Annotated in this window: 217 protein-coding genes, 3 pseudogenes and 4 riboswitches (2 of these 224 running past the window's edge); of the genes and pseudogenes, 165 read left to right on the top strand and 55 right to left on the bottom strand. The window is 37.1% G+C overall.

Going from position 1 to position 230,686, the window contains the following annotated elements:
- A protein-coding gene (locus tag ACZLO7_RS20855; RefSeq protein ID WP_464939893.1) for a HAMP domain-containing sensor histidine kinase crosses the window boundary here: on the top strand, positions 1-1,860 show its 3' portion. It extends 408 nt beyond the left edge of the window; 1,860 of the gene's 2,268 nt are visible here — the last part of the coding sequence; its start codon lies beyond the left edge, outside the window; the stop codon is at positions 1,858-1,860.
- Between the two features lie 45 nt (positions 1,861-1,905).
- On the opposite strand, the gene ACZLO7_RS20850 is transcribed toward ACZLO7_RS20855, so the two are convergent.
- From ACZLO7_RS20850 to ACZLO7_RS20825, 6 genes are all read right to left on the bottom strand, one after another.
- Positions 1,906-3,201, bottom strand: coding sequence for a helix-turn-helix domain-containing protein (locus tag ACZLO7_RS20850; RefSeq protein ID WP_464939894.1), 1,296 nt, complete (start codon positions 3,199-3,201; stop codon positions 1,906-1,908).
- 223 nt (positions 3,202-3,424) lie between these two features.
- Positions 3,425-4,054, bottom strand: coding sequence for a response regulator (locus tag ACZLO7_RS20845; RefSeq protein WP_464939895.1), 630 nt, complete (start codon positions 4,052-4,054; stop codon positions 3,425-3,427).
- Positions 4,029-5,087: a sensor histidine kinase gene (locus ACZLO7_RS20840; RefSeq protein ID WP_464939896.1), complete on the bottom strand. Its 1,059-nt coding sequence runs from the start codon at positions 5,085-5,087 to the stop codon at positions 4,029-4,031. Before ACZLO7_RS20840 ends, ACZLO7_RS20845 begins: the two co-directional genes overlap by 26 nt.
- The gene (gene liaF / locus ACZLO7_RS20835) at positions 5,084-5,785 is read right to left on the bottom strand and encodes a cell wall-active antibiotics response protein LiaF (RefSeq protein WP_464939897.1); all 702 of its coding nucleotides are present in this window, start codon (positions 5,783-5,785) and stop codon (positions 5,084-5,086) included. The genes ACZLO7_RS20840 and liaF overlap by 4 nt, the downstream gene beginning before the upstream one ends.
- Before the next feature lie 111 nt (positions 5,786-5,896).
- Positions 5,897-6,559: a PspA/IM30 family protein gene (locus tag ACZLO7_RS20830; protein ID WP_464939898.1), complete on the bottom strand. Its 663-nt coding sequence runs from the start codon at positions 6,557-6,559 to the stop codon at positions 5,897-5,899.
- A gap of 14 nt (positions 6,560-6,573) precedes the next feature.
- Complete coding sequence (locus ACZLO7_RS20825; RefSeq protein WP_464939899.1) at positions 6,574-6,924, bottom strand: lmo0954 family membrane protein; 351 nt, start codon at positions 6,922-6,924, stop codon at positions 6,574-6,576.
- Between the two features lie 179 nt (positions 6,925-7,103).
- Here ACZLO7_RS20825 and ACZLO7_RS20820 point away from each other — a divergent pair, with 179 nt between their 5' ends.
- From ACZLO7_RS20820 to ACZLO7_RS20780, 9 genes are all read left to right on the top strand, one after another.
- Positions 7,104-8,195, top strand: coding sequence for a metallophosphoesterase (locus ACZLO7_RS20820; protein ID WP_464939900.1), 1,092 nt, complete (start codon positions 7,104-7,106; stop codon positions 8,193-8,195).
- Positions 8,196-8,304: 109 nt separating this feature from the next.
- Entirely contained in the window at positions 8,305-9,129 is an 825-nt protein-coding gene (locus ACZLO7_RS20815) for an undecaprenyl-diphosphate phosphatase (protein WP_464939901.1), read from the top strand.
- Positions 9,130-9,248: 119 nt separating this feature from the next.
- Positions 9,249-9,959, top strand: coding sequence for a response regulator transcription factor (locus ACZLO7_RS20810; protein WP_464939938.1), 711 nt, complete (start codon positions 9,249-9,251; stop codon positions 9,957-9,959).
- Complete coding sequence (locus tag ACZLO7_RS20805; RefSeq protein WP_464939902.1) at positions 9,949-11,307, top strand: sensor histidine kinase; 1,359 nt, start codon at positions 9,949-9,951, stop codon at positions 11,305-11,307. The genes ACZLO7_RS20810 and ACZLO7_RS20805 overlap by 11 nt, the downstream gene beginning before the upstream one ends.
- A 1-nt stretch (position 11,308) precedes the next feature.
- Positions 11,309-11,998, top strand: coding sequence for a PepSY domain-containing protein (locus tag ACZLO7_RS20800; RefSeq protein WP_464939903.1), 690 nt, complete (start codon positions 11,309-11,311; stop codon positions 11,996-11,998).
- A gap of 88 nt (positions 11,999-12,086) precedes the next feature.
- Complete coding sequence (locus ACZLO7_RS20795) at positions 12,087-13,259, top strand: PepSY domain-containing protein (protein ID WP_464939904.1); 1,173 nt, start codon at positions 12,087-12,089, stop codon at positions 13,257-13,259.
- Between the two features lie 236 nt (positions 13,260-13,495).
- A riboswitch (cobalamin riboswitch) is annotated at positions 13,496-13,674 on the top strand.
- A gap of 156 nt (positions 13,675-13,830) precedes the next feature.
- Positions 13,831-16,080 (top strand): ribonucleoside-diphosphate reductase subunit alpha, encoded by a 2,250-nt coding sequence (locus ACZLO7_RS20790; RefSeq protein ID WP_464939939.1) that lies wholly within the window; start codon positions 13,831-13,833, stop codon positions 16,078-16,080.
- 12 nt (positions 16,081-16,092) lie between these two features.
- Positions 16,093-17,133, top strand: coding sequence for a ribonucleotide-diphosphate reductase subunit beta (locus ACZLO7_RS20785; protein WP_464939905.1), 1,041 nt, complete (start codon positions 16,093-16,095; stop codon positions 17,131-17,133).
- Positions 17,134-17,354: 221 nt separating this feature from the next.
- On the top strand, positions 17,355-18,317 hold the full coding sequence (locus ACZLO7_RS20780; RefSeq protein ID WP_464939906.1) for a 2-hydroxyacid dehydrogenase: 963 nt from the start codon (positions 17,355-17,357) through the stop codon (positions 18,315-18,317).
- Positions 18,318-18,375: 58 nt separating this feature from the next.
- Here ACZLO7_RS20780 and ACZLO7_RS20775 read toward each other — a convergent pair whose 3' ends face one another.
- Both ACZLO7_RS20775 and ACZLO7_RS20770 read right to left on the bottom strand, forming a co-directional pair.
- On the bottom strand, positions 18,376-19,572 hold the full coding sequence (locus ACZLO7_RS20775; protein WP_464939907.1) for an MFS transporter: 1,197 nt from the start codon (positions 19,570-19,572) through the stop codon (positions 18,376-18,378).
- A gap of 342 nt (positions 19,573-19,914) precedes the next feature.
- Positions 19,915-20,706 (bottom strand): TIGR00266 family protein, encoded by a 792-nt coding sequence (locus tag ACZLO7_RS20770; protein ID WP_464939908.1) that lies wholly within the window; start codon positions 20,704-20,706, stop codon positions 19,915-19,917.
- Between the two features lie 179 nt (positions 20,707-20,885).
- Between ACZLO7_RS20770 and ACZLO7_RS20765 the strand changes: the two genes are divergently transcribed.
- The 10 genes from ACZLO7_RS20765 to abc-f all read left to right on the top strand — a co-directional run bounded on the left by ACZLO7_RS20765 (position 20,886) and on the right by abc-f (position 33,710).
- Positions 20,886-22,364 (top strand): aldehyde dehydrogenase family protein, encoded by a 1,479-nt coding sequence (locus ACZLO7_RS20765; protein WP_464939910.1) that lies wholly within the window; start codon positions 20,886-20,888, stop codon positions 22,362-22,364.
- 23 nt (positions 22,365-22,387) lie between these two features.
- Positions 22,388-23,560: a saccharopine dehydrogenase family protein gene (locus ACZLO7_RS20760; protein ID WP_464939911.1), complete on the top strand. Its 1,173-nt coding sequence runs from the start codon at positions 22,388-22,390 to the stop codon at positions 23,558-23,560.
- Between the two features lie 428 nt (positions 23,561-23,988).
- Entirely contained in the window at positions 23,989-25,341 is a 1,353-nt protein-coding gene (locus ACZLO7_RS20755; protein ID WP_464939912.1) for an aminotransferase family protein, read from the top strand.
- Between the two features lie 98 nt (positions 25,342-25,439).
- A complete protein-coding gene (locus ACZLO7_RS20750) occupies positions 25,440-26,909 on the top strand; it encodes an APC family permease (RefSeq protein ID WP_464939913.1) in 1,470 nt (489 codons plus the stop codon).
- A 58-nt stretch (positions 26,910-26,967) separates the two neighbouring features.
- On the top strand, positions 26,968-28,416 hold the full coding sequence (locus tag ACZLO7_RS20745) for an NAD-dependent succinate-semialdehyde dehydrogenase (protein WP_464939914.1): 1,449 nt from the start codon (positions 26,968-26,970) through the stop codon (positions 28,414-28,416).
- A 179-nt stretch (positions 28,417-28,595) separates the two neighbouring features.
- A complete protein-coding gene (locus tag ACZLO7_RS20740; protein WP_464939915.1) occupies positions 28,596-28,910 on the top strand; it encodes a DUF3870 domain-containing protein in 315 nt (104 codons plus the stop codon).
- 262 nt (positions 28,911-29,172) lie between these two features.
- A complete protein-coding gene (locus ACZLO7_RS20735; protein ID WP_464939916.1) occupies positions 29,173-30,342 on the top strand; it encodes a CaiB/BaiF CoA transferase family protein in 1,170 nt (389 codons plus the stop codon).
- Position 30,343: 1 nt separating this feature from the next.
- Positions 30,344-31,555, top strand: coding sequence for an acyl-CoA dehydrogenase family protein (locus ACZLO7_RS20730; RefSeq protein ID WP_464939917.1), 1,212 nt, complete (start codon positions 30,344-30,346; stop codon positions 31,553-31,555).
- Between the two features lie 37 nt (positions 31,556-31,592).
- Positions 31,593-31,724 carry an RAxF-45 family protein gene (locus ACZLO7_RS20725; RefSeq protein WP_511261370.1) on the top strand — a complete coding sequence of 44 codons (132 nt, stop codon included), beginning with the start codon at positions 31,593-31,595 and terminating at the stop codon, positions 31,722-31,724.
- A gap of 120 nt (positions 31,725-31,844) precedes the next feature.
- A complete protein-coding gene (gene abc-f, locus ACZLO7_RS20720) occupies positions 31,845-33,710 on the top strand; it encodes a ribosomal protection-like ABC-F family protein (protein WP_464939918.1) in 1,866 nt (621 codons plus the stop codon).
- Between the two features lie 67 nt (positions 33,711-33,777).
- Here abc-f and ACZLO7_RS20715 read toward each other — a convergent pair whose 3' ends face one another.
- Complete coding sequence (locus ACZLO7_RS20715) at positions 33,778-35,151, bottom strand: polysaccharide deacetylase family protein (protein ID WP_464939919.1); 1,374 nt, start codon at positions 35,149-35,151, stop codon at positions 33,778-33,780.
- A gap of 240 nt (positions 35,152-35,391) precedes the next feature.
- On the opposite strand from ACZLO7_RS20715, the gene ACZLO7_RS20710 reads away from it, so the two are divergent.
- Entirely contained in the window at positions 35,392-36,132 is a 741-nt protein-coding gene (locus tag ACZLO7_RS20710; protein WP_464939940.1) for a threonine/serine exporter family protein, read from the top strand.
- A 10-nt stretch (positions 36,133-36,142) separates the two neighbouring features.
- Positions 36,143-36,607 carry a threonine/serine exporter family protein gene (locus ACZLO7_RS20705; protein WP_464939920.1) on the top strand — a complete coding sequence of 155 codons (465 nt, stop codon included), beginning with the start codon at positions 36,143-36,145 and terminating at the stop codon, positions 36,605-36,607.
- A gap of 74 nt (positions 36,608-36,681) precedes the next feature.
- On the opposite strand, the gene ACZLO7_RS20700 is transcribed toward ACZLO7_RS20705, so the two are convergent.
- Positions 36,682-38,697 (bottom strand): EAL domain-containing protein, encoded by a 2,016-nt coding sequence (locus ACZLO7_RS20700; protein ID WP_464939921.1) that lies wholly within the window; start codon positions 38,695-38,697, stop codon positions 36,682-36,684.
- A gap of 202 nt (positions 38,698-38,899) precedes the next feature.
- Between ACZLO7_RS20700 and ACZLO7_RS20695 the strand changes: the two genes are divergently transcribed.
- The 3 genes from ACZLO7_RS20695 (at position 38,900) to ACZLO7_RS20685 (ending at position 43,629) form a co-directional block, all read left to right on the top strand.
- On the top strand, positions 38,900-39,817 hold the full coding sequence (locus ACZLO7_RS20695) for a DMT family transporter (RefSeq protein WP_464939922.1): 918 nt from the start codon (positions 38,900-38,902) through the stop codon (positions 39,815-39,817).
- Positions 39,818-40,079: 262 nt separating this feature from the next.
- On the top strand, positions 40,080-41,792 hold the full coding sequence (locus ACZLO7_RS20690; RefSeq protein ID WP_464939923.1) for an ABC transporter ATP-binding protein: 1,713 nt from the start codon (positions 40,080-40,082) through the stop codon (positions 41,790-41,792).
- 13 nt (positions 41,793-41,805) lie between these two features.
- Positions 41,806-43,629, top strand: coding sequence for an ABC transporter ATP-binding protein (locus tag ACZLO7_RS20685; protein ID WP_464939924.1), 1,824 nt, complete (start codon positions 41,806-41,808; stop codon positions 43,627-43,629).
- 57 nt (positions 43,630-43,686) lie between these two features.
- Here ACZLO7_RS20685 and ACZLO7_RS20680 read toward each other — a convergent pair whose 3' ends face one another.
- Entirely contained in the window at positions 43,687-44,754 is a 1,068-nt protein-coding gene (locus tag ACZLO7_RS20680) for an acyltransferase family protein (protein ID WP_464939925.1), read from the bottom strand.
- A 114-nt stretch (positions 44,755-44,868) separates the two neighbouring features.
- On the opposite strand from ACZLO7_RS20680, the gene ACZLO7_RS20675 reads away from it, so the two are divergent.
- The 3 genes from ACZLO7_RS20675 to ACZLO7_RS20665 all read left to right on the top strand — a co-directional run bounded on the left by ACZLO7_RS20675 (position 44,869) and on the right by ACZLO7_RS20665 (position 46,711).
- A complete protein-coding gene (locus ACZLO7_RS20675) occupies positions 44,869-45,732 on the top strand; it encodes a GNAT family N-acetyltransferase (protein WP_464939926.1) in 864 nt (287 codons plus the stop codon).
- A 37-nt stretch (positions 45,733-45,769) separates the two neighbouring features.
- Positions 45,770-46,378, top strand: coding sequence for a GDSL-type esterase/lipase family protein (locus ACZLO7_RS20670; protein WP_464939927.1), 609 nt, complete (start codon positions 45,770-45,772; stop codon positions 46,376-46,378).
- A 195-nt stretch (positions 46,379-46,573) separates the two neighbouring features.
- Positions 46,574-46,711, top strand: coding sequence for a hypothetical protein (locus ACZLO7_RS20665; RefSeq protein ID WP_464939928.1), 138 nt, complete (start codon positions 46,574-46,576; stop codon positions 46,709-46,711).
- Between the two features lie 54 nt (positions 46,712-46,765).
- Here ACZLO7_RS20665 and helD read toward each other — a convergent pair whose 3' ends face one another.
- Positions 46,766-48,997, bottom strand: a complete 2,232-nt coding sequence (gene helD / locus ACZLO7_RS20660; protein ID WP_464939929.1) for an RNA polymerase recycling motor HelD — start codon at positions 48,995-48,997, stop codon at positions 46,766-46,768.
- 174 nt (positions 48,998-49,171) lie between these two features.
- On the opposite strand from helD, the gene ACZLO7_RS20655 reads away from it, so the two are divergent.
- Positions 49,172-49,891 carry a glycerophosphodiester phosphodiesterase gene (locus ACZLO7_RS20655; RefSeq protein WP_464939930.1) on the top strand — a complete coding sequence of 240 codons (720 nt, stop codon included), beginning with the start codon at positions 49,172-49,174 and terminating at the stop codon, positions 49,889-49,891.
- Positions 49,892-50,537: 646 nt separating this feature from the next.
- On the opposite strand, the gene ACZLO7_RS20650 is transcribed toward ACZLO7_RS20655, so the two are convergent.
- Positions 50,538-51,560 carry a DUF2804 domain-containing protein gene (locus tag ACZLO7_RS20650; RefSeq protein ID WP_464939931.1) on the bottom strand — a complete coding sequence of 341 codons (1,023 nt, stop codon included), beginning with the start codon at positions 51,558-51,560 and terminating at the stop codon, positions 50,538-50,540.
- Positions 51,561-51,865: 305 nt separating this feature from the next.
- Between ACZLO7_RS20650 and ACZLO7_RS20645 the strand changes: the two are divergent.
- A pseudogene (locus ACZLO7_RS20645) lies at positions 51,866-52,357 on the top strand (amidase domain-containing protein); the annotation flags it as partial.
- A gap of 87 nt (positions 52,358-52,444) precedes the next feature.
- Here the strand turns inward: ACZLO7_RS20645 and ACZLO7_RS20640 are convergent.
- A complete protein-coding gene (locus ACZLO7_RS20640; protein WP_464939932.1) occupies positions 52,445-53,029 on the bottom strand; it encodes a glycerol-3-phosphate acyltransferase in 585 nt (194 codons plus the stop codon).
- A 95-nt stretch (positions 53,030-53,124) separates the two neighbouring features.
- Here ACZLO7_RS20640 and ACZLO7_RS20635 point away from each other — a divergent pair, with 95 nt between their 5' ends.
- From ACZLO7_RS20635 to ACZLO7_RS20625, 3 genes are all read left to right on the top strand, one after another.
- Positions 53,125-54,972 (top strand): sensor domain-containing diguanylate cyclase, encoded by a 1,848-nt coding sequence (locus tag ACZLO7_RS20635; protein WP_464939933.1) that lies wholly within the window; start codon positions 53,125-53,127, stop codon positions 54,970-54,972.
- A 124-nt stretch (positions 54,973-55,096) separates the two neighbouring features.
- A complete protein-coding gene (locus tag ACZLO7_RS20630; protein WP_464939934.1) occupies positions 55,097-55,669 on the top strand; it encodes a nitroreductase family protein in 573 nt (190 codons plus the stop codon).
- A 431-nt stretch (positions 55,670-56,100) separates the two neighbouring features.
- Positions 56,101-57,458, top strand: a protein-coding gene (locus ACZLO7_RS20625; RefSeq protein WP_511261369.1) for an IS3 family transposase whose coding sequence is annotated in 2 segments (ribosomal slippage) — positions 56,101-56,554 and positions 56,554-57,458 — 1,359 coding nt in all. Because the reading frame shifts where the segments join, the coding sequence is not laid out codon by codon here.
- 66 nt (positions 57,459-57,524) lie between these two features.
- Here the strand turns inward: ACZLO7_RS20625 and ACZLO7_RS20620 are convergent.
- The gene (locus ACZLO7_RS20620; protein ID WP_464937904.1) at positions 57,525-58,907 is read right to left on the bottom strand and encodes a dipeptidase; all 1,383 of its coding nucleotides are present in this window, start codon (positions 58,905-58,907) and stop codon (positions 57,525-57,527) included.
- A 160-nt stretch (positions 58,908-59,067) separates the two neighbouring features.
- On the opposite strand from ACZLO7_RS20620, the gene ACZLO7_RS20615 reads away from it, so the two are divergent.
- Both ACZLO7_RS20615 and ACZLO7_RS20610 read left to right on the top strand, forming a co-directional pair.
- A complete protein-coding gene (locus tag ACZLO7_RS20615) occupies positions 59,068-60,321 on the top strand; it encodes a hemolysin family protein (protein ID WP_464937906.1) in 1,254 nt (417 codons plus the stop codon).
- Positions 60,322-60,550: 229 nt separating this feature from the next.
- Positions 60,551-61,129: an RNA polymerase sigma factor gene (locus ACZLO7_RS20610; protein WP_464937907.1), complete on the top strand. Its 579-nt coding sequence runs from the start codon at positions 60,551-60,553 to the stop codon at positions 61,127-61,129.
- A gap of 204 nt (positions 61,130-61,333) precedes the next feature.
- Here ACZLO7_RS20610 and ACZLO7_RS20605 read toward each other — a convergent pair whose 3' ends face one another.
- The 6 genes from ACZLO7_RS20605 to ACZLO7_RS20580 form a co-directional block, all read right to left on the bottom strand.
- Positions 61,334-61,762: a MarR family winged helix-turn-helix transcriptional regulator gene (locus ACZLO7_RS20605; RefSeq protein WP_464937908.1), complete on the bottom strand. Its 429-nt coding sequence runs from the start codon at positions 61,760-61,762 to the stop codon at positions 61,334-61,336.
- A 25-nt stretch (positions 61,763-61,787) separates the two neighbouring features.
- On the bottom strand, positions 61,788-62,192 hold the full coding sequence (gene spx, locus ACZLO7_RS20600) for a transcriptional regulator Spx (RefSeq protein ID WP_038180286.1): 405 nt from the start codon (positions 62,190-62,192) through the stop codon (positions 61,788-61,790).
- A gap of 199 nt (positions 62,193-62,391) precedes the next feature.
- Positions 62,392-63,279, bottom strand: a complete 888-nt coding sequence (locus ACZLO7_RS20595) for a YitT family protein (protein WP_464937909.1) — start codon at positions 63,277-63,279, stop codon at positions 62,392-62,394.
- Between the two features lie 776 nt (positions 63,280-64,055).
- Complete coding sequence (locus tag ACZLO7_RS20590) at positions 64,056-65,618, bottom strand: ABC-F family ATP-binding cassette domain-containing protein (RefSeq protein ID WP_427749584.1); 1,563 nt, start codon at positions 65,616-65,618, stop codon at positions 64,056-64,058.
- 348 nt (positions 65,619-65,966) lie between these two features.
- Positions 65,967-66,155 (bottom strand): SE1832 family protein, encoded by a 189-nt coding sequence (locus ACZLO7_RS20585; protein ID WP_464937910.1) that lies wholly within the window; start codon positions 66,153-66,155, stop codon positions 65,967-65,969.
- A gap of 80 nt (positions 66,156-66,235) precedes the next feature.
- Positions 66,236-67,315: a PseG/SpsG family protein gene (locus ACZLO7_RS20580; protein ID WP_464937911.1), complete on the bottom strand. Its 1,080-nt coding sequence runs from the start codon at positions 67,313-67,315 to the stop codon at positions 66,236-66,238.
- Between the two features lie 146 nt (positions 67,316-67,461).
- On the opposite strand from ACZLO7_RS20580, the gene ACZLO7_RS20575 reads away from it, so the two are divergent.
- From ACZLO7_RS20575 to ACZLO7_RS20540, 8 genes are all read left to right on the top strand, one after another.
- Entirely contained in the window at positions 67,462-68,259 is a 798-nt protein-coding gene (locus ACZLO7_RS20575; RefSeq protein ID WP_464937912.1) for an NAD-dependent epimerase/dehydratase family protein, read from the top strand.
- A 217-nt stretch (positions 68,260-68,476) separates the two neighbouring features.
- Positions 68,477-69,040 carry an NADPH-dependent FMN reductase gene (locus tag ACZLO7_RS20570; RefSeq protein WP_464937913.1) on the top strand — a complete coding sequence of 188 codons (564 nt, stop codon included), beginning with the start codon at positions 68,477-68,479 and terminating at the stop codon, positions 69,038-69,040.
- Between the two features lie 326 nt (positions 69,041-69,366).
- The gene (locus tag ACZLO7_RS20565; protein ID WP_464937914.1) at positions 69,367-69,960 is read left to right on the top strand and encodes a TetR/AcrR family transcriptional regulator; all 594 of its coding nucleotides are present in this window, start codon (positions 69,367-69,369) and stop codon (positions 69,958-69,960) included.
- A 16-nt stretch (positions 69,961-69,976) separates the two neighbouring features.
- Positions 69,977-72,160 (top strand): DNA topoisomerase III, encoded by a 2,184-nt coding sequence (locus ACZLO7_RS20560; protein WP_464937915.1) that lies wholly within the window; start codon positions 69,977-69,979, stop codon positions 72,158-72,160.
- Positions 72,161-72,278: 118 nt separating this feature from the next.
- Positions 72,279-72,947 carry a hypothetical protein gene (locus tag ACZLO7_RS20555; RefSeq protein ID WP_464937916.1) on the top strand — a complete coding sequence of 223 codons (669 nt, stop codon included), beginning with the start codon at positions 72,279-72,281 and terminating at the stop codon, positions 72,945-72,947.
- 14 nt (positions 72,948-72,961) lie between these two features.
- Complete coding sequence (ybaK, locus tag ACZLO7_RS20550; protein ID WP_464937917.1) at positions 72,962-73,447, top strand: Cys-tRNA(Pro) deacylase; 486 nt, start codon at positions 72,962-72,964, stop codon at positions 73,445-73,447.
- 124 nt (positions 73,448-73,571) lie between these two features.
- A complete protein-coding gene (locus tag ACZLO7_RS20545; protein ID WP_464937918.1) occupies positions 73,572-74,213 on the top strand; it encodes a YczE/YyaS/YitT family protein in 642 nt (213 codons plus the stop codon).
- Positions 74,214-74,486: 273 nt separating this feature from the next.
- Complete coding sequence (locus tag ACZLO7_RS20540; protein WP_464937919.1) at positions 74,487-75,686, top strand: glycine C-acetyltransferase; 1,200 nt, start codon at positions 74,487-74,489, stop codon at positions 75,684-75,686.
- Positions 75,687-75,751: 65 nt separating this feature from the next.
- Here ACZLO7_RS20540 and ACZLO7_RS20535 read toward each other — a convergent pair whose 3' ends face one another.
- Positions 75,752-76,915, bottom strand: coding sequence for a pyridoxal phosphate-dependent aminotransferase (locus ACZLO7_RS20535; RefSeq protein ID WP_464937920.1), 1,164 nt, complete (start codon positions 76,913-76,915; stop codon positions 75,752-75,754).
- Between the two features lie 179 nt (positions 76,916-77,094).
- On the opposite strand from ACZLO7_RS20535, the gene ACZLO7_RS20530 reads away from it, so the two are divergent.
- The 7 genes from ACZLO7_RS20530 to ACZLO7_RS20500 all read left to right on the top strand — a co-directional run bounded on the left by ACZLO7_RS20530 (position 77,095) and on the right by ACZLO7_RS20500 (position 83,012).
- Complete coding sequence (locus ACZLO7_RS20530; protein ID WP_464937921.1) at positions 77,095-77,883, top strand: carbon-nitrogen family hydrolase; 789 nt, start codon at positions 77,095-77,097, stop codon at positions 77,881-77,883.
- Between the two features lie 79 nt (positions 77,884-77,962).
- A riboswitch (SAM riboswitch) is annotated at positions 77,963-78,067 on the top strand.
- Positions 78,068-78,184: 117 nt separating this feature from the next.
- Positions 78,185-79,198, top strand: a complete 1,014-nt coding sequence (locus ACZLO7_RS20525) for a methionine ABC transporter ATP-binding protein (RefSeq protein WP_464937922.1) — start codon at positions 78,185-78,187, stop codon at positions 79,196-79,198.
- Positions 79,188-79,859, top strand: a complete 672-nt coding sequence (locus ACZLO7_RS20520; protein ID WP_464937923.1) for a methionine ABC transporter permease — start codon at positions 79,188-79,190, stop codon at positions 79,857-79,859. The genes ACZLO7_RS20525 and ACZLO7_RS20520 overlap by 11 nt, the downstream gene beginning before the upstream one ends.
- A gap of 15 nt (positions 79,860-79,874) precedes the next feature.
- Positions 79,875-80,693: a MetQ/NlpA family ABC transporter substrate-binding protein gene (locus ACZLO7_RS20515; protein WP_464937924.1), complete on the top strand. Its 819-nt coding sequence runs from the start codon at positions 79,875-79,877 to the stop codon at positions 80,691-80,693.
- 382 nt (positions 80,694-81,075) lie between these two features.
- Positions 81,076-82,332 carry a Y-family DNA polymerase gene (locus ACZLO7_RS20510; RefSeq protein ID WP_464937925.1) on the top strand — a complete coding sequence of 419 codons (1,257 nt, stop codon included), beginning with the start codon at positions 81,076-81,078 and terminating at the stop codon, positions 82,330-82,332.
- Between the two features lie 13 nt (positions 82,333-82,345).
- Positions 82,346-82,678, top strand: a complete 333-nt coding sequence (locus tag ACZLO7_RS20505) for a YolD-like family protein (RefSeq protein WP_464937926.1) — start codon at positions 82,346-82,348, stop codon at positions 82,676-82,678.
- Positions 82,671-83,012, top strand: a complete 342-nt coding sequence (locus ACZLO7_RS20500; protein ID WP_464937927.1) for a YhjD family protein — start codon at positions 82,671-82,673, stop codon at positions 83,010-83,012. The genes ACZLO7_RS20505 and ACZLO7_RS20500 overlap by 8 nt, the downstream gene beginning before the upstream one ends.
- A gap of 244 nt (positions 83,013-83,256) precedes the next feature.
- Here ACZLO7_RS20500 and ACZLO7_RS20495 read toward each other — a convergent pair whose 3' ends face one another.
- Positions 83,257-84,744: a WD40/YVTN/BNR-like repeat-containing protein gene (locus ACZLO7_RS20495; protein WP_464937928.1), complete on the bottom strand. Its 1,488-nt coding sequence runs from the start codon at positions 84,742-84,744 to the stop codon at positions 83,257-83,259.
- Between the two features lie 604 nt (positions 84,745-85,348).
- Here ACZLO7_RS20495 and ACZLO7_RS20490 point away from each other — a divergent pair.
- Together ACZLO7_RS20490 and ACZLO7_RS20485 are read left to right on the top strand one after the other, a co-directional pair.
- Positions 85,349-85,888: a cysteine hydrolase family protein gene (locus ACZLO7_RS20490; RefSeq protein WP_464937929.1), complete on the top strand. Its 540-nt coding sequence runs from the start codon at positions 85,349-85,351 to the stop codon at positions 85,886-85,888.
- A gap of 445 nt (positions 85,889-86,333) precedes the next feature.
- The gene (locus ACZLO7_RS20485; RefSeq protein ID WP_464937930.1) at positions 86,334-87,209 is read left to right on the top strand and encodes a phosphotransferase family protein; all 876 of its coding nucleotides are present in this window, start codon (positions 86,334-86,336) and stop codon (positions 87,207-87,209) included.
- 389 nt (positions 87,210-87,598) lie between these two features.
- On the opposite strand, the gene ACZLO7_RS20480 is transcribed toward ACZLO7_RS20485, so the two are convergent.
- On the bottom strand, positions 87,599-88,834 hold the full coding sequence (locus ACZLO7_RS20480) for an IS110 family RNA-guided transposase (protein WP_464938066.1): 1,236 nt from the start codon (positions 88,832-88,834) through the stop codon (positions 87,599-87,601).
- Between the two features lie 383 nt (positions 88,835-89,217).
- On the opposite strand from ACZLO7_RS20480, the gene ACZLO7_RS20475 reads away from it, so the two are divergent.
- The 7 genes from ACZLO7_RS20475 to ACZLO7_RS20445 all read left to right on the top strand — a co-directional run bounded on the left by ACZLO7_RS20475 (position 89,218) and on the right by ACZLO7_RS20445 (position 96,379).
- The gene (locus ACZLO7_RS20475) at positions 89,218-89,721 is read left to right on the top strand and encodes a DUF2716 domain-containing protein (RefSeq protein ID WP_464937931.1); all 504 of its coding nucleotides are present in this window, start codon (positions 89,218-89,220) and stop codon (positions 89,719-89,721) included.
- Positions 89,722-90,365: 644 nt separating this feature from the next.
- On the top strand, positions 90,366-91,742 hold the full coding sequence (locus tag ACZLO7_RS20470) for an Ig-like domain-containing protein (RefSeq protein ID WP_038189242.1): 1,377 nt from the start codon (positions 90,366-90,368) through the stop codon (positions 91,740-91,742).
- A 470-nt stretch (positions 91,743-92,212) separates the two neighbouring features.
- Positions 92,213-93,097 carry a M23 family metallopeptidase gene (locus ACZLO7_RS20465; protein WP_464937932.1) on the top strand — a complete coding sequence of 295 codons (885 nt, stop codon included), beginning with the start codon at positions 92,213-92,215 and terminating at the stop codon, positions 93,095-93,097.
- 275 nt (positions 93,098-93,372) lie between these two features.
- Positions 93,373-93,849, top strand: a complete 477-nt coding sequence (locus ACZLO7_RS20460) for a hypothetical protein (RefSeq protein ID WP_464937933.1) — start codon at positions 93,373-93,375, stop codon at positions 93,847-93,849.
- A 240-nt stretch (positions 93,850-94,089) separates the two neighbouring features.
- Positions 94,090-94,836, top strand: coding sequence for a phosphotransferase family protein (locus tag ACZLO7_RS20455; protein WP_464937934.1), 747 nt, complete (start codon positions 94,090-94,092; stop codon positions 94,834-94,836).
- A 164-nt stretch (positions 94,837-95,000) separates the two neighbouring features.
- Positions 95,001-95,369, top strand: coding sequence for a DUF2750 domain-containing protein (locus ACZLO7_RS20450; protein WP_464937935.1), 369 nt, complete (start codon positions 95,001-95,003; stop codon positions 95,367-95,369).
- 47 nt (positions 95,370-95,416) lie between these two features.
- A complete protein-coding gene (locus tag ACZLO7_RS20445; RefSeq protein WP_464937936.1) occupies positions 95,417-96,379 on the top strand; it encodes a DUF3885 domain-containing protein in 963 nt (320 codons plus the stop codon).
- Positions 96,380-96,682: 303 nt separating this feature from the next.
- On the opposite strand, the gene ACZLO7_RS20440 is transcribed toward ACZLO7_RS20445, so the two are convergent.
- From ACZLO7_RS20440 to ACZLO7_RS20425, 4 genes are read right to left on the bottom strand one after another with little or no spacing between them, the layout of a single operon-like run.
- Positions 96,683-97,288, bottom strand: coding sequence for an ABC-2 transporter permease (locus ACZLO7_RS20440; protein WP_464937937.1), 606 nt, complete (start codon positions 97,286-97,288; stop codon positions 96,683-96,685).
- A complete protein-coding gene (locus ACZLO7_RS20435; RefSeq protein ID WP_464937938.1) occupies positions 97,281-98,147 on the bottom strand; it encodes an ABC transporter ATP-binding protein in 867 nt (288 codons plus the stop codon). The genes ACZLO7_RS20440 and ACZLO7_RS20435 overlap by 8 nt, the downstream gene beginning before the upstream one ends.
- Positions 98,148-98,152: 5 nt before the next feature.
- A complete protein-coding gene (locus ACZLO7_RS20430; protein ID WP_464937939.1) occupies positions 98,153-98,524 on the bottom strand; it encodes a GntR family transcriptional regulator in 372 nt (123 codons plus the stop codon).
- Between the two features lie 15 nt (positions 98,525-98,539).
- Positions 98,540-98,845: a YfzA family protein gene (locus tag ACZLO7_RS20425; protein WP_464937940.1), complete on the bottom strand. Its 306-nt coding sequence runs from the start codon at positions 98,843-98,845 to the stop codon at positions 98,540-98,542.
- Between the two features lie 1,347 nt (positions 98,846-100,192).
- Here ACZLO7_RS20425 and ACZLO7_RS20420 point away from each other — a divergent pair.
- The gene (locus ACZLO7_RS20420; protein WP_464937941.1) at positions 100,193-100,669 is read left to right on the top strand and encodes an RDD family protein; all 477 of its coding nucleotides are present in this window, start codon (positions 100,193-100,195) and stop codon (positions 100,667-100,669) included.
- 229 nt (positions 100,670-100,898) lie between these two features.
- Here the strand turns inward: ACZLO7_RS20420 and ACZLO7_RS20415 are convergent, their stop codons facing one another.
- Positions 100,899-101,540: a hypothetical protein gene (locus tag ACZLO7_RS20415; protein ID WP_464937942.1), complete on the bottom strand. Its 642-nt coding sequence runs from the start codon at positions 101,538-101,540 to the stop codon at positions 100,899-100,901.
- Between the two features lie 245 nt (positions 101,541-101,785).
- On the opposite strand from ACZLO7_RS20415, the gene ACZLO7_RS20410 reads away from it, so the two are divergent.
- The 6 genes from ACZLO7_RS20410 (at position 101,786) to ACZLO7_RS20385 (ending at position 109,292) form a co-directional block, all read left to right on the top strand.
- Positions 101,786-102,733 carry an L-threonine 3-dehydrogenase gene (locus ACZLO7_RS20410; RefSeq protein WP_464937943.1) on the top strand — a complete coding sequence of 316 codons (948 nt, stop codon included), beginning with the start codon at positions 101,786-101,788 and terminating at the stop codon, positions 102,731-102,733.
- Between the two features lie 254 nt (positions 102,734-102,987).
- Positions 102,988-104,499, top strand: a complete 1,512-nt coding sequence (locus ACZLO7_RS20405; protein WP_464937944.1) for a class I adenylate-forming enzyme family protein — start codon at positions 102,988-102,990, stop codon at positions 104,497-104,499.
- An 11-nt stretch (positions 104,500-104,510) separates the two neighbouring features.
- A complete protein-coding gene (locus ACZLO7_RS20400; RefSeq protein WP_464937945.1) occupies positions 104,511-105,665 on the top strand; it encodes a thiolase family protein in 1,155 nt (384 codons plus the stop codon).
- Between the two features lie 24 nt (positions 105,666-105,689).
- Complete coding sequence (locus ACZLO7_RS20395; RefSeq protein ID WP_464937946.1) at positions 105,690-106,460, top strand: 3-hydroxyacyl-CoA dehydrogenase; 771 nt, start codon at positions 105,690-105,692, stop codon at positions 106,458-106,460.
- A 22-nt stretch (positions 106,461-106,482) separates the two neighbouring features.
- Positions 106,483-107,631: an acyl-CoA dehydrogenase family protein gene (locus ACZLO7_RS20390; protein ID WP_464937947.1), complete on the top strand. Its 1,149-nt coding sequence runs from the start codon at positions 106,483-106,485 to the stop codon at positions 107,629-107,631.
- Positions 107,632-107,684: 53 nt separating this feature from the next.
- Complete coding sequence (locus ACZLO7_RS20385; RefSeq protein WP_464937948.1) at positions 107,685-109,292, top strand: long-chain fatty acid--CoA ligase; 1,608 nt, start codon at positions 107,685-107,687, stop codon at positions 109,290-109,292.
- Between the two features lie 86 nt (positions 109,293-109,378).
- On the opposite strand, the gene ACZLO7_RS20380 is transcribed toward ACZLO7_RS20385, so the two are convergent.
- Entirely contained in the window at positions 109,379-109,867 is a 489-nt protein-coding gene (locus ACZLO7_RS20380; RefSeq protein WP_464937949.1) for a QueT transporter family protein, read from the bottom strand.
- A gap of 7 nt (positions 109,868-109,874) precedes the next feature.
- Positions 109,875-109,919, bottom strand: a riboswitch (PreQ1 riboswitch).
- A gap of 115 nt (positions 109,920-110,034) precedes the next feature.
- On the opposite strand from ACZLO7_RS20380, the gene ACZLO7_RS20375 reads away from it, so the two are divergent.
- The 10 genes from ACZLO7_RS20375 (at position 110,035) to ACZLO7_RS20330 (ending at position 121,314) form a co-directional block, all read left to right on the top strand.
- Complete coding sequence (locus ACZLO7_RS20375; protein ID WP_464937950.1) at positions 110,035-110,184, top strand: hypothetical protein; 150 nt, start codon at positions 110,035-110,037, stop codon at positions 110,182-110,184.
- Between the two features lie 206 nt (positions 110,185-110,390).
- Positions 110,391-112,049, top strand: coding sequence for a helix-turn-helix domain-containing protein (locus tag ACZLO7_RS20370; protein ID WP_464937951.1), 1,659 nt, complete (start codon positions 110,391-110,393; stop codon positions 112,047-112,049).
- A gap of 46 nt (positions 112,050-112,095) precedes the next feature.
- Entirely contained in the window at positions 112,096-113,055 is a 960-nt protein-coding gene (locus ACZLO7_RS20365) for an ABC transporter substrate-binding protein (protein WP_464937952.1), read from the top strand.
- 190 nt (positions 113,056-113,245) lie between these two features.
- Positions 113,246-114,961, top strand: coding sequence for an ABC transporter ATP-binding protein (locus ACZLO7_RS20360; protein ID WP_464937953.1), 1,716 nt, complete (start codon positions 113,246-113,248; stop codon positions 114,959-114,961).
- A gap of 105 nt (positions 114,962-115,066) precedes the next feature.
- Complete coding sequence (locus ACZLO7_RS20355) at positions 115,067-116,011, top strand: ABC transporter substrate-binding protein (protein ID WP_511261425.1); 945 nt, start codon at positions 115,067-115,069, stop codon at positions 116,009-116,011.
- A gap of 95 nt (positions 116,012-116,106) precedes the next feature.
- Entirely contained in the window at positions 116,107-117,075 is a 969-nt protein-coding gene (locus tag ACZLO7_RS20350; protein ID WP_464937955.1) for an ABC transporter substrate-binding protein, read from the top strand.
- A 217-nt stretch (positions 117,076-117,292) separates the two neighbouring features.
- Complete coding sequence (locus tag ACZLO7_RS20345; RefSeq protein WP_464937956.1) at positions 117,293-118,108, top strand: ABC transporter ATP-binding protein; 816 nt, start codon at positions 117,293-117,295, stop codon at positions 118,106-118,108.
- Between the two features lie 17 nt (positions 118,109-118,125).
- Complete coding sequence (locus ACZLO7_RS20340; RefSeq protein ID WP_464937957.1) at positions 118,126-119,172, top strand: FecCD family ABC transporter permease; 1,047 nt, start codon at positions 118,126-118,128, stop codon at positions 119,170-119,172.
- Between the two features lie 14 nt (positions 119,173-119,186).
- A complete protein-coding gene (locus ACZLO7_RS20335) occupies positions 119,187-120,206 on the top strand; it encodes a FecCD family ABC transporter permease (RefSeq protein WP_464938067.1) in 1,020 nt (339 codons plus the stop codon).
- A gap of 49 nt (positions 120,207-120,255) precedes the next feature.
- Positions 120,256-121,314, top strand: a complete 1,059-nt coding sequence (locus tag ACZLO7_RS20330; protein WP_464937958.1) for an NAD(P)/FAD-dependent oxidoreductase — start codon at positions 120,256-120,258, stop codon at positions 121,312-121,314.
- A gap of 218 nt (positions 121,315-121,532) precedes the next feature.
- On the opposite strand, the gene ilvA is transcribed toward ACZLO7_RS20330, so the two are convergent.
- Positions 121,533-122,795, bottom strand: a complete 1,263-nt coding sequence (gene ilvA / locus ACZLO7_RS20325) for a threonine ammonia-lyase IlvA (RefSeq protein WP_464937959.1) — start codon at positions 122,793-122,795, stop codon at positions 121,533-121,535.
- A gap of 168 nt (positions 122,796-122,963) precedes the next feature.
- On the opposite strand from ilvA, the gene ACZLO7_RS20320 reads away from it, so the two are divergent.
- Entirely contained in the window at positions 122,964-125,159 is a 2,196-nt protein-coding gene (locus tag ACZLO7_RS20320) for an ATP-dependent helicase (protein ID WP_464937960.1), read from the top strand.
- 178 nt (positions 125,160-125,337) lie between these two features.
- Here ACZLO7_RS20320 and ACZLO7_RS20315 read toward each other — a convergent pair whose 3' ends face one another.
- The 5 genes from ACZLO7_RS20315 to ACZLO7_RS20295 form a co-directional block, all read right to left on the bottom strand.
- The gene (locus ACZLO7_RS20315) at positions 125,338-126,693 is read right to left on the bottom strand and encodes a YjiH family protein (protein ID WP_464937961.1); all 1,356 of its coding nucleotides are present in this window, start codon (positions 126,691-126,693) and stop codon (positions 125,338-125,340) included.
- Between the two features lie 194 nt (positions 126,694-126,887).
- Positions 126,888-127,583, bottom strand: a complete 696-nt coding sequence (gene bshB2 / locus ACZLO7_RS20310) for a bacillithiol biosynthesis deacetylase BshB2 (RefSeq protein WP_464937962.1) — start codon at positions 127,581-127,583, stop codon at positions 126,888-126,890.
- A gap of 12 nt (positions 127,584-127,595) precedes the next feature.
- Positions 127,596-127,946: a YojF family protein gene (locus ACZLO7_RS20305; protein ID WP_464937963.1), complete on the bottom strand. Its 351-nt coding sequence runs from the start codon at positions 127,944-127,946 to the stop codon at positions 127,596-127,598.
- A gap of 333 nt (positions 127,947-128,279) precedes the next feature.
- Complete coding sequence (gene thiD, locus ACZLO7_RS20300; protein WP_464937964.1) at positions 128,280-129,113, bottom strand: bifunctional hydroxymethylpyrimidine kinase/phosphomethylpyrimidine kinase; 834 nt, start codon at positions 129,111-129,113, stop codon at positions 128,280-128,282.
- A 143-nt stretch (positions 129,114-129,256) separates the two neighbouring features.
- A complete protein-coding gene (locus tag ACZLO7_RS20295; RefSeq protein ID WP_464937965.1) occupies positions 129,257-129,517 on the bottom strand; it encodes a hypothetical protein in 261 nt (86 codons plus the stop codon).
- A gap of 191 nt (positions 129,518-129,708) precedes the next feature.
- Between ACZLO7_RS20295 and ACZLO7_RS20290 the strand changes: the two genes are divergently transcribed.
- Both ACZLO7_RS20290 and ACZLO7_RS20285 read left to right on the top strand, forming a co-directional pair.
- Positions 129,709-130,470 (top strand): DUF4230 domain-containing protein, encoded by a 762-nt coding sequence (locus tag ACZLO7_RS20290; RefSeq protein ID WP_464937966.1) that lies wholly within the window; start codon positions 129,709-129,711, stop codon positions 130,468-130,470.
- Positions 130,471-130,475: 5 nt separating this feature from the next.
- The gene (locus ACZLO7_RS20285; RefSeq protein WP_464937967.1) at positions 130,476-131,153 is read left to right on the top strand and encodes a uracil-DNA glycosylase; all 678 of its coding nucleotides are present in this window, start codon (positions 130,476-130,478) and stop codon (positions 131,151-131,153) included.
- A gap of 395 nt (positions 131,154-131,548) precedes the next feature.
- Here the strand turns inward: ACZLO7_RS20285 and ACZLO7_RS20280 are convergent, their stop codons facing one another.
- Positions 131,549-131,698, bottom strand: a complete 150-nt coding sequence (locus ACZLO7_RS20280) for a hypothetical protein (RefSeq protein ID WP_464937968.1) — start codon at positions 131,696-131,698, stop codon at positions 131,549-131,551.
- Between the two features lie 278 nt (positions 131,699-131,976).
- Here ACZLO7_RS20280 and ACZLO7_RS20275 point away from each other — a divergent pair, with 278 nt between their 5' ends.
- From ACZLO7_RS20275 to ACZLO7_RS20265, 3 genes are all read left to right on the top strand, one after another.
- Complete coding sequence (locus tag ACZLO7_RS20275) at positions 131,977-132,285, top strand: YwdI family protein (RefSeq protein WP_464937969.1); 309 nt, start codon at positions 131,977-131,979, stop codon at positions 132,283-132,285.
- A 21-nt stretch (positions 132,286-132,306) separates the two neighbouring features.
- Positions 132,307-132,684 carry a DUF423 domain-containing protein gene (locus tag ACZLO7_RS20270; RefSeq protein WP_464937970.1) on the top strand — a complete coding sequence of 126 codons (378 nt, stop codon included), beginning with the start codon at positions 132,307-132,309 and terminating at the stop codon, positions 132,682-132,684.
- Between the two features lie 114 nt (positions 132,685-132,798).
- On the top strand, positions 132,799-133,857 hold the full coding sequence (locus ACZLO7_RS20265; protein WP_464937971.1) for a beta-carotene 15,15'-monooxygenase: 1,059 nt from the start codon (positions 132,799-132,801) through the stop codon (positions 133,855-133,857).
- A 41-nt stretch (positions 133,858-133,898) separates the two neighbouring features.
- Here the strand turns inward: ACZLO7_RS20265 and gerQ are convergent, their stop codons facing one another.
- A complete protein-coding gene (gerQ, locus tag ACZLO7_RS20260; protein WP_464937972.1) occupies positions 133,899-134,237 on the bottom strand; it encodes a spore coat protein GerQ in 339 nt (112 codons plus the stop codon).
- Positions 134,238-134,257: 20 nt separating this feature from the next.
- Positions 134,258-134,657: pseudogene (locus tag ACZLO7_RS20255) on the bottom strand (cell wall hydrolase).
- Positions 134,658-134,754: 97 nt separating this feature from the next.
- Between ACZLO7_RS20255 and ACZLO7_RS20250 the strand changes: the two are divergent.
- Entirely contained in the window at positions 134,755-135,222 is a 468-nt protein-coding gene (locus tag ACZLO7_RS20250) for a YbaK/EbsC family protein (RefSeq protein WP_464937973.1), read from the top strand.
- A gap of 44 nt (positions 135,223-135,266) precedes the next feature.
- Positions 135,267-136,028 (top strand): HAD-IIB family hydrolase, encoded by a 762-nt coding sequence (locus tag ACZLO7_RS20245; RefSeq protein WP_464937974.1) that lies wholly within the window; start codon positions 135,267-135,269, stop codon positions 136,026-136,028.
- Between the two features lie 80 nt (positions 136,029-136,108).
- Here the strand turns inward: ACZLO7_RS20245 and pnuC are convergent, their stop codons facing one another.
- Positions 136,109-136,798 (bottom strand): nicotinamide riboside transporter PnuC, encoded by a 690-nt coding sequence (gene pnuC, locus ACZLO7_RS20240; RefSeq protein WP_464937975.1) that lies wholly within the window; start codon positions 136,796-136,798, stop codon positions 136,109-136,111.
- A gap of 295 nt (positions 136,799-137,093) precedes the next feature.
- Here pnuC and ACZLO7_RS20235 point away from each other — a divergent pair, with 295 nt between their 5' ends.
- The gene (locus ACZLO7_RS20235; RefSeq protein ID WP_464937976.1) at positions 137,094-137,315 is read left to right on the top strand and encodes a hypothetical protein; all 222 of its coding nucleotides are present in this window, start codon (positions 137,094-137,096) and stop codon (positions 137,313-137,315) included.
- A 110-nt stretch (positions 137,316-137,425) separates the two neighbouring features.
- Here ACZLO7_RS20235 and hemQ read toward each other — a convergent pair whose 3' ends face one another.
- The gene (gene hemQ, locus ACZLO7_RS20230; RefSeq protein WP_464937977.1) at positions 137,426-138,178 is read right to left on the bottom strand and encodes a hydrogen peroxide-dependent heme synthase; all 753 of its coding nucleotides are present in this window, start codon (positions 138,176-138,178) and stop codon (positions 137,426-137,428) included.
- A gap of 163 nt (positions 138,179-138,341) precedes the next feature.
- Between hemQ and lipL the strand changes: the two genes are divergently transcribed.
- Positions 138,342-139,172 (top strand): octanoyl-[GcvH]:protein N-octanoyltransferase, encoded by an 831-nt coding sequence (gene lipL / locus ACZLO7_RS20225; protein ID WP_464937978.1) that lies wholly within the window; start codon positions 138,342-138,344, stop codon positions 139,170-139,172.
- Positions 139,173-139,300: 128 nt separating this feature from the next.
- Here the strand turns inward: lipL and ACZLO7_RS20220 are convergent, their stop codons facing one another.
- Positions 139,301-139,954: an RsfA family transcriptional regulator gene (locus ACZLO7_RS20220; RefSeq protein ID WP_464937979.1), complete on the bottom strand. Its 654-nt coding sequence runs from the start codon at positions 139,952-139,954 to the stop codon at positions 139,301-139,303.
- A gap of 226 nt (positions 139,955-140,180) precedes the next feature.
- On the opposite strand from ACZLO7_RS20220, the gene ACZLO7_RS20215 reads away from it, so the two are divergent.
- The 3 genes from ACZLO7_RS20215 to ACZLO7_RS20205 all read left to right on the top strand — a co-directional run bounded on the left by ACZLO7_RS20215 (position 140,181) and on the right by ACZLO7_RS20205 (position 142,611).
- Positions 140,181-140,417 (top strand): YuzB family protein, encoded by a 237-nt coding sequence (locus tag ACZLO7_RS20215; RefSeq protein ID WP_038180139.1) that lies wholly within the window; start codon positions 140,181-140,183, stop codon positions 140,415-140,417.
- A 363-nt stretch (positions 140,418-140,780) separates the two neighbouring features.
- A complete protein-coding gene (locus ACZLO7_RS20210; RefSeq protein ID WP_464937980.1) occupies positions 140,781-142,079 on the top strand; it encodes an HD domain-containing protein in 1,299 nt (432 codons plus the stop codon).
- A 25-nt stretch (positions 142,080-142,104) separates the two neighbouring features.
- A complete protein-coding gene (locus tag ACZLO7_RS20205; protein ID WP_427749489.1) occupies positions 142,105-142,611 on the top strand; it encodes a YwgA family protein in 507 nt (168 codons plus the stop codon).
- A 105-nt stretch (positions 142,612-142,716) separates the two neighbouring features.
- Here ACZLO7_RS20205 and ACZLO7_RS20200 read toward each other — a convergent pair.
- Both ACZLO7_RS20200 and thmT read right to left on the bottom strand, forming a co-directional pair.
- Positions 142,717-142,918, bottom strand: a pseudogene (locus tag ACZLO7_RS20200) (IS3 family transposase); the annotation flags it as partial.
- Between the two features lie 236 nt (positions 142,919-143,154).
- Entirely contained in the window at positions 143,155-143,340 is a 186-nt protein-coding gene (gene thmT, locus ACZLO7_RS20195) for a 2-hydroxymuconate tautomerase (protein ID WP_464937981.1), read from the bottom strand.
- A gap of 67 nt (positions 143,341-143,407) precedes the next feature.
- On the opposite strand from thmT, the gene ACZLO7_RS20190 reads away from it, so the two are divergent.
- Entirely contained in the window at positions 143,408-143,923 is a 516-nt protein-coding gene (locus ACZLO7_RS20190; RefSeq protein ID WP_464937982.1) for a YwhD family protein, read from the top strand.
- A gap of 260 nt (positions 143,924-144,183) precedes the next feature.
- Here the strand turns inward: ACZLO7_RS20190 and ACZLO7_RS20185 are convergent, their stop codons facing one another.
- Positions 144,184-146,238, bottom strand: coding sequence for a transglycosylase domain-containing protein (locus ACZLO7_RS20185; protein WP_464937983.1), 2,055 nt, complete (start codon positions 146,236-146,238; stop codon positions 144,184-144,186).
- A 155-nt stretch (positions 146,239-146,393) separates the two neighbouring features.
- The gene (locus ACZLO7_RS20180; RefSeq protein ID WP_464937984.1) at positions 146,394-147,479 is read right to left on the bottom strand and encodes a GGDEF domain-containing protein; all 1,086 of its coding nucleotides are present in this window, start codon (positions 147,477-147,479) and stop codon (positions 146,394-146,396) included.
- A 221-nt stretch (positions 147,480-147,700) separates the two neighbouring features.
- Between ACZLO7_RS20180 and ACZLO7_RS20175 the strand changes: the two genes are divergently transcribed.
- The 23 genes from ACZLO7_RS20175 (at position 147,701) to pyrG (ending at position 174,317) form a co-directional block, all read left to right on the top strand.
- Complete coding sequence (locus tag ACZLO7_RS20175) at positions 147,701-148,138, top strand: YwiB family protein (RefSeq protein WP_464937985.1); 438 nt, start codon at positions 147,701-147,703, stop codon at positions 148,136-148,138.
- Positions 148,138-149,805, top strand: coding sequence for an arginine--tRNA ligase (argS, locus tag ACZLO7_RS20170; RefSeq protein WP_464937986.1), 1,668 nt, complete (start codon positions 148,138-148,140; stop codon positions 149,803-149,805). The genes ACZLO7_RS20175 and argS overlap by 1 nt, the downstream gene beginning before the upstream one ends.
- A 323-nt stretch (positions 149,806-150,128) precedes the next feature.
- Positions 150,129-150,317: riboswitch (cobalamin riboswitch) on the top strand.
- Positions 150,318-150,446: 129 nt separating this feature from the next.
- Entirely contained in the window at positions 150,447-151,394 is a 948-nt protein-coding gene (locus ACZLO7_RS20165) for an ABC transporter substrate-binding protein (protein ID WP_464937987.1), read from the top strand.
- A complete protein-coding gene (locus ACZLO7_RS20160) occupies positions 151,391-152,386 on the top strand; it encodes a FecCD family ABC transporter permease (protein WP_464937988.1) in 996 nt (331 codons plus the stop codon). The genes ACZLO7_RS20165 and ACZLO7_RS20160 overlap by 4 nt, the downstream gene beginning before the upstream one ends.
- Before the next feature lie 2 nt (positions 152,387-152,388).
- Positions 152,389-153,861: a bifunctional ABC transporter ATP-binding protein/adenosylcobinamide amidohydrolase gene (locus ACZLO7_RS20155; protein ID WP_464937989.1), complete on the top strand. Its 1,473-nt coding sequence runs from the start codon at positions 152,389-152,391 to the stop codon at positions 153,859-153,861.
- A gap of 1 nt (position 153,862) precedes the next feature.
- The gene (gene cbiB / locus ACZLO7_RS20150; RefSeq protein ID WP_464937990.1) at positions 153,863-154,819 is read left to right on the top strand and encodes an adenosylcobinamide-phosphate synthase CbiB; all 957 of its coding nucleotides are present in this window, start codon (positions 153,863-153,865) and stop codon (positions 154,817-154,819) included.
- A complete protein-coding gene (gene cobD / locus ACZLO7_RS20145; protein ID WP_464937991.1) occupies positions 154,806-155,900 on the top strand; it encodes a threonine-phosphate decarboxylase CobD in 1,095 nt (364 codons plus the stop codon). Before cbiB ends, cobD begins: the two co-directional genes overlap by 14 nt.
- Positions 155,873-156,445, top strand: a complete 573-nt coding sequence (locus ACZLO7_RS20140) for a bifunctional adenosylcobinamide kinase/adenosylcobinamide-phosphate guanylyltransferase (RefSeq protein ID WP_464937992.1) — start codon at positions 155,873-155,875, stop codon at positions 156,443-156,445. Before cobD ends, ACZLO7_RS20140 begins: the two co-directional genes overlap by 28 nt.
- A 27-nt stretch (positions 156,446-156,472) precedes the next feature.
- Positions 156,473-157,249, top strand: coding sequence for an adenosylcobinamide-GDP ribazoletransferase (gene cobS, locus ACZLO7_RS20135; protein ID WP_464937993.1), 777 nt, complete (start codon positions 156,473-156,475; stop codon positions 157,247-157,249).
- Positions 157,222-157,821, top strand: a complete 600-nt coding sequence (locus ACZLO7_RS20130; RefSeq protein ID WP_464937994.1) for a histidine phosphatase family protein — start codon at positions 157,222-157,224, stop codon at positions 157,819-157,821. The genes cobS and ACZLO7_RS20130 overlap by 28 nt, the downstream gene beginning before the upstream one ends.
- Entirely contained in the window at positions 157,773-158,174 is a 402-nt protein-coding gene (locus ACZLO7_RS20125) for a bifunctional adenosylcobinamide kinase/adenosylcobinamide-phosphate guanylyltransferase (RefSeq protein ID WP_464937995.1), read from the top strand. Before ACZLO7_RS20130 ends, ACZLO7_RS20125 begins: the two co-directional genes overlap by 49 nt.
- A 21-nt stretch (positions 158,175-158,195) precedes the next feature.
- Positions 158,196-158,792 carry a cob(I)yrinic acid a,c-diamide adenosyltransferase gene (locus tag ACZLO7_RS20120; protein ID WP_464937996.1) on the top strand — a complete coding sequence of 199 codons (597 nt, stop codon included), beginning with the start codon at positions 158,196-158,198 and terminating at the stop codon, positions 158,790-158,792.
- Between the two features lie 10 nt (positions 158,793-158,802).
- Positions 158,803-159,282 carry an ECF transporter S component gene (locus tag ACZLO7_RS20115; protein WP_464937997.1) on the top strand — a complete coding sequence of 160 codons (480 nt, stop codon included), beginning with the start codon at positions 158,803-158,805 and terminating at the stop codon, positions 159,280-159,282.
- Positions 159,283-159,285: 3 nt separating this feature from the next.
- The gene (locus ACZLO7_RS20110) at positions 159,286-159,963 is read left to right on the top strand and encodes an alpha-ribazole-5-phosphate synthase (RefSeq protein ID WP_464937998.1); all 678 of its coding nucleotides are present in this window, start codon (positions 159,286-159,288) and stop codon (positions 159,961-159,963) included.
- 373 nt (positions 159,964-160,336) lie between these two features.
- Positions 160,337-162,493, top strand: a complete 2,157-nt coding sequence (locus ACZLO7_RS20105; protein ID WP_464937999.1) for a (Fe-S)-binding protein — start codon at positions 160,337-160,339, stop codon at positions 162,491-162,493.
- A gap of 176 nt (positions 162,494-162,669) precedes the next feature.
- Complete coding sequence (mmgA, locus tag ACZLO7_RS20100) at positions 162,670-163,875, top strand: acetyl-CoA C-acetyltransferase (protein WP_464938000.1); 1,206 nt, start codon at positions 162,670-162,672, stop codon at positions 163,873-163,875.
- On the top strand, positions 163,875-164,729 hold the full coding sequence (locus ACZLO7_RS20095; RefSeq protein ID WP_464938001.1) for a 3-hydroxybutyryl-CoA dehydrogenase: 855 nt from the start codon (positions 163,875-163,877) through the stop codon (positions 164,727-164,729). Before mmgA ends, ACZLO7_RS20095 begins: the two co-directional genes overlap by 1 nt.
- 15 nt (positions 164,730-164,744) lie before the next feature.
- Positions 164,745-165,881 (top strand): acyl-CoA dehydrogenase, encoded by a 1,137-nt coding sequence (locus ACZLO7_RS20090; RefSeq protein ID WP_464938002.1) that lies wholly within the window; start codon positions 164,745-164,747, stop codon positions 165,879-165,881.
- A gap of 35 nt (positions 165,882-165,916) precedes the next feature.
- Entirely contained in the window at positions 165,917-167,053 is a 1,137-nt protein-coding gene (locus tag ACZLO7_RS20085; RefSeq protein WP_464938003.1) for an acyl-CoA dehydrogenase, read from the top strand.
- A 3-nt stretch (positions 167,054-167,056) separates the two neighbouring features.
- The gene (locus ACZLO7_RS20080; RefSeq protein WP_464938004.1) at positions 167,057-167,689 is read left to right on the top strand and encodes a TetR/AcrR family transcriptional regulator; all 633 of its coding nucleotides are present in this window, start codon (positions 167,057-167,059) and stop codon (positions 167,687-167,689) included.
- A gap of 151 nt (positions 167,690-167,840) precedes the next feature.
- Positions 167,841-171,089 (top strand): fused isobutyryl-CoA mutase/GTPase IcmF, encoded by a 3,249-nt coding sequence (gene icmF / locus ACZLO7_RS20075; protein WP_464938005.1) that lies wholly within the window; start codon positions 167,841-167,843, stop codon positions 171,087-171,089.
- A 940-nt stretch (positions 171,090-172,029) separates the two neighbouring features.
- Positions 172,030-172,572, top strand: a complete 543-nt coding sequence (rpoE, locus tag ACZLO7_RS20070) for a DNA-directed RNA polymerase subunit delta (RefSeq protein WP_464938006.1) — start codon at positions 172,030-172,032, stop codon at positions 172,570-172,572.
- 152 nt (positions 172,573-172,724) lie between these two features.
- Complete coding sequence (gene pyrG / locus ACZLO7_RS20065; protein ID WP_464938007.1) at positions 172,725-174,317, top strand: CTP synthase; 1,593 nt, start codon at positions 172,725-172,727, stop codon at positions 174,315-174,317.
- Positions 174,318-174,605: 288 nt separating this feature from the next.
- Here pyrG and ACZLO7_RS20060 read toward each other — a convergent pair whose 3' ends face one another.
- On the bottom strand, positions 174,606-175,124 hold the full coding sequence (locus ACZLO7_RS20060; protein ID WP_464938008.1) for a DUF2529 family protein: 519 nt from the start codon (positions 175,122-175,124) through the stop codon (positions 174,606-174,608).
- Between the two features lie 140 nt (positions 175,125-175,264).
- Between ACZLO7_RS20060 and ACZLO7_RS20055 the strand changes: the two genes are divergently transcribed.
- From ACZLO7_RS20055 to ACZLO7_RS19855, 41 genes are all read left to right on the top strand, one after another.
- Entirely contained in the window at positions 175,265-175,624 is a 360-nt protein-coding gene (locus ACZLO7_RS20055) for a response regulator (RefSeq protein ID WP_464938009.1), read from the top strand.
- A 97-nt stretch (positions 175,625-175,721) separates the two neighbouring features.
- Entirely contained in the window at positions 175,722-176,576 is an 855-nt protein-coding gene (locus tag ACZLO7_RS20050; RefSeq protein WP_464938010.1) for a class II fructose-bisphosphate aldolase, read from the top strand.
- An 85-nt stretch (positions 176,577-176,661) separates the two neighbouring features.
- The gene (fsa, locus tag ACZLO7_RS20045) at positions 176,662-177,309 is read left to right on the top strand and encodes a fructose-6-phosphate aldolase (protein WP_038180078.1); all 648 of its coding nucleotides are present in this window, start codon (positions 176,662-176,664) and stop codon (positions 177,307-177,309) included.
- Between the two features lie 36 nt (positions 177,310-177,345).
- The gene (gene murA / locus ACZLO7_RS20040) at positions 177,346-178,632 is read left to right on the top strand and encodes a UDP-N-acetylglucosamine 1-carboxyvinyltransferase (RefSeq protein ID WP_464938011.1); all 1,287 of its coding nucleotides are present in this window, start codon (positions 177,346-177,348) and stop codon (positions 178,630-178,632) included.
- Positions 178,633-178,734: 102 nt separating this feature from the next.
- Complete coding sequence (glpX, locus tag ACZLO7_RS20035) at positions 178,735-179,703, top strand: class II fructose-bisphosphatase (protein ID WP_427731604.1); 969 nt, start codon at positions 178,735-178,737, stop codon at positions 179,701-179,703.
- 137 nt (positions 179,704-179,840) lie between these two features.
- Positions 179,841-181,124, top strand: a complete 1,284-nt coding sequence (gene rho / locus ACZLO7_RS20030) for a transcription termination factor Rho (RefSeq protein WP_464938068.1) — start codon at positions 179,841-179,843, stop codon at positions 181,122-181,124.
- 191 nt (positions 181,125-181,315) lie between these two features.
- Positions 181,316-181,516 carry a 50S ribosomal protein L31 gene (gene rpmE / locus ACZLO7_RS20025; RefSeq protein WP_464938012.1) on the top strand — a complete coding sequence of 67 codons (201 nt, stop codon included), beginning with the start codon at positions 181,316-181,318 and terminating at the stop codon, positions 181,514-181,516.
- Between the two features lie 220 nt (positions 181,517-181,736).
- Positions 181,737-182,330: a thymidine kinase gene (locus ACZLO7_RS20020; protein ID WP_464938013.1), complete on the top strand. Its 594-nt coding sequence runs from the start codon at positions 181,737-181,739 to the stop codon at positions 182,328-182,330.
- Positions 182,331-182,472: 142 nt separating this feature from the next.
- Entirely contained in the window at positions 182,473-183,207 is a 735-nt protein-coding gene (locus ACZLO7_RS20015; protein ID WP_464938014.1) for an N-acetylmuramoyl-L-alanine amidase family protein, read from the top strand.
- 130 nt (positions 183,208-183,337) lie between these two features.
- Positions 183,338-184,408: a peptide chain release factor 1 gene (gene prfA, locus ACZLO7_RS20010; protein WP_464938015.1), complete on the top strand. Its 1,071-nt coding sequence runs from the start codon at positions 183,338-183,340 to the stop codon at positions 184,406-184,408.
- Complete coding sequence (gene prmC / locus ACZLO7_RS20005; RefSeq protein ID WP_464938016.1) at positions 184,401-185,267, top strand: peptide chain release factor N(5)-glutamine methyltransferase; 867 nt, start codon at positions 184,401-184,403, stop codon at positions 185,265-185,267. The genes prfA and prmC overlap by 8 nt, the downstream gene beginning before the upstream one ends.
- A 43-nt stretch (positions 185,268-185,310) precedes the next feature.
- The gene (locus ACZLO7_RS20000; protein ID WP_464938017.1) at positions 185,311-185,997 is read left to right on the top strand and encodes a stage II sporulation protein R; all 687 of its coding nucleotides are present in this window, start codon (positions 185,311-185,313) and stop codon (positions 185,995-185,997) included.
- A 104-nt stretch (positions 185,998-186,101) separates the two neighbouring features.
- Positions 186,102-187,148, top strand: coding sequence for an L-threonylcarbamoyladenylate synthase (locus ACZLO7_RS19995; RefSeq protein WP_464938018.1), 1,047 nt, complete (start codon positions 186,102-186,104; stop codon positions 187,146-187,148).
- Between the two features lie 238 nt (positions 187,149-187,386).
- Positions 187,387-187,881 carry a manganese efflux pump MntP gene (locus ACZLO7_RS19990; RefSeq protein WP_464938019.1) on the top strand — a complete coding sequence of 165 codons (495 nt, stop codon included), beginning with the start codon at positions 187,387-187,389 and terminating at the stop codon, positions 187,879-187,881.
- Between the two features lie 56 nt (positions 187,882-187,937).
- On the top strand, positions 187,938-188,378 hold the full coding sequence (locus tag ACZLO7_RS19985; protein WP_464938020.1) for a low molecular weight protein arginine phosphatase: 441 nt from the start codon (positions 187,938-187,940) through the stop codon (positions 188,376-188,378).
- Between the two features lie 2 nt (positions 188,379-188,380).
- The gene (locus tag ACZLO7_RS19980; protein WP_464938069.1) at positions 188,381-189,676 is read left to right on the top strand and encodes a methyl-accepting chemotaxis protein; all 1,296 of its coding nucleotides are present in this window, start codon (positions 188,381-188,383) and stop codon (positions 189,674-189,676) included.
- Between the two features lie 380 nt (positions 189,677-190,056).
- A complete protein-coding gene (rpiB, locus tag ACZLO7_RS19975) occupies positions 190,057-190,497 on the top strand; it encodes a ribose 5-phosphate isomerase B (protein ID WP_464938021.1) in 441 nt (146 codons plus the stop codon).
- 14 nt (positions 190,498-190,511) lie between these two features.
- Complete coding sequence (locus ACZLO7_RS19970) at positions 190,512-191,060, top strand: TIGR01440 family protein (protein ID WP_464938022.1); 549 nt, start codon at positions 190,512-190,514, stop codon at positions 191,058-191,060.
- 20 nt (positions 191,061-191,080) lie between these two features.
- Entirely contained in the window at positions 191,081-192,316 is a 1,236-nt protein-coding gene (gene glyA / locus ACZLO7_RS19965; protein WP_427749411.1) for a serine hydroxymethyltransferase, read from the top strand.
- A gap of 548 nt (positions 192,317-192,864) precedes the next feature.
- Complete coding sequence (gene upp, locus ACZLO7_RS19960) at positions 192,865-193,494, top strand: uracil phosphoribosyltransferase (RefSeq protein WP_464938023.1); 630 nt, start codon at positions 192,865-192,867, stop codon at positions 193,492-193,494.
- A 21-nt stretch (positions 193,495-193,515) separates the two neighbouring features.
- Positions 193,516-194,631 (top strand): non-hydrolyzing UDP-N-acetylglucosamine 2-epimerase, encoded by a 1,116-nt coding sequence (gene wecB, locus ACZLO7_RS19955; protein WP_464938024.1) that lies wholly within the window; start codon positions 193,516-193,518, stop codon positions 194,629-194,631.
- Between the two features lie 524 nt (positions 194,632-195,155).
- On the top strand, positions 195,156-195,527 hold the full coding sequence (locus tag ACZLO7_RS19950; RefSeq protein WP_464938025.1) for an ATP synthase subunit I: 372 nt from the start codon (positions 195,156-195,158) through the stop codon (positions 195,525-195,527).
- A gap of 27 nt (positions 195,528-195,554) precedes the next feature.
- Positions 195,555-196,268 carry a F0F1 ATP synthase subunit A gene (gene atpB, locus ACZLO7_RS19945; protein ID WP_464938026.1) on the top strand — a complete coding sequence of 238 codons (714 nt, stop codon included), beginning with the start codon at positions 195,555-195,557 and terminating at the stop codon, positions 196,266-196,268.
- Between the two features lie 75 nt (positions 196,269-196,343).
- Positions 196,344-196,568 carry a F0F1 ATP synthase subunit C gene (gene atpE / locus ACZLO7_RS19940; protein ID WP_038180035.1) on the top strand — a complete coding sequence of 75 codons (225 nt, stop codon included), beginning with the start codon at positions 196,344-196,346 and terminating at the stop codon, positions 196,566-196,568.
- Between the two features lie 169 nt (positions 196,569-196,737).
- A complete protein-coding gene (gene atpF / locus ACZLO7_RS19935) occupies positions 196,738-197,259 on the top strand; it encodes a F0F1 ATP synthase subunit B (protein ID WP_464938027.1) in 522 nt (173 codons plus the stop codon).
- Complete coding sequence (locus ACZLO7_RS19930) at positions 197,256-197,792, top strand: F0F1 ATP synthase subunit delta (RefSeq protein ID WP_427749400.1); 537 nt, start codon at positions 197,256-197,258, stop codon at positions 197,790-197,792. Before atpF ends, ACZLO7_RS19930 begins: the two co-directional genes overlap by 4 nt.
- Before the next feature lie 27 nt (positions 197,793-197,819).
- Positions 197,820-199,337: a F0F1 ATP synthase subunit alpha gene (gene atpA / locus ACZLO7_RS19925; RefSeq protein ID WP_427749398.1), complete on the top strand. Its 1,518-nt coding sequence runs from the start codon at positions 197,820-197,822 to the stop codon at positions 199,335-199,337.
- A 53-nt stretch (positions 199,338-199,390) separates the two neighbouring features.
- On the top strand, positions 199,391-200,248 hold the full coding sequence (gene atpG / locus ACZLO7_RS19920) for an ATP synthase F1 subunit gamma (protein WP_464938028.1): 858 nt from the start codon (positions 199,391-199,393) through the stop codon (positions 200,246-200,248).
- 46 nt (positions 200,249-200,294) lie between these two features.
- Positions 200,295-201,710, top strand: a complete 1,416-nt coding sequence (gene atpD / locus ACZLO7_RS19915) for a F0F1 ATP synthase subunit beta (RefSeq protein WP_427749394.1) — start codon at positions 200,295-200,297, stop codon at positions 201,708-201,710.
- A 24-nt stretch (positions 201,711-201,734) separates the two neighbouring features.
- Entirely contained in the window at positions 201,735-202,139 is a 405-nt protein-coding gene (locus ACZLO7_RS19910) for a F0F1 ATP synthase subunit epsilon (RefSeq protein WP_464938029.1), read from the top strand.
- A gap of 81 nt (positions 202,140-202,220) precedes the next feature.
- Entirely contained in the window at positions 202,221-202,457 is a 237-nt protein-coding gene (locus ACZLO7_RS19905) for a DUF1146 family protein (RefSeq protein ID WP_464938070.1), read from the top strand.
- Positions 202,458-202,923: 466 nt separating this feature from the next.
- A complete protein-coding gene (murA, locus tag ACZLO7_RS19900) occupies positions 202,924-204,222 on the top strand; it encodes a UDP-N-acetylglucosamine 1-carboxyvinyltransferase (RefSeq protein ID WP_464938071.1) in 1,299 nt (432 codons plus the stop codon).
- An 89-nt stretch (positions 204,223-204,311) separates the two neighbouring features.
- Complete coding sequence (spoIID, locus tag ACZLO7_RS19895; protein ID WP_464938030.1) at positions 204,312-205,295, top strand: stage II sporulation protein D; 984 nt, start codon at positions 204,312-204,314, stop codon at positions 205,293-205,295.
- 36 nt (positions 205,296-205,331) lie between these two features.
- The gene (locus tag ACZLO7_RS19890; RefSeq protein WP_464938031.1) at positions 205,332-205,988 is read left to right on the top strand and encodes a peptidoglycan DD-metalloendopeptidase family protein; all 657 of its coding nucleotides are present in this window, start codon (positions 205,332-205,334) and stop codon (positions 205,986-205,988) included.
- Positions 205,989-206,099: 111 nt separating this feature from the next.
- Positions 206,100-206,375: a sporulation transcriptional regulator SpoIIID gene (locus ACZLO7_RS19885; protein ID WP_427749387.1), complete on the top strand. Its 276-nt coding sequence runs from the start codon at positions 206,100-206,102 to the stop codon at positions 206,373-206,375.
- Positions 206,376-206,573: 198 nt separating this feature from the next.
- Entirely contained in the window at positions 206,574-207,569 is a 996-nt protein-coding gene (gene mbl, locus ACZLO7_RS19880) for a cell shape-determining protein Mbl (RefSeq protein ID WP_464938032.1), read from the top strand.
- A 69-nt stretch (positions 207,570-207,638) separates the two neighbouring features.
- On the top strand, positions 207,639-208,475 hold the full coding sequence (locus ACZLO7_RS19875) for a flagellar hook-basal body protein (protein WP_464938033.1): 837 nt from the start codon (positions 207,639-207,641) through the stop codon (positions 208,473-208,475).
- Between the two features lie 39 nt (positions 208,476-208,514).
- Entirely contained in the window at positions 208,515-209,354 is an 840-nt protein-coding gene (locus ACZLO7_RS19870; RefSeq protein ID WP_464938034.1) for a flagellar hook-basal body protein, read from the top strand.
- A 30-nt stretch (positions 209,355-209,384) separates the two neighbouring features.
- A complete protein-coding gene (locus ACZLO7_RS19865) occupies positions 209,385-209,684 on the top strand; it encodes a DNA-directed RNA polymerase subunit beta (RefSeq protein WP_464938035.1) in 300 nt (99 codons plus the stop codon).
- Positions 209,685-209,724: 40 nt separating this feature from the next.
- Positions 209,725-210,162, top strand: coding sequence for a 3-hydroxyacyl-ACP dehydratase FabZ (fabZ, locus tag ACZLO7_RS19860; RefSeq protein ID WP_464938036.1), 438 nt, complete (start codon positions 209,725-209,727; stop codon positions 210,160-210,162).
- Positions 210,163-210,278: 116 nt separating this feature from the next.
- Entirely contained in the window at positions 210,279-210,572 is a 294-nt protein-coding gene (locus ACZLO7_RS19855; RefSeq protein ID WP_464938037.1) for a hypothetical protein, read from the top strand.
- Between the two features lie 53 nt (positions 210,573-210,625).
- On the opposite strand, the gene ACZLO7_RS19850 is transcribed toward ACZLO7_RS19855, so the two are convergent.
- Positions 210,626-211,048 (bottom strand): YwpF-like family protein, encoded by a 423-nt coding sequence (locus tag ACZLO7_RS19850; RefSeq protein WP_464938038.1) that lies wholly within the window; start codon positions 211,046-211,048, stop codon positions 210,626-210,628.
- 261 nt (positions 211,049-211,309) lie between these two features.
- Here ACZLO7_RS19850 and ACZLO7_RS19845 point away from each other — a divergent pair, with 261 nt between their 5' ends.
- Positions 211,310-211,747: a single-stranded DNA-binding protein gene (locus tag ACZLO7_RS19845; protein ID WP_464938039.1), complete on the top strand. Its 438-nt coding sequence runs from the start codon at positions 211,310-211,312 to the stop codon at positions 211,745-211,747.
- A 281-nt stretch (positions 211,748-212,028) separates the two neighbouring features.
- Here the strand turns inward: ACZLO7_RS19845 and ACZLO7_RS19840 are convergent, their stop codons facing one another.
- Positions 212,029-214,806, bottom strand: a complete 2,778-nt coding sequence (locus ACZLO7_RS19840; RefSeq protein WP_464938040.1) for a DEAD/DEAH box helicase — start codon at positions 214,804-214,806, stop codon at positions 212,029-212,031.
- Positions 214,803-216,374, bottom strand: coding sequence for a hypothetical protein (locus tag ACZLO7_RS19835; RefSeq protein ID WP_464938041.1), 1,572 nt, complete (start codon positions 216,372-216,374; stop codon positions 214,803-214,805). Before ACZLO7_RS19835 ends, ACZLO7_RS19840 begins: the two co-directional genes overlap by 4 nt.
- A 329-nt stretch (positions 216,375-216,703) precedes the next feature.
- On the opposite strand from ACZLO7_RS19835, the gene ACZLO7_RS19830 reads away from it, so the two are divergent.
- The 7 genes from ACZLO7_RS19830 to ACZLO7_RS19800 all read left to right on the top strand — a co-directional run bounded on the left by ACZLO7_RS19830 (position 216,704) and on the right by ACZLO7_RS19800 (position 223,265).
- Positions 216,704-217,042, top strand: a complete 339-nt coding sequence (locus tag ACZLO7_RS19830; RefSeq protein ID WP_464938042.1) for a hypothetical protein — start codon at positions 216,704-216,706, stop codon at positions 217,040-217,042.
- Between the two features lie 108 nt (positions 217,043-217,150).
- Positions 217,151-217,603: an IDEAL domain-containing protein gene (locus tag ACZLO7_RS19825; RefSeq protein ID WP_464938043.1), complete on the top strand. Its 453-nt coding sequence runs from the start codon at positions 217,151-217,153 to the stop codon at positions 217,601-217,603.
- A gap of 378 nt (positions 217,604-217,981) precedes the next feature.
- The gene (locus ACZLO7_RS19820; protein ID WP_464938044.1) at positions 217,982-218,821 is read left to right on the top strand and encodes a flagellin N-terminal helical domain-containing protein; all 840 of its coding nucleotides are present in this window, start codon (positions 217,982-217,984) and stop codon (positions 218,819-218,821) included.
- Between the two features lie 984 nt (positions 218,822-219,805).
- Positions 219,806-220,636 (top strand): transporter substrate-binding domain-containing protein, encoded by an 831-nt coding sequence (locus ACZLO7_RS19815; RefSeq protein ID WP_464938045.1) that lies wholly within the window; start codon positions 219,806-219,808, stop codon positions 220,634-220,636.
- Positions 220,637-220,774: 138 nt separating this feature from the next.
- A complete protein-coding gene (locus ACZLO7_RS19810) occupies positions 220,775-221,437 on the top strand; it encodes an amino acid ABC transporter permease (protein WP_464938046.1) in 663 nt (220 codons plus the stop codon).
- Between the two features lie 17 nt (positions 221,438-221,454).
- Complete coding sequence (locus ACZLO7_RS19805; protein ID WP_464938047.1) at positions 221,455-222,183, top strand: amino acid ABC transporter ATP-binding protein; 729 nt, start codon at positions 221,455-221,457, stop codon at positions 222,181-222,183.
- Between the two features lie 200 nt (positions 222,184-222,383).
- Entirely contained in the window at positions 222,384-223,265 is an 882-nt protein-coding gene (locus ACZLO7_RS19800) for a nuclease-related domain-containing protein (protein WP_464938048.1), read from the top strand.
- A gap of 18 nt (positions 223,266-223,283) precedes the next feature.
- On the opposite strand, the gene ACZLO7_RS19795 is transcribed toward ACZLO7_RS19800, so the two are convergent.
- On the bottom strand, positions 223,284-223,631 hold the full coding sequence (locus ACZLO7_RS19795; RefSeq protein WP_511261368.1) for a hypothetical protein: 348 nt from the start codon (positions 223,629-223,631) through the stop codon (positions 223,284-223,286).
- A 287-nt stretch (positions 223,632-223,918) separates the two neighbouring features.
- Here ACZLO7_RS19795 and ACZLO7_RS19790 point away from each other — a divergent pair, with 287 nt between their 5' ends.
- Both ACZLO7_RS19790 and ACZLO7_RS19785 read left to right on the top strand, forming a co-directional pair.
- Positions 223,919-225,073, top strand: coding sequence for an aminotransferase class I/II-fold pyridoxal phosphate-dependent enzyme (locus ACZLO7_RS19790; protein WP_464938050.1), 1,155 nt, complete (start codon positions 223,919-223,921; stop codon positions 225,071-225,073).
- A 170-nt stretch (positions 225,074-225,243) separates the two neighbouring features.
- Positions 225,244-226,773 (top strand): glycosyltransferase, encoded by a 1,530-nt coding sequence (locus ACZLO7_RS19785; RefSeq protein ID WP_464938051.1) that lies wholly within the window; start codon positions 225,244-225,246, stop codon positions 226,771-226,773.
- A gap of 92 nt (positions 226,774-226,865) precedes the next feature.
- On the opposite strand, the gene tagD is transcribed toward ACZLO7_RS19785, so the two are convergent.
- Together tagD and ACZLO7_RS19775 are read right to left on the bottom strand one after the other, a co-directional pair.
- Positions 226,866-227,264 carry a glycerol-3-phosphate cytidylyltransferase gene (gene tagD, locus ACZLO7_RS19780; RefSeq protein WP_427749355.1) on the bottom strand — a complete coding sequence of 133 codons (399 nt, stop codon included), beginning with the start codon at positions 227,262-227,264 and terminating at the stop codon, positions 226,866-226,868.
- A 156-nt stretch (positions 227,265-227,420) separates the two neighbouring features.
- A complete protein-coding gene (locus ACZLO7_RS19775; RefSeq protein ID WP_464938052.1) occupies positions 227,421-228,578 on the bottom strand; it encodes a CDP-glycerol glycerophosphotransferase family protein in 1,158 nt (385 codons plus the stop codon).
- 602 nt (positions 228,579-229,180) lie between these two features.
- Here ACZLO7_RS19775 and ACZLO7_RS19770 point away from each other — a divergent pair.
- Positions 229,181-230,359, top strand: a complete 1,179-nt coding sequence (locus ACZLO7_RS19770) for a CDP-glycerol glycerophosphotransferase family protein (RefSeq protein WP_464938053.1) — start codon at positions 229,181-229,183, stop codon at positions 230,357-230,359.
- Here ACZLO7_RS19770 and ACZLO7_RS19765 read toward each other — a convergent pair.
- Positions 230,349-230,594, bottom strand: a complete 246-nt coding sequence (locus tag ACZLO7_RS19765; RefSeq protein WP_464938054.1) for a hypothetical protein — start codon at positions 230,592-230,594, stop codon at positions 230,349-230,351. The two genes, ACZLO7_RS19770 and ACZLO7_RS19765, sit on opposite strands and share 11 nt — an antisense overlap.
- A gap of 11 nt (positions 230,595-230,605) precedes the next feature.
- Positions 230,606-230,686, bottom strand: partial view of a hypothetical protein gene (locus ACZLO7_RS19760; protein ID WP_464938055.1) — the 3' end only. It continues 177 nt past the right edge of the window; the window shows 81 of its 258 coding nt (coding positions 178-258); its start codon lies beyond the right edge, outside the window; the stop codon is at positions 230,606-230,608.

The raw sequence follows: 230,686 nt of genomic DNA, 5'->3' as shown, positions 1-230,686 counted from the left end.
TATATTAAAAAGAAAATTATAGCAAATAAGAAAAAAGCAATAGATAATTACATGTTAGAAATGAACAATCAAAAAAAGGAGTTATTGGATACCTATCGATTCTTTGCTTTCCAGCTGACTGATGTAGATACACAAAAAACGATGACATATGGTGAGATAGAAAGTCCAGCAGCATTTAGTATTAAATATGGTAAAGGAACAAATTTACTTAAAACGTACAGTGTGTCGAATAGTTACCCAGAAGATATGCATGATAACAATAGTTATTCATCCAATAGCTTTTTTGTAAGTGATTCAACTACAACTTCTACTGCTAATGAAGAATATATTAGTGAAGCACTTACGGATAAAACCTATCAGTACGAAGGGAAAATTACAGTTCCAAAAAACGCATTAAAATATAATGAATTAGAGACAGACTATAATACTTTTAAAAGTAATCAAGTTTTGTGCTACATTATTTGGTTTTTAGGATTTGTAAGTTTAATACTATTATTAACAGTATGTAAACCAACTAAGCAAACTTTAATACAAAACAATGATTTCACTCTTTGGATACGCAAATGGCCGATGGATGGACAAATTGTGGGATTATTAGTAGCTGTTTGGGCTTTGTTAAGTAACTTACAAGGGATAATATATAAACTTGAAGGCCTAAATAATTATAGCAGACGGGAAAATGTGTTAGGGCAAGTAGTAAGTTTTGGATTCCCATTTATTATTTTATGCTTCTTATTATGGATTTCTTTAGCACAAGCGGTTTCAATTTTAGAGAATTTAAATAGTGAAGAAAAGCGCCTAAAAGCATACGAAAGAAGCTTTGTAAAAAAAGCGTTTGAGAATTTACAAGATCTATTTTTAAATCGTAGTCTCGGTTTTCAATCAGTTATTTTGTTAGGTATTATTTTCTTAGCAGGTGTTGGTTTTGCCGGTGCGATGGTTTCGGGGCAATTATTTATTATTTATATCCCACTGTTCCTATTTATTGCTCTACCAGCGACAATTCTCTTCTTAACCCGAATGAGCTATCTAAATCGTATTATGAAGGAAACGGAGCAGATGGCTGCAGGTCGTTTGAGTAACGAAATTAAGATACAAGGTAAATCTGCCTTTGCTAAACATGCACGTAATTTAAACGATTTACGTGATGGGGTTCGTACGTCCATCTCTGAGCAAGCGAAAAGTGAGCGCTTAAAAACAGAACTAATCACAAATGTTAGTCATGATTTACGTACGCCATTAACATCGATTATTACGTACACAGATTTATTAAAAAAACCAAATGTCACTGAAGAAGAACGCGATTCATATATTGCGATTTTAGATAAAAAATCACAGCGTTTAAAGACGCTTATAGAAGATTTATTTGAAGTATCAAAAATGGCTTCTGGTAATATGGAGCTTCAGAAACAGAGGGTAGATTTGAATCAGTTACTACAACAAGCTCTTGCTGAACATGAAGAAGACATTACAAAATCCGAGTTAGACTTCCGCGTGAATACACCTGATGGCCCGTTATTTGCTTATGTGGATGGTCAAAAATGGTGGAGAATGCTAGATAATCTAATCTTAAACACATTGAAGTATACGATGGAAGGCACACGAGTATATTTAACACTAAGTCAAAAAAATGGTGAAGCTGAATTTGTTATAAAAAATGTAACGAAATATGAGATTGGCGAAAATGTTGAGGAATTATATGAGCGCTTTAAACGAGCAGATGCTTCTCGTCATACAGATGGCTCTGGACTAGGATTAGCTATTGCACAATCAATTGTAGATTTACATGGAGCTCGCATGAAAATTGAAGTAGATGGTGACTTGTTCAAAGTAACAGTTAATGTTGTATCAATTTATTAATAGGAAAACCCCAGATTGCTACTACGCAATTTGGGGTTTTTACCGTTATGTGAGATCTTCCCATACATTAATATATTTTATTTGATACATAGCTTCAGTTGACCTTTGGAAGTAAGTTACGGCTTTTCTATATTCATGATGGTCATATAATAGATTGCCTAAAAGGATAGCATATTTTTGGACATTTTTAATGTCATTTATCTGTTGGAAATGATCAATAGCATTGGCAATTAACTTTTCATCAAAGGGAATTAGCTGATGTTTCATTTTGAAAATTTCGAAGTGGTACGAATAGGTTGTCGCGTTATCGGCTAACTCATGTTCTTTAATTAGATCTAGTCCTTTTTCGCACCATTTCAGTACATAATCCTTTTGATTTAGTTTCGAATATTCTTTAATGATTGAATGGATAGTAATAAGAATACTGATAGGCTTAGTTTTAGTTTTATAGCTTTTTTTGTAATAAGAAATAGCCTTTTTTGCATGACCTTGAAGAGCATAAATAAAGCCCATATTTTGAGACAGTAGACCTTCAAACTGTCGAAGCTGATGCTTATGACAAAATAATGAAGTATCTTTTAAAATTTGTTTGGCACTAGCATAGTGACCATTTTGTATGAATGTTGCGACAATTAAAGTTTTACAATCTACAGAGCGCGAGAAGTAGCCTAGAGATTCGTATATAGCACTAGACTTCTGCGCATAATTAAGCGCGTTTAAGTTTTGGTTTAAGGAATAATAATTTAAAGCTAGTATATAGTAGTAATCAGCTTTTTCCCAATCTTCTAACTGGATATTAGGTAGTAATTTTATAGATGCTTCCAAATAAGAAAGTGCTTTTATATAATTGCTTTTTCTATAATGATAAATATTAGCATTGATGTTATTTATAAAACTTTGATGCTCATCTAAATTTTCTTCCATTGCATAAAAGGCTGTTAAAAAGTGTTCTATTTCATTTAAAGGTTGCTTAGAGACTAAAAAAAGTCGGAACAAATACAAATTATAATAGTAAAAGTTTTTAGGTTCATCAAACTTTATTTCAAGGTTCATATAATGATTCACTTTGTCCTTTGCAGCTAGCTCATTACGAGTGAGTACAATAGATTTGTAGTTTTCATAGAGGTTAGCTATAATTTGCTCTTCATTTTCTTGTGTAAAGTGATTTAAATCAATTTGTAGACGTGTAATTAGATCGTCGAGTACTTCGGTAGAGGGAATTTTGTTTCCACTTTCAATTTTACTTAAATAAGAAGTAGAACAAATATTTTCTGCAAGTACTTTTTGTTTCATGTTTTGTTTTATACGTTCTGATTTAATAATTTGCCCAATATTATGCATATATATACCTTCCATAAATTATACTATTTTGGATATTACACTAATAAAATAATTTTAGAATCGGTAAAAAGAGTGATTTTGTGTGACAAAAATAATAATTTGTAGAGTCTAAACTCATAACTGTAGGGAAAAATAGATTATTAGATAGGGTAAATAGCGTTATAATATCATATTTTTACGAAAAAGGGGATTTGTAAGAATGGATTGTTGTAACCAACATCACTTATTTTACTAAATGATGTTGGAATGCATAGACGACTGCTTGAGTGCGATCTTGTACTTCAAGTTTAGCTAATATATTACTGACATGTGTTTTAACCGTTTTTATTGCGATGAAAAGTTCGTTAGCAATATCTTGATTGGCCTTTCCTTGAGCAATTAATAGAAGGATTTCCCGCTCACGTTCTGTTAAATCTTCATGAAGAGGGCGATCAGTTTGTCGTAAACGCTTCATCATTTTGTTTGTGACTTCAGGTTCTAAAACAGGGGTACCATCTGCAGTTTGACGGATAGCGTCTGCGATTTGCTTTGCATTAGTTGTTTTGAGTAAATAGCTTATAGCGCCAGCTTCTAAAGCGGGATAAACTTTATCATCGTCTAAAAAACTTGTGACAATCATGATTTTCGCTTGTGGCCACTCTTTAATAATAGCAGCGGTAGCTTCTGCACCTGTCATAAGGGGCATGACCATATCCATTAAAATGATATCAGGCCGATGTTGTAATGCAAGGTCGAATGCCTCTTGACCATTTGCCGCTTCTGCAACAACCTCCATATCAGATTGTGATTGCAAATAGGCAGATACTCCGATACGTACCATCTCATGGTCATCCGCTAATAATATTCGAATCATCTGGTTCGTGCTCCTTCTCTACGGGGATTTTAACTTCTATAACAGTTCCTTGATTTGGAACGGAAACAATCTTACAAATACCACCTATTTCAATGGCACGTTCTTCAATGTTTTTTAAACCATAAGAGCCAGCTTTCTCATCGTATTCTTGGAACCCGACACCATTGTCCTGTACACGGAAAATAGCAAGATTATCACGCTCTACTAGTAAAATATCAACTTCAGTGGCCTTTGCATGGCGTAAAGTGTTAGATAGAGTTTCTTGAGCAATTCGAAATAAGTGGTCTTCCGCGCCTTTCTGCAAAGAAACTTCCTCTAAACGATGATGTATGTTGAAATAAACTTTTTGTTTTAATTCAAACAATAAATCTTCAAGACCCTGAGCAAGTGATTTGTTGTGGAGAGCAACTGGTCGTAAATGTAATAATAGTGCACGCATTTCGAGTTGAGCTTGTTGTACAATAATCTCTGTTTGTTTTAATGGCTTCGTCACATGTATAGGTAAATCTTCAGGTACCGTTTCATTAACTGTCGATAATAACATAGAGGCAGCAAATAATTGTTGAGATACTGAATCATGCAATTCGCGAGCAAGTCGCTGTCTTTCTTGAATAATTCGCTCTTGAATTATTTTATCCTCAGCCTCAGCGCGTTCATTTGTAATACGTTGCAGACTTTTCCGTTGTGTGCTGATTAGGTCTTCAGCAGAATCTAGAGATTTACGAACGCTTTTAGATAAATGTTTGGTTGATACTGGTGTGTTTTTCTTAGTTTGTATTAAGGTTTGTAGTACATGGGCTAATTCTTTTTCTTTACTTTGCGTCAATGAAATAGACCAAATAGCAACACTAATACTGAATGCAGCTAATAATGTTAAAATCCACAAAAAGAGTGGTAATTCCAGGTAATAAAGTTTCCATAGAGGGGACCAAGTATCTAATTCAGGCATCCCCCATAAAATGAAGAAAATGAAAAACACAATCGCAATTTCAAAAAAGAAAATTGATAGAAATTTTGGGATAAGTGATCTCATTTACGAATCACCTCAACATCCCCGAATACAGTTGATACAGTAATAATTAGCTCAACAGGTGATTCAACTTCTGGATTGTAGCCGTCTTTCATCGAAATTGTTTTATTCCACAAACGTGGCATTTTGTTACCAAAGAGCTGTACATCTCCGACTAGGGTATTAAAATGAATACGTACTGGCACTTCATATGGTACTGCAATACGTACTTTACCAAAGCCTTGGCGGATTGAAATAAGAGAAGTGCCTTTTGGTAAAAGTGTTTGAGTTGTATCTATTGTTAAATCACTAACAATCCCTTGCACATGAATATCTTGCCATTCATAGGCATTAGTTGGTGTACTTTGTAATGAGAAAGCTTTATTTTGAATAATAGGATGGACCCCGGATGGATTGTAATCAGACTGATCTGGTAACGATATCGAGACGGGAGTACCTTTTTTTAGCTGCCATAAAATATATACAAGTGTTATTACGACAGCTATGCGTAAGCTCCACATTGAAAATAATGAAATGATACTGATAATAGTACCCATCCAAAATAACCATTTTCGTCGTTTACTAATGCTCATATAAATCATTACGATGCCAAGAAGGCCGAAAATAATGCTACCATTATCGAAAAAAGTCACTTCGATAAAGACCAGCAATACAGAGATGATCAGTAACATCGTCAGTTTATTTGTTGTAATTTGATTCATGTTGTTCCTCCTTCTTCGCATCATAATGTTCAATTAATAGAAAAAATTAAAGGAGAAGGGCATCTGCCTTTCTCCTTTTTAGTATAACTGGCCTTCCAAAGAAGTCTAGTATTAGCTTAATTTTTCTTCATTAATTGTTATCGTTTTAGGAGCATTTTTTTCTAACAGCGCTAGGCGTTGCTCCATAGTTGAAATTTCGTGCTCTTGATCAATTTTTTGCCCAAGACGCTCAATATAAGCTTCCATCGACTCAAAAGTTTCTAATCGTTTACCAACTTGCCCGTTTGTCTCTGGATTTAGAACACGGTCCATTTGGTTATGGGCACGTGTGACATTTTCTTTCCCCATTAACTGGAGCTGACGAACTTTCATATCTTTAATTTTATGCTTCATTTCTTCGTATTTACGTTCCAGACCAAATAATTCCTCAGTTGCTTTGTTAATGCTATCTCTTAATACGATTTGTCGGTTTGCATAAGCGGACATTTCTTGTTCTGCAAAGTTGACTAAATCTTGTTCACCACTTAGTGTAGCAAGTTCTAATTGTTTTTGGCGTTTGTTGAACATTTCGATTGCCACTGCTAACTCATCTTCGAGTTGTTTTTTTAGAGATGCTTGGCGTTCTAACCATTTACCAGTTTGCTCTGTTTGCTTTTCTGCTTCTCGGATATACTGATTTAGCATAGCGATAGGGTTTTTAGCTTCCTTTTTATCAAATACTGAATGTAAATCGGCCTCAAGAGTATATTTTAAACGTTGTAGTAAGTTTGCCATTATAATTTTCCCCCTTATTTAGATAATTCTTCCCATTGGTTTTCAAAATTTGTGAATGGATCATCTGTTTTTGCAGTAATGACAGTTGTATTTTCTTTACCGTCCCATTTACGCACGATATACCAAAGTGCAACGATTGCGATTAAACCGATAAAGCTAGGGATATTTGCTACAGCTGTTAGTAAACCTGCTATTGCAACAAGAGCCCAGATAACTTTTGCGAATGTTGATTCACTTTTTAGGTAGAAGTGAATACCGGCATAAAGAATAGCTGCCGAAATAGCCAATCCTGCCATAGCTCCAAGTGAACATAAAATAGTGATAGCGGCGATGACGCCGATGATAAATAAACCGACTTTTTTCATAAGTTAGTGCCTCCCTTCGTTTGTATCTCCATATTACGCTAGGATTTGAATTGGACAAACGGCCTTGGAATGCATTTTCAACTAAGACCTTAGGCGTAGTTATTACTAGGTATGCTTCTAGCAAGTAGTCTTTGCGATGAAATGCTATACTAACAAGATAAAGGAGAAGGAGGAATTTTGTGGGGAAGAGAATCGGGTTTGGATTAATCGCGTTTCTACTATATAATGCACTAGTTTATTATTTAGGCTGGAATGTATATACATGGCTCCATGTGGCCTTTTCTTTTGAGGGACAATTCGTTTTTGGAGTAATTTGGGTCATCGTTGCTTATAGTATTCTTATTGAACGAATTCATCATAAGCTACGTGTATTTAAAATTATAGGGAGCTACTGGATGATAGTTATTCAGTATGGCTTGCTGTTGTTCCCAATTGCGAATTTACTTGTGTGGCTATTGCCAGGAGCACAATCAAAATGGCTTGGTTATGTTGTAGCCGCTTTATTGATTGTCATTGTAGCCTTCGGTAGCTATATGGCATACTCACCAGTTGTAAGAAATCTTACTATAAAAATAAAAAAAACAAATCCGATAAAAAAACAGTTACGTATGGTCATTGGATCAGATTTCCACTTAGGCATATTATCAAATAAAACGCATTTAAAACGCTTTGTAGAATTGTCCAATGAAGCAAAACCAGATGCTGTCTTTCTAGTTGGTGATTTAGTTGATGATGATCCCGTTTGGTATGTGGAATATGGGATGAGTGAAGTGATGAAGCAATTGAAAAGTACATATGGTGTATATGGAGTTTTAGGCAATCATGAATATTATGGACGCAAAATTCCATTATTTGTTCATGAAATGGATAAATCTGGCGTAAATATTTTACAAGATGAAACAATTCTAGTGGCAGAGTCGTTTTATGTTACAGGAAGAGAAGACAAAACAAATACGAATCGTGCATCGCTAGAAACGTTAGCATCAACTATTGACCATAAATTACCTTGGATTGTTATGGACCATACGCCCACTGATATTGAGACGCCGAGCAAACTCGGTGTGGATGTACATTTGTCAGGACATACACATTTAGGACAAATGTGGCCTAATCAATACATTACACGAAAAACGTTTGAACACGATTATGGTTATAAATTAAAGGCTTCAATGCATACAATCGTGTCATCGGGATTCGGATTTTGGGGACCACCAATTCGTACGAATAGCCGTTCAGAAATGTGGGTAGTAGACGTCGAGTTTTGTGAGTAATTTTTAACATAACGGTAAAAATTAAAAGATGTTGATTATGGTATGATAGTTTAGCTAGAAATGGCGTGAGGATTCGGCATTTTAATTATTAAAAGAATAAGGAGATACTATGGACTTTATTGAATTATTAAAGGCTCTTATTTTGGGCTTAGTAGAAGGTGTGACGGAGTTTGCACCCGTGTCATCTACAGGACATATGATCATTGTTGATGATATGTGGTTAAAAACCGAAGAATTTTTAGGAATGTATTCTGCTAATACATTTAAAATTGTTGTACAGTTAGGCTCTATTTTAGCGGTTGTAGTAGTCATGTGGAAACGATTATTAAGTTTAGTAGGTCTTTATAAAATTAAAGGTCAACCAGCAAATCGTAAATTTAACTTAATACATGTTATTGTGGGAATGTTACCCGCAGTTATTTTAGGATTTGCGTTCAAAGATTATATTGATGACTATTTATTTGGAGTAAAACCGGTTATTTTCAGCTTAGTAGCAGGTGCGATTTTAATGATTGTTGCAGATAAATTTGGGCCGAAAAGACCGACAGTTACTACGTTAGATAAAATTTCATACGGTCAAGCATTAAAGATAGGTTTAGTACAGTGTTTATCATTATGGCCAGGATTTTCACGTTCAGGAGCAACCATTTCAGGTGGGGTAATACTAGGTTTAGATCATAAAACGGCAGCCGATTTTACATTTATCATGGCTGTTCCGATTATGGCTGGTGCTAGCTTAGTATCAGTTTTGAAAAACTGGGAGTATGTGTCGATGGACGATATTGGATTTTACGCAGTAGGATTCATTAGTGCATTTGTTTTTGCATTACTATCGATTAAGTTCTTCTTAAAATTAATCGACAGAATAAAATTAACGCCATTTGCCATCTACCGTATTATTTTAGCGATTGTATTAGCGATTATCGTATTTTAATAAAAATTGAGTCTACCCTTTCTAAAGAGGGTAGGCTTTTTTTGTATAGACATGGTCCTTCTCATGGAATTTTCATAATGACATGGTACTATGAAATAAAAAAACGGTTGGTGAAAATAATGGTTGAGCGCATTTTAATCATAGAAGACGAGGAAAAAATTGCACGCGTATTGCAGCTGGAACTAGAATTTGAAGGTTATGAAACGGGAATTGCTCATTCAGGAACAGACGGACTTATATTATATCGGGAACAGCAGTGGGATCTACTTCTTCTTGATATTATGCTTCCAGGTTTAAATGGTCTGGATGTATTGAAGCGAATTCGTGCGACAGAATTTAATACACCTGTTATTATGCTCACTGCTAAAGATGATGTTGAGGATAAAGTGACAGGTCTGGATCTGGGCGCTAATGATTACATGACAAAACCTTTTGAAATTGATGAATTACTAGCGAGAATTCGCGCTGCCCTTCGCTTTAAACCACAACAACAGGAATTTACGGAAGAGCAGGATGAATTTTTCCACGAGTATAAAGACTTATCTATACATGAACAGACACGTGAAGTTAAAAGAAATGGTCGTTCTATTGATTTAACTCCTAGAGAATATGAATTGTTACTTTATTTAATCAAGAATCCAAAACAAGTCCTTTCACGTGAGCAAATCTTAGATGCTGTATGGGGTTATGATTATTATGGGGATACCAATGTCGTAGATGTTTATATACGCTACTTACGGCAGAAGGTCGATAAAGCTAGTAAACATGCTCTTATTCAAACAGTCCGTGGTGTGGGTTATGTACTAAAGGAGCAGGTGAATGAAGCTTAAGACGAAAATTCATGTTTTCTCGTCTCTTGTAATGTTGATTATTCTTGTGCTTACGATGATCGGAATTTATTTCTTATATGAAAAAATGGCCTATGACACAGAGTACAACCAACTATTATCTGAGTCAAAAGAGCTTGTAACTTCTATTAGTCAGACAAGTAAAGTAAATGACCCAGCTACGATATTACGTGCCTATATTCCTCCAAGGGGGGCTGTAAGAGCTGTTGGTTTAAATGGTAAATCACTCATTACTGTACAATCTACCGAAGGTATGAAGGATTATCATCCCAATATTGATGAGTATAAAAGATACTCAGTGGAAAAATACGAAGGTATACCAGTATTATCAATGAGTATGCCCGCAATTTGGGTTGACGGTTCGGTGGTGCATATTCAGATGCTACAATCCATGAAGGATGTAGCACGAAATCTAGAATTGTTACGGCTTGTATTACTTGGTGTAACAATTTTAGCGACAATTCCCATTGTACTATCAAGTATGACGCTAGGGCGTATTGTTACTAAACCAATTAATCGGCTGATTGCTACAATGCAGGAAAGCCAAAAGTCAGGAACTTTTGAAAAGATAAATGTAGAAAATGACGGCCGAGATGAAATGGCTGAAATGAGTCGTACCTTTAATGAGATGATGTTTCAGTTGGAGCAAAACTATCGTAAACAAGAGCATTTCGTATCGAACGCCTCTCATGAATTAAAAACACCTTTAACTGTAGTTGAAAGCTATGCGCGTCTATTAAAACGTCGTGGTTTTGATAATAGAGAAGTGGCAAATGAAGCTGTACAAGCAATTTTAAGTGAGTCCATTCGCATGAATGAAATGATAAAACAAATGCTGGAATTAGCTAAAAATAGGGAGAATATCCCGCTAACAACTGCAGCAGTTGATATTTATAAAGTGTTAGATGATACACTACATCAAATGCATCAAGCATATGGGAGAGAATTTAACTTATTAGGAAATGGTCCAGCGATTACGAAAACTGATGAGCAAAAGTTAAAACAGTTATTTTTTATATTCTTAGAAAATGCGCGCCATTATAGTGAAAGTGAAATCAATGTAAGCGTAGCAAAAGAAGGAGCGCAATTTGTTGTCCGTATTCAAGATTTCGGCCAAGGCATTGCTAAAGAGAACATTCCTCATTTATTTGATCGTTTTTATCGAGTTAGTGAAGACCGTAATCGCAAAACAGGTGGTACTGGTTTAGGACTAGCAATTGCACATGAAATTGCTGAGCGTTTAGCTATCAACATCACAGTATTAAGTACACTAGGTGAAGGAACTACAATCGTCTTGCAATTTGAAAATAGTAATGAGGAGGAACAATGATATGCGTATCCGCGAAAAACTATCAATATTATTCATTGTGACACTCATCATTATTGCGACGATTCTTAGTATCATGATCTGGAACAAACTAACGAAAGAAACACCTCTTACAACAGAAGAAATTCATAATAATATTGAAATGATGTATGGTGGGGAAATTATCTCGTTCCTTAGTATAAACAATCAATATCGAGTGAAGCTTCAAAGAAATAACAAGCTTTATCAACTTAATGTTGATGCAGATTCGGGTAAAATTCTGCAGATGACTCAAAATAAATCGGATCATAAAGTAGATTCAAACTATATACCAGAAACTGAAATACGAAAAATTATAAAAGAACAATATAACGGGAATATAAAAAAAATCTCACTCAATACAAATAGGGAAGAACCCGTTTACCAAATAGAGATAGTAAATGATAAAGAGCATATTAACTTATTAATAGATGCGATTAACGGGGAAGTTTTATCAGAAATTCAAGGAGATACAGAGCACGATTCTTCACTCTTAACTAAAGAAGAAGCGATTACTATTGCTAAGAAAAAACTAAAAGGGACTGTCGATGAAGTTTCTTTTTACGATACGAGTGATGGTGGATATTATATAGTGGAGATTGAAGGGAACGACAAAGATGCAGAATTTCAAATTCATGCCGTTTCTGGAAAAGTGATTTCGACTACGTGGGATTAATAATTTCTCATCAAATTCTAATCTTTTTCTCCTTATTCTTTCATTTTCATTGTGTAAAGTATAAGTATCAAGGAGGAGGCAATTAATTATGAAAAAAATGATTACGGTATTAGCAATTACAGGTTCACTTGCAGTATCTGGAGTAGTTGCGGCAGCAGGAATTCAAGCTAACTCAGGTAAAATTTTATCTTCAGAAGAAATCTCGAAAAAAGCACTTAGCTACGTAAAAGGTACAGTTTACAAAGTTGAATTGGATAAAGAAAAAGGTACTCAAGTATATGAAATCGATGTACAGGGTAAAAACAATAAAGAATATGAACTAAAGTTAGATGCAAAAACTGGAGAATTACTAGAAAAGAAAATGGAAATCTCAAAAGTATCTAATACAGTAAATGAGAAACAGGTAATTGGATTAGCAAAAGCGAAAGAAATAGCATTGAAATCGGTTAAAGGCTCTGTCAAAAAAGCGAAATTAGATAGAGAAGATGGTATTTACGAAATCGAAATCATTAGAGCAGGATATGAATACGAATTTGATATCAATGCGTACTCAGGCAAAATTGTGAAAAAAGAAAAAGAGAAGATTTCGAAAAAAGTAGTAGCTGGCAAAGTAATTGGTTTAGAAAAAGCAAAACAAATAGCTCTAAATAATGTTGGCGGTACTGTACAAAAAGCCAAATTAGATAAAAGTGATGGCGTATACGAAATCGAAATTATTAATGGTACAACAGAATATGAATTTGAAATCGATGCAAAAACAGGGAGTATTATTAAGAAGGAATCAGAAGTAGCAGACGATGTAATCACAACTACTAAACCAAGCACTGGCAATACGACAAAACCTTCAACAACTAGCAACGTAATTGGTATTGCAAAAGCGAAAGAAATTGCTTTACAAAGTGTTGATGGTACTGTGAAAAAAGCAAAATATGATCAAGAAGACGGCGTATATGAATTTGAAATTCTAACAAATGAATATGAATATGAAATCGATGTAGATGCAGTAACTGGAAAAGCTACGGTTACAGATAAAGAAAGAATTACAAAAGCACCAAATACAACATCATCTTTCATCGGGGAGCAAAAAGCTTCCCAAATTGCTTTAACAAAAGCAAAAGGTACAATTACTAAAATAGAATTAGATGAAGAAGATGGCGTTTATGAAATTGAAGTAAAAGATGGTATGTATGAATACGAATTAGAAATTGATGCTATGACTGGTGCCATTCTAGACTTCGAAAAAGATTACGAAGACGATTAATTTCTTTGAAAATAGAACTTCGGCTACCCAAAAAACGATTTTGGGTAGCTTTTTAATATTCTATTATATAAAAACAATTCCTTTTTCCTGCTTTGTAAAATCAAAATAGTTTATATAGGAAATTTTAAAACATTTTTTGTAGGTCTTTTGCTTTCATTTACTTTAATTAAGATTTTCTACTTGTATGATAGGAACACAATATGTTAGATTAGATTAATCGATAGAACACAAGATATAGTATGTGAGCGAAAAAAGGTACCATATACGGTTTAAAAGGGAATTCGGTATAGAAACCGAAGCTGTCCCCGCAACTGTGAATGCGGACGACTGTTAATTAACCACTGAGCAATGCTTGGGAAGGATGACAGTCGGATGATGCATGAGCCAGTAGACCTGCCTTTTTCGCATGACGACACTTTCTTCGGGGGTTGAGAAGTGGAAGCGAGAGACTTTGCATTGAACAAATTACTTTTGATTTCAAAAGTACTTTTTTGTTGTGATTTCAACTGTTTCCAATTTTAAAACTTAGAGCGATGGCTCTGCCGAAGAAGGCAGATTCATCGCTTTTTATATTTGTAAAAAAGGAGACGACAAAATGGTCCAATTAATGACATATGAAAGAGCAACATTATTATCTCGCTTAGAGGAAGAGTTCGGAAGAGAAGAAATCAGTTTGTTAATTCGAAAAGCTGAACGTTGGGAAGAAAAGAATCCAGAAGGTACTGATGCTGAATGGACAAAGGCGATGAGCCTAGAAGCATTAAGTTATTTAGATGAAGAGGATACTTATTGGACTTTCGTTGCAGCTCGTTTATTATTAGCGGGCGTTTATAGAGAAGCGTCTGTGGTACGTCAGCTAGAAGTTGGACAAGTATACACAGCATTTGCTAAACAAGTTGAAAAGCTTGTTGAAAAAGGTTTATATGATCCAACTTTAACGGATTCATATACAAAACAGGAGCTTGATGAGATCGGCTTAATGCTTGAACCTAAACGAGATGAAATTTTTACATATATCGGCTTAAAAACGTTGTTAGACCGTTATGTAACATGTGACTATAACAAAACACCAATTGAATTGCCACAAGAGCGTTGGATGATTATTGCAATGACACTTATGCAAAATGAAAAAACAGATCGTCTAGCAAAAATTAAAGAATCTTATTGGGCGATGAGTAATTTATATATGACAACTGCAACGCCTACATTATCAAATGCTGGTAAAACACATGGTCAATTATCAAGTTGCTTTATCGATACAGTTGATGATAGTTTACAAAGTATTTATGATTCAAACACTGATGTTGCGACACTTTCGAAATTTGGCGGTGGTATCGGTGTTTATATGGGGAAAGTACGTAGCCGTGGCTCATCTATTCGTGGCTTCAAAGGTGCATCAAGCGGAGTTGTTCCTTGGATTAAACAATTAAATAATACAGCAGTATCAGTAGATCAACTAGGTCAACGTCAAGGTGCGATTGCGATTTACCTGGATATTTGGCATAAAGATATTTTCCCATTCCTTGATTTGAAATTAAATAACGGGGATGAGCGTATGCGCGCACATGATATTTTCACAGGTGTTAGCTTACCAGATATCTTCATGGAAGCTGTTGAAGCACGTGAAGATTGGCATTTATTTGACCCTCATGAAATCCGTGAAGTAATGGGCTTTAATCTAGAAGATTATTATGACGAAAAACGCGGACAAGGATCATTCCGTGAAAAATATGAATCTTGCTTAGCGAACCCAAAATTAACACGTGAAGCAGTACCAGCAATTGATATTATGAAACGCATTATGCGTAGTCAGTTAGAAACTGGCGTGCCATTTATGTTCTATCGTGATGAAGTAAATCGTAAAAACCCAAATAAGCATGAAGGCATGATCTACTCAAGTAATCTTTGTACAGAAATTTTCCAAAATATGAGCGCAACTCAGTTCGAGTCAATTACATTAGAGGATGATGTTATTGTAACTCGTCGCAAACCTGGAGATTTCGTTGTATGTAATTTATCATCTATCAATCTTGGACGAGCTGTACCTGCTGAAGCTTTAGAAAGATTAATCCCTATCCAGGTACGCATGTTAGATAATGTTATCGACTTAAATCGTATTCCGGTTCCACAAGCAGAACGTACAAATGCACGTTACCGAGGTATCGGACTTGGTACATTCGGTTGGCATCATTTATTGGCACTTAAGAGCATTGCATGGGAATCTGAGGAATCAGTTGAATTTGCGGACAAGCTTTATGAGCAAATTGCTTACTTAACTATTCAGGCTTCAATGGAAATAGCAAAAGAAAAAGGTCAATATCCATTATTTGAAGGTTCAGACTGGCAAACAGGTGAATACTTCACAAAACGTCAATATAAAGGTGAAAAGTGGGCAGCATTACAACAAGCAGTTGCCGAAAATGGTATGCGTAACGGATATGTAATGGCTATCGCGCCAAACTCATCAACATCAATTATTGCTGGTAGTACAGCAAGTATCGATCCAATCTTCCAAAAATCTTATTCAGAAGAGAAGAAAGATTATAAGATTCCAGTAACTGTTCCTGATTTGAACCAAGAAACAACTTGGTATTACAAATCTGCTTACTTTATTGATCAAAACTGGACTTTAAAACAAAACGCAGCACGTGCTCGTCATGTCGATCAAGGTATTTCGTTGAATATATATGTACAAAATACAGTAAAAGCTAAAGAACTATTGGAATTGCACTTAAATGCTTGGAGATTAGGCATTAAAACGACTTACTACGTTCGCTCAACTTCAGTTGAATTATTAGAATGTGAATCGTGTGCAAGCTAGGGGGAATTAAAAATGACAAAGCTAGAACAACGAAAATTAATGGATAAAACAGCTCCTAACCGTTCAACAGGTATTGTAAACGGGAGTTCTTCTAATATATTAAACTGGGATGATGTTCGCTTTAGCTGGGCATATCCAAAATATAAACGTATGCTAGGTAACTTCTGGACACCTTTCGAAATTAATATGGGGAACGATATTAAAGAGTTCCCAACATTAACAGCGAATGAAAAAGAAGCGTTTATGAAAACCATCGGATTACTTGCAATGTTAGATAGCGTTCAAACAGATTATGCAGGAAAAGTAGCGGATTATTTAACAGATTCGAGCTTAAATGCTTTAATGATTATCCTTGCACAACAGGAAGTAATTCACAATCACTCTTACTCTTACATCCTTTCAAGTTTAGTATCAAAAGATGAGCAGGATAAAGTATTCGATTTCTGGCGTACAGAGCCCGTCTTGGAAAAGCGAAACGATTTCGTTATTAAAGGTTATAAAACATTTTCTGAAGAGCCAAATATCGACCATATGTTAAATTCCATCGTCTATGATGTTATTTTAGAAGGTTTATTCTTCTATTCGGGCTTCGCATTTTTCTATCATTTAGCACGCAATCAAAAGATGGTAGCAACGAGTACGATGATTAACTATATTAACCGTGACGAACAGCTTCACGTCGATCTTTTCGTGAAAATTTATAAAGAATTATTAGAAGAATATCCTGAATATGATACGCCAGAACGTGCTAAGCAAGTTGAGGCAATCTTCAGGGAAGCAGCTGCACTTGAAATTGAATGGGCTAATGAAGTAATTGGCGATAAAATTGATGGCTTAGATGTGGATGATGTGGAAGATTATATTTATTTCTATACAAATGTCCGTTGTTCACAATTGGGTTATGAAAGACCATTCGAAGGATACCGAAAAAATCCGATGAAATGGATTAAAGCATATGAAGATGTTGATTTAGGAAAAACGGATTTCTTCGAACAACGTTCTCGTCAATACGTGAAGGTAAATGTTCAAGATAATGGTTTTGATGAACTATAAAAAAGATATTGATCTGAAGATGAGCGTGCGCTGTATATAGCGCTCATTTTTTTCCAAAAGAGACTAGTTAAAAATAACTGTGAGAAAATTCTAATCGATAATACTGTCTTAATAGACATTTGAAATTTTGTCTATAAAGACAGTATTTTTTATGCCTTTTTATCAGAATATTTAGATAGTATGATAAGCTTTTATAAAGTTTTTTAAAGGAGGAAGTTTGGATGAAACCCTTAGTTTGGATTACTAGACAATTATCAGAGGAGGGCATTGCACCACTACGAGAAATTGCTGAAGTAAAGATGTGGCCATCTGCGGAACACCCGATGCCCGTTGACGAATTAAAAAAAGCATCAGCAGAAGCGGACGCAATATGGGTTTTGATTTCTGATCAAGTGACCCAAGAAATTATAGAACAGGCACCAAAGTTAAAAATAATCGCTAATTTAGCAGTTGGCTATAATAATATTGATATTAAAGCTGCAAAGGAGAAGGGCATTGTTGTAACAAATACACCAGATGTATTAACAGGAACTACAGCTGATCTAGCCTTCGCTTTAATGCTAGCAACAGCCCGTAGAATTCCGGAAGCAGAGCAAGAAGTACGCACAGGGAAGTGGACAGGCTGGTCTGTTACTCAACTTACAGGAATGGACATTCATGGTGCAACTTTAGGTGTTATTGGAATGGGGCGTATCGGTGAAGCAGTGGCAAGACGAGGAATGGGTTTTGATATGAAAGTTTTATACTACAATCGTACAAGAAAACATGAAGCTGAAGGGAAGTATGGCTTTGAGTATGCCGAGCTAGAAACATTACTGAAAGAATCGGATTTTGTGGTTATATTAACCCCATTAACGCCAGAAACAAAAGGCCTTATTGGTAAAAATGAAATTGCATTGATGAAACACAGCGCAATTCTTGTTAATGTTGCACGCGGTGGAGTTGTGGATGAACAAGCATTATATGAGGCTTTAATAAACAAAGAAATTTGGGCAGCAGGGCTTGATGTATTTGAAACAGAGCCAGTCCCAAAGGATCATCCACTACTTACATTACCAAATGTCGTAGTGCTTCCCCATATAGGTAGTGCCTCCATTCGCACAAGAAATAATATGATGGCAAAAAACGTCGAGTCACTTATAGCGTGTTTACAAGGAAAAGAAATAAAGAATAAAGTAAAATAATGTGAAAATGTGCCGGGAGGATTCTTAATCCACGGCACATTTTCTTGTCATAAAATATTTAATTCTTGGAAGCCTTTCTTTGCATCAGTACTAAGAAGAATAGAATTGGTAAAATAAATAGTACAGTAGATGCAATACCACTAGCGATTGTTGTATATAGTGCTAATAAGCCAATAATAGGTCCTCCAGCAATTTGTCCAATGGCATCAAGTTGCCCGAACATAGACAAAGCAGTTGCGCGACCTTGTGCTTCTAATCTTTCATTTGTCATTACACTCATTAGCGGGTAGTTAATATCGCGAAGAGCACCAGCTATCCAGAACGTTAGAAGTGCCAGCAAAAAGTTTGAGCTAAAGGCAAATGCAAGCATTGCTACTATTAATAAAGCATTAGCAGTCAAAAGAATGACAGGATAATTTTTATTAAAATGCCTTTCCACAAATTTTAAAACGACAATGTTTAATAAGTGCGCTACTGCAAAAAAAGCACCAAACCAGTAGATTGATTCGTCCTCAGGTAAACGGAAGTTTTCAATAAAGTGAGCACCCCATAACCGATCAAACCCTTCACTCGCCAATCCCAAAAGTATAGTTATTATCGCGATACTTACTAGCGTTGTATTTCCTTTGATTTGCCGCGCGCCATGTCGGATGGTTGTTATTAAATGACGAATGGCAGATATATCTTGTTTTCGTGAAATTTTGACAAACTTTGTCTCCGGCATTGTGAACAAAGCACCGAAAGCTAGCAATATTAATAATATCCCAGCGATAATAATTGTGACCTGTACTGAAAATACAGTAGCAATACAAACACTTATCAAAATACCAATAAAACTACCTAAAGACCTGAATTGAGCACCTTTTAGAAATACCGAATCTAAATTTTTACCATCTAATTCATCTGCAATCCATGCCTCTTCAGCACCGCTTATAAACGTCCACCCTAACCCCCACAAACCAGAAGCGATAGCAATCGACCAAAATGAAGGGAAAATCCCTTCAAGCAAATGTGCAATGCCAATAATAAAAGTCCCGATGATTAAAGATCGTTTGCGGCCAAAGTGATCAGCAACTAAGCCAGTTGGCATTTCACAAAGAAATACGGCGACCTCCATAATCGTTCCAATAAGTACCAGCTGTAAAGGGTTTAATCCTGCATTTAAAACGTAATAAATTGCGTTCAGTGTGAATACCATTTGTATTAGCAGTGAACGTGAACTTGTGATTGCAAAATAAAATCGTTGTGTTTTCAATTTTTTTCCTCCGTATTAGTAAAATAATGGAGGTCAAACTCTCATTGTTAAGACAGCATGCCCTCCGAGTTGTCTTTGAAAGTCATTAAAGTGATTGTCATATTCGTCCACTCCTTTTTTGAAATTATTGTAAGTATAACACGTTAAAATGAAAGAGTTAAAATATATTTGGATATAATATCCATTGATAGTGGGGGTTATTTCGAGTAGGAGAGTGCTAGGTAAATAGCTTTTTTGGACAGGTCGAATGAAGTTAATCTTATTTTGTAATAAAAAAACCCACTCTAACAATAGAGTAGGTTATGTCTTTAGTTGAATTTTTGGGACGAGTATCTTCAGCAGTTATTTGTTACTGAATATGTTGAATATTCCGCCAATACCGCCCTCGTCTACTGATTTGTTGCCTGGTACTTGTGGAGCGGCTGCGAATACACGGCTTGCTAAACGGCTAAATGGTAGTGATTGGATCCAGACAGTTCCTGGTCCACGAAGTGTTGCAAAGAATAGACCTTCACCGCCAAATAGGGCAGTTTTTACGCCTTTGACCATTTCGATATTGTAATCAACGTCTGCCGTCATTGCGACAAGACATCCTGTATCTACACGTAAAGTCTCACCGACTTGTAGGTTTTTTTGAATGATTGTACCGCCTGCATGAACAAAGGCCAGGCCATCTCCTTCAAGTTTTTGCATAATGAAACCTTCGCCTCCGAAGAAACCCGTGCCTAACTTACGCTGAAATTCAACGCCAATTTCGACACCTTTGGCAGCAGCTAAGAAAGCGTCTTTTTGACAAATAACTTTGCCGTTATACTGGCTTAAGTCTAACGGAATAATTTTCCCCGGGTAAGGAGAAGCAAAGGAAACATGTCTTTTACCTATTCCTTCATTTGTGAATGTTGTGATGAATAAACTTTCACCTGTTATAAGACGTTTTCCGGCACCCATTAATTTACCCATGAAGCCACCGCCGTTATTTGAAGCGTCGCCAAAAACAGTTTCCATGGAAATGCCATCTTCCATCATCATTAATGCACCGGCTTCAGCAATAACCGTTTCTTGTGGATCTAACTCAATCTCTACAAATTGCATATCATCGCCGTATAATTTGTAATCAATTTCATGATTATTCATTTTGATTATTCCTCCGCTTCTTTCAGATACTATTAATAATACGATTCGAGATTTTAAAAGGTTTCATGATTTCAATGTTAAAAAACAAACATTTTCAATTTAATAAAAATAAAGGGTATTTCGGTTTTTTGTAGAAAATATATACAAGAAAGCGTTTTCATTTAAAGGGAGGAATGAATTTGAAGTTGCAAAACTTTATCGGAGGTCAATGGGTAGCCTCAGAAGATCTAAAATTCGTACCCGTTATTAATCCTGCAAATGGTGAGGAATTGGCTCAAGTGCCTATGTCTTCAACAGCAGTTGTGGGGGAAGCGGTAGCTGTTGCAAAAAAGGCTCAAAAAAGTTGGGCACTAGTACCAGCACCGAAACGCGCAGATTATTTGTATGCAATTGGTTTAAGGATGAAAGAAAAGAAAGAACATTTAGCTCAGGTGCTAACAAAAGAGATGGGAAAAGTTATTGAAGAAGGTCGAGGAGAAGTGCAAGAGGGTATCGATATGGCTTTTTATATGGCTGGAGAAGGGCGACGATTGTTTGGGGAAACAACGCCGTCAGAGTTAGCCAATAAATTTGCGATGAGTGTCCGTTCTCCAATTGGTGTCGTTGGCCTAATTACACCTTGGAATTTCCCTGTTGCAATAGCGACTTGGAAGTCATTCCCTGCAATTGTTGCGGGAAACACGTTCATTTGGAAACCTGCTACCGAAACGCCAATGATGGCTTATGAAATGGCTAAAATTTTTGAAGAAGTAGGTTTACCAGATGGCGTGGCTAATGTTGTTTTTGGTTCTGGTTCAGAAGTTGGAACGGCATTAATCGAGCATCCAGACGTCAAAGTCATTTCGTTCACAGGTTCAACTGCTACGGGTAGTAAGGTAGCGGAGTTGGGCGGCCGCCATTTAAAGAAAGTTTCTTTAGAAATGGGTGGCAAAAATGCAGTAATAGTCATGGATGATGCTGATTTGGAACTGGCTGTTGAAGGTATTCTGTGGAGTGCATTTGGTACAGCGGGTCAACGTTGTACAGCATGTAGTCGAGTGATTGTGCATAAAGATGTAAAAGCAGAGCTGGAAGAACGCCTCCTAACAGCTATGCAACTATTAACAATTGGTGATGGTTTAGACGAGTCAGTGAAAATTGGTCCGGTTATTAATAAAACAGCTTTACACAAGATTAATAGTTATGTAGAAATTGGACGACAAGAAGGTGCGAAGTTACTTGCAGGTGGCAATATATTAACTGGTTTGTCTTTCGATCAAGGATTTTACTACGCACCAACATTATTTACCGATGTGAAATGGAATTCTCGTATTGCACAGGAAGAAATTTTCGGACCGGTTGTCTCATTGATCGAAGTAACAAGTTTAGAAGAAGCTATTGAAGTTAATAACAGTGTGCAATTTGGGCTATCAAGTGCCATCTTTACACAAGATATTAATCGTGCATTCCAAGCACAGCGTGATTTAGATACGGGTATTGTATACGTCAATGCTGGTACAACTGGGGCGGAAATTCATCTTCCTTTTGGTGGCACAAAGGGAACAGGGAATGGTCATCGTGATTCTGGTGTTGCAGCACTTGATGTTTATACTGAATGGAAAAGTATATACATCGATTACAGTGGAAAGTTGCAGCGGGCACAAATTGATACGGAATAATAACAAAAAAGGGGGACAATCAGATGAAGGTAGCAGTATTAGGTGCAGGTTTAATGGGGAAAGAGGTTGCGCGTGATTTAGTTAAAAATGACAAAGTTGAAAAGGTGTACTTAGCAGATCTAGATGTCGGGAAAACAACATTATTTGTTGAGTTATTGAAGTCAGATAAATTAGAAGTGCTACATCTAGATGCCAATGATGAAACGGAATTAAAATGGGTAATGGCAAAGGCAGATGTAGTGATCAACGCGCTATTTTATACATTCAATGAAAAAGTCGCACGTACGGCAATCGAAGTGGGTGTGCATTCAGTCGATCTTGGCGGGCACATTGGCGGTGCAACAAATGCTGTTTTAAATTTATCTGATGAGGCTAAGGAAAAAGGTATTACAATTATTCCAGACTTAGGTGTTGCACCAGGAATGATAAACATTTTAACTGGTTATGGAGCATCAAAATTAGATAATGTTAACTCCATTAAAATTTTTGTTGGAGGTATTCCGGTAGAAAAAGAACCACCGCTGGATTATAATATTGTGTTTTCTCTAGAAGGGGTATTCGATCATTATACTGATCCTTCACATGTTATTCGTGGTGGGAAATTACAGGAAATTGCTTCATTATCAGAGATAGAAAAGATTTATTTTGATGGCTTTAACGGACTTGAGGCTTTCCATACTTCGGGAGGGTTATCTACTTTGGCACAGACCTTCCCAAATGTGAAAACGTTGGAATACAAAACAATCCGCTATCAAGGTCATGCAGAAAAGTTCCAGCTACTCGTAGATTTAGGTTTAACGAATAAGGACACAACAGTTAATGTTGATGGTCAAAGCATCAAAGCACGAGATGTTTTACGTGAAGTGTTACAAACTAAAATGTCCCTTGGTGATAAAACTGATGCGGTATTATTACGAGTGATTGTCTCAGGCGAAAAAGGTGATGAATTTGTTTCATACGAATATGAATTGATCATCAAGAAAGACAAAGAAACAAATGAAACAGCAATGGCATTAGCAACTGCAAATACAATTTCAGTAGTTGCTCAGTTAGTAGGCGATGGTACGATTTCAAAACGTGGAGTGTATCCACCAGAGAAAGTAGTTCCAGGCGAAAAATACATGGAAGAAATGAAAAAACGTGGAGTATCCATTAAAGAAACTAAGCATCGTTCAACTAATATTGTAAAGGGTTAAAGTTAACTCTGAATATAAGTTTTATATCATAGATAAAATCTAAATATTAATCTAATAAAATAGCTAAAAACACACATTATTGATTGAATATTTAGAATTTATAGTCAATAATGTATATTAAGGGTGAATTTTGACAGTAACCCTAAAATATAAATAATAAAGTGTTTGAGTTTACAAATATGACTGCCTAATCTGTTAAAAACCAAAACCAGGTTTTCCGTCGCAGATACATGCCAGTTCAATTTGACTCACAGATATTAATCTGTAGTCTTTTTGAATTGGCTTTTTTTATGCAGTTAGGAAGGGAGGTTAACATTCTTTAAGCAATTAAAAGACATCACTGGATACATCACGTGCAGATTACGGATATACCATCACTTCAAAAAATCTAATTGAAAAGAAGATTACAAATAACAGGAGGAATACAGATGACAAATTTAAATGAGTGGGACAAAAAGCATTTTATTCATCCAACCTCATCTATTCAAGATCAACAAGCGAATGGACCAAAGGTAATTTTTGATAAGAGTGAAGGGATATATTTAACAAGTAAGGACGGTACGAAGTATATAGATGCTATGTCATCGCTTTGGAATGTTAACATTGGGCACGGTCGCAAAGAAATTGCAGAAGCGGCAAAAGAACAAATGGAACAATTAGCATACAGCTCATGTTTCTCAAATTTTAGTAATGAACCAGCGATTCGTCTAGCAAAGAAAATTGCTGATTTAGCACCACCTAGCTTAAATGCGGTATTTTTTACATCAGGTGGTTCAGAATCAAATGACTCAGCAATTAAAATTGTACGTCATTATTGGCGTATTCGAGGTCTACCCGAGCGTCATAAAATCGTTGCATTACGACGAGGATATCATGGTGTATCAGCAGGTGCTACTAGTGCAACAGGTATTCCTGAATTTTGGGACATGGCAGGGAATTTAATGCAAGGATTTGTACATGCAAAATCTCCATATGAAATTGGTACTGAGGCATCCATTCAATCCATTCGCGAAGTAATTGAAGCAGAAGGGCCAGAAAAGATTGCGGCTTTTATGGCAGAACCTGTCCAAGGTGCAGGTGGAGTATTAATACCACCCAAGGATTATTACAAGGAAGTACGTAAAATATGTAATGAATATGGCATTTTATATATAGCAGATGAAGTTATTACAGGTTTTGGACGTACAGGGAAAATGTTCGGAGTTGAAAACTTTGGTGTAGAGCCTGATATTTTATCATTTGCAAAAGGGGTAACGAGTGGCTATTTTCCACTAGGTGGTGTTGTTGTTTCCGACCATGTGCACAATGTACTAAAGGAAAAATCAGAAGGTGTATTATTCCATGGCTTTACCTATAGTGGTCATCCAACAGGCGCGGCTGTTGCTCTAAAAAACCTTGAGATTATAGAACGTGAAAATTTAGTAGAGAACTCCTCTAAAATGGGTGAAGAATTACAAAAAGGCTTTAATTCAATTAAAGAGGAATCTACTATAGTGGGAGATATTCGTACATTAGGCTTACTCGGAGCGATGGAATTTGTGAAGGACCCCTCAACGAATGAACGTTTTCCGGCTGAGTTGAAAGTAGCACCAAGAGTTATTGCGGCATTACATGAACGTGGCGTCATTTGTCGTGCAGTGACTTATGACAATACAGATATCGTATGCTTCTCACCACCATTGATTATTAAAAAAGAGCAGATAGATGACTTGATCACTATATTACGTGAAGCTGTATTAAGTGTTCAACAAGAGGTTGAAGAGCAGCTAGCGACGCTTTAAAAGAATCAATGAAAAACTATTCAAAGCTAGATAGATCAAGAGTATTTCCATTAATAGAGTCTATTGTACCTCAATAGACTCTTATCCGGGGGTGTAAGATGGAAGATCAAAAGCTATTGAAAATTTTAGGTAATAGAGACGTTATGGCGCTTGCTTTTGGAGCAATGATTGGTTGGGGGTGGGTAGTAACAGCTGGTTTATGGATTACGGAGGCAGGCTCTCTAGGTGCAATCATAGCATTTTTAATAGGTGGTTTACTTGTTATTTTTATCGGATTAACTTATGCAGAATTGTCTTCAGCTATGCCGTTATCTGGTGGGGAACTATTCTTCACCTATAGGGCAACTGGCAGAATCACTTCGTTTATAGCAACGTGGGCTATGATTCTTGGGTATGTCTCAGTTGTAGCCTTTGAAGCAGTAGCATTACCAACCGTTTTTGAATATGTAGTACCAGGCTATAGCGTCGGTTACATGTATACAATCGCAGGCTGGGATGTAAATATTACATGGGTAGCCGTAGGTATTCTTGGGTCGATTATCATAGCATGGATTAATTATAAGGGTATGAAGATTACAAGTGTTGTGATGTCGATTTTGACATTACTCATATTAATTTCAGGTGTATTACTTGTTACCGGAAGTTCAATTGCGGGAAGCCCAGAGCATATGCAACCCTTATTTGAAAAAGGCTGGGGTGGCATTATGGCTGTGTTGATTATGACGCCATTTATGTTTGTAGGATTTGATGTGATACCTCAAGCAGCAGAGGAAATTAACCTACCGCGTAAGCGAATTGGACAACTTCTAATCATTTCGGTATTTTTAGCCATTACTTGGTATGTTGCTATTATCTTCGGTGTTTCATACGTGCTAACACCATCAGAAATTGCTAGTTCATCGCTTGTAACAGCAGATGCGATGGCCAAGGCATTTGGAGAGAGTAAGATGATGGGGAATGTCCTTGTGCTTGGTGGAATCGGGGGGATTTTAACAAGCTGGATTGGTTTTTATGTAGGAGGCAGTCGTGCAATTTTCGCACTAGCAAAAGCAGGTATGTTACCGAAGGCATTAGGTGAGCTACACCCTAAATATAAAACACCACATAAGGCAATTTTACTTATTGCTGTCTTAACTACTTTAGCGCCATTATTTGGTCGCCCAGCACTTGTTTGGTTAGTAGACGCGGGTGGTTTTGCCCTAGTTATTGCATGGGTTCTAGTAGCCATTGCCTTCATTATTTTGCGTAAAAGAGAGCCGGATTTAAAACGCCCATTTATATTGCCAGGGGGTACATTGATTGGCTGGTTAGCTGTCTTAATGTCGATTGGTATTTGTATTTTGTATCTACCAGGTATGCCTTCAGCGTTAGTTTGGCCCTATGAATGGGTAATCATATTGGCTTGGGCTGTCTTTGGGGCAGTGTTATATAAAATTTCCATGGTCAAATATGGCGCTACAAATGCAAATAAATTAATGGATCAAGAAATAGAACGTGTGCTATCTGAAGAAGACATTGTAGAAACAAAATCACAAAAGGATACAAATGGGGTATTGGAGGAAGTTTGATTTTTATAAAGAAAAGCGTGATTTTGGGAAAAAATAAGAGATAGGGAGTGTAGCATAGATGAGTCAAGGACTGAAGGCAAAAGTATATGGAATTTATATTAATGGTAAGTGGCGTGCTGAGGATTTAACGACATTAAACGTAGTGAATCCCGCAACTGATGAAATCATTGGCTATGTCCCAAATGGTGGCGAAACGGAGGCGAATGAGGCTATAGAAGCAGCACATGAGGCATTCCAAACTTGGTCTCAAACAACAGCGTATGAGCGAGCAATTTATTTGAAAAAATTACATGCACTAATGCTCGAAAATTTAGAAGAGCTTGCACAAACGATGACCAGTGAGATGGGGAAGCCTATTAACGAATCACGTGGTGAAGTGGCATCAGCTGCGTCCTTTTTAGAGTGGTACGCGGAAGAGGGAAAACGTGTGTATGGCGAGACTATTCCTACACATGTGACAAATAAGCGTCTACAAGTATGGAAAAAACCCGTTGGTGTTGTGGCGGCTATTACACCTTGGAATTTTCCAGCAGCAATGTTGACTCGTAAAATGGGCCCTGCATTAGCGGCAGGATGTACAATTGTGATTAAGCCGTCAGGTGAAAGTCCACTAACAGCTATCAAAATGATAGAACTTTGTGAACAAGCGGGTATTCCAAAAGGTGTTGTCAATTTAGTAACAGGCTCGTCTTCGAAAATTGGGAAGGCGATTATGGAAAATGATAAGGTACGTAAAGTAACATTTACGGGTTCAACAGAAGTGGGTAAGTTATTAATCGAGCAAAGCGCCAAACAGGTGAAGCGTCTATCGTTAGAACTTGGTGGCCATGCACCAATAATTATTTTAGATGATGCCAATATTGAAAAGGCTGTAGAGGGCTCAATTGCCTCAGCATTCCGAAATACTGGCCAAACTTGTGTGTGTGCAAACCGTATTTACGTGCAGGCAGAGGTGCATGACGAATTTGTCGAAAAGTTTGCAGCAGCAGTGAATAGCATGCCAGTTGGTAACGGAGCAAAAGAGACAACAGTGATTGGTCCACTTATTAATCGAGGGAGTTTGGATAAAGTAGCACAACATGTAAAAGATGCAATTGCAAAAGGCGCTAAAATAGTTACGGGTGGACATCAGCTTGATAATCTTGGTGATAACTTCTATGCTCCAACTGTTATTTGTAACGCCAATTCATCCATGATTATTATGAATGAAGAGACATTTGGTCCACTAGCACCAATTCAAAAGGTTAATACTATTGATGAAGCAATAGCGTTGGCAAATGATACACCATACGGTTTAGCAGCATATGTATTTACAGATAGTGTCGCTAAAGGGACGAAACTCATTGAAAAATTAGATTACGGTATTATTGGTTGGAATGATGGTGTACCATCAGCGACACAAGCACCATTTGGAGGTATGAAGGAAAGTGGTATAGGTCGTGAAGGTGGTCGCGAAGGCATCGAAGCATTTTTAGAATCACAATACGTTTCAATTGGTATTGATTAATAGAAGAGGGGACTATTGTAAATTGAATAGTTCCCTCTTTTTTTGTGTAAATCGTTTGAACCTTGATATTGAGGTCGTTTTATAGAGTGAAAGACTTTCAAATTGATAATAAGTATTGTATGATTTTCATATAATTTGGAAATGTCTTTAAGGAAAATGTGTTAAGGGGTTGAACGACTATGAACACGATTTTTATAGCAGGACATGCGAGGCTGCCATCTGGTATGGCTGCACAAAATATTTATGAGACACTAACAATTACTGCAGAAATTGATAAAAAATATGGGGTAATCGTTGCAGCAAGTTGCACATTAGCGACGCAGCATGGGAAAACATTTGTTGAGCAATTACTAAAAGGTCATAGTTTGCAAGATGGTATAACACAACCGGTAGAGGCCGTGAAAACACATTACTTAGGTAAAGCAGGAAATGCATTAATGTCGGCATTAAAAGACTTATATAAACAATATGAATCTTACAAATCGCCAAAATAATTCAGAATTTTCGGGTAGTTATAAATTTACAAAAAAAGAATAGTATAGTAAAATTAAAGATAATACATCATGTTGAAACGTACAAAACGTTCATTACGCGTGATGAAGCAACAATGGTAATAGAAAGCCAATACTGTCTAATCTGTTTGAAGCCTAGCCGGGCTTTATAACACAGATAAGAGCCAGTTCAACTTGACACTCAGTATATTCACTGGAGTCTTTTTGAATTGGCTTTTTTATTGACCTGAAGAGGGGTGACAGGATGTCGGGTGCTTTGGAAAATATCCGTATAATCGATTTGTCTCGAGTACTTGCAGGACCGTACTGCACGATGATTTTAGGAGATTTAGGAGCTGAGGTCATTAAAGTAGAAGCTCCTGATAGTTTTGATGAAACACGAAGATGGGGACCTCCATTCCAAGGTGATGTAAGTGCTTATTATTTAACAGCAAATCGTAATAAAAAGGCAATCACACTCAATTTGAAAGAGAAAGAGGGACGCGAGGTTATTAAAAGACTCGTGCAAGATAGCGATGTCATCATTAATAATTTTAAAACGGGTACTATGGAACGCTTTGGATTAGGATACGAAACGCTAGCTGAGATAAATCCAAGTATTGTTTATTGTTCTATTACCGGTTTCGGTGAAACAGGGCCAGATCGCTATGTACCGGGATATGATTTTATCATCCAAGGGATGAGTGGCCTTATGAGTATTACAGGGACAACAGAATCTGGCCCACAAAAAACGGGCGTAGCAATTACAGATGTACTTACAGGTATGTACGCATGTATTGGTATTCAATCTGCATTACTAGAACGTAGTCGCTCAGGAATTGGTCAAAAAGTCGATATCGCTTTATATGATGCTGCTGTGAGCGCGCTAGTCAATGTGGGAAGTAGTTACTTAATGTCAGGCAATATTCCAACTAAACTTGGTAATGCGCATGCCAATATCGTACCGTACCAGACATTTAAAACAGCCGATAGTGAAATGGTCATTGCAGTAGGAAATGATCATCAGTTTGCAACACTTTGTGAAGTGTTGAAGGTACCAGAATATGCACAGGATACACGTTTTCTTACTAATCCGGATCGCGTAATGCAACGTGATGTGCTGATTCCTTTATTGCAAACAGCTTTTTTAAAGGAGTCTACAGCTCACTGGTATAAAGCATGCAGAGAAAAGAATATACCAGCTGGGCCGATTCAAAATATACAAGAGGTTGAACAGGATAAACAGTTACAGGCACGTAATATGTTCATCTCTTATAATCATCCTACGATAGGTCCAATCAAAATGATTGGGAGCCCATTGAAATTATCAAGAACGCCTGTGACAATCAGACATCATCCACCAAATCCAGGAGAGCACAACGATGAAATTTTACAGCCTTTATTTGAAAAAATAACACTAAAGGGAGAGAGTTAATATGAATTTTGAATTTACAGAAGAGCAAAAAATGTTGAGAAATACAGTGCGTGCTTTTGTTGATAAAGAGATCATGCCTCATATCAGTGAGTGGGATAGTCAAGGCAAGTTTGATCCAGAAATTTTCTCAAAGTTATCGGCTTTAGGCTTAATGGGTGTGTGCATACCTGAAACTTACGGAGGTAGTGGGATGGATTATAATTCATTAGCCATCGTTTGTGAGGAACTTGAGCGTGGTGACACAGCGTTTCGTACAGCTGTATCAGTGCATACGGGTTTAAATAGTATGACTCTACTGCAATGGGGAAATGATGAACAAAAGAAAAAGTACCTCATCCCTCAAGCTAAAGGCTCTAAAATAGGCGCCTTTGGTTTAACTGAACCTGGAGCGGGGTCTGATGTAGCAGCTATGTCTACACATGCAGTGCTTGATGGTGACCACTATATTTTAAATGGTCAAAAAACATGGATTTCTTTATGTGATGTAGCCGATTATTTCATCGTATTTGCATATACAGGTGACCGCTCATTAAAGCACAAAGGAATTTCAGCTTTCATTGTAGAGCGTACGTGGGAAGGCTTTTCTTCGAAAGCGATAAAAGGGAAATATGGCATTCGTGCTGGTAACACGGGTGAGCTATTCTTCGAGGACGTAAAAGTACCTAAAGAAAACTTATTAGGTGAAGAAGGAGAAGGCTTTAAAATTGCAATGGCAGCTTTAGATAATGGTCGTTTTACAGTAGCAGCAGGGGCAGTTGGTTTATCGATGGCATGTATAGAAGAGAGCGTAAAATACTGCCAACAACGTTACACATTTGGCAAACCAATCGGACAGCACCAGCTTGTCAAACAAATGATTGCGAAAATGGAAGCTGGTTATCAGATGAGCCGTCTATTAGTGTATCGTGTAGGTGAGTTGAAAAATCAGGGTGTACGAAATACACGCGAAACGTCTCTTGCAAAGTGGCAGGCATGTGATTTTGCCAATAAAGCAGCAGATGATGCGGTTCAAATTCATGGTGCATACGGATATTCAGATGAATACCCAGTAGCCCGTTTCCTTCGTAACTCAAAAGCACCTGTAATTTATGAAGGAACACGTGAAATCCATACGCTTATGCAAGCGGATTATATATTGGGAGAACGTGAAGATAAGCCATTGAATCAAATGCTACCTAAATGGCCATTTGAAATTGATCACCAATTATGTTAGACTATTCATAATTATTTGAAACGGAGGTGAGGGAAGAATGAAAAACGTTGTGGATGCATATGTTTATACTTTGGTTTTTTTGCCAATTACATGTGCGATTTCTTTCGATTTTGCGAACAACGGGATAAGTGCGCCCATTTTTCAACTAAATCAAATAAACCACAGCTGATTAGCCATTCTTTCTAAGCCATTTTAAGGTGTAAAAGACTGTCTGTTAATCAGGCAGTCTTTTTGTTTTGGCAATAAACGAGTGCTTTCAGCTGTGTCATACGGAAGGAAGTAATCAATCATGATTTGTACAGTTCAACATATAAGTAAAATGCTTGGCGGAAACAGTATTTTTGAAGACTTAGTATTAGATATTAAAACGGGAGATCGTTTAGGAATTGTAGGACGTAATGGCTCGGGAAAGACGACGTTATTCAAGCTTATTGCAGGAGTAGAATCGCCGGACCAAGGGAAAATTCATTTCAAAAAGGGAACTAAAATTGGTTATTTAGCGCAAATACCACTATTTGAAGAAACGATTACAGGTCAGGACATTTTATCGCGGGCATTTAAGCATTTACTTGATTTACAGCGCCAAATGCAAGAACTTGAAGAAAGTATGTCCACGGCGACATCTGAGCAGCTAGAGCGCTATCTAGTTCAATATGGCGATATACAAGAACGCTTCACATTAGCAGACGGTTATAGTATGCAAGCTCAAATTGAGATGGTCATAAATGGACTTCAGTTAATTAATTTTGTAGAACAGCCCTTTAACAGTCTTAGCGGCGGAGAAAAGACGAAAATTATGCTTGGTCAATTGCTTTTAACGAAGCCAGATTTACTATTATTAGATGAGCCAACGAATCATTTGGATTTATTTGCTGTAGAATGGTTAGAGCAATATTTGGTCGACTATGCAGGAACCGTTGTGATAATTTCGCATGATCGCTATTTTTTAGATAAGGTTGTCACGAAAATTGCAGATTTAGAGCAAGGTGAGTTGCAAATTTATCATTGTAGTTATTCAGGTTTTTGTGTTGAAAAGGAAGCACGTCTCATGCGGGAGTTTCAACAATATGAAGAACAACAAAAGAAGATGAAGAAGATGCGTGAGGCAATCAAACGCATGCGACAATGGGCGAATGAGGCCAATCCACCGAATGAAGCTATGCACCGACGTGCACGTAATATGGAGAGGGCTCTAGAACGTATTGAAAAACTTCGTAAGCCGATTATTGATCCTAAAAAGATGGATTTATCATTTGAAGCTGCTCCTCGCAGTGGTAAAGAAGTTGCCGTACTAAAAAATGTCACGAAGGCTTTTGGGGATAAGGTATTACTTCAAAATGTGAATTTACAACTTCTTTGGCAGGAGCATATGGCAATTGTCGGGCGCAATGGGACTGGAAAATCTACTATCTTGAATATGTTACTGAATAAGACAATAATAGACGCGGGGACATGTAAGTTAGGTAGCCAAGTGAAAATTGGCTATCTTTCACAGCATTTTCAAATTGATAAGCCTAAAGCATGTCTCATCGATGTTTTTCGTGATGAAGTTTCTGTTACGGAAGGTGATGCTCGTCATATTTTAGCTAAATTCATGTTTTACGGAGCAGATGTTTTTAAAAGGATTGCGGATTTAAGTGGTGGTGAGCGTATGCGACTTAGATTAGCACAGCTCATGCATCAAGACGTTAATTTACTAATCTTAGATGAACCAACAAATCATTTAGACATAGAATCAAGGGAAGTGCTTGAAGACGCTTTAGAAGATTTTAGAGGAACAATATTAGCCATTTCGCATGACCGTTTCTTTTTAAATAAATTGTTTACAAGAACAGTGTGGCTTGAGAATCAGCAACTAACAACATATGAGGGTCCGTACGATTGGGCAAGACAAAAGTTTGATGAGAAACAAGTTCTTAACTTACCACAGTCTATAAAAAAACAGAGAAAAACTTCCTCTAAAGTAAAGCAAACAAAAAATAATGCAAATAAAGAGCAAGAAATTGTTCAGATTGAAGGTTCTATAAAGCAACTGAATCAGAAAATTCAACAAGAGCAAGATTGGGAAATATATGAACAACTAATAGCAGAAAAAGTTCAGGCAGAGATGCAACTTGAGGCTTTATTAGAGCAATGGATGGAAGAATTAGAATGAGTATAAAAATAGCCCTTGATTACATAGTGTAATCAAGGGCTAACATACTTAGTTTTATGTCATGATATTATTTTCTTAACTCAGATACAGTTACAAATTCATAACCCTGCTTTTGTAAGTAATTTAATACAGAATCTAAACCTTGCGCTGTTGTTGGTTGAATATCATGCATTAAAATAATAGCTCCATCATGGGAGTACAGTTTAACCATAGTCAAAAGTGTTTTAGGATTACGGTGTTTCCAGTCAAGTGTATCAACATCCCATAAGATAACTGGCAATTTATTTTGTCCACGTACTCTTTGGTTGATCGAACCGTATGGAGGACGGAATAACGTTGGTTTTTCGCCCGTAGCTCTTTCAATTTCTTCATTAGTGCGTTTTATTTCAGCTTTAATCTTCTTATTTGAAAGAGTAACTAAATTCGTATGTGAAAATGAATGGTTACCGATTTCGTGTCCGGCATCAGCAACTCTTTTTGCAAGCTTTTGATTGTACATTGCTTGGCTACCAAGCATGAAGAATGTTGCCTTCGCATCGTATTTCTTAAGTGTTTTTAAGATTATCGGTGTTACTTTTGCGTTAGGACCGTCATCAAACGTCAATGCTATTAGTTTCTTTTTCGTACCATCTGGATTTATTCCTTTTAATTGGAATGGTTTAGCCAGTATACTATTGACAGAAGAAAGTGATATTTTAATTTTCGAGATAGCATTACTATTATCCGACAATTTTGCTCCGTCAAAATAAATGTATAATGAGCTATCAGTTAAAGCATAATTTCTATAATTTGAATACGTTGGTGTTATAGCATTTTTTAACTTTGTTGTTTGGATATATGTTTTAAACTGATCAGCACTTTGCAATTGTTTTTCAACAAAAGGTTTAAGTTTTGATAGATTATTTTCATTATTTATAACGTCTTTTAAAGACAACTGCTTATTATTTTTTTTATCATACATAAAGGTTTGAATAGCTTTATCTTTACTTCCGGTACCTTTATATGTAGTTTGTGTTAAAACAAACGAGTAGTAATTCTTTTTATGGTGCAAAGTTTTAAATGTTATTGTTAACTTTCCAACTTTTTTTGCATCTTTTTGGAGCAATTCCTCCATGCTAGCTAAGTAGGAATCACGCGTTTTATAAACGGCATCCTTGATAGCTTTGTTGAATGCTTTATCTTCAGTTTGAGGATATTCAATTGTATATGGCATACGTTTGTCTCCTGAAATAATAGAGGCAATTTTAATACCGGTATATTTCGAATCCTTTGTTTGGTGCTCAGGTGGTGCTGCTAAAGCGACCCCATTTGTTACTGAAGAATCTTTGTCGTTTTTTGGTGTTAAAAATAAGAAAAGCAAAACAGCAGATAGTACTAAAATACTACAAATCAATATTGTGTCAATCCAAAGCCCTCTTTTTTTAGGGCGTGATGTGGTCATTTCCCCAAGACCTCCTTTAAAACTATTATGTGTTCTATTCTATACGATTAGACGACAAAGTGGCGCTAAAAGTTTTGAATTTATGTTAAAAAATCGTCTTTTGTTGAAAAATAAGTAAAAATGGCGCAAAAGGGGCATTTCGCCATGCAAAATATTACATTTTTTGACTAATGAATAGACTTACATATCGCTTTTTTACTAAATATTGTTTGTGAAGGGCAGGAGAAAACAGTGATTGAAATGGATGAAGAGGAACGTGCGATAGATTGTTTTCTTCTAGCTGGAAGATTACTTATGCAAAGTGGAGCAGAAACGTATCGTGCTGAAGATACGATGTTACGTATGGCAAGTTCACAAGGACTAACATCCGCACAGAGTTTTGTGACACCTACAGGAATAATATTTTCAGCTGGTCATAAAAGGCCAACAAGAATCGTTCAAATACCCAGACGTTCGACAGATTTAGAGAAAATTGCGCTTGTTAATGGTGTATCACGTCGATTAACTGCAGAGCAAATTACATTGTCAGAAGCATTTGAGGAATTAAAACGAATAGATCGTTCTAATTTATATTTCCCAATTTGGATTCAAATAGTCGCTTCGGCTATTGCAAGTGGCTGTTTTTTAATATTATTTGAAGGTGTTTGGAAGGATGTCCCTGCAGCGGTTTTAGCTGGTGGAATCGGATATTTACTTTTTGTTTTAATGCATGAGTTAACGAAGGTAAAATTTTTTGCGGAATTTACAGCTGCATTGTTTGTCGGAATTACAGCTTTTTTAACAGTAAAATTTGGAATAGGTATTCAAATAGATAAAATTATTATTGCTTCTGTAATGCCATTAGTACCAGGTTTACTTATTGCAAATGCAGTGAGGGACTTGATGGCAGGACATTTCGTGTCTGGAGTAGCTAAAGGAACGGAAGCTTTTTTAACAGCATTTGCGATTGGTGCGGGTGTTGCACTAGTATTGTCATTTTAGGAGGAATAGTATGTTTTGGGTCACCCAAGGAGTTCTTAGTTTTTTAGCAACAGCTGGTTTTGGGGTTATTTTTAATGCACCGAAAAAAATGTTGTTCCATTGTGGGTTAGTTGGATCCATTGGATGGCTAATATACTATTCTCTATTGAAGCAAGGAATGGATACGGTAATAGCTTCATTTGCAGGTTCTTTTGTTATTGCGATTGTGGCGCATATGTTGGCAAGACGCTTTAAAATGCCGATGATTATTTTCAGTGTTGCTGGCATTATTCCACTTGTACCTGGAGGTATGGCTTATAATGCGATGAGGCATGTCGTTGAAAATGAATATCTTGAAAGCATTCAATACGCAGCAAGGGCTTTTATTATTACGGGTGCAATTGTTATGGGGCTTGTTTTTGCAGAGGTGTTTATGCAACTCATTTTCAATATAATTCGAAAACGTAAAGCAAAAGCGTTACAGAATGAAGTTTAAAGAGCTAAATGGCCTTCGCATAATTGAGCGAAGGCCATTATTTTATTGATGAAAGGTATCTATTAAATCAAGCGTTATTTTAAAAGGTTCTCTACCTCTTTTGGTGTGATAGGGTGGCTAATATGATAACCTTGTGCTGCATCGCAGCCAAATGATGAAAGTAATTCTAGTTGTTCTTCTGTTTCAACACCTTCAGCTAAAACACGCATATTGATAGATTTTCCAAATTGGATCATACCTTGTATTAGTTTTTGGGATTTCTTCTGATATTGCAGTGTAGAAATAAATGTTTTATCAATTTTAATTTCAGCTAATGGTAACAGTTGCATATAACGGAAAGAAGCATATCCTGTACCGAAATCATCAAGGACGAAGACAATCCCGTCAGTTTCTAATTGCTTCATCTGTTGAATAATAGAAGTTTCAGCTTCAGCCTCTAATGCAAATTTCTCTGTAATTTCAATTTGCAATAGATTGGCAGGACAATTGGTTTTCTCTAATACTTTTCGAATGTGTTGTACCATGTTTTTATCACGGAATTCACGAACAGAAGAGTTAATACTAACTTTTAAATCTAAGCCCTTTTTATGCCAAGACACTGCTTGTAAGCACGCCTGTTCAAGCATAAAGGCACCGATATCATTTATTAGCCCAGTTTCTTCAGCGATTGGGATTAAGACGTCTGGTGTAACTGTACCAATTTCTTCGTCTTCCCAACGTACGAGTGCTTCTACACCATTAATTTTGCCCGTCTCTAGGTTTAACTGAGGTTGATAGAGTACTTTTAAGTTCTTTTCATCAAGCGCGATTAGTAAGCGTTTTTCAATAATAGCCTTTGTACTAAGTGCTTTATGATCAGCTTTTGTTAAGCTAATAATATTACCACCACCGTCAGAACGCACTTTAGAAATCGCCGCATGTGAGGCTTTCACTAAATGTGAGAATGATGACTGGTCTTCAGGGTATTTTGTAATACCGCCGCTAATTGAAAGTGGTAACGCACGATTGTTTACATAAATCGGGTGTTGTTTTAGATAGGCAAGGAAGCCTTGGATAAACCATTCTCCAAGTGGAGTTAATACTACAAATTCATCTATGCCGACTCGCGCCATTGTGCTATCTTGGAAGTATATTTTCATACGGTTTGTGAATTCTTGTAAAAGGACAATTTCCGTTTGCTCATCATAAATTTCCTTCAATGAGTAAAATTTATCGATACTTAGATAAACAAAAGTAAAGTGATTTTTTTCTTGAATCATATCTGTGACGATTTGTTCTAAACGATAGCGGTTCATTAAACCCGTTTCTTGATCAATATATGCAATTTTTTCTAAACGGTGTTGTAGCAATTTTTTTTCTGTAATATCATTTTCTAACAGGATGAAGTAGGCTGGTTTTTTACTTGTAACGAAAATCGGGATAGCCGTTAAATCGACCCAATAGGATAAGCCGTCCTTCGTCATCTTTTCTACTTCGCCTTTCCAAGTCTTGCCGTTTTTTAGGAATGTCCAGATATTATTTGCAGCTGAAGTTCCATCATCTGTTTGAGGGAACATTTGCCAAAAAGTTTTACCGATTATTCGCTTCGGCGTCCATTTGCTTCTTTTTAAGAAATGGTTGTTTGCAAAACTGATTAAACCCTCTTGATCCATTGTTAACATCATAAAGGAATCTTCAAGTCCTGCTTTCATGCTGATTAATTCTTGATAAGGTGATGGGTCTTTTTGAACCTCATCTGTCATTTCAAAATGGAAAAATACATAGCGTTCGTTCTCGATAGTAAACGATTTTGCTAAAGCTGACGAGAAGATAGCTTCTTTATTTTTTGCCATGAATGCCATTCTATCGATGTGTAAAGGTTCAGGAGAACGTAATACCTTTGTCCAACCTTCTTTATGTAGTCCTGCTTTCTCTGCTTCGATGAAGGGAATGAATTTCCCAAGAACTTCATCTGCAGAAAAACCAAATGTTTTTTCGGCTTGGCGATTCCATGCTGCGACGATTCCTTGATGATTTACAATCACCATTGGAAAGGGCATTTGGTTTAATACTGAATTTGCTGTACTAAAAATTGTTTGAGTTTCATTCATGCATGCGACGACTCCTTGAAATTTCTATATCTCTCATTATAGTGAAAAGAATGCCATCCGTCATTAGTAATAGGTAATGTATATAAAAGAAATTCAGAATTATATATTAATATAGGCGATATAAAAAGGCTAAAATAGTAGAAAACATGAGAAAAATTATCTTAAATGCAGTAAAATATATTCACAAAAGAGGAGTATAAGTATGAATAATTCGTCACATAGATTAAAAGGGATAGTAATGATTGTTTCTGGAGCAATGCTTTGGGGTGCTACAGGGCCACTTATGGAGTGGGTATTATCTAATAGTGAGTTAACTGTTCCGTTTATGCTAACAGTCCGGCTCGTTTTGGCAGGGGTAATACTTTTATCCTTTTTACTGTTAACTAGAAAAGATATAATAACCATTTGGAAGTACCCTGCTTGGTGGAGGAAATTAGTAGTTTTTGGTGTCTTAGGAATGTTAGGGGTGCAATATTCATTCGTAGCGGCTATTAATGCTAGTAATGCGGTTGTAGCAACTTTGCTGCAATTTTTGGCACCTATTTTCATTATCATATTTGTTTCATTTTCTAATCGTAAATGGCCACCGCGATATCAAGTACTAGGTATTTTAGGGACGCTTATTGGTTTGTTTTTATTATTAACCAATGCTTCCTTTGAGACATTGCTCGTAAGTACTGAGGCGCTTTTATGGGGATTGGCAGTTGGTTTAACATTTGCTTTTTATACCTTATATCCAGCAGCTATTATGAAAGAATGGGGTGTCCTCATTGTAGTAGGATGGGGAATGTTAATAGGTGGTATTGTATTAGGTGTAATTTCGCGAGCATGGAGTTCAGATGAATGGAGCTTATTATTAAATCCGAAAATCGCATTAATGTTAACTGCTATTATCTTTTTTGGAACAGTAGCCTTTGTATTGTTTTTAAGTAGCATGAAATACATAACAGCCGTAGAGACGAGTGTATTGTCGAGTATGGAGCCATTAACAGCTATGATTATTTCTGTTATATGGTTGGGAAGAACACTAGCGTTATGGCAAATTGTAGGCATCTTAGTTATGCTTGTTTGTGTAACTTGGCTGTCCATTGAAGGGGATAAACAACAAGAAGTTGCTTAAATTAGAGGGGCTATTTTTTAGGGGTGGAATTATTAGGAAAGTTAGAAAGGTTTATGTCGAAGCTCATTATTTATAAATAAAAGGTCTCTTTCACTTTTGGAGTGATGGAGACTTTTTTAGATATATATGAGTAAAAAACATTCTTAAAATCATCCTTCTAAATATTTCGAGTTTTAATCGCACAGACTAGGGCTATTTTATGGCATAATAAGAAACAATTAAATAAATTTCGAGAGACGAAATGAATGCAGGGGGTTATACCGTGAAGACAATGTTTTCATATATAAAACCATACAAATGGTTTGCTTTTATTGCTATTTCACTCATGCTTGTCGAGCTTGCTGTTGAGTTAATTCAGCCATTAATTATTAAGAAAATCATTGATGATGGAATCGTTTTACAAGATCCTGCAACTGTTTGGTTATGGGGGAGCATAATGATGTTAATAGCTTTCCTAGGCTTTTTTGCAGGTATTACGAATTCATTTTTTTCAGCACACGCATCACAAAGCTTTGCCTTTGATTTGCGAAATGCATTGTTTAAAAAAGTACAATCATTTACAATGACGACGTTTTTGAAGTTTCCAACGGCAGGACTTATTACGCGCTTAACAAGTGATGTATCACAAGTGCAGCAAGTCTTATTCATGAGTTTACGTGTCATGTTACGTACGCCTCTTGTTGTGATTGGTAGTTTAATAATGGCGTTTTATGTGAATCCATCATTAGCCGTTTATCTTGTGATAGGTGCACCGTTTTTAGCCATTTACTTATTTGCAATGGTTCGCAAAGGGATTACATATTTCTCAGCGGTACAAAAGCGTGTTGACCGAGTTAATCGTGTAATTCAAGAGAATTTGCAAGCGATGCGTTTAGTAAAGGCTTATTTACGTGGCATGTATGAAGCAAGTAGGTTTGAAAAAGTAGCCAATTCTTTGAAGAGAGATACCTCAAAAGCGTTACGGACGATGGAGTATATTCAGCCAATATTGCTTTTAGTGATGAATGTTAGCTTACTTGTCGTTCTTTGGTTTGGAGCGGGTAAAATTGAGCAAGGAGAAACACAAATTGGTGAGCTTGTAGCGATTGTTAACTATGCACTGCGTATGACAGGTGCATTTTCAATGTTTTCATTTATTATCGTATTTATTTCACGAGCGAAAGCATCAGCGGATCGTATGGAGGAAGTATTGTTAATTGATGAAGGCTTAGAGGATGAAGAAAAGGGGAAAGCGCAATTGAAATTTCGACAGCACGGCACCCTGCGTTTTGAAAATGTATCATTTAAATATCCACAGACGGATGAATTTATATTGCGTAACGTCTCCTTTGAATGTGGCCAAGGTGAAAAGCTGGCGATTATGGGCGCGACTGGCTCAGGTAAATCGACATTGCTACAGCTATTACCTCGTTTTTACGATGCAACGTCAGGAAATATCATTGTGGATGGGCAAAACGTGAAAAACTGGCCATTAGAAAAATTACGTGAAGCAATAGGTTATGTACCACAACAGGCATTGTTATTCACAGGTTCTATCCACGATAACGTAACCTGGGGTAAAACTGCTGCTTCGGTCGAACAGGTGCATGAAGCAACAATTCAGGCACAAATCCATGACTCAATTACGCATTTTCCAAATGACTATGAAACTAGAGTTGGTCAAAAAGGAGTAAATTTATCAGGTGGGCAAAAACAGCGATTATCAATTGCTAGGGCATTAATACGCAAGCCAGAATTTTTGATTTTAGATGATAGTACGAGTGCATTAGATGTTAAAACGGAATCGGCATTATGGAGCGCGCTTGAAGGTGAAGAGGCAACAATGCTGGTTGTGACACAGAAAATTCGTACGGCAAAGGGAGCTGACCGTATTTTGCTACTAGAAGACGGATTAGTTTCAGCATTTGGTACTCATGAAGAGTTGATGGTGAATTCTGTATTGTATCAAAAGATTGCTACATCACAACAAGGGTAGGGGGTGGATGATAATGCTTAAATCGATTCGAGAACCTTTTGGCTATAAAAATATTTTGACGAAAGAAGATATACAAAGGCAAAGAAAGAAGAAGGTGGACCGTGCAACAAATTGGAGTTCAACTCTAGGTCACATTTGGCGAATTGTTGATGAACAACGTGCACTATTAATTGTTGTTTTACTAATGGTAGTAGCGAGCTCGGTATTCTCATTACTAGGTCCTTATTTAATTGGTAAAATTATTGATAATCACATTATGAAAACTCAGTTTGCAGGCTTGTCTAAGCAAATATTTGGTTTGATCGCCATCTATCTAGGTTTGTCATTATCATTGTTTCTCCAAAACTATTGGATGATTGGTATTGCACAACAAACGATTTATCGCATGCGTACAGGGCTATTTACAAAGTTGCAAAAGCTACCAATTACATTTTTTGATAAGCGTCAACATGGCGAGTTAATGAGTCGCATGACAAATGATATTGAGAATGTTAGTTCGACCTTGAATAGTACATTTATTCAAGTATTCTCAAGTGTTTTAACATTAGTTGGAACGTTAGTTGTTATGCTTTCAATGAGTCCACTATTAACATTATTGACGATGATCATCATTCCAGTTATGTTCGTTGCTACAAGATGGATTACACGCCGTACTGGTAAGTTATTTAAAGAACAGCAACAAGCATTAGGTGCGTTAAATGGGATGATTGAGGAGTCGATTTCAGGACAACGAATTGTTAAAGCATTTTCTCAGGAGCAGCGTATGATTGAAGAATTTGCAGAGAAAAGCACTAAGTTACGACATGTTGGCTTTTGGTCTAATGTTTACTCAGGTGGTATTCCAAAGGTCATGAACCTATTAAATAATGCAAGTTTTGCCATTGTTGCAGGAGTTGGTGGCTTATTAGCTTTGAAGGGCCAAGTTACAATTGGGACGATTGTGATATTCTCAGAATATGCACGTCAGTTTACGCGCCCTTTAAACGATTTAGCGAACCAGTTTAATAATGTATTATCTGCAATTGCAGGTGCAGAACGTGTTTTTGGGATTATGAACGAAGATGAAGAGAAGGATTTAGCTTCAGACAAGATCACCCATCAACTACAAGGTGACGTAAAGTTCAACGATGTCTCGTTCAAATACGAGCAAACAGATGAAGGACATACGATAAAAAATGTTAGCTTTCATGTAGAAGCAGGGCAAACAGTTGCTTTAGTAGGTGCTACTGGGGCTGGTAAAACAACTATTCTTCAGTTACTCGCACGTTTCTATGAAGTAAATAAAGGTGAAATTACTATTGATGGTACACCTATTCAAGCACTGTCACGTCAAAAATTACGCAGTCAGATGGCATTTGTTTTACAAGATCCATTTTTATTTGAAGAAACGGTTAGGGAAAACATTCGATATGGTCAGTTAAATGCAACAGATGAAGAAGTGGAAGAAGCCGCACGTAAAGCTAACGCCCATGATTTCATTATGAAATTGCAGAATGGTTACGATACATTTCTGTCTGCTGATGGTGCTGGAATTAGCCAAGGTCAAAAGCAGTTATTATCTATAGCAAGAGCACTTGTAGCAGACCCTGTAATCCTATTGTTAGATGAAGCAACGAGTAGTATTGATACGGTAACAGAGTTGAAAATCCAAGAAGCTCTAGAACGTTTAATGCAAGGACGTACAAGCTTTGTTATTGCACATCGATTGAATACGGTACGACAAGCTGACATCGTCTTTGTAATGCAACAAGGTGAGCTTGTTGAAGCAGGCAATCAACAGGAGTTGATTGATAAACAGGGGATATATTATAAAATGTTAGAAGAATCAAATGCATAACTGTTTGGTAGAAAGAAAAGGCATTCACCCATTTCATATGGATGAATGCCTTTTTGTTTACGTGGTAAATAATTTCCCCTTAAAGAGAAGAGGGCGTTTTGCATGAATATCTCCGATGAAGAATAATCCATACGGGATGAATTTCTTTATAACTAAAGAGCCTATGAGAGATATACTTAGACATAGAACGGTATAGCCAATGAGACCGTAATCAAAGAAATTATTCATCTGTTTATCTACCGAAATATGCATATACATAATAGTGATTGACTGCATTTCGATAAAATGGAATGCCTTAAATGGTGTGTAGCGTGTAATGAATTGGAATACGCCGAAAATTGCAATGATAAAAATAAAAGGAACGATAAGATCCAATAGTGGATGATTGTAACGTATAAACTTCAAACTTAAATGATAATCAAATTGATCAACCCAAGCTAATCGCATTGCTAAGAGAGTACTAACTGTACAAACTGTCCAGAGGGGTAACCGTATGTGTAAAAGTAAATCTTTTGCATAATAGCCAATGGCGAAGTAGACCACTGTTATAAGCGTAACATCTAAATTCCATAGCATTGGAATAGTTTGCGAAGCTTTATCAGATGCGCCTCCAATAACATCTATTACATAGTAGCTTTGGATATGGGCGATAATATAACATAGTGTAAGTACACTAAATTGATAGAATCGGTTTAAATATTTTGTTAGTAATAAGAATAATAAATAAGTAAAGAATAAGACTGTTGTAAACCAGAATACACCGTAAGATCCTCGTGCATAACGTCCTCCAATAATGAGCGTACTAAAATCCTGCACATACCATGAAATATCGGTATTTCCATAAGCGAATACTAATACATAACGAATACATGTAATAAGCAATAGGAAGAACAGATATGGAACCATCAATTGCATAAATCGCTTTTTAACAGCCTTACGAATAGGCTCGTCCTTTGAAACCGGTTTGAAGAATAATCCACTCAACACGAAGAACGCTGGCATATGGAACCAATATATATATTGTAAAAGTGGGTGATCCAAGTCTCCAGGAAAATGGCCAACTACTACTAAAATCATTAAAAACCCCTTAGTCACATCAACCCAAGTTAATCGTTTTTTTGTCATTGTAAAACCTCCATTTCGATATTCTATACCCGTAAAAAGCCAAATGGTAGTCGCCTAATTTGATAATTTGTTATCATTTAGATGACAAAACAATTACAATGAGGTGGTTTCAATTTGAATATTTTTATAATGAAAGCAACATATCCTATTGATGGTGAAACTTACGAGGAAGTTTTACAGTTATTACAAAAATCTGAACTTGAAGATAAACTTAAATACAAAATTGTGATGAACGAGAGTAGCTGGTGCAATCCTCAGGCATATGGCTTTCTAGTGCTTGCTTATGATGATGACAAAGACGAATTAGTCGGTGCAGCTAGTGCAGTTGATCCGTTTGGTTTCAATGCATTCGAATGGTCAGCAGTTGTAACTCCTATGTATCGTGGAATGGGTATAGGTAAACTACTAGTTGAGAGCATTGCAACTGGGTTAGCTGAGCGCAATACTGTTGGTGAATTAGCACTAACATTAAACGGTGAAGAGGGGCGTAATTTCATCGAAGCACAAGGCTATGAATATAGTTTTTCAGAAGCGACACTACGAGCAGGTGCTGAGTATACAGATATTCCTAATGATTTAACGATTCGCTTATATAATGGAGAACGCGATGCACTTGTTACTATTTTTGAGTCTGGATTTAATGATTTACCAGAAGAAACAGATGATCTAATTACTGAGAATACCTCGAGAGAAGGTCGCATATTATGGGTTGCAGAAAAAGATGGGCTAGTCGTTGGTACAGTGACGTCCGTTGAAGAGAATGATATCCAATGGGTAACTGCACTAGCAGTACATCCTGATTTCCAACGTCAAGGTATAGGAGCTGCGCTGTTAGCATGGGTCAAAAATATTGCTGACAAAAAAGGGCAATCGACAGTTTTACTTGATGTTGAGATTGAAAATGAGCAAGCACTAACTGTCTATGAACGAGCAGGATTTGAGAAAATACAGCAGGTGGATTATTTTGCGAGAAAATAAATTCATGAATAGATAAATAGCATAAGGGGATTATTAGATGAAAATCATATGTTTTGGAGATAGCATTACAGCACGTAAAGAAAACTATCCTAAACCGGTTTTAACATCCATGTTAAAGCTGAAAATGAAACAGCATCAATTTATTAATGCTGGAGTATCTGGTAATACAACGGAGCAAGCTAGAGTTCGATTTAAGAAGGATGTACTATCAAAAAACCCTGATGTAGTTACGGTATTATTTGGAGGAAATGATTCTGCAAAGCACAAATTAATACCAATTGGCACGTTTAAGTCTAATATCCGTTACTTTGTTCAACAAATTGGAGCTGATCGCACAATTCTTATCACCTCTCCACCAGTTGATGAATCATTACAACCGAACCGTAAAAATAAGAAGTTGAAAGAATACGGCCAAGCGGTCAAAGATGTTGCAGAAGAAACAGGATGTCATGTCATCGATTTTTTTGAAATTCTCTATAATAAGCCAAATTACAAAGAGCTTTTAGTAGGTATAAAAGACGATGGCTTACACTTCGGAGAGGCAGGTTACGACTTGCTGTCGGATGAGATAGTAGCAGAAATTAAAAAAATGAAAGATGTGAGTAAGAAAGGCTTCTTTCAAAGAATTTTGAACATCTTTAAATAATACAAAGAGTACCAGGCAAATTGTAGTTTGCTTGGTATTTTTAATTTGCAAAGGCATTATAAGAAGAGCTTGCATCAAAAAATTCTGAATTAATAATAAATTTTACTAAAAATATACATATTTAGTCGATAATATTCATAAACTAATGGTAATGTTAAGAAAGTACAAAAACCATCGCAAAGGGGGAGATCTACAATGAGATTACCTGCACTAGGAAAAGTCGATGTAAAAAATGAAAAGCAATTAAGAAAAGAGAAAAAGGGTATCTTCCGAAAGATTTTCAATATCTTTTCTAAAAAACAAAATTATTATCCGCTCTCTGCGAGGAAATAAAAAGAGGCTTCCAATTGTCGGTTTGCAATCGACTTTTGGAATGCCTCTTTATTGTTATTCTTCTAATAAAAACGCACTGCGTGAAGAACCAACTAAATGTAGTTCATGCATAGCACGAGTAACCGCTACATATAAAAGCTTACGATCAAGTGCTGCATCACGGAAAGGTTTTTCGATAGCTGTTACTATAACTGCATCGAATTCTAGACCTTTTGCTAAATGACTTGGAATGACAAGCAGCGCTTCTTGATCAATCTCAGATGATTCAGATAAAGTTTGTGCCAATACGCCGGCATTTTGCAATGTCTTTGTATAGTCCATTGCTTCGTCAGTTGTTTTACAAATGAGTGCGATGGAACGATGCCCTTTTGCTCTAATTTGTTGATGGATTTCTTCAATTGCTAATGGGTCAATTGTTTTCATCTCATGGAAAGTTGGTTCATCACCATGGCGGACAACCGGTTCTACAAGTGGTAGATCTTCACCCATTTTCGATAAGATTTCATTCGCAATAGCCATAATTTCAATCGTTGTACGATAGCTTTTTTGCAAAGTTTTATAAGTAGCGCGAGGGAATAGTTCGCGTACGGGCGTCCAGTCCGTTAAGGAGCGGTAGCTATGTATTCCTTGTGCCAAGTCGCCCACCATAGTGAACATATCCGTTTCAAGACCTTCTTTTAAAGCCGCTAACTGGAATAAGCTATAATCTTGCACCTCATCGATGAAAACAACACGCATTTTCCATTTTTCGTTGACTCCTTTAATTTTAGCATGCAAATAGAAGATGGCAGCCAAATCTTCTAATGCCCATGTTTCTTTCATATGAGCGTTGAAAAATTGCTCATTCTCCGCTTCCGACCATTCGGGAGATAACTCTTTTTGTAAATCATAATTCGTCAAAAACTCACGATACAATGCTTTTATTTTATGCTTTTTAAAGCGTTTCATATAATTTGAGCAAGTAGACTTAGCCTGTTTTTCAACAGCTGGAATACGTACATCACGTTCATCAATCCATTTCGTCACTGTTTGCTTTCGTTTGACTGCATCTTGAATACCGAACAATGCCTTATCCAAAATTTCATCATATCTTTTATTTAAAGAAAGTAATATTTGCTTTTTCTTTTGTCGTACATAATTTTGCAGAACAGCTTTAATCCGGTCTATTCGTTTTTCAATTGGCATATAGGCAAAGTCTTTTAAGAAGAGTTTTCTTAAATGTGATCCTGTTAAGATACGATACTTTTCAATATAAACGTCTTCGAACTGGTCAGCTATTTCGGATTCGATTCTTTTTAAATAGCGATCCATAACATCTCGATAAGCAAGGGAACCTTTCATTCTAGTCAGCCATGATACTGTTGAATCGATCACGTCTTCGCTCACAAGTTTTTCAAGCTGTTCATTTGGATTTTGGATTTTCAGCTTAATATCAGTTGCTTGTTGCACATAATCTGAGTAGGTCGTTTGGCAAATTTGATCGACCCCAAGCTCAGGTAAAACGTCGCCAATGTATTCGATAAACAGTTGGTTAGGTGCTAAAATCATCAGTTCTTTTGCGTTGAAATGTTCGCCCATCGTATATAAGAAATAAGAGATTCTATGGAGTGCAATAGTGGTTTTTCCTGATCCAGCAGCACCTTGGACGAGTATTGGTTGTTTTAAGTGAGCACGAATAACATCGTTTTGTTCGGCTTGAATAGTAGAGACAATTTCAGTCAGTCGTACATCAGCTTTACCAGCGAGCGCGTCTTGCAACAGTTCATCATTAGTTGTCAGATCAATATCTTGTACATCTAATAATTTACCTTCTTCAATTTTATATTGTCGTTTTGAAAAGAGATGCCCATTGTATTCCTCGTCATGTACTTTATAAGTTAGGTCACCAAGGCGCCCATCATAGTATACGTTCGCGACAGGAGAACGCCAGTCGACGATGATAGGCTCTTGCGTTTCACGATCAAAGAGAGAAGTTTTACCAATATATAGTTTTTCTGCAGGTTCGCCTTCCTTTTGAAAGTGTATACGGGCAAAATAAGGTTTTTGCTTAACTGCTTCAAGTCCTTCTTTTTGATCACGTGCCATATCAAAAAATCGAGCATTCGTTAAAATATTGAGGTAGCTTAAACTTGAATCTAGGTATTCTAAATCAGACATCGATTTTCGAATACTGTCCTGTGCTGATTGTAGGTCACGTTTGGATTCTTCTAAGAGTTTTAGCATATAATGTTTTGTGTAAGCCAGGCGCTGAGCTTCTTGTTCAAAATCGGGATGCTTCTGTGTCATTTACAGTCCTCCAATTTGGCAATTTTGCGTCCTGTTGAAGATGTTGGGGTTTTGATAGCAATGATAAATATTACTACATGAATTCAGAGAGTACAAGTAAAAGTTTTCAATTGTCTGTAAAATTTAGAAAGTGTAGCATAAAGTTAACGAATATATCCTTGGAGGAAATAATTTATGAAAATATTTGCACATCGTGGAGCTTCAGGTGATTTTCCCGAAAATACATTATGCTCTTTCCGTGAAGCTGCAAGATTACCCATATATGGTGTTGAATTAGATGTTCAACGTACAAAAGATGGCGTTCTTGTGATCAATCATGATGAACGTATCAATCGTACTTCAAATGGAGAAGGCTATATCCGCGATATGACATTTGAAGAACTACGCTCATACGATTTCGGGTCGTGGAAAGGCGAACAATTTGTAGGAGAGAAGATCCCGACTCTGCAGGAGGTATTGGACATTTTCAAAACGACCCATCATATGATTAATATTGAATTGAAAACGGATGTCTTTTTATATCAGGGAATAGAAGATGATGTAATAGCCATGCTCGAAAAAAATGATATGTTAGACCGAGTTGTCTTTTCATCATTTGATCATGAAATAGTCGAGCGAGTATTGAAAAAAGCACCACAGAATGAAGTAGGGGCATTATTCATGAAAATATTAGTAAACTTACATGAGTATGGTGTAATGCTAGGCTCGGATGCATTGCATGTTTCATTAGTAGCTGCTAAGCGCGAAGCCGTTAAAACAGCAATTGAACGTGGCAATATAGTGCGCGTCTATACAGTGAATACAATAGAAGATTATGACTTGATGAAAAAACTTGGAGTCGAAGCTGTTTTTACAGATTATCCTGAGAAAATGTATTTGCATGGGAATAAGTGAGTAGTTATCTGTGCTCAGGGGGGGATTGACGTACTCGGGTGAGGATTAGCGCTGGTCGGAGAAAGATTATCGCTACTCGGAGAGGGATTATCGCTACTCGGGTGAGGATTATCGCTACTCGGAGAGGGATTAGCGCTACTCGGGGAAGGATTATCGCTACTCGGAGAGGGATTATCGCTAGTCGGGTGAGGATTATCGCTACTCGGAGAGAATTAGCGCTACTCGGGTGAGGATTAGCGCTACTCGGGGAAGGATTAGCGCTACTCGGAGAGGGATTATCGCTACTCGGGTGAGGATTATCGCTACTCAGAGAGAATTAGCGCTACTCGGGTGAGGATTAGCGCTACTCGGGTGAGGATTATCGCTACTCGGAGGAGGATTATCGCTACTCGGGGGAAGATTATCGCTACTCAGAGAGGAATTATCGCTACTAGGAGAAGGGGTAGCGCTACTCAGAGAGGAATTATCGCTACTCGGAGGAGGATTAGCGCTACTCGGGTGAGGATTATCGCTACTCAGAGAAAGATTATCGCTACTCAGAGAGAGATTGTTCCTACTAAAAAACAATCCATTCCACCCCCATTACAACTTTAGCGTACCCCAAAATAAAAGGACAGCCTCTCAATCAAATAGGAGGCTGTCCTTTTTACCATTTAGCTAAATGTTCTTCTGTGGTGCCAAGCAGTTGTTGGATAGGTAAGTAATATCCATTGTCTAATCGGACGCGGCCATTAAAATAGCCGACCATTTGATGAACTTCGGATTTTATAACTTTAGCATTTGTTGCAGCGATACGCTCAAAGAAAGGTGTGAAAGTAAGTTGGACGTCATCCGTGAATTTAGAATTAATACGCCAAGGTTGCATAAAATCTTTTGTATTGTATTCGAAGATGACATCTTCATGGATTTTAGTCATTTTGCCATCTAGGAATATAGCATTTTCCGTCATGCCTGTACCATCTGTCCATTGACCGCCTAAGTTTAACCCGATCCGGTGACCTCTACATTTTTGGGAAGCCATAGCCCAGTTCCAAGTTGCTTCACGTGGCCAAATGCCACGACCATAGTCAAGTACAGCATAACACTCTTCTTCTTGAAAATTATAACGTTTTTCTCCTATTTTAACGTAACCGTTTGTTGGTAATGAATGGTGTTTTCCGGTGAATTGAAATATTTGGCGATTCCAAGGGATAACCACATTTAGAGAGTCGTCGTTTACAGGATGTTTGATTGTTAAGTCTGCATGTAGTAGATCACCATCAAAATCAGGTATAGTGACAGTCATTTGTGTTTCATTTTGAGCGTATAGCAGCTGTATTTTCATATCTTCGTGAATGAAATTTACAGTTTCTAATACGTTTGTAGGCATTTTCACTTTATTGCCCAATGGAATTGTTATCGTCTTTTCAAAGTAACGTTGCGTTTCGTAATCAAGGAAATAGACGAAACAAACAGCAGCATAATCTAAATGGCTAATTGTTGCAGAGAACATAATTTCATCCCCGAAAACACACCAATAATTCCATTTCTTTTTACGCATGAAATGGCCTTTCAAATTACTATTGATAATCGGTTTTCGAGCGAATCCTATGGCAGCGGGATTTAGATTACCCTTCTTATCGCATAATAATGTCGACTCAACAATTTCTTTTTCTGCGTGCTGTGTCAATTTTAAACACCCTTTCAAACGTAAAATAGGAGAAACAAATAAGTTGTTTTCATTGTACCAAATTTTTGACTTATATTGGGCGATTCAAATCAGGAATATTGCAATTGTTGTATAAATGTAAAGGCACTGACAAATATCATAGAAATGTAATAATTAGAGTAATAATTTGAGGTTCTTTATAAATAGATAATTTTCGTGTAAACGACTTTAAATGACAAAATGACTATTGTATTTAAATCTTTTCAATACCAGAGATATTCAACAAGGACAATGCATATACATGACTAAGGAGGTGTGATGGAGCGGTTTACAATCGACAAGCAGCTGTCGCTTACGCCGATAAATGGTGGGACAGCTACAATCCAGCATTTCCGCGATTTGATGTGGATTGTACGAATTATGTATCACAATGTCTTTTTGCAGGCGGTGGACCGATGTGGGGATCGCCAAACCGATCGGAGGGCTGGTGGCTAAAAGGAGGTAATTGGAGTTTTAGTTGGAGTACATCGCATTCATTGCGATGGTATTTAGAAACTTCAAAGAAGGGACTGAGGGGGAAGCGAGTTGCATCTGCCTATGACTTAGAGCTAGGAGATGTTATTTTTTTCGATTTCCAAGGTGATGGAAGAATAGATCATTCTGTCATTGTTACAAGTATTCAAGATGGTGTACCTCATGTGAATGCCCACACAACCAATAGCTTTCATCGACATTGGGAATATAAAGACTCGAGTGCTTATACACCGAATATGAAATACTACTTTTTTCACATAGAAGATGTTATATTACCAATATAATTAAAGTACCCGACCTATTCAATGGATAATAGGTCGGGTTTGCTGTGTTTTCAAAAAAAGAAGGTTATTAAAATGATGCTTTTTTTGTTATTTTTTCGATTGCCAAGCTTTTTCTTGATAGGACTCAATAATGTCAAAGCGATGCTTGTAAAGAATGATTAGAATAATAAGAACGATTGGCCAAGCAACTGGTAAAAAACCGCTATAAATAATCCATCCGATATAACATAAATATCCAAAAGTCATACTCAATGTCGCGCTTTTTAAGAATGGAAAGGGCATTAAAAAACCAACTACAAAAGCTAAGAATATAAGGGGATTAAAAGCAAGCGCAACACCCACAAATGTTGCAATTCCTTTACCTCCTTTACCCTTTAACCAAATAGGAAATAAGTGTCCGATAATAACAAGGGCTCCAGCGACTGCAATTGTGAATTGAGTTTCTTTCAACAAGTAACCGAATAAAACAATAAGTATCCCTTTGCCACCGTCGCCAAGGGAGGTTGCGAAGAATGCAGATTTACCAATAACTGCACCAGCATTCCTAGCACCTAAATTTCCACTGCGGTGCTCACGTAAATCGATGTTTTTCCATTTACCGATCCACCATGCAGTCATGAAAGTACCGACTAAGTAACTGACTAGCCAATAACAAATCGTCAAATAAGACATACCAAATCCTCCAAACTCTTTTTTACAGTATGTAGGAAAAACAACTATGAAAACAACCCTTTTTTAACCTATTATCAAATTTTGGAGGAGTACAATTGAGAAAAATAAGTGCATTACTACTATTATTTGTATTCATCCTCAGTGGTTGTTCATTAATCGATTATGAAACTAACTACCACATAAAAAACGGCATATTAGTACTCAAGGATGCAGATTTAACAGAGAGTTCTGTCATTCCATTACGTGGTGAATGGCTATTTTTTACTCAAGAAATACTATCTAATAAAGAGATAGAGAGGCGGGGGAAAACGTCGAATTTAGATAAGGGAAATTTGCCAAGCACTTGGAATGATCAATTAGGGAGTGATAATGGCTACGGAACATTTGCTTTCTATTTGCAAATTCCTAAAGAGCAGGTTAGTCATACATTTGCGCTTTCTACTGGTTTCCAATCAAGCGCCTACACCTTATTTGTCGATGGAAGGGTCATTTCATCAAGTGGTTCTGTAGGTACTACTAAAGATACGTCTACTCCTTCTATTACCCCTAGAATTGGCTATTTTGTTCCCAACTCAGAGAATATTTTGGTTGTTTTACAAGTTTCTGATTTTGAAGACATTGTTGGTGGTCCAAGTGAAGACATTGTTGGTGGTCCAAGTGAAGATATTTTATTTGGCCAAGCGAATGCACTTGTCAATTACTATTCAGATCAACAAGCTGCTTTGTTATTTATGAATGGCAGTGTAATTATTATAGGGATATACCATATAATTGTGTTTTTTTATAGGAAAACTGAAAGACCTTTTCTTTATTTTGGTTTGTTGAGCCTATTTATAGTGAGCCGTTCACTTTTCCTAGGACCAATGCTCTTACAAATGCAATTCTCATATTTGTCTTGGTCTTTACTAAAGAAGATAGAATACTCATTAATCTATGGTGCCGTTCTTCTATATATGGTCTTTATTTATCGACTATTTCCAAAAGAATCGAGTAAGAAGACAGTTTTTATAGTTATGGCAATAACCATGCCACTATTATTACTAATTTGGGTAACACCACCAAGCTTTTTTATACCTCTATTCTTTGACGTATTTCCCCTTGCTTTTATACTTATGATTTTCATAACGATTACATTAGTGAAGGCTGTTGTAAATAAAAGACCCACTTCTCTAATGAATTTAATAGCGAATTTGTTATTTTTCATAACGGTAGTGAACGATTATTTGTTTGCAAAGGGTCTAATAGATACGCTCATGCTTTCAATTTTCGGTTTTTTCTTCTACGTCATTTTGCAAGCATTCAATTTAAGTCGCAATTACGCAAGAAAATTCCATGAGTCTGAACTACTTAGTAATGAATTGATGACGTTAAATACATCACTTGACGAAAAGATTCATGAAAGAACATTAGAACTACAGAAAAAAAATGAGCGATTGAAGCAATTGACTGAATTAGACAGTTTAACCGGTATTAATAATCGTCGCTATTTTGACGACCGTCTGCCAATCTGTTTCCGCGAAAGTTACATAGACAAGTGGCCACTAACTTTACTTATGATTGATATTGATGAATTCAAAAAATATAACGATACATATGGTCATCGAAAAGGTGACGATCTTATTTGCCATACAGTGAATATAATGAAAGATATTGTCGCTGAAAAAGGTGTTATTTGTCGTTATGGTGGAGAAGAATTCGCTATCATTATTAGTGAAATGTATGAGGATGAGGCGATGATACTTGCTGAGAAAATACGCAGTTCAGTTGAAAATGCTAAATTTGAACATAAAGGCAGAAGTGATATGAATTTTGCGACCATTAGCATCGGAGGCACTATGACATCTATGCATTTATTTGAAACAGTAAGTGCCTTTATTGAAACAGCCGACCAAGCACTTTATAAGTCAAAAAATAACGGTCGCAATCAAACGAACTTTTTATAATTAAAATGATGTCATTTTTTGTTTTTTTTAATGAATATGGTATGGTGGATAGTGATGCATACATATCTCGTATGATGAAACTAACTGCCAAATTATGAAGATTTGCAGAGTAGGAGTGATGGAAATGAAGGAACAATCATTAACAGTAAAAGAGGCGATTACACAACGCCGTTCCATTAAAATGTTCAATGGGCAACCAATCGATCGCGAAGATTTAATGTCTATAATAGATGACGCAGTATGGGCGCCTAATCACGGTAACCGTCAGCCTTGGCGTTTAGTTGTGGCATGTGGTCCCGAGCTAGAACCATTAAAAGACCTTATTCGTGAGTTCGCTGTACCGAACTGGAAAGAGCTTACTGAAGATGAACTTCAAAGTAAAATGAGTAAATTCTCATTACCAGGTGCCTATGCATTTGTAGCCGTTCCAGAAGATGCTCGACAAAAAGAACGTTTAGAAGACTTTGCTGCAGCAAGTAGCTTCATACAAAATATGCAACTACTTGCATGGGATAAAGGAATCGGTACATGCTGGAAAACTCCTGCTTGGCTAGATAATCCAAAATTCCGCGAGCCAATGGGCATTAAATCAGGTGAACGTATTATAGCCATGTTACAGTTAGGCTACTACGATCTTGTACCAAAAGATAAACCACGTAAATTAGCAACTGAAATTGTAACGGTTTTTGGAGAATAGAATTATATACTAATCATAGTCCTTCTATGGTATCGGAGATCCCGCATGCGTTAACTAGACGTATGTGGGATTTCTTTGATTCAAAGATCAGATGAGATTTTAGGGATCTAATGAGTGGATTAAATGAGAGCTCGAATGACGCAAAAGGAGAGACGAGTAGGTTAAATGAGAGCTCGAATGAAACAAAAGGAGAGGCGAGTAGGTTAAATGGGAGCTCGAATGACGCAAAAGGAGAGACGAGTAGGTTAAATGAGAGCTCGAATGAAACAAAAGGAGAGATGAGTAGGTTAAATGAGAGCTCGAATGAAACAAAAGGAGAGGCGAGTAGGTTAAATGAAGGTTATGTCGATTTTTCTCATCAAAAAACCGCCCCTATAAATGAACTGCCCCGTAAAAGTTAGACACCACTCTAACTTTTACGGGGGTTTTTTATGACAAAAGTAAGTGCTGAACAACGTATTCAAGCAGTTCAACGATACTTAAATGGATATGAATCCATGAGTGAAATCGCGAAAGATATCGGAATCACAAAACGGGTTGTCAGTGAATGGGTTCGCCGTTATAAAGAAAATGGTGTAGAGACTTTCTTAAAGTCCTATACAAAATATTCCGCTGAATATAAAATGAATGTACTAAATTATATGAACGAAACAGGTACATCTTCAATTGACGCAGCTGCACTATTTAACATTTCATCTCCTGGCATGATTCGAAAATGGCGAAGGAAGTTTGAGTTTGGTGGTTATGATGCCCTTGTTTCTAAGAAAAAGGGGCGTCCATCCATGAAAAAAGAAACAAAAAGAACAACGAAACCAACATCAGCTAAAGGATCTGTCGGGGCATTAGAGGCACGTATAAAACAATTAGAAATGGAGAATGCGTACTTAAAAAAGTTGAATGCTTTAGTTCAAATGCAAGAAAAATTACCAATCAAATCAAAGCGCAAGTAATTTATGAACTAAAGGAAATCTATGAAGTAGTGGAATTAATCAAAGTCGCTGATATTCCACGTAGCACGTATTATTATTGGGAAAAGCGTTTGAATCGTACTGATAAATACGCGGATGTAAAAGTCGCAATTCATTCCATTTACCATGAACATAAGGGACGTTATGGTTATCGTCGGATTGCCAAAGAATTGAAAAAATACGGCTTTCATCATGATCCTAAAACGATTAACTGTTTGATGAATGCCCTTGGCATAAAATGTGCAGTCCGTATGAAGAAATATCGTTCGTATAAAGGAAATGTCGGGAAAACTGCCCCAAACATATTACAACGTGATTTTACAGCGGAGAAGATGAACGAGAAATGGGTAACAGACGTGACAGAGTTCCATCTATTTGGTGAGAAACGCTATTTATCACCGGTACTTGATTTGTGTAATGGTGAAATCATTGCCTACACGGTAATGAATCGTCCAGTGTATAAACTAGTCCATGATATGTTAGAACAAGCATTGGAGCGCCTTCAATCAGGTAATCAAGTCATCCTTCATTCGGACCAAGGTTGGCACTATCGAATGCAAAAGTATCAACGAACATTAAAGCAACATGGAATTACGCAGAGTATGTCCCGTAAGGGCAATTGTTTGGACAACGCAGTCATCGAAAACTTCTTTGGCTTATTAAAATCTGAACTCCTTTACCTACAAGAATTTGAATCCATGGCACATTTTGAACAGGAGCTCGCAGATTATATTCACTATTACAATCACAAACGAATGAAGGAAAAATTAAAAGACCTAAGCCCGGTGGAATACCGAACTCAGGTCTTAGAAGCTGCTTAACTAAATATGTCTAACTTTCTTGGGTCAGATCAAAATTAAAAGGAGCGGATTAATATAATTTCTTACTTATAGGGTATCCTTATCAATTACAGCTACTTCATAGTAGTAGTCGCTGATGACACGAAGTCCTTTGTCGTAATTTTCTAGATGGAAGTGCTCATTTGGTGCATGGAAGTTTTCGGTTGAAAGTCCGAAGCCCATCAGGATAACTGGTGTTCCTAGAATTTCATCAAATGCCGCGACGATTGGAATTGAACCACCACCACGAATATATGCTGTAGGTGTATTATATATTTTTTCGTAAGATCGGCCAGCAGCTTGGGTTAGTGGATGATTCATTGGTGTGATGAATGGCTTACCTTTATCAAATTCAGTAACTGTAATTTCAACACCAGCTGGCTTTTGAGTAGCGATATGTGCACGTAGTTTTTCCACGATTTCTTCAGGGTCTTGATTAGGAACAAGGCGACAAGTTATTTTTGCACCGGCTTCTGCAGGCAAAACCGTCTTAATACCTTCTCCAGAGAAACCGCCAAATACGCCATTTACTTCTAGTGTTGGGCGCGCCCATGTATGTTCTAGATATGAGTATCCTTTTTCTCCGAATAATTCACTCACACCAATTTCTTCTTTGAGACCCTCTTCGTCAAAGTCTAAAGCACGAAATGCTGCACGTTCTTCGTCAGTCAGTGGAAGAACATTATCATAAAAACCATCTACTGAGATAGTGCCATGTTCATCATGGAAGGATGCCAAAATATCAGCCAAGGTATGTATTGGATTTTGGACACCGCCTCCATAAAGTCCAGAATGTAGGTCACCTTTAGCTCCGCGAATATCTATTTGTACGCCAGTTAAACCACGCAAAGCATAGCAAACTGCTGGTTTCCCAGGCGCGTAAAGACCTGTATCTGAAATTAAAACTAAATCTGCTGCTAGATAGTCTTTATGCTTCTCAACGAAAGCTGGTAAGTTTTTACTACCAATTTCTTCTTCACCCTCGATTAAAAATTTTACGTTAACGGGTAGCTCACCTTTTATTTGCATTAAAGCTTCAATGACTTTAATATGCATGAACACTTGCCCTTTATCGTCACTTGATCCACGTGCATATAAAATATTGTCACGAATCTCAGGCTTAAACGGCTCGCTATCCCACAGGTTTAAAGGATCAACTGGTTGTACATCATAATGACCATATACTAAAACAGTTGGTTTGCCTTCAGCGTGTAACCAATCTGCAGTGACGGCCGGGTGGCCACCAGTTTCATTAATTGTTATATTTTCTAACCCAACTTTTTTCATAGCATCTCCTAAAAAGGAAGCGGCTGTTTTCATATCTTCTTTGTGTTCAGATAAAGAGCTTATACTAGGAATAGCTAAAAATTGCTTTAATTCTTCTAAATGTTCTTCGCGTTTGGTAGTAAAATATTGGTCTATACTATTCATAATTATCCCTCATTTCGAAATATTCGGTAATGGAATAATTATAGCATATCCCTACAATTATTTAGAAAGGCATGCTTGAAAAGAGGTGTAATATCAATAATATGGTATATTATCTATATGAAAATATAGGGAATTCGTTTATTAACAGGAGGAAGTTTAGTTGGAGTTTATAGGGTTAATCATATGTTTGATTGCGTCATTTTTCTTTTCAGGAAGCGAAACAGCGTTAACAGCTATTAATAGGATGAAGGTCCAGTTGCGTGCTGAGCAAGGAGATCGCATGTCTGAAAAATTGTTTTTGCTCATTTCGCATCCGGACCGCATGATTACAACGATTTTAATAGGTAATAACATAGCTAATATACTACTACCAACGTTCTTAACTATCATTGCACTTAGGCATGGTTGGCAACTTTCAATAGCTACAACAGTTTTGACAGTCATTATCATTATATTTGGAGAAGTTCTTCCAAAGACAATCGCTGTTACATTTGCAGATCGTATTGCTTATATGGTCGCCCCAATCATTGCTTTGCTAGTACAAATTTTGCGCCCAATTACTTGGATTATCCAAAGCTTTACGAATATTTTTATCCAAATCATTTCAAATGGGGCAGTGAAAGAAGCGATACTGACGAAAGAAGAACTTCGAACGATGGTAGATATTGCTTCTACAGAAGGAACATTTGCTTTTGATGAATCAGAGCGTCTTAAAGGCGTTATGGATTTTCCGGATAAAGATGTATCTGATGTTCTTGGTACTCATAGAACAGAGGTTGTCGGACTATCTATCCATTCAACGTTTGAAGAGGTACGCGAAACGATTTTGGAATATTCGTTCACTCGTTATCCGGTTTATGACGAAAGCATGGATGACATTGTCGGCATGTTCTACTCAAAGAAATTTATTGAATGGACATTAGATCCTTTGAAAACGCTTGATGATTTCATAGATCACGAACCGTTATTTGTCGTATCGAATATCAATGTAGAAAAAGTATTCAAACTAATGTTGGCTAAGAAAAAGCATTTAGCTATAGTTCTAGATGAATATGGTGGGACACTTGGGATTATTTCGCATGAAGATATAATAGAAGAAATGATTGGACAAGAAATCGAGGATGAATCAGATGAGGCAGAGGAGTCACTCATTTATGAAGTGACTGAAACTAAACTTGTCTGCCATGGCCGTCTTGAAATTGTCGAGGCAAATCGAATTTTTGAAGTAGATATACCACAACTCCATGATACTTTAGGTGGCTTTGTTCTTGAACAATGCGTTCATGTTCCAGAAGAAAATGAATTCTTCAGTTATGAAAATTTACATGTAGTTGTAAATGAGATGGACGATAATCGTATCGTAAAATTAACGATTACCAAAAAGCCAGTCCAACCTAATAAAGTTGAAGAATAATTGAAGATGAATAAAATCCTATCCAAGAATTTGGATAGGATTTTTCTTTTGTAATGTAATTTTTCAGTATAGAATGTTGATACATCAACGTTTTAGAGGATAGATTACAAGACTTATATGCTAACCTTACATGAATGTAATAAAATTGAAAGAGAATCCGATAGAGTGAAAGGTTTGTTTTTGCGACAATAGGTTTAACAAAGCAAGACACGAATCGGAGGTAATGAAAATGAATACTAAAACAATGGCAAATACAAATACAAATACAAATCTTGAAACAGTTTACGAGGAATACAACCGTTATATATATCACTTATGTTTAAAACTAACTCGCAATAAAGCAGAGGCAGAAGACTTGATGCAAGAAGTTTGGGTGAAAGTTGTGCGTTATGAATCTTATGTAGCTAACGTAGATCATGTTAAAGCTTGGTTAACTACAATTTGTATGAACACTTTCCGCGACCGCTATCGCAAAAATGTTCGTCGTAGTAAATACATGATGAACCAACCTGATACTTTAGACGTTCCTGTTCTAGATTTGGTTCCCAACAATGAACTATCTACTGAAGAAGTTATTGAGCAAGATGCAATCGCTCAAATTGTACAAGATAAAATTGGTCAACTAGATACTATTTATCGTACGACATTAGTATACTTCTATGTAAATCAATACTCTCTTGTTGAAATTGCAGAATTGACGAAAGTTTCAATCGGTACCGTTAAATCTCGTTTATTCCGTGCGAAACAACGTCTAAAAGAAATGATGATGGCTGATCAATCTTCAGTTGAGGCAATCATGCCTGCTTAATTAATAATTGTCCGTTAATCAAAAGTCGGGCAATCTAAACAGAGATCGCAGCCTTGAAAAACGGTAAATATATAAGGTAATAGCTACCCAAATGAGGGTAGCTATTTTTGTATGATAGACAGTATTTTAAACCAACTATTGGACGCGACCAATTATTTTGTCCAAAATAAAACCACTAACACAATACTGTTGTGTTAGTGGATGTTATGAACCAAATAAGCATTTAGAGAAAATCTTACGGAGAGTATGAATTTCATCTTCGCTGAGCATGCCAAACATTTTTTCGATTATTTCATTTACATGTTGATGTGCCGTTGATAGGAGTTTTCTTCCGATATCTGTAATCTCGAGTTGAGATGCACGACGATCTGTTTCATTTTGTGTCTTTTTAATAAGATTGGCCTTAACTAGCTTGCTAGTTAGCACAGTAACGCCACCTGTCGTCACTTGAAGTTTTTCTGCGATAGCAGAAGGGCGTTTTGGACCTTCGTTGTTTAGAAGATCTAGTATTAAAATATGCGTTTTAGAAAAGCCCAGACTGTTCTGGCTATTCCACTCATTTGCCCATTTGCGCTCTAAAGAAGCAACTACTTCAAAAAGTGAAGAAATGCTTTCTCTTCTAGCATCATTCATATTACTCATCTCCAAAATGTTTCATTCAGCCTTCTAGTGAAAGACGTTGCATTTCGTAAAGCTCATAAGCACGCACCTTGCGTGGGATGAAGCGACGAATATCCATATCATTATAGCCGACTTGTAGGCGTTTTTCATCAACTAAAATCGGGCTACGTAGCATTTTAGGATGATCTTTCACAATATCATATAGTTCTTGAATAGAAAGTTGATTAATATCGCAATTTAAGTTTTTGAAATCTTTAGAGTTTGTAGAAATAATTTCGTCTGTACCATCTTCAGTCATACTTAAAATCAATTTAAATTCAGACAAAGTTAACTGATCAGACGTAATTCTTTTTTCAGTGAAAGAAATGTTATTTTCCTTTAACCACTGTAAAGCCTTTTTTGATGAAGTACAGCTCGTTTGAGTAAAAATTGTAACAGCCATATATTTATCCCGCTTTCTATACTGATTGTTATACTTATATCTTACAAGTAAGATATATATAAGTCAATGGCTATAGTATGGAAAATAAGTAAAATTAACGTTTAAAAAGAGAATTTGAATTTTAGACAAAAGTAGAGGAACTAAATAAAAAAATCCACTGTACTAATTATGTCCAGTGGATTTTGAAAGTATGAGTAATTTAGTGAACATCTTTTTTCTTAAAATTTCCGCCTTGAATTTCAGTCATATTACTAAAAGCAAGGAATGCAGATGGGTCAACTTCTTCTACAATATTTTTTAATTTGGCTTCTTCTAAACGGCTGATAACACAGAAAATTACTTGTTTATCATCTTTAGAATAACCGCCTTGTCCATTTAAATACGTGATACCGCGACCTAAGCGAGCCATAATTTGATCTCCAATTTCATCTGCTTCATCACTAATAATCCAGATAGATTTCGTTTGGTTCAAACCTTCAGAAACGAGGTCAATTGTTTTGAATGCAATGAAATACGAAATAAGAGAATACATAGCCCGATCAAAACCGAATACTAAGCCTGCGCTACCTAAAATAAATAAGTTCATGAATAAAATAATTTGTCCTACAGAGAAGGGCAATTTTTTATTAAATAAAATGGCTAACGTTTCACTACCATCCAAGCAACCGCCAGCTCGAATTGCAATCCCAACACCAATTCCTAGTAATATACCACCAAGAACTGTAGCTAATAGAGTATCATTTGTGAATGCTGATGAATTATGCATAAATGAAGTCGCAATTGATAAAACGACGATACCATAAGCGACTGAAAAAGCAAATGTACGCCCAATTTGTTTATAGCCTAAATATAGAAATGGTAAGTTAAAGAGGAATAGGAAAAGCCCTAGTGAAAGGTTTGTAAGGTGAGAGGCCATAATAGCAATACCTGTGACACCACCATCGATTAAGTTGTTTGGAATGAGTACCATTTCCAACCCTACTGCCATGATGAGTGCACCAATAGTTAAAAAGATTAATTTGATTGCATTTTTCTTTAGTTTACTTTTCTTCCTTTGTACAATTTTAGCTTTCTTGTCTAAATCCATAAAAAAAACACCTTCCTTATTGTAATTCTCACACGATATGTTACTGATTTCAAGGGATAGCTATGAAATCAGGGTAATTGTATAAGATTTGAAAAAACTCCGCTTTGGCGGAGTTTTAGTATTTAGAGAAGTATTAAACAGCTTCAGCGGCCTGCCCCTCGAGGTCACTTCCATCTTCTCGGACGAAAGTTGAAAAGATACTTTCGACTCGAAGATTTCAGTGCTTGTCGGAGGCCCACAGGAAGTGGGTCAGATAGCCGTTGTGACAGGATGTCGCGAACTTAGGCTATCTTCCTTTAAACGAGCGCCTTGGGCCAACAGGATGTTGGTCATGCAACCGTTGTGACAGGATGTCGCGAACTTAGGTTGCCTACCTAAACTAGCATATCCAGCTTCAGCGGCCAGCCCCCCGAGGTCACTTCAGTCTCTCGGTCAAAGGCAAAAAGAGCCTTTGATTCAGGCCTGCACGATGCGGGTCACGCAGTGGTTGCCACAGGAAGTGGCGTTCTTAGACTGTGTTCCTTTAAGTGAGATATCCAGCTTCAGCGGCCAGACTCTCGAGGTCACTTCCACTTTCTCGGTCGAAAACTGAAAGATGTTTTCGATTCGAAAGTTCCAGTGCTTGTCGAGTCTTGACGGGCCGCTTCAGCATTTAATTATCCAGCTTCAGGCGCTAGCTGCTCGGGTCGTTTCAGTCGGGCGCTCAAAGTCAAAGAGCAACTTTGGTTTCCGCCTTCCAACGACCTCACAGCTGAACGAGCGCCTTCAGCATTTAATTATTGATGTCCTGTTGAGAACCATTCTGCTACGTCCCAGACTTTTGTTACTAGGCCTTCGTAAAATTCAGGTTCGTGACTGACTAGGATGATTGTGCCTTTGTATTCTTTCATCGCACGTTTTAGTTCTTCTTTTGCATGAATGTCTAAGTGGTTTGTCGGTTCATCGAATAGCATCCAGTTACTTTCATCCATCATTAATTTACAAATACGAACTTTTGCTTGTTCTCCACCACTAAGTTGACTTAATGGGCGAGAAATATGCTCATTCTTCAAACCAGTTGATGCAAGAACGGCACGCACTTGGCTTTGTTCCATGCTAGGATATGCATTCCAAACGTCCTCAATCGGTGTAATGTTACCTGCTTTAACTTCTTGTTCAAAATAAGAAGGGAAGAGGAAGTCTCCGCGAGTTACTTTACCACCAAGAGGCTGGACTTTGCCAAGCATTGTTTTAAGCAATGTTGATTTACCAACACCATTCATACCAACAAGGGCAATCTTTTCGCCACGTTCGATTTCGAAAGTAAGTGGTGGTAATAATGGCTTGTCCTTGTCGTAGCCAATTAACAGATTTTCTGCTTCTACAACGTAACGACCTGAGCTGCGTGATTCTTTAAAGCTGAATTTTGGATTTGCTGCAGTTTCTGGACGGTCAATACGTTCCATTCGATCCAATTGTTTTTGACGAGATTTAGCACGACCAGTTGTAGAATAACGTGCTTTGTTTTTTGCGATAAATCCTTCTTGTTTTTTAATGAATTCTTGCTGCTTTTCATAAGCATCGATATGTTGGCGTTTGTTAATTTCAGCTAGCTCTAGGAACTTCTCGTAAGTTGCAGTATAACGAGTTAGTTTTGAAAATTCTAATTGGAAAATAACATCGACAACGCCATTCATAAATTCTGTATCATGTGAAATTAGGAAGAATGCATGTGGATAGCCTTTTAAGTAGTTCGAAAGCCAAGTAACATGCTCTTCATCCAAGTAGTTGGTAGGCTCATCAAGTAATAAAACTTTCGGCTTCTCTAATAGAAGTTTCGCAAGTAATAATTTTGTGCGTTGACCACCAGAAAGTGCTGTTACATCACGCTCAAGGCCGATCGCATCTAAACCAAGTCCACGTGCAACCTCTTCAATCTTCATATCTAATGTATAAAAATCTCCAGCATCTAAAGCGTCTTGAATTTCAGCCATTTGTTCTAATAATTCTTCAAGTTCTTCAGGTGTTGCTTCAGCCATTTTGCCTGTGATTTCGTTCATTTCGGCTTCTTTTTGGTAAAGTGGTAAAAAGGCATCGCGTAAAGTTTCGCGCATCGTTTTACCTGGTGTTAATACAGTATGTTGATCCAAATAACCGTAATGTGTGTTTGGTAACCATTCAACTTTACCTTGGTCATGGATTAGTTGTCCTGTGATGATGCTCATTAATGTAGATTTACCGACACCATTGGCTCCAACAAGACCAACATGTTCGCCTTCTACGATACGGAATGATACATCTTTAAAAAGTGTACGGTCGCCGAATGTATGGCCAAGATTTTCAACTGTTAAAATACTCATTTTTTTGTCCTCCATATAAAATACGATAGCTGCACTTTGTAAGAAAATATTCGTTTCCAATCGCATGATTGTAAACAAGGCAAGTCGTATTTTTTGTTATATTTATTAGTTTAATTTTAGGCCCACAGAATGTTGTTCAGGTAGCCGTTGTCACAGTGGTGAACTTCGGCTATCTTCTTTTAAACGGGCCGCATCAGCATTTAGAAAGATATCCAGCTTCAGCGGCCAGCCCCTCGAGGTCACTTCAGTCTCTCGGTCAAAGGCAAAAAGAGCCTTTGATTCGAGCCTTCCAGTGCTTGTCGGGGCTAAACGGGCCGCATCAGCATTTACAATAAAAAAAACCCGCAGTTATGACAACGCTGCGAGTTGTTTGTTCAATTCGGCTAGTTGTTGCTCCATGTCTGTTAGGCGTTGTTCGGCCTGCTCAACAGCTGATCCGTTACCTACTGAATCGAGTTTTTCGATGTCACCTTGTTGACGGATGTAGTCGCTTTTTAGTTCTAATATTTGGTATTCTATTTCGGCTTTAGTAGGCATGAAAATACTCCTTTGTATAGTTTTCGACCATTACAATGTCTGATTCTGGAACTGTGACAAATTTCAACACAGCTTTTTTCTTATTGTATCATACGTGGCGTTTTCTTGGTGTGATCTTGTACTAAAAAAGCCTGTGCTTTTGGTGTTCTGTGCGCAAAGTTAGTAAGCATAGAGTGGATGTAATGGTTGTTGCTTTGTAGATCAAGCTTTTTTTGGTTTCGAATGGCGCGGTCGCGACGTGCTTCATGCAAAAGAAGTTCCATTACAGCATTTTGTAAGTGTGATTGTTTTAATTTTCGACCACTTCCAAGTTGAATAAAACCGTTCTGGTCACGAGGGAATGCATGCATGATTTCTGTTTCACTTTGCGAGATAACGATACAAGGGATGCCTATAACTGCAACTTTATAAGGGGTATAACTTGCTGCACAAATGACGATTTGCGCTTGAGAAAGGAGAGTTTCAAGCATATCATCCGCATGAATTACGGTAATATTCCTACGGCTTAAAGCCATCATTTTCAATTCATCAATATCATGTGCGTACGAAGGATCCACTAATACAGAGATACGTACAGGAACTTGTAGTTGCATTAAGTGACGCATTGTTCGATACGTTAAATTTTCTGGATCACTACCTTCATATGCAACGACAATATGAGGTCGTTCTCCTTCATCTTCAATAGTAGTAATGGCTGCAATTGTTTCAGGTACAACAAATGAAGAGGGACCTGTTAAGTAATGAGGGTCTACCTTTTCACGGATTTCTCTATAAAGTGTGTGTAATACGCAATCAGCTGCTTTACCCCCTTCACCAAAATCATCAAAATGCACGAGAGCGGGAACAACTTCTTTTAATTTCTCTGTATCTTCAAGCTCTGTATTAATACCATCGCGTACAAGTAAATCAGGCTTTAATTTAGATATATATTGAAGCAACTGTTTTTGATCGCGGTAAGAAATAGGCTCTATTCCCGTCGCTGCTAGCTTTTTTAGGGCTAACTCAGATGGTTGCTTAATGAAAATTAGAATTTTTTCATCGTTGAACATCTTTACAAGTGTTGCAATTCTTTCAACGGGGTATAGGTCATTATTTGATGAAACTTCAACTGCAAATGCAATCGTTTTTTTAGAAGAATTTTCTGTTTGGTTATTAGTCATTTTAATCCCTTCCTTTCAACTTATCTATCTACCTTATGGTGAAAAATTTATGATTATGTCTGTAAAATCAATAGAATGTTAGATACATAGGCTAAACTATCCGTTTTCTTGGACGGTATATAGTTTAGGAAAGGTCGTGAACAATTATGTTGATGCGTTCAGCAATTGTCGTTGGAGCAACCGGTTTGACGGGACAGGAACTTGTTGCAGTCCTTTGTGAGAGTGAAGAGTACGCTGAGATTACAGTAATTGCTCGCCGCAAATTAAATTTTGAACATCCTAAACTTGTAATGAAAATTCGCCAGTTCGATCAATTAGAAGAGACAGATTTCAAATTCGCGCATGAACTTTATTGCTGCCTAGGTACTACACGTAAAAAAGCAGGATCAAAGGCTATGTTTGAAAGAGTGGATCTTGAGTATCCAGTGAATATCGCATCGATTGCAAAAAAATGTGGAATTCCACATGTACTTGTTATTTCTGCTATGGGAGCGAATGAAGATTCTAAATTCTACTACAATCAAGTAAAAGGAAAAATGGAGCATAATTTAATCGCATTAGAGTTACCTCAATTATCGATTTTTAGACCGTCACTATTAATGGGAAATCGTGAGGAGCCACGCCTAGCAGAAAAAGTTAGCGGAGTAGCGATGAATACCTTGAAACCTTTATTCATTGGCCCACTTAGAAAATACCGTGCAATTTCTGCAAGTAAATTAGCAAAAGCAATGTATACTGTGGCCATTCATAATACAAAACAAAAGGCGAGAGTATATGATTCGGCAGAAATTTTAATGATGGATAAGTCAAATATATTAGTTGACCGACATGAAGAAATAATCGATGAAGAACCCGTTTTTAATTGGGAAAAACGTCAAGGCATTTTTATTGATACAGAAATACTAGAAGAGGAAAAAATAGATAAACCACTAAACAATGAGTAGTAGCAAAATTCATAAACTGTAGATGAGATTAGATGGTAACACTGAAATATGGTGAAATACCTACTAGTGCTTGATGGCTTACTATGTTTTAGCGAAAAATGTAGTTTTCTGTTCCGTCTAAAGACTGAAATTGTGCCAAAATCGTGCCTGTCACCTTATATATCGAATCTGCATTTGTTACAATAATGATAGGAATTTTGAATTGGAGGTAACATCTATGAAGATTTTACTTGTAGACGGTACAATTATCGGGAGAAAAACGGGTGCAATTTTAAAACAAATAGAGACATATATTAAAGAATTTGATGGTAGCCTAGAGCTTGAATTATTACATCTAGCTGACTTCGAACATCAATTTGTCGATGGTCGTCCATTTGAACAATATAATAATGATATGAAAACACTGGTGAAAAAATTTGAGGAAGCAGACGGCTATATTTTAGCTACACCTATTTTCCAAGGATCAATTCCAGGAGTATTAAAAAATACATTTGATTTTCTACATCCTAAAGCTATGCGCTACAAACCGGTTTCAATTGTAGCCAATGGTGGTACACAACAACATCACTTAGTTGTAGAAAATCAACTAAAACCAATCCTCGACTACTTCCGTGCACTCGTAACTCCAAACTACGTATACACGCATGCTAGTCACTTTGATAAAGATAACAACATTATCGATGAAAATGTTCTTGAGCGATTACAAGAATTAGTAAGAGTATTTGGGAAGTACTGCGAACTGAGTAATGATCTCCCAAAAGAACCCATCGACCAACATTAAAAGGAGTGGCTTTTGCCACTCCTTTTTAGTTTATATAAATTTTACTGCTATACTATATGCACAAACGCTTACCGTTGCATCTTTAAGCGCTGTTTTCGCCATTTCTGTATGCGATTTAATTTCCCCACCCATAGTTCCTATTAAGAGCCAAGAATATCATGTCCGATATTTTTGGATGTCACAATTACTCCCTCAATTTTCTTCTAGTAATCCCTTCAATTGTTGTAATAAGCATATAAAAATCTTCCTTCCTAAAAAAGTGATACGACCGTATCATAAAAATAGTACAAATGTATTAGAATGATCGAATGTGTTATGATTAGATTATGGAAAAGATAAATAAATTTGAAATGCAAAGAGAAAAAATCGCTCAAGCAACGTGGTTAGTTATTCGTAGGGAAGGGCTTGAAAATGCGAGTGTACGTAATGTGGCACAAGAAGCGAATATTTCTATCGGCTCTTTAAGACACTATTTTTCAACACAAAGTGATCTGCTAATTTATTCGATGGAACTTATTCAAAAAAAATTGAATGAACGAATTGAAGTGAAGCGTTTATTTGGCAAGAGTCTAACAACGGACGATATACTAGAAGTATTACGTCAGTTTTTGCCGTTAGATGCAGATAGAAAATTAGAAATGGAGGTCTGGCTATCGTTTTCATCCAAAGCATTAGCAGATGAAGCTATTCGTGCAAAATGTCAGGAGCTCTTAGAAAACTCCTATCAAATGCTGAGGACGATGCTAGAATTGCTAATTTTCTTAAAAGAAGTAAGAGAAGATTTGGATATTGATGTAGAAGTCATCCGATTATATGGATTACTTGAAGGTTTATCTTATCATTGCATTATGCTGCCAGACAAAATTACGCCTGAAATTATTAACCGTGTATTACGTGAACAATTACAAACGTTAAAATAAGGAGATAAGAATTTATATGGGAAAAAGCTTAGTTTTAGCAGAAAAACCATCTGTAGCACGTGATATCGCACGTGTATTAGGATGCACGAAAAAAGGAAATGGCTTTCTTGAGGGGCCACAATATATCGTTACTTGGGCACTCGGTCACTTAGTTACTCATGCAGATCCAGAACAGTACGATCAAAAGTTTAAAGAGTGGAAAATGGAAGATCTACCTATTTTACCGAATCCATTTAAACTCGTACCTATTCGTCAAACTACCAAGCAATACAATGCTGTGAAAGCACAATTGATGCGACAAGACGTTAATCAAATTATTATCGCGACAGATGCTGGACGTGAAGGGGAGTTAGTAGCTCGTTGGATACTAGAAAAAGCTAAATGTCGTAAACCAGTTAAACGTTTATGGATTTCATCAGTGACGGATAAAGCAATTAAAGATGGCTTCAAAAATTTAAAAGACGGTCGTTCTTATGAACATTTATATGAGGCAGCTGTTGCTCGTGCTGAAGCGGACTGGGTTGTTGGTATTAACGCTACACGTGCTTTAACGGTAAAATATAATGCGCAATTATCAACAGGTCGTGTACAAACACCTACTCTAGCAATGATTGCTGAACGTGAACAACAAATTAAAAACTTTAAGCCGAAAACGTACTATGGCTTACAAGCACATACAAACGATACAAAATTCACTTGGTTTGACCGTCAAAATAACCAATCACAGTCTTTCCAAAAGGATAAAATAGAACAATTACTAAAAACATTAGATACAGTTTCTGAAGGGATTATTCAAGATATTCAAACATCCCCAAAACGTCAATCTGCTCCGGCATTATTTGATTTGACTGAATTACAAAAAGAAGCACACAAACGCTGGAGTTGGTCTGCAAAAGAAACACTTTCAACGCTGCAAAATCTTTACGAGCGTCATAAGATTGTTACGTATCCGCGTACGGATTCAAAGCATTTAACGGATGATATGAAGAGCACATTAAAAGATCGTATTAAAGCATCAGCTGTTGGGGATAACCGAGCTGCAGCAAATCTTTTATTGCGTAATAATTCAGTGCAACCACAAAAAGGTGTTATTGATAATGCAAAAGTATCTGACCATCATGCTATCATCCCAACTGAAGAAGTGGCTATTCTACAAGATTTGTCTGATAAAGAACGTCGTCTATACGATTTAATCATCAAACGCTTTTTAGCTGTCTTCTTTGGTCCATTTCAATATGATCAAACAACGATAACGTTAGCTGTTGGCAATGAAGTATTTAAAGTAAAAGGTCGCACAATTCGTGATGAAGGCTGGAAACGTGTTTATCAACAAGATGATGATGACGACACAGATGAGCGTTCACTACCAAGCTACACTAAAGGTGATAAGATCGCTATCCGTGCCATCGCTATGACGCAAGGGGATACAAAGCCACCAGCTTATTTCAATGAAGGAACATTACTTGCAGCAATGGAAAATCCATCTCAATTTATGAGTGGCGAGTCGAAGGACTTAATTAAAACATTAAACGAAACAGGTGGTATCGGTACCGTTGCAACCCGTGCTGATATTATTGAGAAGTTATTTAATTCATTTTTAATTGAGAAAAAAGGGAAGGACCTCCATGCTACTTCCAAAGGTCGTCAGCTATTAGAGTTAGTACCAACAGATCTAAAATCACCTGCTTTAACTGCTGAGTGGGAACAACAATTAACTAAAATTGCAAAAGGATCAGCAAAGAAAGGCGATTTCATTAACAACATGGTTAATTTTTCTAAAAAGGCTGTTAGCGATATTAAAAAGAGCGATCAAAAATTCAAGCATGATAATGTTACAGGAAAAAGATGTCCTGATTGTGGGAAATTATTACTTGAGGTAAATGGAAAACGCGGTAAAATGCTTGTTTGCCAAGATCGAAATTGCGGTCACAAGAAAAAAGTATCAATGGTGACGAATGCACGTTGTCCAGTTTGTCATAAGAAATTGGAACTTCGTGGTGAAGGAGAAGGACGCATTTTCGTTTGTTCATGTGGCCATCGTGAGAAATTGTCTGCATTTGAGAAACGTAAAAAGGAAACTGGCAATACAAAGGTTTCTAAAAAAGAAGTCCAAAAGTACATGAAAAAACAAGATGATCAACCACAAAACAATGCAATGGCAGAGGCGCTAAAGAAACTTTTAGGAACAAAAGATGAATAAATGGGTATTTTTTACCATAAAACATTGTAAATATTTGAGAATAACGACCTTTTGAATTTTCAGACAACAGTGTTAAAATTGTTTTAACTATAATGATATTAGAAAAGAGGTGATTTGCATGAAATTAGCTGCTCTCTTAAACAATGAGTATACAGACATTGAAAATCGTAAACGAGCTCTTAGGCAAAAGAATGCAGGAGATGCTTATCGTAAAACAGCACAGTATTTCCAACCAAAGTCGAATCCAGCATTGGAAGAGCTAATGGACTTGCTTACGGGTAAAAAGGAAAAACAACATCAGCCGGAAGTCCAAGCTGCTATTCGTGAGCTTCAACAAAAAGATCAGCAATTCCGTGCTAAAGCAAGGGATAACATGGAACAGGCATTACCATCAGCTGGAGAATCAGAAACTTCAAATGCGATTAGTCAGATGAATGGGCAAATGCATTTTGTATCTAGTGCCACCCGCGAAAAAACAATTGAAGTATTAGAGAGAGTTCGCCAATCAGCACTAGCACCGTCGGGACCGACGAAGCAAGATATACGCGATGCTGAAAGCGCAACTGAGATAATCCAGCAAAATCGTGATCAAATCACCGAAGTAAATCAACAAGTTACAACAGAAAATTCTACTAATCAATTTGGACAAGTAACAAATTCAACACAAATATTAGAGCAAAGGCTTAAACAGCGTCTATTCGATCGAGCAATCTCTCAGTATTCATATCATGTACAGATGGGGAAATCAGGATTTAGAGTGGAGCCTAGCTTTTATCGTATTGCTTAGGAGAAGTGAATGTTTTGGCTAAAAATGCAAAAGTACAAAAAACAAATGCAGTGCGCTTATTAGATCAAAAAAAAGTTCCATACTCACTGACAGAATATGAAATTACAGATGGTCAAGTCGATGGCATTACAGTAGCAGGTAAAATTGGACAGCCTGTTGAGAATGTTTATAAAACACTTATTTCTACAGCTGGCAAAGGAAAATTTTACGTTTTTGTCATTCCAGTAGCAGCAGAGCTCAATTTAAAGGCTGCTGCAAAGGCTGTTGGAGAAAAGAAAATAGAAATGCTACATGTTAAAGACTTATTGCCAACTACAGGATATATCAGAGGTGGCTGTTCACCTATTGGTATGAAAAAGTTGTTTCCAACCTTCATAGATGAATCTGCTAAAACGATTGATCGTATCTTTGTTAGCGCGGGGAAGATAGGTATGCAAATTTGCATTCAACCAGCAGACTTAGCAAAAGTCATCAATGCTAAATTCGCCTCTATTATATAAATCTAGGATAGTTTTATTTTAAATAGGGCCGTATTTTGTTATAATAGTTTAGTTATCATTGAAAAGCCGCTTTATGCTTCTTGCGTAGAGGGCTTTTCATTTTTCTGTAGAAAGAAGGATTTTTGTGAATAAAATTAATAGTTTACGCTGGGGATTTTTTATGATGGGGCTTATCGTCATTGCACTCGGTGTTTCATTAACAATTAAAGGACAAACCTTTGGGGTAGGCTCATGGGATGTGCTGCATATAGGTCTATTCAAAAACCTTGGTTTTTCCATTGGCAGCTGGTCGATTATTACAGGCCTTATTATTATAGGCATTACAGCAATTGGTACTCGACAATTACCGAAAATAGGTACCTTTATCAATATGCTGAGCATCGGTATATTCATTGACTTCTTCAACTGGTTATTACCTGATGTAGATCATTTAGCATTACAATTTCTTAGCTTCATTATAGGTATTGTTTTACTAGGTATAGGTGGCGGAATGTACATTTCAACAAATTTAGGTGCTGGTCCTCGTGATAGCTTAATGCTTTTAGCTGTGGACAAGCTAGGTCTAAGTATTACTAAAGCCCGTACAATTATGGAAGTGACTGTTGCAGTAGCAGGATGGTTACTTGGTGGTCCTGTTGGTCTTGGTACGGCCCTTATGGCATTCGGTCTAGGACCTATTGTGCAGTTTTCACTCTCGTACAATCGTAAGTTATTGTTGAGATGTATGGGTGAAGAACAAGTAACATTTTCAGAGTTAACTAAATAAGTAGAAAATGAGTAGACAAATTGTCTGCTCATTTTTTTATTTATCTAGAATGATGATATCACTTATCAAATACACTGATGAGGTACCGTTTTCACCAAGACCCAACAAAAAAAGTGAGTATTCTAATTTTTCTGAGTGTACAAGTGTATTTCTTGCAAGGACAGTACGTACAGTTATTTCAATGAATTTTATCTTATTATTTATAATGGTTCTTTTCAGATGTACAAATAATGATGGAAGTATGCTACAATATTTTTATCGAAAATTGAAAGGATGATATTCTTGTCAAACGTACTGAACACATTCGTAGACGACAACTTGCAACAACTGCGCGACCAAGGTTTATACAACGAAATAGATCCAGTAGAAGGCCCTAACGGTTCAGTTATTCAAGTGCGTGGCAAAAATTTGGTCAACCTATCTTCAAATAACTATCTTGGCTTAGCAACAAATGATAACTTAAAGAAAATTGCTCAAGAAGCAATCGAAAAATACGGTGTAGGTGCTGGGGCGGTCCGCACAATCAATGGAACACTAGATCTTCACGTTAAATTAGAAGCGAAACTAGCCGAATTCAAAGGTACTGAAGCGGCAATTTCATACCAATCCGGCTTTAACTGTAATATGGCGGCTATTTCTGCTGTTATGGACAAAAATGATGCTATCCTTTCTGATCAACTGAACCACGCATCTATCATTGATGGCTGTCGCCTATCAAAAGCAAAAATTATTGCGTTTAACCACTCTGACATGGATGATTTACGTGCTAAAGCAAAAGCAGCTACTGAATCGGGTTTATACAATAAAGTGATGGTTATCACTGACGGTGTATTTTCAATGGATGGAGATATCGCTAAACTTCCTGAAATCGTAGAAATTGCGAAAGAATTTGATCTTATTACATATGTAGATGATGCTCACGGATCAGGTGTTACGGGTAAAGGTAAAGGTACAGTGAAGCATTTCGGTTTAGAAAAAGAAATCGACTTTCAAATCGGTACACTGTCTAAAGCAATCGGTGTAGTAGGTGGCTACGTAGCGGGTAAGAAGAATTTAATCGATTGGTTAAAAGTACGTTCACGTCCATTTTTATTCTCAACAGCTTTACCACCAGGTGATGTTGCTGCAATTACTGCGGCAGTTCAAATGCTAATTGATTCAACGGATCTTTGTGATCAACTATGGGAAAATGGTGATTATTTAAAAGCAGGTCTGAAAAAACTTGGATTTAATATCGGAGCATCTGAAACACCGATTACACCATGTATCATAGGTTACGAAAAACTAACACAAGCATTTTCTGCTCGTCTTTTTGAAGAAGGCGTATACGCTAAATCAATCGTCTTCCCAACTGTACCAAAAGGCACTGGGCGCGTGCGTAACATGCCAACTGCCGCACATACAAAAGAAATGCTAGATGAGGCTTTAGCTACTTATGAAAAAGTAGGTAAAGAACTAGGGGTAATTTCATAATTTTTTTAAATGCTCAGCAGATTTGCTGAGCATTTTTTATTAGGCAATTTGTTTAATGTGATTTCTTAAAATAAATTTAGTTTAGAGATACGTTTCATCGCTTCATGAAGCCTGTCCTCATCAACAAGCAGGCCTACACGTACGTACCCTTCTCCGTATTCTCCAAAACCATTACCAGCAGCAACTGCTACATCAGCTTTTTCAAGTAATAAATCAGCAAATTCTTCACTTGTATAACCTCTGGGTACAGGAAGCCATGCAAAGAATGACCCCTTAGGTGCTTTCACAGCCCAGCCAATACGCTCGCAAGCAACCTTCAATGCGTTTCGGCGGCTTTCATACATAGCTACTAACTCGGTTACGCAATCTTGCGGGCTAGTAAGTGCTGCAATGCCAGCTTTTTGCACTGCAGGAAAAAGGCTGACAAATAGATGATCTTGTACTAAATTTAATGCTTCAATCAGCTTGGCGTTACCAACTGCAAAGCCAACGCGCCATCCAGCCATATTATATGTTTTTGATAAAGTATATAGCTCAACGCCAACGTCTTTAGCTCCGTCAGCTTGTAAAAAACTCACTGGTTTGTCACCATCAAAGCCAATTGCCCCATATGCAAAGTCATGCATTACGGCAATATCGTTATCTTTCGCAAAATGCACGGTTTTATCAAAAAATGATAAATTCGCAACAGCGCCAGTTGGGTTGTTTGGATAATTTAAATACATTAATTTTGCACGATCTTTTACTTCATCTGACACAGTTGTGTAATCAGGTAGAAAGTTGTTTTCAGCTAGTAGCGGCAGTGTATCGAACTTGACATCAGCCAGTGCCACGCCTGACCAATAGTCTGGATAACCAGGGTCTGGCAGTAGCATTGAATCGCCAGGGTTCATAATAGCTAAAGGTAATTCGACTACGCCAATTTTCGTGCCAAAAAGTATAGCTACTTCTGTATTCGCATCAATTTCAACACCGTATTCTCGCGCATAAAATGCAGCAATTGCTTCCTTAAATTCAGGTAAGCCACGGAATGGTGAGTATTTATGCGCTTGTGGATTAGTAACAGCATCTTGCATAGCTTTTATAATATGTGGAGGTGTTGGTTGGTCGGGATTACCTTGTCCTAAATTGATGACATCTCTACCTTCCGCCACTGCGGCACCCACCTTTTGTACTAATGTTGCGAAAAACTGCTTCGGCAATTGCTGTAATTTCGTTGAAAATTCCATCTTTGAGCTAACCCCCTTGAATTATTTTGTTCGAAAATTTGTTATCTAGAAAAACTTTTCCTAAATACTCTATACACAATAACTATTTTGTGGATAAAATAGACGTATGTATAAAATAGTCGCAATAATAAGAGAAATATTATAGCCTTTTAAAGAAAATGTCTACAGGTGGTGGAGTTATGAAAATTGCATGTATACAGTTAAATGTTGCCTTCGGGGACATTGAAAAAAATTTTTCTAACGTTGAAAAATTTATAAGAGAGGCTGCCGATAAGGGAGCAGAAATTGCAATTCTTCCTGAAATGTGGAATTCTAGCTATGCTTTAAAGAAATTAGACGAGCTAGCAGATTCAAACGGGGAACGTACGAAGGATTTTTTACAAAAGCTTTCGAAAGAACTGCAAATTCATATAGTTGGTGGCTCAGTATCAACAAAAAAAGATGGTGAATTCTATAACACGATGTACGTCTATAACAATAAAGGAGAGCTTGTTAGCGAATATGACAAAGCACATCTTTTCCGTTTAATGGACGAGCATTTGTATTTATCCGCTGGTGATAAGCAAAATAACTTTGAGTTGGGTGATATTCCAGCCGCTGGTGTTATTTGCTACGATATTCGTTTCCCAGAGTGGTTACGTCTACACGCGTTAAACGGAGCTAAAGTAATTTTTGTTTCTGCACAATGGCCAACACCGCGTATCGATCATTGGAAAACCTTATTACAAGCACGTGCAATTGAAAGCCAATGTTTTGTTATTGCAGTAAATCGAATTAGCCATAAAAAACAGAATTTCAACGGTCAGTCAATGGTTATTGAACCTTGGGGTGAAGTATTATGGACTGGTGGAGAAGATGAAGAAATGGCGATTATCGATGTTGATTTCTCTATAGTTGACGAAATTCGCCAACGAATCCCAGTGTATGATGATCGACGACCTGAATTATATAAAGATATTTCGAAATAATACAAAATTTCTAAAAAGTGTTTGACAACTAGAATATTACACAGTAATATTTAGTTCATAACTTACAAACGAATATTGAACTTTATCTAGAGAGACCGAGGGATAGGCCCTATGACGTCCGGCAACCCCCTGAAAAGGGAAGGTGCCAATTCCTACAGAATGAGTACATTCTGGAAGATAAATCGCCAATTTACATTTACGATACTTCTTTCAGAAAATTGAAAGAAGTATTTTTTAATAGAGTAAATACCAAGTAATTCTATAGAAGTTACATAATATAAACAGATTTGAGGGATGCAGTATGCTCGATATTCAGAATCTTATGAAAGTATATAAAACAAAAAAAGGTAAAGTAACGGGCGTGGAGAACGTATCACTGAAAATCAACAAAGGTGAAGTCTTCGGTATCGTAGGCTACTCTGGAGCAGGGAAAAGCTCACTTCTACGTTGTATCAATTTATTAGAGCGACCAACGAGTGGCAGTATCGTTGTAAATGGTCAAGACTTAACGAAGCTAAAAGGTGAGCAACTTCGAAAAGCTCGTTTGAAAATTGGTATGATTTTTCAACATTTTTACTTAATCAGTCAAAAAACTGTCGGGGAGAACATCGAATTTTCTTTAAAAGCAGCAGCTACACCGCCGGCACATATTAAAGCTCGTGTAAAAGAATTGCTAGAAATGGTTGGTTTAGCTGAGAAAATCGATGTCTATCCAGCACAATTAAGTGGCGGTCAAAAGCAACGTGTCGGTATCGCTCGAGCACTTGCAAATAACCCATCTATACTACTTTGTGATGAAGCAACTTCAGCACTTGATCCAAAAACGACAGTTTCCATTTTACGATTACTGAAGAAAATCAACCGTGAGCTTGATATTACAATCGTCTTGATTACTCATGAAATGGATGTTGTTAAAGAAATTTGTGATCGCATGGTTGTTATGCAAGATGGGAAAGTCATTGAAGAGGGTGCTGTCTATGACATTTTTGCAAATCCAGTTGAGCCTTTAACCCAAGAGTTTATCAGTAGTGTTGTATCATTTGAACTTCCGCCAACAATTCTTAATGGTGTCAAAGGGAAGATGGTTAAAGTGCTATTCAAAGGGGATGTCGCTGGTGAGGGAGTCATCTCAGATATGATTCAAAACTTCGATGTACACGGGAATTTCCTGCACGGTACTATTGAGTATATTCAAGAAAAACCGCTTGGCATTTTCCTAATGGAGCTACAAGGTCATCCGGATAATGTGAAGAGAGCCATTTCTTATTTGGAAGGGCGCGGTGCGCTTGTGGAGGTGATTAACGATGTTATTTGATTTCGAACATTTCCTTAGCATGCTTCCAGATATATGGAAAGCATTTGGTGAAACATTACTCATGGTTGGTATTTCACTTAGCATTTCGCTAATCATCGGGTTACCATTAGGTATTATTTTATTTGTTACAAGCAAAGGTTTATCTTTACGAAACCGTTTTTTAAATGGCATTCTAGGATTTATCGTCAATCTTGTTCGTTCCATTCCTTATATCATTCTATTAGTAGCGTTGTTCCCACTAACCAAAATATTAGTTGGGGATACTATTGGGCCAGTAGCTGCGAGTGTTTCATTATCTGTAGCAGCAATCCCATTTTTCGCGAGACTTGTTGAAACGTCTATGCGTGAAATTGATAAAGGTGTCATCGAAGCATCAATTGCAGTCGGTGCAACACCGTGGATGATTGTAAAAGACGTGTTATTACCTGAAGCGAAATCAGGTATTATTCAAGGCATTACAATGACGGTTATTAGTTTAGTCGCATACTCTGCGATGGCCGGTATTATCGGCGGTGGTGGGATTGGTGACTTAGCAATTCGCTTTGGTTATTACCGCTATGACAACACAATCATGATTGCGACAGTTGTCATTTTAATAGTTATCGTCCAAATTATCCAACTTGCAGGCGATGCCATTTCAAAAGCAATCGATAAACGATAAAGGGGAGATTTCAAAATGAAAAAGTTTTTACTAGCAGCGTTATTATTCGTATTAGCAACAGCTTTAGTTGCATGTGGTAACAAGGATGAAAGTAAAGAAAAAGATTCAAAAGAGATTAAAATTGGCGCAACTGCAGGTCCTTATAGCGACATGTTGAACAAAGTTATCATCCCGCAATTAGAGAAAAAAGGCTATAAAGTAAAACCTGTTGAATTCAGTGACTATGTACAACCAAATAAAGCATTAGATTCCGGTGACATTGATGCAAACCTTTTCCAACACTCAATTTATCTTGAAAACTTTAATGAACAAAACAATATGAAACTAGTTGGCCTAATAAACGTGCCAACTGCACCGATGGGCTTCTTTGCAAAAGATTTTAAATCAATTGATGATATTAAAGACGGCGCAAAAGTAGCAATTGCTAACGATCCATCCAATGCAGCACGTACATTACTATCATTACAAGAACAAGGACTTATCAAAATTGATCCTAATATTGAAGAACTAAAAGCATCTGAAAAAGATGTTGTGGAAAATCCTAAAAACTTAGTATTCCAACCAATCGAAGCAGCAGGGCTACCACGCGCAATCGAAAGTGCTGACCTTGTTGGTGTCCCGGGAAACTTTGCGCTTGCAGCAGGACTTGACCTACAAGATGCACTATTCTTAGAAAACATGCCTGATAAATTCCGTAACGTTATCGCAGTTAAAGAAGAAAACAAAGACTCACAACTAGCTAAAGACATCTTAGAAATCGTTAAATCAGAAGAATTTGAAAAAAATATCGACAAAGAATTCAAAGGCTTCGGAAAACCTGACTGGATGAAATAACCCCGAGAGTCTAGCGAATCTAATTTAGCCTTACACCTCCCTTCCAAGATACTGGGAATTACAGGACTTTAAATCAGCTTTTGATCCATTAAAAGGACTGAGTAAAAATTACCACTTCTAAAAAAGAACATTTGTGCGTATAATATATACAAACAAATGTTCTTTTTTCGTTGTGGAGGGAGAGTGAAAACAATGAAAGATCAGTTAATAAAAGCGATGCAACACAATCAGTTAGTAAATATGATGTACACTTCAAAGTCTGGAGTCATCACGAAAAGGTTTATCAAAATAATTAAGATAGCCAATAGCGTACTTTTGTTCTCGATAATATTCTTGTTATTGTTCCAGTTCCAGTTGTCTATAAAGAGCGAGGGATTATTTAATGTATGAAAACCTGCCTGAACGTTCCATTATATGTATTGATATGAAGTGTTTTTACGCCAGTATCGTAGCGATGTTACATGGATTAGATGTTATGACAACACCAATAGCGGTTATTGGTAACTTTGAACAACCAGGTAGTGTCGTACTAGCTGCTAGTCCAGCCATGAAAGAACGATTCCGAATCAAAACAGGGAATCGTCGTTATGAAATACCTAAGCATCCTGACATTAGATTGTTTGAGCCGAAAATGAGTTTCTTTATTCAAATATCGATGACGATTACAAAATTAATCTCTAATTACGTCCCGGTTGATGCTATACATGTGTATAGTATAGACGAAAGTTTTGTTGATTTAACTGGCACTGAAAAGCTTTGGGGTTCACCTGAAGAAACGGCTAAGGAAATACAAAGGGCTATTCTTGACCAATTTAATATACCTAGTGCAGTAGGTATGGGACCAAATATGTTAATAGCCAAATTAGCTTTAGACCTTGAAGCAAAGAAAACAGGCTTTGCTAAATGGACGTATGAAGATATTCCAAAGAAATTATGGCCAGTTCGCCCCCTTTCTGAAATGTGGGGAATTGGTAAACAGATGGAAGTGAATCTAAATGCTATGGGGATACAAACAGTCGGTGGTTTGGCTAATTCAGATCTAAAAGAATTAGAAAAGCGCTTTGGTGTAATGGGCAATCAACTCTATTACCATGCATGGGGAATCGATTTATCCACATTAGGGGAGCCGTTATTAACAAACGGAACTTTAAGTTTTGGTAAGGGCCAAATGCTGATGAGGGATTACCACACACGAAAAGAAATCTCTGTAGTGCTTCTTGAAATGTGTGAGGACGTAATGAAGCGAACACGGGATGCAGGCTATGTTGGCCGTACAATTAGTATTGGTCTTTCTTATAGTCGAAACGCTATGACCAAAGGATTCCATCGATCTAAAACGATTGCAGTACCAACAAGCGAAACACTTGTGATGTATAAAACTTGTATTGAATTGCTGGATAAACATTTTGCAGGTGAACCAGCTCGGCAGTTATCTGTCCGAATATCCAACTTAGAGAGAGAGCATAGCATTCAATTGGATTTATTTGATGAACGTAAGCCACAGCGTCAAATAATCGGTCCTACAATGGATGCAATACGCAACAAGTTTGGAGCTACCTCAATATTAAGAGCAGTTTCTTTCACAAAAGCTGGTACAGCTATTAATCGAGATCGCTTAGTTGGTGGTCATTTGGCATAGGAGTGATTTATTAATGATACAAGACAGAGGTAATATTAAATGGGCATCGATGATGTTGCCGGAGCATTTGGAGCTTCTTAGAGAGTACAAACAAGAGCGCACAGAACAGCCAAGAGAATTGGCTGAATGGGAACTGGAAGAACTACAGAAAACAATCGATCAAGCTTTTAATCAACAATTGGACATAAAATTAGAAGTGTGGAAGGACTACAAAATCACACAATGGACTGGAATAATTAAATCGATTAATACTAATGAACTCATACTTGAAACACTACTTAAAACGAAAAGTATTTCAATCCAAAGTATTCAATCAGCTCAACTGGATGCTGATTATTATGATTAAAGCCGACGAAAGACAGTTACTTCATAATTATCTTTTGTTGGAATTAGCACTTAAATCATTGCAGGTTGACTATCGTAAATTAGAGCAGTTTAAAATGAAAACGGTATTTCTTCCAATGATGGAATCATTGCTAAAGGATCTAAGACAAGAATATTTTAACCTCAAACGAGAACTTGCACAAAAACGTATACGAGTAGTAGGTTGGCAACTAGTAGATGAATACTTTAGTGACGTGCGAGTTGCCACTGCAGGTAATGATGTAGTACTTCGTTATGCAAATCAAGCTCTTAAATCACAAGTGGAAAAGTTGTTGATTAATCATATAAGACGATAAATAAAAAGAATCCATTTTGAAAAAAAGATTAATCAAAATGGATTCTTATACAGCAGATTTAAATATTGGTTTTATAAAAAAGTTTGATCATTTTCTATCTGTGTTCCTTCACAATCGCGCCGATTGTTGAATAGTAGAAAAGAGAAAAGCTGCAAAAATAACATCTTAGTTATTGTGCTAAAGCCCCTGTTAGTTAAAGTGAAATGCTTAACAATGTTTTTTCATGGATATCCACTTCAAACTTTTATCGCCTCTTCGGAATCGTCATTTCTTCCCATGAATAACCTGGTATAGTAGCAATCCATAACGTATCTCCCTTGATATCCACATCCAAAACGACTAAATCAACCGCATCAAACACTTTTTCAGGTTTTCTTTCGTCTTTCGTGTTGATGGAATAAATAGCTTCACCACTATATGTGTATCCGAGTAATTTCTCTCCTTTTTTTATGAATTTAACTACCTCTTCATCAACTTTAATTTTTCTCCAATTTCCCTCTTGAAGATCTCGGGTCCAAATTCCACTTTGAGTTGTAATAAAAAGCCTATTATTAATCACTATCATATCATTAGGTTTATCATTACGATTCGGCATAGTTATCTCTTTCCAACCATCATTTGTCTTTAGCAAAACCTTCCTTTCTTCTGTTAATCCTACCAAATCACCATTATTCGAGATTTGAATCACAAAAAATGGTTGAGGTACAATGGCTTGTTTCCAACGCTCCCCTTGATTGTTCGTGTAGTAAATCTTTCCATTTGATATCACGGCTATATGGTTGTTGATCGAATAATCAATGCGCTCAATCTTGTGGTCTAATGAAAGGATTTTTGTTCCTTTACTTTTTGATGTAATGCCTGCCCATAATTCTTTTTCGGTTGCTACGAATAATTGATCATTCTTATTAAACCACGCGTGTGTTACATAATTATTAGTTTGGAGTTCTGTCCATGATTCTCCATTGTTATGGCTAAGTTCAATAAAAGGTTGCTTGGTTGTACTAAATTGTGTTGGCTTTTTGTCCCCCCATACCACTAAATTGTTTTTTCCAACGACAACCCCCGTAATCGCCATCCCTTTTTTTGTTACGTTATCGGTGTCAATACGTTTGGATATTAATCCTCCGCCGTATGGTAATTTATGAACGGCACTGACTATATCTCCGTTTTTGGCATTGAATGAAATTCGAGTAAAACGGTTATCTAGATCATTTCCAACCACTGTTAGAATGGATTTGCCATCGATACTATCAAGTGTAAAATGATATCCTGTTGCCCAATTTTTTCCTTGTTTCAGTCCGTATTTATCCTTTGCCAGTTGAAGAACATCAGAGCTATCCAACTTAATCTCATCGTATGGTATTGTTGGATTCTGAGATTGTTTACTCGGTCTAAACAAGGTGATTTTCTTTTCTGAGATACCAATTAGTACATAATCATCTGTACCTGGAACCACAAAGGTCATAAACCAATTAAAGCGTTTTCCTGTTTCTCCTCTCGAACCTCCCATCTTTTCATCCACACTGTTTACGCTTGTAAGTTTTGCGTTTACATTCCATTCTTTTGCTCTCTGGAAACCAATGTTAATCGCTTCTTTTAGCGTAATTTCACCATCTGAAACGATTACTTCACGACCAGCTGCACTTGTATCGGAAAACAGTATCCCTGTTGGAAATAAAACAAATATCAAAACGTATAAAGTTAAAATAAAGTTAATTGGCTTGTTTTTCATGTTTTTCCACCTAATTTTAATAGTTAAGGTAGTTTGCCCAATTTAATTGATATTAGTAATAAATTGTTCTTGAAATGATATTGCTAAGCCTAAATCTCTAATAAGCGACTACGAATAACTTAATTCGAAGTTAAAAAAACTAAATTAAAGAAGAGGTGGTTTATAAAGGGATGGAACGAACAAGCTGGAACAGATGAATTTTCCAACGATACCCCTCGATAACGGTTTAGATTTGAAAAAGTAAACCCCGACTTTATAATCGGGATTTACTTTTTAGGACTGATTGTTACAAGATAATTTAACCCTTAGCGTTTTTTTTCACCGGCTTATTAGTATTTGATTTCTGTTGCTTTCTACGTTCAGCTTCTCTCTTACGAAACTTCTGTCATGAGTTTTTATTTTTTATCAGTCACAGTGACAATTACTTTAGATGTTAATTCAGACTCTATTGAACTAATGGGGTGCATTAGCAAAAGATTATTGAGTTGCATATACGGTTCTTTTTTTCAACTAAAGGGGGGAGGTTAGTGCAATAAGAAGGAAATTAGGTATTGAAGTAGAATTAGTTAATATAGAAGGGTCAAATTAAACAGGTGGTGGAGATATGAAAGCACTATTAGTAATTGATGTACAAAATGCAATTGTGGAATTTAAAGATTTTCAGCAAGAACTGAACAATATTGAAAGTATTATTCGAGACTTTAAAGAAAATGAAGAACCTGTAATATTTATAAGAAATATAGATAATGAAGAAACAAGCCCTTTTAATAAAGAATCGCCAAGCTCAGAATTGCATCATTTTTTAAAAGGATATGCAGATATTGTAATTGAAAAGAAGACACCAAGTGCTTTTTTTCAGACAGAACTAAGTGATAAGTTAGAGAAACTGGGTGTGGACCATCTTTTTATAACAGGATTTAACACTGAGTTTTGTTGCCAGTTTACGGCAATAGCAGCCTATGACAGGGGGTATCAAGTCACATTTATTGAAGATGCTACAGGAACTGTTAATGACGAAGCTACATATGAAATGAAAGGGTTGGATGTAAGAGATTTCGTAGGGACAGTTTTGCATTGGTCTAATACTATTGAAGTACTGAATCAAGAAGAATATGTTGAAGAGTATAAATCAAGCAAGGTTTAAATAATTTATACTTGAAGATTAAAGTAAACTAATATATATAATATTCCACTAAATCAGCTAATAGCTGCTAATTTCCTTATTGCATTAATGAGGTGCTTTAGTTCAATAATATCAAGTAGTTTACTTTCTATTAAAGTAAAAACCACCAATTACATAGGTGATTTTATAGTTTGTAGAATAACTATGTTGATCATCATCCTGACTTAACCGTTTTTATGAAGATAAGATGGATTATGACAAAGTAAGTTACGTGTTTAAAACACCTTTAAAGAGGAATGAAGCCTTTTTCTTATTGAACTAACGATGCAGTTTAGTTCAATAAGATTTTATAAAAAGGAATAAAAGAAGTTCTGTCGAAATTATAATAAACCATTTTTTTATAGAGATTAATGTTTGTCAATTGTAACATTTTCAATAGAAAGAGTCCGAAAGGGGGTATTGCTAAATGAATAATAACTTTATTGAAACCATTCAATCGTTTTATTCTGACCTTTCCATTGAAGACTTTTATCCTAATGAAATTGGACAGAATAATGATGTGTTAATTGTAAACAAAACTATGGTTTTTAGATTTCCAAAATATGAAAATGGGATAATTCAATTAAGAAGAGAGACGGAAATTTTGAAATACATTAAAGGTATCGTCTCCACTCCTATTCCGAATCCAATTTATCAGTCTTTTGAAGAGTTAGAACCAGGTAAGGTCTTCACTGGTTATAACCTAATAGAGGGTGTTCCTTTGTGGAAGGAAAGTATAACAGGTGTTAAGAGTGTTGAATTGGTTAAAGGGTTGGCAAAACAACTTGTTTCTTTTCTTGTAGAAATCCATTCTATTTCAGAAGAAAAAGCAATTCGAGATTTGAATCTAAAGGCTCGTAATCCACATGAAGAGATGTATAACCTGTATGATAAGATTCAAAATAAATTATTTCCTTTTATCAGAAAAGACGCTCAAAAGGAAATATCGCAATCTTTTGAAACGTTCCTAAAAGGGGAAGCACTCTCAAATTTAGCTATTACACTTATACACGGGGATTTCGGAGCATCTAACATCTTATGGAATCCAGAAACTAGTATGATTTCAGGGATAATAGATTTTGGTGGTTCTGGTTTAGGTGATCCCGCGTATGACTTTGCTGGAATACTCACCAGCTATGGTGAAGATTTTTTTGATATATGTATTAACCAATATCCTAACGGTAATGAAATATCTGAACGAGTTAAATTTTATAAAAGTACATTTGCATTACAAGAAGCTTTGCACGGGATTGAGCATGACGATAGAGAGGCTTTTGAAAGTGGAATTAAAGATTATAGATAGATTGCTTGTTTAACTAAACCAGCTAATAGAATGTCAAGAAAAACATTGATAATCAAAAAACACTTCATGTTATACTAAAAATGCGCAAGACAAATAACCCTCCTCATTCAGTGTGGAAGGTTTTTGTTTTATTTGAAAATGCTGTTATTAAATAGTTTCTTGGAATGGTGCTTCCGTTCTACCCCGGCTACTATCAATCTATAAATTGAATAAAAAATAGTCAACCAGATTCTCTGGCTGACCTTATAATACGAAACCAGCCAATAGTTTGTCAATATTTATTAATGAAAACTAAAAATAGTTCATGCTATACTAAATTTGTGTATACCAAATAACCTTTCAAATCTCTTTATTTGGAAAAGTTTAGGCTCTTTGTTTATATTTCTTAACTAGACCAGGTCTTGGAACTCTGATTTGCTTTTTAAAAGTGCATAAATCCAGTGTAAAAGTTTATTTGCACATGCTATCACAGCTACCTTAAAGGGCTTTCCTTCTTCACGTTTCTTATCATAAAACTCTCGTAACCTCTTATTTCGAGGAATGAGTTCATCTGTCGTTTTCTTTTTGCGACAATCACGAATGGCACATTTAACGGCCGTATATAGGGCGTGTCGTAGTCTACTAGAACCTCTTTTGGTAATCCGATTCAAAGTACCTTTGAATGTACCAGATTCAAAAACACTTGGATCAATTCCTGCAAATGCAACTAGTTTTTTAGGGTGATTAAACCGATCAATTTCCCCGATTTCAGAAATAATCGTTGCCGCGATTTTCTCACCGATTCCGGGGATGGATTGTAGAATCTTATATTCTTCAATACTTTTTGCTAAAGCATCTATCTCTTCCTCAAGATTGGATAGATGTTTTTTGTATTCAAGAAGCATTTTAATATACATATCCATGCTTAAGGTAAGACTATTGTATAAGGTTTTCTGGAATGGGTTGCGATCTGCGGCAGCTTTCAATTTTACTGATTGATTGTTTGCCCATTGTTGCGAACGGCTTTTACATAATTCTTTTATTTTTTTTGCGATTGTTTCTTCACTAGTTGCCAATACTTCCGCTGAAGTAGGAAATGTTTGTAATGAAAGTAAGGAAACATCTGAATATAAATCTCCAAAAACCCCACAGTACTCAGGAAATACTTGATCTAAAACGGATTGGAATTGTAGTTTAGTTTGTACGTACATACCAGTAATATTTTCATGTTGTCTTGTAAGGGTACGTAAATTTAAGAGCTGGATTCCTCGTTGTTTATATGGCTCTAGGTCCTCTTTATAAAACATCTCGCAGAGATGACGAGCGTCAATGATATCAGTCTTTACTTTACGTAAACTTGAGCTCTTTGCTCGATACGAAATGAGTGGATTTACCATGATTAATAAATAGCTTCTGTCTTCGAAATATTGGACAACTGGTGTATGATAATGGCCTGTAGATTCCAAAACAATAGGTGGTCTTTCTCCAGATACTTCTTCTATTTCTCTAATAAACTCTAAAAGTGTTGTCAGCCCTTCAAGTGTATGTGCTACTTTAAAGCTCTTTTTGTACGGTTGCTTTTTATCCAAGAATCCTTGAACCTGACTTTCACCTTTTGCCACATCCAAACCAATTACTGGATTCATCATTTTTCTCCTCCTTTGCATTCAATTAACCGGTAACCCCTATACCTCCATGTAGTATCATAGCTTCGCTTGTTATACGAGATCAGAGTCCCAACCAGCCTCAATCATGTTTCTACAAGTAGGGGGCGAACTGTTTAGTTGACGGGATCATTAGCCCCACGGGTGCTTACGTTCTACCCCGGCTACCGCTATCATATATCGATATAAAAAATGGTCAACCAGAAATATCTGGCTGACCTTATAATACGAACGGGTGCTTTACTTGAAGATCATTGAGTTGCATATGCAGCTCTTTTTTTCTTGTTGAACTAACGGGGCAGGTTAGTTCAATAAGAAATGATATAATAACACCAAATAAAAGCATTTAAAAGGTGGCTATTCAAATGGAAAATTGGATTGAATTATCCGTATTAGAGGATGGAGAGGTATGGGATAGAATATATGATGAACTTAATTTTGAACCCAGCATATCAAACTTCCCATCTTTTGAAGTTCCAAATCCATTTATCACATATGATGTATCCTCCTATTTAAATTGGTCCGGAGATTTTGATACTTATGATGAGATTTATAATGATCTAGAAGAAAAATCATTGCTTGTTTTTCAGGAACTCACACAGAAGAATGAATATATGTATGCGGTAGATTGGCAGCATACAGGTTATTGGATAAACACTCGTTTGGAGTTTCCAAAAAGCGAGTTTGATGAATGGACGGTACCTATTTTTCCAAACGGTGATTATTACTTTTTTATTCAAAAAAATTTTGAATGGGGACTATTAGGACACCCTTGGGAAGAGACTATCACTATTTTTGGAAAAGAATTGATAAAATGTTTTGAAAAACATCAACCAAGAATGTTTCAAAAGATATTACGTCAGGGATAATTTAAACCTTGTTGAACTAACGGGGCAGAATAATTAAACAAAGATTGAGACCTGGGGGAGTATTATGCCAAACCATATATTTATTGCAACAAAGTAAACTGTATAATTTAAATAAATATTGAGTTATTGGGAGTTAGACGATGAAAAATATAAAAATTAAAAAAAGGCAAAACGTCTTTTTTAAAGAACCCCTATTGGAACTCTTATTTGAAGTGGCTTGGAACATCTTAATGTTTATACCAAGAATAATGATTCGCTTAATAATGAAAATTTGGGAGTTATAAATAAAGGATCGCTCTTTTTTATTGTGTTAACAGGTGCTTTAGTAGAAAATCTATGAGCTGTTCAGACAACTCTTTTTTCTTCTTGGCTCTGTTAAATTTCAATGTTGTTTTTTTAAAATAATTAGGGGAACCTGATTTGTTGAGGTTCCCCATTCTTCTTGCCTTGATATAAGAATAATTAATAATTTCCCTTTAGAGGGCGAAAAAATGAAATGATTTTTAAAAAGAATGGGAATAAGTAAAAACAAATCATGAAGTGTTGAAGTGAATTTTTTGCAGGTGTATGCTTTTATGGGATAATAGTATAATTATGTAATGGTTTACTTTGGAAGAGTAGACAAAGAGGAGGAATTATCAATCGTGCGTATTTTACAGTCAGTTTTTTTTGTTTTTTTGTTATCAGTGGTCTTTAGTCAGGTAACTTTTGCAGAAGAAAACAATATATCGTCAGGTCTCCCTGTCCAAGGGAAGATAAGTTCAAGTAATGATAAAGATATCTATCGATTCACAATGGATAAGGACGGGGAGGCACGTATTATCTTAGATAATACAACGAGTGGATTTTACGCATATCTGTATGACAGCAACGGGAAAGAAGTAACTAGTACCTATACTAGTACGGCTGGATTAAATATTGGTTTTCTTGAATACCTAAAAAAAGGAACTTATTCTGTAGAACTTCAACCTTATCACTGGAGTGCAAATGGAGACACCAGTGGTAGTTATAGACTCAAAGCGACATATGCGGCGTCCACTGTTAAAAGAGATGCTAAAACTTTTGAGCCGAATGATACACTTGAAACATCTATGCCGATTAAATCAGGGAAAATGTATACATCCGACATCTCTTCAACAGATAGGGATGTCTATCAATTTACAACAAAAAAGGACGGGGAGGCATATATTACCTTCGATAATTTGACAGAAGCTTTCTACGTAACTCTGTTTGATAGCAACAGGAAAGAAGTAACTAGTGCCTATACGAGTAGTGCTGGAGGAGAAATAAGTTTACTTACAGACATTCAAAAAGGAACCTATTATATAGTGGTTAACGATTATTGCGAGGAGTGTCAAACTACGAGCGCTAGTTATAGATTAAAAGCGACGTTTGCTTCTACCTTCACAAGAGATGCTAAAACTTTTGAGACGAATGATACGATTGAAACATCTATGCCGATTATTTCAAATAAATACTATAACTCAAGTAGTTTTTCATCACTTGATAGAGATGTTTATAAATTCACAACAAAAAAGGACGGAGAAGCACGTATTACCTTGGATAATACCAAGGCTGGATTTTCCGCATATCTGTATGATAGCAATGGAACTGAAGTAGCTCGTACCTACACCGCAAGGGCGGGAAAAAAAATAACTTTTTCTCCACGGGTCAAAAAAGGAACTTATTATATAGTGATTAATCCTTATGGCTGGGGTGGGAGTGGAATTACAAGCGCTACTTATAGACTAAAGGCAACTTACAAGAATAGAGCAACGGCTCCTTCTGTTCCAACTATAAATAAACTAACAAGTAAATCGGTAAAAGTAACAGGAAAAGGTACAAAGGGAACGACAATCTATGTTTATAACAGCGTTAAGAAGATTGGACGAGGATCTGTTAGTAGTAAAGGAAATTATTCGGTGAAAATCAAAGCGCAAAAGAAAGGCACGGTAGTGCGGGTATATGCGAAGGATAAATACGGAAACAAGAGTAAAAGTAGAACAATCAGAGTAAAATAGCTTTTATTTAAATAAATATGTGTCTTAAAAGATGTGTTATGCAGAGGGAATACTTTTTATAGTATTCCTTCTTTTTCATTCTCTTTTTACTCGTTTATGAAAAGTAGAGGAGAAGTGAGTCAACAGAGGATGAGTGAGTAGAAAAGAAGTTTGTAGCTACGTTATCAATATTGAAATTTAACAGAGCCTTCTTCTTCAACTAACGGTGCAGTTTAGTTGAATAACAACTGTGCTATTACACCTCGGAAATTGGATCTTGCTTGAAATTAAGAAAGATAACTTCTGAGGAGAGTTAGTGTAATATAAATCAATTTAAAGTAGACTCTTTCTCTATCTACGTCTGAAGTTGTATGATATGTTAGGGCTTAAGATGAATGGAAATAATTACAAAAAGATTGTTATATTAATATTAAGAGTTTAAGGTTCGTACTTTTTTCTCTAATTTTTTCTTAATGAAGGGAGAGCGTATATTGAAAGCAGTAATTCAAAAGATTGGTTTCATAAATTGTTTATTAATAGGATTACTTCTAATATTATGGATTAGTGTATTTTTAATTGGAGGTATAGTTGGTGCATATTCGTGGACACTACTCAAACTAGTTCTACCCATAATAGGAGCACTGGGATTGTTAATTAATTTGATACTTATTATCATTTTATTATTTAAAAAAAGCAAAAGTTTAAAGTTAGCTTTTAATGTAATAGTCCATATACTAATGATTTTTCCTATATTAATGACTATGAATATTATTCCTTTTGCTTATCCAAATACAGTTGAACATGCCCAACCATCTGTTACTGTAAATTTCCCTTTAGAGGAACAGACTGTGGTTGGTTGGGGTGGTAATAATGTTAAAGACAATTTACCTCATGCCGTATGGTCATCCGAGAGATGGGCATATGATTTATTAATGGAACCATTTAACATTAATAGTGATAATAACGAAGATTATGGTATTTGGAATAAAATAATTCATTCGCCTGTTTCTGGGGTAGTAATTGCTGCATACGATGGTGAAGATGATATTACACCAGGCTCAGAAGACTTTATTTCATTGGAAGGTAATTACGTATACATAAAAATAAAAGAAACTGGTACTTACCTTTTGCTTAACCATTTGAAAAAAGATAGCCTCTTAGTTAAGGTAGGAGATAAAGTAAAGCCAGGTGATTTATTAGGGCGTGTAGGAAATAGTGGTTCAACTTCAGAGCCACATTTGCATATTCATCATCAAAGACAAAATCCAACCAAGACTATACACCCTATAATAGCAGAAGGACTTCCTTTGTTTTTTAGAGATTTAAATGTTAGTTCAATGCCAAGAAAAGGTGACATTATAATACCCAAAAATTAAATGACAAGTGTTGGTTTTTGTTTAAAATTATGTGCAGTACTGTTAAAGTGCAATAATGAAATAATCAAAATTGTAGACCGTCAATTTATGGCCATTTCTTATAGTGGATTGATTTTACTTCAACAAAGATTGTGAAGTATTGTACTTAAACTAACGGGTGCTTTAGTGAAAAATCATTAAGTTGCAAAGCGGCTTTTTTTCTTGTTTAACTAAAACAACTGTTTAGGCTGTTATAATCTAGTTGTAGGAAAAGAACCTATAAGGTGGTTAATGAAGTGAAAACAAATGCTTTATTTTATAAAATGCAAAAGGAAACTGTTTCTACTGAGGACTATGTAAATTGGTCTTATAACTTATTAGAAAACGATGTGTCATCACCATCTGTAAATATAATTTCTTCATTTTCAAATGGTGAAAATATTTTCCAAGTGGAAGTTTATTTTAAAAGAGCTTTAAGAGAGTTGGGCATACAGAAACCAACCTTTGAGATATGTGCTAGAGCTTATATAGGTCATTTAGCAAATGAAATAATAAAAGAAAATGAGCATTCAGTGATATTTGATTTAGCTTATATGATTTATCGGATTGTTGCTTCGGATTTACATTATCCAGATGATTTGATGGAGTGGTATGAAGTCAGAGAAATAATTGGTGAATTACAATATGGGGATATACATAAAGAGTTTAATGAAGACGGAGTAACATCAAGGATTAAAAATGAGGCAAATATCTTTTTAGGGTTAAATGATTAGTAATTCATCTTTAACTAAAAAGTTCTTTATTTCAAGTATGGGGCGGCACTTTTTCCGAACTAACGACCCAGTTTAGTTGCAGAGGATACACATCTAATAATTTTCCTTATATGATAAAAGTAGTTAATTGGCTTTATTCGGTACATATAGAGCAAAATCCTTTCCAATATATGTTATAAGTAATAATGGACTATAACAGTACTAATAAAGCAGGAATTAACAATGTAGGGAGAGAACCCAATGATTTTAGGTAATCCAATAGCAAGAGGAAATACTGCAAAAATTTATCTTTCCGATAACAAAATAGTAAAAGTTTATAATGATTTTTTGCCAGAAACGGAATCCATAAATGAAGCAAATAAACAAAAATATGCCTACTCATGTGGACTTCCTGTACCTAAGATTTTAGAAGTTACCAAGATAAACGGAGAACAAGCAATCATAATGGAATATGTTAATGGAGAAACATTAGGAGATTTAATGCTCAAAGATAAAGAACAAGCAGAATATTACATGGATATTTCAGTCGATATGCAACTTGAAATTCATAGCATTATTCCAGATGCAATCGAACCAATGTATGATAAATTATACCGTCAAATAGAGACTGTGAATAAATTAGATAAAAGACAAAAATCTTATTTGTTAAAGAAATTGGAATCATTTACATACGAGAATAGACTCTGTCATGGTGACTTTCATTTATATAATTTGATTATGACAGATAACCAAGTGGTAGTTATCGATTGGGTTGATTCGAGTGCCGGAGATATTCGTGCGGATATATATCGGACCTATCTTTTATATTCCCAATTTTCGTCTGAATTAGCTGATATGTATTTGCGACTTTATTGTGAAAAGAGTGGACTTTTAAGGTCTGAAGTTTTTCAATGGGCTCCTATCATTGCTGGAGCAAGATTATCTGAAAGTGTCTCATCGGAGAATTCAGAACGACTTATGGAGATTATAAATCACTACTTCGTATAGTATGACAACACTGTGTGCGTAATTTTACTTAAACTTAAACTAACGTGGCAGTTTAGTTGAAGAAGGATTACAAAATTAAAAATAATTGGAAATGAAATAACTATAGTAACTATATGTTTTATTTGATATATTTTTTAGAATGACATCGTAAGGGAATGACCTATTTGAAACTAATTAAACGATTTATTTTAAACCGCCCCGCTGAAAAGCGACATGCATATTTTTATGGTATGGTTGCAACGGATGAACAGGTGTGGTTACTACGCGACGAAAACGGCGACTTATTACTAATAGAAGACGAAGATGAATATCCATTATTACTACCGGTTTGGCCACGCAGAAGCTTTGCTGAAATGATGGCTGCCAATTTAGAAGAGTCATATGAAGCGTTCAACATACCACTTTCGATTTTTCTAGACGATTTACTTGTTGATGTTGAAAATGATGGTGGTGCCGCATCAATTTTCCCAAACGAAAACGATACAATCATTCAAACACGTGATGAAATAAAGGAAATGATTCTCAATTTATAACAAGCAGACTGGAGATTATACAGAATTTATATAAGGGTGGAATTCCAATGAAGGAAAAAATAGTGAAGTACATAGAAAATAATTTCCCTAACTTAACAAGCGATTTGCATCTAAGGTTCGAACTAGGTGACCCATATAAAAATGGAACTGAAGAAAGAATTAATCAAGTTGTTACAAGAGTTACCACATTGTTTGAAGAAGTGTTCAAGCCGGATGATTTTATTTATCTTTATATAAAAGATTGGGATGTAACAGAGGATATTATGTTTGGAAATAACACTCCAGAATACCTGTATGATTTATTAAGTAAACAAAATATAGAAGAGGAAACTTTGTTCGATATAGATGAGGATTATGATGAGTTAACGGGTCAAACAATAGAAATAAAAAATGAATTCAAAGTGAAATTTGTATACTCACAATTAAAGTCTATTAGTTATAAGGAGGTACTGGGAGGTATAGGGAATTATGAACAAGGAAGAGATCCTTCTATTGGAGAATCTGTATATTTTATTAGCACTGAAAAGGACATAATATTTCACATGTATGACGACCGTGGATGTGATGTTTTTGGCTTAAATAAAGATACTCTTGTACCCTTATACCGTAAGTTTAGAAAGTGGATTTTAGACTATAACCGTATTGAAATAGACGCCACCTTTGAAGAAGGTTTATTTAATTATTATGAAACTACCGAGGAAAAAGAAAAAAGGCTTAGAGAAAACAGACTAAAAGTAAAAGAAACTAAAATTAACTTATTTCAGGACAATACATGTCACATTACTCATGCTCTTGCCATACCAAATGAATATGCAGAAGAATGTATCAATGAAATAGGTGAAACAGGATTTAATATCGCTATCAATAATAAAAATAGCGAGTGTACTAATATTAAAGCAACAAAAACAGAGGCTTTGGCACTTGTTGATTATCAAACTGAGCTTATGTCTTTATATTCAAAAAAATATAAAGGTGAGTATACAGGTTGGTCAGTTAAAGAAGCTTTTTAATTAGAAAATCCTTATTCCTTATTGTACGAACGGGGTGCTTTACTTCAAGAAGGAGTGAAGCCTTTTTTTATTGAACTAACGATGAAGGTTAGTTCAATAAGATAATGATAAAATAAAGGGGAAATTAGTTAGGATAATAAATGGGTACTACATGCACCTTGTTGTCATTGATGTTAGAACAAAAAAGACTGATCCAATAAATCGGACCAAGCCTTATAGGATATAATTGTTTTATCAACTGACAGAAAAACGCCAGTCTCATATCTCACAAGCCCATATTTAAGGTTAAATTAATTGAACTACTTAAAACTCCTTTCGTTGGTATATAACAGTGGTAGTCCCCCAAGAAATAAAATAGACTAACATAATAACAAGTGTCCCTCCTGTGTATAAAACCGGGATGGGTAAGTTAACAATAAAATCAGTTATTGCTGTTAAATGTTCAGCTAAAAACAATACAATAGCCGGCCCTATAGTTGCTAAAAGGAGAAAGCTAATTAATACAACCATTGAAATATAGCCTGGTTTTAATATATAAAACAATGGAAAGGTTAACGCGGCAAATAATAAGAATAAGCTACTACCAATCGCAATATCAATCATTGTAAACGGTTTATTTAAAGCAAATAATGCTAGACTTGTCACCCCAATTGCTAAAACCATATAAACAATAGCACCAAGATAGCGTGATGCGATAATTTCCGTACGTGTATAAGGTAAGGAATTTAATAATATGTTTGTTTCTACTTTTTCATCGTAAGCATAAGTATTAAAGGGAATAAAAATACTGGCAATGAGAAAAGTCAAAGCTGGATGTTTGTCCATAATGATAAAGAATAAGATACAAGGAATAAAAAATAATAGGTGCCTTTTCTGTAGTATGACATCACGTCTGATTAAATTAAACATGGTGTATACCGCCTTTCAAGTAATACATGATATCTTCCAGAGAGGGACGTTCAATGACAACTGTGTCTCCGAATGTATTTTTTACTTCTTTAATATTATCCGTTAATGCTTCAAATCCCGTTGATGAACGGTGAATATGAACAAAGTCCTTTTCCGTGTCTCTATCCAAAAGATCCATTCCTCCTTTAACGAGCGCATAGTTTTCAGCTACATCGTGAATGGACTGATTAAATACTAATTCCCCATTATGCATAAAAGCTATATGATCTGCGATACGATCTAAATCTGTAGTAATATGCGTAGAGAAGAATATGGTACGATTAGCTTCAATCATTAATTCCTGTAAAAGATCCAATAGCTCTCGTCTAAAAATGGGGTCTAAGCCTGCTGTTGGTTCATCCATGATAATCAGCTCTGCATGATGAGATAGTGCTATTGCCAATGAAGCTTTCATTTGCATCCCTTTTGAGAAAGTTTTGATCGCTTTATTAAGCGGTAATTTGAATTGCTCAACATAGTGATAAAATAAAGTATCATCCCATTGTTTGTAAGCTGGTGCAACTATACGTTTTATATCTTTTAAGTTCAACCCTTCAAAAAAAATATTGCCATCGTAGACAAATCCAATTCTTTCTTTGATAGCCTTCTCATGCGTCTTGTAGTCCAACCCGAAAAGCTTAACTTCTCCGGCATCCGGCTTTAATAGATTCATCATCATCTTTATCGTTGTCGACTTACCAGCTCCATTTTCTCCAATGAATCCAGTTACAAAGCCTTGCTTCACTTGTAAATTAAGATTTTTAACGGAAAATTCTTTAAATTGCTTCGTTACATTTTTTAATTCAACCACATTTTCCATTCATTTCACTCCTCATATAAAATCTTCAATAATTGCTTCAGCTCATCAAGTGAAAGGCCAATTTCTCTGCTATTTGTTATGACCGCACTCAGTTGCTCCTCAATGACCTTTAGCTTCTTCTCTCTTATAACCTCTAAATTTTGCTCTGCGACAAAAGAACCTTTCCCGACAATGGAATAGATAAAGCCCGCCTTCTCCAATTCCTCATAGGCACGTTTCGTCGTTATAACACTAATTTGTAAATCCTTTGCGAGGTTACGCATAGAAGGTATTGCTGACCCCTCCTGTAATTCACCTGCTAAAATAGACGACTTAACTTGACTCGTAATTTGCTCATAAATCGGCTCCTTTGAACTGTTGGAAATAATAATTTGCATGCTAATCCCTCTTCTTTATCTTTTTGAAAACATACTTGAAATAATGTCGTGAACTGCTTGAATCAGTATAGCAATAACGTGAATTGTCATGAACATATTAAAAAATGGAAAGGAATAAGGGGCAATCCATTTAGTAAAGAGCTTCAAGCCCAAAATCCATCTTACTAACCTGGTAAATAAGTTATCACTATCGTTCACGTTTGGCTCCAGGAAAGTGCCATCAATGGCTATAAAGATCAATTGAACAATAAAAAATATACCAAAGATGATCACCCAGCGTTTTGCTAGATTAATATTATGCGTTTTTTTTATGCCTATCATTTGAACACTTCTCCTCTCTTAGAGTGTTGGTTGTTACTTCTTCATTAATTGTCATTTAAGAACGATTTACATATAATTACCCGCATCCGTATATAATGTATATATTCTATATTCACATTATATACACACGTGTAAGGGTATGCAACCTTCTTTTTTTGAAAAAGAAAGAAAATTAAAATGAATATAAAAACAAAGTCTATCTAAATTTAACAAAAGAAACCTCTAGAAAAAGATTAATCAAAAAGAGGTGCCTCTTTTGTTTAAGTGTGTGATTTTTGGTGTTTTCATAAGTTGAAAAAGAAAAATGGAGTTCCTATCAGGCTCCTTGTTTGTTTATTTTTTGTTCGATCTGCCTTACGAAAGTTGATTTTGGAAAAAATAGCATAATGTTTCTTAATGATTATCAAAGAGTAGAAGGTGGTACTACTGCGGTGAAGTGGAGTAGTATCCAGGAACTGAACAAGGAAAGTCAACGCATGGGAATTTTTCTGGTAGGTGATTTATCGAAAGTAGATTTAAAAGTACTCGAGACGCGTTCTGGTATTATGGGTAATCAGCTTTATCATCATGCTTGGAGCCATAATGGATCAGCTGCGCTCTCGCTATGGCCCGACTCCTCTTTTATGTGCGGTCTCATATACAAAAGTAGGTACTACTGTCGCACACTCGAAATTGCTGGGAAGTCACAAAAAGTAATGTTGTGTATATTTATTCAATACCCATTTTATTGATATACACTATTTGAATAATGATTGTATAAAGTAATGGGGTAGTGAAGGTTTGTGGGTATGTGGATAAATGGCTAACGTCTATAAAATGAATAAAAATAGGTCTAGTTATGCACAACTTATGCACTAAATCCACAATATGAAGCAATTCACATAAAAAGAATTACTGTAATAATGAATGTGAAAAATTAATGCAGTAAAAGCATCTATACACTAGTGTAGGTGCCTAGGTTGAAGATAAAAAGATAGTTGGATTGAGCTCATTCCAACTACCTCTAATTGGTCAGGTTCATGATTTTCGTTTCTCGTCACCAATTTCCAACACCTCAAGATTATTCTTACTTCAATTATTAGAAATGAATGAGTTGTAGAAAAGAAGAAGGTAGCATTTTATTGTTTTGGAGAAGTGTCCGCTCGCCTGCGGAAAGTGAACGGTAAGCTTCGGAAAATCATTAGCTTCAATGCCAGTTGATGATTTTATGTTTACTCATATAAATTCCCTGAAAACATAGGATGATAATAGGTTTTTGTGCAGATAACAAAGAGTGCTAGACTAAAATATTGCTCAAGTATGTTAATAACAATGACATAGATGAATGAAGATAAGGGGGAAGTGGGAGTGAATTATGGAGGGTTTTGGATCCGTTTCTTAGCGACAATAATCGATACAGCTGTCGTTATGGTGGTAACAGCGCTAATTGGAGTCGTTTTAAAAGTTCCAAAAGGAGTTATATCTGAAATGGTATTTGGAGATGAGTTATATCTATCGACTCACCCGTTATATAGCTTGCTCCTCATTATAGTTGGTATCTTATATTTCGTTGGTCTACCAGCAACACCATGGAGAGGTACTGTCGGGAAAAAAGTGCTCGGTTTAGAAATTGTTGATACAAACGGCGATACAATCTCTATTTTCCGCAGTATCATTCGGAATATTGCTCGAATCTTCAGTAGTCTTTTGCTTGGTCTTGGTTACGTAATAGCCGCGTTCCACCCGCAAAAACGAGCCCTGCATGATTTGATTGCAAATACTTATGTAATTGATGTTGGGAAGCAGATGAGTTACTACCAGTTAGTGAAAAGTAGTGATGGATAGGTTGATTTTATAAAATTCTTTGGTAGTTATATAAAGAACTAAATGAAAAAATCTTAAAAATCATTCGAAGAAAGTGGGGTTTAAAGTAATTAACGAGGTAATTTCAACTAAAAGAAATAAATTTAAACAATATGTATAAAACTCACCCAAAAAGCTCAATACTATACCAACTCCCCATTGGAATGTAAAAATTCCATCCCTAAAAAACCACCCTCCCCCGGGTGGTTTTTTACTTTGCTTCGAAACTTACCTTCATTTCTTTAAAAGAATAAAATAATAAATGTTTTTGTAGCCCTCTAGCTTTTGCGATGGCTGCGTGTGCTTCTTTTTCAAATGTCCGGAAATCTTGCTGTTCATAGGCGATTAGTCCTTCGATGGAATGTGGCATCCATTCTTTTTTTAGGTTGGGTATGAGTGCTTTTGCTGTATCGAAGTTGCCGAGTAACGTTTCGATGTGTGCGATAGTATAACTGCGAATAGGTTCTTTTTGGAGCTGCTTCGCTTCTGTTAAAGCAGTTTCAAAATCTTTCTCGAGAATGGCTAGTAAAGAGCGGTAGTTGTGTTGAGTGTCCTGTTGTTTATAACTGCTAAGTATTTTTTGTAAGCTTAATTTTTGTTCTGTTACGGTTTCGTGTGCAACTGCGTATAGGTAAGCGAATATAGGTTTTGTTTTGTGCTTTGTTACAAAACGATCAATTTTGCTAATGTTGTTGGACCACAGCGAAGCGTTGTAGTTAGGGAACATTGTAAGAGCGAAAACATACATAAATAGTAAGGTGAAAACAATGACTATAGGTACATTCATTATAAGGAGGAATGTACAGATGATGATTGCGGTTAAATAGATCATAGTTAGATTAAATAAATGCATTGATGACACTCCTTTAATTCATTATAAAATAAAAAACTAATAAATGTATCGTGAAACTAACTGTCCTGTGTGCAAAAACGATTATTGTGTTTTAGAAACATACATTGTATAATGAAATCAATTAAAACATTGATAAATCAACGTATTTTTACATTTATTTGTATTCTCTAGGAGTACATTTGTAATTTCTAGAAGAATGTATTTCCTGAAAATACAATTGTTTATTGGGTGAGGAGGATTTTTAGATGAAGAAAATTATGATAACCGGTGCGTGCGGTCAAATTGGGTCAGAGTTAGTATCTAAACTGCGTGAAGCATATGGGACAGAAAATGTTTTAGCAACAGATATTCGCAAACCAGCTACACAAACGGGACCATTTGAAATGCTAGATGTTATGGATGCGGAGCGCATGAATGACATAGCGAAGGATTTTGGGGCAGACACTTTAATGCATATGGCTGCGTTATTATCGGCAACTGCAGAAGCTAAACCGTTATTTGCTTGGAACTTGAATATGGGGGGACTGGTCAATGCGTTAGAAGTCGCACGTGAACAAAATCTACAATTTTTCACACCAAGTTCAATCGGTGCATTTGGACCTTCTACGCCCAAAAACAATACACCACAAGATACTTTACAACGCCCTACAACGATGTATGGTGTAAACAAAGTAGCAGGTGAATTATTATGTGATTACTATTTCCAACGTTTTGGTGTAGATACTCGCGGCGTACGTTTCCCGGGATTAATCTCTTATGTAACTCCTCCTGGTGGCGGTACAACAGATTATGCGGTTGATATATACTATAAAGCGATTTCTGAAGGAAAGTATACTTCATATATCGCACAGGGCTCATACATGGATATGATGTATATGCCAGATGCGTTGCAAGCAATTGTAGATTTAATGGAAGCAGATCCTGAGAAATTAATACATCGCAATGCATTCAATGTAACAGCTATGAGTTTTGAGCCTGAGGAAATTGCTGCTTCAATCCGCAAGCATATACCTAATTTTAAAATGGCTTATGAAGTCGATCCAATCCGTCAAGCCATTGCAGATAGTTGGCCAAATTCTATTGATGCAAGCGCTGCACAAGAAGAATGGGGTTTTAAAGCAAAATACGACTTAGATGCGATGACAGCAGATATGTTAAAAAAGTTACAAGAGAAAGAAACTAAAACTGCTTAATAGTTAGACATTTAATAGAGCTGTATCTTCTTAATTGAAGGTACGGCTTTTTTTATTGGTGAAGACAAGTATTTTAATAGGCGGAACTGCATATTGTAATGGGATGCTAGATTTGGAATTATTCTCTTTTAATTAATATTTCCTCTCGAAAATGTTCCTTTTTAATAGTTTTATAATAGCGCTTACATGTATAATTGTGTAAAGTTAAGTTGTTAGAAAAGTTAGATAATTCATATTTTGAAAGGGGATAATCTATGAATTTAACTACGCCTTTAGTGTTAAATGCAAACCGTCATCCACATAAAATGTGTGTAACCTGTGAAGGAAGATCTTATTCATACCAACAATTTAATGAAGAAGTAAATAAATTAGCAAATGGCCTTATTGCACTAGGTTTAAAACATGATGAAAAAGTGGGTCTATTTATGAAAAACTCAGATCACTTCGCAATTGCTCTCTATGCTATTTGGAAAGCTGGTGGAGTAGTTGTTCCTATAAATTTTCATTTAGTAACGCCTGAGGTGGCTTATATTTTGGAACAATCTGAATGCAAAATGTTGTTCTGTGATGCCAATTTAGAAGAAATCACAGCCAAGGCCAATAAAGGACATAATGGCTTGGAGCAAATTATTGTTCAAAATGAAGCAAAACTTCAAGGGCATTTATCATGGGATCAAGTTTTTAGTGCCAATTGTGCTGAACCGGATGTGGTTGTACTAAATACGGATAATGCCGAAATTTTATATACATCTGGGACGACTGGTAGACCAAAGGGGGCCTTATTTGATCATCAGAGAATCATGAATGTGAACATGAATTTTTTAGTGATGAAGAAGATGTCATCAGACGATGTGTTTTTACATTTAGCACCACTTTTCCATTCTGCACAGTTAAATGGATTTTTAACAACCGCTATTTACCTCGGTGCGTCGAATGTTATTCATCGAGATTTTAATCCAGTAAAGACATTAGAGGAGATTGAAGAGCATAAGATTTCAGTGTTTTTCGGCGTACCGACTATGTACAACGCCATGGTACATGTACAAGAAAATCATTATGATCTCTCATCCGTACGTGTTTGTGGATATGGAGCGGCGCCAATGGCACCAGCACTTGTAGAGCGTGCAATTGCGTTATTTGGAACAGATCAATTTTATAATTTATGTGGACTTACAGAAGCAGGGCCAGGGGGAATCTTCTTAACACCTGAAGCTCATAAAACAAAGCTTGGCGCAGGTGGTAAGGCTATGTACTTAACGAACGTCCGTGTTGTTACAGATAATATGGAGGATGTTAAAACAGGTGAGGTAGGAGAGTTTGTGATGAAGGGCGAAACGATTATGAAAGAATATTATCGTAAACCTGAGGAAACACAACGTACATTTTCAGATGGATGGTTATTAACGGGGGACATGGCGGTGATTGATGATGATGGATTTATCACCGTAGTGGATCGTAAAAAGGACATGATTATATCAGGTGGCGAAAATGTCTATTCCGTTGAGGTCGAGCAAGTTTTAAATAGCCATCCTGAAATTTTAGAAGCTGCAACAATTGGCATACCAGATGAAAAATGGGGGGAAATCGTTGTAGGTATTATCGTATCAAAAGATGATCGAACTCTAAACGAAGAAGATATTAAAAGTTTCTGTAGTGAGAGATTAGCAGCTTATAAGATTCCCAAGAGGTTTTTGTATACAAAAGTATTACCACGTAATGCTTCAGGGAAAATATTGAAATATCAATTACGTGAAGAAATGAAATAGGAGTGAGAGCTATGAATGAGGTAGTAATAGTTGCAGCAGTACGTACAGCTGTTGGACGCAGAAAAGGTGCGCTTAGTAATACAAGACCGGATGAACTAGCAGCAGTTGTCCTTGAAGAAGTAATGCAAAGAGCTGGAGTAGAAAAAGCGGCAGTGGAGGATGTAATTTTAGGTTGTGTCACGCAATCGGGTGAGCAAGGAGGCAATATCGCGAGAACAGCTGCATTAATCGCAGGATTTCCAATCGAAGTACCAGGAGTAACAATTGACCGTCAATGTGGTTCAAGTCAGCAAGCTGTACACTTTGCCTCGCAAGCAATATTATCCGGTGATATGGATATCGTCATTGCAGGGGGCGTGGAAAGCATGACGCGTGAACCAATGTTTTCTAATATGCGAGAGGCTAAAGCAAGTGTAAGGCTAACGGAGCAATATGAATTGATCAGTCAAGGATTATCAGCAGAACGGATTGCTAAAGAGTGGGGAATATCCCGTGAAGAGCTCGACGCTTATTCAGTTGCTAGTCACCATAAGGCATTAAAAGCTATTCATAATGGTTACTTCGAAAAGGAAATTGTACCGATTGAAGTACAAGATAATCAAGGTGATAGTTATATATTTCAAGAAGATGAAGGTCCAAGAGCAGATACAACAGGAGAAATTTTAGCAGGACTGAAAACTATTTTTGATGAAAATGGTGTCATTACAGCTGGTAACGCAAGTCAAATGAGCGACGGTGCTTCAGCGGTGCTGTTGATGTCTAAAGCAAAAGCAGATGAACTGGGTGTTAAACCACTAGCACGGGTAATCGCCCGTTCGGTTGTTGGCTCAGATCCAACATTGATGTTGACGGGGCCAATTGCTGCGACGCATAAAGTATTACAAAAGGCAGATTTAACAATGGATGATTTATCAGTCTATGAAGTAAACGAAGCCTTTGCGCCAGTGCCTCTTGCGTGGCTTCAAGATATGGGCGGAGACCCTGAAAAGTTAAACCCAAATGGAGGTGCTATTGCACTTGGCCATCCATTAGGTGCAACGGGTACGAAATTACTTGTATCGATGCTGCACCACTTAGAGCGCACAGGCAGCAGATATGGTTTGCTCGCTATTTGTGAAGGAATGGGTATGGCAAACGCTACAATTATTGAGCGTTATCAATCATAGTTTATTTCAGAAAGGGAGATGAAAATGGAGCTAAAACATATAACTGCAATCGTAACAGGTGGCGCTTCTGGAATGGGAGAAGCAACAGTACGTCATATAACTGCAGCTGGTGGTAAAGCCATTATTTTCGACATGAATGAAGAAAAAGGACACGCGCTAGCAAAAGAACTTGGAGCAGATACTGCTCTGTTTTTAAAAACAAATGTCTCCAATGCTACAGAGGTAGAGGGGAATTTAGCAATTGCACTTGAGAAATTTGGCAGCATTCATGTAGTGATAAATTGTGCAGGTATTGCAACACCGGGCAAGGTATTATCGAAAAAAGGTCCGCATTCTTTAAAGCAATTTGAACAAGTACTACAGGTGAATTTAGTTGGTACATTTAACATGATTCGCTTAGCAGCAGACGCTATGCAGCATAACGAGGCAGATTTAGATGGTCAACGAGGAGTCATTATTAATACTGCTTCAGTTGCAGCATATGAGGGGCAAATTGGTCAAGCAGCTTATAGTGCATCGAAAGGTGGCATTGTGGGTATGACCTTGCCCATTGCACGTGAGTTAGCTTCAATTGGCGTGCGTGTGATGACGATTGCACCAGGATTAGTAGAAACGCCATTATTTGCAGGATTACCAGAAAATGCACAGAAGGCACTCGCTGATTTAACACCATTCCCTCAGCGTTTAGGAAAGCCGTCGGAATATGCTCAGTTAGTTAAAAGTATTATTCAAAATACAATGTTAAATGGTGAAGTAATTCGACTAGATGGAGCCGTTCGATTACAGCCGAGATAGCCAATATTAAGGGGGACAAGCTATGAGGAGATATCGTTTTGAAACTACAGAGCACGAACTATTTCGCAAGTCCTTACGCAAGTTTTTGGAAGATGAAGCAGTGCCACATTATGAAACCTGGGAACGAGATAAGCTTATTCCTACTTCCTTTTGGAAAAAGCTCGGTGACATGGGCTTTTTATGTCCTCAAGTCGAGGAACAGTTCGGTGGACTCGATTTGGATTTCAGTTTCGGTTTAATTATCGGAGAGGAGTTGGAACGAGTTGGTGCAGGTCTATCAGGCGTTGGACTACATAATGATATCGTTGTTCCTTATATAGAGGCATACGGCACAGCAGAGCAGAAGAAAAAATGGCTACCAAAATGCGTGACAGGCGATGTCATTACTGCAATTGCTATGACCGAACCTGGAACGGGATCAGATTTAGCGAATATAAAAACAACGGCGATTCGAGAAGGGGACCATTATATTGTAAATGGTCAAAAAACCTTTATCACAAATGGTATAAATAGTAATTTAGTCGTTGTTGCTGTTAAAACAAACCCACATGCAGAGCGTAAGCATCAAGGTGTGAGTCTATTAGTCATAGAAGAAGGGACACCAGGGTTTACGAAAGGGCGAAAGTTGGACAAGGTCGGCATGCATTCTCAAGATACAGCTGAGCTCTACTTTGAAGATTGTAAAGTTCCGATAGAAAATTTATTAGGTACTGAAGGCAAAGGTTTTCAATATTTAATGGAAAAATTACAGCAAGAGCGCCTTGTAGTAGCCATCTCTGCTCAAATTGCAGCTGAAGATATGCTGGAAATGACAATAGACTATATTAAATCAAGACAAGCATTTGGTAAAGCCATCAGCTCTTTCCAAAATACACAGTTTAAAATCGCTGAAATGGCGACGAAAATTGAACTCGGTAAAGCATTTCTTGAATCCTTAATAGAAGATCATTTAGCTGGTAAAGACGTCGTAACCAAAGTATCGATGGCAAAATACTGGATAACCGAAAGTGCCAGAGATATTTCAGTACAATGCATGCAACTACACGGTGGTTACGGTTATATGGAAGAATATAAGATTGCTAGACGCTTCCGAGACATCCCAGTAGCATCTATTTACGCAGGAACAAACGAAGTCATGAAAATGATTATTGCAAAAAATATCGGTTTATAAGCATTGCTTTTAAATAAAATCATATTACTTAATCAAAGGGGAGTAGGACTATTATGATGCAAACACCATTAGTACTAACTGATTTTGTAAAACGTGCAGAGAGATATTTTCCGAAAAAATTAATCATTTCTAGAACGAGTGAAACGATGATTCATCGTATTACTTATAAAGAGTTTGGGCAACGTACAAGAAAATTGTCTGAAGCATTAACAAAACTGGGGATGACAAAGGGAACAAAGGTTGGCTCATTAGCGTGGAATCATCACCGTCATTTAGAGGCGTATTTCGGCGTGCCATGTGCTGGAGCCATTCTCCATATGATTAATATCCGCCTGTCACCAGAGCATATTGTGTATATTATCAATCATGCAGAGGATGAAATATTACTAGTAGATAGCGATATTTTCCCGTTGATTGCACAAGCTGCACCATTATTAAAAACAGTTAAGCACTTCGTTGTTATGCAAGACGGAACAGACTTACCTGAAACAAATTTAGTAAACGTACACTCTTACGAAAAACTGCTTGAAGAGGCATCCGGTTCTTATGAATTCCCTGATGATTTGGATGAGAATTTACCTGCAGGCATGTGCTACACGAGTGCCACAACTGGCTTCCCAAAAGGAGTCGTTTACACACATCGTAGTCTGGTGCTACAAAGCTTAGCGCTTGGTCTCGCAGACTCGCTTGGTATTCGTGAGAGTGATATAGCCATGCCAGTCGTACCAATGTTCCATGTAAATGCATGGGGTATGCCATTTGCAGCAGTGAATTTTGGTACAACACAAGTATTACCTGGCCCAATGTTCACTCCGCAGCTACTACTCGATTTAATCGAGCAAGAAAAAGTAACATTAACGGCAGGTGTCCCGACGATTTGGCTTGGCGTATTAAATGAACAAGAGCATAATCCGCGCGATTTATCGTCATTACGCGTCATCGTCTGTGGTGGATCTGCCTCACCAAAAGGTTTAATTTGCGCCTTCGAGGAAAAATACAAAGTGCCATTTATCGTCGGTTACGGTATGACCGAAACGACACCACTTGTCAGTCTATCCACATACACAACGGAAATGGAAAATTGGTCAATGGACGATAAAATTAATATTCGTGCCACACAAGGCTTAACGACATCACTCATCGAAACACGTGTCGTCAACGAAAAAGGAGAAGTTCCATGGGATGGCAAAACAATGGGTGAGCTAACTGTTCGTGGACCATGGGTTGCTGATGAATACTATAAGGATGATCGTACAGAAGAGGCCTTCAAAAACGGCTGGTTATATACAGGTGATATTGCCGTCATGACACCAGAAGGTTATATCAAAATTACAGATCGTACAAAAGACTTGATTAAGAGCGGTGGGGAATGGATCTCATCTGTAGATTTAGAAAATGCTCTTATGACACATGAAGCAGTGTATGAAGCCGCAGTTATCGCGGTTCCAGATGAAAAATGGCAAGAACGCCCATTAGCATGTGTTGTCTTAAAAGAAGATAGTGATGTTACAAAGGAAGAACTTCTTTCTTATTTGGAAGGGCAATTTGCAAAATGGTGGGTACCAGATCATGTGGTTTTCTTAACAGAAATTCCAAAAACGTCAGTCGGTAAATTCTTAAAGGCAAAATTACGTGATGAAGTGAAGAATTACCAGCTTTAAATAAAAAGAGACAATCTCAACTTGAGATTGTCTCTTTTTTACAAAAAATCATCTCTCCGCAAAATTGCGGGGAGGTGGTAATAATATTAATCTTCAATTAGTTTCTTAAAGTTAATACGATTGTTCAGTGCTAGCATAATTGGAATACCAATACCCATTACTACTAATTCACCAAAAGCAACCGTTAACCAAGTATATAAGAAAGGTAGGTCGTAAACGAGATACAATTCGATTGCGATTAAGAACATTGTAAATGTAAATATGACTGTTCCAAAAATCATTTGCTTCATATGTCCGTTAATGAAACGTTTCGCAAAAATCGTAATACCTAAGGCTAAGATCGATTGGCCAAAACCAAAGAGTAAGTCATACATAGCTAGTGGTGAAAATAGATTCGTAATAAATACACCAAGTACTATGCCGACAAAGTATTTTTTATTGAAGACAACGAGATGATTGAACATCTCAGCAATACGAAACTGTATAGCACCGAATGCTAGTGGGGCAATTAGCATAGACACAGCAATATAAAGCGCTGCGATAATTCCGCTAGTAGCCAAAGATTTTACTTTCATTATTCATTTCCCCCTAGTTTTTTTTCGTGGGATGGTTTCGAACCACGTAATAAAAAGCATGCATCATAGCTTATCATAGTCAATTTGATTTGTACATGTAAAAAAACTATTAATAGTATATAGAGTCGATTGTTTGAAATGGTTTTAGACAGAGCAAGAGTGAAATTATGATAACAATTGATGAAACGTTTCCCGAAAATATTGATCACTATGTAAAAACAATGCGAGATTTTACTATTACTCAATTCAACACACCAAATCGTATAGGCGTTCGGGAGAAAGGTTGGTTTAATAGCGACGAAGGGGAAAAGGCATAAGTGACAATCGATGATTTATTTAACGAAGATACTATCTCTCCAATAATTAATAATGTAAAAATCCCATGTGGATGTATTTTCCTTTTATGTTTCATCATTCTATTATATATTATAATGAAAATGATAATCATTATCACTTTTGTTGATTAAGCATAAAAGAATCTCAATAAATATGCTTTAATCGTGAATTATAGGGGGAAATTTCATTGGCGAAAAACGCAGGGCATATAAAATTAATCAATGTTTTAAAAGATATAAAAATAACAGAAATAAATCATACAGATATGTTGGGGTTTAATGGTATTAAATCTCCCACCCTAATCTTTGTTGTTAAAGGGGAGGCTGAGGCGTACTTGGATGAAGTAGCGTCTTCAATAGGGGAGGGGAATCTTATTTGTATACATCCAGGATCTCTCCTACGTATGCGAAACAGGCTTCCTGATAATATTTTCCAATATTATCAAATTGCAATAGAGCAATATGAATTGATTAGTATTTTAGACAATGAATTAAAGTACCATCTTCAATATAATAATCTACCTCAAAATGGATTTCTAACAGAAAAACTACCCCATAGAGCTTTTATAATAATGAAAGAATTAACGGAGTGTTTTTCGTCAATGGAAGAAAATGACCAAATACATTATTTATTAAAAGAATTATTAGAGCTCTACCTTTTGGCAGATACGAGGCACACTAATACAGTATTTAGTTCTACTTGCGCTTATATTGACGAGCATTATCATGAAAAAATCACACGCTCTTTTATGGCCGAAATGATTGGATATAATCCGCGTTACTTTTCTTCCTTTTTTAAAAAGCAAATGGGTTGGAATTTCTCTGATTATCTAGCATACGTAAGGGTAAATAAAGCAAAGGAATATTTACTTACTAGCAATGCTCCATTAAACGATATTGCATATAAAGTCGGGTATGCCGATGGAAGTTCATTAAGTAAAAAGTTTAAAAGTCTGGTAGGCATGTCACCAAGTGATTTTCGTTTGAAACGTAAGCCAGAGAGAATTATAGCACTACAATTTTTAGGGGATATGCTCGCGTTAGGTATTAAACCAATAGCATCTACAGACGAAGTCTTAAATGATTCTCAACTTCTACAAACCGATTTAAGTGGTGTTGTTGATGTAGGAAAAGTCCCTCTAGATGAACTAGCTGCAGATTTAATTATTGTCCCAACTTATTACTATTATGTTAACCCGGAAAGGATAAGGCAGATGGAGAAAATTGCTCCTGTTTTGATGGTTAATTGGGGAAATAGAGATTTACTAAAGGAGCTACGTTTTTTTGGGGAGCTTCTTGGGAGAGAACAACAGGCGGAAGATTGGATAGCAGCATTTAAAGAAAAGGTGGAACAATCTAAACGAAGGATTGAACATGTAAAAAAACGAAATGAAACAGTAGCATTATATGAATTTTGGGATGATCAACACATTAGAATATGGGATCGAACAGCGAGAGCAGCTTATAATTTGTACGACATGCTTGAAATAACAGCACCAGAGCGAGTTCAGAAAGAAGTGTTGGACGCTCAAAATCATTTAGTGATTCCAGAGGATCGCTTACCAGAATATGCAGCAGATCATATGTTTATCGTTGCGTGTGAAAAAAGTGGATATTTGCAAAGTTTGAAAAAAACAATAGAAAATCACCCCGTTTGGAAATCAATCCCGGCAGTTCAAAAACAGCAGATTTATTTTTTGAAGCAAGAAGAATTTAGATTTTGCGAAGCATATGCGTTGGAAAAACAATTAGAAATTCAAGTTAGACATTTGTTAAAAGAGACATCAGAGACTGACTATCTAACATATGAAAATACTGACTTATTGACATCGACTATAAATGAATAAACTGATATCCTAAATGAGAATGATAATCATTAACAGGAGGGTGAAGATGTTTAAAAATAAATCACCTTTCTTGATTTGTCTACTATTTATCGTGTTTGCAATCATTATGGTTGCGTGTAACAAAACCGGAGATAGTACAACTAAGCAGCAAGACAATGATAAGAAAGAGGAAAAAGAAACACGAGTTGTAAAAACAATTCATGGTGATATTGAAATACCATCTAAACCTAAAAGAATCGTTGTAGACGGCTATTTACCTACTTTGCTTTTATTAGATGAAAATCCAGTTGGAGCAACTGAATCGGATCTTGAAAATATACATATTCAAAATTTAATCGCCGGAATTGACAGTATAGGAGATAGCTCTAAAGAAAAAATATTGGAGTTGAATCCCGATTTAATCATAAGTGCCAACTCGGAGAACAGTGCATTTGAAGATTTTTCAAAAATAGCACCTACTATAATAATTCCTTATGAAACTTACAAAGATGCTCACGAGGAAGTAACAGCATTTGGAGAAATACTTGGAAAGGAAAAAAAAGCACAAGAATGGCTTGTCTCATTTGATAAAAAAATTGAAGAACAGCGGGAGAAGATTAAAAAAGTAATGGGCACTAAAGGAACTGTGTCAATATTTGGAGTTTATAACAAAGACTTCTATATATACGGAGATGGTATTTATAGAGGTGGACAGGCAATTTACAAACAACTTCAACTCACGCCACCTGAAAAAATTAAAAAGGAACTGATTGATACTGGTGATACATTTAAACAAATTTCTTTTGAGGCGTTAAATGATTACGCTGGTGACTATATCTTTTTAGATCAATCATATGGTGGCAAATTGGACAAGAAGAATAGTATGTGGACTTCGACGGATGCAGTAAAAAAAGACCGAGTTTTTGATCTTGACCCTAAGAGGTTCTGGCCATATGACCCAATTGCAGTATTAGCTCAGGCAGAAGAAATAGCAGATTTGCTAGTATCTAAGAAACAGGGAAAGTAATAAGGATTTAAATTATTTTCAATGATGAGAGGCTATGCCTGAATCAGTTTTGATTTAGAAAAGCCTCTCTTTTCTTTTGCTACCATTAGTGAATTACACATTTGTGCAGAATTTTTCGTTACCTCAACTACTGAATAGTGCATGGATGTGAATTAAAGAAAAATATTGCTGAGTAGGAGTGTGTTTGACAATGTTAAAGCGATTTTTTTCCTATTATAAACCTTATAAAGGATTGTTTATATTGGATTTTTCCTGCGCAATCATTGCAGCGTTATTAGAACTTGCTTTTCCATTAGCGGTAAATCGAGTAGTGGATGATTTGTTGCCATCGGGAAACTTGGCATTTATCTTATGGGCGTGTGTTGGATTATTTGCAATTTATATAGTCAGTTCATTCCTTCATTATGTAGTTACTTACTGGGGACATAAGCTTGGAGTGAATATTGAAACAGATATGCGTAAGGAGTTATTTACTCATATTCAAAAACAACCATTTAGATTTTTTGATAACAATAAAACAGGTCATTTAGTTTCTCGGATGACAAATGATTTAATGGATATCGGAGAAATTGCTCATCATGGACCAGAGGATTTATTTATAGCACTGATGACATTAACAGGTGCATTTAGTTTAATGCTCTCAATTAATTGGAAATTAGCTATTCTGACATTTATCATCATTCCACTGATCATCTATTTATCATTGTACTTTAGCCGCAAAATGTCTCGGGCATTCGATCGAATGTTTGCTGACATTGCTGACTTTAATGCAAGGGTAGAAAATAATGTGAGTGGTATGCGAGTGGTACAGGCTTTCGCAAATGAAGATTATGAAATCGCACAGTTCACTGAAAATAACGGTCGCTTTCGTAATACAAAGTTGATTGCTTATCGAATAATGGCTTGGAATTCATCGATCAGTTACATTCTCATGAAAGTTGTGTCCATTTTCGTCCTATTATGTGGAACTTGGTTTGTTATACAAGGGAATATGTCGTATGGAGAATTTATCGCATTTGTACTGCTATCAAATGTATTTCTTCAGCCGATTCAACAAATAAACTCAGTAATTGAAATGTATCCAAAGGGCATTGCTGGTTTTAGACGTTATTTGGATTTACTTGAAACAGAACCGGATATTGTAGATGCTTCAGACGCAGTAGATGTTGCACAACTACAAGGGAATATAAAATACCAAAATGTATCATTTGGTTATGAAAATAAAGAAAATGTGCTAGAGAAGATTGATTTATCAATCCGTGCAGGCGAAACGGTAGCACTTGTAGGTCCATCTGGCGCAGGTAAAACAACGCTTTGTAGCTTACTACCTCGTTTTTACGATATCAACAACGGCAAAATTACGATTGATGGCATTGATACGAAGAAAATGACATTAGAATCTCTTCGTTCTCATATAGGAGTAGTTCAGCAAGATGTTTTCCTTTTTGATGGAACGATTCGCGAAAATATTGCCTATGGTAAATTAGGCGCTTCAGAAGAGGAAATTTGGGCGGCAGCAAAAAAGGCACAGCTTGAAGAGATTATCCTTTCTCAATCAAATGGGTTAGATACAATGATTGGTGAAAGAGGAGCCAAACTATCCGGAGGACAAAAACAGCGTCTTTCCATTGCCCGTATGTTTCTGAAAAATCCATCTATTCTCATTTTAGATGAAGCCACTTCTGCGCTTGATACAGAAACAGAAATTGCTATTCAGAAAGCTCTATCTGATCTTTCGAAAGGACGTACAACACTTGTCATTGCACACCGCCTAGCAACGATAAAAAATGCTGATCGTATCATTGTTGTAACGGAAGAGGGCATCAAGGAACAAGGGAATCATAGTGAATTATTGGAGATGAAAGGTACATACAGCAGGCTCCATGAAGCACAATTTGGATTTTAAAGTTGAAAGAATTTGTTAGGCGATGTGGTAAAAACAAACTTAGAATTACGCAAATAAAGGAGAAATATGATGTTCAATAAATTGAACTTGAAGGTTATGTTATTGATGGTACTTAGTATGATGCTTATTTTAACAGGATGCGGATCAAATAAGAGCAGCAAAGCACAAGAAGAACAGAAAAATGAGGTCCAGGCTGAAACGGGAACTCGTACTATTACTGACGATATCGGTCGTAAAGTCGAAGTACCAGATAAGCCTGTAAGAATAGTGACAGATTGGTATTTAGGACAATTGCTAGCACTTGATGTCACGCCAGTAGGAACTGTTATGGCAAACCTGGATTATGCAGCATATTTGAAAGACTATTATAAAGAAGATGCAATTGAAAATATCGGTGATGGTGAAGCATCTCTAGAAAAAGTTATGGAAGTAAATCCTGATTTAATTATTACATGGGACAAAGAAGCAGTTGAAAAATACGAAAAGATAGCTCCGACAATTGTTTTTTCGGATACTGCTCATAAATCAATTCATGATGAAATCAAAGCGATGGGGGAATACCTTGGACGTACAGATAAAGCGGTGCAGTTTCTAGGAGATTTTGATAAGCGTATTGCAGCAGCGAAAGAAAAAATTAATAACGTAATCAACAAAGATTCTACCTTTACTATTTTCGATTTAGGGAAAAAGAACCTTTCAGTTATTGCTCCGAACGGTGTTGTTGGAGGGCGAGCGTTATATGAAACATTAGGAATGACACCTCCACCAAAAGTAAAAGAATTGTTTGATACGAAAGAAGCAAATGGCAACCGTTATGAAATATCATATGAAGTTGTAAATGACTATGTAGGTGATTATGTAATAGAGATGAACTACTTTAATAAGGGAGGTTCATTACCAGCTACATGGACAAATCTTGATGTAGTTAAAAAGGGAGAAGTTATTACTTTAGCTCCCGAATATTACTTTGCTTCTGATCCAGTTTCAGTACTGCACCAAGCAGAAGATTTAGCAAATAAAATTGAAAAACTAACGAAAAAGAAAAAATAATATTTGTCAGTTTTGTGCACTTATCCGGTGGCTTTCGCAAGGACACAGGATAAAAGTTTAGAATAATCAACGTCAATGGACAAGGGGATATTAATTTGTATATACAACAAAACCATAATCGACTTTGGAAGGCAGGAATAGTAGTATCACTATTCTTATTAATAGTTTTATTTCTTTCAGCTTGTGGGAAGGCAAATACTGATAAAACAACTAAGAGTTCAGATGTTAAAGCAGATAAAACAACAAAAACAATAAGTACTGTAAATGGAGAGATAGAGATTCCTTCGCAGCCAAAGCGTATTGTAGCAGAAGAATATCTAGGTAGCTTAATTGCTCTAGATGTTATTCCTGTTGGAGCACCTGAACTGACACTTAAAAACTATTATTTCAAAGATAAATTAAAAGGTGTTTCTGATACAGGCGTTTATGGAAAACCTTCTGCGGAAAATATTCTAGCAATGAATCCGGACCTAATTATTACTGGGAATAATGAAAGTTACAAGATACTAAGTAAAATTGCTCCTACAATAGTTGTTCCCTATGGTGATTTAAAAAACACCCATGAGGAGCTAACTTATTTCGGGAAGCTATTTAATAAGGAAGACGAAGCAAAAGTTTGGCTAGAAAAATATGACCAGCAGATTGCAGATGCTAAAGCCAAGGTAGACGCAGCTATTAAAGTAGATAGCAGCTTCTCAATTATGGAAGACGCTGGCAAGGTGACATATGTGTACGGTGATAACTTTGGTCGTGGTGGCCAGGCAATCTATCAAGCTTTTGGACGAAAACCTCCAAAAAGTATTGCTGAAAAAATTATGAAGAAGCAATGGGCGGAGCTTTCAGAGGAAATGATACCAGAATACGCTGGAGACTATATTATTATGACTTCCAACGGTCGAACAGTTGAAGATTTCAAGAAAGATCCAATTTGGGGTAGTTTGGAAGCAGTTAAGAATGACCATCTCTATATATGGCCAGAAGAACGCTCTTGGTATTATGACCCCATTGCAACACTTGCACAAGTAGAAGAACTATCTACTTGGATTACTAATCTTAAACAATAGAAAAGGGTGGTCCCTGCCTACTTAATGGTGTGGGAACATCTTTCTTTTTATTGAAAACTATTGAATTGAATAAAACTTCAGTAGTAGTTTGACAGGAATCTTTAAGTTGTTGGAAAAACGTTGTAAATATTTTCAACATACTTTATACTGAAATAAACGATAATGATAATCATTCTCATTGTGGTTCCGTAAGGCAAAGGAAGGGTGATAAACAAATATGTCAGTTCTTACTGTCGATCATGTAGCAGTTGGATATACAAACACTGTAATTATAGAAGAGTTAAGTGCAGCAATTCCTGAAAAAAAAATCACGACCATTATTGGTCCGAATGGATGTGGAAAATCTACGCTCCTAAAAGCAGTTGCAAGGATTTTAAAAACACAAAAGGGTGCGATATTTTTAGATGGACGTGCAATTCAACAAGTTTCAACTAAAGAAATTGCTAAGAAAATGGCAATTTTGCCACAGAGCGCTGAAGCACCACCTGGGCTTACGATTTTTGAATTAGTCTCATATGGTCGATTTCCCCACCAAAGAGGCTTTGGTACATTGAAAAAAGAAGATTTAAAACATATTCATTGGGCAATTGAAGTCACTGGATTAGGTGAGCTAAGAGATCGCCCTGTAGAAGCGTTATCTGGCGGACAACGGCAGCGTGTATGGATTGCAATGGCACTTGCACAAGATACGGAAATATTAATATTGGATGAACCAACAACTTATTTGGACTTAGCACATCAACTTGATATTCTCCTATTGCTTAAAAAGCTAAACGAAGAAGAAGGGAAAACAATTGTAATGGTATTGCATGATTTGAATCATGCATCACGTTTCTCGCATTATATGATTGCGATGAAGGACGGTGAAATTATTACAGAAGGGGAACCTGAAAAAGTAATGAGAAGTGAAAATTTAAAAGCAGTTTTTGATATAAACGCAATTTTAATGACATGTCCTTTTAGCCAAAATCCAATTTGTTTATCTTATCAATTGAATAAAGAAAAGGAATGCTTATTGCAAACTGTTGAATAATAGTAAGGAGAAAGTCGATGTCAGATTCAGTAGAAGAGTCAATAGATTTAAAGAAAGTATATAAGGGTTCACGTCCAATTATTGCTACTTTCATATTAATGGGTGGAACGATAGGACTTTTATTCGCGATAGGGTTATCGGTATCATTTGGCGCTGCAGATATTGATTTTGTAACTGTTTGGTCTGCTGTTTTTCAATTTAACCCCAATTTGACAACGCACCAAATTATTCAAGATATAAGACTACCAAGAGTTCTTGGTGCAGGTTTAGTAGGAGCGTGTTTTGCTGTAGCAGGATCTATTATGCAAGGAATGACACGAAATCCATTAGCTGATTCGGGTCTACTAGGATTAAATGCAGGTGCGGCTTTCATGCTTGCTATCTGTTTTGCTTTCTTCCCTGGCTTACCTTATATGTATATTATTTTATTCTCATTTTTGGGAGCAGCATTAAGTGCAGGTATTGTTTACGGAGTTGGTTCATTGGCAAAAGGTGGTTTAACACCTATGCGCCTTGTATTAGCAGGAGCTGCAGTCAGTGCTTTACTTGGAGCGCTTAGTGAAGGGATTGCAATTTATTATCACATTGGTCAAGACTTGGCGTTTTGGTATGCAGGTGGTGTTTCCGGTACAAAGTGGGAGCATCTTAAAGTTATGTCACCTTGGATAATAGCAGCAATTATTGGAGCAATTATGCTGTCAAGATCAATCACTTTGCTTAGTCTTGGAGATGAAGTTGCAATTGGACTGGGACAACGAACAGGAAAGATAAAATTCTTCGGATCAGTTGTCGTATTAGTGTTGGCGGGTGCTGCCGTTTCAGTTGTAGGGGCAGTTGGGTTTGTTGGATTAATCGTCCCCCACTTAACTCGTTTCCTTGTAGGTAACGATTATCGTTGGATTATACCTTGTTCAGCAATTTTAGGAAGTCTCTTAGTTATACTAGCAGATTTTGCTGCGAGAATGATTAATCCACCTTATGAAACGCCTATAGGAGCATTAATTGCTTTAATTGGTGTTCCGTTCTTCCTTTATCTTGCGCGTAAAGGAGGAAAAGAGTTGTGACTGAGGAAAATTACATTTCTGCTTATCAACAGAAAAAGCATCGGAAGAATATCTTTCTTATACTTTCTGTTTTTATACTCATCATAATAATGTTCATGATAAGTATGAGTACAGGTTTTATAAGGCTAACCCCAATAGAATTAATCCGAACATTATTTGGAATGGGGACGGATAAACAGAATATTATCTTGTTTGATTTTAGATTGCCGAGAATCGTCATCTCTATATTAGTAGGAATGGCATTAGCTGTATCAGGAAGCATATTGCAAGGAATTTCAAGAAATGCATTAGCCGATCCAGGAATTTTAGGGATAAATTCAGGTGCAGGGCTAGCTGTTATTTTGTTTGTTTCGTTCTTTCCAACTACAACAGCAGCTCCTGTTTTTTTCCTTCCTATATTAGCGTTTATAGGTGCAGGAACCACAGCCATACTCATTTATGTACTTGCATATAAACGTGGAGAAGGTATTTCGCCTACAAGGCTATTGTTAACAGGTGTTGCAGTAGCGGCGGGTATTAGTGCAGCAATGATTGTATTGACATTAAGATTATCTCCTGAAAACTATCAATTTGTTGCTGTTTGGATGGCGGGGAGTATTTGGGGCTCTAACTGGAGCTTTGTCTTGGCATTATTACCTTGGATTCTGATTTTATTACCAATCGCTTATTCAAAAGCTCGTGTTTTAAATACATTAAATCTAGGAGAGATACCTGCTACTGGACTTGGACTAGCTATAGAAAAAGAGCGATTAATTTTACTTGCAGTGGCAGTTGGCTTAGCAGGTGCAAGTGTATCTGTCAGTGGAGGAATCGGTTTTATTGGTTTAATCGCACCACATTTAGCACGTCAATTAGTAGGTGCAAAACACCAGTATCTGTTACCGACAGCTGCTTTGGTAGGTAGCCTTTTGTTAATAACTGCGGACACGATAGGTAGATGGATATTAGAACCATCTGAAGTTCCAGCTGGAATTGTTGTTGCAGTCATTGGAGCACCTTATTTCTTATATCTACTTGCAAAGTCAAAAGCATAGAGAAGACATTTTGAGTAACAAAATAATAATTTAAATAGGAGGATTCAACATGAGTTCAGAACAATTGTATGACGTAACAATTATTGGAGGCGGCCCAGCAGGACTTTTCTCAGCTTTCTATAGTGGTCTAAGAGAAATGAAAACAAAAATTATTGAGTACCAAACTTATCTAGGTGGAAAAGTGCATGTGTATCCGGAAAAAATGATTTGGGATATAGGTGGTTTAACCCCTGTTACGGGAGAACGACTGATTGAACAAATGGTTCAACAGGGATTAACTTTTGAGCCTGAGGTTGTATTGGGGGAAAAAGTGACGTCGATCAACAAAGGTGAAGATGGAAACTTTATTATTCAGACATCTTCAAACCAAAAACACTTTTCAAAAACGGTAATTTTAGCCGTTGGGGGCGGTATTTTAAAGCCAACAAAATTGGAAATCGAAGGTGCTGAACGTTTTGAGGTTTCAAACTTGCATTATACGGTAAAATCACTTTCACGATTCCAAGGTAAAACAGTATTGATTTCAGGGGGCGGAAATGCCGCTGTTGACTGGGCAAATGAATTGGAGCCGATTGCGAAAAAAGTCTATTTGACTTACCGAAAGGACATGCTAAAAGGGCATGAAGCAGAGGTATCTAGGCTATTTAATAGTTCTGTTGAATGCTTATTGAATACATCAATCGAAAAACTAATTGCGTCAAGTAATCACGAAAGTATTGAAAAAGTCGAGTTGCTCAGCATTGAAGATGGCAATGTTATTCAACTACCTGTTGATGAAGTAATTATTAATCACGGTTATGAAAGAGATAAAGAGCTAACATCAAACAGTGGATTAAATATTGAAATGGCAAATGAGTATAGTATTGCAGGTAGTCCTTTAAGTGAAACGTCTGTAGAGGGTCTATATGCAGCAGGAGACATTTTGAATCATGAAGGAAAGCTACATTTAATTGCCGGAGCCTTTCAAGATGCAGCAAATGCAGTGAATAAAGCGAAGCAATACGTAATACCAGACGCATATGAATATGGAATGGTCTCATCACATAATGAGATTTTCAAAGAAAAGAATAAAGAATTAGTGAAACATTTATATGTAGCGAAAAACTAATTAATTGTAATTGTAGTATTAAGAGCTTAGCTAATTATATAACTAGAATACCAATACCTTATAAAAGCACCAGACTTTAAAACAATTTTATTTGTTTTGGAGCCTAGTGCTTTTTCATTTACTATTTCGTATAGGGGAACAGTTGTTATGATCTTTGAGGACAGGGCAATAAAAAATGGCATCTTCTACACTCAGAAGATGCCATCTTTTAATGTATATTAAACTAAAAGAGCAAATAAGGTACTATCATTGTTTACTTCTTTAAATGAGAAGCCATTGAGTTTCATACGACCAATTAAACCCGCATAATCTTCAGGCCGTTTTAACTCGATACCTACAAGGGCTGGTCCACTTTCTTTGTTGTTCTTTTTCGTATATTCGAATGTTGTAATATCATCATCTGGACCAAGTACCTCACCAAGGAACTGGCGAAGGGCCCCTGCGCGTTGTGGAAAATTAACGATGAAATAGTAAAGTAAGCCTTCATGAATTAAGGATTTCTCTTTAATTTCTTGCATACGACCAATGTCATTATTACCACCGCTAATTATACAAACAACGGATTTACCCTTAATCTGATTTTGATAAGCATCCAGTGCCGCAACAGGTAAAGCGCCAGCTGGTTCAGCAATAATTGCATGCTTATTGTATAAGCTCAAAATTGTCGTACATACTTTACCTTCAGGAACAGCAATAATATCATCAACATACTTTTTGCAAAGTGCATATGTAGTATCGCCAACACGTTGTACAGCAGCACCATCAACAAATTTTTCGATATGATCTAAGGCAACAGGACCACCATTAGCAAAAGCTGCCTTCATACTCGCAGCACCACCTGGCTCAACACCAATAATTTTAGTTTGAGGTGAGAGATTTTTAATATAGGCAGATACTCCGGCAACTAAACCGCCCCCACCAATACTGCCAAATACATAGTCAATCGGCTCTTCAATATCATTCATCACTTCTACGGCAACGGTGCCTTGTCCGGAAATTACATCTATATCATCGAATGGGTGAATGAAAATATGTTCTTCAGCCTTTGAAAATGCCTGCGCACTTCTAGCAGAATCATCAAAAGTATCGCCCGATAAAATAACCTCTACAAATTCACGTCCAAACATTTTCACTTGCTCAATTTTTTGAGAAGGAGTAGTTGTTGGCATGAAAATATGACCACGAATACCTAAATGTGCACACGCATATGCAACGCCTTGCGCGTGGTTGCCCGCACTTGCGCAAACAACACCTTTTTCACGTGCTTCATTCTCAATACTTTTAATCTTATAATAGGCACCTCGTAGTTTAAAAGAACGTACATGTTGCAAGTCTTCACGTTTTAAATAAACAGTGCAACCATATTTTTCCGATAAATAGTCATTTTTTTGTAATGGTGTGTGTGCAACAACATCTTTTAAAAATTGATAAGCAATTAGTACATTTTCCACCTGAACGGTCTTCACATCTGATACTGTCATAATTATTTGTCTAACCTCCGATTCCTAAAAATTTATTTATTCATTTTAACATATTATCTAATTGTAATGAACTAAATATTAAGTTAATTCTAAATGTTTCGTAATTTAGTGTTTAAGCGGGCAAAAAAACGTTTCCAACCAGCTTTCAGTTATAATAGAAATAACAGTATGAATGAACGGAAAGGATTACGAGTACAAATGAATTTCTTTGAAAAGATGCAACAACATACGGGTGTATCATTAAATGATGTACAAAAACAGGCAGTTCGATATTCGGATGGTCCCTTGCTATTATTAGCATCACCCGGTTCAGGAAAAACTACGACTTTGAATATGAAAATTGGTTATCTATTGCTAGTGAAGAAAATACCAGCACATACGATCTTAGCCATTACTTTTAGTAAAGCATCCGCACAAGACATGGCACAACGCTTCGACCAATTTTTTGGCAAACTTACGCGTGAAAAGGTACATTTCTCCACAATTCATAGCTTTGCTTTTCAAGTAGTACGAGAATACTTTGCAAAGCAACGAATAACTTTTCAACTAGTGGAAGGGGGGAATGACGTTCCGCTGCATAAAAAAATAATCCTTCGAAATATATTTACTGAAATAAAGGATACAAATCCAACTGAAGATGAAATGGACGAGCTCCTTACCTATATTAGCTATGTGAAGAACCGTATGCTTTCAAGTAAGCAGCTAAGTACCGTGAAGTCCTCCATCTCAGGCATAACGGATATGTATAAAGCGTATGAACAATTCAAAATACAAAACCCGCATCATCCACTTCTCGATTTTGATGATATGCTCACATACTGCTTACGTATTTTACAAGAAGATGAGCAAATTCGTACGAAATATCAGCACCGCTTTGAATACATTTTGACGGATGAAAGTCAGGATAATTCCGTGATACAGCACGAGATTATTACGATCTTAGCAAAACCACAAAATAATCTTTGTGTTGTAGCTGATGATGACCAATCTATCTTCATGTGGCGTGGTTCAGACGTACAAAAGTTATTAGAATTTGAAAAAATTTATCCACAAGCAAAAATTTTAACAATGACTCAAAACTATCGCTCTACACTAGAAATCGTGAAAACAGCAAATGACTTCATTAAACGAAATCCAAAGCGCTATGCAAAGGAAATGTTTACGGAAAATCCAACTGGGGAGTCAATTGAAATCCACAATATGCAGCGCTATGAGCTACAACTAAACTATGTCATTCAAGAAATTGAGAAGAGTAGCAATCCACAAGAAACAGCCATCTTATACCGTAATAATTCTTCCGCCATCCGTTTAGTGGATAAGTTAAATAAAGCAGGTTTGCCATTCTATATGAAAGACGTAGATTTGAAATTTTTCCGCCATTGGATTGTAGAAGATATTATCAATTTCATGCGCCTTTCCTATAATGATTCACGTGTAGACATTCTCGAAAAAATTCATACGAAAATGAGTGCATACATTACGAAAAAACAAATGATTTATTTAAAAAACAATAATGACAAAACATCAGTTTTTGATCAGCTTCAAACGGTGCGGCACGCAGACTATCAAGAGCAGGCATTGAAAAAAACAAAGCAGTTAATTAATAAGATAAATGTTTTAGAGCCAGAAGAAGCAATTAAAATCATTCGTAAAAACTTGGGTTATGAAAAATCGATTCGCAATACGGCTGAACATCTTGGCTTTAACGAGGAAGGGTTATTAGGTGTCCTAAATCAACTAGAGCATATAGCAATTGGTTTACCGAATCTTGAATCATTCGCAAAACGATTAAAAGAGCTAGAAGAAATTATGAAAACTTCTTGGTCAAACAAAGGGCGTGATGTAGTCACTTTATCTACTTTGCATAGTGCAAAGGGGCTTGAATATGACAACGTGTATATGATTGATCTAGTTGATGGTGTTATTCCTTCAAAGGATGATATAAAACAACAGGATGAAGATAATAGTGAACCGATGGAAGAAGCCGTGCGCCTCTTTTACGTAGGGATGACTCGAGCACGCAAGCATTTAGAATTGCTTACTTATCATTTAAAAGATGATGAACATGTAGAGGAGTCTCAGTTCATAAAACAAGTTCGCCGTTTAGTAAAGGGAAAGGAATTAGTGAAAAAAGAAGTTAGTTATCGAGAAAGTAAACACGCTCGGGATATTCCCGTAAATGCCATTACTAAAAAAGAAGACTTACAGTTAAATAATCACGTAGAGCATCATGTCTTTGGTAAGGGTGAAATACGAGAGTTAAGTGGACAAGCAATTGGTGTTGAATTTGAATCAGTAGGTTATAAGAAATTTATGATTGATATATGTTTGAAGCAAGGGTTTCTTTGCAGTATAAAAGAATAGACTTTATTTTTATGGTATATTCTAAAAAAACAACTTATATAAAAGTTAATTTCCTTAAAAAGAAACCTGTATAAAATTACAGAAACAATAGGTTTATCAAGTTACTTAATTTATAATACGTTTGCTATATAAATAAAAGCAGGGCAGCCTTTTAAATAAGACTGTCCTGCTTTTTTTATTAAAAGATTAAATGACCGATACCAGCGATAATTGGTAAAGAAATTAAAGTACGTAATAAGAAAATAATGATTAACTCAAAAAAGTTAAGCGGTATTTTCGTGCCAAGGATTAAGCCACCAACCTCTGACATGTAAATTAACTGAGAAACAGAAACACCAGCAATTACAAAACGTGTTAAGTCTGATTCAATACCAGAACCAAGAATAGTAGGTAAGAACATATCAGCAAAACCTACAACCATAGTTTGTGCAGCTTCAGCAGCTTCAGGTAAACCAAGCATTGTTAATATTGGCTCAAATGGTTTTCCTAAGAACGTGAAGATACCAGTAAATTCGGCAAGCATTAATGCTACAGTACCAAATGCCATAACGATCGGTGCAACACCGAACCACATATCTAAAACGTTTTTAAAACCATCAATGAAAAATTTACTGAATTTACGATTACGTTCAGCTGTATTTAATGCATTTTCTAAACCGTGTGTAATCATATTATAGCCTTCTGGTAATTTTTCGCGTTCAAGATCAAGTGGTTTCCCATTGATATATGTGTCCTTTTTCTTAGAAAGGGGATAAATACGAGGCATGATCAAGGCTAATATTAAGCCACATAGAATCACCGCTCCGTAAAATGGAATAAAATACTCACCTAAATGTACTGTATCAATTACCACGATACAGAATGTAATTGATACAATTGAAAAGGAAGTCGCGATAATCGCAGATTCCTTTTGCGTATAATTTCCTTCTTCATATTGACGACTAGTTAAAAGGACACCAATTGTACCATCACCAATCCAAGAAGCTAATGCATCAATTGAAGAACGCCCTGGAATTTTGAATAATGGTCGCATAATTTTAACCATCATTGTACCGAAGAATTCAAGTAAACCGAATTCAGTTAAGAACGGAAGCAGTAAGCCTGCAAATAAGAAAATCGTGAATAGGAAAGTCACAAGACCATCATCAGGATTCATTAACAGACCACCTGTATTTTCATTACGGATTGCGCTAGGACCGAAATCTTGTACAACCATAAATGCAAAAACAAAACCAAGAACACGTGCTATTGTCCAAAACCAATTTACACGGAAAATACCATCGAACATTGTTGGCTTCTCAGGATTCTTTTGCGGAATAAAGTGATAAGCAACCGAACCTATTGCTGCGATGAAGAATACGATAACTGTAAACCAGGAAATGAATGAAACCAAAGATCCGGCAAGTAAATTCGCCAAAATCGCAATAGGAACCTTCCAACCTTCAGCAGTCTTAAGTGGCGTCATAAATAAGAATACGCCAATCAGTGACGGAATTATAAATAATAACCAAGTAGATATAGGGAATTTTTTCATTTTATATTAAATACCTCGTTTTATAGTTGAATATTTATTCATCATAAAGAGTTTACATTCAGTTGTAAATAGTTTGTGTAAAAGACATAATTTTCAGACAATAAAGGGTGTTAATACATTTATAGTCTCTAGAAAACAAAAGATCCCCTAGCATTCTTTTAATAAAAATATTACTAGGGGGAGTCATTAATCTTTTAAAATTGTTCTTCAAAATCTTCATGCCAGCGATAACTAAAGAAACGTTCATATGTTAACCAATTCTCAGCTTCTGGTTCACCGGCTTCTAGTCGTTTTTCATTTTCCTCAAGCATCCAGGCTGTTTGAGAAATATGAGCGCGCATTGAGCCAAGTTTTTGCTCACGTACGTCACGAATATTGTTAACAATATCTGGTTCACCAAGACCTTCACCAGTATTATTCGCAAAAGCTACAGCATGTAACTTCGGACGTTCTGCTACAGGCATACGACGTACTGCACGTACAACGGCGCGAGCAGTTGCTTCATGGTCAGGGTGTACAGCATAATTTGGATAAAATGTGATGATTAACGATGGATTCAACTCATCGATAAGGTCAGTCATCATTTGAACCATTTTCTCATCATCTTCAAATTCTACTGTTTTATCGCGTAAGCCCATCATACGTAAATCTGTAACGCCCATTGCTTCACATGAAGCTATTAATTCTTTTTTACGAACTAAAGGTAAAGTCTCACGTGTCGCAAATGGGGGATTTCCAAGATTACGTCCCATTTCGCCAAGTGTTAAGCATGCATATGTGACAGGTACTCCTTGATTGACATAAGTTGAAATGGTGCCAGAAACACCAAATGCTTCATCATCAGGATGCGGGAATACGACAAGTACGTGTCGTTCAGGTTGTAGTGTCATCTGAATCACTCCTTAATAAGTAAATGGTGTTTCGCTAATTTCAAGTGCTACTGCTAATTTGCCGTCATAGTCATGTCCAGCCATTAGCAAGCGATTTTGTTCATCTATTTCATAGTGAGTAATGCCTTGCGCATAAACCCAACCATGTGCCATTTTCAAACCAACGCGGTGAGGAACACCTGCTGTAACTTTACCCAATTCATATTGAAGTTTAATGTTACGGATAAATGCACCGGCGTTGAATACTTTTTCATTGAAATGAGAGGCATAAGCCCCATTGGTCGTCTCTAAATGTATATAAACATCTTTATTCGCAAAGGAATCAAGAAGTTGTTGAAGCTTTTCAATTTGTACTATTTCCATTTAAATTCTCCTTCCAACAGCTAGCAATCTATTCTCTAGTATAGAGAAAAAATTCTACGAATGCGATTCGTATGCTCAAAAAATCTATTTTCTTTATATGTTTTGTCAGAATTGATTTTTTGAGGACAAGCTGCCTAGAAAAACAGCGTATATAGAAAGTGATTCTTTTATTTAAATGGTAATGGTTTATGAAAATGCTCATTTAAATAAGGTTATTTTTTGCATAAAGAACTCTTGTCCCAGCATAAATTTATAGAAGTTGATTAAATCTGAAAAAATATACATAAAAAACCTCCGCGATAGGTGAAATTGCGAAGGTTCAATTATTTAACATTAAACGTCAGTAGTAGTGATTTTGGGAGCACCATAAACGCCTTTTGCACCATGCATAACAGGTCCAACGAATTGGTTTAATTTCCAACCATGTTCAATTGCAGCGGCAACGAATGCTTTCGCTTCGAACACAGCTTCTTTAACAGATAAACCGTTAGCTAGGTTAGCTGTTACAGCAGCAGCGAAAGTACAACCAGCACCGTGATTATAAGTAGTATCTACTTTATCAGCTTCAAGCAAAATGAATTTTTGACCATCTGAGAATAGGTCTACAGCTTTTTCATGTTGTAAAGCTTTACCGCCTTTAATAATAACGTTTTTAGCGCCAAGTTCATGAATTTTTTGAGCTGCTACTTTCATTTCCTCAATTGTTTTTGGTGTACCTGTTCCAGCTAGTTGTCCAGCTTCAAAAAGGTTTGGAGTTGTAACAAGTGCTTGTGGTAAAAGGTATTTAATCATAGCTTCAACGTTACCTGGATTTAATACCTCATCTTCACCTTTACATACCATTACTGGATCGATTACAACATTCGTTGTACCAGAGTTTGCAATTGACTCACCAGCTACTTGAATCGCTTCTTCAGTAGAAATCATCCCTGTTTTTACTGCATCCACGCCAGTAGAAAGAGTCGTTTTTAATTGAGCTTTAAGAACGTCGATTGGTAATGTATATACGCCATGAGACCAGTTATTGTCTGGATCCATTGTAGCAACAACAGTCACTGCACACATACCGTATGTGCCATGCTCTTGGAATGTTTTTAAATCAGCTTGTAAACCTGCACCACCAGAAGCATCTGTGCCGGCTATTGTTAGTGTTTTTTTTAGTGACATTGATAAAGACTCCTTTTAATGGAAATTTATTTTATTAAACTTTCGGAATATAAAAACGATTGAATAGCCCTATTATAACGAAATAACTGGCTAGAATAAAATGGTCAAAAACTAACTTTTCGATAAGGTCAGTTTGGGTTTTATTAAGGTAATCGATCTGCATTTATAATTCTCCGAATGATAATAATCCCGCCTAAACAAATTAATCCTACTATTAAAGCTGCTATATAATGTCCCTTTTGAATAAATCCTATTAATAGAAAAAGAAAAATTAAAATAATAAAAGCAAAAAATATATAGAAACAACCCATGCCAAACATTTTTGCCTGCTCCGGCACATGTTGTCCACTTTCAGCCACATTCGTAATTCTTTTCACCTTTTCTCGCCATTGTAAATCAGCCATTTCTCCAACTCCGTCCCATAATACTTACTCTAAAATGAATTTTACATAAAATTGCCGATAAAAACCAAATTCAATCGACTGTATTAATAGAACAGAAACTCTTATAATAGGAGTGAACATAGTAGAATAATGTCGAATTGAATTTCAGGAATAGTAAACTCCTTTTAGAATAATTGAAGAGAGGGATTAAGATGACTTCAAACAAGAAAATACGAGAGCTTGAGAAGATGTTAAAAGAATTAAAGTCAGAAGAACAATCTGCCACGATTCTTGATTCTTCAGAGCCTCTTTACTATAGGAAAGATAGAAAGAAAGGTTTTTTTCGAAAAATATTTATGCGGAAGTTCTTTATGCAATGGTATGTATGGGCAACAATTATTGTACTCGCACTATTATTTATCATTCCGATTGCAGCTATGAATATCATTAAAGGCAGTACATTCACAGAAAATAAAGGTTCAATCATGGAACGCATTCAAAATTTGAATGAGTTAACAACAGCAGAGGCTTATACAAAGATTATGATTGAGCGCTCTGACAATAAACTTTTTGGTAAAGAGATTGGTATAAACTTGCCAGGAACTAAAAGAGAATTATTAGTTGTTATCCCTGGTGGTGTTAAAGCAGGGGTAGACTTTTCAAAGATTACTAAAAAAGATATAGAATTAAATGAAGAGAAGAAAACAGCTACGATTACATTGCCGAGTGTAAAGATACTAGGGGAACCGGAAATAGACTTTGATCATGTCCAAGTCTTTTCAAGTGAAGGTCTGTTCCGAGAAAAAGCAGATATTAGCGAAGCATATGAACTAGCAAAAGAAGCAAAAAAACTAATGATTGAGGAAGCATCCACTCAAGGAGTTATAAAAACAGCAAAAAGTAATGCACAGAGTTCTGTTGCCGATATGTTCGCACTTGTCGGATATGAAGTGACAGTTAAATTTAAGGAGTAGAACAGATGACAAAGCAAGTTTTCGACAATGATTGGCAGCAAGTACTCAGCACTGAATTTGATCAGCCATATTTTTTGCAGCTTCAAAAATTTTTGGAAAAAGAATATGCCACACAAACAATTTACCCTTCTAAAGAGGAGCTCTGGAATGCTTTTCGTTATATATCATACGAAAATGTGAAGGTTGTCATATTGGGCCAAGACCCTTATCACGGAGCAGGTCAAGCGCACGGATTGAGCTTTTCTGTAAAACAAGGTGTTAAGCATCCACCGAGCTTGCAAAATATGTTGAAGGAAATGCAATCGGATTTGGACCTTCCGATTCCAGAGGACGGGACATTAACAAAATGGGCAGAGCAAGGCGTGCTTTTGTTAAACACCGTCTTAACAGTTCGAGAAGGACTAGCTCATTCTCATAAAAAGCAAGGTTGGGAGCAGTTTACAGACAAGATTATTCAAAAGCTATCAGACCGTGAACAACCGATCATCTTCGTCCTTTGGGGCAAACCTGCACAACAAAAAAAACGACTGATTGATACAAGTCGCCATGCAATTATCGAAGCACCTCACCCAAGTCCGCTTAGTTCATATCGAGGCTTTTTCGGCAGTAAACCGTATTCTAAAATCAATGCACAGCTCCGAGAGTGGGGAGTATCACCAATAGATTTTGATTTAACGAAATAACGATATCGAAAACCGTTCTTATTGTAGAGAACGGTTTTTGTTTGGGATTTGTGGCGCGTAAATATAGGTGATCAAGGTTTAAAGAAAGTGAATATTCTAATAAATAGGGGGTTTTAGGACGTGAATATTCTACTAGATAACAATAGGGTCAGTTAGCGCAACAATGAATCGAGTTAGTGCAACAATCATTGCACTTAACGCAACAATGACCGCAGTTAGTGCAACAATCACCGCAATTAGCGCAACAATCAATCTCTCAACGGAATTCCTTCTCTGTCCGAGAGCCTAAAGTATTAAATCAGATATTGGTGTGGGGTCGGCAGGTGATGAATCACGTATGCCCTAGTGGAAGTCTTATAGTGAAGAATAAGGGGTTTTAGGACGTGAATATTCTGCTAAATAACAATAGGTTCAGTTAGCGCAACAATGAATCGAGTTAGTGCAACAATCACCGCACATAACGCAACAATGAGCCGAATAAGCGCAACAATCACCGCACTTAACGCAACAATCACCACAAAAAGCACAACAATCAAATCTCCCAACGGAATTCCTCCTCAAAACAGGCCACTTAAGCATTAAGACAAAAACCCGTCACTTTATGGTTTGTTATAATCATGGTAAAGTGAAGTATGAAGAGGGGGAGCGTCATGCAAGAGAGTTGTTTTAAATGTAGGCATTTTTATGTTACTTGGGACCAACGGAGTCCTAGAGGATGCCGGGCATACCAATTCAAAAGTAAAGAGCTACCTTCAATAATCGTAAAAAAGTCCTCGGGTCTTGAGTGTTTGAAGTTTGAGCCGAAACAAGGAGGAAACATCAAATGATTTCGCATGAAATAATTATTGCTGAAATTGATAAACATTTGTTGCAAGCAAAGCATGCTCAAAACGAGCAGGAGATTCGTGAAGCACTTTCTGCTGTTCGCGCATTATGCGATGTAGTGCTAACTAAATCTCCAGGGGTTGCAACAACTACATCGAGACAACTTGGCATGCAAGATATTCAAGTAGTTCAAGCACGAAATACGCAACTGCCACAACAGATGGCTCAGACGCAGATACCGGCTTCAGTAACTACAAACAAGCTTCATGAAGTGGATGCAAATGGTGACTCGATTTTTGATTTTTAGAAAAGGAAGTGTCAAAAGAAGATGAGATTTTTTATTGTTTCAGGTGCGGTGAACGCATTTCTTGCAGTAGCTTTGGGCGCATTTGGGGCGCATGCACTTAAAGGGAAATTATCCGAGCATTATGCAGCCGTATGGGATACAGCTGTTCAATATCAAATGTTCCATGCTTTAGGATTAATCGCGATCGGTATTTTAATGAGCTCTTCATTAATCGGGCCTGTTACTCAGCTTTCACGTGCAGGATATTTAATGCTTGCAGGAATTGTATTTTTTGCAGGTAGCTTATACGTTTTATGCTTAACTGGTGTTGGCATTTTAGGGGCTATTACACCAATCGGTGGAGTTCTATTCTTAGCCGCTTGGGTAATGGTTATTCTAGCAACACTTAAACATGTTTAATTTTGAAAGAAATTTTACTTGTTAATTTATCAGATGAGATTTTTTGGTAAAGGTTGATTCTTTATTAAAAATACCTATTACTTTTTTGTGAAATAATGAAGATAGGGTGATGAAATGGTAGCAAGTCAACGAGATTTGAAAAGCTATATTTGGATGGCGTTACTTTTACTTGTTTTAACGACGAACTTTGCATTATATCGGACGCCATTATCGGAAATTATTTTGTCAGAGGAAACAAAAGGTGTTATTCTAGGAAGTCTTTTTGATTTAGCAATTGTTGTACCGTTATTAATCATTGCAATCAATCGAAAAAACAAATTTTCGATTAAACGTTTTATAATGCTAATGGCAGGTGGATTAATTTTCGCAAAGCTATTAATTCCAGCCCAGCATCTTGCACCATATGTAGGTTTTTCTTATGTAGGTTTTACCATAGAAGGCTCCATAGTTTTGTTTGAGTTTAGTTTGATTGCATTACTCTTTATTCTAATGCCAGCCGTCATTCGTGAAGTGCGAACACATGATGAAAATTTATTATTTGCCTTTCCAAAGGCGGTTCAAAAAAAGGTATCAAAGCAACGAATCGTGCAAATGATTATCTCAGATTTACTTATGTTTTATTATGCTTTTGCATCATGGAAAAAGCCTATCCCAGTCACACCTAACTGCTTTACTTTACACAAAAAATCTAGTCTATTGGCCTTTCAAATTATGCTTATTCACGGGGTTGTGATCGAAACAATTGGTATCCATTGGTGGCTTCACGAAAAATCAATAATCTTATCCATTATCTTACTCATATTAAACGTTTATAGTGTTGTTTTCTTTCTTGGAGATATACAGGCGGTACGTTTGAATCCAGTACGTCTGAAAGGGCGGAAATTATACTTATCGTTAGGTCTAGTAAAGCAGATGGAACTTTCGCTAGATGACATTAAATCGATCACAACAGATCGAGAAGAACTCGAGAAAAAACTTAATACTAAAACAACGATTGAATTTGTTGCAAGAGATTTTGAAGCAGTTCACCCCCATATTATTTTAGAATTGAAAAGACCATGTACTGCTTCTTTGTTATTAGGTTTTAAAAAGCAATATTCACGTGTCGCTATTCGCCTTGATGACCCAACAGCCTTTGAACAATCGTTACAACAACATTTATTAAGTGAATAAAAAAACAAAAGCCCTTCCAGTTAAAGGAAGGGTTTTGCTGTTTATCGAGATTGATCAAAATAAGCTAATTCCTCATCAAATTCAGCATAATCAAAGTAAATCATCGGGAAGAGGTAACGGTGATTCGTTCTGAGATCACTTAAAATGACATGATCGCGCCCAGCCGCCTCCACGACACCGCGTACGTTAATCGTATTTCCGCCGCCATCTACTTTATGATCAAACGAAAAGTGAAAATTCCCCGGCTTCCCACGATTTAGTCGAAAAATATTTTCAATATAAGATTCCTCACGTGGTAGACCGGGTGGTCTACCACCCGGAATTGCCACTTGGGGAGGAGTCATCTGTTGATAGCTAGGTGGCCAATAATACTGGACCATTCATTCATCCTTTCTAACAGTTAAATTTGCGGACAATCACTTTCACTTGGAGAGAAGAAGCAATGCGACTTAAAGCGTCCCATATTCCATTGACCATACAATTGAGCAGGACAGCCACCCTCAGGCATGAAAAACCATAGCGAGCGCGTTGCTGGATGAAATCTTTCACCGTTAATTACTCTACGCGCCAAACTTTTACCCTGATCGCGTGCCCGTTGATAAAAATACCCTTTCTGTGTTGCTTAAAATCCACCTGGACTTTGGTAAACCATGTTTTCAATTGTTCGAATATTATTAAAGTCAAGGCAGTTAGCAATTACCTGGTTTACATCAACACTGCCAACCATCACCTTCTGCCTCGGCTCGCATCAACCATGCTAGCAACTCTAGTTGAGCATCCGTTGATTTTATGACAGGCATCGCAAAACCTCCTCACTAATATATATGCAATTTTATGAAAATAAGACCGCCTCTTCATGTATAATAAAAAAAATATCTATTTAGGGAGTTGTATTTTATGAAAGAAAGTGCACTTGCTATTCAGACAAAATTACAATCGCTAGGTTTTAATAATCAGGTAGTAGAGTTACCTGACAGTGCGCGCACAGCTCAAGAAGCTGCAGATGCTATCGGTTGCACGGTTGCGCAAATTGCAAAATCAATCATTTTTTGCATGAAAAATACTAATGCTCCACTTTTAGTTGTTGCCAGTGGTATTAATCGTATAAATGAGAAACATATTGCCGAAGTTGTAGAAGACAAGCTAGGTAAAGCCGATGCAGAATTTGTTCGTGAACATACAGGATTTGTAATTGGAGGAGTAGCGCCCTTTGGACATGCATCAGAAATTTTCACTTTAATTGACGAAGACCTTTTCCAATATGATACAATTTGGGCAGCAGCGGGTCATCCAAAAGCTGTGTTACAGCTAACTGCAGATGAACTCTTACAGCTCACAGGCGGCAAAATTGTCGCAGTCAAATAATAAGAGGATAAAACTCACGAGCCTCATAGAAAGAAGTGTCATACATGCATTTTGTTTTCGATTTGGATGGTACAATTTGCTTTAAAGGCCAACCAGTCACAGAACCCATACTACGAAGCTTAGAACAACTTACAGCCAGTGGACATGAAGTTGTTTTTGCATCTGCACGCCCGATCCGTGACTTATTGCCAGTACTTCATAAAAGGTTTCACGGTTATAAAATGATAGGAGGAAACGGCTCACTTATATGTCAGAATGGGAATATTAAACAAGTAGCTCGATTTAGCCCAACAATATTAGTGAAACTAAAGGCGTTACTAGAAAAATACCATGCTACCTATCTAATTGATGGTGACTGGGATTATGCTTATACAGGTCCTGCAGATCATCCAATTCTAAATAACCTGAATCCTCATAATTTAGCAGAAAAGAAACCGCTTGAAAAACTAAATTCAATCATTAAAATGCTGATTTTGACCTCCTGTAATATGGAAGCCCTTCATGAAGAGCTGAAACAACTGGATGTCATCATTCACTTACATAGAGATGAAGGGATATTGGATATTAGCCCAACAGGTATTCATAAATGGAGTGCCTTACAGCAGCTCCGTATATCTCAAGGGAGCTATATTGCATTTGGTAATGATACCAATGATATCTCTATGTTCGAGCATGCTCATCATGCTGTCATGATAGGGCATCATGAGATTCTTGCACCTTATTCTGATGAAGCTATTTCAAATGATGTAAATGTTGAACAACAAATTATAGAGAAATTAGCAGAATTTAATGTTCGATATGCATAAAACGTTTTCCGAATAAAATCATATGTTTAAAAAAACGCAAAAACAGCAAACTCTTTGTTTTAAGAGTTTGCTGTTTCTATTCATTCTACTGTTGAAGACTGTTGGCCTTTAGACATTTTGATCCAATTATAATAGCCGAAAATTGAGTTGAATAGGAAAGCAACCCACATGACAAGCATACTCCAGTCATTACCACCTGATTGTGTTAATGTAACAATCCAAAGAACAACAGACAAAGCGTTAACAACGATCCACATGATCCACTGCTCTGCATAACGTTTAATCATCAAGAACTGTGCAATAATTGATAACACTACAGCCATGGAGTCAATGCGAACTTGTTGTGCGTTTATTAGTGATAATACTTCTGCATAAACTAGAGAGGCTACGATACTAACGGTAATTACGGTAATCCAGCCCTTTTTCGTTAAACGTTTTACTTCAACGTCTTCGCCAATAGCACCTTCTTTTACCTTATGTCTACTCCACATATAAAGCCCGATAAACTGAATTGGGAAGTAAAAAAGTCCGTTTAACATGGCCTCACCATATAATCCGTATGTATAAGAAATATAAGCATATGTTGATGTCTGGATCATACCAAAATAGTAGTTTGACATTTTTCCTTTAGCTACTAACACAACACAAAGCATTCCTGTAATAGAGCTGATTAAACCTAAAAGAGTATCATCCCATGCAAAAAATAAATAAATATTAATAAGTGTAAAGCTTGTTAGCCATATCTTCTCAAATAATGTCCAATCTTTCATAGTATCCTCCAAATGTTGGGTTTTTATGAAGTATACATCTAATATCAACAGGTGTAAAGACACTTAAGGGTTAAAAAAGATCTTTAAAATAAAGAGCTTCAGACAGTCTATAAAATCGAAGAAATTTGAGTTTATATACGGTCTTTTTAATTTAAAAAATAGATAAGACCGTTGCTTCCCGCGGGTGAGCGCCAAGCCGCTTCGTCGCTACGCTCCAATCAACTACACATATAATATAATTAATTTTTTGATGTTGTGGAAAACTAACGAAAATGCTGAAAGAGATCAAATTGAAATGATTGCTTTATATCTGCTAGCACTTCAAGAACATCTTATGGGGAAAATTGAGGATGTTGTGGTTAATCATAAAAGGCCGAAAAAAGTGTCCAGTGCAGGAGATACTTACTTTTGCTGTTATGAATTTAAAAAAACATGCCAATTGACTTGGCGTAGTCCAAAAATAGATTACAAATTAACACTCAAAGAGTATGTATCTATAAAAGAGGATCTTAAATAACCAAAATATATAAAAATAACAAAAGACATTCAGGATGTGAGCATTCTGAATGCCTTTGTCGACATATTGAAGCTCTTTAAAATAAAGAGCTTTCTTTAGGGTGAAGTTGATTAAACAGTTAGCAGTTTCACTAATTTATCGTTATCTAAAATATTACCAACGAAGAATGCGCCAAACTCTGCATAGCGAGCACTTACTTCATCAAAACGCATTTCATATATTAGTTTTTTGAATTGTAATACGTCTTCAGCAAATAGAGTAACGCCCCATTCATGATCGTCAAAACCGACAGAACCTGAAATGATTTGTTTAACTTTACCTGCATAGCTACGGCCGATTAAACCGTGACTGCGCATTAATTCTTTACGCTCATCCATTGGTAACATGTACCAGTTAGCGCCTTTTTGACGGCGTTTATCCATTGGATAGAAACAAATATGCTTCCAACGAGGTAATTCAGGATATAAACGAGAGCGTACATGTGGATTTTGATAAGGATCTTCGTCAGAGTCTTTTCCAGCAAGGTAGTTTGAAAGTTCAACTACTGAAACGTATGAGAAAGAAGGAATTGTGAAATCAGCAATTGCTAATTTATTAAATTCTGTTTCAAGCTCTTGTAATTCTTCCATTGTTTCGCGTAATGTCATAAGCACGAAATCTGCTTTTTGACCAACGATTGAGTAGAAAGCATGACTACCTGTTTTTGCGATGTCAGCTTCGTTAATTTTTTCTAGATATTTGAGGAACTCTTCAACCGCTGCTTGACGTTCTTCTTCAGAAACTAATTTCCAAGAAGCCCAGTCGATTGAACGGAAATCATGTAATACGTACCAACCATCTAATGTTTGTGCTGCTTCGATCATTATTATGGACACTCCTTTAAGTGAGAATCATTCAAAATTAGTTTAGCATAAAATAGAAAAATAAGTCTCTCTATTGCTTGAAAGTCACGAATTTGACATGAGAAATTTGACTGATTCGTGTATGCTAGTGAAGAAAACCATTAAAGTCCGGGAGATTAAAAAAATGTTAGCATACCTACAGCAAAAAACATGGCGATTTTGGGACCAATCCGTGAGTGGTATTGGACACTCACCTTTAGAATCATTCGCAGCTGATGATACCTTATGCCATTTAGTTGGCCAAGACATGTCACCAACAACGGTTCGCACATGGGTACATGAACGCTCAGTCGTACTTGGCATTCAAGACCATCGCTTACCACATATTGTAGATGGCATGGACTATTTAAGGGCAAAAGGCTTCTCACCAATTGTTCGTAACTCAGGTGGACTTGCAGTTGTGCTAGATCCAGGTGTATTAAATATTTCCATTGTACTGTCTGAACGACATTCACATATCGATATTAATACAGGCTATGATGTGATGGTCGAACTCATTAAAACATTATTTCCAAAAGCTGCAGAACGTGTAGAAGCATATGAAATTGTTGGTTCGTACTGCCCAGGCTCCTATGATTTAAGTATAGGTGGCAAGAAATTCGCGGGCATTTCACAACGCAGATTGCGCCAAGGTATCGCCGTTCAAATCTATTTATGTATAGAAGGCAGTGGATCAGAGCGTGCTAGTTTAATAAGAGATTTCTATGAAAAAGGTTTGCAGGGTGAGCAAACGAAATTTGAGTACCCTCAAGTACGTCCAGAAGTCATGGCTTCCCTATCAGAGTTATTAGATGAAAAATTAACTGTTCAACAAACAGTTATAGATTTACAAAAATTATTAATGGAACTCAGTGATGAACTACAAATTGGCTCATTACAACAAGAAGAGATGGAGCTTTATAGTTTTTATTTGAATCGTGTTTTCGAACGTAATAAAAAGATGCTAAGTAAATGACATAGAACAATAATAAACCCGACTCGCAAGCGGGTCGGGTTTTAGTATTAGATTAATAATAAATAATATTAGGAAGTAGAAGAGTGGTAGTGAAATTCTTAGAGTAACACTATCTCTGATTATTCCTATTAGTTCATAGGTGGTTCTTTTACAACTAAATTTCCGTTGCGCTCCATTGTGAAAACGGGAGCAATATGCTCTTCCTCTTCATCTAGTGTAATCATGCGACGTGCGCGATTCATAATTTGAGCAAATTGCTCGTAATCTTTGCGCATGTGGCGATTCTCCTTCTCTAGCTTATTAAGCTCAGCTTCTAAGCGAGATACTTTTTCATTAGCTACATTCGCTAAATGGCGCCATCTTGTTGTCTCAGAATCATTGCCACTACCTATATGTTGTAAGCGCATTAAGTAAGCTATCACGACATCCAGTGAAAGTGAAGATAGCGGGATGGAACGTTGTTGCTCAGGAGCACCAGTACTCTCAGTATTACCACTAGTAGGTAGCACATAGATTCCTGTATTTCGACGACGTACAGTTTGGCCGAATACACGCATACGTTCCTTACGTTCTTTTTTAGCATCTGCTAATTCATTTTCATAGATTTTGCGAACAACCGCATTCCAACGAAATCCACATGCAGCTGCGGTACGATTTAAGGCATCTCCAGCTTCTTCAAAGGCATTTAACTGTGTACTTCCTTCTTTGACGTGACGAATAACTGCTTCTGCTAATAATTCATCGTTTTCTTTTAACCAAGCATCTTGTCTTATTTTTACCATTTTGTAACCTCCTATAATGTTGATAGTCTTAGCGTGGTCACTTTCTCTATTTTTTATTCACAAACTTGCAAAATATTATGCTAGGTGTTGATGTGAATGCTTTTGTAGCTAAAAGAAAAGAGAATGCTATGAGGTAATGGCATATTATAAACTTGAAGGAACGGCTATAAATACGATACAATGACTGTTAGACTTCAGATTCAAATATAGAAAGGGTTGTAGACAGATGGCAAACGAATTTCGAGTTTGCGATGAATGTCAGGCCGTTAATTTAAAAACATTAATCCCGAAATTAAAAGAAATCGATGCTGATGCTTCAGTCGATATCGCATGTCAGTCATATTGTGGTCCTGGACGAAAGAAAACATTCGCATTCGTAAATAATCGTCCTTGTGCTGCTTTAACAGAAGAGGAATTAATGGAAAAAGTACGTGCCAAACTAAAATCACAGAATCGACTATAACAGACGATTAGTATGTTGATATGACAGTCATTTTTGTAATAAGAGTAACAAATTGTAGGCTGATTAGTGCAGAATTTAGTTCATAAACTTACTAAATTCCTAGCTTGAAGTCAGACTTTAGCCGCCTTTCCGAAAGGTGGTTTTTTCATTTATACTTGTAAATATAGTTGTAGTAGAATGGTTAATTCGTTAAGAATTCTTGTTATTAAGTAATTGTGCTATGTTCTGATAACTTGAGTAGATGATTGTTAAGAAGTGGATGGTCATCAATCTCATATTATAGCTAGAACTAGTATAATTATTTTTTATAATTCGCAATAAAACTTCAATAGATAAATACAAAAAGCGGAAGCGGGGTGCCTTATGAGTTACGCGACAGCAAAGTTAGAGGAAGAAAAAGTATTTAAGGACCCAGTCCATCGCTATGTACATGTGCGAGATCAAGTTATTTGGGATTTAATTGGTACAAGAGAATTCCAAAGATTACGCCGTATTAAGCAACTAGGTACGACTTATTTAGTGTTCCACGGTGCAGAGCATAGTCGATTTAATCACTCGCTCGGTGTTTATGAAATTGTCCGCCGGATGGTCGATGACGTGTTCAAGGGTAGACCAGAATGGGATGAAAGTGAACGGCTTGTCGTTCTTTGTGCTGCATTATTGCATGATTTAGGACATGGACCTTTTTCACATGCTTTTGAACATGTTTTTGACTTAGATCATGAGGAATTTACACGTCATATTATTATGGGCGATACCGAAGTCAATCAAGTACTAAGTCGCGTTGCAGCTGATTTCCCATTAAAAGTATCGAATGTTATTGCGAAAACGTATGAAAATAAACAAGTTGTCAGTATGATTTCAAGCCAAATTGATGCCGACCGAATGGATTATTTACAACGTGATGCTTATTATACAGGTGTAAGTTATGGTCACTTTGATATGGAACGAATATTGCGTGTGATGCGTCCACGTGAGGATCAAGTGGTCATCAAATCAAGTGGTATGCATGCGGTAGAAGACTATATTATGAGTCGTTATCAAATGTATTGGCAGGTTTATTTCCACCCTGTATCCCGAAGTGCGGAAGTAATTTTGACGAAAATTTTACATCGTGCGAAAGCGTTGAGTGAAAAAGGTTATTCATTCTTACATGAGCCAACGCATTTCCAAGCGTTTTTTGACGGAAATATTGAACTTGAAGATTATTTGGCATTAGATGAAAGTATTTTGCTGACATATTTCCAACTGTGGATACGTGAGACGGATCCTATTTTAAGTGATTTAAGCAGACGTTTTGTGAACCGTAAATTGTTTAATTATGTGGAAATTGACCCTGCAAAAGATTATCAAAAACTACGTGAACTAGAGAATTTATTCCGAAAAGCAGGTATTGACCCTCAGTACTACTTAGTTTTAGATTCATCTTCAGATTTACCATATGATTTTTATCGTCCAGGTGAAGAAGAGGAGAGGTTACCGATTCATCTATTAATGCCGAATGAGGAAATTCGTGAATTATCAAGATCATCGGACATCGTCGATGCTATATCCGGAAAACGCAGAACGGATCATAAATTATATTTTCCAGAAGATATTTTACTTGAGAATGGTAAGAAAAAAATACTAAGAAAACAAATTTTAGATATATTAAAAGGTTAGTAACCTCCCGGAAGGAGATTTAAATGTGCTAGAAGAACACGCAAAAGTCGTACAATTTGTGTCATTAGCAGGTCAAGTCACTGGTCGAAAAAAATTACAAAAGATGGTCTATATCGCAAAGAAAATGCAATTTCCATTCCAAGAAAAATACCAATTTCATATATATGGGCCTTACTCAGAAGAGCTAACATTACGCGTTGAAGAGCTTTGTAACATGGGTTTTTTATCAGAAGAAAAAGAAGACAAAGGGTCATATGTGCAATATCGCTATGCGGTAACTGCTGAAGGGACAAGTTTTTCTACAATGCTAGGAAAGCAACATGACAAGTTACCAAAAGTAATTCATATGATGAATGATAGAAGTGCACGTTTTTTAGAGCTCGTTTCAACACTACTATATTTTGATGAACTCACAAAAGAAGAGCAAATTGAAAAGGTACATGTTGTAAAAGGGAAATTAAACTTCACAGAAGAAGAGATGACAGATGCTTTCGAATTTATAGCGCAACTTGCAACAGCTTCAATCCAGTAAAAAAAATCCTCCAAGTGGGGATTTTTTTTTTAGGCTTCGTTAGATTTTAATGTCCATTTACACTGAAATAAAAATAAGCTTGGTTGTATTTCCATAGAATCAAATCTGTTGCTTCAAATAACGATTTTCAACTTGTAACTTAGCGGTTTCACTTTCATACTCAGGTCCTTTACCAAATGTATATTGTTTACCCACTGGCTGTTTAAGACGATGCAACTCGCCACTTCATCCATGTTTTTAATTGACAATAATTACGAATATTCAACTCTTCTAATAATTATTTTACAGGAATCCCAGCTAATCTCATAGGAGTGCAGGCGGCGACTCCTTGGGGAACTAGCGAACACCGCAGGAGCGTTAGCGACGAGGAGGCTCAAGGTTCGTCCACAGGAAAGAAGCGTCCGCCGGAACGGAAATTAACGGCATCGACAAAAAAAGCCATGGCAGAAACGATTAATCGTTTCCGCCATGGCTAAAATTCATTTTATGGACTTTTTCAGTGCCATCCCTTAAAGGGATGGCAGTTTTGCAGAATATATATAATTAAATGTCGCTTTTACGTACGCCACCAACAGCAAAATGGGATTTTTTCATATCTTCAATAATAATTGAGATATTTTCTTTTGGTGCGTCTACGGTTTCAGAAATTGCAGCTGTTACTTTCTCAACTAAATTACGTTTTTGTTCGTCAGTGCGACCTTCGATCATTTTGATTGTTACTATAGGCATAAAGAGTCCTCCTCATTTAAAATATAGTGTATATTCGTTATAATAACAGAACGGAGGGATTATGCGAATGACTAATGAAGAAAAACCAAAACAAAAATTAGGATTTACGATTATTAAAAACGATCCAACAGACGGACATAAAGGGTTTGGTGTAGGTTCTTTAACGCTTGAGAACGTATCACCAGTTATGATTGATATTGAAGAAAAAAAAGCCACAGTAGAAGTAGGGGCTATGCATGCACGTAGTGATGTTGAAAGAGGTATTAAATTTACAACTAATCGAGAAGATTCAGTAGGTGGCAAACCATATTGGCTAGTATGGGTGACAATTGATCATAAAGAAGGCGGAGCGTATTTTGCAGGTGTAACAGCTTGTGAAATGATTGTCAATAGAGAAAAACGCCGCGGTTATAAAATTTTAGCAGACCATGTCAACAAAATGGATAAATCTATGAAACGCCATATCATCGTAGAGCATATGGATACTGAGTCAAAACAAGTGTTAGGCGAGTTTTTACACGGCTTTAACGAGAAAATGTGGTCACTAAGTTCAGAGCAATTACGTAAAGAACTAGACTTCTAAAATTTTGAAAATGATTGAACAAAGTGTGACAATTATTAAGCGGTTTCAATCCGTGGTTGAAACTGTCATTGAAAGGCAGTACACTTTAACTACAACTTGCGAAAGTAAGCTAGGACACTAGGTAACCGATTTCTATGAGTGACATGCGGCATTTTGACAAACCCAAGCCGGATGCCCCATGTAACTCATATTTTCGAGAACCAAAAAGCTTCATCTTACTAAGGATAACGGACTCCTTAGAAGATGAAGCTTTTTATTATTTATTCAAATAGTGAAAATGGGAACAGGTGCCAAGACGTTTCATCTTTTTTCGTTAAATCACTGACAATACTTGGGTCAGTACATAATTTTTTCGGAATATCCTTCTTCTTCATATAAACAAGTCGTTGTCTATCACAACTTGATGTTGCGAGACCTCCTGTTTTTACATCGACAATTACACCTTCAATATTATCGGGTGCTATAAATGGCTCACTTGGTAATCCTTCATGTGCTTTTTCCATAAAGTCAATCCAAATTTGCTTTGTAGCTCGTGAATCTTCTGGGCTTGTCATCTGTTTTCCTTTATCATAACCGTTCCATACACCGGCAGTTAAAGAAGGGGTAAAACCAACCATCATTTGATCGGTTAAAGTTGTACCGGATTTTGCTGCATAAGGTCTTGTTTGTTTGTTACGAATTGATATACCAGTTGCAGGTGCGTAATCATTAAAGACGGGATCGAACATGCCTGTCATCAATTGAGTGATTAAAAACGCATCATCCGAATTAATTATTTGTTTCTTTTTCTGTTTCTTTTCCGCTTTATAAATAACTTTACCATGTGCATCTGTAATCGAAATAATTGTTGTCGGTTTCTTTTGTACGCCCTTTGCAGCTAAAGTGTTATAAGCAGAAGTCAAATTCATTAAGCTTACTTCAGAAGTACCAAGAGCTACTGCCGGTGAATTTTGTAATTTACTTTGGATATTAAATCGATCCAGAACATTACCAAATGCTTTATAGCCGATTGTTTCAAATGTCTTAACTGCGTAAATATTATCCGAAATGGCAATTGCTTGTGCCAATGACATTGGATGATTAGCAAATTCACCGTTTACATTTTTAGGTTCGTATTTTGAACGTCCATCATCATAAGTGAAAATAGTAGGGCTAGTATCCATAAACGTTAATGGAGTGTAGCCTTTTTCTAATGCTGCACTGTACAAAAATGGCTTAATAGCGGATCCTGGTTGCCTTTTTGCTTGCGTTACCCGATTGAATGTACTTGCTAAATAATGTCGCCCTCCAACCAATGCAGTAACATAACCAGTTGATGGATCCATACTAACAAAGCCAACTTCTAGTTCATCGTTCGGTAAAGCTTTTTCAACAGCTTCCTCAGCAGCTTTTTGATGGGAAGTATTCAATGTTGTTTTGATTACCCAACCACCTTCTTCAAAGCGACGACCTTTCTCCGTTAATATATCTTTTGCTTCCTGCCAAGCTGTATCTAAAAAGTATGGTGCAAGCGACTTCGAATTTTCCCATTCCTCAAATTTAAAATCAAGGGGCTCATTCTTCGCTCGCTCTGATTGTTCTTCTGAGATGACATTTTGGTTCGTCATTAAACTTAAGATCAATTGTTGACGATCTATTGATTTTCCTTTATCTACTACAGGGGAATAAATGCCTGGTCCTTTTGGAATTCCGACCAACAAAGCCGCTTCAGATAGTGTTAAATCTTTCGCTGATTTTCCGAAGTAAAATCTACTTGCAGCTTCGATACCGTACATACCATGCCCGTAATATACTGTATTTAAATAGCCTTCTAAAATCTTATCCTTATCATAAAAGACCTCAAGTCGGTATGAATAGAGTGCTTCATTAGCTTTCCTTAACCATGTTTTCTCATGTGATAAGTATAAATTACGAGCGTATTGCTGCGTAATGGTACTTGCTCCTTCAACTTTGCGCATTGCCTTAACATCTTTTAATAATGCGCCTGCAATACGGGTAAAATCAAAACCGTTATGCGAATAAAAATTTTTGTCTTCTGTTGCAATAAGTGCTTTTGAAACAAAAGGAGAAATTTCATCTAAGTTTACCCAATAACGACGTTCTTGTGAGAATTTATCGCCAGCTCGGTGCCCATCCGCATCTAAAAAAACGGTTGCCTTCGGAACAGCGAGAGAAGGCGCACCAGCAATTTGTGCATATATTCTGAGTGACAGCAAAACTGTTAAAACAGCTGAAATGCCCACGACACTCCACATAAGAGTACGTTTCCAGCGTTTATTCACCCTTCTTTTTCGCCTATAGTCTGCTCGTTTCATATGAACAGCTCCGTTCCACCAATTTAGCGATAGTATGTGATGATTTTATGTAAAATAAACGGACGAAAAAAATTAAAAAGGATGAATATGGTAATTATTTGGTGGCAACAAAAAACGCTAAGAAAGTGGAATATTTTCATAGCGTTTAAAAAACATTAACTATTCAATTGATTAACATGAACAATTTGATTCGTACCTCTTGCTATTGCTTGCATAATTGCTTTATCTGCTGAAAAAGCGAGATCTTTCGATGTTTTACCATTATCGGGATAAGAACAAATACCGACGGATACTGTAATCGATATCACATGACCAGTAGACACAACGAGTGGTGTTTTAGCGATTTGTGATTGAATTAAATTTGCATAATGTATGCCATAGGCAGGAGGAGCGTCTTTGCAAACTATATAAAATTCCTCACCACTCACCCTAGCTGCCTCTGCATCAATCGGTTTTACGAAATTTTTTAATTGAGTACCAATTTGTTGTAAGATTTCATCGCCAACAGGATGACCATACGTTTTATTAACTTTTTTAAAAGAGTCAATATCAATTAATATTAATGAAAAAGGATCATTAGTAGAGAGTAGATCATCTATTACTTGCTGGAAACGCCGGTTATTTGGTAGCCCAGTTAAATAATCGGTTTCTGCCATTTTTTCAGTTTCACGCATACGATCAAATTGATTTCGAATTGATTTCAACACAAGTAAGGTTATGTAAAATGAGATGAAATAAAACAGTGCGGTTTCAATTACATTTTGTAAGCCATGTGCCCAAGTATCTGAAAGAATATAGAAGATAATGCAAACTTGGACTACGATATAAGTAAAATAGAAATAGACATTGCTTAAAGTAATTGGTTTTTTTATTGAAGTTAATGCGATAACACAACCAATTGTTAATATATTTAATCCTGAAAAAATAGACGTCTCTGACAGACCAAACACATAAATTCGGAAAATCCCAATGATGAGAGTGGAGATGGCAATAGCAATAGGCCCTCCTATTAATCCGCTGAGTAAGATACTAATAAAACGACCATCACTAATAATATTATTTTGGTAATGTACAGCTGTACCCATCAAAAGTAAACCGGTAAGTCCAGATACAAGCCCGACAATCCAAGGTTGTAGCTCAGAGAAACTAGCTTGATAAGGTTGCAATGACTCGTATAACCAATATGAAAAGATAACAAAAGTAAATAATATCGAAAAATTAATGACTAATTCGAGTAGCATTTAGATTCTCACCTACCATTTTATCCCTCCATTATAACATTCAATGTTGCAAGAAAAATGAAAATAATTGCATTTTCCCTATAAAACGACAAAAGTTAGTTGTATCGTTAAGTATTAAAGATACTACTGTTCGTCCAAAATTTACTTGCACCTTGAAAAAACAAGCGAATCTAACCTATAATAAGAAGGTTATATAAAGAATGAAACGGAGGCCCATAAGTATGACTAGTGAACTTAAAGCACCCGTAAAATTAAAGTTAAAAACGACAATTCGACAATCTGAAGCAGAAGCTGAAAGTTATGAGCTTTGGTCAGAAGGTACGATAGTACAAAAAAGGGACCAAACGTATCTACAATATGAAGAAGTTCAAGAAAATAAACATATTCGTTCAACTTTAAAATTCGGTAATAATGAGGCCGTTATTCTACGAAATGGTGATGTGAAAATGCGTATGCCATTTTTACTTAATCATGAACAAAACGGTCATTATGATAGTGAATACGGTGCATTACCAATCGTGACGTATACGAAGGATATGCAATTCGAACCGCATGAAAGTAAAATGAGCGGACGATTCTATTTAAACTATGATCTAATCGTTGGTGGACAATCAGTAGGCGATTATACTTTAGAAATTAATTACTCGGAGGGAAAATAATGAACGCAGTAGAACAAGTGCAACATGCGATTAAAGAAGCGCTTCTTGCAGCAGTAACTAAAGCAGGTCTTTTAGAAGATACATCAACATTGAACGTACACTTAGAAACACCAAAGGATAAGGCAAATGGCGATTATGCAACTAATATTGCTATGCAACTTACAAAATTAGCGAAAAAGCCACCTCGTGCGATCGCTGAAGCTATTATTGAAAACCTTGATACAACAGGTACTGCTATCGAGAAAATCGACATCGCAGGTCCGGGCTTTATGAATATTGTGCTACGTAAAGACTATTTAGCAGAAGTTATCACAACTGTTTTAGCACAAGGTACAGAATATGGACGTTCACAAGCTGGTGCCAACGAAAAAGTACAAGTGGAATTTGTATCAGCTAACCCAACTGGTGACCTTCATTTAGGGCATGCCCGAGGAGCATCTGTGGGAGATTCACTATGTAACGTTTTAGATTTTGCAGGATATGATATCTCACGTGAATACTACATCAATGATGCAGGTAATCAAATCAATAACTTAGCAGCATCTTTAGAAGCACGCTACAAACAAGCTTTAGGCTTAGAAGCTACTATGCCTGAAGACGGTTATCATGGACAAGATATTATTGATATCGCAGGTAAACTAGCTGCTGAGTTTGGTGATTCTATCCTAAGTAAATCAGATGAAGACCGCTTTGAATTTTTCCGTGAACATGGCTTAAAATTAGAACTTGGCAAATTACAAAATGATTTAGCAAACTTCCGTGTAGACTTTGACGTTTGGTATTCTGAGACATCACTTTATAAATCAGGTAAAGTTGAAACTGCTCTAGAAAAATTACGTGCAAATGGCCATGTATTTGAAGAAGAAGGCGCTACTTGGTTCCGTTCTACTACATTTGGCGATGACAAAGATCGAGTACTTATAAAGAATGATGGTTCATACACATATTTAACACCTGATATTTCGTACCATGAAGATAAAATTCAACGTGGTTTCACGAAGCTAATCAACATTTGGGGAGCTGACCACCATGGTTATATCCCACGTATGAAAGCTGCAATTGAAGCACTTGGGTATGGTCGAGATACTTTAGAAGTTGAAATCATCCAAATGGTGAACTTAATGAAAGACGGCGAAAAAGTGAAAATGAGTAAGCGTACAGGTAACGCGGTTACTTTACGTGAACTTGTTGAAGAAGTAGGTTTAGACGCGGTACGTTACAACTTTGCAATGCGTGCGGGTGATTCTCATATGGACTTTGACCTTGACTTAGCTGTTAAGCAATCAAACGAAAACCCTGTATACTATGCACAATATGCACATGCTCGTATTTCTTCAATTTTACGCCAAGCGAAAGAACAGGGCTTAGCTGCTTCTGAGGAACATTTAAATCTTCTAAATGCAGAAAAAGAAATTGATGTCTTGAAAAAAGTAGGGGACTTCCCACAAGTTGTTGCGGATGCTGCAAAGAATCGTACACCACACCGTATTACTAACTACATTCAAGAACTAGCTGCAACTTTCCACAGCTTCTACAATGCTGAAAAAGTATTAGATGCTGACAACAAAGAGCGCTCAGAAGCTCGTTTAGCTCTAATCACAGCAGTACGTACAACAATCGCAAATGCACTAAAACTAATTGGCGTATCGGCACCTGAAAAAATGTAATTGAAGCCCATTTATCTTCTTATGCAGCAAATGCTGTAGGGGGTTAATTGACGCTTTCAAATTAGACTATTCCTTACTATTTCTGTGAGGAATAGTCTTTTTATTTAAATAAAGGATTAAGGCAAAAATGAAATTGCTCAAATTAAGGATAAAATAGCTGAAATCATTCAATTCACTTTTACTTTTAAAATAAATAATAAAAAACAAAAATAATAGTCAACTTCAAGTAGGGAGTTCTCCTAATTCCACCAATCCTATTTGAAACAACTTGGACAAGTATTTAATTTTCTGTATAATTGAACACGATGTAATAAAAAAAATTGTATATTGTGATACATGTTGGTTCTTTACTTAGATTATGTGAAGAGAAAAGGGAAGTCGGTGGAAATCCGACGCGGTCCCGCCACTGTAAGTGTGAGCAAGTCGTAATTTGCCACTGAAGCATAGGCTTTGGGAAGGCGCGGTAAGCTGTAATCACGAGCCAGGAGACCTACCAACATGGAGACTACCAATTAGAACTACGCGGATAGAAATGGTGTCAGTAAAAGTGCAGTATGAGTACTGCTATGTATATATTCACTGTCATCGTATCTCTCGTCGTAAAACGAGAGATTTTTTTTATGAACAAGGAGGAAATGCAAATGAAGAAAATATGGCAATTTTGTTTAGTGTTCTTTTTAGCACTAGGCGTATTAGTAGGCTGTGGCCAAACGGAAGATACGAAGAAAAAGGAAAATAGTGAGTCAGCGACAGAGCAACAGGTAGCAGGGTACCCATTAACAGAGACAGATGCACTTGGTAATGATGTGAAATTTACAGAAGCACCAAAGAGCATTATTACTTTGGTACCAAGTAATACAGAAATTCTTTTCGCATTAGGTTTAGATAAGGAAATTACAGCTGTATCTGATAATGATGATTACCCAGAAGCTGCAACGAAAAAAGAAAAAATTGGCGGTGTGAAATTTGATGCTGAGAAAATTATTAGCTTAAATCCAGACGTTGTTTTCGCACACGAAACACTTTCAGAAGCAGATCTCCAACAATTACGTGATGCTGGATTGAAAGTTTTTGTTGTAAAAAACGCTGTGAATTTTGAAGAAACGTATAAAACAATTGAACAAATAGGCCACATTACTGGTAAAGCGGATGAGGCTAAGAAGATTACTGATGATATGAAAGCAAAAGTAAAAGAAGTACAAGCAAAAGTAAAAGACGTAAAACAAAAAACAGCATTTGTCGAAATACAAGATGAACCTGATATTTACACTGTTGGTAAAGATACATTTATGCAAGAAATGTTTGACTTAGCTAATATTAAAAACGTTACAGCAGATCTAACAGGTTGGCCAAAAATTAGTCCTGAAGAAATTGTAAAACGTAATCCAGATACAATTATTGTGAATTATAACTATGTAAAAGGTATTGTTGAAAAGGTGAAAAAACGTCAAGGCTTCGATAGTATTACAGCTGTAAAAAATGATGCAGTTGTTCAAGTTGATGTGAACTTAACAAGCCGAACTGGTCCTCGTCTTGCTGAAGGCTTAGAGGGCATTGCAAAAGCAGTATATCCAGAGGCTTTTGAGTGAAGAAAACCATTATAGGATACACCATAGCCTTTGTGATTTTAATTGTTAGCATTTGGCTAGGTGTATCAATTGGTTCTGTTAAAGTACCAATTAGTACGTTATGGAATACGGCAGCGGATCCAACAGCGACGAATATATTATGGAAAATACGCATGCCGCGTGTTGTGCTTGCAGGTTTAGTAGGAGCCTCACTGGCAATTGCGGGTGCTGCTTTCCAAGGATTGCTGAAGAATCCTCTCGCCGATCCGTATACGTTAGGAGTGTCATCCGGTGCCTCAGTAGGTGCTGTGGTGACGCTCTTTTTCGGCATTTCGACCCCTATTTTAGGTATATATACATTACCAGCCTTCAGCATGCTAGGGGCCTTATTGGCGATGATGGGTGTAATGGCTTTTGCACGTTTAGTCGATCGTACGTTGAAGATGGAAACATTGATTTTAACAGGTATAATTGTTAGTTCATTTTTGGGTTCGGTTATTTCCTTATTAATCGCATTAACAGGAGACGAGTTACGCCAAATCATTGGGTGGCTTATGGGTAGCGTTTCAATGCGTGGATGGCCATATGTCAAAATGGTGTGGCCATTTGTACTCATCGGATCATTTTTATTATGGCTAAACCGGCGTGAATTAAATGCTATGTTATTTGGAGAAGAACGTGCGAAGTATCTTGGTGTTGATGTGAAGAAAAGTAAAATGCTCATACTAATTGGTGGATCTATGTTAACAGGTGCTGCAGTAGCGGTGTCTGGCACAATTGGTTTTGTAGGACTTGTTGTACCACATATGACACGTCTTTTATTTGGTGCAGATCACCGTCATTTGTTACCGTTATCGTTTTTAAATGGAGCATCCTTACTAATTGTTTGTGATTTATTTGCTCGAACGATTATTGCACCAACAGAGTTGCCAATTGGTGTTATTACCGCATTTATTGGAGCGCCAGTATTTTCATATATCTTTTTCCGACAAAGAAGAACGAAAGGTGCGTAATTATGCTTACTGTAGAACATGTTACTGGAGGCTATGATGCTACCAGGCCAATAGTACAAGACGTTTCGTTTACCGTGAAGAAGGGTGAAATTCTTGGTGTATTAGGACCGAATGGTAGTGGTAAATCCACGTTATTAAAAGTGATTAGTGGTATCTTGCCTTCAACAACTGGTCAAGTACTTATCGAGGAACAAAACATTAAAAACTTCTCACCGAAGGAATTTGCGCGCAAAATGGCTGTATTACCTCAGCTTCATGCCCATTCCTTTTCACATACAGTACGTGAGACGATAGCTTTAGGTCGCTATCCACATCAAAATAGTTGGTTTTCAACATGGTCAGAACAAGATGAAAACGCAGTAAAAAAAGCTATGAAGCAAACCGGTGTGGATTACTATGAACATACAAATCTCGAGTTTTTATCAGGTGGGGAGCAACAACGTACATTTGTAGCCCAAGCACTAGCTCAGCAAGCCGGTATCTTACTTTTAGATGAACCAACGAATCATTTAGATATTGCACATCAACGCCAACTACTAGATATGATTCGTCTTGAAGCAGTACAAAATGGCTTAACAGTTATCTCTGTTTTTCATGATATGAATTTAGCTTCACTATATTGTGATCAGCTGTTGTTAATGGAGAATGGGCATGTAAAGGCTATTGGTGAACCACATGAAGTGTTGAAAGAACAACAAATTTTAGAAGTATATAATACACGCGTTTCAAGCTATCCGCATCCAGAATTGCCAAAGCCACAAGTTACACTAATGCCAACCAGTATTGATGAACGTGAATCATATGTAGTGACTAAAGAACAATTCAAAGTAAGAGATGAATTTGTTGAACTTCGTACGGAATTTCCTTTAAAGACCGTATCCTCAGCTGTTCATAATGCAGGCTTTGGTTGGTTCCAATCTTTTGTCAATCGTACAGTCGATTTGAGTTATATGTGTGCAGATGCCCATGAGGAGTTAAAAAATTATCTAGAACAACATAATTTTATGCCTTCTAATACAGTGGCCATGATGACGGCAGTTGCAGCTAAGTATGTAGTTATTCGTAAGTTCTCAAGCTCTATTGGAAGTATTATTGTTGCTGTGACAGCTGGTGTTGGAAATGCAGTGGATGTTTCAAAGGCGCATGAAAGAGCAAGTAAACCGTATATAGGAACGATCAATACTTGGGTCATCATTAACGGGAAATTAACGGAAGAGTCCTTTATGCAAGCAATGATAACAGCTACTGAAGCAAAGGTAAAAGCAATGCAGCAAGAGGATATCATGGATCCAATATCACATACGATTGCAACAGGCACATCAACTGATAGCCTATTAATTGCCGCAACACAAAATGGTACGTTCATGGAATACGCTGGCCCCATCACAGATATTGGCAAGCTGATTGGTCATGGTGTTTATGAAACGACAGTTACAGCATTACAAGAATACAAACGTGCCAAGGGATGGTTATAAAATGTTAGCACATATTATTGCTTGTACGATTGGAATTGCCTTAGATTGGTTAATAGGTGACCCTCCCAAAATGCCACATCCTGTTCGATGGATTGGCAATTTGATTGCTAAACTAACAGAATGTTTGAATAATGGTAAACATCGTAAATTAAAAGGTTTTTTTCTTGTCTTAATCGTTGTTGGTTTAACAACAGCAGTTACATTCACGATAATTTATATCGCTTATTCTATCAACACTATTCTAGGTATTTTTGTAGAATCAATATTAATAGCTGTAGGTTTAGCGGGGAAAAGTCTAAAACAAGCAGCACTTGAAGTATACAATCCTCTCGTATCAGGTGACTTACAGGAAGCACGTGTGAAATTGTCTTGGATTGTAGGGCGTGATACGGAGCATTTATCCGTACCGGAAGTAACGAGAGGTGTAGTAGAAACAGTATCTGAAAATACGAGTGATGGTGTAACAGCACCTCTCTTTTGGGCGTTTTTATTTGGTGGAGCTGGTCTATGGATGTATAAAGCGGTTAATACGCTTGATTCAATGGTCGCTTACAAAAATAAGCGCTTCGCCGATTTCGGATATATCGCTGCACATACGGATGACGTATTAAATTATGTGCCAAGCAGAATCACAGGTTTACTGCTTTTACTAGGAACGAAAAATGAGAGTGGAAAACCATTTACGTACCGCATGAAAGGGTGGCTAAGTGATGCGAAGAAACACCCAAGTCCAAATAGTGGCTGGCTCGAGGCGGCTACAGCCTATCAATTAGGTATTCAGCTTGGTGGTGTGAATAGCTATAAAGGGGTTATATCGAATCGTGCGAAAATGGGTGAGGACCATATGGAACTTGGACCACAGCATATTATACGTTCGATTAAACAGATGCAAGTTGTAACTATATTATTTTGGCTATTGATGGTCATTTTAGGAGGGGTTTTCGTTGTTATTACCTAACCATGGGGCTAATCCTTATCGTTTATATAAACAACTGGGTATTCAACTTCCCGCTGATATATTAGACTTTAGTGAAAATGTAAATCCAGCTGGTGTGCCGGATTTCATCAAAAATGAATGGATCGATTACTTGCAATTATTACAACGCTACCCAGATCCTGAAGGTGAGCCATTTCTATCTGCTGTCGCTAAATATCATGACATTTCTACAGAAAACATCGTTTTAGGAAATGGTGCGGCAGAAATATTCTCATTACTTGCGACATATTTCCGGGGAAATAATGCTATTATTTTACATCCGACTTTTTCAGAGTATGAAGCGACATTAAAAGAAAATGGTGTAGAAATACAGCGTGTAATTTGTGAAGATCTCGTTAATTGGAAGTTACCAATAGACGAACTTCAACAAACAATGCAAAATGCAGAAGTACTATATCTATGTACCCCTAATAATCCAACTGGTGCATTACCTTCCAAAGAAGAGCTACATCAGTTAATTGCATTTGCAAGAGAGTCTAATTGTAGCATTGTTTTAGACGAAGCCTTTATAGATTTTGTTGATGAGAGTGCATCTTTTATACAATCAGTAAAGGAAAATCCGCAGTTAATCATTGTCCGTTCAATGACGAAAATGTACGCAATTGCAGGTATCCGCCTTGGCTATATGGTAGCCGCACCTGAGATAGTGAGTGCAATACGGAAACTTGCACCTCATTGGCATATTAATGGTATAGCAGCAGAAATAGGAGCACGATGTTTAAGTATGGAAGAAGATGCTTTCCGTCAACAGGCTTGTGACTATGCTGAACAAATGCGTACGCGTTTCCAAGCCTTTTTACGAAGAAATCATTGTGTTGTTACGAACAGTGTCACAAATTATGTGAGCTTTCAATTACCCGTTATTGCCCAGTCACAAAATTTCTTTACCTATATGCTTAAGAAGGGCATAGTACTGCGACATACAGAGAATTTCATCGGAATGGAAGGTACATGGTTCCGAGTAGGTATGAAGGAACCGAAGGCGATGGATCGATTAGAGGAGGAGATGATGCATTGGTTTCAAGCGAACTCGTCTTTATAACTGGTGGGGTACGTAGTGGGAAAAGTGCATATGCAGAAAAACTCCTGAGAAATTTAGCGTCAACTACGCCTAAAAAAAGACTTGTTTATGTTGCAACAGGTGTACCGTTTGACGATGAAATGAAGCAAAGAATTATCAGACACCAAAATGATCGAGCTGGACAACAGTGGACGACAATAGAGCAACCAACTGAATTTTCCAAGATTCTCTCTAAAATAACTGAAGGTGACGCGATATTATGGGATTGTGTGACTACTTGGTTAACGAACGAATTTTATGATGGTTATGAAACAGGTGTGAGTTGTTTTCAAATAGAGGGATGTATCGAACACAAATTTATAGCGATGCAAAATACGATTCAAGCATTACGTGAAAAAAAAATACCGATTGTTGTCGTCTCCAATGAGGTACTAGATGAGCCCATTTCAACTAGTTACGAAGTTAGACTTTATCAACAATGGCTTGGTCGTATTCATCAATGGTTTGTAGCAGAAGCAACTATTGCAATTGAAATGGAATATGGACAAATGCATCAATGGAAATAATGCCAATTTAGAAAGGGGAATATTCTTTTGCGCACGATTATTCACAGTATTTTACTTGCCTTTCAATTTTTTACCATCGTGCCTGTACAAAAGGAATTACCACTTACAAAGTCGACGATAACGGGGATGTTCTCATTTTTACCATGGTTAGGTGCTTGTATGGGTGCAGTCATTGCTACTGTATTTTATAGTTTGCAAAATTGGACGGATATAAGTCCATTACTAACAGCATTTCTACTTGTTGTTGGATTTATCATTTGTACAGGTGGATTGCATTTAGATGGTTGGGTTGATATGGGGGATGCCTTTTTTTCATATCGTGATACAGAAAAGCGACTTGAAATTTTAGATGATCCTCGGATTGGTGCTTTTGGTGCGATGTCTTTGTTGTTTTTAGTACTAACGAAGATTTTCTTCTTAGCCGAATTGATTGGAAAAGGTGGACTTTCGATAATATGGATTGTGGCTGTACCATTTCTAGCACGGCTGGGAATGTCCTTATATTTTATCCAAACAAAATGTTCAAAGGAAAAAGGACTTGCATACTTTTTTAAAGAAAAATTATATGTACCACAATTTCTTGTTATGACATGTGTATCAATGCTTATTGGGTTACCTCTCATAATTTGGTGGAGTCAGGATATCATCTTACCTCTTATATTATTTGTGATTGTAGTCGTTGCGTCAGGTCTTTATAAAATTTGGACCGTGCGCAATTTTCGCGGTAGCTCGGGTGATTTACTTGGCGGCTTTATAGAAGGAATGGAGGCCATTTTATGGATTACGCTATTACTATTGAGTTAATGCGTCACGCTAAAACTAAAAGTAATGTCGAAAAAAAGTATCTTGGCTGGACGGATGAGCCGATTATTCCTAATCAAAATCTGCCGGTCATCGATGAATTGACGGCAACTGTTTTCGGAAGTGATTTAAAACGTTGTAAGGAAACAGCTGCTTGTTATTTTCCAAATGCTACTTACATTGAAAATAATGGTTTTCGTGAAAGTCATTTCGGTGATTTTGAATGCAAAAACTATGACCAGTTAAAAGCTTTACAAGCATATCGCAATTGGATTGACAATCCATATGATTTGGCACCACCAAATGGTGAGACATTACTGCAAGTCATGTTTCGCGTGACAGAGGCCATAAAATCTTTGCCAAATGATATGTCATTATATAGGATAGTCGCGCATGGAGGTTCAATTAGAGCTTTGCTAATGCAGTTCGCACCAGAGGAAAAAACTTTTTGGGAATGGCAAGTTCCTCATGATGAGAGATATCTTTTACACTGGTCAACGAAAAAAGAGTTCGAGGAGGGACAGCGATGCACGTTTTTATCGGTGGAGCCTATAATGGTAAAAGGGACTATGTAAGAAACTGGCTAGAAGAGCAAGGGAAAAAAGATATTGCTTGGCTAGAAAGTGAGTTACCAATGTCTGTGCCAGCAGCTTCTACAATTGTTGTCTCAGGTCTTGAAAATGTAGTGGCAGAACATTTAGGTGTAGCTGAGGATACGTTAGCTTCGCAATTATTACAGCGACTGCAAGTGTTAGGTGCAGAGAAGGAACTTATTGTCATTGTTACAGAAATGGGTAGAGGCGTTGTCCCAATTGATGCTAATACACGAAAGATTCGTGACGTTTGTGGAAGATTTTATCAGGGATTATTTAAAACTAGCCCACAAATAACACGTATTTGGTATGGTATAGCCGAAACAATAAAATAACAAAGGAAAGAAGGACGAGAGATGAATTTATATACACGTACAGGTGACAAGGGGAAGACTAGTATTATCGGAGCACGAGTGGACAAAGACAGTCAACGTGTTGAAACATATGGCACAATTGATGAATTAAATTCATTTATCGGTAGGGCAATGACTGAGTTAGACCCTGCGATTTTTAAAGATATATTAGAAGATTTAGAAGCAATGCAAAACGAATTATTCGACTGTGGTGGAGACCTTGCTAACGTTATGAAGGAGCGTCACTACAAAATGACAGACGGACCTATAGAAGTTATGGAAAAACGTATTGATGTATTAATGGATGAACCGCCATTACTTGAAAGATTTATTTTACCAGGTGGCTCACCTGCAGCTGCTACTTTACACATTGCACGTACAATTACTCGCCGAGCAGAGCGCCAAATGGTTACTTTACTAAAAGAATCAGAAGAGGGCGATGTACCATTAGTTGTACAGCGTTATTTAAACCGTTTATCTGATTATTTATTTGCAGCGGCACGCGTAGTAAATGCACGTTTAAATGTACCAGATACTGAATATGTTCGTAGTGCAAAGGTGTTTAAAGATGGTGGGCGTTCAAAAAAGGCAAAGGAATGAATGATTAATTATGAAACTTAAAACCTTAACTTTAACAGCTATGATTGCAGCTCTATGTGCAGTTGGAGCAATGATTAAAGTGCCTGGCGGTATGGGATCTATGGCACTCGATTCGGCTCCCGCTTTTCTAGGTGCAGTCTTTTTACCACCAGTAGCAGCAGGTGTAGCAGCAGCAATTGGCCATCTAATTTCAGCGATGACGGGTGGCTCATTCCTTGGTCCATTGCATATCTTTATTGCTGTAGAAATGTTCATCATATTATGGGGCTTTGCTAAGCTTCATAATGCGGGAAGAAAGTATTCAAAATGGATTTTCGTCGTTATTGCTAACGGAATTTTGGCTCCCTTACCATTTTACTGGTTGAACTCACCAGAATTTTTCTTTTCAATAGTGCCAGTACTATTAATGACAACGCTATTAAATGTAGTAATTGCAGCAGTTGTAATGCCCATATTATCTCGTGCCTTTCAAAGAAAAGAGGCACATTAAAAAATGAGAAATGCGATGCAATTATCGAATGGTTTTATCGTAACAACTGATAATTCCGGAGCGATTGGAGAAAAAGAGCGAGATGTCGTTCAAGTGCCGGATGATGTAACAAGTTATTATTCCGCTCGAGTAACTTTACTAGAGCAATGGGCGGCTGGAGCAGAACCTGAAGCAATAGTTATGCATAATTTCAGTAGTGAAGCGAGCTGGGAGCGTTATGTGAAAGGTATTACTTGGCTATTTGATGAGTTAAGTCTACCTGTGCCACCAATCAAAGGCAGTTCAGAAACAAATATGCCTACTTTGCAATCTGGAGTTGCCATCACAATGATAGGAGCTCCGGTTAGACCTGTAGTGGATGCCAATACGCTTCAATGGTTTACATATGGTAAACCGTTAGTTGGGCATGAATTACTGGAGTACCCTAAGTATATTGCCAATTTATTATTAGTGAAAAAAGCAATCGATACAAATTTGATAGGGCGTATTTGGCCAGTCGGATCAAAGGGTATTCTTTCTGAAATTAAAAGGTTACTTGGAGATGTTGCATTCTCGAGTTCATTAGAAGTTAGAAAAACAGCTGGTCCAGCGACGGTAATTTTACTAGGTATTCCTGAAGAACAAGTAGAATCGGCGGAACAACATTTTGGTCCATTGTTAGAACCTATAGTTTTTAAATAAATCTATCTAAGACTAATCTATTACTTAAACAGTAATTGGTTAGTCTTTTTTTACTTTAAATAGAATAAGTGCTAGTGGATTTTATCTAATATCAGTTATTTTGGTGAAAATTCTGAATTCGCATGTAAAACATCATAAAATATGCTAGAATTTTTAATAAACTTTGAGAATTATGTATAAACAACAAGACAAATGGTGTTTTGTGTGAAATTATATATAAACTTAAAATTATGAATTCTACGAATTTTGTTGACTGAATGCTCATTCATATTTTACAATAGTTACAACATATACATTTCATGGTAATTCACTTAGCGTGTGTTTTAGCGAAATGTAACAATCGTAAAACGAGCATCATAGAGGGGGAAATGTTATGAATCCATTGTTAATTGCAAACTGGATACTATTTTTAGTAGTAGTAGCTTATGGTTTGTTTTTATTCAGTTACTTGTTAAAGACGCGCTATGAATTCGTCAAAATGGGGAAACAAGTAGAATTTGACAATGATGTTAAAGCACGTTTACACAAAATTTGGGTGTATGTATTTGGTCAGAAGAAGCTATTAAAAGATAAAAAAAGTGGTGCTATCCACGTTATGTTTTTCTATGGCTTCATACTAGTTCAACTAGGCGCAATTGATTTCATCTGGAAAGGATTAAAACCGGGGTCACACTTACCTTTAGGCCCGGTATACCCGTATTTCACATTCTTGCAGGAGATTGTGTCTTTAGTAATCTTAGTAGCTGTTGTTTGGGCGTTTTACCGTCGCTATATTGAAAAGCTTGTACGCTTAAAGCGTGGTTTTAAATCAGGATTAGTATTAATTTTTATCGGTGGATTGATGGTTACAGTTCTAGCAGGTAATGGTATGGGTATGATTTGGCACGATCACGCTGCATCTTGGTCAGAGCCCATTGCTTCAACTATTGCTACAGTCTTTGGATTTTTGCCACCTATAGCTGCAACTGTTGTGTTCTTTGTTATGTGGTGGATCCACTTGTTAATTCTTTTAACTTTCTTAGTATATGTACCACAATCAAAACACGCGCATTTAATCGCAGGTCCAGTAAACGTTTACTTCAACCGCTTAGATCATGTTGGTAAGCTAACGCCTATTAACTTTGAAGAGATGGAAGAAGAAGGGGAGGATGGAGAAGAAGAAATTCCATCGTTCGGTGTTGGTAAAATTACAGATTTCACACAACTTCAACTAATTGATTTGTATGCTTGTGTAGAATGTGGCCGCTGTACGAATATGTGTCCAGCAAGTGGTACAGGAAAAATGCTGTCACCAATGGACTTAATTACAAAATTAAGAGACCACTTAACATTTACTGGTGCTGTTGCAACACGTCAACAACCATGGGTGCCATCACTTATGTTCAATAAAGCAAAGGGAAATCAGTTAGCACTTGCAGCTGGAGCAGAGGGTGCTGTAATTGAAGATATTTATAGCCCATCATTAATTGGAGATGTTATCACTGAAGAAGAAATTTGGGCTTGTACAACTTGCCGTAACTGCGAAGACCAATGTCCAGTAATGAATGAGCACGTAGATAAAATTATTGACCTTCGTCGTTATTTAACAATGACAGAAGGACGTGTAAATCCAGATGCACAACGCGCAATGACAAACATCGAAAGACAAGGGAATCCATGGGGGATTAACCGTAAAGAAAAAGAAAACTGGCGCGATGCTCGTTCGGATATTCATATTCCAACGGTGAAAGAAGTATCAAAAGCCGGTGAGGAGTTCGAGTACTTATTCTGGGTTGGCTCAATGGGATCATTTGATAATCGCTCACAAAAAATTGCATTATCTTTTGCTAAGTTGATGAACGAAGCTGGAGTTAAGTTTGCGATTTTAGGTAACAAAGAAAAGAATTCAGGAGACACACCACGTCGTCTTGGTAATGAATTCTTATTCCAAGAGTTAGCAACAGCTAATATTAGTGAATTTGAAAAAATAGGTGTTACTAGATTAGTAACGATTGATCCACATGCATATAATATTTTTAAAAATGAATATAGTGACTTTGGTTGGACGGGTGAAGTATATCACCATACAGAATTACTTTATGAATTGGTAAAACAAGGTCGTCTTAAACCGCAATTCGCAATTGAGGAAACTATAACATTCCATGATTCATGTTACTTAGGCCGTTACAACGATGTTTATGATCCACCACGTGAAATCTTAAAAGCTATTCCAGGTGTTAAGTTAGTTGAGATGGAACGTAATCGTGAAACTGGTATGTGTTGTGGGGCTGGAGGGGGCTTAATGTGGATGGAAGAGCATGTTGGTAATCGCGTGAATGTTGCGAGAACTGAGCAAGCACTTGCAGTTAATCCAACGATGATTTCATCAGGTTGTCCGTACTGCTTAACAATGCTTTCAGATGGTACGAAAGCGAAAGAAGTTGAAGAGCAGGTTGGGACGTATGATATTGCTGAATTACTAGAGAAATCGGTGTGTGGCGAATATAAACCACCAGTAGAAGAAGTTGTTGAGGAACCAATTAGCCAATAATTAATTGTATTGGAATTATGTACAAAGTTACTAAGTGAAAAAGAGAGTTCTAGACGCTCTCTTTTTTTCTAGAATTATGTTGAGCGAGCGTTCAGTCGAATAAAACATATGAACTCTCGTTTACTTTAATAAGAATAATGTAAGCGTATGCATAATAAAGACAAGGGGTGTCTGATTTGACAAAAACGGTGATTTTAGATGGTGCGCGCACAGCTTTTGGGAAATTTGGGGGAGCATTAAGTACTCTTACTGCAAGTGATTTAGGTGGAGTTGCAATTCAAGCGGCCTTGCAAAGAGCAAACGTCCTACCACAACAAGTAGATGAAGTTATTATGGGAAACGTATTACAAGCAGGACAAGGTCAAATACCGTCTCGCCAAGCAGCTTCAAAAGCAGGGATTCCGTGGTCGGTGAAAACAGAAACGATTAATAAGGTCTGTGCTTCAGGACTACGTAGTGTGACACTAGCCGATCAACTGATTCGTTTAGGGGACGAGGAAGTTATCGTAGCAGGTGGTATGGAGTCAATGTCAAATGCACCTTACTATTTACCAAAAGGAAGGTTTGGCTTACGCATGGGAGATGCAACTATGATAGATGGCCTGGTATATGATGGATTATCTTGTGCATTTGATCCACAACATGTACATATGGGGACATACGGTGATAGCACGGCAAAAGACTTTTCACTCTCAAGACAAGAGCAAGATGAGTGGGCATATCGCAGTCATAGACGCTCTTTAGATTCGATAGATGCTGGCAAATTTGCAGAAGAAATTGTGTCTGTGGCGATTCCTCAGCGCAAAGGAGAGCCTATAGAAATAGATACGGATGAAGCGCCAAGAAGAGATACGTCACTACATTCTTTAGCAAAACTTAGAGCTGCATTTACGACTGAAGGTACAATCACAGCAGGGAATGCACCGGGTATTAATGATGGCGCATGTGCTTTAGTTCTTATGAATGAAGAACGTGCTAAAGCAGAGGATCATACACCACTTGCCTATATTTTAGGGCATGCAGAAGTTGGCGTTGAACCACAGCATTTCCCTCAAACACCAGGCTTAGTCATCAACAAAATTTTAGAAAAGACAGGGAAAACGTTACAAGATATTGATTTATTTGAAATTAATGAAGCATTTGCAGCTGTTGCTCTAGCAAGTAATCAAATTGCAGAACTAGATGCAGAGAAAGTTAATGTGAATGGTGGAGCTGTAGCATTAGGGCATCCAATTGGGGCATCGGGTGCACGAATTATTCTTACACTAGCTTATGAACTAAAGCGTCGTGGCGGAGGCATCGGTATTGCAGCTATTTGTTCAGGCGGAGGCCAAGGAGATGCCATCATGATTGAAGTACCAAAAACGGGGGGATTCGAGTAATGAGTATTCAAAAAATAATGGTCATTGGAGCAGGTCAAATGGGCTCTGGTATCGCACAAGTATGTGCACAAGCTGGATTTGATGTCAAACTAAATGATATGAAGGAAGAGTTTTTTGCTAGAGGTTTAAGTACGATCACAAAAAACCTCTCTCGTAATGTTGAAAAAGGGCGCATGACGGAAAGTGAAAAAGCAGCAGTTCTTGCCCGTCTAACAAAATCACTAGATATTAATGATGCCAATGATGTTGATTTAGTCATTGAAGCAGCTGTTGAGAATATGGATATTAAACAATCTATCTTCAAACAACTGGATGCTATTGCACCAGCACATGCCATTTTAGCTTCAAATACTTCATCATTACCGATTACAGAGTTAGCTGCTGTGACTAATCGTCCAGAGCAAGTTATAGGGATGCATTTTATGAATCCTGTACCAGTGATGAAGCTTGTTGAAATTATTCGTGGTTTAGCTACTGCAGATGATGTTTATCAAACAATCGAAGACATGACAAAAAAACTTGAAAAAGTGCCAGTCGAAGTAAATGATTTTCCAGGGTTTGTTGCAAACCGTATTTTAATGCCGATGATCAACGAAGCCATCTATACACTTTACGAAGGTGTAGCGACAAAGGAAGCTATTGACGACGTCATGAAACTGGGTATGAATCATCCAATGGGACCTTTAACATTAGCAGATTTTATCGGTTTAGATACTTGCCTCTATATTATGGAAACTTTATACGATGGCTTTGGAGACAGCAAGTACCGTCCATGCCCACTATTACGTAAATACGTGAAGGCAGGATGGTTAGGTAAGAAATCAGGACGTGGCTTTTACATCTATGAATCTTAAAAGGGGTTTTCCGCTATGGAATTGATGTTCACAGAAGAACAACTAATGATGCGCAAAATGGTACGAGATTTTGCGCAAACAGAAATTGCACCAAAAGTAGAGAGCATGGAAAATGGGGAATTTCCACGCGACATTCTAGCTAAAATGGGAGAGCTAGGGCTAATGGGCATTACAACACCTGAACAGTACGGTGGCGCGAATATGGATTTTATCTCCTACATTATAGCTATTAATGAGTTATCAAAAGTGAGTGCGACGATTGGTGTGATTTTATCTGTCCATACGTCGGTCGTGACAAATCTTATACTCTATTTTGGTAATGAAGAGCAAAAACAAAAGTATGTACCTAAGCTCGCATCAGGTGAATATTTGGGTGCTTTTTGTTTAACAGAACCATCTGCGGGATCAGATGCAGGTTCATTAAAATCTAAAGCATTAAAAGACGGAAATAATTACATTATTAACGGATCAAAAGTGTTTATTACAAATGGTGGAGAGGCAGATGTATATATTGTTTTTGCCTCAACAGATCCATCGCTCGGCTCGAAAGGAATTTCAGCTTTTCTTGTCGAAAAAGGAACTGAAGGTTTAGTAATTGGCAAAGACGAACATAAAATGGGTTTACATGGCTCACGTACAGTGCAACTAAATTTCGACAATATGATTGTCCCTGCTGATAATCTACTCGGCGAAGAAGGAGACGGCTTTAAAATAGCAATGGCGAACTTAGATGTTGGTCGCATCGGTATAGCTTCACAGGCTCTAGGGATTGCAGAAGCTGCTTTAGAAGAGTCAATTGCCTATGCACAACAACGTCATCAATTTGGTAAGCCTATCGCTAGTAATCAAGGAGTTGGCTTTAAATTAGCGGATATGGCAACAGCCGTTGAAGCGACAAGACTACTCGTTTACCGTGCAGCAGATTTGCGTACTAGAGGATTAGCTTGTGGCAAGGAAGCATCCATGGCGAAACTGTTCGCTTCTAAAACTGCAGTCGAAGTAACGACGGAGGCAATTCAGGTCTTTGGAGGTTACGGCTATACGATGGACTATCCAGTTGAACGCTTTTTCCGAGATGCTAAAGTAACGGAAATCTACGAGGGAACAAGCGAAATCCAACGACTCGTCATAAGCAAACATTTAAACAAATAGGGATTAAAAAAACTTATACAAAGGTGGAAATAGAGATGAACTTTCAATTATCAGAAGAACATGAAATGATTCGTAAAATGGTACGTGATTTCGCTGAAAACGAAGTGGCACCAACAGCCGCAGAACGCGACGAAACAGAAACTTTTGACCGTGCAATCTTCGATAAAATGGCAGAGTTAGGTTTAACGGGTATTCCATGGCCGGAAGAATATGGCGGGATCGGTTCGGACTACCTAGCATATTGCATTGCAGTTGAAGAGTTATCACGGGTATGTGCTTCGACTGGAGTAACACTTTCTGCACATACATCTCTAGCAGGTTGGCCAATTTATAAATTTGGTAATGAAGAACAAAAACAAAAATACTTACGACCAATGGCTGAGGGTACTAAAATTGGTGGTTACGGTTTAACGGAGCCAAGCTCAGGCTCAGATGCTGGTGGTATGAAAACTACTGCAAAATTAGATGGAGATGATTACATCTTAAATGGCTCTAAAATCTTCATCACAAATGGGGGCATTGCTGAAATTTATGTCGTATTTGCTGTTACAGATCCAACAGCTAAGAACGGTACTAGTGCATTCATAGTGGAATCTGATTTTGAAGGCTTCTCGGTTGGTAAAAAAGAAAAGAAACTAGGTATTCGCTCATCACCTACAACTGAAATTATTTTCGATAATTGTCGTGTACCAAAAGCAAACTTGTTAGGTGCGGAAGGCGATGGTTTTAAAATTGCCATGAAAACGTTGGATGGAGGACGTAACGGTATTGCTGCTCAAGCAGTTGGTATTGCACAAGGTGCATTAGATGCATCTGTTGCATACGCAAAAGATCGCGTTCAATTTGGTAAACCGATCACAGCAAATCAAGGTGTATCTTTTAAATTGGCAGATATGGCTACATCAATTGAAGCTTCAAGATTATTAACATATCAAGCAGCTTGGTTAGAGTCCAACAACCTTCCATATGGTAAAGCATCAGCTATGGCGAAATTGATGGCAGGAGATACAGCGATGAATGTTACAACTGAAGCTGTGCAAGTATTTGGTGGTTACGGCTATACGAAAGATTATCCAGTTGAACGTTATATGCGTGATGCCAAAATTACACAGATTTACGAAGGAACACAAGAGATTCAGCGCCTTGTGATTTCTCGTATGTTAACGAAATAATATATGGTAAAAAGAATAAATAAGAGACAAGTAGAATCGTCGGTTAAAGATGAAAGTCTGATAGAAAAACGTCGTAATGAAATGATTCATGGAGCTATTAAACTGTTTAAGCAAAAAGGCTTTCATCGTACGACGACTCGAGAAATTGCTAAGGAAGCTGGCTTTAGTATAGGGACGCTTTATGAATATATTCGAACAAAAGAAGACGTCTTGTATCTAGTTTGTGACAATATTTATCGTGAAGTAAGTTTAAGGTTAGCAAATTTACCGATGGAAGCGGGCACAATAGAAGGTTTAAAGGCATCCATACGCCAATATTTTTTGCTTATAGATTCCATGTCAGATGAAATTCTAGTCATGTACCAAGAGTCTAAATCTTTACCAAAAGACGCATTGCGTTACGTTTTAACAAAGGAACTTGAGATGGTTGGATTATTTGAAAATCTATTAGCTGGTTGTGTGCAGTCTGGGGAACTGTCTCTATCAGAAAAAGAAATCAATCTTATCTCAAATGATATTGTAGTGCAAGGTCAAACATGGGCATTTAGACGATGGGCTTTCAGAAGGAATTATACAATCGATGATTATATTGATATGCAAACGACTTTTTTCTTAAATGGTATTTGGAAGAAATAATTCTACGCTTTGTGCAAGGAAGGAAAACTCAAACTTTTCATATAGTTTTGGTTTCTATAACCTTGCACAATTTTTGTATCCAATTATTTCTAGGGAATGGGAAGAGAAATGATCAACTTAGTTTTCGTTCATAACAAGGGGGAGCTTATATATGGTTCAAGCAACAGTATATCGTCCAAAAAATCACGTACGATTTGTCACGGCTTCTAGTCTTTTTGATGGCCATGATGCATCGGTTAATATTATGCGCCGTATTTTGCAGTCGAGTGGCGTAGAGGTTATTCACCTCGGGCATAACCGCTCAGTTGAAGAAGTAGTTAATGCGGCCATCCAAGAAGATGCGCAAGGGGTAGCGATTTCTTCTTATCAAGGTGGTCACGTTGAATATTTTAAATACATGCAAGATCTATTTAGGGAAAAAGGCGCTCCGCATATTGGTATTTTCGGTGGTGGTGGTGGTGTAATCCTGCCTCGTGAAATCAAAGAACTGCATGAATATGGCATTGCCGGGTTATTTTCGCCTGAAGATGGTCGTGAGTTGGGTTTACAAGGCATGATTAATAAAATGATTGAAAAAAGTGACTTCACAACAATTAAAGAGAATTTAAGTAGTAAGTTAGATACATTATCAACGGAACAACAGGAAGTATTAGCACAACTTATCACTGCAGCTGAAGAAGCAAAAGATGGTGAGTTAACAGAGTTCCTAGAAAAAGCTCGAAGTTTATCGAAAAACACACCTGTACTCGGTATTACTGGTACGGGTGGTGCAGGAAAAAGTTCATTAACGGATGAGTTAATCCGCCGGTTCTTACAAGAGTTTCCTGATAAAAAGGTCGCTATTCTTTCTATTGATCCAACAAAGCAAAAAACGGGTGGGGCATTACTTGGAGACCGTATTCGTATGAATGCTATCTTTAACAATCGTGTTTACATGCGTAGTCTTGCAACACGGGGATCTCACTCTGAGCTTTCAGATGCAATTGCAGACGTTCTAGATGTTGTTAAAGTGGCAGGATATGATTTAATCGTCGTTGAAACGAGCGGTATCGGTCAAGGGGATGCTGCTATTACAAAAATTTCTGATTTGTCCATGTATGTTATGACAAGTGAATTTGGTGCACCAACGCAGTTAGAAAAAATTGATATGATTGACTTTGCCGATCTAATTGTCATTAACAAATTTGAACGTAAAGGGTCAGAAGACGCGCTTCGCCAAGTACAGAAACAATACCAACGTAGTCATGAACTATGGTCAAAAAATCTAGATGAAATGCCGGTATTCGGTACAATTGCTAGCCAGTTTAATGATAAAGGAACGAATTCTTTATTCGCAGAGCTTGTACAGGTTATTAACGAAAAATGTGGTTTTGATTGGGAAACGTCTTACGAGCATTTTGTAAAAACACAAAAGCAAGATGTCATCATTCCGAATGATAGACGATACTACTTACGTGAAATTACAGATGCTATTCGTAATTATCATAAAAAGTCAGAGCAGCAAGTTGAATTTGCCCGTAAGCTATTCCAACTAGAAGGGTCAATCACAACTGTTCAGGAAAAAGCACCTGACGATGTGTTGGTTGCGTCACTAACTTCATTAGCTGAGGATATAAAAAATCAATTAACTGCAGAATCAAAGAATATTTTAGCAAACTGGAAAACGCTTAAGGAAGCGTACGCAGGAGAAGAATTTGTTACAAAAGTACGTGATAAAGAAATCCGTACAATTTTAACAACTACTAGCCTTGCAGGTTTAAAAATCCCCAAAGTTGTGTTACCAAAATTCATAGATTACGGAGAGATATTGCGTTGGGTGTATAGAGAAAATGTGCCTGGTTCATTCCCGTATACGGCAGGAGTTTTCCCTTTCAAACGTGAAGGAGAAGACCCGAAGCGTCAATTTGCTGGTGAAGGGACACCGGAACGTACAAATAAACGCTTCCATTACTTATCTAAAGACGATGATGCAAAACGCTTATCAACAGCATTTGACTCTGTAACTTTGTATGGTGAAGATCCAGATTACCGCCCAGATATTTATGGTAAAGTCGGTGAATCAGGAGTTAGTATTTGTACGCTAGAAGATATGAAGAAGCTTTATGATGGATTTGATTTATGTGCACCATCAACGTCTGTGTCGATGACAATCAACGGACCTGCGCCAATTATTTTAGCAATGTTCATGAACACAGCTGTTGATCAACAAGTGAAAATTCAAGAAAGCAAAATAGGACGCTGCTTAACAGTTGAAGAATTTACTGACGTTCGTGAAAAGACGCTTCAAGTGGTGCGCGGAACAGTACAGGCTGATATATTAAAAGAGGATCAAGGGCAGAATACTTGTATTTTCTCTACAGAATTCGCACTACGTATGATGGGTGATATTCAGCAATATTTCATAGATCAAAAAGTACGTAACTATTATTCTGTATCGATCTCTGGCTATCATATTGCTGAAGCTGGTGCCAACCCGATTTCACAGCTAGCATTCACTTTGGCTAATGGTTTCACTTATGTAGAATATTATTTAAGTCGAGGGATGAATATCGATGATTTTGCACCGAATCTGTCATTCTTCTTTTCAAATGGCTTAGACCCAGAATATACAGTAATCGGTCGTGTAGCTCGCCGTATTTGGTCAATCGTTATGCGAGATAAATATGGTGCAAATGAACGTAGTCAGAAGCTAAAATACCATATCCAAACTTCTGGTCGTAGCTTACACGCACAAGAAATCGACTTTAACGATATTCGTACAACGTTACAAGCATTAATGGCATTGCAGGATAACTGCAATTCATTACACACGAATGCATATGACGAAGCGATTACAACGCCAACTGAAGAATCTGTTCGTCGCGCAATGGCAATTCAAATGATCATTACAAAAGAACACGGACTTACAAAAAATGAAAACCCATTGCAAGGTGCATTTATAATTGATGAACTAACTGACCTTGTAGAAAATGCAGTATTGGAAGAATTCGATCGCATTAATGATAGAGGTGGAGTTCTTGGAGCGATGGAAACCCAATATCAACGTGGCAAGATTCAAGAAGAATCGATGTACTATGAAATGTTGAAACACTCAGGTGAACTACCAATAATCGGTGTTAACACATACTTGAATCCAAATCCACCTTCATCAGAAGCAATCGATAGTATGGAAATTGCCAGAGCATCACAAGATGAAAAAGAAACACAAATTCAAAATCTAAAAAAATTCCATGAACAACATGCAAACGAAGCCGAAGCTGCTATTCAAAAACTAAAAGAAGTAGCTGTAACAGGAGGTAACATCTTTGCAGAACTAATGGAAACAGTAAAATACGCAAGTCTAGGCCAAATCACCAACGCCCTATACCAAGTAGGAGGACAATACAGACGGAATATGTGATTAAATGCTGAAGCGGCCCGTTCAGCCCCGACAAGCACTGGAAGGCTCGAATCAAAGGCGCTTTTTGCTTTTGACCGAGAGACTGAAGTGACCTCGAGGGGCTGGCCGCAGAAGCTGGATAAGAAACTAAATGCTGAAGGCGCTCGTTAAGCTGTGAGGTCGTTGGAGGACGGAAGCCAAAGTCGCTTTTTGACTTTGAGTGCCCGACCGAAACGACCCGAACAGCAAGCGCCAGAAGCTGGATACATCACTTTAGGAAGGCAACCTAAGTACGCGACGTCCTGTCGCAACGGTTGCATGACTAACATCCTGTTAGCCCAAGGCGCTCGTTCAGTGGAAGATAGCCTAGGTTCGCCACGTCCTGTGGCAACGGCTATCTGACCCACATCCTGTGGGCCTCCGACAAGCACTGGACAAAGGAACACAGTCTAAGACGCCACGTCCTGTGGCAACGACTGCGTGACCCGCATCGTGCGGGCCTGAATCAAAGGCGCTTTTTGCCTTTGACCGAGTATCAAGGAAGGCAACCTAAGTTCGCGACGTCGTGTCGCAACGGTTGCATGACCAACATCCTGTTGGCCCATACTCATAAGAGATATAAAATTACTCGAAAAATAAAAAATGGAGGAACTAATCATTTCATTAGCCCCTTCATTTTTATTTTTTGTATAATAAGGAGTAAAACAAATTTTAAGGAGTTCTTGTTTATATGAAAAGCCTATTACATTGTCTATTTATCATAATTTGCCTGGTACTTATATTCTTTTTGTATAACGAGCAATTAGGGGCCATCCCCATCCTTATTTTTTCCATATATCTTTTTGTTTATGGGTATCGACAATTGAGAAATCAAAAAAAGAATAATTGATTGTGGCGTAATCAAAGAAAGATTGTATATAATGGATATTATGTTTATGTATTAAGAAGGGACGTGCACGATTTGAACTTTCGTGAAATGACAAAAGAACAACTATCAGAAGAATCGTTTATCGATTTAGCATACGGAATTTTAGTTTCAAAAAAACAACCATTAACTTTCCCAGAACTGATGAAAGAAATCCAAGGAATAAACGGTTGCACTGATGCAGAAATCAAAGAACGCTTATTACAATTTTATACAGACCTTAACATTGAAGGTCGTTTTATTGTGCTAGGTGAAAATCGCTGGGGACTTCGCGAGTGGTATGCAATCGAACAAATCGAAGAAGAAACAGCACCAACAGTAAAAGTCCGCAAGAAAAAAGCTAAAGCTGTAATTGACGATGAAGATGAACTTGAAGAAGATGAAGAATTAGACTTCGATGAAAACTTCGATGAATTCGTTGAAGATCCAGCTGAAGAAGATGAAGATGAAGAGGAAGAATTCGAAGATGTAACAATCGATGATATCGATGAAGACCTTGATGAAGACTTGCTTGAAGAAGAAGATGAATTTGAAATTGACGAAGAAGATGATGAGTTAGAAGAAGAGGAAGAAGAATAATTTCTTGACTTCTAGCTGAGTTCCATATAATCTTTTACTTGGGCTCCTTAAAAGGAGAATGACCGTATAATTTATACGCTCCCCCTGCATATTATGCGGGAGGAGCGTTTTTTATTTTTTTATAAGTGTTTAATTTAAAGGAGGAATTGGCTTTGACCAAATATATTTTCGTAACAGGCGGGGTTGTATCATCACTTGGTAAAGGTATTACAGCTGCTTCACTTGGACGTTTACTAAAGAATCGTGGATTAGAAGTAACAATCCAAAAATTTGACCCATACATCAATCTTGACCCAGGTACAATGAGTCCGTACCAACACGGGGAAGTTTTCGTAACAGATGATGGCGCAGAGGCAGACTTAGACTTAGGTCACTATGAACGTTTCATCGATATTAACTTAGGAAAACACAGTACAGTAACTTCTGGACGTGTTTACTCTTCTGTATTGAGAAAAGAACGTCGTGGAGATTATAACGGTGGAACTGTACAAGTTATTCCACATATTACAAACGAAATTAAAGAACGTATCCAACGTGCAGGTCGTGAAACAAGCGCAGATGTGGTTATTACAGAAGTAGGCGGAACAGTAGGTGATATCGAATCACTACCATTCCTAGAAGCTATTCGTCAAATGAAATCAGATCTTGGTGGGGAGAACGTAATGTACATCCACTGTACTTTAATTCCTTACATCAAAGCAGCTGGTGAATTAAAAACAAAACCAACACAACACTCTGTAAAAGAATTGCGTTCTTTAGGTATTCAACCAACTCTTCTTGTAGTACGTACAGAACAAGAAGTACCACAAGAAATGAAAGAAAAATTAGCATTATTCTGTGACGTAAAAGCAAGTAACGTTATCGAATGTCAAGATGCAAAACATTTATATGAAGTACCATTAAACCTACAAGCACAAGGTATGGATGATATCGTTCTAGAACACTTCGGTATCACTGCACCACAAGCAGATATGGTTGAATGGACTGCATTAGTAGATCGCGTATTAAACTTATCTAAAACAGTGAAAATTGCACTTGTTGGGAAATACGTTGAATTACAAGATGCTTATTTATCAGTAGTTGAGGCGTTAAAACACGCTGGTTATCCAGTAGATGCAGATATTGATGTAGACTGGATCAATTCTGAAGATATTACATCTGAAAACGTTGAAGAATTATTGAAAAATGCAGATGGTATCCTTGTACCAGGTGGCTTTGGTGACCGTGGTGTTGAAGGTAAAATCATTGCAACTCAATATGCACGTGAAAATAACGTACCATTTTTAGGTATTTGCCTAGGTATGCAATTAGCAACTGTTGAATTTGCACGTAACGTTCTAAACTTAGAAGGTGCACACTCATCAGAACTTGATGCAGACACTAAATACCCTATTATCGATCTTTTACCAGAACAAAAAGACGTGGAAGATTTAGGTGGAACTCTTCGTTTAGGTCTTTTCCCATGTAAATTAAAATCAGGTTCTAAAGCTATGGAAGCTTATAGTGACGAAATTATTTACGAACGTCACCGTCATCGCTACGAATTCAATAATGAATACCGTGAAGCATTCGAAGCAGCAGGATTCGTCTTCTCAGGTACAAGCCCAGACGGCCGTTTAGTCGAAATTGTTGAATTACCAGAGAACAAATTCTTCGTGGCATCTCAATTCCACCCAGAATTTATCTCACGTCCGAACCGCCCACAACCGCTATTTAGAGAATTCGTCGCAGCAGCAGTTAAATAAATGCTGATTTAGCGTGGCAAAACTTGAATATCATTGTAAGGCTCAAGTTGAAAATGATTTACCAAATTCAATTGAGTAATTAGCATAGGTTGTTTGAGAGCTCAAAAAACTAAGCTTTATACAAAGAGACTACTCTGCATGATTATATGAAGAGTAGTCTCTTTTTTTGTGGAAAATAAATAAATTAGACCATACTATAACAGTAATCATAATCATTCAGACATCTAGAAAACCAAAAAACTACTCCAAGAACCTAGAGAGTAGTCTTAAAAAAGAGTGGTATAATTATTAATCATTTGATAGCATTTCGTCGTAAGACATTTTCATAGCTTCGTACACAAACAAAGCAGCAAAACTATATGGCAGCACAATACGTTCACCGGCATCATTCGGCAATAATCCATTTTTGATGCCCAAAGATACATAGGTGTAAGCTAAATCAGCCATCTCACCACTATCCTCAGCTTTTTCACTTGCTACTACTGCAAATGGAATGAATAAATCAAATAATGAACGTGCTAAATCGAGAGCCTTTGGATTGTTTGCGTGACGAGTGAAAATACATACACGGTCTGTTGCTACTAATTTTGTATCCTTAGACCAAGGTTTTAATTTTGTAAAAGGTTCTGCACTATACAAAGCATTATTTTCAATTGCTTGCATTTCATCAAAACAAGCAAAATATACATTTCCTTCGGCGATACCTGCTTGCGCTAATAATCGTGCAGTTTCTTCTATTGCATCCTCTTGATTAGTCGAAATTCTTTGTAAGAGACCGCCAAGCTGTGTCGACAACATTTTCAACATAATATTCACCTCACGGCTTTTATTATAATAAGTGTTCATATTAAATGCAAAATAGAATTATTTTAATGTATTAAAAGGGAAAATGAGGTATATTATCGAATAATACGTACGGGGGAATAAAAAAAGGGAGTATGGTAAAGTTGAAAAAAATACTTATTGTAGATGACCAACAAGGAATTCGCTTGCTACTCAATGAGGTTTTTAAGAAGGAAGGCTATGAAACATATCTAGCGGCTAACGGTCTTGAAGCCTTGCAATATATAGATAAAATAATGATGGATTGTGTATTACTAGATATGAAAATCCCTGGAATGGATGGGATTGAAATACTAAAACGTATAACTAAGCAATTGCCTGAACTGCCTGTACTTATGATGACAGCATATGGTGAATTGGATTTAATTAAAGAAGCTGAGGCACTCGGTGCAAAGCATTACTTTACTAAACCATTCGACATTTACGAAGTGCGAGACGTGGTCAATAAAATATTGAAAGATTAAGGGCGAGCAGTGGTCAACCATGTATGTTTTTGATATTATGAGTTATGATATTAAATAACATTAATACCGTGCTTCATACTAGAGGAGGAATTTTGTAATGGCTTTGGTTTCCATGAAAGAAATGTTGATTAAAGGTAAAAAAGAAGGTTATGCAGTTGGTCAATTCAACATCAATAACCTTGAATTCACTCAAGCTATTTTACTTGCTGCACAAGAAGAAAACTCACCAGTAATTTTAGGTGTTTCAGAAGGTGCTGGGAAATACATGGGAGGATTTATTGCCGTAGTACACATGGTAAAAGGCCTGATCGAAAGCTACAAGATTACAGTTCCAGTAGCAATTCACTTAGACCACGGTTCAAGCTTCGAAAAATGTAAAGAAGCGATTGATGCTGGTTTTACATCAGTTATGATTGATGCTTCACACCATTCATTTGAAGAAAATATTGAAATCACTTCTAAAGTGGTTCAATATGCACATGCTAAAGATGTTTCTGTAGAAGCGGAACTTGGCACAGTTGGTGGCGATGAAGATGGCGTAATTGGTGGTATCATGTATGCAGATCCACAAGAATGTAAAAAACTTGTTGAAGCTACAAATATCGATTGCCTAGCACCTGCATTAGGTTCAGTTCATGGTCCTTATCAAGGTGAGCCAAACTTAGGTTTTAAAGAAATGGAAGAAATCTCAAACTTAGCTGACTTACCATTAGTATTACACGGTGGTACGGGTATTCCTTTAAAAGATATTCAACGTTCAATCTCTTTAGGAACAGCTAAAATAAATGTTAATACTGAAAATCAAATTGCAGCTACTAAAGCGGTTCGTGAAGTACTAGCAAATGACACTAAAGTCTATGATCCACGTAAATATTTAATTCCAGCTCGTGATGCTATTAAAGCGACAGTTATTGGCAAAATACACGAATTCGGTAGTGCTCAAAAAGCATAATTAATCAGATGATAACAGGAGGAGAAGTGTTCGGTTATATTAATCCGTCCTTCTCCTATTTTCCATCATCCAGGGGGATATAATAATGAAATTTTTTATCGATACAGCTAACTTTGAAGAAATAAAAGAAGCACATTCTTGGGGAATTATCTCAGGTGTAACAACAAATCCATCATTAGTGGCAAAGGAACAAAACATTTCATTCCACGATCGTCTACGCGAAATTGCAGAGTTAGTTGACGGTTCTATTAGTGGAGAAGTAATTTCATTAGATGCAGAAGGAATGATTAAAGAAGGTCTTGAACTTGCTGCAATTGCACCAAATATCACAGTGAAATTACCAATGACACCAGCTGGTTTAACGGCTTGTTCTACACTATCAAAAAAAGGTATTAAAACAAACGTAACATTAATCTTTAGTGCAAACCAAGCACTATTAGCGGCTCGTGCTGGAGCAACTTACGTATCTCCATTCTTAGGTCGATTAGATGATCTTGGTCAAGATGGTATTGAGTTAGTACGCCAAATCGCTGAAATCTTCGCAATTCATGAAATCCCTACGCAAATTATTGCGGCTTCTATTCGTCACCCACAACACATTACAGAAGCGGCTCTTGCTGGTGCGCACATTTCCACAACTCCATTTAAAGTTTTAGCTCAATTATTCAAACATCCTTTAACTGATAAAGGAATTGAAGGTTTCTTAGCGGATTGGAATAAGAAAAACGGTTAATAATAATAGAAATATCCGAAGATGAAGGAGATTTACATGGACGTTTATAAAATTAACGGCGACAAGCGTTTGCAAGGTACAATCAAAGTAAACGGCGCTAAAAATAGTGCTGTGGCCTTAATTCCAGCATCCATATTGGCTAATTCACCCGTCACAATAGAAGGCTTACCAGAAATTCTAGACGTTACAACACTGAAAGTCTTGCTTGAAGAAATTGGTGGAGAAGTACAATTTTCTGATGGTCATATGGTCATTGATCCGCGAGGAATGGTCGATATGCCTTTACCGAATGGCAATGTCAAAAAACTTCGCGCTTCTTACTATATGATGGGAGCGATGTTAGGACGTTTTAAAAAGGCTGTTATTGGTTTACCAGGTGGTTGTCATTTAGGACCACGCCCAATTGATCAACATATTAAAGGATTTGAAGCATTAGGCGCTAAAGTAACAAATGAGCATGGTGCAATTTATTTGCGAGCAGATGAATTAGTAGGGGCTAAAATCTATTTAGATGTTAGCAGTGTAGGTGCTACAATTAATATTATGCTTGCTGCAGTAAAAGCAAAGGGACGTACAGTCATTGAAAATGCTGCAAAAGAACCTGAAATTATTGATGTTGCCACGTTACTAACGAACATGGGAGCTAAGATTAAAGGTGCAGGTACGAACGTTATTCGAATTGATGGCGTTGAAGAGTTACACGGTACAAATCATACAATTATTCCAGATCGTATAGAAGCTGGTACATTTATGATAATGGCCGCAGCAATTGGTGATGGTATTATAATCGATAATGTAATTCCATTACACGTAGAAGCTGTAACAGCAAAACTGCGTGAAATGGGTGTCAAAATCATTGAGGAAGAAGAGCGAATCATCATACCTAAAGTTGAAAAACTTCAGGCAGTTGATGTGAAAACTCTTGTATATCCAGGATTCCCAACGGATTTACAACAACCCTTTACAGTATTACTAACACAATCGCAAGGTTCATCAGTTGTGACAGATACAATCTATTCTGCCCGTTTTAAACATATCGATGAAATAGCGCGCATGGGAGCAAATGGTAAAGTGGAAGGGCGTACAGCCATTATTAATGGTTCGACTAAACTAGAAGCTGCTACAGTTACTGCTACAGATTTACGAGCAGGTGCAGCACTGGTTATTGCAGGCTTATTAGCCAAAGGCGAAACAGAAATTCATGACATCTTCCATATAGAAAGAGGCTATAGTTCATTGGTTCCGAAGCTACGTGCTCTGGGTGCAGATATTCGCCGTGAAACGCTACCTTCAGAACATGAAAATATAGCAACAAAAAGATAATAGCGAAAAAAAGTCGCACAGAATTATCTGTGTGCTACAATAGATTTAGTTTTAAAGGATTCCAACCATTTAATGGGTGGAAAGCGGGAGGAACAGTTAAAAATGAAACGCAGTTTATCAATGGAAGTAGTACGTGTTACAGAAGCAGCAGCAATTGCCTCAGCAAGATGGATGGGCCGAGGATTGAAAATGGAAGCAGATGACGCGGCAACAACAGCAATGCGTCAAGTATTTGACTCCATTCCTATGCAAGGAACAGTCGTAATCGGTGAAGGTGAAATGGACGAAGCACCAATGTTATATATTGGTGAACAATTAGGTCATGATGAAAATGGCCCTCATGTCGATATCGCCGTAGATCCTCTAGAAGGGACGAATATAGTAGCAGCTGGTAGCGGGAACGCACTAACTGTATTAGCAATCGCTGATCGCGGAAACTTACTTCACGCACCTGATATGTACATGGAAAAGATCGCAGTAGGTCCAGAAGCAGCAGGGAAGATTGATATTAATGCACCAGTAATTGATAACTTACGTGCAGTAGCTAAAGCGAAAAACAAAGATATTGAAGACGTAGTAGCGACTCTATTAAATCGTGATCGTCACCAACATATTGTTGATCAAATTCGTGAAGCTGGCGCCCGTATTAAATTTATTTCTGATGGTGATGTAGCAGCAGCAATTAACACAGCGTTTGATGAAACAGGTGTAGATATTCTATTTGGAATGGGTGGAGCTCCTGAAGGTGTAATTGCAGCAGTAGCATTAAAATGTCTTGGTGGAGAATTCCAAGGTAAATTAATTCCATCAAATGATGAAGAAATTGAACGTTGCAAAAAGATGGGTATCGAAGTTAACAAAGTATTATATATGGATGACCTTGTTAAAGGTGACGATGCAATCTTCGCCGCAACAGGTGTTACAGATGGAGAGTTACTAAAAGGTGTTCAATTTAAAGGTGGACACTGTACAACTGAATCGGTTGTTATGCGTGCTAAATCTGGTACTGTTCGTTTCATCGAAGGACGCCATAGCTTAACTAAAAAACCAAATCTATTTATGGAATATTAAACTTCAATATTAATTGCCCGGCAATTGCCGGGCTTCTTCTCAAAGTACATTTCATTCATTTACTCGCAATTCTCACACATCTATGTTGACCAAATTCATTTATACAAAAAAACTTATATAAGAGTGGTGCTATGTCTATGACAACAATGACAATTTCTCAGCTTGAAGATATGAAACTGAAAGATTTGTATGCGCTTGCGAGAGATTATAAAATTTCATACTATAGTAAGCTGACAAAAAAAGAATTAATTTTTGCTATTTTAAAATCAAGAGCAGAACAAGAAGGCTATTTTTTCATGGAAGGTGTCCTTGAGATTATTCAACAAGAGGGCTTTGGTTTCTTAAGACCGATAAATTATTCACCAAGCTCTGAAGATATTTATATATCGGCATCACAAATCCGTCGATTTAGTCTACGTAATGGTGATAAAGTAACGGGAAAAGTGCGCCCTCCAAAAGAAAATGAGCGCTATTATGGTTTATTACATGTAGAAGCAGTAAATGGGGAAGATCCTGAAACTGCAAAAGAACGTGTACACTTCCCGGCATTGACACCGCTATATCCGGATCGTCATATTAAACTTGAAACAACACCAACAAAATTATCTACACGTATTATGGATTTAGTGGCACCAGTAGGCTTTGGTCAACGTGGACTTATTGTGGCTCCTCCAAAAGCGGGTAAAACATTACTTTTAAAAGAAGTTGCAAATGCAATTACTGAGAAATATCCCGAATCTGAACTTATTGTCCTGTTAATAGATGAACGTCCTGAGGAAGTGACGGATATTGAACGCTCAGTAGCGGCAGACGTAGTTAGCTCAACGTTCGATGAATTGCCGGAAAATCACGTCAAAGTGGCAGAGTTAGTATTAGAACGTGCTATGCGATTAGTAGAGCATAAGCGTGATGTTATTATTTTAATGGACTCTATTACCCGACTTGCACGTGCATATAACCTTGTTATACCTCCAAGTGGACGAACTTTATCAGGTGGTATTGATCCGGCTGCATTCCACCGTCCTAAACGTTTCTTCGGTGCGGCGCGTAATATTGAAGAAGGCGGTAGTTTAACAATCTTGGCTACTGCTTTAATCGATACAGGCTCTCGTATGGATGAAGTAATTTATGAAGAATTCAAAGGGACAGGTAACTTAGAGCTTCATTTAGATCGTAGTCTAGCAGAACGTCGTATCTTCCCAGCTATCGATATTCGTCGTTCAGGAACTCGTAAGGAAGAACTACTAATTCCAAAAGAACAACTTGATAAACTGTGGGCGATTCGTAAAACATTCTCAGATTCATCCGATTTTGCGGAACGATTCCTTAAAAAATTACGTCAAACAAAAACGAATGATGAGTTTTTTGAACAGCTAAATTCAGATATGAAGGCTGCTCGAAATGGTAAAGGATTACTGTAAAAGTAAAATTATTTTCTACTATAATTTAAAAGTATATAATTTCTTTGCTTGCATCACTAAATAGTTTTTGTTATACTTCATACAGTATTGCAAGAAACGTGTTGCATATGCGGCAACTAATCTGGGTCGTGTAAGGCAACAGTTCGATAAACTCTGTTCCAGATGGTTCAGGGCGAAAGGAGATCATACACATGAAACAAGGTATTCATCCAGACCACAAAGAAGCAACAGTAAGCTGTTCTTGTGGTAACACTTTCAAAACTGGTTCAGTAAAAGAAAAAATCGTAGTAGAATTCTGCAACGAATGTCACCCATTCTATACTGGCCGTCAAAAATTCGCGTCTGCTGATGGACGTGTTGATCGTTTCAACAAAAAATACGGTATTAAATAATTTAACCCGTATACACAAAATACCTGCCCGGCAAGTAATTGCTAGGCAGGTATTTTTCTTGCGCCAAAATGCATTTTCGTGTAGTATAAATCTCGTTCGTTTAAAATAAAAAGCTATGTAAGAGGATTACATAACATAGTTTTTATATAAAAAAAAGAGAAGTATTCTTTCTGTTTTTTCGTTATGATGATGGATATAAGTTTTGAAAGGAGTCTAATTTATGTATGTAATGACTCAAAACGGTTGGATTGAAGTAATATGCGGAAGTATGTTTTCAGGGAAATCTGAAGAACTAATTCGCCGCGTTCGTAGATCTCAATTTGCGAAGCAGAAAATTGCAGTTTTTAAGCCTGAAATTGATAATCGTTATAGTGAAGAAGCAGTTGTAAGTCACAATGGCACTACTGTAATGGCAAGACCTATCAAATCACCTAAAGAAATATGGGATCATATTTCAGATGATTTCGATGTAATTGCAATTGATGAAGCACAATTTTTTGAAGATGATATTGTAGAAATTGTTCAGCAATTAGCTAATCATGGATTCCGTGTAATATTAGCGGGACTTGATCAGGATTTCAAAGGAGTTCCATTCGGTCCGATGCCGAAGTTAATGGCAATTGCAGAGCTAGTAACAAAATTACAGGCAGTATGTAGTGTATGCGGATCACCATCGAGTCGTACACAGCGCTTAATTAATGGGCAACCTGCAGGGATCGATGACCCGGTTATATTAGTAGGTGCATCTGAAGCATATGAACCCCGCTGTAGACATCACCATGAAGTGCCAGTAGGAAAATCAATTCATCAGTAAGAGCAGCTTGGAGGCTGCTCTTTTTTGTGGCTAAAATAGTAGTGGGTTTACATAAATAAACAATTTATCCTAAAATGGATATTAGTATATTAAGATATGCTAGTATTGAATATAGTAAATCTATTTTTAGAAGGGAGAACATATGCGGAAGACTATACTTTTATTATTTTCGTGTATTGCTTTAATTTTTGTTTTCTCAATAGCGCCAGTAACTGCAAAAACGGCAATAAAGAAATCAAGCAAAGGAATAATTGTTATCGACCCAGGCCATCAGCAGTATGCGAATATTGATGTAGAACCCATTGGCCCGGGCGCACTGAAAACGAAGTATAAAGTGACGGATGGGACGCACAGCCCTTATACAAACAAAAAAGAATCCATCCTTACATTGAAAGCATCTAAAATGCTCGGCAATACATTAAAGAAGCTTGGCTATAAAGTGATATATACACGTACAAAACAAAATGTGAATATAAGTAATCGTGAACGTGCTAATATCGCTAACAAAAGCAAGGCTGACGTATTTTTACGCATACATGCTGACGGGTCCATCAATGAAAAAGAGAAAGGTTTTTCAATTTTAACTACATCAGCTAAAAATCCATACATATCAAAGAATGTCTATAAAAAGAGTCTAGTAATTTCAAATGAAATTTTACAAAAGATAGAAAAGAATAAAAAGGTTGAAGATATAAAAGGTATTATTTATCGAGATGACTTATCAGGAGCAAATTGGTCGAAGGTACCTGGTACGTTGATAGAATTGGGTTATATGACGAATAAGGAAGAGGACAAAAAGTTGGCGGATTCAAGTTATTTAAAAAGCATCACAAATAGTATAGCTGACGGTATTGACCGATATATGAAGAAAAAATAATGTTCAATCTTCAAAAGAGTAGCGATAGCTGCTCTTTTTCATTATACTATTGAAGGAGCATATTTCGACAAATAGCTAATCACAAGCTGATTTAAATAAAATTTCCAAAAGAAAGGTCAAGGTGAAAGAAATGTTTGATCGCCTACAAGCCGTTGAAGATCGTTACGATCGATTAAATGAATTACTAAGCGACCCTGAGATTGTCAATGACTCAAAAAAATTAGCGAAGTTTTCAAAAGAACAGTCTGATATAAGTGAAACAGTAGAAGTTTATAGAGAATATAAAGAAGTGAAACAACAGTATCAAGAAGCAAAAGAGATGTTTGAGGATAAACTAGATCCTGAAATGCGTGAGTTAGTAAAAGAAGAAGTAAATGAACTAGAAGAACAAATTGCAAAATTAGAAGACCACCTACGTCTTCTATTAATTCCAAAAGACCCGAACGACAATAAAAACGTTATTATGGAAATCCGCGGTGCAGCCGGAGGGGATGAAGCTGCTCTATTCGCGAATACATTATTCCGTATGTATAGTCGTTATGCTGAAACACAAGGCTGGAAAATTGAAGTCATGAATGCTAACCCAACAGAACTTGGTGGCTATAAAGAAATCGTCTTCATGATTAACGGTCAAGGTGCATACTCAAAATTCAAATTTGAGAGTGGCGCACATCGTGTACAACGTGTACCAGAAACAGAATCACAAGGTCGCGTGCATACTTCAACATCAACAGTAGTTGTAATGCCTGAAGCTGAAGAAGTAGAATTAGACATAGCTGATAAAGATATACGGGTAGATATTTATCATGCAAGTGGTGCAGGCGGACAGCACGTCAACAAAACAGCATCTGCTGTTCGTATGACACATATTCCAACAGGCGTTGTTGTTGCGATGCAAGATGAACGTTCTCAATTAAAAAACCGTGATAAAGCGATGAAAGTATTACGTGCTCGTGTATACGATAAACTACAACAAGAAGCACAAGATGAATATAATGCAGAACGTAAATCTGCAGTTGGTACAGGGGACCGTTCAGAACGTATCCGTACTTATAACTTCCCACAAAATCGTGTAACAGATCACCGTATCGGCTTAACGATCCAAAAGCTTGATCAAATTATTGAAGGTAAGATAGATGAAATTTTTGATGCATTAATCTTAGAAGAGCAAGCAAATAAACTTGAAAGCCTAAATGATTAATATGACAAGACAAGTATATGAGGCCCTCAACCGGGCTTCTTCTTTTTTACAAGAAAACGGTCGAGAAGAAGGTGCAGCACGTTTACTTTTACAGCATGCATTAAATACGTCCTATACAGGGTTAATGATGATCATGCGAGATGAAATGACGGACGCGCAGTGGGAAAACTATTTTGACATGATAGAAGAACATAAGAGTGGTCGCCCCATTCAGTATATTACGGGCTCAGAAGAGTTTTACGGTCGTACATTTAAAGTAGATGAGTCAGTCCTAATTCCTCGTCCTGAAACAGAAGAATTAATAGTGGAAGCACTAAAACGCATCAAGAAACTATTTGCTGCTACAGCATCCATTCAAATAGCAGATATCGGAACGGGAAGCGGCGCGATTGCTATTACGATGAAAAAAGAATTGCCTCAAGCAACTGTAATCGCAACAGATATTTCTCCAGTAGCACTTACGACAGCGAAGAATAATGCTAAGCAATTAGATGCCGAAATAAACTTCAGAGAAGGAGATTTAACCGAACCCCTAGTGCATGAACAATGGGATGTTGTGTTATCTAACCCACCTTATATAGCATTTGATGAAGCAAAGGAAATGTCTGATATTGTTTTAGAACATGAACCACATAGTGCATTATTTGCAGAAGAAAGTGGACTAGCTTTATACCGAAAGCTCGCTGAAAATTTGCCGACTCTTATGAGAAAACCAAGCTTCATTGGTGTAGAGATTGGTTATAAACAAGGGGAGGCAGTAGCGAAATTTTTCAAAGAAAAATTTCCACAAGCTAAAGTAGAAGTAGTGAAAGATATTAATCAAAAAGATAGAATGATTTTTTGCGAGATTAGTGAATAAAACATCTGAACCCTGTCTATCCTTGTGACAGGGAGGGATTAAGATGATACCAGATTACAAGACTATTGAAATGCCTAAACAAGAAACAAAGACAAAGATGATTCCAGTGCTACAATTTATTGCAGCTCTGCTTTTTATACAAACCCTTTTATTCTTACTACCACAGTGGTTTACGGAAGATAATTCACCAATTGCAAATGCTGAGCAAATGCGATTCCGTATTGTTGCGAATAGCAACTCAACACAAGATCAACTTATAAAACACAATATGTTAAAAGAAATAGAGCCTATTATTAAACAGCTGGCTATCCAAACAAATGGAACAGGAATGGAACAGAATTTAGCAGTTGTAGAGCAAGAAATACAAGATAAGTTATCTGCAAAATTCAGTCAACAATCGGTTCAGGTTACTAGAAAACAAGAATTATTCCCAGCTAAACGCTATGAAGGATTTTTATATCCACAAAATTACTATGATGCACTTGTCGTGACGATTGGCAGTGGTAAGGGGGATAATTGGTGGTGCGCTTTATTTCCTAAAGTATGCTACCGCGAAGAAGAGCCGAAAGAACCGAAAGAGATGAAAAAAACGAAAGAACCGAAAGAAACGAAAGAACCAAAAGAAACAAAAGAAACGAAAGAACCAAAAGAAACAAATGAAACAAAAGAATCTGAAGAGGAAACACAGAAGTTTTTCGTATGGGAATGGTTAAAAGGTGTTTTCTCATAAAAAAGTTATGCACAATATTTGTAAAATTGTCCACAATATACACAATGTTATCAACAAATTGTGTATAACTTTCTGAAAACTCTTTTAAGAAGGGAGATACAGAGATGGAAACTAAACGTCTAAATGTGGATATGCATGTGGATAGTGAAAAAAGTTATGCACAAGCTGTTGATTTGTTAAATAATGGAGAGGTGGTCGCTTTCCCTACCGAAACCGTATATGGTTTAGGTGCAGTTGCTACGGATGAAGTGGCAGTGAAGAAAATTTTTGCAGCAAAAGGTCGGCCTTCCGATAATCCACTTATCGTTCATATTGGTACTTTCAAAGAAATAGAAAATTACGTTGATCATATTTCACCAAGAGCAAAACTTTGTATGGAAGCATTTTGGCCAGGACCTCTAACGATGATTTTCAAAGTGAAACCAAATGTCCTTGCAGCTAGCGTTACAGCAAACTTAGACACAGTGGGTATTCGTATGCCTGATCATGCAGTTGCCTTACATTTACTCCGACAATTAGGTAAGCCAGTAGCTGCACCTAGTGCGAATCGTAGTGGTAAGCCTAGTCCTACTGAAGGTATCCATGTTGAAGAAGATTTAAATGGGAGTATCCCTTTGATTTTGGACGGAGGCTCTACAGGTATTGGTGTTGAGTCAACCGTACTAGATCTAACATTGGACACGCCTGTTATTTTACGTCCAGGTGGTGTCACTAAAGAGATGCTAGAAACTGTCATTGGTCCTGTTTCTCAACCGTCACATACAGAACAAAATAGTGGTGAAGCGCCAAAAGCACCGGGTATGAAGTATACTCACTATGCCCCAAATGCTCCAGTCTATTTAATAGATAAAGAAGAAAAAACTATTGCTAAGGCTCTTGAGACTCTACATGATAGAGGGGTTAAAGTAGCGTTACTAGCACCAGAAAATTTAAGTCACCTTGCAGCCGATTGGTTTTTTACGTTTGGTCAAAAGGATACAAATGAAGAGATGGCTGTCAATCTATACCATGCTTTGCGATCATGCGATGCAACTAAAGCGGATCTTGTTCTTGCTACAACTACTTCAACGGAAGGTGTAGGTGCAGCAATTATGAATCGCCTCGAGAAGTCAGCAGGGGGCAAATGGTATTCAGCAGATATTCAGCTTTAACAAAAGTAGAATTTATCTGTGAAAGACATTAATTGTACTCGGCAAATAGGCTGTTCTTTCTATATAAAAGAGAGGACAGTTTTTTTAGTTCTTAGATGATAGAGCAAATTAAAATATAGGTAAGATTAGCTTATTGCATCATTATATTTAAAAGTGAAGAGACACAATTGAAACCTAGCATAAAGCCGGACACCCCTTGCATATCGTAAAGAGATATGCAAAAGCAAGGGGGGACAACGTGCAGGAAATAATAGCAGGCGTTATTACAGCATTAGATGTATTAGCCCTTTATCTCATTTTACCGAAAGTCCGTTTTCGATTTGCCCTTTCATGTTGGACAGCCGTACTCCATGTTCTTTTTCCTCTAATCGGTTTCTATGTAGGTGAATGGGCTGCTCAACATATAATGACGGTTGCAAAAATGCTCTCAGGTGCATTGCTCAGTATGATAGGTCTCCAACTCCTATTATCAGCTAAAGTTAGAGAAACTCCTAATTTATCACCGGTACTATTAGCAGTTACTGCCAGTCTTGATACCTTTTCAGTAAGCGTATCTTTTGGTATGCTTCAATTACATAAAGGTTTATTTATTATGAGTACAGGTATAACAACATTTATCTTTTCGTACGTTGCTTTATCTGTAAAAAGAAAAACACCAGTAAATTTAGGTATAATGTTTCAGGTTATGGCGGGAGTTGCATTACTTTTAATAGGGTTATTATCTATATTTTAATAATTATATGGAACATTATTACTACTATGATATATAATGAGGAATGAGGGTGCGTAATGAATATTTATTTTATATGTACTGGAAACACTTGTAGAAGTCCGATGGCAGAAGCTATTTTAAATGCAAAGAAATTAGACGGTTTGGAAGTTCGTTCAGCAGGTATCTTCGCCATGCCGGGTGGTGAAATTTCAGAGAATGCTAAAGTTGTGTTATCAGAGGCAAATATATTTACAGAACATGTTTCAAAACAAATTGAAGCAGAGGATTTACAGTGGGCCAACCTTATTTTGACTATGACATCAGCGCATAAAGAAATGGTTTTGCAGGCTTTCCCATCTATCTCTGATAAAACATTTACTTTGAAGGAATACATTGTGCCATATGGTTCGTATGATGTTTCAGATCCATTTGGGGGCGATGTCTTTTTGTATCGTCAAACATTCCAGGAATTAAATAAATTAATTGATGCACTCGAAACGAAATTATCGGAGGGCTAATGATGAATAAACGAAGTGTGAAACATTCTTTTGGATTGAGAAAGCAACTCGTATTATTTGTATCAATTTTAGCGATTATCACGTATTCAACTAGTTTCATTTTTATCGAATATATTCAACCACATTTTTTCCCTAATATTAAAAGATCGATATTCGAAATCATTACATATGCATTGGGTATCTTATGGTCTGGTATTTTGGCAGCTGCTTTTAGTTCATTTATTATAAAGCCATTGCAAAATCTAGAGGCTGCTACAAACCGTGCGGCAGAAGGTTACATAGGAGAAGATGTAAATTTACCAAGATCGAATGACGAAATAAGAGCACTGGCAGTAGCGTTTCAGTCTATGCTCGAAAATCTCCGTAAAATGGTAAATAGTATTGATCAAAATTTCCAATCGACAAATAAAACAGTTCTAGATTTATCAAAGGAAACTGAAAATGCAGCTAGTCAAGCAGAGGCAGTCGCCCTTACAATTGCACATATTTCTAAAGGTGCAGAGAGTTCCGCGGAATCTATTCAACAAACAGCAGAGGCACTTGAAGATGTTCGAGTTATAGCTAAGGAAGTTAACGGCCGTGCAGAATTATCATCAAAGCATTCAGAGCGTATGATGAATGAGTTAACATTTACTACGAAGAAAATTGAAGATCTTGTATCAGGTATAAAACAAATTGTGTCAGGCAACAAAGATGCGCTTGGGAATATCCATCAATTAGAAAGTAATGCTAAACAAGTAGAACGCATTATTCAATTGGTTGGAGATATTGCCGCACAAACGAATCTCTTAGCATTAAATGCTTCAATTGAAGCTGCACGTGCTGGAGAGCATGGCAAAGGCTTTGCGGTTGTTGCTGAAGAAGTGCGCCAATTAGCGGACCAAAGTGCAGAAGCTGTACAAGGTATTACGGGATTAATCCAAACGATGCAATCTGATGTACATAATGTTGTAGAACAAATGACGTCTCAAGTAGCTTTTGCAGTTAAAGAAGTAGAGAGAGTATCTGAAACAACAAACGCTGTAGAAGGCATGACATCAATCGTCCATGAAATGGCAGATTCCGTTGTTGAAATTTCTCGATTCGTGGAAAAACAAATGCATAATATTGAAACGACTGCTCGTCAATCTCAAGAAGTAGCAGCTATAGCGCAAGAAACTTCAGCGGGTGCACAAGAAGTTCGAAGTGTAACAGAGGAGCAAGCTAGGTCAATCGAGGAAATTGATCAACTATCGAAGCATTTGAAAATGCAGTCAGAAGAGCTGTATAAAATGATACTGCAATTTGACCGCTCCTAACTATTGGTTTGTACATAACGACTATCACAAAAGCTATGAACGAAGCTATTGTGATAGTTTTTTAATTATTGAAAGATGTATATTTTAGTTTGCAATAACACTTACTATCTTAAAGCTCAAAAGTAACTAGCTCTAACTTGCAGATTTTGTAGAACGAAAGGAATAACAAAGAGGAAATCATTAAAATCCGAATTTGAATCATGATTATACTGTTTTATATTCGTTAATTAGTCGATAAATACTTTGTAAAGCACTTTGAAAAGGAATAATATTCGTATTTCTATTAAATTCTTTTATTTAAATACTGTGAAAAATATGTCTTTCTAAAGCTAGAAGTGGTAAACTATTGTTGAATAAAATTATCGAAAAGAGGGAACCCATTGAAAATTGCGATTTCATCAGACCATGGTGGCAACAATTTACGAAAAGAGATTATGACACTGCTAGAAGAGCTAGGCATAAACTACGACGATTTTGGACCACAATCTTCTGATTCAGTTGATTATCCTGACTATGCACTACCAGTTGCTGAAGGTGTAGCAAGTGGAAAGTATGATCGAGGTATTTTAATATGTGGAACAGGCATAGGTATGTCTATCGCAGCTAACAAAGTGAAGGGTATTCGTTGTGCATTAGTTCATGATTTATTCAGTGCAAAAGCAACTAGATGCCATAACAATTCAAATGTGTTAGCAATGGGAGAACGTGTAATTGGCCCAGGACTTGCACTTGAAATAGTGCAAACTTGGATATCTACAGACTTTGAAGGCGGACGTCACGAACGTCGCGTTGAAAAAGTTGCTGAGATTGAAAACGATTAAGAAGGTTATAAATTATGAACTTACAACAAATAACAGATCAACTACAACAGCTTCTTACTGATTTAGAGCAACAAGCAACATTCCGTAAGGGGCAACTCTTTGTTGTTGGTTGTTCAACATCAGAAGTCAAAGGACAAAAAATTGGTACAGCCGGTGGTTTAGAAATTGCTGAAGCACTGTATAAACCATTACATGCATTTGCTGAAAATCACGGACTATCTTTAGTGTTTCAAGGTTGTGAGCATCTCAACCGTGCTTTAACTTTAGAACGTAAAGTTGGAGAAGACTACCGACTTGAGCCGGTTTCAGTTACTCCTGTCCAAACGGCAGGTGGATCTATGTCAACTTACGTATATAGTCAGCTTACAGATCCGGTTGTTGTGGAAGAGATACAAGCACATGCGGGTATAGATATCGGCCAAACATTAATTGGCATGCATTTAAAAAGAGTGGCAGTTCCTGTTCGCACTTCCGTATCCCATATAGGTGAGGCAGTTGTGACAGTTGCGATAACACGTCCCAAATTAATTGGTGGCGAAAGAGCAGTTTACAAAATGAATTAGATTATAGGGGGAAAAGTATAATGATAAAACTTGCAGCACTAGACACAGCGGTATTTGAAGCAATGGAAGCAGAAAAGGCACGTCAACAAGCCAACATCGAATTGATTGCATCAGAAAATATTGTTTCAGAAGCAGTAATGGAAGCACAAGGTTCAGTATTAACAAACAAATACGCTGAAGGCTATCCAGGTAAACGCTATTACGGTGGTTGTGAGCATGTGGATGTTGTAGAAAACATCGCTCGTGATCGTCTAAAAGAAATTTTCGGCGCAGAATATGCTAACGTACAACCACACTCAGGTGCTCAAGCTAACATGGCTGTATACTTCACAATCCTTGAGCAAGGCGACACTGTATTAGGTATGAACTTATCACACGGTGGTCACTTAACTCATGGTAGCCCTGTAAACTTCTCAGGCGTACAATACAATTTCGTAGAGTACGGTGTAACGGAAGATACAAATGTAATCGACTATGAAGACGTTCGTCAAAAGGCTCTTGAACATAAACCAAAATTAATCGTTGCAGGTGCATCTGCATACCCTCGTCAAATCGACTTTGCAAAATTCCGTGAAATCGCTGACGAAGTAGGTGCATACTTCATGGTAGACATGGCGCATATCGCAGGTTTAGTTGCTGCTGGGGAACACCAGAACCCAGTACCATATGCTGATTTCGTAACGTCTACAACACATAAAACTTTACGTGGGCCTCGTGGTGGACTTATTCTTTGTAAAGAAGAATTTGGCAAAAAAATCGATAAATCGATATTCCCTGGAATCCAAGGTGGTCCATTAATGCACGTAATCGCCGGTAAAGCGGTAGCATTCGGTGAAGCACAACAACCAGAATTCAAAGAATACATTGGACAAGTTGTGAAAAACGCAAAAGTGTTCGGTGAAGCACTTCAAGCTGAAGGCATTAAATTAGTATCAGGTGGAACAGATAACCACCTTCTATTATTAGATGTTCGTTCTATGGGGTTAACTGGTAAGGTTGCAGAAGCATTACTTGATGACGTACAAATTACAGCAAATAAAAACACAATTCCTTACGAAACTGAAAGCCCATTCGTAACTTCAGGCGTTCGTGTAGGTACAGCAGCAGTTACTTCTCGTGGCTTCAAAGAAGATGATATGAAAGAAGTTGCTTCAATCATTGCATCTGTTCTTAAAAACCCAGAGGATGTAGCGATTAAAGCAGAAGCACAAAAACGCGTAGCTGCATTAACTACTAAACACCCACTTTACGCATAATCTAATAGACTAATAAAAACAATAATCAAAGCTACTTTTGTTCATTCAAAAGTAGTTTTTTTAATGTTTAATTGTAAAAACAACAGAAATTACTTTATATAATTTGAAAAGATTTAAAATAGAATAGCAATTATTATTGAGCGAATCATCTGGTCTTGATATATTCTTTGATGATTTTAAAAATAACTTTTCAGCAATCATTACTTAAAGTGTTTACTCTTTACAAGAATAAAATAGATCGAAGCTGTACTCGCAATATTTATGTATCTAGTATCTTTACGATTGTCCTTACTTTTATTTAATTGGCTGATAACCTCCTCTAAATACCAGTTGCGAAGGAATTGGAATTTCCAAACAACTAGAGATTTTAAAGAATTTAGGTTGTGCAATTGGACAAGGTTACTATTTTAATAAGTAGTTAATACTAGAACATGTTAATGAATTATTCGACAAAATGTAACAAATGAAAAAAACGCAGAGTACACATATTAAAAATGTGTTTTTCTGTTATAATAGTCAAGATAAATAAAAGTAGGGAGAGGGATATATTGGGTAAAGTATACGTATTTGACCATCCATTAATTCAACATAAGCTAACATACATTCGCGACAAAGATACAGGAACGAAAGAATTCCGCGAGCTTGTCGATGAAGTAGCAACACTTATGGCATTTGAAATCACTCGTGATTTACCGTTAGAAGAAATTGAAATTGATACACCAGTAACAACAGCTAAAACAAAAGTACTATCAGGTAAAAAAATGGCTATTGTTCCAATTCTCCGTGCGGGTATCGGTATGGTAGATGGAGTATTAAAACTAATCCCTGCAGCAAAAGTAGGTCATATCGGATTATATCGTGATCCACAAACATTAAAACCAGTCGAGTATTACGCGAAACTACCTGCTGATGTAGAAGAGCGTGATTTCATCATCGTTGATCCAATGTTAGCGACTGGTGGTTCTGCAATTGAAGCGATTAACTCTTTGAAAAAGCGTGGCGCTAAAAGCATTAAATTCATGTGCTTAATCGCAGCTCCAGAAGGTGTACAAGCGATTCATGATGAACATCCAGAAATCGATATTTATATCGCAGCACTTGACGAAAAATTAAACGACCATGGATATATTATTCCTGGTTTAGGTGATGCTGGAGACCGTTTGTTCGGTACAAAATAATGTGAAGGTGGTGCAAGGTCATTGCGTAAAAAATGGAAAGTGATGACTATTTTTGGAACAAGACCGGAGGCAATTAAAATGGCTCCCCTCGTTTTAGAATTACAAAAGCATTCAGATCAAATCGAAACAATTGTAACAGTGACAGCCCAACATCGACAAATGCTCGACCAAGTGCTGGATACATTCAAAATTACGCCACATTATGATTTGAACATCATGAAGGATCGCCAAACACTTGTTGATGTCACAACTAGAGGGCTAGAAGGTTTAGACCAAGTAATGAAACAGGCTAAACCGGACATCGTGTTAGTTCATGGGGATACGACCACAACATTTATCGCAAGCCTAGCAGCCTTTTATAACCAAATTGCAATAGGTCACGTTGAAGCTGGACTCCGAACCGGTGACAAATACTCCCCATATCCAGAAGAGATGAATCGTCAACTTACAGGTATTATGGCAGATATTCATTTTGCGCCGACGGAGCAGTCTAAACAAAACCTATTAAAAGAAAATAAAGTAAATAGTACTATTATAGTTACAGGTAATACTGCAATTGATGCATTAAAAACAACTGTTAACATATCCTACAGTCATCCAGTGCTCGAACAAATTGGACAAGATCGTATGATTTTATTAACTGCACATCGCAGAGAAAATCTAGGCGAACCAATGCGCCATATGTTTAAAGCTATAAAAAGGTTGTTAGCAGAGCATAATGATATACAAGTTGTTTATCCTGTTCATATGAACCCAGCAGTACGTGAAATCGCCAATGAAATACTTGGAGACGAAGCGAAAGTTCACTTAATCGAACCACTTGAGGTTTTTGATTTTCACAACTTTGCTGCGAAATCATATATGATTTTAACAGATTCAGGTGGGGTACAAGAGGAAGCACCATCACTAGGGAAGCCGGTGCTTGTTCTTCGTAATACAACAGAACGTCCCGAAGGAATAGAGGCAGGTACATTAAAATTAGCAGGTACGGAAGAAGAAACTATTTATCGTTTAGCAAAAGAACTTTTAATAGAAGAAACTGCGTATAATGCTATGGCACAAGCTTCAAATCCATACGGTGACGGATTTGCTTCAAAAAGAATTGTCGAAGCTTTACTGGCTTATTTGGAACAGTGAGTTCAATAATCTATTGAATGAAAACTACCTTATATTATGTAGATTGCATTTTGTAAGGTAGTTCTATTTCTGTCTTTTAAAAGATGGAAATTTTATATGTCAATATTGTTGCAAATTTGTCGACAATTTGACAAGGTTTAGACCTTTGTGAAGTTTTTCACTCTAACCAATTGACATGAAATATTCACTATTGTATGCTAACTAAGGGTAATAATGATAAGGGTTCCTTAACTGTAAACATTCTGCAATACTTGAATTATCAAGTTTCTACTAGAATTACAGTTTGGACATAATTTGTAAATTTATACGATATTGTGCATCGTTCTAGATGTCCTTATATGCGGTGGTTCTCCATTATAAGCTTTTCTCTCACATTAAATATGGATTCCGATTCATCTCTTTATAAGAGTAGATTACGGCTTCCGCCCCCGCTAGTAGTTTTAGTAACTACTTATCCGGTATCCAACCGGTGGTCAGCTATTACTTCCGTCATTCGAAAATAAGATTCAGGAGATCAAAGACCAATGCTAGAATTGCATCAGATTTTTGCTAAGCAGAAAAGAATGCTATTTTTTTTGCTCGCATTTTGTGCGTTAGGATGGGCTTTTACACCATATGAAACAGTGTTTGCTGGTCTCGCATTAGGTGCGCTTTTTGGTCACTATAACTTTTGGATTCTAGTCCGAAGAATGGAACGTTTTGATCGCTCTATTAGCGAAGGAAAGAAAGTGGCATCACTAGGTTCAGCTTTTCGCTTTGCATCAGGTATTGCTGCAGTAGCGGTTGCTACCATGTTGCCAAAGTATTTTCATTTAATTAGCACGGTCATTGGGCTAATGATTCCATACGTTCTGCTTTTAGTAGACAGGATCGTATTTCATGTAAAATACCAATAAGCGCATTGAAAGAGAGGTGAATGCAAAGTGCAACATGAAAATCCACAGTTAGAATTGTGGGGACTAAGTTTTAACCCAAGTAATGTTTTAATGTTAGTCGTAGCGGCGTTAATAGTTTTCTTAATAGCTTTTATATCGACACGAAACTTAAAATTAAAACCAACAGGCATGCAAAACTTTATGGAGTGGATTATGGACTTCGTAAAGAATATTATTGGCAGCAACATGGACTGGAAAACAGGTGGTAAGTTCCATATACTTGGAATCACGCTGATCATGTTCATCTTCGTTGCGAATATGCTTGGTCTTCCATTCTCAGTCGTAATTTATGGCGAATTATGGTGGAAATCACCAACAGCAGATCCAATCGTTACTATGACACTAGCTGTTATGATAATTGTTTTATCTAACTACTACGGTGTTAAGGCGAAAGGATTCAAAGGGTATCTTGGAAGTTTCGCTCAACCGATGGCCTTCTTATTCCCTTTGAAAATTATTGAGGAGTTCGCAAATACGTTAACTCTTGGTCTACGTCTTTACGGTAACATCTATGCAGGTGAGATTCTTTTAGGATTACTTGCAGGTATGGGAACGCTTTGGGGAGGATTTGGTTTCTTCGCAGCGGTAGTTCCAACAATGATTTGGCAAGGTTTCTCGATCTTTATCGGTGCAATCCAATCATTTATTTTCGTTATGTTAACAATGGTTTACATGAATCACAAAGTGAGTGAAGACCATTAAGTATAAATGCTTAATTTAATAAATTAAGTAGCTGACACACAAAAAACTTTATATTTCCAAGGAGGAAAAAATTCAATGGTAGGTTCAGTTGGTTTATTAGCAGCAGCAATCGCAATCGGTTTAGGTGCACTTGGTGCAGGTATTGGTAATGGTATGATCGTTTCAAAAACAGTAGAAGGTATCGCTCGCCAACCAGAAGCACGTGGCGTTCTTCAAACAACAATGTTCATCGGGGTTGCATTAGTTGAGGCCCTTCCGATCATCGCTGTAGTAGTAGCTTTCATCGTAATGAACAAATAATCGTCTTTAATTGTTTTATAAAAAAAATGGCGAAGAGACTTTTCGATAAAGGAAAACTTCGCCATTCCTTTATGTCTTTAAGGCATAATATTCCTTTAGACAATACATCTTACTAAGATTCAATCATATAAGATTTGAACTCTAAGCTCTTGAAGGGAGTGAAACAATCGTGTTTTTAGACTATCTAGTACTAGGAAACTCTTCTGAATTTATTAATGGTGGAGATATCCTTGTAACGTTAGCGGTTTTCATTATCCTAATGTTCGCTTTGAAAAAAGTGGCATGGGGTCCATTGATGGGAATTATGCAACAACGTGAAGAATTAGTTGCTAGTGAGATCGAGTCAGCTGAAAAGAGCCGTCAAGAATCACAACAACTTTTAGAAGATCAACGCAGCCTTCTTAAGGAAGCGCGTGTAGAAGCACAAACGATTGTTGAAAACGCGAAGAAACAAGGCGACTTGCAAAAAGAAGAAATTATTTCTGCTGCTCGCGCTGAAGCATTGCGTTTGAAAGAATCAGCTGTGCGTGATATCGAGACTGAAAAAGAGAAAGCTATTGCGGCTGTTCGTGGAGAAGTGGTTTCACTATCTATACTTGCTGCATCTAAAGTTCTTGAAAAACAAGTCTCAGAAGAAGAGAATCGTGCTCTAATTGAAGAAACGATTGCGAAGGCAGGGGAAACTCTATGAGTCAATCGACTGCAGCGAGTCGCTATGCCAAAGCATTGTTTCAATTGGCACAAGAAAAACAATTACTAACTGAAGTAAGTGCAGACTTACGTGAAGTGAAAGTTGTTTTCGAAGAGAACTCTGAGTTATTTCAACTTTTAGATTCTCCAAAGTTAGAAGACAAAGAAAAGAAAGAACTTGTTTCTAAAGTATTTGCTTCTGTTCAACCAATTATTGTGAATGCAATTAAAGTCTTAATTGATAAAAAGCGCATTCATGAAGTAGTAAGTGTGATTGAAGAGTTTATCCGTTTTGCTAATGACACGCAAGGCGTAGCAGATGCAATCGTATATACAACTCAACCGCTTACAGAAGATGAAATTCAACGCATTTCTACAGCATTTGCTCGTAAAGTGGGTAAAAATGCACTTAATATTACAAACGAGATTGATCCACTATTGATTGGTGGAGCTCGACTTCAAATCGGTAACCAAATTTTTGACAGTAGTATTGCACACAAACTAGCTGGCTTAAAACGTACGTTAATCGGTTAATTATAAAGAATTTGAGAGGTGAGAAACATGGGCATCAAAGCTGAAGAAATCAGTGGACTTATTAAGCAGCAGATGGAGAATTACCAATCTGCAATGGAAGTTAGCGAGGTAGGTACAGTTATCACAGTTGGTGACGGTATCGCTCGTGCTCATGGCCTCGACAACGTCATGGCTGGAGAATTGCTTGAGTTCTCTACTGGTGTACTTGGTATGGCACAAAACTTGGAAGCGAACAACGTAGGTATCGTTATCCTTGGACCAACTAAAGGCATCAATGAAGGCGATGAAGTGCGTCGTACTGGCCGTATTATGGAAGTACCAGTTGGTGAAGAATTGATCGGTCGTGTTGTCAATTCACTAGGTCTTCCTGTTGATGGTTTAGGACCAATCAACACTACAAAATCTCGTCCAATCGAAAGCCCTGCTTTCGGAGTAATGGATCGTAAATCAGTACACGAACCATTACAAACAGGTATTAAAGCGATTGACGCATTAGTTCCAATCGGTCGTGGTCAACGTGAGTTAATCATCGGTGACCGTCAAACTGGTAAAACTTCTGTTGCAATCGATACAATTTTAAACCAAGCAGACCAAGATATGATTTGTATCTATGTTGCTATCGGTCAAAAAGAATCTACTGTACGTGGCGTAGTTGAAACACTTCGTCAACATGGTGCTCTAGATTACTCAATCGTTGTAACTGCATCTGCATCACAACCATCACCATTATTATACCTAGCTCCTTATGCTGGTATCTCAATGGCAGAAGAGTTCATGTTACAAGGTAAACATGTATTAATCGTATATGATGATTTATCTAAACAAGCATCTGCTTACCGTGAACTTTCATTACTTCTTCGTCGTCCTCCAGGTCGTGAAGCTTACCCAGGGGATGTATTCTACTTACACAGCCGCTTATTAGAACGTGCTGCTAAGTTGAACGAAAAATATGACTGTGGTTCAATCACAGCACTTCCATTCGTTGAAACACAAGCTGGAGATATCTCAGCTTACATTCCAACAAACGTAATTTCTATTACGGATGGACAAATTTTCTTACAATCTGATCTATTCCACTCAGGTGTACGTCCAGCGATCAACGCAGGTCTTTCTGTATCACGTGTTGGTGGTTCTGCTCAAATTAAAGCAATGAAAAAAGTTGCGGGTACACTACGTCTTGACTTAGCTGCATTCCGTGAACTTGAATCATTTGCTCAATTTGGTTCTGATCTTGATAAAGCTACTGCAGCTAAATTAGAACGCGGTAAACGTACTGTAGAAGTTCTAAAACAAGATCTTCACAAACCAATTAAAGTTGAAAAACAAGTTACAATTCTATATGCACTAACTAAAGGATTCTTAGATGATATTCCTGTACAAGATATCGTTCGTTTCGAAAACGAATTATACGCTTGGTTAGATGCAAATGACGAAAGCCACAAAAACGTTTTAAATCATATCCGTACTACTCAAGGACTTCCATCTGATGAAGACATGGCAGAAACTTTAAATGCTTTCAAAAAAACTTTTGCTAAATCAGAATAAGATCTGATAGTTTTACGTCAATATAAAAAAAACGGTAAGGTGGTGAAATACCAGTGGCATCATTACGCGACATAAAAAAACGTATCACATCGACTAAAAGCACTAGTCAAATCACGAAAGCGATGCAGATGGTTTCTTCTTCTAAAATGACACGTGCTGAAGCAAACGCTAAAGCTTACGTTCCATATATGGAGAAAATTCAGGATGTTGTAGCTGCAATTGCAGCAGGTACTCAAGATGGGTCACACCCGATGTTAGTATCTCGTCCAGTTAAGAAAACGGCTTATTTAGTCATTACTTCTGACCGTGGTCTTGCAGGTGGTTATAACAGTAATGTAATCCGTACTGCTAAAAACGCTATGGATGAACGACACAACTCTAATGATGAGTTTGTTGTTATCGCTATCGGCCGTATGGCAAGTGAATTCTTTGCGAAACGTGGATATAACGTAGTAGATGAAGAAGTTGGTCTACCTGATCAACCTGCATTTGCTGACATTAAACAAATCGCTCGTAAGGCTGTTGGTATGTTCACTGATGGTACATATGATGAACTTTATATGTACTACAGCCACTTTGTCAGTGCCATTCAACATGAACCAACTGAGAAAAAGGTACTGCCAATTACAGACATCGCAACATCAAGCACAACTGCATCATATGAATTCGATCCATCTGGTGAAGCAATTCTTGAAGTATTGTTACCACAATACGCAGAGAGCTTAATTTATGGTGCGTTGCTCGACGGTAAAGCTAGTGAACATGCTTCACGTATGACAGCAATGAAGAGTGCAACCGATAATGCAAACGAACTTATTAGTTCATTAACACTTGTATATAACCGTGCACGTCAAGCGGCTATTACACAAGAAATTACAGAAATCGTTGGTGGAGCTGCAGCCTTAGAATAGGCGCTCTCCAGCTTCTGTAATGCAAGTACGATAGGAGGGGAAAAGTATGAACACAGGACACGTTCTTCAAGTAATGGGTGCCGTTGTTGACGTTCAATTCGACAACTCAACATTACCAGAAATTTACAACGCGCTTACTGTAGAAATTAAACGCCCTGGTGAAGAGCCTCAAACACTTACTCTTGAAGTAGCACTTCACCTGGGAGACAATGCTGTCCGCACGATTGCTATGTCATCTTCTGATGGCTTACAACGTGGCGCAGTAGTAACAGACCTTGGTGCTCCAATCTCAGTTCCAGTTGGTGACATCACTCTTGGACGTGTATTCAACGTACTTGGTGAAACAATCGATTTAGCGGAAGAAATTCCAACAACTGAACGCCGTGACCCAATTCACCGCGAAGCACCTACATTCGAAAACCTTTCAACACAAGTTGAAATCCTTGAAACAGGAATCAAAGTAGTAGACTTATTAGCACCATATATTAAAGGTGGTAAAATCGGTCTATTCGGTGGTGCCGGTGTAGGTAAAACTGTATTAATCCAAGAACTTATTAACAACATCGCTCAAGGACACGGTGGTATCTCCGTATTCGCAGGTGTAGGTGAACGTACTCGTGAGGGTAACGATTTATTCTTCGAAATGAGCGACTCAGGCGTTATTAAGAAAACAGCAATGGTATTCGGTCAAATGAACGAGCCACCAGGCGCACGTATGCGTGTAGCTTTATCTGGTCTTACTATGGCTGAATACTTCCGTGATGAACAAGGTCAAGACGTACTTTTATTCATCGATAACATTTTCCGTTTCACTCAAGCAGGTTCTGAGGTTTCTGCGCTATTAGGTCGTATGCCTTCTGCCGTAGGTTACCAACCAACTCTTGCTACTGAAATGGGTCGTTTACAAGAACGTATTACGTCAACAAACAAGGGTTCTGTAACTTCTATCCAAGCAATTTATGTACCAGCCGATGACTATACTGACCCGGCTCCGGCTACAACTTTCGCCCACTTAGATGCAACTACTAACCTTGAGCGTAAACTTTCTGAAATGGGTATCTACCCAGCGGTTGATCCATTGGCTTCAACTTCTCGTGCTTTATCACCAGATATCGTTGGTGTTGAACATTATGAAGTTGCTCGTCAAGTTCAACAAACTTTACAACGCTACAACGAATTACAAGATATCATCGCTATCCTAGGTATGGATGAATTATCTGATGAAGATAAATTAACAGTTGACCGCGCTCGTCGTATTCAATTCTTCTTATCTCAAAACTTCCACGTAGCGGAACAATTCACTGGTCAAAAAGGTTCTTATGTACCTGTTAAAGAAACTGTTAAAGGTTTCCGTGAAATTCTTGAAGGTAAATATGACAAATTACCAGAAGATGCATTCCGTCTAGTTGGTCGTATTGAAGAAGTTATCGAAAAAGCGAAAAGTATGGGTATTGAACTTTAATACTAGGGACGAGGAGGAAAAAATATGAAGACCATAACAGTCAACATTGTCACTCCCGACGGCCCAGTATACGATTCAGAAGTCAACATGGTGATTGCTAAGACTGTAACGGGTGAGATGGGTATTTTACCTGGTCACATCCCTACAGTTGCGCCACTAGTAGTAGGTTCTGTTCGTCTGGTTTCAGACAAGCATACTGAATTAGTAGCAGTTAGCGGCGGTTTTGTTGAAATTCGTCCTGATAAAGTAACGATTTTATCTCCTTCAGCCGAAACAGCAAGTTCAATTGATCTTGCTCGTGCAAAAGAAGCGTTAAACCGTGCTGAACAGCGACTACAAAGTAAACAAGATGACATTGATTTCAAGCGCGCTGAACTTTCAATTAAACGTGCTATGAACCGTATCAACGTTAAAGAGGGTAACATCTAAGCTTTATAAATTAGAATTGCGGGCAGAATTTTTCTGCCCGCTTTTTTAAGATTTGTTTAAAAGGAGTTGAGAAATGTGGATATAACAGCAACAATTGGTCAAAATGCACTAATCAGTATTATTTCACATATATTTTTTATAGGTATCTCATTTTATGCTTTACAAGCTATTATGTTTGAAAAAGTGTTTAAAAAGAATCACGTTTTTCAAATACAATTGCTCTTTATTTTATTAAGTATTGCAATTGGATCATCTGTTTCAAATTTCTTCTTAACATTTTCAGGATGGTCAAGCCAGCTTCCATATCTTTTTGAGTAACTTGTTTTATATGTAAAAACCAATTATAATATAATTTTTTTTAGTTTATTGCTCTTTTAGACAAGATAAGCTAAAATTTTTGCCCTCTTACAGAGGGAACGCTTTCATTATTGCTCGTTATTTGTTATGGTTGAATCTGAGAGATTATATTATTATTTTTCCATATAGAATAATCATTACCCAGGAAATATTTTGTGGAAATTTGTTTTATTTAGATAGTAATTAGGTATATAAAATGGGCGTCCAGTTTTCTAAAATCAGACACCATTTGCGCAAACTTTGCGTAAAGTATAATGTCTATAGTTAATTGTTATCACTTAATTAAATAGTTTGTTGGATACTTGCCATAAGGCAAAAAAAAAGGTAACATGTTAAATGCTTTGTTTACTATAATTGACATCATACAATAGAAATTTATCGACTGAAATATATAATAAATGGATACATGGGTTCGGAGGGACAAATGGTGGAGAAAATCATTGTTAAAGGCGGTAATACCTTAACTGGTAACGTTCGAGTTGAAGGGGCAAAAAATGCTGTATTACCGATATTGGCGGCTACATTGCTTGCCTCAAAAGGAAAAAATATTATTAAAAATGTGCCAAATTTGGCCGATGTGTATACAATCGATGAAGTATTAAAAAGTTTAAATGTAGAACTATCATTTTCACCTGAAACAAATACAGTAGAAATTGATGCATCTAAACAACTATCATCTGAAGCACAATTTGAATATGTACGTAAAATGAGAGCCTCAATTTTAGTAATGGGACCTCTATTGGCTCGTAATGGCATAGCGCGTGTAGCGATGCCAGGTGGTTGTGCAATCGGGTCACGTCCAATTGATCAACATCTAAAAGGTTTTGAACTTATGGGTGCGAAGATCTCAATGGGACACGGCTATGTTGAAGCAACAACTGAAGGACGATTACACGGAGCTAAAATTTATTTAGACTTCCCAAGCGTAGGTGCTACTGAGAATATCTTAACTGCTGCAGCTTTAGCAGAAGGTACAACAATCATCGAAAATGCTGCAAAAGAACCAGAAATTGTTGATTTAGCTAACTTTATTAATGAGATGGGTGGTAAAGTTGTTGGCGCTGGTACTGACACAATCCGTGTAGAGGGCGTTAATGAACTATATGGTACAACTCATTATATTATTCCTGATCGTATTGAAGCTGGTACATTTATGGTAGCAGCAGCGATTACAGGTGGAGATGTACTAATTGAAAATGCCATTGCTGAACATATGACAGCACTAGTCGCGAAAATGCGCGAAATGGGTGTTGAAATTACAGAAGAAGGCGAAGGCCTACGTATTCGTGCAAACGGACCTCTAAAAGCTGTGGATATTAAAACAATGCCTCATCCAGGTTTCCCAACAGATATGCAATCACAATTGATGGCACTAATGTTGAAAGCAACTGGTACGGGTGTTATTACTGAAACAGTATTTGAAAATCGCTTTATGCACGTTGAAGAATTCCGACGTATGAATGCTTCGGCGAAAATTGATGGTCGTTCTGTTATTATTGATGGTCCATGTGAATTACAAGGTGCAGAGGTTGCAGCAACAGATTTACGAGCAGCAGCAGCACTCATTCTTGCAGGATTAGTAGCAGAAGGAATTACTCGCGTTTCTGAATTGCGTCACTTAGATCGTGGATATGTTAATTTCCATACAAAGTTAGCTGCTTTAGGCGCTGATATTGAAAGAGTATCGACAATTGAAAAAGCATCTGTAGAATTTCAAACAAATTAATCTAGCATAATACTAAAACGTTTGAGAGCTTAATTGCTCTTGAACGTTTTTTTTCGTATAACGATGTATGCCCCAGCATAGAATGGCATATGAAAAAAATCTTACTAATACCCATCAGCCTCTTTATCGTCATATTTATGTTTGTGCTACCGATTGTTAGTATGCATTTTTATCCTAAAAATTTCACAAACGTAACTACTACACAACAGACTCAGAAAAAACATCAAGAAACTGAGCCGCCATGTGAAATTTTCATTACTGTGGAAGGAATAAAAGACCCCCTACCGCTCGAACAATATATCGTTGGAGTTGTAGCAGCGGAATTGCCCTCTAGCTTCCATCTAGAGGCGCTTGAAGCACAAGCTATAGCTTCACGTACATTTGTCCTTAAAGTCACGGAGAATGGCCAGAAAACGGTAGAACCAAGCGTTTCACATCAAGTCTTTCACTCTGAACAACAAAGAAAGCAAAAATGGGGAGCGAATTTCAAAAACAACGAGAAAAAGATCCAACAAGCTGTAGCCACTACAGCAGGTAAGATTCTCACTTATAATGATGAATTAATCACGGCTATGTTCTTTTCAACAAGTAATGGTAAAACAGAAAGTGCAGAAGAATACAGTGGACAAGACATCCCTTATTTACAAACAGTTACTGTAAAAGGAGAAAAAGAATTGTCTCCAAATTACATTCAAAACACAGATTTCTCAATAACACAGTGGAATGCTGCATTTAATTTTCAATGGTCAACTGAACAACTAAATGCTATTAAACTAACGAGAAACGGCTCTAACCGTGTTCAAACGATGCAGATGGAAAGTTACAGTTGGACAGGCCGAGAGATCCGAGAAAAGCTTAAAATCCCTTCTACGGACTTCACAATTAATTGGAAACCAGTGCAAAATAAAATCTCTGTCACAACAGTAGGGTATGGCCACGGGGTAGGTATGAGCCAATACGGAGCAGAGGCTTTAGCGAGGCAGGGGGTACAAGCGAAAGACATTTTAAAGCACTTTTATAATAAAGCTTCTATCACTTCAATAAAAAATAATGAAAACATATGTTTAAACTGAAGCGTTATTGACCACAATGACGTTGAGGTGATGACAATGAGGGAAGAAAAAACACCAAACCCTTCTCCGAAAAAAGGTAGTGTCGCAACAAAGCGTTGGTTTTGGCCTACTATTTATGCAAGCTTTTCAATCCTGTTAGTAGGACTTGTTTGGGGATATAGTGCTTATACAAACCCAGACACTAACAACGCTACGAATTTAGCAAGTAAAGGCGAGACAGGTGCATCAGTTGAAACAAATGCTAAGGCAGAGTCTATGAAATATCCATTCCAACAAGATCTTTTAGATGAAGTAGCAATCGTACAAGAATTTTACGATGTCGAAGCAGATGAAAAAGAGAGAGAAGGCGCATTGCTTGTGTTCAATCAAACGTTCACAACGAGTAACGGTATCTCACTTTCTGTAGATGGGAAACCATTTGAAGTGTTGTCAGTGATGAGCGGTAATGTTGAGGAAGTAAAGGTGGATCCATTCATCGGTAACGAAATCGTTATTGTACATCCTAACGGTACAACAACGAAATATAGCTCTGTAGGCGATATTAAAGTCAAAAAGGGCGACAAAGTTTCACAAGGACAAGTACTTGGTAAAACAATAGAAAACGAGTGGAATCCAACAGCTGGAAATCACTTATACTTCGAAGTTATGCAAGAAGGGGTTAATATTAACCCTAAAAAACTCTTAGCCTTTTAAGTTTAGCTGAATATTGTCATTTATCAACGAAATTAGGAATGCTTAGTTCTTAAAAGTCCCAAGCAAACATAAGTTGAAGAAACGTTCGAACATTGTGGAGAGGAAGAGAATGTGCACGAACATATTCGCAACCGCTGTTTGAAACTTGGGTTTATGTTGAAAGAAACGAGGCAAACCGTAAGAGCGATGGCACAAATTACTGGCTATTCAAAAAGCACTATTCATAAAGACTTAACAGAACGTCTCAATGAAGTAAACGAAGAGTTGGCCAAGGAAGTTAGTGAAATTCTGGCGTACCATAAATCGGTGCGTCACATACGAGGTGGAGAGGCTACGAGGAAAAAATGGTTAGCCCGACAATCAACTATGGAAAAGACATCGAAGTAAGCAATATGCTTCGATGTCTTTTTATGTTATTAAGAAAACGAAAACACGGACCAGACCTACATTGAAAGCAAACTGTTAACAAGCCATCTCTCTAAAATATGGGATGTAATTTCCCCCTTGATATGATAAAATATTCTAGATAATTACATATATAAAACGTACGATAAATGCTGTTATGTGAAGGAAGGGGAAAGTTCCATGTTTTCTAAGGATATTGGGATTGATTTAGGAACTGCTAATGTATTAATCCATGTAAAAGGTAAAGGGATCGTTTTAAATGAACCATCTGTTGTTGCGATAGACAAAAATACAAATAAGGTGCTCGCTGTTGGAGAAGAAGCACGTAAGATGGTTGGACGTACACCAGGTAATATTATTGCAATTCGACCATTAAAAGACGGCGTAATTGCTGATTTTGATATTACTGAAGCGATGTTAAAACATTTTATAAATAAATTAGACGTTAAAGGATTTCTCTCAAAGCCTCGTATTTTAGTTTGTTGTCCAACAAATATTACAAGTGTAGAACAAAAAGCTATTCGTGAAGCAGCAGAGAAATCTGGTGGTCGTAATGTTTACTTAGAAGAAGAACCAAAAGTAGCTGCTATTGGAGCAGGAATGGATATCTTCCAACCAAGTGGGAATATGGTTGTTGATATTGGTGGAGGTACTACAGATGTTGCTGTACTTTCAATGGGGGATATCGTAACTTCTGAATCCATTAAAGTTGCTGGAGATGTATTCGATAATGATATCTTACAATATATTAAAAAAGAATATAAATTACTAATTGGTGAACGTACAGCCGAATCGATCAAAATGACAATCGGTACAGTATATGCTGGTGGCCGAGAAGATGAGATGGACATTCGAGGACGTGACATGGTGACAGGGTTACCAAGAACAATTACAATTGGCTCTGCTGAAATAGAAAAATCTTTACATGAATCCATTTCAGTAATTGTACAAGCTGCTAAAAACGTTTTAGAAAAAACGCCTCCTGAGTTATCAGCTGATATTATTGATCGCGGTATTATAATCACTGGTGGTGGAGCATTATTACACGGACTGGACCAATTATTAACAGACGAGTTAAAAGTACCAGTTATCGCTGCTGAGAATCCGATGGACTGTGTTGCTGAAGGAACAGGCATTATGCTCGACAATATGGACAAAGTATCAAAACATATTTGATTTGTAGCCGAAATAAAGAAAGTATAGAAATCGCATATACTTTAATTTATTGATGAGAGGGTGATTACAATGTTTCGTGGGTTTTATACAGTAGCTTCAGGAATGATTGCGCAACAGCGACGTACTGAATTACTGTCAAATAATATTACCAATGCCAACACACCAGGTTATAAAGCAGACCAATCTACAATTCGTTCTTTTCCAGATATGCTTATGTCGCGTATTACAAAGTCAGGTACGAATACAGAGAGTGGTCTAAATTCAACAGCCAACAATCAGATTGGTGCATTAAATGCAGGCGTATACATGCAAGAAACATTACCAGACTATTCACAAGGTCAAATTACAGCCACTGATTTAACAACTGATGTCGCTTTAGTTGATAACCAATTACCGACAGATGCAGAAACAGGCGCTAAAGGCGCAATTTTCTTCCGTTTAGAGCATCCAACAGAAGGCGAAACGTATACACGTAACGGTAATTTCACTTTGGATCCACAAGGCTATTTAACAAACGCACAAGGTCTTTATGTTTTATCTGATGGAGGTCAGCGCATACAGTTGCAAAATGATGACTATCAGATTACAGAAGACGGTCGTATCATCGCTGGAGAGCAAGAAGTAGCACGTATCGGCGTATCATACGCAGCACAGCCAGATACACTTCAAAAGCAAGGAAACGGACTATATCGTACGTATAACGGTGAAGATTTACCATCTGCATACACAGTAAATGGTGTCAGCTTCAATTTAAAACAAAGTTATATTGAACGCTCAAATGTTGATGCAAGTAAAACAATGACAGAAATGCTGACAGCTTATCGTGCATTTGAAGCAAATCAGAAGGTATTACAGGCCTATGATCGTAGTATGGATAAAGCCGTTAATGAAATTGGAAAAGTGTAACAGAATCAGTATTTTTGAAATACATAGGAGGGCTATGATATGCTACGTACAATGATTTCCGCTTCCAACACGATGACACAATTGCAACAACAATTAGATACAATTGGTAACAACTTAGCAAATAGTAATACGCATGGTTTCAAAGCTAAGGAAGCAAAGTTTGGCGAACTATTATATCAACAATTCAACAATGATATGCTTGATAAGACCGAGCGCCAATCTCCAATAGGAATTCGTATTGGTGTTGGGGCACAACTAGCCCAAGCACAAACGGTTTGGAAACAGGGCAGTATACAAACAACAGAACGCTCACTCGACTTTTCTTTCACAAAGCCAAAGCAATATTTGAATATCATCATGCCAGATGGTGAAAATGGTGACCGTACAGTATACACACGCCAAGGTGATTTATATATATCTACCGATGATTATAACAATGCCATGCTAGTAAATGCAGATGGCTATCCAGTTGCTGGCGCTGATGGGAATCCAATTATTTTCCCTGAAAACGCAAAAGAATTTAGTATGAAAGACAATGGTGAGCTGAATATTACTTTTGATGACGGTTCACAACGTACAGTAGAACTTGCTGTTACTGAGATTCAACGTCCCCAATTAATGGAACATATTTCTGGAACATACATTGGGCTTCCTGCAAACTTAAACGAATTAGGAGCGACAGAAGCTGAAGTCCTTCGTAATTTACAAGGTGCAGACCGTACTGAGATTGGTTTACAAAACGGCTCTTTAGAAATGTCGAACGTTGATACATCTAAAGAAATGACGGAACTCATTAATACGCAACGCTCTTATCAATTTAATGCTAGAACGATTACTTTATCGGATCAGATGTTAGGTCTTATTAACGGCATTCGATAAAGCAACCTGAACAGAGGAGAAAAACAAGTTATGACAAACAATATGAAAGAAAACACGACTAATCTAAATACTTCAAAGCCGATGACTCGTAAAGAAGCAAAAATCGAGAGAGAGGTTAAAGAAGAGGTTAATATGAAATGGTGGTCGAACTTGCGACTATATCCAATTGGGATAAGAATCCTTGTCGTAGTCATTTTGCTTGTCATAGCTGCTGTGTCAGGTGCTATGATTGGTTATAGTGTTATTGGTGAAGGCGATGCATTAGATACATTTAAAATCTCCACATGGCGCCATATATTTGATATTATGAACGGTGTAGTGGACAAATAATCATAATTTCCACAGCGACTTTCATATTAGGAGGAATAAAATGTTAACTGCAGATCAAATTCAAGCGATTTTACCTCATCGTTATCCATTTTTACTTGTAGACCGTATTCTTGAACTTGAAGAAGGTAAAAGAGCGGTAGGACTAAAAAACGTTTCAATCAATGAAGAATTTTTCAATGGGCATTTCCCAGGATATCCTGTGATGCCAGGTGTTTTGATTATTGAAGCACTTGCACAGGTTGGTGGAGTAGCTTTGTTGAAGTCTGAAGAGTTCCAAGGAAGATTAGCTTTCTTAACAGGAATTGATAATGCACGTTTTAAACGTCAAGTAATCCCTGGAGATCAACTTCGTCTAGAAGTTGAATTTGTAAAACTTCGTGGTGTAATGGGTAAAGGGCATGCCAAAGCAACAGTTGATGGCGAGCTAGTTTGCGAAGCAGACATTTTATTTGCAATCGGACCGAAGCAAAAAGCATAAAATAAAAATCAAATAACTTTTTTCAAGGATAGTTTTCTTCTTTCGGGGCAAGATATGTTATATCGCACGTATAGTGTGTGATGGATATGACAATGCAGAAAGGAGGGAACTTTTTTATGTGGATTAAACCTGCAGCAGTACTATTACTTGGTTCACTTTTACTCGTAGGCTGTAATACTAACAAAGCAAACGAGCCTCTAAATAACGAAACGCCGATGGAGCGTGTTGAGGATAATGCTCGTCAAGGCGTAGAAAACGTTACGCCAGACGTTCATGATGAACGCGTGAATGAAACAGTACCAGGTAATAAGAATGGGGTCGTAGAAGAGAAAGTCATAGACGAGAATGTAACAACAGATGAAGAAATCGTCGAGGATAATCTTGAGGGAGATCACAAAACCAATAGATAATAAAGATTAGCAAAAAACTCGGCATAGTATATATGCCGAGTTTTTATCATTTCTTATGGTGTTATTCGTGGTCTGTTTTTCATATCTGTTTTAAATTGATTCAAAAGTGCTTCACCTTCAAAACCATCCTCAATTAACTTAGACAGTAGTTGCTCCGCATACTGACGACGTATTGTTTTAAGTGTTCCTTTCATTAATACGGAAATTTGATTGTCTATTTCCTTTACAGCATTTACTACTACTCTAAAGGCTGCTGGTTCATTGTCTGGATAAGAAATAACTGCGCGCACTTCTAAAATCTCGTCGGTTCCTAAATAAGGCTCAAATACAGCTTTATACCGGCGATCCATATACATTTCCAAAATCCATGATTTATGGCTATTTTCCTGATTGATAATGATGCCATCTGTTAAAGGAAATGACTTCAACTGGTCATCCTGTAACAATTCAAAAGAGAGCATTTTAAACGTCTTCACTAAAACCAATCACCACCCTTTATGTAATGTAATATGTCTATTATAACATATTCCCAAATGTTCCAAATTTCACTTTTGGACAGTCTTTGTAAAATAGAAAACCTATATAAGACAACAGTTTACAGGAAAGAACTTAAATTGACACGTTTAAAAAGCGAATTACATATGCCAAAAACAGCCGAAAACCTATATTTTAGACTTTGCACAAATACTCTATCCCGAATAAGATGAACTTACATTCAAGCAAAAGGAGGTGGTACATTGAATCAAGTTTCGTTAGTAGGAAGGATTACAAAAGATCCAGAACTACGAAAGTTACAAGAAGGGAGGGTCCAAACTAACTTTATTCTTGCTGTTAATCGAAACTATAAAAACCAAAACGGAGAAGTAGATGCTGATTTCGTCTTCTGTACAGCATGGGGAAGGCTGGCAGATAATGTTGTGAAGTATTGTGGCAAAGGATCACTAATAGGGGTTAGTGGGCGCTTACAATCACGATCTTATCAAAAGGAGGATGGCAAAAGAATCTATATAACGGAAGTCATTGGAGAGGACGTTCGTTTTCTTGTTTTGAAGGACAGGGAAGGTGGAGTTGCTTCAGAAGCAGGTCTGGCATCACAGCAAGCATCCGTAGCAGCAGAATTCACAAAAGAGTTCCATCTTCCAAATACTAGGGGAGAAAAATTGCCGATTGTTTAATCCATATCCCTATTGGAAGACCGCCCCAATAGGCACATAATTTCTTTATCAAACTTACAAATAATCTACCACTCTACATGGAGAATGTTTCATAGATTATGGTATTAACATCGGATTAAGTAAATCGACTAATGCACGGATGAAAATTTGTTTTGAAATTTCATCTGACTGAGAAGGGGAAGCAAGAAGTAGAAATAACGATAGTATGTGAACAAGATCTAACGGGAGAGATCAAAAAAATCCGGCTATCAAAATCATAGCCGGATTATATCGATAAAAATTTAGTTAAAATTGAAAGATAGTAGATCAAGAATTTCTTCATCTTTTAGTTCAGTAATCCATTGACTCGATTGGATGAGATCTTCTGATAATGCTTGTTTCTCCGTTAAAAGGGTATCTATTTTCTCTTCAATAGTCCCTGTCGTGATGAACTTATGAACATGTACAAATTGAGTTTGTCCAATACGGTATGCGCGGTCTGTCGCTTGGTTTTCCACCGCGGGATTCCACCAACGGTCCGCATGCAGAACGTGATTGGCTGCCGTTAAGTTTAGGCCGGTTCCACCAGCTTTTAAAGATAAGATAAAAATCGGGAATTCACCTTTTTGGAAAGATTCGACGAAATGATCGCGCTGTTGCTTAGGCATACTACCTGTTAAGAACGGCACATCTATATCATAAAGCTCAGAGAAACAATGTTGTAGTAAGTGGCCCATACCGATATACTGAGTGAAAATTAAGCATTGCTCATTATTACCGGCAATTTCAGATCCAAGTGTTACAAGACGATCTAACTTTTCAGAACGCGATAGCATGTCTTCTGCATTATCAAATGGTTCTTTTAAATACAGAGCGGGGTGATTACATAACTGCTTTAATTTACTAAGCATTTTCAAAATTAAACCTTTACGTTCAAAGCCAGTTAATGTTTCGAGCTTATGCATTGTTTCTTGGATAAAGCTTTCGTAAAGCACAGCTTGCTCCTGTGTTAACGGACAGTATTCAAGCTGTTCAAGTTTATCAGGTAAGTTCAGCAAAAGTGCAGGATCTTGCTTCGTTCTACGTAATAGGAATGGTTGGATTTTTTTGCGTAGCTTTTGCTTATGAGCTTCAGAATCATCACGCTCAATCGGAGCAATAAAATCTTCTTGGAAGCGACGAATGCTACCTAAGTAACCTTTGTATATAAAATCGAAAATAGCCCATAACTCAGACAATCGGTTTTCAACAGGTGTCCCTGTTAACGCAATATGATGCTCACCATGCAATTTGCGAATCGCTCTAGATTGCTTTGTTTGCATATTCTTAATGTTTTGAGCTTCATCAAGTGCAATACAAGCCCAATTTAATTGTTCAAGACTATCGGCATCTTGTGTAACAGTTCCGTAAGTTGTCAACACAACTTGAGGGGATTGCTCTTTCAAGTAATTAACTAGTGCATCTTCCTTCAAACGACCTGCGCCGTAATGTAAGTAGACTTCTAATGAAGGTGCAAACCGTTCAAGTTCTTTTTGCCAGTTACCTAAAACAGAAGTTGGGCAAATGATTAAAGTCGGTGGCTTTTCTTCTTCATAGACATGACATAAATATGAAATAAGTTGAACCGTTTTGCCAAGTCCCATATCATCGGCCAAACAAGCTCCAAACTGCTGGTCACGCATGAAGGTCAACCAGTCATAACCTTCCTGTTGATAAGGACGTAAAGAAGCTTGTAGCTTGTCTGATACAGGAACAGACGGTAAACCTTTTTTATCTTGTAGCTTTTTCACATAGTCCTTCAATGACTTCTGAATTTCAAATTGGAAGAATGGATCATCCGCAGAATCATCCTCATCCTCTTCCACTGGTACAACAAGTTCTTCAGGCAACTCCTGGAATAGCAGATCACGAACGGTCCAATTTTCATTTTCAGCTTTATCCATTAGTTTACGGATCTCTTGCATCCAAGCCGCATCCACCCGTACCCATTCTGTACCAGCACGTATAAATTCGCGATTATCATTGACCATTTGTTGAAATTGCTCCATGGTTAGTTCTTGACCGTTCAAGGACAATTTCCAATTAAACGTTAGGATCTCTTGTAAACCAGCAGCTGATTTATAATTTGAAGCAGTGCTAGCACTAGCTCGTACTTTCACGCGAGAATCTTTTATATCTTTTAACCAAGCAGGTAATATGATTTCAAAACCAAGTGCTTGAAGGCGAATGAAATCTGCACGTAAAAACTGTCTAACATCTGCATCCGTTAATGTTAATGACAAGAATAAACTTGTATCTGCATTATCCATATAATCATGCATATGCAATAAATTAGACATTTGGTCTTGTAGCTTTTCTATTCCATTAGCATGTTGCTTCCACTTATCAGGCAGCGCGTTTTCGATTTTCAAAGCGCGCTTGCGCATAGGTGGAGCCCAATAATTTGCACTTTTCTTCCCACGAATAACAGTTTCTAAAACCCAATCCTCTGACAATTCCTCTGGTTCACGTAAACGCAATGCCACGAAAATTTCATCATGAACATTTTTGGTTGTAATTGGCCAGCCACCATTTCGGAAGAAAGGTAATAATGGAGGTAAATCTGCAAAAAGCAAACCAGCCTCCACCATTTTTTGCATCAATGCATTTTCTAGTAAGTTTGCAGCTGTTTCATCCAATGAAACCTTTAGCTCCAACTTTTGTTCTTCTTCATCGAGTGAAATTGAATCCCATAGGCGAGGAGAATACCAGTAAGTAGAGGCTTCATTTGCTGCAGTCATCCATTTCGCTGATGTCATGTCGACACCTTCGTACTGAACAAATGGATGTTGCTCTTTATTAGAAAATAATTCAACCATTTCAAGGGGGGTTAACGTAACATATTCGTCCGAATGATTAGCTGTTAAACCATAAAAAGTAGCCTCGTAGTGGAAAAAGAGAAAAGGAAGCCATTCATGTGTATACATTGGTTGTCCGTCGGATTTAAAAGCTTGCAACGTGAACGACTGATTGGATTCGGTTTGAATGCCAAGCGTGATGGATTTCATGAAAGTAGATGGCACGTTTGAAATAGTTGTCATAGCTTCAGGTTTCCTTTCTCGATCTCTTCTTGTAAAGCTCGTAATCGTTTATATTGTTGTCGAAGTGTTTCGACATATTGATTCCAATATTCATTTTTTGCACTTTTCTTCGCAGCAGCCTTCATTTTTTTCCAAACTCGTACAGCTTGTTTATAATGCTGTCTCGATTTTTGAGAAACTTCTTCTAATGCAAGTGCATGATAAAGGGGAAGAAGAACTTCGGGTTTATACTCCAACACATCTTTCACACCACATAACTCTAAATAGGCTATTGAAGACGGGAAGCGATGGTGTAGAGCAGCCCATTCTAAATATCGTTCCTTTTCAATTAAATAATGTGAAAATGGTTGCATTCCATACATCCCTGAAGCCGTAAAGAGCAGCTCAGCCTCTTCATCAGTCAAGTTAATTTTCGAACAAAGGCGATTGAAAGTATTGACAAAATTAGAGCGATACCTTGTCGATAGCCAACTATTGATAAATTGATCTAACATTGGAAGCATCGCACGCAAAATCATTTGTAACGCTTCTGAATCCTCATTGCGGTCAGCAAAGTGAGCCAAATCAAGCCATACTAATAACTCATCGACTTTAATCTGTGTTAATGATTGTTGTAAATCATCATACTTTTTCAGCATAAGGAAGAACATCGCTCGAATGCTTTCCACATTTACATCACTTGAAAAATCTTTTTCTGCGCGAAGCATTTCAAGTTCAAGCTCGCGTCGTTTTTTCTCATTAAACATAGACTCCCATAACAACGTGTAAATGTACAAACGCTCTTCAAAATAGCCTTCTTGTTTGACGAGGAAATAATGCGTCATTTGCTGCAATGTATCGTAAAATGGATCCGTAGCAAAAAGACGGGATTTACTAGCAGTTAAACGAATAGCCTCTTTTAATACTTGGCTCTCTTGCTCAATAAAATTGATCATATATGAGCGTGCTGACTCATTAGCTGGATGTAGGTGCTTCCAAGTATGAGATAGAAGTGCCATATGCGTAAATAGTTGATACAAACTACGCCATTCACGTTCTAATGGGGTATATTTTGCAATCTGAGACTGCATATCAGCGAAAATACTCTCTATTAAATATGGGTTTAATGATTGCTGATTATATAAATTTACTTTGTAAATATTCTCCACAAGCTTAAGCCAACTTTCAGGCGTACGCTCATCTTTAAATAAAGAAAGCTGATTTAACTTCTGAGAACGAAAATTCTCGAGCCAACCAGACAGTGAATCAACATATTGATATAACACGAACATTGCCGCTAATTTATGGCGGCACCATTTCTTATTACGACAATCACATGTAAATAAATCATCGTTTATATATAGCGTTGCCGTAGCAGGAGTAGCATCCTGTACAACGAAATGAAGTATATTAAGTGCTTCACTATATGAAGAAATCTTCACATAGTTATGGCGTGCTAAAAAAGCCGCTCTTCTGACAAGCTCTTCATCCTCGGGAACTGATGAATTCAGCTCTAATTCAATAGCAGCCATATTATTGCGAATAGCCTCTTCGTATTTTTTGGCAATTTCTGAAATATTTGTATTCATACATTCCGCTCCTGAAAAAAATCGTTCCTTTCATTATACGGCTATTTCAGGTCATCCGTAAATGCATAAGGACAGTCTTTATTTTTTTATATACTTAATCAAACAAGAATAATATTATTTTTACTTAAAATAAGCGGCTAATAGCATATAGAATGACTTGATAAATAGTGAAGAAAGTCTAATTTTATTGCAAATAACCAGCTAAAATAGGAAAGGAAACAATAAAACAGGGTACTTATTCATTATGTTATTGAATTCCTTGGAGAATAATGTGAGAATATATATAAACTAAATATTGGGATAAATAAGAATATTAGGGTGGTGATTAATTGGCACGCTATTTAATACGTATTCCTGATTTAAGATCTTCCATACATTCAGTTAAATTTTTAAAATGGTATTTAGTTTATGCACCTAAGAATAGATCTAAAAAAGTCATCATTTCTTCAGAGGGAAGTTATGAAGAACGCCACGACGTTTACATTGATAATCATTTTTTTGATACAGTTAGTGTGGACTTAACCCGAAAGCACATCTTTCTTTATCAACGTACAATGCCTTATGAGCAAAGCGAGGAAAACTTAAAAGCTATATTATCAACTATTTATGTAATCGCTGAGCCGAATACTTTTTATTTTTTTACATACGGAAGAAAGAAAAAAAGATAAATTATAAAAGCAAAAGAAATTTGTTCTTTTGCTTTTTATATGCACAAGGTGAGCATATAATGGTACTATATTAATAAACTGAAAATTCTATAAAAAGGAGTGACTTACATGTTACATGTACAAAGAATGGAACCTTTTTATACTAAGAAAGAAGGGAATCGGCTAAAGCTAGTGTTTGCTTATCAATATTTCTCCATTACAAAGGAAGATGAGTTATATCATTTTGTCCCAGTAGAGGGCAAGGAAATCGTTATCAATCTAAACAATCTACAAATTGAAAATTTATCAGAAGTATTTGTTTTCCAAAAAGGTAGTCGTTTCATACGCTTACCGTTATATCAGTTATTGACCGTATCTAACATTCATGATCATTTGCAACTAATATATGACTCCCTTGAGCTGAATAAGGAAAAGGGCAATAAAGTGCAATTCACAAGTACAAATAAGGAAGTAGTTGACCTAATCACTCAGCTTGAACAAGAAAATAGGCTTCGTCTCATAGATCAAGCACTCGCAGTTCGAGATGAAACTCTATTTATCACACTAACAAACAAACTATAGCATCGTACTAACGGAGGATTTTCAATTGAATAAACAAACCACATAGAAAGCACCTATCATTCAATCAAACGATAGGTGCTTTTAACTTTCCCTCAATGTGTTAACACATATACAAAAATAATTAATAGTGCAATAAAAATCCCAAATACATTAATAACAACATCATAGAAATCCAGCTTCACAATTTTTTGAGACTTCAATTTCCTGCATCCCCTTTCGATGAATACCGATAATATTTATTTATATAAAGCTTAGTCAAATCACTTAAACTTTAAACATCTTATTTCTTTCTACTTATAAACTAGAATGCGAATTACCTGATAAAGGAATTTATGTAAAAGCCGATATAAATAGAAAACATTAAAAGGACTGAGGGATATGAGGATAGGTGATTGGAATTCACAAGGACTCTCTATATTAAAAAGCATGAATAACAACTGGAACATGGCGAGTAAAGCACTTGAACGCCTTTCAACAGGCTACCGTATTAACCGAGCAGGCGACGATCCTGCAGGTCTAGCCATTTCTGAGAAAATGCGAGCCCAAATTCGTGGTCTCAACATGGCCAGCAAGAATATTCAAGATGGAATTGGGATGATCCAAACAGCTGAAGGAGCGCTCAACGAAACACACGCTATGCTTCAACGTATGCGAGAACTTTCTATTCAAGCCTCAACTGACACATTAACTGACGAAGATCGTCGTCAACTGGACCTAGAATTCCAAGAGCTAAAAAAAGAAATTACAAGAACATCAACCGACACAGAATTCAATACAAAAAAGCTTCTCAACGGTATCGCATCAACTGATCCTTTGAAAATCCAAGCAGGTGCCAACTCAGGCCAAACAATAGACATATACATTAACGATATGAGTGGTACAAACCTCGGAATCGGCGGTCTATCCATCGACAATCGAGAAAATGCCGATTCAGCTCTTTCAAAACTAGACTCAGCCATCAACAAAGTATCTAGCGAGCGCTCACGCCTGGGAGCCTATCAAAATCGTCTCGAACATGCCTACAACAACTCAGTCAATATGGCAGAAAACCTAACCGCTGCAGAATCCCGCATCCGTGATACAGACATGGCCAAAGAAATGATGAACTTCGTCAAAGCCAACATACTTCAACAAGCAGCCCAATACGCCTTAAGCCTACACATCCAACGAGCACAATCCATCCTAGAACTACTACGCCCACCAAATACAAAACGCTAAAGCCCCGCCTAACAGCGGGCTTTTTATTTTAGGGGTGATAGGAGGGCGAGTAGGGTTAAAGGGAGCGAGTAGGGCTAAAGAGGGCCCGGGTAGCGCTAAAGGGAGAGCGAGTAGCGCTAAAGGGAGCTCGAGTAGCGCTAAAGGGAGCTCGAGTAGAGCCAAAGGAAGCGCGAGTAGCGCCAAAGGGAGCGTGAGTAGCGCCAAAGGGAGCGAGTAGCGCTAAAGGAAGACCGAGTAGCGCTAAAGGGAGCGAGTAGCGCTAAAGAGGGCCCGAGTAGTGCTAAAGGGAGCGAGTAGCGCTAAAAGAAGCGCGAGTAGCGCCAAAGGAAGCGCGAGTAGCGCCAAAGGGAGAGCGAGTAGCGCTAAAGGAAGCGCGAGTAGCGCCAAAGAGAGAGCGAGTAGCGCTAAAGGAAGCGCGAGTAGCGCCAAAGGGAGCGTGAGTAGCGCTAAAGGGGTGAGTAGCGCCAAAGGGAGAGCGAGTAGCGCTAAAGGGAGAGCGAGTAGCGCTAAAGGGAGAGCGAGTAGCGCTAAAGGAAGCGCGAGTAGCGCCAAAGGGAGCGTGAGTAGCGCTAAAGGGGTGAGTAGCGCTAAAGGGGTGAGTAGCGCCAAAGAAAGCGCGAGTAGCGCCAAAGAGAGAGCGAGTAGCGCTAAAGAGGGCCCGAGTAGCGCTAAAGGAAGCGCGAGTAGCGCCAAAGAGAGCGAGTAGCGCCAAAGAAAGCGCGAGTAGCGCTAAAACCCCCGAAACTACCTCAAGCCCTGAATAACCCCCAAAATAACAAGCTCCTTGGTAACAATCATTGCACAAAGTAATATACATGCGCTACGCATAAAAATACACAAAAACCCAATAAACATATTAAATAATGAATAAAATATCTAAAAACCTTATAAAATATTAATTTTTATGTAGACATATGTATAAAAATAAATTATACTTCAATTTATCAGCTTATTCTAAAAATTATATAAAGTGAGGTATATATTATGAAGAAATGGTTAGCGGCATTATTAATGATTACGATGTTAGTAGTTGCTGGATGTGGTAATGGTGGCGATTCAGGGTCATCTGCAGGAAAAAGCAATAACAACTCAACAATCCAAAAAATTATCAAAGCAAAAAAACTAGTTATTGGTACAAACCCTGGTTACTTCCCGTTTGAGATGGTCGATTCAAAAGGAAAATTCATAGGTTATGACATCGACGTTGCTCAAGCAATTGCAGATAACTTAGGTGTTAAGCTAGAAGTAAAACAATACGGATTCGACGGTCTTGTTCCAGCTCTTCAAACTGGTGAAATCGACATGATTTTCGCAGGCATGTCTATTACAGGTGAACGTGCATTAGCAGTCAGCTTTGCAAATCCTTACTACAAAACAGGACAAGGCATCATGCTTCAATCAAAAAACAACGATATAAAATCGTATGATGACCTAGATAAAAAAGGAACTAAAATTGCAGCTCAAATTGCAACAACTGGTTCATTAATTTCAAAAAGCATGTTCAAAAATGCAGAAATTAAAGATTATGAAGACTTCCCAGCAGCAGCACTTGCACTTCAATCTGGACAAGTTGATGCAGTAATCTATGACGAACCAGCTATCCAAGTTTACAACCTCCAACATGTAGGGAAAGTGAAGAAACTTGAAGGTGTCATCTCTTCAGACAACTTAGGTCTTGCAGTACAAAAAAATGACTTCGAATCAGTACAATGGTTAAACTCATTCTTACACTCATACATCGACAGCCCAGCTGAATTAGAATCTCGTGCAAAATGGTTCGAAAATAGCGAATGGTTAAAAACAGTTAAAGAATAATAGAAAAAACTGTACTTTGAAACATTACAAACGGCGTAGCTAAACATAAAGGGAGTATTACTCTGTTGTGTTTGCTGACGTCGTTGTAATCTTTCATCGAAAAAACGATCACAGTAAATGATCGAGGAGGAAATTTTCATGGACATTCAACTAGACTGGAGCGTCATTCCAAATAATATGGACGTCTTCATACAAGGCGCCTTACTAACATTAGAAATATCAGCTATCTCACTATTATTAAGCATTCCTTTAGGGGTAATCTTCGGGATTGGACGTATTTCACGAAACCCAATTATTCGCTTTATATCAAGTGCATATGTAGAAATCATGCGTGGGGTCCCCTTACTAGTTTTATTAATGTGGATTTACTTCGGATTAGGGCAATTTTTCTCATTAGGATCGTATTGGGGTTCAATCGTTGGTCTAGCAACATTCTCAGGAGCATTCCTTGCTGAAATCGTTCGCTCTGGTATTCAAGCTGTTCCTAAAGGTCAAATGGAAGCGGCACGTTCAGCTGGGATGTCAAATTTCCAAGCAATGCGCTACATCATATTGCCTCAAGCATTCAGAAGAATCTTACCGCCAATGGCATCACAATTTATCATTGTAATTAAAGACTCTTCGTTAATTTCTGTTATTGCAGGTGTAGATTTAACGTTAAAAGCAAAAAATTTAGCAGCAACATCATTCCGTTATATAGAAATTTGGACATTCGTTGCGCTTGTTTACTTCATCATGACTTTCAGTTTATCTTTAATCATTCGTCAAATCGAAAAACGTATGCTGAAAAATGAACAATAAGAAGGGAAATACGAATTATGATTTCTATCAAAAATGTTAATAAAAGCTTCGGCACTCATCAAGTATTAACTGACATCGACCTAGAAGTACCAAAATCAAATGTTGTCGCACTAATCGGACCAAGTGGAGCAGGTAAATCAACTCTGATTCGTACCATAAATGCACTAGAGGAAATCGACACGGGTAAAATAGTCGTGGACGGTATTTCTATTCATGACAAAAAAACGGATATTAACAAAGCTCGCACGAACATCGGCTTCGTATTCCAAAGCTTCAATTTATATCCGTTTTTAACAGCACTCGAAAATGTCACAATCGCGCCAATTAAAGTAAAAGGTATATCAAAAACTGAGGCAGAAAAACGTGGCAAAGAACTACTGACATCTCTAGGTTTAGGTGACAAATTCGATGCCTACCCTGGACGCCTATCAGGTGGCCAACAACAACGTGTAGCAATTGCACGTGCACTTGCAATGGATCCACAAGTCATGCTCTTTGACGAACCAACTTCTGCCCTTGACCCAGAAATGGTCAAAGAAGTACTCGACGCCATCCGTAAACTTGCGAAAGAAGGCATGACAATGGTAGTAGTAACTCACGAAATGGGCTTCGCTAAAGAAATCTGTAACAATATCGTTTTCATGGCCGATGGTAAAATCGTCGAAGTCGCACCACCAGAAAAATTCTTCACCAAACCAGATTCAAAACGTGCACAAGACTTCCTATCAGTCGTCCTAAATCACTAATCATTCTGCCAGCCGCATTAGTAGCTGGCTTTTTTATATCTTTTAATTGTAATATATTACATAAAAAGATATAATAGTAAGAATTATTATAGAAGAAAGGAGCAATAATAATTTTTGGACCTCGACCAAAACCAATAATATTATCAGCATATCCAAGACTACTGATGAGACTCTCCCCAACATTCTCAAAAAACATTGATTTGCAAAAAGAATTGGACAACATCCAAGCAGGATACAATGGAGAATGTAGAGTCGACCAATTAATTCAAGAAACACATTTTAATCTTCCGTTTCAAACTCTCCCAAATGTTGAAATTCAAGCATCTCCAAACAGACTTATTCAAATAGATTCTTTGATAATCACACCAAGCTATATTTGCATCCTTGAAGTAAAACAACTAAGAGGGACACTAAAATTCTTAGAAAACCCCTACCAACTAATCCAAACAATCGACGGTAAAAGTACAACATACGTATGTCCTCAACAACAAATTTTACGAACAGTCGACAGCTTTGAATACTGGTTGCAACACCTAGTAGGCATCCAATTACCAATATTCAAAGCAATAGTATTACCAAACAAACGCACACACATTGAGATCCCACCAACACAAATTAAATTACTAGGCCCAAAAGAAGTACCACTCTACCTCCAAAAATTAAATAAACGCCCTACAGTGATTTCAACAAGTCAATTTCAACACATTATTAATAAAATAAAGAGCAGCAACAAACCATACATCGCATTTCCACTTATAAAAAAACATAGCATTCCTTTAGACCAACTAAAAACTGGCATCATCTGCGGCTGTGGTGGACAAGGTCGCCGTTACTCCCAACGTACATGGAAATGCCAAACCTGCGGCAAAAATATCGATAACGCAATCAAACTAGCAATGCTAGACTGGTTCTGGATCTTCAAATCAAGCATAACCCATAAAGAATGTAGTCAATACCTACAAATCGACAACAAAAACCGAATAACAAAACTACTAAAACAAATGAACCTAACTCCCACCGGGAATACCAGATCTCGAACATACCATTATGAATATAGAAAGCCATTGTTCAAAGAAAATTAATCTATTAAGTAATAGTTTTTAAATAAAGCTAGCTGGTTTGAGTAGCGCCAAAGCCAGCTCGAGAAGCGCCAAAGCCAGCTCGAGAAGCGCCAAAGCCAGCTCGAGAAGCGCCAAAGCCGGAGCGAGAAGCGCCAAAGCCGGAGCGGGTAGCGCCAAAGCCGGGCCGAGAAGCGCCAAAGCCGGAGCGAGTAGCGCCAAAGCCGCCCCGAGAAGCGCCAAAGCTAGCTCGAGTAGCGCCAAAGCCGCCCCGAGAAGCGCCAAAGCTAGCTCGAGTAGCGCCAAAGCCGCCCCGAGAAGCGCCAAAGCCAGCCCGAGAAGCGCCAAAGCCGTTCCGAGAAGCGCCAAAGCCAGCTCGAGTAGCGCCAAAGTCGGCGAGAAGCGCCAAAGCCAGCCCGAGAAGCGCCAAAGCCGTTCCGAGAAGCGCCAAAGCCAGCTCGAGTAGCGCCAAAGTCGGCGAGAAGCGCCAAAGCCAGCCCGAGAAGCGCCAAAGCCGCCCCGAGCAGCACAAAGCCAAACCCCTCATCCCCACGTCACCCAACAAAAGCCAAAAAATAACCAAAATATGAAATAAGATATTTAAGTTTTCAGAATATAAGAGTATAATAAGGAGAAAGAATAAAAAATGCTAATCATTATGAAAGAAGGAACACCAAATGTCTTTATCCCTTAACCCGAAAGCTCAAAAGGGTGGTTTACCCGGAATACGTCAATTCTCAAATCAACTTGTCAACTATCCTGATGCCGTCAACTTAACAATTGGCCAACCAGACTTCCCAACTCCAGACTCAATCAAACAAGCAGGTATCCGTTCAATTGAACAAAACCTTACAACATACTCACTTAACGCTGGTCTCATCGAACTTCGCGAAGCGGCAGTAGCGTTCTTCAAAGAAAAATACGATTGTCATTATAATGCTGCAGACGAAATTATCATCACCAATGGGGCAAGTCAGGCAATTGATTCTGTATTCCGTACAATCTTCGAAGAAGGGGATGAAATCATCCTACCAGCACCAATTTACTCAGGATATGAACCGATTATCCAATTTTGCGGTGCAAAAGCAGTTTACCTAGATACGACAGATACTAACTTCCAACCATCTGCAGAACGTCTAGAAAAACTAATCACCCCTAAAACGAAAGCCGTTTTATTTAACTTTCCGTCTAATCCAACAGGAGCAACGATCTCTCATGATCAAATGGACGCATTAGCAACCGTATTGGCCAACCAAGACGTCTTTATCATCTCAGATGAAATTTACAGTGAAAACACATTCGAAGGAGAACACCGCTCATTTGGCGCTTATCCTGAGTTAAAAGACAAATTGTTCTTAATTCACGGTTTATCAAAATCACACTCAATGACAGGCTGGCGTATTGGATTCCTTATGACATCTGCAAAGTTATTAAAAGAAGTTGTGAAAATCCACGCTTACAATGCAATCTGTGCAGCGCTTCCTAGTCAATACGCTGCTATCGAAGCGCTTACAAATTGCAAAGAGATCCCAGCTGAGATGAACAAACAGTATATTGTTCGTCGTGACTACGTTTATGATCGCTTAATTGCAATGGGGATTGAAGTTCAAAAACCAACAGGTGCATTTTACATTTTCCCATCTATCAAAAAGTTTGGCTTATCATCTCAAGAATTTGCATTGCGTCTTATGAAAGAGGGGGGCGTTGGTGCAATTCCAGGTTCAGTATTCACACCATATGGAGAAGGCTACCTTCGCATTACTTACGCATATTCACCTTCAACATTAAAAGAAGGCCTTGATCGTATCGAAGCCTTCATCCAAACACTATAAATTCAAAAGTAAATATACGACAAACCTAATGCCAAGTGAAACTATTTCACTTGGCTTTTATCATGAGCAAAGTAAAAACATACTGCTACCTTGAAAATAATTGAATTCAGAGTCGAAAACAGAGTATAGTAGACCTTAACAAACACACCCAAAAAGAAAGTAGTGAAATAATGAAAAAAATATTCATGGTTATTTGGGACATTGACGTAGCTAAATATGGCGTTAATAGTGTCATGTACAAACGAGCAAGCTTATTAAATACCGTTGACTATCACTCTGAACTAATCACACTAGACTACAAAGATAATTATTCTGAAATAGAATTACAACTAAAAAAAGAAGGCAGACTTGCCGAAAACGTCAAAATTACGAACATTTATGATTACTATAAAAATAGCTACACAACAAGTGAACCTACTGCTGAAAGTATTGAAAGCTATCGTCTAGCTAGCGAAAAATTTGAACCAGGATATCAAGTAGAAGATAGCGAAGAAGAAGCTCACTACTTTCAAAAAGGTACATATGTAAAATGCAAGGCGTGGGGCAAGGATCAAAAACTGAAATACATCGACTACTACACATCCGAACAAATTCACATTAAACGTGATGAATTTCATAACGATGGCTACATTGCCCGTACACTTTATTATCATGTGTCTAATAGCGAGCTTAATCAAGTGCTTCACTACACACCAGATGGTTTTTGTTATCTTTCGAGATGGTACAACCATAAAACGGGTAAGCAACAGAAAATATATCTATTCCATCCAGAATCAAAAAAAGTATTAAGTTTTGCTAATAACAAAGAATTCCATGTACATTGGTTAAACGAACTATGCAAAAATGAGCCTAAAAAGCCAATCGTCATCTGCGACGGAGCAGGCACAGCAAGCAAAGTTCGCAGTATGGAATCAGATATAGCGAACCGTATCTATACGATCCATACAAACCATTTTGAGGCACCATATACTTACGGTAGCGAGCTCAAAGAACATCATAAAGGTATGCTAGAGAATTTAGAGAATGGCGATCCTGTAGTTGTCCTAACCGAAAAGCAAAAAGAAGATATTATTAAGCAATTTGGAGACTACAACAACATTTATGTCATTCCAAATGCAATCGAAGTGAAAAATGTGGATATGGCTAAAAAAGATCCACTTCTTGTTACAGTCGTAGCAAGATTAGATGAAGGGAAAGCTGTTGGAGAAGCGATTCGTGCGTTTGCGCCGGTTGTTCAAGACGTACCTGACGCTAAGCTTCATATTTATGGTACAGGACCAAAACAACGTGCATTATCAGCGCTTATTCGAAAACTAAAACTGAAAAAAAATGTAGAACTAAAAGGCTATACTAGCGATATAGAAGAAGTATTAGCAAAGGCTTCTGTTAGTGTCCTAACGTCAAAATACGAAGGCTTTAGCATGGTAGCATTAGAGTCATTTGCTAATAAAACACCCGTAATCATTTACGAAACTAACTATTATTTAGATGAATTTTACTCAGCTGGAAAGAATGGTTATGCTGTCCCAAATAAAGACCGCGAGCAATTAGCGGAAAAGATTATCTACCTGCTAGAAAATCAGGACGAGGCAAAAAGAATGGGAGAAAATGCACACCGTACTGCTCAAACTAAATATTCGCCTGAACTTCAATACGAGCTATGGACCAACCTTTTTAATAAAGTCACATCACTAAATTAAAAGGTCGCTAAGGCGGCCTTTTTGTTTTACCCTATACAAGACAAAAACCACCTCTCCAATAAAGGAGCAGGTGGTTTGTTAAAACGAATTAATTACTTAGTTACTTGAGCATTTAAATCTTTTTTAATCTTAGTTGTAGAAATACCTTCAGTACGAGGTAAGTAAATTACTTCGCAATGATCCTTTAGGAAATCGAATTTACCTTCCCAGTCGTGGCCCATAACAAATGTGTCAATATTATGTTCATTCACGTCTAGAACCTTTTGTTCCCAATTATCTTCCGGAATTACTTCATCAACATACTTGATCGCCTCAAGTATTGTCTTACGGTCCTCAAAACTATAGTAAGCTTTTTTCCCTTTTAAAGCATTAAATTCATCAGAAGAAATAGCAACAACAAGATAATCTCCTAAAGCTTTCGCACGTCGTAGAATATTAACATGTCCCACATGAAGTAAATCAAATGTACCATACGTAATTACTTTTTTCATAGTGTGCCTCCATCATAATACTAAATGGTATTATATTATATTTAACTAGAAATGCCAAATTCATTTCTATAGAAAATCTTCTTAAAAAGTCTTAATAGAATAAGAAACGACAAGAACTAAAATAAGGTTCCCAAAGGAAAGCTCGTCACTGAATATTTACTTCATCAAATACATTGCCAATCTTTCACTAGCATGCCCATCAGAATAAGCGTTCCAGTCATTTGAAAAAGATTCAACCTGCTCTTGATTAAATTCATGATTCAATAGAACATAAACTAGTTCTTCATCATTTGAAACTACTGGACCAGGCACCAATTGCTCATAATCCGTCCAGAAACCGCGTTCCATTTCATATGCTTCTAAATCATAAGGATAGAAAATTTGCGGTTTACCAAGTAGAGCAAATTCAAATGGTATCGAAGAATAATCACTGATCAAATAATCTGTCACAAACAGTAATTTTGAAACTGGTACATCATTAGCAATAGAAACAATAGCAGGGTGGGAAATTGACTCAGCATTATGAGCAACAGCTGGGTGTAACTTAATCACCATTGCAAAATCTTCTCCAAGTGAATTCATGATTTCCACAAAATTCAAAGGAATCTTTTGTTCTAACAATTGCTGGTCGCGGAAAGTCGGTGCATATAAAATTACCTTTTTCCCAGCTAACTGGGGATATAACTCATGAATTTCACTTCTCGCAATAGACTCTTCCTCTAGTTGAAAGTAAAAGTCTGTTCGAGGAATCCCAAAATGCAAAAATTGATCTTGGCGCATTCCGAACGCAGACATGAAAATAGGCACCATTTTATCGGAGCCAATAATTACTTTCGTCATTCGCCCATAAACCTTCTCAAATCGTTTTACAGCTGCAGGTGAACGGAACATAATACTTGGATCTTGAAGCGCAAATTTCTTAATTGCGCCAGCTGCATGCCATAGCTGAATACATTCGACACCTTGGCGAAACGACGCTGCACTTAAAATGGCAAAATAATTATCAACTAATACCTTACTTCCCGTTGCTAAATGATATAAACCTTTCAAATAGCCGCCAATATTAGATGCACGAAAATCCACCACATGCCCATTAGGTAATCCTAAATCGGAAAAGTCATCTTTACATTTGCCAGTCTTCAGTACATAAACCTCTTTAAACCCGTGTGATTGCAACTCTCGTATGACAAGTCGCGCGTTATCCCCAAAGTCACATAAGAATATGACTTTATTTTTCTGTGGCAAAATCTTAAAAAGTAAAAAAACGATCCAATTTAAAAATAAATATATAAATATAATAAATTCCTTTAACATTCAGTCACCCATTTTTCTACAATTCAATGTATAATCATTAAGAAATCCTTCTACATACACGACTATTTGTATATTTATGTTTGATTACCATAATGTGAGATGTATTATAATTGAGAAATTATATACAATAACTTCTATTAAGTATAACTGAAATAATAGTTGTATAACACAGAAATTTTTATCGTTAAAACAAGAAAAATTATACTGAATAATATGGTCGTATGGTATTATCGTAGAAGTATATATATGTCGAAAAATTAATAAGTAAGATGGAATATTTACAAAATTATTTGTTAAAAAATTTAATAATACATAACAAATATTAATATGAAATAGTGCCGTGAGCTTAATAAAGAGGTGTAATAAAGGGGAATTTGTTTCAATATATGATTACCGTATACAATACGCCTATTCTATAATGGTGATAAATTAGTTCAAGGGTCATGTCAACAAATAATATAAGCGGTTGATTGCTAAGTCGAATAGCAAAAAATAAAACGTTTAATGGTTTTTTCTTCTAATGCTTAATGATAAAATATAGCTTGGGATAAATGAACTTAAAACACATAGAATGTAAATATGAAAAGAGAGAGTGGATCCAGTTGTTTAAGAAAATAAAGAAAAGTAAATACACTAAAAAGCTAATTACAAAAGCATTTAGATTCCTATCTAGAACATCTAGAAAGAAGAATTTAGTCGTATTTGAAAGTTTCCACGGAAAACGTTATAGCGATAATCCGCGTGCAATTTATGAATACATGAAAGAAAATAATCCAGAATTCAAACTAATCTGGAGCGTGGCAAAAGACAGTATACCTCTATTTGAAGAAATGGGTGTACCATACATGAGACGTTTCTCATTAAAGTGGTTACTGAATTTCCCTCGTGCAGAATACTGGGTCAACAACGTCCGCTTACCAAAATGGATGCCAAGACCGAAAGAAACGACGTATCTACAAACTTGGCATGGTACACCGCTGAAAAAACTGGGTACCGACATTGAAGAAGTATTTATGCCAGGTACTAAAACAAACAAATATCGCAAAAACATTATTGCTGAGTCAAAAAACTGGAACTACTTAATCGCGCCAAATGCATATTCAGGAGAAATTCTAGCACGTGCATTCCATTTCAAAGGCAAAGTGATCGAGTCAGGATACCCACGAAATGATGCATTACAAAATACGGACCCAAGCAAAATCGAGAAAATCCGTAAGTCATTAAACATCCCTGAAGGCAAGAAAATCGTTCTTTACGCACCAACATGGCGTGATGACCAGTTCTTCAAAAAAGGGAAATATAAATTCGAATTCCAATTCGATATACAAAAACTAAAAGAGCAATACGGAGACGATTTCGTCCTACTTGCTCGCATGCACTACTTAGTATCGGAAAGCTTCGACTTCGCTCAATACGGCGACTTCATCAAAGACGTTTCCAACTACTATGACATTGCAGACCTTTACCTAGTCAGCGACCTTTTAATCACTGACTATTCATCTGTTTTCTTTGACTATGCTATCCTAGATCGCCCAATTATTTTCTATATGTACGATCTTGAAGATTACCGCGACCGCTTACGTGGCTTCTACATCGACATCGAAGCAGACGCACCAGGACTAATCGTCAAAGAACAGGACGAGCTATTTTCTGAAATCGGACGTGCCCTAACTGATGGCCACCACTCAAAAGAACAATTCGACCGCTTTGCAGAACGTTTCTGCGAATGGGAAGACGGCAAAGCCTCAGAACGCGTAGTCAACCAAGTCTTCAAAAAATAACACCAAACATAAAAAAAGCGAGGAGAAAATTCACTATTTTCTCCTCGCTTTTTTTTCTTATAGAATTCATAAGGGGAAAAAAGATAAGCCTGAGTAGCGCCAAAGCCGCCGCGAGAAGCGCCAATCCCATCGCGAGTAGCGCCAAAGCCCCCGCGAGTAGCGCCAAAGCCGCCGTGAGTAGCGCCAAAGCCGCCGTGAGTAGCGCCAAAGCCGCCGCGAGTAGCGCCAAAGCCATCGCGAGTAGCGCTAAACCCAGCGAGAAGCGTTAAACCCATCGCGAGTAGCGCCAAACCCATCGCGAGAAGCGCTAAAGCCCCCGCGAGAAGC

It is taken from the genome of Viridibacillus sp. d25.2 (assembly GCF_055456015.2).
Note: the sequence above shows the minus strand (reverse complement) of the source record. Positions and strands in the feature narration are given on the sequence as shown.

Excerpts from the sequence above, each read along its gene's own strand:
- ACZLO7_RS19785 (WP_464938051.1), top strand. The coding sequence starts at position 225,244 with ATGAAAAAAATATTCATGGTTATTTGGGACATTGACGTAGCTAAATAT.
- ACZLO7_RS19875 (WP_464938033.1), top strand. The coding sequence starts at position 207,639 with ATGTTTCGTGGGTTTTATACAGTAGCTTCAGGAATGATTGCGCAACAG.
- ACZLO7_RS20700 (WP_464939921.1), bottom strand. The coding sequence starts at position 38,697 with ATGAATGAAACTCAAACAATTTTTAGTACAGCAAATTCAGTATTAAAC.
- ACZLO7_RS20090 (WP_464938002.1), top strand. The coding sequence starts at position 164,745 with ATGGAATTGATGTTCACAGAAGAACAACTAATGATGCGCAAAATGGTA.
- bshB2 (WP_464937962.1), bottom strand. The coding sequence starts at position 127,583 with ATGACACTACAACCTGAACGACACGTACTTGTCGTATTCCCGCATCCT.
- ACZLO7_RS20815 (WP_464939901.1), top strand. The coding sequence starts at position 8,305 with ATGGACTTTATTGAATTATTAAAGGCTCTTATTTTGGGCTTAGTAGAA.
- ACZLO7_RS20740 (WP_464939915.1), top strand. The coding sequence starts at position 28,596 with ATGAACACGATTTTTATAGCAGGACATGCGAGGCTGCCATCTGGTATG.
- ACZLO7_RS19820 (WP_464938044.1), top strand. The coding sequence starts at position 217,982 with ATGAGGATAGGTGATTGGAATTCACAAGGACTCTCTATATTAAAAAGC.
- ACZLO7_RS20620 (WP_464937904.1), bottom strand. The coding sequence starts at position 58,907 with ATGAATAGTATAGACCAATATTTTACTACCAAACGCGAAGAACATTTA.
- ACZLO7_RS20060 (WP_464938008.1), bottom strand. The coding sequence starts at position 175,124 with ATGTTGAAAATGTTGTCGACACAGCTTGGCGGTCTCTTACAAAGAATT.
- ACZLO7_RS20505 (WP_464937926.1), top strand. The coding sequence starts at position 82,346 with ATGATACAAGACAGAGGTAATATTAAATGGGCATCGATGATGTTGCCG.
- ACZLO7_RS20770 (WP_464939908.1), bottom strand. The coding sequence starts at position 20,706 with ATGAATAATCATGAAATTGATTACAAATTATACGGCGATGATATGCAA.
- ACZLO7_RS20525 (WP_464937922.1), top strand. The coding sequence starts at position 78,185 with ATGCTCGATATTCAGAATCTTATGAAAGTATATAAAACAAAAAAAGGT.
- ACZLO7_RS19805 (WP_464938047.1), top strand. The coding sequence starts at position 221,455 with ATGATTTCTATCAAAAATGTTAATAAAAGCTTCGGCACTCATCAAGTA.
- ACZLO7_RS20510 (WP_464937925.1), top strand. The coding sequence starts at position 81,076 with ATGTATGAAAACCTGCCTGAACGTTCCATTATATGTATTGATATGAAG.
- ACZLO7_RS20185 (WP_464937983.1), bottom strand. The coding sequence starts at position 146,238 with ATGAAACGAGCAGACTATAGGCGAAAAAGAAGGGTGAATAAACGCTGG.
- lipL (WP_464937978.1), top strand. The coding sequence starts at position 138,342 with ATGTTAGCATACCTACAGCAAAAAACATGGCGATTTTGGGACCAATCC.
- ACZLO7_RS20670 (WP_464939927.1), top strand. The coding sequence starts at position 45,770 with ATGAAAATCATATGTTTTGGAGATAGCATTACAGCACGTAAAGAAAAC.
- ACZLO7_RS20665 (WP_464939928.1), top strand. The coding sequence starts at position 46,574 with ATGAGATTACCTGCACTAGGAAAAGTCGATGTAAAAAATGAAAAGCAA.
- ACZLO7_RS20485 (WP_464937930.1), top strand. The coding sequence starts at position 86,334 with ATGAATAATAACTTTATTGAAACCATTCAATCGTTTTATTCTGACCTT.
- ACZLO7_RS19995 (WP_464938018.1), top strand. The coding sequence starts at position 186,102 with ATGGAAACTAAACGTCTAAATGTGGATATGCATGTGGATAGTGAAAAA.
- ACZLO7_RS20425 (WP_464937940.1), bottom strand. The coding sequence starts at position 98,845 with ATGATAGGCATAAAAAAAACGCATAATATTAATCTAGCAAAACGCTGG.
- ACZLO7_RS20800 (WP_464939903.1), top strand. The coding sequence starts at position 11,309 with ATGCGTATCCGCGAAAAACTATCAATATTATTCATTGTGACACTCATC.
- ACZLO7_RS20540 (WP_464937919.1), top strand. The coding sequence starts at position 74,487 with ATGATATTCTTGTCAAACGTACTGAACACATTCGTAGACGACAACTTG.
- ACZLO7_RS20355 (WP_511261425.1), top strand. The coding sequence starts at position 115,067 with ATGGTACTTAGTATGATGCTTATTTTAACAGGATGCGGATCAAATAAG.
- ACZLO7_RS20555 (WP_464937916.1), top strand. The coding sequence starts at position 72,279 with ATGAAATTAGCTGCTCTCTTAAACAATGAGTATACAGACATTGAAAAT.
- ACZLO7_RS20695 (WP_464939922.1), top strand. The coding sequence starts at position 38,900 with ATGAATAATTCGTCACATAGATTAAAAGGGATAGTAATGATTGTTTCT.
- ACZLO7_RS20850 (WP_464939894.1), bottom strand. The coding sequence starts at position 3,201 with ATGCATAATATTGGGCAAATTATTAAATCAGAACGTATAAAACAAAAC.
- ACZLO7_RS20210 (WP_464937980.1), top strand. The coding sequence starts at position 140,781 with ATGAGTTACGCGACAGCAAAGTTAGAGGAAGAAAAAGTATTTAAGGAC.
- ACZLO7_RS20340 (WP_464937957.1), top strand. The coding sequence starts at position 118,126 with ATGTCAGATTCAGTAGAAGAGTCAATAGATTTAAAGAAAGTATATAAG.
- ACZLO7_RS20365 (WP_464937952.1), top strand. The coding sequence starts at position 112,096 with ATGTTTAAAAATAAATCACCTTTCTTGATTTGTCTACTATTTATCGTG.
- ACZLO7_RS20390 (WP_464937947.1), top strand. The coding sequence starts at position 106,483 with ATGAGGAGATATCGTTTTGAAACTACAGAGCACGAACTATTTCGCAAG.
- ACZLO7_RS20810 (WP_464939938.1), top strand. The coding sequence starts at position 9,249 with ATGGTTGAGCGCATTTTAATCATAGAAGACGAGGAAAAAATTGCACGC.
- ACZLO7_RS19775 (WP_464938052.1), bottom strand. The coding sequence starts at position 228,578 with ATGTTAAAGGAATTTATTATATTTATATATTTATTTTTAAATTGGATC.
- spx (WP_038180286.1), bottom strand. The coding sequence starts at position 62,192 with ATGGCTGTTACAATTTTTACTCAAACGAGCTGTACTTCATCAAAAAAG.
- gerQ (WP_464937972.1), bottom strand. The coding sequence starts at position 134,237 with ATGGTCCAGTATTATTGGCCACCTAGCTATCAACAGATGACTCCTCCC.
- ACZLO7_RS20110 (WP_464937998.1), top strand. The coding sequence starts at position 159,286 with ATGAGAAATGCGATGCAATTATCGAATGGTTTTATCGTAACAACTGAT.
- ACZLO7_RS19865 (WP_464938035.1), top strand. The coding sequence starts at position 209,385 with ATGACAAACAATATGAAAGAAAACACGACTAATCTAAATACTTCAAAG.
- ACZLO7_RS20595 (WP_464937909.1), bottom strand. The coding sequence starts at position 63,279 with ATGGATTTAGACAAGAAAGCTAAAATTGTACAAAGGAAGAAAAGTAAA.
- ACZLO7_RS20415 (WP_464937942.1), bottom strand. The coding sequence starts at position 101,540 with ATGCATTTATTTAATCTAACTATGATCTATTTAACCGCAATCATCATC.
- ACZLO7_RS20685 (WP_464939924.1), top strand. The coding sequence starts at position 41,806 with ATGCTTAAATCGATTCGAGAACCTTTTGGCTATAAAAATATTTTGACG.
- ACZLO7_RS20445 (WP_464937936.1), top strand. The coding sequence starts at position 95,417 with ATGAAGGAAAAAATAGTGAAGTACATAGAAAATAATTTCCCTAACTTA.
- cbiB (WP_464937990.1), top strand. The coding sequence starts at position 153,863 with ATGTTAGCACATATTATTGCTTGTACGATTGGAATTGCCTTAGATTGG.
- ACZLO7_RS20130 (WP_464937994.1), top strand. The coding sequence starts at position 157,222 with ATGGATTACGCTATTACTATTGAGTTAATGCGTCACGCTAAAACTAAA.
- ACZLO7_RS20500 (WP_464937927.1), top strand. The coding sequence starts at position 82,671 with ATGATTAAAGCCGACGAAAGACAGTTACTTCATAATTATCTTTTGTTG.
- ACZLO7_RS20735 (WP_464939916.1), top strand. The coding sequence starts at position 29,173 with ATGTCGGGTGCTTTGGAAAATATCCGTATAATCGATTTGTCTCGAGTA.
- ACZLO7_RS20750 (WP_464939913.1), top strand. The coding sequence starts at position 25,440 with ATGGAAGATCAAAAGCTATTGAAAATTTTAGGTAATAGAGACGTTATG.
- ACZLO7_RS20480 (WP_464938066.1), bottom strand. The coding sequence starts at position 88,834 with ATGAATCCAGTAATTGGTTTGGATGTGGCAAAAGGTGAAAGTCAGGTT.
- ACZLO7_RS20780 (WP_464939906.1), top strand. The coding sequence starts at position 17,355 with ATGAAACCCTTAGTTTGGATTACTAGACAATTATCAGAGGAGGGCATT.
- ACZLO7_RS20290 (WP_464937966.1), top strand. The coding sequence starts at position 129,709 with ATGACTTCAAACAAGAAAATACGAGAGCTTGAGAAGATGTTAAAAGAA.
- ACZLO7_RS20270 (WP_464937970.1), top strand. The coding sequence starts at position 132,307 with ATGAGATTTTTTATTGTTTCAGGTGCGGTGAACGCATTTCTTGCAGTA.
- ACZLO7_RS20305 (WP_464937963.1), bottom strand. The coding sequence starts at position 127,946 with ATGGAAATAGTACAAATTGAAAAGCTTCAACAACTTCTTGATTCCTTT.
- ACZLO7_RS20175 (WP_464937985.1), top strand. The coding sequence starts at position 147,701 with ATGACTAGTGAACTTAAAGCACCCGTAAAATTAAAGTTAAAAACGACA.
- ACZLO7_RS19985 (WP_464938020.1), top strand. The coding sequence starts at position 187,938 with ATGAATATTTATTTTATATGTACTGGAAACACTTGTAGAAGTCCGATG.
- ACZLO7_RS20825 (WP_464939899.1), bottom strand. The coding sequence starts at position 6,924 with ATGAAAAAAGTCGGTTTATTTATCATCGGCGTCATCGCCGCTATCACT.
- spoIID (WP_464938030.1), top strand. The coding sequence starts at position 204,312 with ATGAAAAAAATCTTACTAATACCCATCAGCCTCTTTATCGTCATATTT.
- ACZLO7_RS19815 (WP_464938045.1), top strand. The coding sequence starts at position 219,806 with ATGAAGAAATGGTTAGCGGCATTATTAATGATTACGATGTTAGTAGTT.
- thiD (WP_464937964.1), bottom strand. The coding sequence starts at position 129,113 with ATGTCACTAAAAAAAACACTAACAATAGCCGGCACAGATGCTTCTGGT.
- ACZLO7_RS20530 (WP_464937921.1), top strand. The coding sequence starts at position 77,095 with ATGAAAATTGCATGTATACAGTTAAATGTTGCCTTCGGGGACATTGAA.
- ACZLO7_RS20435 (WP_464937938.1), bottom strand. The coding sequence starts at position 98,147 with ATGGAAAATGTGGTTGAATTAAAAAATGTAACGAAGCAATTTAAAGAA.
- mbl (WP_464938032.1), top strand. The coding sequence starts at position 206,574 with ATGTTTTCTAAGGATATTGGGATTGATTTAGGAACTGCTAATGTATTA.
- ACZLO7_RS20575 (WP_464937912.1), top strand. The coding sequence starts at position 67,462 with ATGTTGATGCGTTCAGCAATTGTCGTTGGAGCAACCGGTTTGACGGGA.
- ACZLO7_RS20405 (WP_464937944.1), top strand. The coding sequence starts at position 102,988 with ATGAATTTAACTACGCCTTTAGTGTTAAATGCAAACCGTCATCCACAT.
- ACZLO7_RS20515 (WP_464937924.1), top strand. The coding sequence starts at position 79,875 with ATGAAAAAGTTTTTACTAGCAGCGTTATTATTCGTATTAGCAACAGCT.
- ACZLO7_RS19930 (WP_427749400.1), top strand. The coding sequence starts at position 197,256 with ATGAGTCAATCGACTGCAGCGAGTCGCTATGCCAAAGCATTGTTTCAA.
- icmF (WP_464938005.1), top strand. The coding sequence starts at position 167,841 with ATGGTTCAAGCAACAGTATATCGTCCAAAAAATCACGTACGATTTGTC.
- ACZLO7_RS20630 (WP_464939934.1), top strand. The coding sequence starts at position 55,097 with ATGAAGGAACAATCATTAACAGTAAAAGAGGCGATTACACAACGCCGT.
- ACZLO7_RS20315 (WP_464937961.1), bottom strand. The coding sequence starts at position 126,693 with ATGAAAAAATTCCCTATATCTACTTGGTTATTATTTATAATTCCGTCA.
- ACZLO7_RS20360 (WP_464937953.1), top strand. The coding sequence starts at position 113,246 with ATGTTAAAGCGATTTTTTTCCTATTATAAACCTTATAAAGGATTGTTT.
- ACZLO7_RS20375 (WP_464937950.1), top strand. The coding sequence starts at position 110,035 with ATGATAACAATTGATGAAACGTTTCCCGAAAATATTGATCACTATGTA.
- ACZLO7_RS20535 (WP_464937920.1), bottom strand. The coding sequence starts at position 76,915 with ATGGAATTTTCAACGAAATTACAGCAATTGCCGAAGCAGTTTTTCGCA.
- ACZLO7_RS19970 (WP_464938022.1), top strand. The coding sequence starts at position 190,512 with ATGAACTTACAACAAATAACAGATCAACTACAACAGCTTCTTACTGAT.
- ACZLO7_RS20430 (WP_464937939.1), bottom strand. The coding sequence starts at position 98,524 with ATGCAAATTATTATTTCCAACAGTTCAAAGGAGCCGATTTATGAGCAA.
- ACZLO7_RS20655 (WP_464939930.1), top strand. The coding sequence starts at position 49,172 with ATGAAAATATTTGCACATCGTGGAGCTTCAGGTGATTTTCCCGAAAAT.
- murA (WP_464938011.1), top strand. The coding sequence starts at position 177,346 with ATGGACGTTTATAAAATTAACGGCGACAAGCGTTTGCAAGGTACAATC.
- atpE (WP_038180035.1), top strand. The coding sequence starts at position 196,344 with ATGGTAGGTTCAGTTGGTTTATTAGCAGCAGCAATCGCAATCGGTTTA.
- ACZLO7_RS19835 (WP_464938041.1), bottom strand. The coding sequence starts at position 216,374 with ATGAATACAAATATTTCAGAAATTGCCAAAAAATACGAAGAGGCTATT.
- rpmE (WP_464938012.1), top strand. The coding sequence starts at position 181,316 with ATGAAACAAGGTATTCATCCAGACCACAAAGAAGCAACAGTAAGCTGT.
- ACZLO7_RS20105 (WP_464937999.1), top strand. The coding sequence starts at position 160,337 with ATGAATCCATTGTTAATTGCAAACTGGATACTATTTTTAGTAGTAGTA.
- ACZLO7_RS20050 (WP_464938010.1), top strand. The coding sequence starts at position 175,722 with ATGGCTTTGGTTTCCATGAAAGAAATGTTGATTAAAGGTAAAAAAGAA.
- ACZLO7_RS20805 (WP_464939902.1), top strand. The coding sequence starts at position 9,949 with ATGAAGCTTAAGACGAAAATTCATGTTTTCTCGTCTCTTGTAATGTTG.
- ACZLO7_RS20115 (WP_464937997.1), top strand. The coding sequence starts at position 158,803 with ATGAAACTTAAAACCTTAACTTTAACAGCTATGATTGCAGCTCTATGT.
- ACZLO7_RS20755 (WP_464939912.1), top strand. The coding sequence starts at position 23,989 with ATGACAAATTTAAATGAGTGGGACAAAAAGCATTTTATTCATCCAACC.
- ACZLO7_RS20265 (WP_464937971.1), top strand. The coding sequence starts at position 132,799 with ATGGTAGCAAGTCAACGAGATTTGAAAAGCTATATTTGGATGGCGTTA.
- ACZLO7_RS20725 (WP_511261370.1), top strand. The coding sequence starts at position 31,593 with ATGAAAAACGTTGTGGATGCATATGTTTATACTTTGGTTTTTTTGCCA.
- ACZLO7_RS20785 (WP_464939905.1), top strand. The coding sequence starts at position 16,093 with ATGACAAAGCTAGAACAACGAAAATTAATGGATAAAACAGCTCCTAAC.
- glyA (WP_427749411.1), top strand. The coding sequence starts at position 191,081 with ATGATAAAACTTGCAGCACTAGACACAGCGGTATTTGAAGCAATGGAA.
- ACZLO7_RS19855 (WP_464938037.1), top strand. The coding sequence starts at position 210,279 with ATGTGGATTAAACCTGCAGCAGTACTATTACTTGGTTCACTTTTACTC.
- prfA (WP_464938015.1), top strand. The coding sequence starts at position 183,338 with ATGTTTGATCGCCTACAAGCCGTTGAAGATCGTTACGATCGATTAAAT.
- ACZLO7_RS20000 (WP_464938017.1), top strand. The coding sequence starts at position 185,311 with ATGATACCAGATTACAAGACTATTGAAATGCCTAAACAAGAAACAAAG.
- ACZLO7_RS20475 (WP_464937931.1), top strand. The coding sequence starts at position 89,218 with ATGGAAAATTGGATTGAATTATCCGTATTAGAGGATGGAGAGGTATGG.
- ACZLO7_RS20795 (WP_464939904.1), top strand. The coding sequence starts at position 12,087 with ATGAAAAAAATGATTACGGTATTAGCAATTACAGGTTCACTTGCAGTA.
- ACZLO7_RS20705 (WP_464939920.1), top strand. The coding sequence starts at position 36,143 with ATGTTTTGGGTCACCCAAGGAGTTCTTAGTTTTTTAGCAACAGCTGGT.
- ACZLO7_RS20020 (WP_464938013.1), top strand. The coding sequence starts at position 181,737 with ATGTATGTAATGACTCAAAACGGTTGGATTGAAGTAATATGCGGAAGT.
- ACZLO7_RS20605 (WP_464937908.1), bottom strand. The coding sequence starts at position 61,762 with ATGAATGATGCTAGAAGAGAAAGCATTTCTTCACTTTTTGAAGTAGTT.
- ACZLO7_RS20180 (WP_464937984.1), bottom strand. The coding sequence starts at position 147,479 with ATGCTACTCGAATTAGTCATTAATTTTTCGATATTATTTACTTTTGTT.
- ACZLO7_RS20080 (WP_464938004.1), top strand. The coding sequence starts at position 167,057 with ATGGTAAAAAGAATAAATAAGAGACAAGTAGAATCGTCGGTTAAAGAT.
- ACZLO7_RS20165 (WP_464937987.1), top strand. The coding sequence starts at position 150,447 with ATGAAGAAAATATGGCAATTTTGTTTAGTGTTCTTTTTAGCACTAGGC.
- ACZLO7_RS19980 (WP_464938069.1), top strand. The coding sequence starts at position 188,381 with ATGAATAAACGAAGTGTGAAACATTCTTTTGGATTGAGAAAGCAACTC.
- ACZLO7_RS19765 (WP_464938054.1), bottom strand. The coding sequence starts at position 230,594 with ATGGCTTTGGCGCTACTCGCGGCGGCTTTGGCGCTACTCACGGCGGCT.
- hemQ (WP_464937977.1), bottom strand. The coding sequence starts at position 138,178 with ATGATCGAAGCAGCACAAACATTAGATGGTTGGTACGTATTACATGAT.
- ACZLO7_RS20455 (WP_464937934.1), top strand. The coding sequence starts at position 94,090 with ATGATTTTAGGTAATCCAATAGCAAGAGGAAATACTGCAAAAATTTAT.
- glpX (WP_427731604.1), top strand. The coding sequence starts at position 178,735 with ATGAAACGCAGTTTATCAATGGAAGTAGTACGTGTTACAGAAGCAGCA.
- abc-f (WP_464939918.1), top strand. The coding sequence starts at position 31,845 with ATGATTTGTACAGTTCAACATATAAGTAAAATGCTTGGCGGAAACAGT.
- ACZLO7_RS20245 (WP_464937974.1), top strand. The coding sequence starts at position 135,267 with ATGCATTTTGTTTTCGATTTGGATGGTACAATTTGCTTTAAAGGCCAA.
- atpD (WP_427749394.1), top strand. The coding sequence starts at position 200,295 with ATGAACACAGGACACGTTCTTCAAGTAATGGGTGCCGTTGTTGACGTT.
- ilvA (WP_464937959.1), bottom strand. The coding sequence starts at position 122,795 with ATGACAGTATCAGATGTGAAGACCGTTCAGGTGGAAAATGTACTAATT.
- ACZLO7_RS20830 (WP_464939898.1), bottom strand. The coding sequence starts at position 6,559 with ATGGCAAACTTACTACAACGTTTAAAATATACTCTTGAGGCCGATTTA.
- ACZLO7_RS20395 (WP_464937946.1), top strand. The coding sequence starts at position 105,690 with ATGGAGCTAAAACATATAACTGCAATCGTAACAGGTGGCGCTTCTGGA.
- ACZLO7_RS20295 (WP_464937965.1), bottom strand. The coding sequence starts at position 129,517 with ATGGCTGATTTACAATGGCGAGAAAAGGTGAAAAGAATTACGAATGTG.
- ACZLO7_RS20320 (WP_464937960.1), top strand. The coding sequence starts at position 122,964 with ATGAATGAACGGAAAGGATTACGAGTACAAATGAATTTCTTTGAAAAG.
- ACZLO7_RS20440 (WP_464937937.1), bottom strand. The coding sequence starts at position 97,288 with ATGTTTAATTTAATCAGACGTGATGTCATACTACAGAAAAGGCACCTA.
- ACZLO7_RS20015 (WP_464938014.1), top strand. The coding sequence starts at position 182,473 with ATGCGGAAGACTATACTTTTATTATTTTCGTGTATTGCTTTAATTTTT.
- ACZLO7_RS20610 (WP_464937907.1), top strand. The coding sequence starts at position 60,551 with ATGAATACTAAAACAATGGCAAATACAAATACAAATACAAATCTTGAA.
- ACZLO7_RS20085 (WP_464938003.1), top strand. The coding sequence starts at position 165,917 with ATGAACTTTCAATTATCAGAAGAACATGAAATGATTCGTAAAATGGTA.
- ACZLO7_RS19870 (WP_464938034.1), top strand. The coding sequence starts at position 208,515 with ATGCTACGTACAATGATTTCCGCTTCCAACACGATGACACAATTGCAA.
- ACZLO7_RS20590 (WP_427749584.1), bottom strand. The coding sequence starts at position 65,618 with ATGAGTATTTTAACAGTTGAAAATCTTGGCCATACATTCGGCGACCGT.
- ACZLO7_RS20380 (WP_464937949.1), bottom strand. The coding sequence starts at position 109,867 with ATGAAAGTAAAATCTTTGGCTACTAGCGGAATTATCGCAGCGCTTTAT.
- ACZLO7_RS20560 (WP_464937915.1), top strand. The coding sequence starts at position 69,977 with ATGGGAAAAAGCTTAGTTTTAGCAGAAAAACCATCTGTAGCACGTGAT.
- pnuC (WP_464937975.1), bottom strand. The coding sequence starts at position 136,798 with ATGAAAGATTGGACATTATTTGAGAAGATATGGCTAACAAGCTTTACA.
- ACZLO7_RS20155 (WP_464937989.1), top strand. The coding sequence starts at position 152,389 with ATGCTTACTGTAGAACATGTTACTGGAGGCTATGATGCTACCAGGCCA.
- argS (WP_464937986.1), top strand. The coding sequence starts at position 148,138 with ATGAACGCAGTAGAACAAGTGCAACATGCGATTAAAGAAGCGCTTCTT.
- rho (WP_464938068.1), top strand. The coding sequence starts at position 179,841 with ATGACAACAATGACAATTTCTCAGCTTGAAGATATGAAACTGAAAGAT.
- ACZLO7_RS19910 (WP_464938029.1), top strand. The coding sequence starts at position 201,735 with ATGAAGACCATAACAGTCAACATTGTCACTCCCGACGGCCCAGTATAC.
- ACZLO7_RS20520 (WP_464937923.1), top strand. The coding sequence starts at position 79,188 with ATGTTATTTGATTTCGAACATTTCCTTAGCATGCTTCCAGATATATGG.
- tagD (WP_427749355.1), bottom strand. The coding sequence starts at position 227,264 with ATGAAAAAAGTAATTACGTATGGTACATTTGATTTACTTCATGTGGGA.
- ACZLO7_RS20760 (WP_464939911.1), top strand. The coding sequence starts at position 22,388 with ATGAAGGTAGCAGTATTAGGTGCAGGTTTAATGGGGAAAGAGGTTGCG.
- fsa (WP_038180078.1), top strand. The coding sequence starts at position 176,662 with ATGAAATTTTTTATCGATACAGCTAACTTTGAAGAAATAAAAGAAGCA.
- ACZLO7_RS20275 (WP_464937969.1), top strand. The coding sequence starts at position 131,977 with ATGATTTCGCATGAAATAATTATTGCTGAAATTGATAAACATTTGTTG.
- ACZLO7_RS20680 (WP_464939925.1), bottom strand. The coding sequence starts at position 44,754 with ATGACAAAAAAACGATTAACTTGGGTTGATGTGACTAAGGGGTTTTTA.
- ACZLO7_RS20710 (WP_464939940.1), top strand. The coding sequence starts at position 35,392 with ATGGATGAAGAGGAACGTGCGATAGATTGTTTTCTTCTAGCTGGAAGA.
- prmC (WP_464938016.1), top strand. The coding sequence starts at position 184,401 with ATGATTAATATGACAAGACAAGTATATGAGGCCCTCAACCGGGCTTCT.
- ACZLO7_RS20730 (WP_464939917.1), top strand. The coding sequence starts at position 30,344 with ATGAATTTTGAATTTACAGAAGAGCAAAAAATGTTGAGAAATACAGTG.
- ACZLO7_RS20570 (WP_464937913.1), top strand. The coding sequence starts at position 68,477 with ATGAAGATTTTACTTGTAGACGGTACAATTATCGGGAGAAAAACGGGT.
- ACZLO7_RS20095 (WP_464938001.1), top strand. The coding sequence starts at position 163,875 with ATGAGTATTCAAAAAATAATGGTCATTGGAGCAGGTCAAATGGGCTCT.
- thmT (WP_464937981.1), bottom strand. The coding sequence starts at position 143,340 with ATGCCTATAGTAACAATCAAAATGATCGAAGGTCGCACTGACGAACAA.
- ACZLO7_RS19840 (WP_464938040.1), bottom strand. The coding sequence starts at position 214,806 with ATGACAACTATTTCAAACGTGCCATCTACTTTCATGAAATCCATCACG.
- ACZLO7_RS20250 (WP_464937973.1), top strand. The coding sequence starts at position 134,755 with ATGAAAGAAAGTGCACTTGCTATTCAGACAAAATTACAATCGCTAGGT.
- ACZLO7_RS20745 (WP_464939914.1), top strand. The coding sequence starts at position 26,968 with ATGAGTCAAGGACTGAAGGCAAAAGTATATGGAATTTATATTAATGGT.
- ACZLO7_RS20120 (WP_464937996.1), top strand. The coding sequence starts at position 158,196 with ATGAATTTATATACACGTACAGGTGACAAGGGGAAGACTAGTATTATC.
- ACZLO7_RS20215 (WP_038180139.1), top strand. The coding sequence starts at position 140,181 with ATGGCAAACGAATTTCGAGTTTGCGATGAATGTCAGGCCGTTAATTTA.
- ACZLO7_RS20385 (WP_464937948.1), top strand. The coding sequence starts at position 107,685 with ATGATGCAAACACCATTAGTACTAACTGATTTTGTAAAACGTGCAGAG.
- fabZ (WP_464938036.1), top strand. The coding sequence starts at position 209,725 with ATGTTAACTGCAGATCAAATTCAAGCGATTTTACCTCATCGTTATCCA.
- ACZLO7_RS20495 (WP_464937928.1), bottom strand. The coding sequence starts at position 84,744 with ATGAAAAACAAGCCAATTAACTTTATTTTAACTTTATACGTTTTGATA.
- ACZLO7_RS20220 (WP_464937979.1), bottom strand. The coding sequence starts at position 139,954 with ATGGTAAAAATAAGACAAGATGCTTGGTTAAAAGAAAACGATGAATTA.
- ACZLO7_RS20715 (WP_464939919.1), bottom strand. The coding sequence starts at position 35,151 with ATGACCACATCACGCCCTAAAAAAAGAGGGCTTTGGATTGACACAATA.
- ACZLO7_RS19825 (WP_464938043.1), top strand. The coding sequence starts at position 217,151 with ATGTTACATGTACAAAGAATGGAACCTTTTTATACTAAGAAAGAAGGG.
- ACZLO7_RS20410 (WP_464937943.1), top strand. The coding sequence starts at position 101,786 with ATGAAGAAAATTATGATAACCGGTGCGTGCGGTCAAATTGGGTCAGAG.
- helD (WP_464939929.1), bottom strand. The coding sequence starts at position 48,997 with ATGACACAGAAGCATCCCGATTTTGAACAAGAAGCTCAGCGCCTGGCT.
- ACZLO7_RS20580 (WP_464937911.1), bottom strand. The coding sequence starts at position 67,315 with ATGACTAATAACCAAACAGAAAATTCTTCTAAAAAAACGATTGCATTT.
- ACZLO7_RS19890 (WP_464938031.1), top strand. The coding sequence starts at position 205,332 with ATGAGGGAAGAAAAAACACCAAACCCTTCTCCGAAAAAAGGTAGTGTC.
- atpA (WP_427749398.1), top strand. The coding sequence starts at position 197,820 with ATGGGCATCAAAGCTGAAGAAATCAGTGGACTTATTAAGCAGCAGATG.
- ACZLO7_RS20345 (WP_464937956.1), top strand. The coding sequence starts at position 117,293 with ATGTCAGTTCTTACTGTCGATCATGTAGCAGTTGGATATACAAACACT.
- ACZLO7_RS20840 (WP_464939896.1), bottom strand. The coding sequence starts at position 5,087 with ATGAGATCACTTATCCCAAAATTTCTATCAATTTTCTTTTTTGAAATT.
- ACZLO7_RS20565 (WP_464937914.1), top strand. The coding sequence starts at position 69,367 with ATGGAAAAGATAAATAAATTTGAAATGCAAAGAGAAAAAATCGCTCAA.
- ACZLO7_RS20640 (WP_464939932.1), bottom strand. The coding sequence starts at position 53,029 with ATGTCTTATTTGACGATTTGTTATTGGCTAGTCAGTTACTTAGTCGGT.
- ACZLO7_RS20125 (WP_464937995.1), top strand. The coding sequence starts at position 157,773 with ATGCACGTTTTTATCGGTGGAGCCTATAATGGTAAAAGGGACTATGTA.
- liaF (WP_464939897.1), bottom strand. The coding sequence starts at position 5,785 with ATGAATCAAATTACAACAAATAAACTGACGATGTTACTGATCATCTCT.
- ACZLO7_RS19810 (WP_464938046.1), top strand. The coding sequence starts at position 220,775 with ATGGACATTCAACTAGACTGGAGCGTCATTCCAAATAATATGGACGTC.
- ACZLO7_RS20585 (WP_464937910.1), bottom strand. The coding sequence starts at position 66,155 with ATGCCTACTAAAGCCGAAATAGAATACCAAATATTAGAACTAAAAAGC.
- ACZLO7_RS20490 (WP_464937929.1), top strand. The coding sequence starts at position 85,349 with ATGAAAGCACTATTAGTAATTGATGTACAAAATGCAATTGTGGAATTT.
- ACZLO7_RS19790 (WP_464938050.1), top strand. The coding sequence starts at position 223,919 with ATGTCTTTATCCCTTAACCCGAAAGCTCAAAAGGGTGGTTTACCCGGA.
- ACZLO7_RS19950 (WP_464938025.1), top strand. The coding sequence starts at position 195,156 with ATGCTAGAATTGCATCAGATTTTTGCTAAGCAGAAAAGAATGCTATTT.
- ACZLO7_RS20190 (WP_464937982.1), top strand. The coding sequence starts at position 143,408 with ATGACTAATGAAGAAAAACCAAAACAAAAATTAGGATTTACGATTATT.
- ACZLO7_RS20400 (WP_464937945.1), top strand. The coding sequence starts at position 104,511 with ATGAATGAGGTAGTAATAGTTGCAGCAGTACGTACAGCTGTTGGACGC.
- ACZLO7_RS20330 (WP_464937958.1), top strand. The coding sequence starts at position 120,256 with ATGAGTTCAGAACAATTGTATGACGTAACAATTATTGGAGGCGGCCCA.
- ACZLO7_RS20845 (WP_464939895.1), bottom strand. The coding sequence starts at position 4,054 with ATGATTCGAATATTATTAGCGGATGACCATGAGATGGTACGTATCGGA.
- ACZLO7_RS20235 (WP_464937976.1), top strand. The coding sequence starts at position 137,094 with ATGATTGCTTTATATCTGCTAGCACTTCAAGAACATCTTATGGGGAAA.
- ACZLO7_RS20285 (WP_464937967.1), top strand. The coding sequence starts at position 130,476 with ATGACAAAGCAAGTTTTCGACAATGATTGGCAGCAAGTACTCAGCACT.